This is a genomic window from Sphingomonas sp. PP-CE-1G-424, assembly GCF_004341085.1.
GTDB lineage: Bacteria > Pseudomonadota > Alphaproteobacteria > Sphingomonadales > Sphingomonadaceae > Sphingomonas.
This window is the reverse complement of the sequence record NZ_SLXW01000001.1, coordinates 1-227,229: the sequence shown is the minus strand read 5'-3', so window position 1 is coordinate 227,229 and position 227,229 is coordinate 1. Positions and strand designations below refer to the sequence as shown.

The following is a 227,229-nucleotide window of genomic DNA, read 5'->3' as shown; positions in this document are numbered from 1 at the left end:
ATCTCCCCGAGGGCGAGGACGGGCGCGAGCGCCTGCATACCAAGCTCGATCATCCCGAATGGGAGCATGTCGCCACGCTCGGCAACACGATGGGGGTCGATGAACTCACCGACGCGACCTTGCCGCTGGAGACGCTCGTCTGGCGCCTGTTCAACGAGGAACAGGACGTCCGCATCCTCGCCGATATCCCGATCACGCGCGGGTGCCGCTGCGATCCCGACTATATCAAGGGCGTGATCTCGAAGTTCCCGATCGAGGAACGGCGATCGATGGCCGACGAGACCGGGTTCATCATCGTCGATTGCGCATTCTGCGCGACGAAATTTCCCGTGCCGGTCGATGAATGATGCACTTTTGTCGGTTGATCGAGCCGCTAACGTAAGGAATTAACGCCCCATTTACTTATGTTAGGTATAGATCGGGCTGTGCTTTTTATTCAGCACGTTGTTCTCCCTTGTGGCGCGATCCGCGCCAACCTCAGGGGCTGCCTCACCGGGCGGCCCCTTTCTTTTTGCGCGCCGCTGGCCTAGCGCACTCCGCATCATGACATCCCCTGCTCCCTTTGCGGTCGCGCTCGTTTCGGGCGGGCTCGACTCGATGATATCCGCCGCGATTGCGCGCGAAGCCGGCCAGCGGCTGCTCGCGCTGTCGTTCGATTACAATCAGCGCCACCGGATCGAGCTCGATGCCGCGCGGCGCGTCGCCGCCGCGCTCGGGGCCGAACGCCATATCGTCCTGCCGATGGACCTGTCCGCGTTCGGCGGCTCCGCGCTGACCGCCGATATCGACGTGCCGAAGGACGGTGCAGGCACCGAAGACGGCGGCGGCATTCCCGTCACCTACGTGCCCGCGCGCAACACGATCTTCCTCAGCCTCGCGCTGGGCTGGGCCGAGGCGGCGGGCGCACGCGACATCTATATCGGCGTCAACGCGCTCGATTATTCGGGCTATCCCGACTGTCGTCCCGAGTTCATCGCCGCGTTCGAAGGCCTCGCCGAACTCGCCACCAAAGCCGGCGTCGAGGGCGCACCGTTCCGCATCCAGGCCCCGCTCCAGCATATGACCAAGGCGGATATCGTCCGCGAAGGCACGCGGCTCGGGCTCGATCTCGGGCTGAGCTGGTCGTGCTACGATCCGACGCCCGACGGCAGGCATTGCGGCGAGTGCGACAGCTGCCGGCTCCGTGCGCGCGGCTTCGACGAGGCCGGGATCGCCGATCCCACCGTCTATGCCGTGAAGCCCACCTGACATGAGCTATGCGGTCAAGGAGATGTTCCTGACGCTGCAGGGCGAGGGCGTGAACGCCGGTCGCCGCGCGGTGTTCGTAAGGTTCGCCGGCTGCAACCTCTGGTCGGGCCGCGAACAGGATCGTGCGACCGCTGTGTGCCGGTTCTGCGATACCGAGTTCGTCGGCACCGACGGCCTCGGCGGCGGCAAATTCGCCGATGCGCAGGCGCTGGCGGCGGCGGTCGCCGGCTTCTGGGGCGAGGGTGCGCGCGACCGGTTCGTCGTGCTGACCGGCGGCGAGCCGATGCTCCAGATAGACGACGCGATCGTCGATGCGTTGCATGAACACGGGTTTCGGATCGCGATGGAGAGCAACGGTACGATCCCGGCGCATCCCGGGATCGACTGGGTGTGCATCAGCCCCAAGGCCGGCAGCATCGTCGTCCAGCGCACTGGGCACGAGCTGAAACTGGTCTGGCCGCAACCGGGAACCGATATCGAGGATATCGAAACCTGGGACTTCGCCAACCTGCTGCTCCAGCCGCTCGACGATCCTCGCGCGGACGCCAATCGCGCGGCGTGCGTCGATCTGGTGATGGAGCGGCCGCAGTGGCGGTTGTCGTTGCAAACGCACAAACTGCTTGGGTTGCGCTGAGCGACGCGAGGTCGGCGGTTCGTAGCCCGTCATCCCCGCGGAGGCGGGGACCCAGATGCTCAAACGGTCGCGGTTATGTCGCGACCGTTTGCCACTATGGGGTCCCACCTGCGCGGGAATGATCATATCTTCGGGGATAGGGTCCCGATCTTACTGCCCGGCCATCCCGACGCCCGCTGGCGGCCAGTTCTGCGCGCCGCACTTCTTCTGGACCCACTCGCCCTTCTTGTTCCAGCAGATCGCGTCGAGCCGCGGCATCGTCGCGCGGTCGCGGCCGATATAGCGTGGGAAGCGCTGTTCGCCCCACGGGATCAGGCTGTTGCGCAGTTCGCGCGAGCGCGCCAGCGCTACCTCGAACAGGTGCCCGCGCGGCGCGAAGACCGCATCGCGACCGATCGACGAGGCGGTCTTGCAGAAGCCGAACTGTGCGGCGACCGTTGCGAAGCTCGAATAGGTGCGCGTGCCGAACTGATCGAGCGCGGTCTGGCCGGCCTTGACCCCGGAGGCCTTGTTCACGCGCGCGAAGTATTTGGTAAGCGTCGTGAACGAGTTCTTCAGCTCTTCGCTGTGATCGGAGATCATCGCGTTGTAGTTGGGCACGGTCAGCAGGGTCGGCTCGAACTGGCATTGCAGCGCCGCCACGTTGAGCGCGGCGCGCATGTGCCACACCAGCGCAGCGCGGATTTCGTCCTGCGTCGCGCCGGGCAACACCTGGCCGAGATCGGCTTCGTCGCCGACCACCGCCGCACCCGAAAAATCGCGCGACTGCAAGAAAAACTGCGCCGACGCCGACTGGGCTACAGCCAGTCCACTCGTCGCCACGCATAGCGCAAGCGCGGTACGCAACACCTTCATTCCAACCTCCCCGGGATCTTCAAGTCATCGATTCTAAAGCGTTTCGACGCCGCTCCCAAGTGAATTTAACTATAGAACGCGGGCGGTAGCGTCCATGTTTGCCGATCACGGCGGTTTTTCGTCGCAGGCGAAATGATTCCGTGGTCGCTGGCGGGTATGTGCCTCGTCTGATCGGTCGGCGTGGCCGCGTCCCTATCCCGCGGACCGCGCGAGCGAACGCGAGGACCCGGCAAACGCAAAGGGCCGCCCGGTCGCCCGGACGGCCCTTTCGCAGCACGACGTCCCTTTCGGGCATGCCGTACCGCAGCAGTAATTCCCTTGCGGAAATTACATTGCGTTGTTGGTCACCGCGGTGTCGTTCGACATCATCGTGTCGTTCGCCATCATGGTGTCGTTGGCCATCATGCCACCGTTCGACGCACCGTCGACTGCGGTCATGTTGTCGGTCATCGTGTCCATGCCTTCGCTGGCATTCATGTCGGTGACCATCGTGTTGTCGGTCGTCGTCTCGGTCTTAGGACCGCACGCCGAAACGGCGAGTGCTGCGCTGGCGATCAGCGAACCGGTCAGGACCTTGGAAATGAGTGCACGCATGTGGAAGCTCCCTAGATAGAGGATTTGGCTGGCTGCTCGCCCTTAATACCCAAATCGTAGTGGACATTAATCCGATAACGCTTTGCCCTCAAGCCTCGTTTTCTCAAGGACAAGAAACTGTTTCAAGGAAAGCATCGGCCGTCAACGCCAGGGCGGCGTCGAAGGTTGCAAGGTCGGCGGAAATACCAAGCGATTGCAGGCTCGTAACGCCGTACTCCGGCAGGCCGCATGGGACGATACCACCAAAATGGGCCAGATCGGGCGCGACGTTCACCGAAAAGCCGTGGAGCGTCACCCAGCGCCTCACCCGCACGCCGATCGCGCCGATCTTCGCCTCGCGGCCCCCCGGAGCATTGGGATCGAGTGTCCATATGCCGACCCGGCCATCGACTGCGAACGCCTCGACGCCAAGCTCGCCCAGCGCCGCGATCACCCAGGATTCGAGCGCGTGAACATAGCGCCGCACGTCGCGCCCGCGCCTGGTGAGGTCGAGCACGACATAGCCGATCCGCTGGCCCGGCCCATGATAGGTGTATTTGCCGCCACGCCCGGTCGGTATCACCGGAAAGCGCGCGTCGATCAGGTCGCCCGGTTCGGCACTTGTACCGGCCGTGTAGACCGGGGGATGTTCGAGCATCCACAGCAGTTCGCGCGCCTCGTTCGCGCCGACTGCCGCCGCGCGCGCCTCCATCTCGGCCAGCGCGTCGGCATAGGGGGTCAGGCCGGCGCTGGTCCGCCATTCGATATCGTCGGGCAGGGGGATCGTCACCGACCCCAATTGCGCACCCGCACGCCGACTTGCAAGCGGGCGTGCAACCTGTGGTCAAGCGCAAGGGCTTCGGCTAACCCGCGCGCTACAGGAACCCGGGGGAGTTTGGCGCATGGTGAAGATGGGGACGGTCTGGGATCGCACGATCGAGGTGCTCAACGGGCGCACCGGCATGATCGCACCGATCGCGCTGCTCGGCATGCTGCTGCCCAGCGTGATCCGTGACGGCTATGTCGCGTTCGCCGCACCGGGGACGATGAGCTTCGCGCTGATCGGAAGCATCCTCGCGATCGGGACGCTGATCGCGATGCTCTGGTCGCAGCTGGCGATCGTCGCGATCGCGACCGATCCCGCCACCGATGCCGCGTCCGCGCGCCGAGATGCTGGTGCACGCGTGCTTCCGGCGCTCGGCATCACCGTCCTGATCACGCTGGTTGCGGCACTCCTCGTGGTGCCGCCGATGATCGTCCTGATCCAGTCGGGGTTCGATTTCACCGCCGCCGCCAATGGCCGCAGCGCGCAGATGACTCCGCCGAGCGCTGGCGTGGCAGGGTTCATCGCGCTGTACAGCCTCGCGTATCTTCTGGTCGCGATCTGGATCGGCGCGCGGCTGGTGCTGCTCAACCCGGTCATCCTCAACGAACGGCTCGGGATCGGCGCGATCCGCCGCTCGGTCCAGCTGACCAGGGGGCTGACGTGGCGGATCATCGGCGTGCTGATCCTGTTCGCGATCGTCATGCTCGTCTCGACCTGGGCCGCGCAGTCGGTGACCGGAATCGTCTTCCGCCTCGCGCTCGGCGCCGACGGGATCGGCACCGCGACCTTCCTGTCGGGTGTCGCCGCGACGATCGTCACCACCGCCTTCACCGCGCTCGCCGCCGTCTTCACCGCGCAGCTCTATGTCGCGACCAGAGAGAAACACGCCGTTCCATGAAGCTCGATTTCGCGACCGTTCTCACCGACGCATGGACGCTGTTCAAGCGCGACCGCGACCTGTTGCTGCGGATCGCCGCGCCGTTCCTGTTCCTGCCCGCGTTCGCGCTCGCGCTGGTCGTCCCCGATCCGCCGATGCCCGATGCGGCGGCGGGCAACAACGAGGCGCAGGCGCTGGTCTGGGCCGACGCGGTGCAGACCTGGGCGGCGGCGCATGGCGGCTGGTATCTGCTCACCTATGTGATGAGCTTTTTCGGGACGTCGCTGTTCTACGCGCTGTACCTCGACCGCGAGCACCTCGACTTGCGTGCAAGCCTGACGCGGTGCCTGCGAATCTTCCCGCGCTTCCTGCTGGCGATGGTGATCGTCTCGCTGCCGGCCGGCGCAGGGCTGCTGCTGTACGCGATCCCCGGCCTCTACATTCTCGGCCGGACGATGCTGACCGGCCCGGCGCTGTTCGCGGAAGCCCCGCTCGGCGCTCTCGGCGCGATCCGCCGCAGCTTCACGCTCAGCCGCGGGTCGGGGTTGCCCCTGATGGGGCTGGCCGCGTTCAGCTACATCAGCGGCTGGCTCGTCGGCGCGCCGTTCATGATGCTCGACAAGGCGCTGCGTGAAGCGGGCGAACCCAACCCGGTCGCGCTCGCGATCGTCGATGCGGGTGCGGCTGTGGCGGCCATGGCAGCCGGCATCGCGATGGCCCTGATCGCCATCTCCGCCTACCGCCGCCTGGCGCGGTAGGGGCCGGCCTCCGCCAATGTCTGCGGAGGAGGCACGCACCAACTGCTCCCTCTTCCCTCCGGGGAGAGGGTTGGGGTGAGGGGTTGGGGCAGTTGCCAGCGTTTCCGCCTGGGGCGCCCCTCACCCCGCCCCTCTCCCCAAGGGGGAGAGGGAGTTTCGGTTGCGACCTCTTCGACGCCCGACTTCTCGGCTTCGTAGTGCGCCTGCTGCCTTTATGCTCGCGGGGAAACACGTCTCACGCTTACCCCCGCTTCTCCAGATACGGAATCTGCGGCGCCGTCTCCGGCGGCAGCAACCCGGAAGCCCGCGGGTCCGGAAACGTCTCGATCGTCCGCTTCACCGCCACGAACCCCTGCGCCCGATAAAACCCCAGCGCGCTCGGATGATCGAGCGTGCAGGTATGTAGCCAGACCCGCTCCACCCCCTTGGCCCAGGCCCGCGCGCAGGCCTCGGCCATCAGCCACCGCCCATGCCCTTGCCCGGCCAGTTCCGGGATCAACCCGAAATACGAGATCTCGCACGCGCCCGCCTCGCGGAAATCGAGTTCGAGCATCCCGACCTCGATCCCCGCCGGATCGAGCACCGCATACACCGCGATCCCCGGATCATGGACGATCGCCGCCAGCGCATCGTCCGCCATCACCAGCCGCGAGAACCACAGCCAAGGACTGCCCACCCGCCGGAACAGCGCGCGGTATTTCTCCAGCGCCGGCCGCTCCCATCGTACCAGCCGCAACCGCGATCCCGGGCTCGGTCGCAACGGCGGTCGTTTGCGCATCTCCAGCGTCGTGACGATCGTCGCGAGGACGTCGTCGGCAACCGGGATCAGCGCCACATCAAGACCACGTAGCGCGAGGCGGCAGGCTCATCAGGATCGCGTCGATGTTGCCGCCGGTCTTGAGCCCGAACAGCGTGCCGCGATCATAGACGAGGTTGAACTCGGCATAGCGCCCACGCCATTCGAGCATCCGCGCCTCGTCGGCGGCATCGAACGGCGTATCCATCCGCCGCCGCACGATCCGCGGATAGGCGTCGAGGAACGCCTCGCCGACATCGCGCGTGAACGCGAAGTTCGCGTCGAAATCGCCGTCGAGATGGTCGAAGAAGATGCCGCCCGCACCGCGGCTCACTTTCCGGTGCGGGATGTAGAAATAGGTCTCCGCCCAGTCCCTGAACCGCTCGTAATGCGCCGGATCATGCGCATCGCACGCCGCCTTCATCGTCGCATGAAAGTCCGCGGTATCCTCCTCGATCGGCAACGGCGGGTTGAGATCGCCGCCGCCGCCGAACCAGCGCTTGGTGGTGTTGAGGAAGCGGCAGTTCATGTGCACCGCGGGCACATGCGGGTTGGCCATGTGTGCGACCAGGCTGATCCCGGTCGCGAAGAACCGCGGGTCATCGCCGGCCCCGTGGATCGACTTGGCGAAGTCGCCCTCGAACGTGCCGCCGACGGTCGAGACGTTGACGCCGACCTTCTCGAAGACCTTGCCCTTCATCACGCCGCGCACGCCGCCACCGCCGGGTTCGCCTGAAGGATCGATTCGGTCCCACGGCGTGTAATCGAAGCTCGCGTCGGAGCCGGCCTCCCGCTCGATCGCCTCGAACTCCGCGCAGATGCGATCGCGCAGGGATTCGAACCAGGTTCGGGCGGCGGCTTGCTGGGGGTCGAGATCGGTCATGGGAGCGTCTCTACCAAATCCCCCGCGCGACGGGGAGGGCGCACGGTCGATCGAGTCCGCCGTCCGTCTGCAAACACCGTCATCCTGACGAAACCCGCGCTCTAAAAGACGCGCCCACAAGTTCCGTCATCCTGACGAAAGTCAGGATCCAGAGCCACGAAAGGCGGCGTTCGTTACCCTGGATCCTGACTTTCGTCAGGATGATGGCGTACGTGAGGAAGCACCACGCGCCATCGCTAAACCGGCCAGCCACCCGTCTGCCGCAACGCCTCGGCCGCAACGATCCCCGTCGCCACGGAGATGTTCATCGACCGCAACCCAGGCCGCATCGGGATCAGTACCCGCACGTCGGCCCGCGCATGCACGTCCTCCGGCACGCCCGCCCCCTCGCTCCCCATCAGCAACACGTCGTCCTCGCGAAACTTGGCCACATCCAGCCGCACCGCGCCCTTGGTCGTCAGCAACACGATCCGCCCGCTCACCTGCGCCCGGAACGCGTCCCAATCGACATGCCGCACCACGTCGACCGCGCCGACATAATCCATCCCCGAGCGCGCGACGGCCTTCTCGCTCCAGGTGAATCCCATCGGTTCGATCAGGTCGACGCCGATCCCCATGCACGCGGCGGTCCGCAGGATCGCGCCGACATTTCCGGCGATATCGGGCTGATAGAGAGCAATACGCATACCCGATCCTCTAGCGCGCCGAGGCTCCGGAGGTAACCCAAAGCAAAATGCAGTTGGCAAACCCGCGCCCCGCCGTCTATCAAAGCGCAGCCTCCGTGGGGACGGTCGGACGGATTGGGGATATGGTTTCGCGAAACCGAAAGCCCAGCCCGTCACGAAAAAATAACGTGCAAGGGCGAGATGAATGGCGACAGTCGACGACATGGTTCCCCCCGGCGAATCGCCAGAGCCGTTTCACGAAGAGGCCCATGATCCTCGCCGCCGTGATTTCATCAATATCGCCGCCGTCTCCTTTGCAGGCGTAGGCGCGGTCGCGATCGTCCTGCCGCTGATCAACCAGATGAACCCGAGCGCAGACGTGCTCGCACAGTCGACCACCGAGATCGACTTGTCGAAGATCCTTCCCGGCCAGGCGATCAAGACGTCGTTCCGCAAGCAGCCTTTGTTCGTGCGCAACCTGACGCCGAAGGAAATCTCGGAAGCCGACGCGGTCGATATTTCGACCTTGCGCGATCCGCAGACGCTCGAGCAGCGCACCAAGGCGGGCAAGAAGAACTGGCTGATCACGCTGGGCGTCTGCACCCACCTCGGCTGCGTCCCGCTCGGCGCGGGCGAGGGCGAGAACAAAGGGCCGTTCGGCGGCTATTTCTGCCCATGCCACGGCTCGTCCTACGACACCGCCGCGCGTATCCGCAAAGGCCCCGCTCCGTCGAACCTCCACGTTCCGGACTATGCCTTCAATTCCGACACCGTCGTCACGGTAGGCTGAGGAAAACGACATGAGCTTTCCCTGGGCCAAGCAATACGAACCGAAGCTGCCGCTGACGCGGTGGCTGGATGAGCGGCTTCCCGTTCCCCGGCTCGTCTACAATTCACTCGGCGGCGGCTATCCCGTCCCGCGCAACCTCAATTACTTCTGGAACTTCGGCGTACTCGCCGGCGCCGCGCTGGCGATTCAGATCGTCACCGGCATCGTCCTGGCGATGCACTACGCCGCCAACGGCCTGGTCGCATTCGACTCGGTCGAGAGCATCATGCGCGATGTCAACGCAGGCTGGTTCCTGCGCTACGCACACGCCAACGGCGCCTCGATGTTCTTCATCGTCGTCTATACGCACATCTTCCGCGGGCTCTATTACGGTTCGTACAAGGCACCGCGCGAGATGGTGTGGCTGCTCGGCGTGGTCATCTTCCTGCTGATGATGGCGACCGCATTCATGGGCTACGTGCTTCCCTGGGGCCAGATGAGCTTCTGGGGTGCGCAGGTCATCACCGGGTTCTTCTCGGCAATCCCGCTGGTCGGCGACACCATCCGCATCTGGCTGCTCGGCGGATTCGCGCCGGACAATGCCGCACTCAACCGCTTCTTCTCGCTGCATTATCTGCTGCCGTTCGTGATCGCGGGCGTCATCATCCTGCACATCTGGGCGCTGCACATCCCCGGCTCGAACAACCCGACCGGTGTCGACGTGAAGGGCGAGCAGGACACCGTCCCGTTCCACCCCTATTACACGGCGAAGGACGGCTTCGGGCTCGGCATTTTCATGCTGATCTTCGCCGGCCTGCTGTTCTTCTTCCCGAACTATCTCGGCCACCCGGATAATTACATCCCGGCCAACCCGCTCTCGACGCCCGCGCACATCGTTCCCGAATGGTATTTCTGGCCGTTCTACGCGATCCTGCGCGCCTTCACCGCGGACTTCATCCTGCCGGCGAAGCTCTGGGGCGTGCTGGCGATGTTCGGCTCGATCCTGCTGCTGTTCTTCCTGCCTTGGCTCGACAGCTCGCCGGTCCGTTCGATGAACTATCGGCCCAAGGCGCGGATCGCGTTCTGGGTGCTTGTCGCCGACATCCTGATCCTCGGCTATTGCGGCGGGGCACCGGCGACGGCGACCTATGTGATCCTGAGCCAGATCTGCGCGGCCTATTACTTCGCGCATTTCCTGATTATCCTGCCGCTGATCTCGCGCTCCGAGCGTCCGCGGCCGCTGCCCAACTCGATCACCGAGGCCGTCCTGGCCAATCACGGTGGCACGAGCCCGGCCCAGGCCGCGCTGTCGACGGCTTCTGCGCCGCATACCGCGCACTGATACGAACTAGAGGACACACACATGGTTCGTCTCATCGCATCCCTGGTCGGCGCGGCCTTCGTGCTGGTGCTCGGCATCGCGCTGTTCGGCAGCGTCTACGGGGCCATTACCGACCCCGTCGCGGCCACCGCCGAGAGCGAGTATCATCTCCATCCGAAGGAGCTGGACCTCGCCTCGAACGGCGTGTTCGGCAAGTTCGACCGTCGCCAACTCCAGCGCGGGTTCCAAGTCTACAAGGAAGTCTGCGCCGCCTGCCACTCGCTTCGCCTGGTGGCGTTCCGCGACCTGCAGAAGATCGGCTATTCGGAGCCCGAGGTTAAGGCGATCGCCAACCAGTGGGTCATCGAGCAGCCATCGATCAACCCGGAGACGGGCGAGGCGGCGACGCGGAAGAACATCCCGTCGGATCACTTCCCGCTGCCGTTCGCCAACGACGTCGCCGCCCGTGCCGCCAACAACAACGCGTTGCCGCCCGACCTGTCGCTGATGACCAAGGCGCGTCAAGATGGCGGCGCGTACATCCACTCGCTGCTGACCGGCTACCAGCCGCAGTCGGCGAAGATGTTGAAGGAATTCCCGGACATCAAGACGCCCGAGGGTCTGCATTACAACCCGTATTTCGCGAACCTCAACATCGCGATGCCGCCACCGCTGACGTCGGATGGCCAGGTCGGCTATGCGGACGGCACGAAGGCCACCAAGGAGCAGATGTCGACCGACGTTGCGGCGTTCCTGACCTGGACCGCCGAGCCTAACCTCGAGGCACGCCATGCCGCCGGGTTCGCGTCGATCATCTTCATCCTGATCTTCTGCGGCCTCGCCTGGGGCGCGTACCAGAACGTCTGGCGCGACGTTAAGCATTGATGACGGCCCGGCTCCCGCGGTAAGGGTGCACGGATAGAGGGAGCGGCGGACGGGCAAACAGCCTGATCCGCCGCTTTCCTTTTGGCCGTAGCGCCGCGCCGCAATACGGCCGCCGCTTCGTGCGAAGAAGGGAACGTCCATGTCCGAGACCAAAGAGCGCAACGCCGATCTGAAGGCGCTGATCCGTACCATTCCGGACTTCCCCAAGCCCGGCATCCAGTTCCGCGACATCACGACTCTGCTGCTCGACCCGCACGGCTGGGCGACCGCGATCGAGCGGATGGTCGCGGCGGTCTCCGGCCCCGTCGACCTGGTCGCCGGCATCGAAGCCCGCGGTTTCCTCTTCGCCGCCGCGCTCGCCGCACCACTCAAGGCCGGCGTCCTGCTGATCCGCAAGGACGGCAAGCTCCCCGGCGCCACCATCGCCGAGGACTATGCGCTCGAATACGGCACCGACCGCATCGCGATCCACGCCGACGCCTTCGCCCTGGGGGCGCGCGTCCTGCTGGTCGACGACCTGATCGCCACCGGCGGCACCGCCCGCGCCGCCGTCCGCCTCCTCCACAAGGCCGGCGCGGTCGTCACGCAAGCCCAGTTCCTGGTCGACCTCCCCGACCTGGGCGGCGCGGACGCACTGCGCACCGACGGCATCGAAGCAACCGCCCTGATCCACTTCCCCGGCCACTGACGGCCCCCCGACGGCACGTCACCAAATTCACCACCTCCCCGGCGGAGGCCGGGGCCCAATTGGGGAACGCTGCTAACGGATGACTGTGCACCGTTACCTCTTTCGTCCCTATTGGACCCCGGCCTCCGCCGGGGAGGTGATATAGTCGCGGCTTGCATCATGGGTTAAGCACAGCCGGCTGCGACACATGGTCGGGTCGAACAGATCCCGCTCGCGCCAGCCCCAAACCGCGTCAGACCCCATTCATGGAACTCGCGATACACCGACTCCGTTGTACGACGAATAGCGGCGCGTTGTGTCCGCTCTCCACGTACGGGAGACTCCCCATGTTTATGAAACGCTTCGGCATCATCGGCCTAGCCTTGGGCCTCGGACTCGGCGTCGCAGGCTGTACCGACGGGTACGGCTATGGCGGCGCGGGCGTCGGCTACGCCAGCGATCCCTATTACGGCGGCGGGGGCTACGGCGACGGTTATTACGGCGCGGGCTATGGCGGACTCGGCGGCGGGCTGGGCGGTGGGTATGGCGGCTACGGCCTTGGCGGGCTGAACTCCTACTACGGCTGGAGCGGCGACTATTATTATCCCGGCTCGGGCGTCTACGTCTACGATCGCTATCGCCGCCCGCACCGCTGGAACGGCAACCAGCAGCGCTATTGGCAGGGTCGCCAGCAGTATCGCGGCAACGGCTTTGACGGGCGCGGCAACTGGGGTGGGTTCGCCAACCGCGGGGACCGCGGCAATCGTGGCCGAGACGGCGGCTGGCGCGGTAATCGCCCGGGCAATCCCGGCACGCCCGGTCAGGGCCAGTTCGGCAACCGCGGTCCCGGCCGCGGCTGGGATCGTGGACGTGGTCCCGATCGCGGCCAGTTCGGTCAACCCGGCCAGCCTGCGCAGCCCGGACAAGTCGCCAACCCCCAGCAGCCACAAGCGCAAGGCGGCTTTCGCGGCAATCGCGGCGACGGTGCGTTCCGAGGCAATCGCGGCGGCGGCGGCCAGCGCTTCGGCGGTGGACGGCAGGGAGGCGGTAACCGCGGCGGCGGTCGTCCGTCGCGATAACTGGGAAACGTTGGGTTCACGCGAAGGCGCGATGGCGCGAAGAGAAGGTTTAGATTTCGCACAGAGGCGCAGAGGCGCAGAGGCGCAGAGAGTTACTCGGTGCTAGTGCGGCGAGCCTTTGCGGTGGCAGCGAAGCTCACCCAAGGCTCTGCCATCCTAAAACCTCTCCGCGCCTCTGCGCCTCCGCGCGAACAGACCTTCTCTTCGCGACTTTGCGCCTTCGCGTGAATCAATACTCGATGACAGCCAGCCGCCCCTTAGGGCCAAAGCTCGCCAATCAATCGGCCGGCGCATCCGTGGGGCGCGTCGCGACGAGGCCGTTAGAGACGAACGTCATCACCATAACGTCGTCCTGATTGAACACCCGCATCCGGCTCTTGAAGATCCCCATCTCCGGCCGGCTCGCCGACACCCGCTTCTCCAGGATATCGGTCTCGCAGCGCAGAGTATCGCCCGGATATACCGGCTTGATCCACTTCAGCTCGTCGATCCCCGGCGACCCGAGTCCCGCCTGCCGGTTCTCCTTCAGGTGCGCGACCAGCATCGACATCACCATCGCGCACGTATGCCAGCCGCTCGCCGACAACCGCCCGAAATGCGTCTGCGCGGCTGCCTCGTCGGACAGGTGAAACGGCTGCGGATCGTATTTCGCGGCGAAGTCCATCACCTCCTCGCGCGTGACCGCGTAGGAACCGAACGACGCGGTCCGACCGACCTCGATATCCTCGAAATACTGCACAACCTCTCCTCTTATCGTTGCAGCACCTTCTGGAAGGGTGCGTCGGTGCCGTCCAGCCCTGCCTCTGCCGGCAACCCGATCAGGTCGCGCAGCAGGGGCTCGATCGCGACATTGTCGAAGCTCGGAATGGTCTTGCCCGCCACGAACGCCGGCCCATTGGCGATGAACAGCGCCCGCATTTCCGGCGCCATGTTGTCATAGCCGTGCATCCCGCCGATCGAAGCCTTGGTCGGCGCGCTCGGATCGACCCGCCAGCCGACATCGGCAAGGCACAGATAGCTCGGCACGCGCGGATTGCGCCCATAATGGAACCGCGCCGGGATCTCCCCCTTGTGCCAGCATTGCAGATGATCGTGCGGCTTCAACAACCGCGCCTCCAGCGCCGCCTCATGTCCCGGCACCGCGAACAGTGTCGCGTACGGCCCGGTCTCGACGGTGCGATAGTCCGCCTTGTCCGCGATCGTATCCAGCGCCACGACCCGCGAGCTGCTCGTCGCCGCCATGCCATGATCCGCGACGATCACCAGGTTCGCCCGCTGCCCCAGCGCGGCCAGCCCATCGACCAGCGCGCCGATGCTCGCATCGACATCCGCCACCGCCTGAGTCACCCCAGCGCTGTCCGGCCCACCCGCATGACCCGCGCTGTCGACCGTATCGAAATACAACGTCACCAGTTTAGGCCGGATCGCGGCCGGCCGCCGCATCCAGTCGAGCACCGCGTTGACCCGCTGCGTTCCCGACACCTGCTGGTTGAACTGCTGCCAGTCCTCCGGCCGCGTCCCCCCCTCGATCGCGCCGTGGCTGTCCGGCTTCACCTTGCCGCCGACCGCGACATTCGCGCCCGGCCAGAACATCGTCGCGGTCCGGATGCCCGCCTTCTCCGCATCGACCCAGATCGGCGAGCTCTCGCTCCACCAGAACGGATCGTCGGTCGCCATCGTGAACGTCTCGCCCGGCCGCGCGGGATCCTCCATCTTGTTGCCGACGATTCCGCTGCGATCGGGCCGAAGCCCCGTCACCAGCGTCCAGTGATTGGGAAAGGTGATGCTCGGAAACGACGGCCGCATGCTCGCGAACACGCCGCCCGCGCGCAGCCGGTTGAGGTTGGGAGTCACCCCCCGGTTGAGATAATCCGGCCGGAAGCCATCGATCGACACGAGAATCGTCACCGGCGTCCGAGACTCGCCCGGCACCGCCGCCGCCGCCATCGTGGTCGGCGCAGGTGCAGTAATCGGCGCAAGGGCAGGGGGCGTATACGGATAGGCACATCCGGCGAGCGTCAGCCCGAGTGCAGAACCGAGGAGTGCCAGCGCGTTCTTCATCATAACCGTTCGTCCCGAGCAGGTGGCGACTTCGCGCAATCCCTACTCGGCACGAACGGCGAGCGAAAGCGACCGTTTGCATGGGCTAGCGGGCCGTCCAAGGGGAAGCACCACCCCGGCGAAGGCCGGGGCCCAGTTGGGGAACGTTGCTGAGAGGCGTAGCGCGCCGTTACTCCCACCTACCCAACTGGACCCCGGCCTCCGCCGGGGAGGTAAAGGAGGTACGGGGAAGGTAAGGAGAGGTGGCCGCCTGCAACACTCAGCACGAGCCGTCGGTCTACAACCCCACCGCCAGCTTGCTGAACAAAGTCCAGCTCACCGGCGTCTTCCCATACGCCGCCTCCAGCGCCGCCGGCTTGGCATACGCCGCCACCGTCCCGCCAAGCGCCAACCCAAGCGGCCCGACGATCGGCAGCCGGTACGCATACCCGACCTCCGCCTTCGTAACCCGGAACTTCCGATCGTGCAGAGGATCGCCCTCGTCCGGAAAAAGCTCGTCGTTCGCCACATTCTCGACCCTGCCAAACACCGCATGCCGCGTCGTCAGCTCATACGTTGCCTCCGCCAGAAACGCGCTCAGCTTTTCCCCCGGCACCCGGTCCTTGAGACTATACCCAAACGTAGTCGCCAGCCCACCCCGCGCATATTGCACACTCGCGGTCGAGCGGTTCTCGTCCTCGCCCGGATGCTGCGCCTCGGGCTCCTTCAGCCGCCCATGGCTCACCTGCACCGCCCAGAACGGCGACGGCGTCCACGTCCCCCGCACGCTCCACGAATCGAGCCGCGGCGTCTCGATATTCCAGCGATGCTCGTCCGGCTCGCGCCCCTTGAACGCCGACGCCTCCAGCTGGAACGCGGGCGTCGCATACCCCGCCGTCACCACGCCGTAGGTGATGTGCGTCGAATCGAACCAGTGATGCGTGATCGGCGACATCGGCTGATACCGCGCCGACCCCCGGTGCATGAACGCGCTCGGCCCCAACGCCGGCTCGCCGACCGGCCCGCCATACAGGAACACCGTGTCGCCGTTCCCGAGCCGATAATCGACCTTCGCGGCCAGCTCCATGAACAGGTCGTGCGGATGTTGCCGATTGACCAGCGGCCGGTCGTTCGCCAGTTCGCCGGTCGCAAACAAGTTTGTGTAGCCCCGCGCGCCCATCAGCGGCTCGAGGCTGTTCATCGTCCGCAGCTGGATATGGAACCGGTCGCCCAGGTCGCGATCCGCCATCAGCATCGCCATCGACTGCACGAACGCCTCGCTCTTCCCGCGCGGCCCCCCCTGGTCGGTCGCGACGCCCCACGCATAGCCATGCGCCATCAGCATCCACTCGCCCGCCTGAACCATATACCCACGCATCGGTCCCTCGGCCGCCGGCAGCCGCGACGTCCCGCTACCCTGGCTGTAGAAGCCCGCGGACGTCCCCATCGCCATCCCGGCCATCGCCGAGCCCGCCGGCATCTTCGCCACTGCCGCATCTGACGCCGCGCGGTAAGCCGGGTCGGCAATCATAGAGTGCCCCATCGGAGCATGGTTCATTGCGCCATGATCCATCTGGGCATGGTCCAGGGCCGAATGATTCGTTGGAGCGTCAGGCATCGGCCCCTGCTCCATCGGCATCGTGGACATGGCCGGCGTCGCGCCCGGTGCCGATGCGGCATGCTGGTCGATCGCTCCATGCTCTTCGGACGCATCTGCGTGAGTTGCCGGCGTCGGCTCGGCAGCCGTGGACTTGGTCCTTGGGTGGGCGCGCGTCGTCTTATTGGTCTTATTGGGCCGCACGCGCGCGTCCGGCATCGGCATGGTCATGCCTGCACCATGTTGCGCAGCCGCGGCATGGGGCAGGCACAGCGCCGCGGCACTCGCCGCGAGCAGCATCGATCGTGTCATCGTCTGAAATCCCGATAAAGCATGAATGCCAGGGTGCGGATGCACCCGACGATCATGCGGTTCGGGGTGGTGGCAGCGCTGGGGCGGCGGTCATGCCGATGTCGAATACGGCGGCTCGCTCGACCGGTACGGCGGCCGCGGCCGGCGGGACGGGATCGATCTGCGCTGCGGTCCAAGCCGAAGGCGGAATGCAACCGATGCAACCGTGCGGCGCGACCGCTTTGTGATCGGTCTCTTGTCCCATGCCGTCCGTGGGCGCGCCTGCCATCGCCGGCATCGCATGCGGAGCCGCCGTCGATTTGCCATGACACGCCGCGGGCGCTGCGGCGGGAAGCGCGAATGCCGCAAACAGAAGCACCAGGAAAAACCGCATCAGCATATGATCCGGGTAAGGACGCACCGCCGCGCGATCAACCCCGTTGCTCGGTGGCGTGTCCGATCGGGCCGTGATCGGCTTGCCACCGTTTCCGGCAAGCGCGACAGCGTCGGTATCATGATCGTGTCATCCGAATGCCGTACGCGCCTCCTGGCCTGCGCTGGCTTGCATGCCTGCATTCATCCGAAATATCCGCTAATCGGCCGGATACGCGGGCCCGCCGGACTGCGCGGACTTGAACGCGGTACAGCGTATGCGGCAGGAGTAATGGCATGACTCGTCCTCTCGAACTTCATCCCGACCGGCTGTTCCCCGCCGATCCGACCACCCGCGACATCGCCCGCGCGCTGTATGCGGAGATCGCCGACCTGCCGATCGTCAGCCCGCATGGCCATACCGATCCGACCTGGTTCGCGGACAATCGCAACTGGACCGACGCGACGTCGCTGCTGCTGGCACCCGATCATTATCTGTTCCGGATGCTCTACAGCCAGGGCGTCGATCTCGATGCGCTGATGATCCCGGGCAAGGATGGCAAGGCGACCGCCGATCCGCGATCGGCATGGCGGACGCTTGCCGCGCACTACCCGCTGTTTCGCGGTACGCCGTCGCGGATGTGGCTCGATCACGTGTTCGCCGAGGTGTTCGGGTTCGACGTCGCGTTCGAGCCAGCCACCGCGGACCTGTATTTCGACACGATCGGCGAGAAGCTCGCGACCGAGGCGTTCCGTCCGCGTGCGCTGTTCGACCGGTTCCGGATCGATTTCCTCGCCACCACCGAAGGCGCGCACGACAGCCTCGACGCGCACCACCGCATCCAGGCAAGCGACTGGAACGGCCGCGTCGTCACGACCTATCGGCCCGACGGCGTGATCGACGTCGAGCACGAGCAGTTCGCCGGCGCGCTGCGGCGCTTCGGTGAAATCACCGGCGAGGACGTGTATGACTGGCAGGGCTATCTCGCTGCGCACCGCAAGCGTCGCGCCGATTTCCGCGCGGCAGGCGCGACCGCGACCGATCACGGCCACCCGACCGCCGCGACCGCGAACCTGTCGACGCCCGAGTGCGAGGCGTTGTTCGCGCGCATAACCGGCAACGCCTGGACCGCTGCCGACGCCGAGCTCTTCCGCGCGCAGATGCTGACCGAGATGGCAGCGATGAGCATCGACGACGGCATGGTCATGCAGATCCATCCCGGCTCGGTCCGCAACCATAATGCCGGGCTGTTCGCCAGCCACGGCCGCGACAAGGGCGCCGACATTCCCGGGCGCACCGATTACGTCCATGCGCTGAAACCGCTGCTCGACCGGTTCGGCACCTCAACCGAGTTGTCGATCATCCTCTTCACGCTCGACGAGAGCGTCTACGCGCGGGAGTTGGCGCCGCTCGCGGGCCATTATCCGTGCCTGAAGCTGGGGCCGAGCTGGTGGTTCCACGACAGTCCGGAGGGCATGCGGCGGTTCCGCGAGATGACCACCGAGACCGCCGGCTTCTACAACACCGTCGGCTTCAACGACGATACGCGCGCGTTTCTCTCGATCCCGGCGCGGCATGATGTCGCGCGGCGAGTCGATTGCGGCTTCCTCGCGCGGCTGGTCGCCGAGCACCGGCTGGAGGATTGGGAGGCCGCCGAACTCGCGCACCAGTTGACCAGCGACCTCGTGCGCAAGGCGTACCGGCTGTGAGGCTGTCCCGCGCCAATCTGGCGGCCCTCGCCGACGACGTCGCGCAGCCCGCGGCGTCGGATGCGCCCGTGCGGCGGATCGTCCATCTCGGGATCGGTGCGTTCCACCGCGCGCACCAGGCGGTGTACACGCAGGATGCGATGACGCCCGACGATGGCTGGCGGATCACCGGCGTCTCGCTACGATCGCCGCAGGTCCGCGATACGCTCGCGCCGCAGGACGGTCTGTACACCGTGACCGAGCGATCGAACGGTGCGACCTCGACCCGGCTGATCACCGCGATCGACACGGTGCTGGTCGCCGCCGAGGACCCACGAGCGGTGATCGCCGCGCTGGCGGACCCAGACACGCATGTCGTCACGCTGACCGTGACCGAGAAGGGCTATTACCGGCATCCGGCAAGTGGCGCGCTGCTGACCGACGATCCCGCGATCGCCAACGATCTCGGCGGCGGCGTGCCACGGACGATCTTCGGCTATCTCGCAGCGGCACTCGAGCGGCGGCGCAACGCCGGGGCAGGGGGGCTGACATTGGTCTCGTGCGACAATCTGTCCGGCAACGGCACGCTGTTGATGAGCCTGCTGACTGCGTTCGTCGACCACCGCGATCCCGATATGGGCGCGTGGGTCCGCGCGCATGTCGCGGCGCCCGATACGATGATCGACCGGATCGTGCCGGCGTCGACGCAAGCCGAGCGCGCGAGCGTGGCGGCGGCGATCGGCGTCGACGATGCCGCCGCGATCGTCACCGAGCCGTTCCGCCAATGGGTAATCGAGGACCGCTTCGCCGGCCCGCGCCCGGCCTGGGAGACCGCGGGCGCGCAGATCGTCGACGACGTCGCGCCGTTCGAACTCGCCAAGCTGCGGCTGTTGAACGCGAGCCATTCGACGCTCGCCTATGTCGGTCTCCAGCTCGGCCACGCGTTCGTCCACGAGGCGATTGCCGATCCGGTGCTGCGCGCGTTCGTCATCGCGCAGATGCAGGAGGAGGCGGTGCCGAGCCTGACCGCCGCGGCGGGGCTCGATCCCGACGCGTATATCGACGCGATTCTCGATCGCTTCGCCAACGCCGACCTGCACCACCGGCTCGATCAGATCGCGATGGATGGATCGCAGAAGCTGCCGCAACGCTGGATCGCGACGGTGACCGACCGACTGGCGAAAGGGCTGGATAGCCCGCGGCACAGCCTGAGCCTCGCCGCTTGGATCGCCTACACCGCGGACGCCCCAGGTATCTCGGACGATCCGTTGCGTGATCGCTTCGCCGCGATCTGGGCGGAGTCGGCCGGCGATCCGCGCCAGCTCGTCGCGCGCTTCGTCACCGAGCTCGGCATATTCCCCGCGCAGTTCGACGACGCGGCGATCATCGACTCGCTCGCCCAGTCCGTTGCGACATGGCGTGCGGAAGGTCCACGGGCCGCGCTGCTACCAGCGGTAGGGGAGTTCGACGCATGACCGGCACGGTGCTCTGTTTCGGCGAGATGCTGTTGCGCCTCGCCGCACCCGATCGCGGGCATCTGTTCCAGGAAGCACGGCTCGACGCGCATTTCGGCGGCGCGGAGGCGAACGTCGCGGTCGCGCTCGCCAGGCTCGGCGAACCCGCCGCGGTGATCACGACTTTGCCACACGGATCGCTTGGCGACGCAGCACTGGAGTCGGTCCGCGCCGCCGGCGTAGACGTTGCGCGCGTAAAGCGCACCGATGGCCGGCTCGGCCTGTATTTCCTGTCGCCGCCGAGCGGTCCGCGGGGCGCGCACATCGTCTACGACCGCCTAGACAGCAGTTTCGCGGTGGCGCCGTCCAAGGCCTATGATTGGCCCGCCATGCTGGACGGCGTGGCCTGGCTGCACCTGTCGGGGATCATTCCCGCGATCGCTCCCGAGGCGGCACGGCTGTCGCTCGACGCGATCGCAGCGGCGAGAGCGGCGGGCGTGCAAGTCTCGTTCGACGGCAATTTCCGTGCGAGCATGTGGGCGCGCTGGTGCGTCGATCCACAACAGATCCTGCTCGACCATGTCGCCGGCGCGGACCTGCTGTTCGGCAGTCACCGCGACATCTCGCTGTTGCTCGGCAAGGACTTTGCGGGCGACACCCCCGAAGCCCGGCGGCGCGCGTGCGAGGCGGCGTTCGCGCGGTTCCCCAGCCTGACCTGCATCGCCTCGACCGCGCGCCGGGTCATCGATGCCGACACGCACGAACTGTCCGCCCGCGTCGATCGTCGCGACGCTGCGTTCGAAACCGAGACGATTCTCGTCACCCAGATCGTCGACCGGATCGGCACCGGCGACGCGTTCGCCGCCGGCGTGCTGTCGCGCCTCGACGAGGGGTGCGAGGCCGCCGCCCGCTGCGGCCTCGCAATGGCGGCGTTGAAGCACGCGACCGTCGGCGATCACAGCCGGACGACGCCCGCTGATCTCGCCGCGTTCACCGGAGCGCCCGCCGACGTTCGACGCTGACCTCAACCGGGGTTCGGCGTTTCCGAAACCGGGGTGAGCGCCTTGCCGGTGTCGAACCAGGCGCGGATATTGTCGACGACGAGCTTCCCCATCGCCTCGCGCGTGTGCTGCGAGGCCGAACCGATATGCGGCAGCAACACCGTGTTGGGCAGTGCACGCAGGCTGTCCGGCACGTTGGGCTCGTCGGCATAGACGTCGAGGCCCGCAGCCAGAATCGTCCCGTCCTGCAACGCCGCGATCAGCGCGTCCTGATCGACCACGCTGCCACGCGCGACGTTGATGAAGATACCGTCCGGGCCGAGCGCGGCGAGGACGGCGGCGTCGACTAGATGCTGCGTCCCCCGTCCGCCGGGCACGATCGCGATCAGCACGTCGCAGGCGGCGGCCAGCGCGACCGGCGTCGCATGATAGTCATAGCCTATGTCCGACTGCCGCGAGCGGCCGTGATAGGCGACCGCGACGCCGAACGCTTCGAGCCGCCGCGCCACCGCCTTGCCGATCGCGCCGAGCCCGAGGATGCCGATCCGTCGTCCGCGCAATGTCGGCGACAGCGGGAAAGGACCTTGCCCCCATGCGCCGGTACGGACGTGGCGATCGGCCTGCGGGATGCGGCGCAGCGTCGCGAGCAGCAGGCCGAGCGTCAGGTCGGCGACCTCCTCGTCGAGCACGCCGGGCGTATTGGTGACGACGATCCCGCGCTCGGCGGCGGCGTTCGCATCGATGCCGTCATAGCCGACGCCGAAATTCGCGACGATCTCGAGCGCGGGGAGCCGGTCGAACCAGTCGCTGCCGATCCGCCCCGCCAGCGAACTCGCCGCGAGGCCGCGGATGCGGGGCGCGACGGTCGCCAGGAAGGCATCGGGGTCGGCATGGTCGCGCAACTGGTGGACGACGAAGCGCTCGCTCAACGCCGCGGCGACGCTCGGAAGCATGGGCGCGGGTATCAGTATCTCTGGTCGGGTCATGCCGTGGCTTTAGGCGTTACCCGGCGCGCCGGCATCCCCTTTTGCAGCGCCGACCGTTCAGCCGGGGATTCCCCAATTGGCTTCCTCGTTGGCCGCCGCCGCGGTCTTGACGAGATGTTCGACATAGTTCTGGAAGATCGGGACGGTGAACGTCACCAGCGTCGGCTCGCCCTTGGGCTCCTTGAACGTCAGGATGACGAACCGCTGGCCGTCCTCGTCGAGCACGAGGCCCGCTTCCATCGCGCCGGGGCCGCTGGGGGTGATGACGGTCGCTGCCATGTGTCTCGCCTTTACGAAATGTCCGTGGTTATCGCCGAGTGCCTTAGCGACGCTTGCCGCCAAGCAGAAGGATCACACGCGGTAGCGCGCTTCGAGCAGATCCAGTTCGCGCATCATCTTCTGCGCGGTGGCGCTGCCGATCCGCCGGTCGCGGACCCGCTCGACGACCGAGGCGCGTTCGGCCTTGATCCCCGCCAGCCTGAACGTGCGCTCGAGCTGGTCCTGGAGTCGCGCCTCCGCCGATGCCTTGGCCGACCCGGTGCGGCTCTCGATCCGCTCGCGGTACAGGTCCATCACCCGGGTCCCCGCCGCGGAATAGAAGTCGGCATTGCCGTCACGCTCGGCCAGATCGTGTTGCGCAACCTCGATCGCGCCGATCGCCGCCTCGGCCGCCGCGACCCGGGCGGCATCCTCCTCGGCCTGCAACGAGGGTTCGGGTGGCATGGTCAGGCCGTTGAGCAGGATCGGCAAGGCGATGCTGGCGACCGCGAGCGACACGATGATCACTCCGGCGGCGAGGAAGATCGCGAGATCGCGCGCCGGAAACGCGGTGCCGTCGGTCATCGTCAACGGGATCGTCAGGACACCGGCCAGCGTGATCGCGCCGCGCACGCCGGCCAGCGACATCGCCGCCACCAACCGCCAGTCGGGGCTGTATTCAGGCTTCTCCGAGCCGCGATGACGCCGCCTCAGCAGCGTCAGTCGCAGCGAAACCCACACCCAGCCGAACCGCAGCGTCGCCAGCCCCGCGACGATCGCCAGCACGTACAGGCCGAGCCACCACGTGCCGTGATGCCCGGTCAGCAGCACCGTCGCCTTGGCCCCGGCCAGGATCGCGGGAAGCTGTTCGCCGAGCAGCACGAAGATGATGCCGTTGAGCGCGAACTGGATCGTGTCCCACACCGAGTTCCGGCGCATCCGGGTGGCGGCCAGCGCCTGCCGCGAGATTTCCGCGAAGGTCATCGTCACGCCCGCCGACACCGCCGCGAGGATCCCCGAGGCGTGCAGATGCTCGGCCATCAGATAGGATCCGAACGGGATCAGCAGGCTGACTAGGATCTGCGACCCTGGCTCCTCGCCGAACCGTCGCGATACCCACGCCTTCGCGCGCGTCGCGGCGAGCGTGACGAGGACGCCGACGGCCAGGCCGATCCCCGCGACCCAGACGAAATTCGTCGCCGCCGCGGACGCGGAGAACGTACCCGTCAGCGCCGCGGCGATCGCGAAGCGCAGGCAAACCAGCCCCGACGCATCGTTCAGCAGCGACTCGCCTTCGAGGATATGCATCATCCGCTTGGGGATCGGCACGCGCGCGGCGATCGCCGAGACCGCGATCGGATCCGTCGGGGACACCACCGCCGCCAGCGCGAACGCGACCGCCAGCGGCATCGCCGGGATCATCCAGTGGATGAAGAACCCCATCCCGACCACCGTCAGCAGGACCAGCCCGAGCGCGAGTTCGACGACCGTCGACAGATCCTTGAGCAGTTCGTCCTTCGGAATCCGCCAGCCATCGAGAAACAGCAGCGGCGGCAGGAACAGCAACAGGAACAACTCGGGATCGAGCTCTACGCGATACGAGGTCGACAGCCCGATCACCGCGCCGAGCAGGATCTGCACCAGCGGGGTCGGCACCGACACCGGCACCATGCGCGACACCGCGCCGCTCATCACCACGGCAAGCAACAGGAACAGGACGATCGATACGGCTTCCAAACGGCACTCCCAGCGTCGGCTCACACGTCAGTACCGGGCACGGTCGGGGTAGAACAACCCCGCACGGACCGAGCCGCGCAGGAACACGTGGCCTTCGATGCGACGTTCGGGCACAATCTGGCGTTCCAGCGCTCGCTGGCCACACGCTTTGAGATCGGGACAATGCATGGGCGACAGCGAGGCAGAGACAGGTTCGGGGAGGGCAGGGCCGCTCGTCGGCGTCGTGGTCATCGAGTTCGATGCGATCGGGCCGGTACCCTTCGCCGCGATGATGCTTGGGGACATGGGGGCGGACATCGTCCGCATCGTCCGGCCGGGCCGCACGTACAGCGCCAGCGCGGATGGGCCGGCCTTGGGGCGGGGACGGCGGACCGTGGAACTCGATCTCAAGACGCCCGTGGGGCGCGCCGATGCGCTGGCGCTTGTCGCGACCGCCGATGCGCTGCTGGAGGGGACGCGGCCGGGCGTGATGGAACGGCTCGGGCTTGGCCCCGTGGACTGCCATGCTGCCAATCCGACGCTGGTCTACGGCCGGATGACCGGTTGGGGGCAGACCGGACCGCTGGCGCAGGAGGCAGGGCACGACATCAACTATCTCGCGCTGACCGGCGTGCTGCACGCGATCGGCCCGGCGGAGCGTCCGATACCGCCGCTCAATCTGGTCGGCGATTATGGCGGCGGGGCGATGATGCTCGCGCTCGGCGTCGTCGCGGGTGTGCTGTCCGCACGCGGCGGGGGAGCGGGCCGGGTGGTCGATGCGGCGATGACCGACGGCGCCGCGTTGCTGTCGAGCCTGTTCTACACGCTCGGCGCAGTGGGGCAGTGGGACGACCGGCGCGCGGCCAACCTGCTCGACGGCGGCGCGCCCTTCTACCGCTGTTACGCATGCGCGGACGGCAAGCATGTCGCGGTCGGCGCGATCGAGCCACAATTCTTCGCCGCCTTGCTCGCCGGGCTGGATGTCGCGGACTGGCGCACGGTACAGCACGAACGCGCCCGCTGGCCCGACATGACGGCGGCGTTCGAAGCCGCGTTCGCCACGCGTCCGCGCGATGCCTGGGCGGACCATTTCGCCGGCACCGATGCCTGCGTCACCCCCGTCCTCGATCTCGCCGAGGCACCGCACCACCCGCACAACGTCGCGCGTGGGACCTTTATCGATGGCTACCCGGCGCCAGCGCCGCGCTTCGCCGCCGCGGTCTCGAACCAGCGCTAGATCATCGGCCTGCTCACGGCGTGCCGACCAGCGCCTGTCGGATCGGCTCGACCCAGCGGTCGTGATCGATATCGTAGACGATGAAATCGCTGTCGAACTGCCAATAGGCCCAGGGGAAGCCGTGCGCTTCGGCGGCCTTGTCCCAAAAGGGCACGATCACCGCTGCCGAGGCGGGCAGCGACGTTCCGATCGGGGTTTTGGACCTTCTATTCGCATGGCACTCGACGACAGCGCGAGCTTGCGGCCATTTGCGCAGCTAAGGCTGATCAGCGATCAGCGAGTGTCGGCGAGGTGGAGTGCTGGTCGGTCGGAGTTCGTGCCTGCGGGACGGACTGAAACGATCTTCGGGACGCACCCGCTCACCAGCTGCTCGGCGACGAGTGGCCAGCCGGTGATCCCCCAGTCGACCGGTGACTCTTCCCGAACGATCTGGTCATGCCCGAGATCATCGTCGAGTACGAGGTCCAGCAGCGACAATTGGGTGCGTTCGCGTGCGCAGAAAAAGACGCGGACCTTTGGCCGTGACGTTCGGCGGTCGTTGGGCATGGTGACGGCCAGCCGGTTGGAACTGAGATACACCAGCAGACCGGGCGGGTAGACGCCGATCGTCTTCATGAAACCCAGAAGCAGTTCGCGATCGAAATTCCCGTCCCAGTCGTACATGCGGCCGATCGCCTCCTCGGCTTTCCAGGCGGCCTTATAGCTGCGGTTGGAGGTCAAGGCGTCGTAGACATCGCAGATTGCAGCGATGCGGGCGGCCCGGCTGATCTGACCGTCCTTGAGGCCGTATGGATACCCCGAACCGTCGAGCCGTTCGTGGTGGTGACGACACACGTCCAGGACGACGGCCGACGCACCGGCATGCCGGCTGAGTAGCCGATAGCCTTGCTCCGGATGGGTGCGGACGAGCGCGAATTCGGCGTCGGTCAGCGGACCCGGCTTCTGCAGGATCTTGTTGGGGACGACGATCTTGCCGATGTCGTGCACCATGCCGGCAACACCATAGTCGAAGACCTCGCTCTCCGGCATGTCGAGATGCCGCGCAAAGCTCGTCATCAACGCGCTCACCGCGAGCGAATGCACATACGTGTATTCGTCCAGCTTCTTCAGTCTCGTGACGGCGATGAGCGCATAGGGATTGCGCGCCACGGAGGCCATCACCTCCGCCACCAGCGGCGCGAACGCAGTCAGCCGGACCTTCTCGCCGGCATGCGCTTCGGCGAACAGGCGCTTGATCTCACGCGCGGAATGCTTGACGAGCGCTACGGCGCGTTCCCGTTCCTCCGCGAAACCGTGCCGTCGTTGAACGGCGAGCAGCGGTGGAGACAGCAGTTCGGGCCCGGCGACCGAGTCGTCGCCATCCTCGCTCGCAGCCCCGTTATCGGCGCTATCGAGCGCCAAGCCCCGTCCTTCGTCGATAACGACGCCGGTGACGGAGCTTTCGCGAATGCGTGCGAGATCTTTCGCGTCGGTCAGGTGAAAACGCGGAAGCCAGAAGGGATGGTCGAGCCAGGATCCTTCGAACCGGTGCACGAACATGCCAAGCGTTACCTGGTCGCGCCGAATGCGTCGCAACACGTCCTGTCTCCTTTCAAGCACTTCTGGGATACAGGCATGAAGGAAGCGTTATGCCGTTACCGTCCGCCTCGCGCGATTTACTTACAATCGTGTCGCTGGTCTGATTGAACGGGCGTGTATTCCAGTATTGCGCCGAACCTAGTTCCGCGCGTTCGTGCAGACGGGCCTACGCCGCGCGTGCGACTGCAGTGCTAGTTCGAAGGCAAGATCGCGATCGTCGGCGAGGAGCCCGTCGAGCCTTGTGACCGACCGCCGCTCAGCGAGCAGCATCCCGCGGATCAGAAGAGTTTCGCGTATCCCCATCCGTCCCCGTGCAGGCGATCCGTCATTCGGTGTCCTCGAACGTGACCCTTGCCGTGAAGGCGAGTTGCAGCACCTGCGCCACGGTCCGGAGCTTGAGCTTCGTCATCATCTTGGCGCGGTGGATCTCGACGGTGCGGGGGCTGAGCGCGAGCCGGCTGGCGATGATCTTGTTCGGCCAACCGCCGATCAGGCCATTGAAGACCGAGCGTTCGCGGGGCGACAAGCTGTCGATCCGCGCGCGCGCAAGGCGGGTCGCGGCCCCTACGTCGTCACGCTGCTGCGTGCGCTCGACCGCGGCGGCGAGCGCACGCAGCAGCTGCCTGGCGTCGACCGGCGACTCGAGAACGTCGGTCGCGCCGGCTTTCATCAATTCGACGGCAAGATTGGTTTCGCAGGTATCGACGATAACGATCGGGACGACCGCGGACTGGCGTTCGACGATGTCCTTCAGGATCATGAATTCGTCGACGGCCGGGCGGCTGACGTTGATCAACAGGATCGCTGCCAGCGCCGGGTCGTGATGCATCGCAAACGTCTTAAGATCTGCCGCGATCGCCGAAAGGCCCTGGAGCGGCAACGCGATGGCGTCGCCTGCGACGTATATCGGTAGCGCAGCGTCGGCGCCGAACGGGCTCCAGATCGGGGGTCCCAAGGGATCTCCCCCCTTGCTGCACGGTGCGGGCAAAACACAATCGATTGTGGCCGCGGCTACGGGAATGGCCGAACAGTCCGTGGTGCCGTCGTCCGAACGATCGGTCAGGCGGACGGTAGCAGCAGTATTACGCATCGCCGGTTCCCCTTTGTGCCCGCATGTAACGGAAATCCGGCGTTTATGTCATCAGATCACTATAAGATATCTAATTTATGTTATTAACATAGGTTGTAAATAAATTCCTCACGCGCCGGTGCCGAAGCTTTTTACCAGGGATCCGGCGACTAGAGCCCATCCGTCGACCAAGACAAAAAAGATGATCTTCATTGGTAGCGATATCGTTGGCGGTGGTAGCATCATCATGCCCATCGCCATCAATACTGCCGCAACCGCGAGGTCGATCACGAGGAACGGGATCAGCAGTAGAAAACCGATCTCGAACGCGCGGCGCAATTCCGAGATCATGAACGCCGGCATCAGCGTCGACAGGCCGGTGTCGGCCCGCGCGACCGGTGGCTTGTGCGCGAGTTCGGTGAACAGCGCGAGATCCTGATCGCGGACCTGGGACAGCATGAAGCGGCGGAACGGCTCGATGGTCCGGTCGAAGGCTTGGGTCTCCTGGATCTTTCCTGCGGTGTACGGCTGGACGCCGTCATGCCACGCCTGTTCGAAGGTCGGCGCCATCACAAAGAACGACAGGAACAGCGACAGACTGATGATGACGGGGTTGGGCGGCACGCCCTGCGCGCCGAGTCCGGTGCGGAGCAACGACAGCGCGACGACGATGCGCGTGAACGACGTGACGGTCATCAGGATGCCCGGCGCGAGGCTCAGCACCGTGAGCATCAGGATGAGCTGGATCGCGCGCGCCGACAGACTGCCCTGGCCGAACGTCACCGATGCGCTCTGCGCCATCGCCGCGGTCGGTGCAAACAGCATCGCCGCGCCGAGTATGAGCGCCACTGCGCTGCGCTTACGCATTGAACCACGCCTCTTCGAGTGACTTGCACAGCACGGGACTGTGCGAGCCTTCCGCCTGTTCGAGATCGGCGATCGCCTGCGCCTCCTCGTCCGCACGAACGATGCGCGTTTCGAGGATGGTGGCGCGGTCGGGGTGGAGCACGAACAGATGTTCGCGGTCGTCGCGGCGGACGAGGATGATCGACCGCTTGCCGTCGATCTGGATGCGTTCGACCAGCTCGACGCGGCGGCCGAGCTTGACGCCGACCCGGCCGGGCAGCGCGATATCGTAGCGGCGGACCAGCCACAGCGCGGCCGCGAGCATGCCCAGCACGACGCCGAGACCGCCCATCGTCCGCAGCAGCGCGGCGATATCCATCAACGATGCTCCCGCGGGATGACCTGGGTCACTTCGAGCGACATCTGGTCTTCGTCGACCAGCACGCGGCCCTTCGCGACCAGCTTGCCGTTGACATAGACCAGGGTCGGGTCGTCGTGACCGCAATCCAGCGCGATCATCGCGCCGCGCCCCATCGCCAGGATCTGGCGGATCGGCAGATTGGTCGATCCCAGGACGATCGACAGATCGATGGTGATATCCTCGAGTACGGACATGAATGTTCCTTCCTTGAGGCCATCATAGGAAAGAATTGCCGGGTCCCGACCGGGGCCGGAACTTTTTGCCTATTAGGGAAAGGTGGGTGCCATCACGGTGCCCGACGGAGACAATCATGGACCTGACCGACGCGGTACAGGTGTCGGCATCCGGACTGCGCGCGCAGTCGTTGCGGATGCGCGTCATTGCCGAAAACCTCGCCAATGCGGACTCCGTATCGGCATCGCCCGGCGGCGATCCCTATCGTCGGCGGGTCGCGAGCTTCAGTGCCGACGTCGATCGCGCGAACGGCACGAACGGCGTCAAGATCCGCTCGGTCGACGCCGACAAGACCGCCTTCCAGCGCGCCTATCAGCCGGGCAGTCCGGCCGCCGATGCCAAGGGCTATGTGCTGATGCCGAACGTCAATCCGCTGATCGAAGTGGCCGACATGAAGGCCGCACAACGCGCCTACGAAGCCAATCTCAACGCCATCGAAGCGGCCAAGAGCCTGACGATGCGCACCATAGACCTTTTGAAGTAAGGACGAACAACGATGTCCATCGGAGCATTGGATGCGACCTCCGCCTATGGCCGGGCGCTTGGTATCGGCAAGGACTCGGGCGGGTTGCTCGGCAAGGCCGGCGGCGTCGGCGCGAGCTCGGGTGCAGGCGGGTTCGGCGACATGGTCGAACACCTCGTCGGGGATGCGGCAGGCTCAATGCGCGCCGCTGAATCCGCGAGCGCGAAGCAGGTCGCGGGCAAGGGCGACCTGATCGACGTCGTCACCGCGATGGGCGCGGCGGAAACCGCGCTCGACACCGTCGTCGCGGTGCGCGACCGCGTGGTCAGCGCCTATTCCGACATCATGCGGATGCAGATCTGACATGTCGCCGACCGACGTCATCGAAATCACGCGGTCCGCGCTCGTCGTCGTGCTGACGGTCTGCGGACCGTTGCTGCTGACCGCGCTCATCGTCGGCGTCGCGGTCAGCCTCATGCAGGCGCTGACTCAGGTGCAGGAGCAGACGCTGACCTTCGTCCCGAAACTGGTCGCGATGGGCGTCGTGCTCATGCTCACGCTGCCGATGATGGGGCATGCGATGGCCGATTTCACGCACCTCGTCGCCGACCGCATCATCCATGGCTGACACGCTCAACGGCATCCCGATCTGGGCGGTCGCGTTTCTCGTGCTGTTCGCGCGGGTCGGCGCGGTGCTGATGGTCCTGCCGGTCTTTTCGGAGGATGCGATCCCCGCGCGAATCCGGCTGATGATCGCGTTCGGGATGACCGCAGGGCTGTGGGGTATTCTCTCGCCGCACGTCCAGTCGGTGACGCAGAACATCGATGCGCTGCCGGGCGTGATCCTGTGCGAGTTGCTGACCGGCCTCGGCCTCGGCATGCTGGTGCGGATCATGTTCATGGCGATGGCGATCGCCGGGTCGATCGCCAGCCTTCAGGTCGGACTGACCTCGGCGATCGTCGCCGACAGCTCGCAGGGCGGGCAGGCCAGCATCCTGTCGAAATTCGTCGGCGTCGCCGCCGGCGTGATCTGCATGGCGCTGCTCGTCCATCATCTCTGGATCGCCGCGATCGTGCGGTCCTATGACGTGTTCCCGGTCGGCGGTGTGCCGGCGGCGGGTGATTTCGCGGCGCTTGCGGTCAAGACAGTCAGCCGGTCGATGGCGCTCGGCGTCAGCCTGGCCGCACCGATGATCGTCTACGGGATCGTCTTCAACGTCGCGCTCGGCCTGTCCGCGCGGCTGGCCCCCGCGATCCAGATCTTCTTCGTCGCGCAACCGCTCAACCTGCTGTTCGGCCTCGCGCTGTTCTCGACGCTGCTCGGCGTGATGCTGACGGTGTTCGCGGCGTCGATGGGCAGCTGGATCCAGGCGGGTTGGGGCTGATCGATGGCGGACAAGGATCAGAAGACGCATGACCCGACCGGCAAGCGGCTCGAGGATGCGCGCAAGAAGGGCGATCTGCCGAGCGCGCCGGAGATGCGGCATGCGGCGATCTTCGCGGCGATGCTGGCGGTCATGGGTGGTCTCGGTGTCCACGCGTTCTCGCGATTGGCGACGATGCTGGTGCGGCTATGGGGGCAGGCGGAGGATTATTCGCTCGCGCCGGACGGTGCGCAGAACATCGCCAGCGGGATCATCTTTCAGATCGGCGTGGTCTTCGCACCGCTGTTCGGCGCGCTGGTCGCGTTCGCGATTCTCGGCGGCGTGATGCACGGGCGGCCGACGATCTCATGGTCGCGGGTATCGCCCAAATGGAGCAAGCTGTCGCCGATCTCGGGCGCCAAAAAATTGTTCGGCAAGCAGGCGCTGGTCGAGTTCGCCAAGACGCTGGCGAAACTGTCGGTGATCGTCGGGGTCGCGGTGTGGGCGTTGTGGCCGCGCGCGAATGCGCTCGACAGCCTGGTCGGTGCGGATGCGGCGGATATCGGGACGACCGCCGCGGGACTGGTCGTGATGCTGGTCAAGACGGTCGCGGTACCGGTCGGCGCGATCGCGCTGGCCGATCTGATCTGGCAGCGCCGCACCTGGTTCTCGAAGCTGAAGATGTCGCTTCAGGAGATCAAGGACGAGCACAAGCAGAGCGAGGGCGATCCCAAGATCAAGGCGAAAATCCGCTCGATCGCGATCCAGCGGTCGCGACGGCGGATGATGACCGCGGTGCCGGGCGCCAGCGTGATCATCACCAACCCCACGCACTATGCGATCGCGCTGAAATACGATCACGGTCGGATGGGCGCGCCGGTAGTGGTGGCGAAGGGCGTCGATACGATCGCGCTCAAAATCCGCGAGATCGCGACGCAGGCGGGCGTGCCGATCGTCGAGAACCGCGTGCTGGCGCGCGCGCTGTACGCCAGCGTCGAGATCGACCGGCCGATCCCGACCGAACATTACGCGGCGGTCGCCGAGGTGATCGGCTACGTCATGCGGATTGCCAAGCGCCTGCGCTAGGCTGCGCGCGTTACGTCAGGCGTTGAGGTCGAGCTTGGCGAGTTCGACGCGGACGCGCACTTCGAGGTCGCGTGCGACCTTTGCGAACTCCGGCGTCACCGCGGCATCGTCGGGCACGACGAACGCCTCGACCCATGTTGCCAGTTCGCGCACGCGTTCGGGGGGCGCCGTGCCGTGCGCGAGATCGTCGCGCAACCGCTCCAGCAACGTCAGGCCGCGATCGGCGTCCTCCGCGATCTTGCGTCGACGTTCCGAGACCGGATCGACCGCGGCGAGCGCGACCATCATCTGAACCGAGGTCGCCGAGGTTGGGACCACTGGCGGGGGCGTCGATGGCGGTGCCTCGGCGGTGGCCGCGGCGGCCGAGGCGACAGCGGCGGGCAGCGCGAAACCGTCGCGGGTGCGCGTGTCGGCGAGCATCGATTGGAGCAGCGGCGTGATGCCGTCGATCCGCATTATTCGTCCCTTCGGTCGGCGGGCGCCATTCCTATCCTATAAGAAATTTGATGTCCAACGTCTCGCGAAAGCCCCGGCCATGCGCCTCCGTCTTGTTTCTCTGATCTGCGCCGCCCTGGCTGCTGCGCTCGGCGTGGTGCCGGCCTCGGCAGGCACGCGCGTGAAAGACATCGTCGATGTCGAGAACGTGCGGTCGAACCAGCTCGTCGGCTACGGGCTGGTGGTCGGCCTTGCCGGCACCGGCGACCGCGTCCGCAACGCGCCGTTCACCGAGGAATCGCTCCAAGCGATGCTCGAGCGGATGGGCGTCAACGTCCGTGATTCCTCGATGAAGCCGGCCAATGTCGCGGCGGTGTCGGTGATCGCGACGATGCCGCCGTTCGCGCGCAAGGGCTCGACGATCGACGTCCAGGTCGCCGCGCTCGGCGATGCCACCAATCTGCAGGGCGGCGTGCTGCTCGTGTCGTCGCTGCGCGCGCTCGACGGCAAGATCTATGCGGTCGCGCAAGGGCCGGTCGCGGTGTCGGGGTTTAAGGCACAAGGGGCCGGCGCGAGCGTCAGCCGCGGAGTCGCGACCTCGGCGCGGATCGCCGGCGGCGCGATCGTCGAGGAGGAGGTGCCCTATGCGCTGCGCTCCGCGACCAGCCTCAAGCTCGCGCTCAAGAACCCCGATTTCACGACCGCGCGGCATATCGCGGTGGCGATCAACGGTCGGTTCGCAGGGACCGCGAAGGTACTCGATCCCGGCACGGTCGAGATCGCGCCGGCGGCGTCGTTTACCGGCGACTCGGTCGACCTGTTGGGGGAAATCGAGAATCTGCCGATCGCGGTCGATCAGCCCGCGCGGATCGTCATCAACGAGGCGTCGGGCACGGTCGTGATGAGCGCCGACGTGCGGATCAGTCCGGTCGCGATCGCGCAAGGGGGGCTGACGATCAGCGTCAGCGAGACCCCGGTCGCGTCGCAGCCTGCGCCGTTCTCGAACGGGCAAACCGTGGTGCTGCCGCGAACCCGCGTCGCGGTCGACGATGGCGGCGGCGCGTCGCTGGCGATGGTCGGCGGCTCGGCGTCGCTGCAATCGCTGGTCAGCGGGCTCAACACGCTCGGCGTGTCGCCCCGCGACCTCATTACCATTCTCCAGGCGGTCAAGAGCGCGGGCGCGCTTCAGGCCGAGATCGAGGTCCAGTGATGCCGATCGATACGACCATTACAGCAACGCCGGTCGCAATACCGTCCGTCACGCCGAAAGCGCCGCCTTCTGCAGCGACGAAGGGTACGGAGGCGAAGACCGCCAAGTCGTTCGAGGCGGTGTTCCTCGGCCAGATGACCCAGATGATGATGGAGACGGTCGAGACCGACGGTCCGTTCGGGGGTGGTCACGGCGAGGAAATGTTCCGCGGCGTGCTTGCCGAAAAGCTCGGCACCGCGATCGCGGCGAAGGGCGGCATTGGCCTGGCACCCGCCGTCATGGCGCAGATCATCAAATTACAGGGAGGAACGACGCGTGATTGAACTGGTCAAGAGCCTGACGTCGCTGGCGATGATCCTGGACGAGGAAAACGACCGGCTGACTCGCCCGGCCAATGCCAGCGACCTGCCCGAACTCGTCGCGGCGAAGATCCGGCTGGCGGGCATCGTCGAGGCGGAATCGATCCGCCTCGCGCGTGAGCGGCCACGCTGGCTCGACGACCTGCCCGAGCAGGAGCAGGGCGAAATCCGGTCGCTCCTGGAAACGCTGGTCCGTCGGCTCGGCGTCAACGCGAACCTGCTCGAGCGCCGGATCGCGATGTGCGACGAGATCATGGGCGCGATCGCTGCCGAGGCGCGGCGTCTGACCGGCGCGAAGAGCGCGGTGTATGGCGTCCGCGGCACGTTGCTGTCGAGCGAGCAGGCCACGCCGATCTCGATCAACGGCCATTTCTGACACACCGCGACGCCGTTCCGACACGTCACCACGACAATGCCGCGCCGCTGCGACCGGGAGGTCCGGCGGCCCCCTATAGATACTGCGTACGGGGCGGGGGCCCTTCTGGAGATCCACATGAAATTCCTCGATAATATTAAGATACCGACGAAGATCGTCGCGTTGCTGCTGATGCTCGGTGCGATCACGATGTTCATCGCCTGGAATGGCTCCCGTCGGATCTTGATCGCCGACAACGCCAATACCGAAATGACCGAAAACATGGCGAATACCGTCCAGCTTGTTCGTGCGACCCGGATGGCCGTGCAGATGAGCAACGCGGCCTTCGCGACCGTCGTCTATGACGGCGCCAGCCCGGAAGCACGCGACGCCGCGCAGAGCGAGTTGTCCAACTACAACGCGGCCCGCGATCTGTTCGGCGCGGTCGAAAAGCAGGAGCCGGCGCTGAAAAGCCAGCTGGGCTCGTTTATCGCGCAGCTCGACCAGAGCCACGCGTTCACCTCGCGCGCTGCCGCACTGGGATTGCAGAACCGTAACGCGGAAGCCACCGCCGTTATCGGTCAGGCTCGTCCTCTGATCGCGAAACTTTCCGCCGATCTCGTGGCGTTCAATGACGCGCGGATCGCGGCAGCCAACAAGTCCGCCGACGAACTGACGGTCGTCGCGAACTCGACGTCGACGACGATGATCGTGATGGGCATCATCGGCGTGATCGCTGGCGTCGGGCTTGCACTGATCGTCACGCGCAGCGGTATCACCGGTCCGCTTGCCAAGCTGCAGAGCCGGATGGGCGAGATCGCCGCCGGCGACTATACGCAGGACGTGACGGGCACCGACCGCGGCGACGAGATCGGCGCGATGGCCAAGGCGGTCAAGGTGTTCCGCGAGAACGGCATCGCCAAGGATGCCGCCGACGCTGCCAAAGCACGCGCCGATGGCGAGCAGAAGATGGTCGTCGACACGGTGTCGACGCATCTGTCCGAACTGTCGGCGGGCGATCTGACCGCGGCGATCAAGGCCGACTTCCCGCCCGAATACGGCGCGCTGAAGAGCAACTTCAACGAGGCGCTCGACAATCTGCGCGGGCTGATCAGCTCGGTCAGCGAAAGCGCACTGACCATTCGCACCGGCTCGGGCGAAATCGCGCAGGCGTCGGAAGATCTCGCACGCCGCACGGAAAGCAACGCCGCTTCGCTCGAGGAAACCGCAGCCTCGGTCACGCAGATGGATGGCCGCCTGAAGGCGAGTGCTTCGGCATCGACGAAGACCGTCGAGCGCGCCGACCAGGCGATCGCCACCGTCGGTGGTGGTCGTGCGGTCGCCGACGAGGCGGTGCAGGCGATGGGGCGTGTTTCGGAGAGCGCGAAGGGCATCGACAGCGTGATCGAAGGGCTCGACAAGATCGCGTTCCAGACGCGCGTGCTGGCGATGAACGCCGCGGTCGAGGCCGGGCGTGCGGGTGACGCAGGGCGTGGCTTCGCGGTGGTGGCCGATCTCGTCTCTGCCCTGGCGATGCGCGCCGAGGAAGAAGCCAAGCGCGCGCGCGACCAGCTGACGGTCACGCAGACCGATATCGTCACCGCGGTCGAAGCGGTGCAGAAGGTCGATGGTGCACTCGCCAATATCTCGGGCGATGTCGGCCAGGTCCACGAGCTGCTCGCGACGATGGCGGCGGACAACCAGGCGCAGTCGGCGGCGATCACGCAGATCTCGGCAGCGATCGGCACGATGGATCAGTCGACGCAGCAGAACGCGGCGATGGTCGAGGAAACCTCGGCAGCCGCGCGCAACCTGGCGAGCGAAGTCGGCAACCTCGCCGATCAGGCGAGCCGCTTCAACGTCGGCAATGGCGGCGGAAGCAGTGGCGCCCGCGCGAAGATCCAGCAGACCTTCGGCAAGGCGCTGAGCCAGCCGGGCGCAGGCTATGCTTCGCCGGTCAAGCCGCTGCCGGCCGCGGCGATCCCCGCGCTGGTCCGTTCGGACGACGATTGGAACGAGTTCTGATCGAGGCTTAGCCGCAAGGCTGAACAGGAAGCCCGCGTCCCCAACCAGGGACGCGGGCTTTCGTGCGTCTGGGGGAGATCGGATATCGAGGTCGGGGCCTAAGTCGCGGGCAACACGCGCGACTTTAACAATTGTTCCCTTCGCACCCGAATAATCCGCGCGCGTCCTATCATGAAGGAGACACACCCTCCCACCGAAAAGGCCTCGCCATGGTCTATCGTACCTTGGCCCGCATCGCGTTGCTGCTGGCGCTCACTCCGATCTCCGCGACGCCGGTTCTGGCCCAGGCCAAGGATTCGGTGGTCGCGACGGCGACGCCCGACACCGCCGCGCAGACCACCACCCGGGCGACTCCGATCGCCACGGTCTATCCGGCCGAAGCGGCGGGCGATGGTGCGGTGAGCGCGGGGTATGCGATCGCGCGCTGGGCGGAAAACTGGACGCGGTACCGCGATCCCGCGCTGCGCGACGATCCGCTCGATCGGTTGAAGTTCATCCCGATCGCTGGCCGCGACGACGTCTATCTGACGCTGTCCGGCGAAATCCGTGGCCGCGTCGATACCGTCACCAATCCCGGTGCACGCGACGCCGAGAAGATTCGGCAGCGCGAGCTGCGGCTGTTCGCGGGCGGCGATCTCCATCTGGGATCGCATGTCCGCCTTTACGGCGAGCTGGCGCATGGCGGTGTCGCCGGCGACCGTGCGACGCAGGCGGGCGCGAACATGCGCAACACGCTGATCGTCCAGCAGGCGTTCGCCGAGGTATCGACCGCGCTGGACGGCGGCGATGTCGGCGTCCGCTATGGTCGCCAGATCTTCGCGGACGGTCCTGGCGTGCTGGTCAGCCAGGGCGATGCGGGCAACATCCAGGTCGTCCTGAACGGCGCCCGCGGCTGGGCGCATCTCGGTTCGGTCCGTGCCGACGTGTTCGACCTCCACTTCACGCGCTACGGTACCGGCGGCACCGGCGACGATCGCGTCGATCATGCGCGGCGTTTCTCGGGCGTCACGACCGGCGTCGTCCTGCCGCAGACTTGGTTCGGTGGATCGAAGCTGTATCTCGAGCCCTTCGCATGGCGGTTGCGCCGCGACGCGGTCACTTTCGGCAGCGACACCGCGCGCGAGGCACGCCGGTTCTATGGGCTGCGGCTGTGGGGCGATGCCGGGCGTGTGACGCTCGACTGGAGCGCCAATCGGCAGAGTGGCCGGTTCGGCCCGCGCGCGATCGACGCATGGCAGGTGTTCGCGGCGCAGACCGTCCGGCTCGGCGACGCGGGAACGTCACCGCGGATCGGCCTGCACGTCGATTACGGATCGGGCGGCGGCGCCTATCGGAACGGTTCGCTTCACAACGCGGCGGCACCGGTGCTCGATGGCGGCTATTTCAGCTATCAGGATGCCTTTTCGCCGACCAATTTCGTCGCGGTCGCGCCCAACTTCACGCTGTCGCCGATCACCCGCCTCCGCCTGACGGTCGAAGCGCAGCGAGTCTGGCGGGCGAAGGTCGACGACGCCGTCTATGCGGCGAGCGGGCGCGCCTATGCGGGCACGCAGTCGGTGCGCGGCACGCACGTCGCCGACGTCGCCCGCGCGCAGCTCGTCTGGTCGGTCGCGCCGCGGGTCTCGATCACCGGTCGCTACGAGCATCTGATCGCACGATCGGTGCTGACGCGGAGCGGGTTCGACAATTCCGACTGCCTGAGCGGCTGGATCAGCATGAAGCTGTAGCCGCACGGCCATCCGGTCGAACGAATTCATAATAGGTCCGAGGTTTTCGCGCGATCTTCCGCGTGGCCGAGGTCGAACAGGAGAGACGTCAAATGGGAATGCTCAACAACGCGAAGATCTCGACCAAGGTCGTATCCTTGCTCGTGCTGCTGGGATGTATCACGCTAGCGATAGCATGGTTCGGATCGTCCAAGATCGCGACGGTCGATGCGTCGTATTCACGGCTGATCGACCAGAAGCTGACCGGCACGATGTTCCGATCGCGGGGCAATACCCGGATGAACGCGATGATGTACGACGGCTACAAGATTGCCGTGGTCGGCGCGAACAGCGAGGAGGGGCGCAAGACGCTCGCGAAATTCCAGGTCGATGCCGACAAGATCGCATCCGATCTCGAACGCGGCAAGGTCGCCAACCCGCCGGCCGTCGCGGAGCTCAACGAGACCCTGCGCGGGATGCAGCAGGTCCGTGCCCTGGTCGAACGCGCGAACCAGCTGAGTGCGCAGAATCGTGCGGGCGAGGCGATCGCCGTGCTCGGCCAGGCGGACGCGGTGATGACGCCCACGTTCGAAAAGTCGTTGTCGCTGGTCGATCGTAACGCCGATCAGGCATCGGTCGAGTCGGCCAAGCTGACCGACGTGAGCATGGCGACGGTCAGCATGCTGTATATCGTCGCGATCATCGCGATCATCGCGGGCGTCGGTCTGGCGATGCTGATCACGCGTTTCGGGATCACCGGGCCGCTCAATCGTCTCCAGGCGCAGATGGGCGATATTGCCGGTGGCAACTATGCCAAGGACGTCGAGGGCACGGATCGTGCGGACGAAGTCGGTGCGATGGCCAAGGCGGTGAAGGTGTTCCGCGAGAACGGCATCGCCAAGGACACCGCTGACGCCGCCAAGGCACGCGCCGATGCCGAGCAGAAAATGGTCGTCGACACCGTGTCGACGCATCTGTCCGAGCTGTCGGCGGGTGATCTGACCGCGGCGATCAAGGCCGACTTCCCGCCCGAATACGGCGCATTGAAGAGCAACTTCAACGAGGCGCTCGACAATCTGCGCGGGCTGATCAGCTCGGTCAGCGAAAGTGCGATGACCATCCGCACCGGCTCGGGCGAAATCGCGCAGGCGTCGGAAGATCTCGCCCGCCGTACCGAGAGCAACGCCGCCTCGCTCGAGGAAACCGCAGCGTCGGTCACGCAGATGGACGGCCGTCTGAAGGCCAGCGCGTCGGCGTCGACGCAAACCGTCGAGCGCGCCGACCAGGCGATCGCCACCGTCGGTGGCGGCCGTGCGGTCGCCGACGAGGCCGTGCAGGCGATGGGGCGTGTTTCGGAGAGCGCCAAGGGCATCGACAGCGTGATCGAAGGACTCGACAAGATCGCGTTCCAGACGCGCGTGCTGGCGATGAACGCCGCGGTCGAAGCGGGCCGTGCGGGTGACGCAGGGCGCGGTTTCGCGGTGGTCGCGGATCTCGTCTCGGCCCTGGCGATGCGCGCCGAGGAAGAGGCCAAGCGTGCGCGCGACCAGCTGACGGTCACGCAGACCGATATCGTCACCGCGGTCGAAGCGGTGCAGAAGGTCGACGGCGCGCTCGCCAATATCTCGGGCGACGTCGGCCAGGTCCACGAGCTGCTCGCGACGATGGCCGCGGACAACCAGGCGCAGTCGGCGGCGATCACGCAGATCTCCGCGGCGATCGGCACGATGGACCAGTCGACGCAGCAGAACGCGGCGATGGTCGAGGAAACCTCGGCCGCCGCACGCAACCTGGCGAGCGAAGTCGGCAACCTTGCCGATCAGGCGAGCCGCTTCAACGTCGGCAATGGCGGCGGAAGCAGCGGCGCACGTGCGAAGATCCAGCAGACCTTCGGCAAGGCGCTGAGCCAGCCGAGCGCGGGCTATGCTTCGCCGGTCCGCCCGCTGCCGGCCGCCGCGATCCCGGCGCTGGTCCGTTCGGACGACGATTGGAACGAGTTCTGAGCGAGGCTTAGCCGCACGGCTGAACAGGAAGCCCGCGTTCCCTACCAGGGACGCGGGCTTTCGTGTGTCTGCGGATATCGGGGCAGGCGCTGTGATCGGCACGCTGGGTCGATCGGAAGAACACTGATTTTCCATATTTCCCAGGTAATTCGGGAAAAGAGCAATCGGGAATGCGTTTTGCGGGACGGTCATTCTCAACTGTGCCCTTCGCGCGATCAATCGAGTCGCCTTCCTAGTGTTCGTTCGTTTGCGGGAAAGTCGGATCGATCGCTGTCGCCGAAGCTAGGACGTTCGCTGCACCGGCGCGCCTTTGAAACCGACGTTCGTTCGAGGCCGGCCTTCGAGCTGCTTTGTCGGTAGCTAACTTGGTTGATATTCGTGCGCTAATATTCCGAACCCATCTTGTTTTCTCGGTATCGGATCGACACAAATCAATCTTTAGCTTCAACAAAAAGCGAATCCATGAATAACAATCTTGTCCCCGTACCACCGGTAGCGTTGCCAGCCGTTACAGCAACGACTGGTCCAATGCTCGATGCTCTCACGACGGCTCTTGGCGTCGAGAGGAATGTCCTCGCCGCAGACGGACAGATCGCGCATGCGTGGGCAAACTTGCCTCGCTTGCTTGATCGGATTCCGGCCGAACACCGAAACGAGACACTCGCGAGAATGTGTGTCGCCGTTGCTTCCGGCCTGTTTGATAGCGCTATCAACTACGCCTGGAATGCGGCCATCGTCGAGCTAAGACAGAAGGTTAGGCGATTCGGGATGGCGGTCACCTCGCAAATCACCGGTAAGCAGTTCGAAGAGGCTGCGCTTTTGGACATGAAAGACGCGGAGCTACTACAACTCTGCCTTAAGCTAAACCTCATCTCCGAAGATGGCTTTTTCCTTCTCGACCAGTGTCGCGCGATCCGGAACAACTTCTCAGCGGCGCACCCCTCCATGGGGGTTCTCGACGAGGACGAGCTACTGTCCTTCCTCAGTCGCGTTGCACGTCATGCGCTCGCCAACGAGCGGAATCTCAGGGGCGTCGACATTCCCGCCTTTCTGACCGCCTTGAAGCTCAATCGCTTCACGCCTGACCAGCTGGAGGCCTGGAAGCTGCGCATTCTCGAGACGTTCGACGCGCAGCGTGAAATGCTCTTCGGAACCCTCCACGGGATGTATTGCGATCCTGCGTCCGGCGAAGAGGCGCGGGTCAACGCGCTCGCGGTTTGCAGCTCTTTGTGTGCGATCATGACCCCGAACGCGCATTCAACTCTTGTCGACCGTCACCAAGACTATGTTGCCAAGGGGGAGGTCGACCGGCACACCGCATCACAACAGTTTTTCGAGCGCCTAGGTTTGCTTGGACTGCTCGGTGAGGCAGAAGTCCACCTACTCATAACGCGCGCGGCGCAATCACTAATGTCGGTCCACCAAGACTTCAGCAATTTTTACAACGAACCGCCTTTTGCGGAGCGACTGCTCGGCTTGACATCTCAGAACAGAGTGCCTGTTAGTGCGCAGCACGTCTTCGTCGAGGCACTGGCGACCGCGGCCACAGGAAATCAATACGGCACTGCGAACGCTGCCTATCCGCACTATCTCAGCATGATCAAATCTCTTTCGCCTGCCGAGGTGTTGATCCTGCTCGAGTTGCCTTTGCGGCAGACCTTGCTGGCAAACAGGCTCCGCAGCCATGCCTCCTGCAGGGACCGCTTCAAGGCATGGGTTCGGCTCATTGATCCTGCATCGGTTCCCACGCAGGCGAAACCCGAGTATGCTAAATGGATCGTGTAGTCGGTGACGTGGGCTGCCTTGGGTACGATATCAGTCGCTTAAGGCATCCACGTAGACCGTCAACAAATAGCTGACAGGCTTGGCGTCGCGTGCGCTCACAAGGGCGCGGACATGCGAAAGCCCCGGCGTGCGGGGGCACGCCGGGGCTCGCTGACCGCCAGTACAGGGGGATCTCAGCTGGCGGTGAGGCGGATCAGCTTGTCCATCGGCAGTTGCGTGCCGTTGACGCCGAGCGTCACCGAGCCGCCGGCGCCGCCGCCGACCACATCCTGGACGAGACCGGTGCTGGTGATGTCGACCGGTACGGCCTGGCCGTTCGCATCGATGCCGGTCAGCGACAGCGTGTAGGCGCCGTCCGCGGCCTTCGATCCGTTGGCCAGCGTCCCGTCCCACGCGACGCGACCGGTCAGCCCGTCGGGCGCGATATCGCGCGTCGCGACGGTCTTGCCCGACGCGTCCGCGAACGTCGCGGTCAGCGTGGTGATCGCGCGATCGGTCTTGTACCCCCATTGCGCAGGGCCGGTCGACGACAGGCCGGAGACGGGCGTGTCGAACGACGCCTGCCGGCCGATGAAGCCCGAGGCCTGCGCCATGTTCTGCGTCGACAGCTGCGTGAGGATCTCCTGCAACGTCGAGGTCTGCTTCGTCGTCTGCTGGACCTGCGTGTATTGCGCGAGCTGTTGCGTGTACTCGGTCGAATCCATCGGCTTCAGCGGATCCTGGTTCTGCATCTGCGTCGTCAGCAGCTTCAGGAACAGGTTGAAGTCGGAGGTCGCGCCCGAGACCGTGCCGTTCTTGTCCTGCGCGGTCAGGGCGGTGCCGATCGTGGAAACTGTCATGCTGTCATCCTCAGGCCATCAGGTCGATGCGGCCGCGCGGGTTGAGCGGTCGCCAAACGGGATCGATGTCGGCGCCGCCATCGGCGTCGGCGTCATCGGAGTAATAGGGGCTGGCCGGCTGGTGCTGGCGCGGCTGGCCGTCGGCCGTGCCGTTGCCCCCGCTGCCCGTACCACCACCGGTTCCGGCGCGCGTATCGAAGCGCAGGCTCTGCTGATCCGCGCGGACGCCGGCATCGCCGAGCGCACGGTTGAGATCGGCGCTGTCGCGACGCAACAGGTCGAGCGAGGCGGGATTATCAGCCGAAACGACCGCGCGCAGGACGCCGTCGTCGTCGAAATGCATCCGTACCTCGATCCGACCCAGGTCGCGCGGATCGAGCCGGACCGTCATCGCCTCGCCACCGTCGGTGCGGACGTGGCGCGCGATCGCGACCCCCATGTCGTGGCCCATCTGGCCGGGGGTGGGCGTGACGGTAACCGTGGTCGTGGCGGGGGTCGGTGTCGACGCGGTGGCGAGCGGCTGGGCGGTTGTCGCGGTCGGTATGGCCTGGGCGTGCACAGGCGTGACCGCGGACTGCAGTGCCGGCGCGGTGTCCGCCTGCTGTCCGACGATCGGGGTACCGGCAGGTAGCGCGTCGGGTTTCAACAACGGCGCAAAGGGCGTGGCGGAGTCCGCGGGCTCCGCCTGCGTCGGCGTGACGGCGTCGGCCGAGGCTGCGATCGAGCGGGGCGCGGTCCGGCCGGCACTTGAAGATGGGGGCGTCGCATCGCCGTCGGAGCGGAGGTTGGCGCTGACATAATGCGGCCCCGCCATCTGCGCCAAGGCGTTTGCCGGTGGCGTCGCGAGGACGGCCAGAGTTGGCGCCGCCGCGTCGAGTGCCGGCGTCTTTTCTGCGGTGCCCAGGTTCTCGGCATTCGGTGCGGATGAGGGGGCGGTTTTTTCGTCCGGCTCCGTCTGCGTCACGCCGGCTTTCCCGCCGCGTGTCGCTGTGACGGGACGTCCCGTCATCGTAGTGGCAGCAGCCGGGACTGACGCCGTTGGAGCTGGCGTCGTTGCGGGGTTGGCGGACGCCGCCGCGGTGGGGCCGGCAGGGACCGAAACTGTCGTGACCGAGGGCAAGGGCTGCGTTGCCGACGGTTGCGCGCGATCCGCCACGGTCTCGTCGTCGGAGGCGGGCGTGTCCTTGACCGCGCTGCGCACCGAAGTTGACGGTACCGTTGCGGGCGCGATCGGACCGGACTTCGGAGATAGCGTAGGCTGCGTTTTTGAGGATGTTACCGAAGCGGTTTTTGTTGTCGAGGTCGCCGATGCCCCCGCGGTCTTCGCGGCGGTAGAGGGCGAGGCTGCGTCGCCGGTACCATCAGCCGCCGGCGTGGACGGCTTCGTGTCCGCCACGGTTGGTGTCGTGGTTGCGGGCAGCGAGGGCTGCGATGGTCGATTGCCGATAGCTGCCGCCGCAAGGTCGGCGAGCGCAAGTTTGGTTGTCGGCGTAGGCGTAGCGGCTGCGAGCGACACGGCTGTGTCCGTCGACTCGCTCTTCGGGTCACCCCTCACAGGGGCCGGGCCTTCTGTCTCCAAAGCGGCCGTCGCCGGGCTGGGCGGGGCAGGGACTAACGGCGCGCCGAGAGGCGACGTCGCGGGCATAGCGGTCGCGATGCCGTAGGTGTCGGCGATCAGCCGCGCTGCGGGGGGCAACGCCGCCATCGCCGTCTGTGCCAGCACTATCGGTGCGCCACCCGAACGGGCGGAGGCGAAGGGCAGCTGTGACGTCGTGTCGGGAGTCGTCGCGATACGCGATCCTTGCCCGGTCTGCGTCTGGCCGAACCCCGTTCCGGCGAGTGCCGCATCGAAGCCCGTGCCGGGCGATGTCGCCGGCCGCTGACCGGCAACCGCGACGGCGTCGAGACCTGGCAACAGGGAGAAGCTCGGCGGGGTCATGCGTATCCTCGACGCGGTGATCGGCGTATCATCGTCTTATTATAGGCGGTTCGCGGACTGTCGGGCGCAGCGATCACCCGACGACCCCGAGCGAGCGAATTCGCGCTCTCGCGTGGACTTCGTTCTGCGAGAGGACGACGGTGGCGGGGCGGACGCGTTCGATGATCGAGCGGACGAACGGCCGGATCGCCGGGTTGGTCAGCAGGCACGGGATCTCGCCCTCGGTCGCGAGCCGGTCGAAGGTCTCGCGGATCGCGGCCAGGAACGCGTGCAGGCTCGACGGCGCCATCGCCAGATGCCGGTCGTCGCCTTGCCCGACCAGGCTTTCGGCGAACGCCTCGTCCCACTCGCCCGACAGCGTGACGATCGGGATCGCTCCTTCGCGCGTCTGCTGCGCCGAGATCTGGCGCGCCAGCCGGCCGCGGACATGCTCGGTCATCTGGGTGATGTTGGAGGTCAGCGGCGCCGCCTCGGCGATGCCCTCGAGGATCGTCGGGACGTCGCGGATCGAGATGCCCTCGGCGAGCAGGTTCTGGAGGATGCGCTGCACCCCCGACACGCTGATCTTGGCCGGCACGATATCGGCGACGAGCTTTGCCGACTCCTTGTGGACCTCGTTGAGCAGCTTCTGCGTCTCGGTGTAGCTCAGCAGATCGGCGATATTGTCCTTCACCAGCTCGGTCAGGTGGGTGGTGATGATCGTGCCGCAATCGACCACGGTCAGCCCGCGCATCCCCGCCTCGTCGCGCAGTTCGCGGTCGATCCACAAAGCGGGCAGGCCGAACACGGGTTCGCGGGTCGCTTCGCCGGGCAGCGACAGCGAGTCCTGCGGCGGGTTGATCACGAGCAGGCGGTCGAGCCGGATCTCGCCGCGCGCGGCCTCGGTCTCCTTGATGTGGACGACGTATTCGTTCGGCTTCAGCGCCATGTTGTCGAGGATCCGTACCGACGGCAGCACGAAGCCGAAATCGACCGCCATCTGGCGGCGCAGCGCGCGGACCTGATCGTCGAGCCGGGGCTCGCGGCGTTCGTCGTTGATGATCGGCAGCAGCGCATAGCCGATCTCGATCCGCACCGCGTCGATCGCCAGCGTGCGCGAGATCGGTTCCTCGTCGGGCATCGCATCGGCATCCGCCGCAGCCTTGTCCATGCGATCCTGCACCACGCGCGTGCGGGCATCGCGATCGAGCTTGTACGCCGCCCAGCCGCAAGCCGCCGAAAATATTGCGAACGGGATGAACGGCAGGCCGGGGATGATCGCCAGCATCCCCATCATCACCGAGACCATCCCGAACGCCTTGGGATAGCGGCCGAGCTGGTCGCCGAGCGCGGCGCCGGTCTTGCCCGCGACGCCGCCCTTCGAGACGAGCAGGCCGGCGGCGATCGAGACGATCAGCGCGGGGATCTGGCTGACGAGGCCATCGCCGACCGTCAGCAGCGTGTAGGTGTGGAACGCCTCGCCGAACGGTACGCCGTGGACCGCGACGCCCATGATCAGCCCGACGAAGACGTTGATTGCGGTGATCAGCAACGCCGCGACCGCGTCGCCCTTCACGAACTTCGACGCACCGTCCATCGCGCCGTAGAACCCGCTCTCGGCCTCGACTTCGGCACGGCGTTCCTTGGCCTGGCGTTCGTCGATCGTGCCGGCGTTGAGATCGGCGTCGATCGCCATCTGCTTGCCGGGCATCGCGTCGAGGCTGAAGCGCGCGGCGACTTCGGCGATACGGCCGGCGCCCTTGGTGATGACAACGAAATTGATCACGATCAGGATCGCGAAGATGGTGAGGCCGATCACGGTCTCGCCACCGATCAGGAATTCGCCGAACGCCGCGATCACGCCACCGGCAGCGTGCGAGCCCTCATGGCCATGCGCCAGGATCAGCCGCGTCGAGGCGAGATTGAGGCCAAGCCGCAGCATCGTCGAGATCAGCAGGATCGTCGGGAACGCCGACAGCTGGAGCGGCTTGTCGATGAACAGCGCGGTCATCAGGATCATCACCGACAGCGTGATCGACAGCGCCAGCCCGAGATCGAGCATCCAGCCGGGCATCGGCAGGATCAGCATGCCGATGATCGCGATCACCCCGACCGCGAGCGCCATGTCGCGATTGGCGCCGATGCGCTGCAGGAAATTGGCGATGGCTGGCGGCATGGCGATGCGGGTCCGGATCAGATGGAGGGGGCAGGGGGCAGGTAGCGGGCCGGATCAGGTGGCCGATGAGGTGGCGCCGATCAGGTGGCGGGGATGATCGCGATCCCCGCTTCGACGAAGCTCTTCAGCTTGTTGCGCATCGTCCTGACCGAGATGCCGAGAATCCCCGATGCGGAGGTACGGTTGCCGCGACAGCGTTCCAGCGTCTTGAGGATCAGCGCGCGTTCGACATCTTCGACGGTATGGCCGACGAGACGGTCGACGCCGGGCGTCGCCTCGTCCGTGGTCCGTGCCAGCCGCGTGCCGTCGGCGAGCACCAGATCGTCGGGACCGACCACCGGGCCGCGCGCGAGCACGGTGGCGCGGTGGACGACATCCTCAAGTTCCTGGACGTTGCACGGCCAATTGTGGCGCGCGAGCAAGGCGAGCGCGGAGTCGGCGATCGGGCGAACCGCGATCTGTTCCACGCGGGCGGCCTGCTCCGCGAAATGCGCTGCCAACGCGGGAATATCGCCGACCCGGTCGCGCAGTGGTGGCAGCGCGATCCGCACCGTCCCGAGCCGCGCGGCGAGGTCTGCATGGACGGTCCCAGCGGCCGCGGACACTGCCAGATCGGCGTGCGCGGAGGTGATGATCCGGGTGTCCGCATAGCCCGAGGCGAGCGCGTGCGCGAGCCGGGTCTGCGTGTCGAGCGGCAGGCGATCGACCTCGCGGAGGAACAGCGTGCCGCCGCGCGCCTCGTCGAGCTTGCCCCGCCGCGGCGGCAGGGTTCCACCGGCGGCGCGGCCGAACAGTTCTGCTTCGATCGCGGTCGGCGTGCCGTGCGCGGCGTCGACGATCAGGAACCGACCGGTGCGTCCCGAGATGGCGTGGATCGAGCGCGCGAGCATCGTCCGCCCGGTCTTGGGTTCACCGACGATCGACAAGGCGATCCGGCTCGGTGCGATCGACCAGGCATAGCCGACCGCACGGACGAAGCTCGGGTCCTTGCCGATCAGCGTGCCCGGTGGTGCGGCCGCCGCGTTGGTGAGGATCGCGGCGATCAGCGCGTGGTCGGGTGGCAGCGAAACGTAGTCGCGGGCACCCGCCCGGATCGCGGCCACCGCCTGCTCGGCCTGGACGTCGATCCCGCAGGCGATCACCGGCACAACGAACGCCTCGATGCGGAGGCTGGTGATGAACCCGGCGACATCGGCGGCGACGTCGATCATCACCAGCCCGACGCTGGTCTCGCGCAGGATCGCCAGCGCCGTATCGATATCGTCCGCGATCGAGACGGTCGCACCGTTGTCGCGCGCCATCTGCGCGGCGACCTTCAGGACCGCGTCCGCACCGATCAACAGCAGATGGGGGTCGTCGCCCGTGCGGATCACGCGCGATTTTCCTGCTGGAGGATTTCGGTCAGCGTGATGCCGAGCATGTTGTCGATCAGCACCACTTCGCCGCGGGCGATCAGGCGATCGTTGACGAAGATGTCGACCGGTTCGCCGACGCGGCGATCGAGTTCGACGACCATCCCGGCCTTCAGCTTGAGCAGGTCGCCGATCAGCATCTTCGATCGGCCGAGGACGGCGTGAACCTTGACCGGCACGTCGAAGACCGCCTGGAGATCGGCATTGCCGGACATCGCCGCGGCGGCGACATCGGCGGGGTCGTCGAACTCCTCGAGGAACGCGACGGGCACGATGTCGTCGGGGTCGGTAAGATGCGGCACGGGGTTGGTCATCTGCGTATCCATCATGCGTTCATCCATTGGCGAATTACGGCGGCGGCTTCGGGCGGGGCCGCGGTGATCGCGTCACCAACCCGGCGAAGCGCGCCGAATTTGACTTGGCCATCGACCTGCGCGAGCGCGATTTCCTCATCGAGCGCGGGGCCGTTGGCTTCGAGCAGCGGGCGCTGTACCCCGCCCGGCACGGTGCCGGACTGGTCGGGCAGCGCGGCCAGCTCCGCGGTCTGCGCGGTGAGCAGGCGCTCCGCCGCGGTACCCGTTTCGCCGCTCGCCTGCGGCCGGATCATCCTGAGCGCGACCAGCCCGACCCCAGCGATGAGCAACAGCTTGCCCAGCATCCAGAGCTGATCGACGGGCAGCCGCGAGAGGAAGCCGGAGTCGGTATCCTTGAGGCTGTCGTCGGCGGCGAACGCCATGCTTTCGATCACGACGCTGTCGCCGCGCGCGGTGTCCGCGCCGACCGCATTCTCGACCAGCCGCGTCAGCCGCTGGATCTGCGCCGCGGGCAGCCCCTTGGCGCCGCCATCGACCATCACCGCGACCGACAGCCGCTTGATCCGGCCGGGCGCGCGGTCGACGACACTGTGCGTCTTGCTGTTGTCGTAGGTCGTATCCTCCGACGTCTCGTCATGCGCTTCGCTGCGGTTGGTCCCGGTGCCGCCGGCCTGCGGCTGCGCGTCGGGGAGCTGCCGGGCGATGCTGGCGCCTTGCGGGGCGGCCTGCGTGTCGGCGTTCTGATCCTTGCCGGAGACCGACACCTGATGCGCGATCACCTGCTTGTCGGGATCGAAGACGTTGGATTCTTCCTGCGTGCGGTCGCGGTCGATCTCGGCGGAGACTTCGGCGCGAACCTTGCCCTGGCCGACGATCGGCGCGAGCATCGCCTCGATCTCGTCGCGCATGCCGGATTCGACGGTCGCCTGGCGTTCGTCGATGTCGCTCGATCCCATCGTTCCGGCGTCGCCCGCGCGGGCAAGCAACGCGCCAGTCTGATCGACGATAGAGACGGACTCGGGCGACAGGTCGGGCACCGAGGACGAGACGAGGTAGCGGATCGACTGGACCGCTTCGGCACCGAGCCGACCCTTGGTCTTGACGGTGACCGCGGCACTCGCCTTGGTGGTCTGCGTCGCGAACATCGCGCGGTCGGGCATGACGATATGGACGCGGGCGCGGGAGATGCTCTGCAGCGTCTCCACCGACTTCGCCAGTTCGCCTTCGATCGCGCGCGTCTCGTTCATCTTGGCGCGGCTCGCGGAGACGCCGAACGGCTCCTCCTCGTCGAGTACGTCGTAGCCGATCTTGCCGCCCAGCTTCTCGCCGGCCATGCCCATCCGCAGTTCGGCGAGCTTGTCCTCGGGCGCCATGATCGAGGTGCCGTCGGCCGAAAGCTGGAAGGCGACGTTCTGCGCCTTCAGCTTTTCGGCGATCGACTGTGCCGCGCTCGGGTCGAGGTCGGTGTAGAGAAACCCCATCGTCGAGTCGCCGCCGCGCGTCGCCACCACCGCGAGAACGGCGAGCAGCGCAGCAGCGATTCCTCCCATCAGGAGCAGGCGCTGGCGACCGATCTGCCCCAACACTGTCCGTATCTGATCCAAGCGAAACCCCATTCGAAACGGCAGCAATGCCTGATTTCATTATAGGAGAGACGCGAGGCGGCAGTTCTTGCCGGGCGGAAACTTTTGCCGACCGGTGATCGGGTGGCGGTCTGACGTGGTGTCATCAAGCCGGGCGGTGCGATGGTTCGTCATTCCCGCGTAGGCGGGAACCCATACTGGCAGGCTTCCGGGTATGATCGCCAAGACCTGAGCATATGGGTCCCCGCCTCCGCGGGGATGACGAGGACGCTCTACGACGGATCGATCCACAGGCGTCGAATTTCGATCCTCCCCCGCCAGGGGGAGGTGGCTGGCGCTTGCCAGACGGAGGGGGAGGACAGGGAAACCTCTGTTCCGTGTCCTCCCCCTCCGACACCTTTGGTGCCACCCCCCCTGGCGGGGGAGCATGCAGGATCAGCCGTCGACGCGTTCCAGGACCGGACCGAGCGCTGCTTCGACGGCGGCGATGCGCGTCGCGGCTTCGAGGACGACGCCGCCGCGATCCCAGTGGATATGCGCGTCGCCGATCGCCAGCGCCGCATCCGCGTGGACGGTCAACGCGAGATGGCGGCGGTCGCCGTTCTGGCGGATCGCCACGAGGCGTTCGATCTCGGGGACCAGATCGGGTGCGACGGCGACGCCGATCTCCTGCCCGCGGGCGACCTGTTGCAGCGCGCGGCCGATCGCCGCGTCGATCGCGCCGCCGGGATATTCGACGAGCGCGCGACCGGCGAGCAGTTCCGCGGCGACGATCGCGACCGACGCCGCCTCGCGTGCGGCCTCCTGTGCCACGCTTTCGAGCTCCGCCTCGACCGTTTCGATTGCCGCATGAAGCGCGTCGACCGCGGCGAGCAGCGCGGTATCGCGATCGGATTGCGCCTGGGCGAGCCCTGCGTCGAACCCGTCCGCGCGGGCGACCGCGACGTGGCGGTCGCAATCGGCACGGGCGAGCGCGAGTTCGGCCTCCAGCGTGGCGATCATCAGCTGGAGATCCTCGGTTTCCGCATGCGCGGTACGGAGCGGAACGGCGGTTTCGAACACGCGATCGAACGCGAACGGGCGGATGTGGAAGGCTGCGTCCATGGTCTCAGACGATCATCGCATCGTTGCTCTTCGGATCGACCAGCAGGATATCGCCGCTGTCGGCCAGCTGCTTGGCGAGCCGGACGAGCGCGGTCTGCGCCTCCTCGCAATCGCGCGCGCGGACCGGGCCCATCGCGGCCATGTCCTCGCGCATCAGCTTGGCCGAGCGCTCGGTCATCGTGCCGAGGAACAGGCGGCGGATTTCGTCGGTGGCCCCCTTGAGCGCCAGCGCCATCTGTCGCTTGTCGGCCTGACGGACGATCACCGCGGCAGCCTGCGGAACCAGTCCGCCGAGATCCTCGAACGTGAACATCAGCGCGCGGATCCGCTCGGCGGACTCGGGCGCGTGTTCGTCGAGCGCGTACAGCATCGCCTCTTCGGTCGACCGGTCCATCGCGTTGAACACCTCGGCCATCGCCTCGTGCGGATCGTGGCGCTGCGCGCGCGACAGGTTGTTCATGAACTCGCTGCGCAGCGTCTGCTCGACCTGGAGCAGCACGTCCTTCTGGACGGTCTCCATCCGCAACATCCGCTGGATGACCTCGGTGGCGATGTCCTGCGGCAATTGCGCGAGCACGCCGGCGGCGTTTTCGGGCTTCAGCTTCGACAGGATGACCGCGACGGTCTGCGGATACTCGTTCTTGAGATAGCGCGCGAGCACCGACTCGCTGACGTTCGACAGCTTGTCCCACATCGTCCGGCCGGCGGGACCACGGATGTCCTCCATGATCTCGCGGACGCGGTCGGTCGGCAAGACGCCGTCGAGCAGCCGTTCGGCGGTCTCGTACGAGCCGTGCAGCGCGTTCATGCTGGTAACTTCGCCGGTGAAGCTGACGAGCAGATGCTCGGCGACATGCGACGGCACGCGACCGAGCTGGGCGATCGCCGACGACAGGTCCTTGACCTCCTCGACCGACAATTGATCCCAGATCGGTGCGCCATGCTCCTTGCCGAGAGTCAGCATCAGCGCGGCGGCGCGCTCGATGCCGGAATAGCGCTTGAGTTCGGGCGGTTCGGCCAGCGTCATGGTCCGCGTGTGCTCCAAAAGATCGCGTCGGGAACCGGCCCGTACGCTTCCCCCCTATTATAGGAGAGAGCGATCGATCCGGACGGCGCTCGAAGAGGAAGACATGAGCAATTTCTCGAATGGCCTGATCGGTCTCAGCGTGTTGACGGGCAGCGATGCCTTCACGGCCTTTGCCGCGTCCAACGCGGCGACGCCGATCGAAACCAAGGCGCAGCGCAAGGCGAAGGCGGCGTTCACCACGCCCGTCACGACGCCGCCCTGGAAGCAGAAGGCCTCGACGCTCAGCGACTCGTCGCAGGTGTCGCTGATCAAGAGCATGAAGACGATCATCGACAAGGCGAGCAGCAGCAGCGCCACCGTGCCCGGCGACGTGCAGACGACCTTCGTCGCGTACAAGGCGCTCGATCGCCTGCGCCTGCTCGCCGAAAGCGCGGCCAAGGACACCACCGCGTCGAGCGAACGCACCAATTTGGAAAAGGCGTTCGCCAAGGGGTTGGCCGATCTCAAGACCTATCTGGGATCGGCGCCGTCGGACAAGATGGACCTGTCGTTCGGCAGCCTCGCACGGCAGGCGCAGACCGTCGGCGTCAAGGCGGCATCATCGCTGAGCACCGCGACGATCGTCGGCACGGGCGTCAACGACACGCGCACTGCGCCGCTGGCGGGAATGACCGGCAAGGAAATCCTGCGTATCGACCTGTCGCAGCCGGGCGTCTCGGACAGCGTCACGGTCGATCTGTCGGGGACGCCGCAGCCGCCGACGCTCGACAGCGTGGCCGATGCGATCAATGCGAAGATCGCCGCGGTGCCAAAGCGCGATGCGAGCGGCAATGCGGTGCTCGACGACACCGGCAACCCGGTGCCGCGCTGGCCCTCGGTCAAGTTCGTCCCCGCCAAGACCGGCGAGAAATGGACGCTGTCGCTCGAGCGTGCCGGCTTCGAGACGGTGTCGATCGACCAGGTCGGCGCGAGCGATGCGCTGATGGTCGCGAGCGGCGTCACCGAACCCGATACCCCGACGAATACGCGGATATCGCGGTTCGACGATCTGACGACTGACCCGACGCGCAAGACGCTCGGCACGATCAGCGCGGTCGATCGGGCGGCGACCGCGCGGCAGGAGGTCGTCGCCTCGACCGATACGACCGGCAAGGCGAAGGCGACGACGATCTCTGCGGCGGCCATTGCACAGGCGATCGCGACCGACGCGAACGGGTTCAGTTATGTCGTCGGCACGACCGCGGGCGATATCGGTGGCAATCTGTCGCACGGTGCCGACGATCTGTTCCTGACCAAGGTCGACAGCGAAGGCAGCGTCGTCTGGCAACGCAATCTGGGCGCGGCCGGCTCGGCGCAGGGCGCGGCGGTGACGATCGCGCCCGATGGCGGGATCGTCGTGGCGGGGACCGTGACGGGCGGGTTCGACGGCGCCAACAGCGACGGCGACATGATGGTCGCACGCTATGACGCGTCGGGCGGCGAGACGTTCTCGACTCTGGTCCGCTCGCTCGGCGCGCAATCCGCGACGGCTGTGGCAGTCGGCGCGGATGGTTCGATCTATGTCGGCGGCCAGACCGAGGCGAACGGCGGCGATGCGTATCTCGCGCGGCTGGACGCGACCGGTACGCTGAAGGAGACCCGCACGATCGGTGGTGCCGGCGTGGACACGGTCAAGGCGCTGGCGATCTCGGGCGACGGACAGGTGCTCGCGCTGACCAGCGAAAGCGGTCAGGCGACCCTCCACAAGCTCGATGCCGGATCGCTGGCGACGGATATCGCAACGCTCGGCCTGGGCAGGGCGGATGCGCGCGCTATCGCAGTGGCGGCGGACGGCACGATCGCGGTCGGTGGCGCGACTGACGCCGCGCTGTCGGGCACGCAGGCGAACGCCGGCGGGGCGGGGCGAGATGGCTTCGTCGCGCGGATCGATGCCGGTTTGTCGGGCGCAGCGATCACCTATGTCGCGACGGCTGGCGAGGACCAGGTCGACAGCGTCGCGTTCCTCGGCGGGGAAATCTATGCGGGCGGTCGCACCAATGGGACGCTGGGTACGGCCAAGACCGGGACCACCGACGGCTTCGTCGCGCGGATCGACGCATCGACCGGGGCGATCGGGACGACCAGCCAGTTCGGCGTGATCGGCGCGAAGACCGAGTCGGTGCGGCTGTCGGCGATCGCCGGCGGCGACAGCGTGCTCGGCGCGATCGGCTTGCACCGGGGCACGTTGACGCCGAGCGATTCGGTGACGCTCGAAGCACAGACCAGCCTGCGCGCCGGGGACGAGTTCTCCGTGCGGATCAACGGCGGTGCACTGCGCAAGATCGTGATCGGCGACGACGATACGCTGTCTACGCTCGCCGACCGGGTCCGGCAGCTCGTCGGGACGAAGGTCGCGAGCGTCACCACGCCGCTGAAAGGCGTGGGTCGCAATCTTCGCATCGACCTGAAGCCCGGCAACGAGATCGAATTCGTCGCAGGGTCGGCGGGCAAGGATGCGCTCGCCAAGCTCGGTCTCGACGCGCGGCGGATTTCGAGCCCGGCGTCGGTTCCCGACGATGCACCGAAAGTCAGGCCCGGCGGTGCGTTCGCGCTGGGACTGAACGAGGCGCTCCGGCTCGATACGAAGACCGAGGCCGCCAACGCGCTGTCCCGGATCACGCAGGCGATCTCGTTCGCACAGTCCGCGTATCGATCGCTCTATTGGGATGATACCAAGGCGTTGCTCGCAGACACCGGCGTGTCGAACGGACGCAAGCCGGGCTCGACCGCGATCGAGCAGGCGCAACTCGGCAATTATCAGGCCGCGCTGACCCGGTTGTCGGGCGGTTCGTCAAGCTACACGGGATTCTAGACATGGCCGTTCCCTCGATCCTCGCCGGCATCACGCGCGAGATGAAGCATCTCGCGGACCGGCAGCGCGTCATCGCGCAGAACATCGCCAATTCGGAAACGCCGGGCTTCAAGGCGCGCGACGTCGCGGCGCCCGATTTCTCCGAACTGCTCGCGCAGCAGACCGGCGGGCGCAGCGGCAGCCCGAGCATCGCGCGGCCGCGCGTGATGCTGACCGGGGCGATGAGCGCGCTGGGTGCGCGCGCGCCTCGAGGTGGCGGGGGGATCCAGCTCGATCACGACGTCAGCGAAACCAAGCCCGACGGCAACAACGTGACGGTCGAGGATCAACTGCTGAAGATGGGGCAGATCCAGGCCGACTTCACCGCGATGACCAATCTCTATCGCAAGCAGCAATCGCTGCTAAAGACCGCACTGGGGCGTAGCGGCGGCTGAACGGCGAGATTAGTCTGGAGCCATGGGGCTTGCTGAATTTCGTCATGCCGGACTGATTCCGACATCTACGTTGCAGCGGAATCGATAGATTGGGGTCCGGGAAATGGTGGTCGCAGCGATCAGCCGGTGCTGATCCGTTTGAAGCAAGGACGGGATTGCGTTCGACTGTCAGTCCGCCCCCCTTGTTCTCCCGCGAAGGCGGGAGCCCAGTCTGGGTCCCCGCCTTCGCGGGGAAACACTCTGCCGTTTGTTCGACGGGTTAGCCCCGATCCGTCCTAGACGTGATACGCCGCGATCACCGCGACGGCGTCGGCAGGGGCGAGCGTGTCGAGCGCGACCGAGTCCGCCGGATCGAGGCCGTGCACGGTCATCGCACCCCGCGGGTCCAGCGAGACCGCCATCAGGCGGTGGCCTTCGCCCGATTTGACGAGCGCGATCCCGCCGGCCTGCGGATAGCGGTCCGGATCGACGATCACCGTCGCGTGCCCGGGCAGTCCGCTGCCGAGCGGGGCGCGGCCGACGCGGAGGCCGAACGCGCGCGGCCCGGCGAAACTGGGCAACTCGACGGTTGCGCCGGTCGGCTGCATCGCGATCGCGCCGTCGGCCAGCGGCACGCCGTAGACCGTCGCGAGCCGGACCGAGGCGCCGACCGTCTGACCAGATGGCAACGCACTCCGGACGCTGGCCGGCGTGACGGGCGCGGAAATGCGTTCGGCGTGGGCAAGCTCCTGACGCAGCGCGGCGATGCGTTGGCGGGTTCGCGCCCTGCGATCCTCAGGGCCGCCGATTTCGTGCAGGAACTGGTCGAGCGCACCACAGGCGTGCATCTGGTCGAGATGCGCGCGCAACGCGGTCTCGTCCGCGACGTGGAAGAAGCGGCACAGCGAAGCAACCGTCGGTGCGCCCCAGCGAAGCAGGCCCTTCTGCGCGTTTTCGAGCCGCGACAGGATGACCGGCGCGATCCCGAAATCGGAATCGATCACTGCGGGCGATAGCGTCGGGTCGCCGGCGCGCGTGGCGCGGATCGCCGCGGCCAGCGCGACCGCGGTCTCCGCCTCGCGCTGATCGTCGAGCACTGCCGTATCAGCGAACGGGGCAAACCAGGTTTCGAGGTCGAACTGCGGCGATTGCACGTCGATCAGCAGATCTTCGGGCTCGACGTCCAGCGTTCCCGCGATCCGGACGAGTTCGATCGCGCGCGGGAAAACCTCGCCACGCTCGATCTTCGACAGGCGGATATACGGGATTTCGGGGATCGACCCGGCAAAGGCGAGGAGCTTGGGATGGCCGCGCTTCAGGCGATGTTCGCGAACGCGGTTGGGGAACACGACCGAACGATAGCGGTCGGCGACGATAACGCCGCCGCCGGTTCCGCCATTCGCCAAGACGTCGGCAGCCAACGGCCTCGAATGGCCCTTACGCGGCCGATCCTGCCGAGTGAGGACGGTCACTCACGCTGCTCCACTGTTCAATTCCCCTATACGTCATCTTCCTATCAAGAATTACGGATCGATGACAACGGGAACGCAGCGGTATAGGATGTATCAAAGCGGGATATCGGACCGGTCGAGTGCCGGATCAGTTGAGTGGGGCGTAAAGACGGTCGGCGGCCATCAGCGTCCAGATGCTGTCGGGTGCTGGCGGAATGATGGCGACGGCCGTACCGCGGCGATCCGCGGCGGCGATCAGCGCGCTTGAGTCGCGCGGTGGCCGCCCCGTCATCAGGACCACGCCCGTTCCGTCGGTGACGATACAGGAGAAGGCGGCGCCGTGGCGTGCCGTCCGGATCGCGGCCAGTCGAGCGAACAATACGATGGAGGCGCGCTCGAGCGTGGCCACGGCGGGACCCAGAAGATGATCCGGGCGAGCGCAGCGCGGATCGCGGTAGGGGGCGAGGGTCTCGTCCCACAATGTGAGGACAAGCGCGCCCTCGCTGGTGTGGGCCGGTAATGCCAGCGTCAACAGGACCGCACCCTGGCACTGCATCAATCCCGATCCGATCAACGCAATATCGCGGGCGGCACGGATCAGGCGTTCGTCGATGTCGGATGGACTGTCGGTGGCCAGCAAATCCGTCATATCGTGCACCGGCATCTAAACCTCCCGTAAACCTTGTTCTATTTTAGGAGGGTTTAGGATGCCTGTGGCGCGGACGACACAAACTATCTTGGGCATGCCGAAAAAGCGTGGCCGGCGCGCTGTCGCCGGCCAGCGTCAGATCACAGCGCGACCGATCCGATAGATTCGCGGCGGGGGCGTGCTGGAACGGGCGTCGACAGTGCTGCGGCGAACCGTGGCGTGCGATCCGCCATTTCGGCGATCGCCGCGGTGGCGCGCTTGGCGACCTGGCGAGTCCGCTCGCGGACCGCCTCGTCGTCGATCCGGGCGTCCTGCTCGGCATCCTCGGACAGGCGGCGTTCGATCGCCTCGCGGTGGAGCGCGATCTTGGCTTCCAGCGCGGCGAGGTCCGAAGGATCGATCGGATGGACGGACGAGCGCAGGCGCGGCCCGGCGATTTCGCGTGCACGCTCCGGAGTCGCCTTGCGGGCGCGACGTGCGAGCTGATCGGTGCCGACGTCGCGCAGGTGATCGACGTAATCCTCGATCAGCTTGGTCCGCGTGAGCGTCGCCATGTGCGCGGATGCGCCCGATTCGGTCAGCTCCACCGCATTTTCGTCCATGATCATCGTCTCGAGCGTCATGTCCTCGCCATCGGCGTTCGACATCACGGCATGGAGCGACACGGTCGCGGCCGAGACCTTCTTCGCCGAGGGGCGCTGATCGGTCATCAGGCGGAAGCGGAGGCCCTGGAGCTCGCCGCGGAGCTGCCAGTTCACGAAGGTCGTGAACTGCGCCTTGGTCGGGTCATAGCCCTGGATCGCACGGTGCACGCCGATCGCGCAGCACTGCTCGGCGTCCTCCCAATGCGAGACCAGCCCGTATTGGCGGATGAAGTGGCGGATGCGCGGGGCGATGAGCTTCAGGATCCCGGCAAAGGCGCGGTCGCCATACACGCGCTGGCGGTTGGTCATCGCTGCGCCATCGGCCGGTGTGTTTTCGATAACGATTGCGACGGCGGCCTCTAGCGCGGCGGTGATCTTCGACATTGGTAGTCCCCAAACCTCGGTCGCTACAGCGCTTCCGAACAATCTCCTTTTGGGGTCAATTAGTTAACATCCTGTATCTCCCATATAGGATGTAATTGGATTGTACGGAATCGTCAGCCGGAAATGTTTGCGAACTGTTGCGGGCGGATTTTGCGGTCCATGAAATCGAGCAGCCAGTTGCGGTGCGCGACCGTGGCGTCGCCGGTCGAGGCGATTCGACGGCTGCTGTCGCCGGCGCCGATCTGGGCATTGAGCAGCGTATGCGCGCGCGATTCGGACAGTCCGCCGTCGCGAACGAACCGCACCGCGTCGCCCAATCCGAGATGGTGGCCGAGATACGCCAGTCGCGCGGTTGCACCGACCTCGCCGTGCGCCGAAACGCCCGCGCGATCGAGTCCGTCGAGATTGCGTCGGGCGAAGTCGGCGATGCCGTTGATCGCCGCGGTCGGATCGTAGCGCAGTGACAGCACCGTCGCCCGCGCGCTTGCGAGCACCTTGCCGTTCTCGCCGAGCAAGCCATTGGCGCGCGCGAATCCGTTCAGCCAGGTTCCGCCGGTTTCGGCCATGCCTTCCCAGGTCCGGCTGAGAAATTGACCGAGGCCGGCGGCGCTCGATCGTGGATTGCGCGAATAGGTCTGCCAGGTTCCATCGCGCGCCTTGCCGGCTTCGGCGTCGACGATCGCGGCCAGTGCCGCTGCCGGAATACCGGTGCGCGCCGCGGCGGCCTGCAAGGTCGGCGCGTGCCGGGCATTGCGCCCGAGACCGTCCACGGCAGCCACCCCCGTATGCGGGGCCGAATCGATTGCAGGACGATGGAGAGCGGGCCCCAGGTCAGCCGTTGCAAAACGGGCGCGAACCTCCGCGGCTCCGGCAACCGGATCTGGCGTCGTCGCAGGAACCTTGGCTTCCGGCATCAGCAGCGCGATCAGCGAATCGAGCGAGGTCGGCGACGATGCGTCGCGTGCCGTCACCGAGGCGGAGTCGTCGCGCGATCCGTTCCCCGATCCGCCGAGCGCGGCCTGCCAGAGATGCTTCGCCATCTCGGCTTGTGCGGCACCATAAATGATCGCGGCCCGGCGATCGCGCGGGACGCTCGCCAGACCTGTCGGATCGATCACGGCGTGGGCATCTTGCTGGTCGGAGCGAGCCGGGCGTTCGCGACATGGGCCGCAAACTTGCGGCCGCGCCGTGACGCGCGACGCGCCGCGGTAAGGTCGTCGAGCATCGCCTGTTCGGCGGCGGCGAGGCTGCGGGCCTCGGCCTCGCGGTGCGCGCCGACGGCACCTTCGATCGCGGTGCGCGAGCCATAGACCTCGACCGCCTTGCGACGCAGCGACTCGAGATGCAGGTGCGCGGCGGCACGGTGCTCGGCGAGCTGGCGACGGTGGTCGCGGGCGCGGACGAAGTAGCGATCGGTGGTCAGGCGGGGTTCGCCGAACGCGACGAGACCTTCGCGGATCATCGCGTTTTCGACCGCGATATGCGCTTTTTCGATCCGCTCGAGCTCGTCGATCGCGAGGCCGATCGCGGCCCGGACCGCGTCGAGCTTGCGTTCGACGACGCGCAACGCGGTATCGTAAGGCGTCGTCATGCTGCCATCTCCAGCGTGGGTTCAGGGCGCGCGTCCGCCGTCGCTGCAGGCTCGACCGCCAGCAACTCGGCCAGGATCGCGAAGGTCTGTGCGGCGTTCGCCTGATCCTGCTTGCCCTGCGTCAGCAGTGCCTCGATCTGTGGCGCAAGGCGGATCGCCTCGTCGACTTCGGGGCTCGACCCAGGCTTGTACGCGCCGAGCCGGACCATCTCCTCCATGTCGCCATAGGTCGACAGGATGCGGCGCGCGGCCAAGCGGATGTCGTTCTCTTCGGGCGTGTGGCAGCGCGGCAAGGTGCGCGAGACCGATTTCAGCAGGTCGATCGCCGGATAGCGGCCGCGCTCGGCGATTTTCCGCGTGATCACGACATGGCCGTCGAGGATACCGCGCACCGCATCCGCCACCGGTTCGTTGTGATCGTCGCCATCGACGAGGACGGTGAACAACCCCGTGATCGTACCCTGACCGGGAAGACCCGGCCCCGCGCGTTCGAGCAACCGCGGCAGTTCGGCGAAGACGGTCGGGGTATAGCCCTTGGTCGCGGGCGGTTCGCCCGACGCCAGACCGATCTCACGCTGTGCCATCGCGAACCGCGTGACCGAATCCATCAGGCACAACACCTTGAGACCCTGGTCGCGGAAATGTTCGGCGATCGCGAGCGTCGTCCAGGCGGCCTGACGACGCATCAGCGCGGGCTCGTCGGAGGTCGCGACGACCACCACGCTGCGCGCGAGACCGGCGGCGCCGAGATCGTCCTCGACGAATTCCTGGACCTCGCGGCCGCGCTCGCCGATCAGCCCGATCACCGCGACGTCGCAGTCGGTCCAGCGTGCCAGCATCGACAGCAGCACCGACTTGCCGACGCCCGACCCGGCGAACAGCCCGAGCCGCTGACCTTCGCAGAGCGGCGCGAAGACATCGAGCGCACGGACACCGGTCTCGACCTTGGCGCCGACGCGCGCACGCCCGGCGGCGGGCGGGGGCGTCGCGCGGATCGGACGCGGTACCAGCCCGGTGGGCAACCCACCCTTGCCGTCGACCGGGCGACCGAGGCCATCGACCATCCGGCCGAGCCACGCGGCGCAGGGGCGGATCGCGAACTCACCTGCGGCGACGACCGCGCGGGCGCCGGCCGCGACACCCTGCGGGTCGCCGAACGGCAGGCACAAGGCGCGGCCATTTTCGAGACCGGTGACTTCGGCGTCGATCGTGCCGGTGCGGATGGCGATGCGGATCCGCGAGCCGATCTGTGCGGCGTTGCCAAGCCCGTCGACTTCGATCAGCGCTCCGCGTGCGGCCACGACAGTGCCGTAGCGCTCGTCGAACGGCATCTCCGCCAGGGTGGCGGTCGCCGCCGCGAGGACCTGCATCGTTCGCATTTCAGGCGGCGCGGCCGGCGAGGCGATCGAACGCCGCGGTCTCATAGTCGATCAGCCGGCGGCAGATGCCGAGCGCGCGATAATATTCGGCGGTGGCGACGCAGTGCGCGAATTCGAGGCACAGCATGCGCGCCGCGGCGGTTTCGAACGCCGACAGCAGCTCGCCGAGCAGCACGACGATGCGATCCTGATGCGCGTCGCGTGCCGTATCGTCGATATAGGCCATCATACAGGCGAGGTAGAGCCGCCGGGCGGGCGTGGTCGCCTCGTCCGGCGCCATGATCTCGCGACCGCGGAGCAGCGCGACCTGGTTCTCGACGATCAGCTCCACGCGACCGTTGGCGCGCAGCACCGCGCCGTTGACGATCATCTTTTCTCCGTCCCGCAAGGTTATCCGCAACGTCATCCAACCACCCTTCATGTGTCTGGATCGTTATAGGATGGATTAACGAAGTGCGGTCGCGACCCGGCAAGATTTGCCGCCTTGTGAGCCAGGGGCACGTCCCCGCGATGCTGCGTCGCCGGCATCTTCACGACCGGCATCTTTACGAAACCCGCGCGCTGCCGACCGGCGATGCGTGGACGCCCCTATAAAGTGACGAGAAGGGGCGCGTATCCGCCCACCCTGTCGTCGATGTCCGCTTGGAGACGTATTCGCATGAGCCTGTATTCAGCCCTGTTTTCCGGCGTGTCCGGCCTGTCCGCCGAAGCCAGCGCGATGGCCGCGGTCGCGGACAACATCACCAACGTGAACACGGTCGGCTACAAGGCCGTCGAAACCCAGTTCAGCACGCTCGTCGGCGACGGCCGCGCCTCGAACAGCTACACGGCGGGCGGCGTGACCGCGCAGCCCAAGGCACTGATCTCGAACCAGGGCCTGTTGCAGGCGTCGAGCAACTCGACCGATCTCGGCATCGAGGGGCAGGGCTTCTTCATCACGCGGTCGAGCAGCGACGCGAACAGCGGCGTGTCGCTGACCCGGTCGGGCTCGTTCTCGCCGGACAAGGACGGTTTCCTCAAGAACACGTCGGGTCAGTATCTGCAGGGCTGGCGGCTCGATACGAAGGGTGCCTACGTCAACACGGGCAGCGTCAATGCGCTCGAACCGATCCGCGTCAGCGACCTGACCGGCACCGCAGCCGCGACCAGCAAGATCCAGATGCGGGCGAATTTCCAGTCGACCACGGCAGCCTATACGGGCGCCTATACCGCGGGCGACATGGCGAACGGCACGGTGGCGTCGCCGAGCTTCTCGCGATCGGTCGACGTCTACGACCAGCAGGGCGGCGCTCACCGTGTCGCGCTGAGTGCGATCAAGACCGGCCCGAACAGCTGGAAGGCCGAAATCTACGCGCAGCCCGCAACCGACGTGACCGCGGCGAACGGCCTGCTCGCCAGCGGCGACATCAAGTTCAACGCCGACGGCAGCCTCGACCGGGCGAACAGTTCGCCGGCGCTGTTTTCTTCGGTCACGCCGACCTGGACGAACGCGGCGGGCGCCGATCCGATCGCGCTGTCGCTGGGCACCGACGGCAAGGTCGACGGGCTGACCCAGTTCGGCACCGAGTCTTCGCTGGTATCCTCGTCGGTCGATGGCGGCATCCTCGGCAACGTGGCGTCGGTGTCGGTGTCGAACCAGGGTGTCGTCAGCGCGACCTTCGACGACGGCCGCACGCGGGCGATCTTCCAGCTGCCGGTCGCGACGGTGCCCAATCCGAACGGCCTGACGCGCATCAGCGGCAACGGCTATAGCGCCTCCAGCGTGTCGGGTGCCTATGCGATCAACGCACCGGGATCGCTCGGCGCGGGCAACATCAAGGGCTTCGCGCTGGAGGCCTCGACCGCCGACCTGGCGCAGGAGTTCACCAACATGATCCGCTTCCAGCGTGCCTACAGCGCGTCGTCGAAGATCATCACGACGGTCGACGACATGCTCCAGGAAGCAAGCAACCTGAAGCGATAAGCCCGACTAGCACCCGGCTCAACAAAGGTACTGCGCGTGTCGCTCAGCGAAATCCTGTCCTCCGCCCTGTCCGGCCTGAACGCCACGCAGGCGGCCATGCGGACGGTGTCCAACAACATCGCAAACGTGAACACCGCGGGATACGCACGCGAAAAGGTGTCGCTGACGACCAGCGTCACCGCGGGCCGGGTCACGGGCGTCGTGGTCGGCGAACCGAGCCGCGTCGCCGACAAGTATCTGGAGACCACCGTCTACGCGCGATCGGGCGATGCCGGTCGCGCCGAGGTGGTCTCGACCTATCTCGATCGGTTGCAGTCGGTGCTGGGGGCGTCGGACTCGGATTCGGGCATCTCGGCGCGGCTGAATGCGGTCGCATCGGCGGCGACCGCGATGACCGGCAGCGCGGGCGGTCCGCAGACCAGCGCGGCGTTCGTCGGATCGGTCGCCGATGCGGTCGGCACGATCCAGCAGCTCGGCACGGACGTGTCGGCGATCCGGTCGGACGTCGAAGGCGAAGTCGGCTATTCGGTCGACCGCGCCAACACGCTGTTGCGCAATATCTACGACTTGAACGATTCGGTCGCGCGGCTCGAGGGGCTGGGGCGGAGTTCGGCCGGCGTCGCCGACCAACGGACCAGCGCGATCCAGGAATTGAGCGGACTCATCGGCGTGAACGCGCGCGAACAGTCCGATGGCCGCGTGACGATCGAGACGACCACCGGCGTCCAGCTGGTCGACCGGCGGCTGCGTCAATTGTCCTATGCGGACAGTGGTGCCGGATCCTCGCAGCCGATCTATGCGCCGATCGAAGTGCGGTTTGCCGCAGCCGACGGCTCGCCCGGCGCCACGACCGGCGAGAAGATCGACAGCCCGTCGATCGGCGGCAAGCTCGGTGGCCTGCTCGACCTGCGCGATCATCAGCTTCCGGGGTTTTCGGATCAGGTCGCGGACGTGTTCGCGGGGATGGCGCAGGTACTCAACACCGCGTCGAACGCGGGCACCGCAGTGCCGCCGCCGGCGACGCTGGAGGGGCGCGCGACCGCGTTGACCGGCAGCGACCGGCTCGGCTTCACCGGCGCGGCGACGTTCGCGGTGACCAAGAGCGACGGTACGCTGGTGGCCAAGACCAAAATCGATTTCTCCGCACTCGGCGCGAACGCGACCGTCGACGACGCGGTCGCGGCGATCAATGCGGGCCTCGGCAGCGCGGGCACCGCGAGCTTCGTCGGCGGCAAGCTGACGATCGCAGCGAGCGCGAGCGGCAACGGCGTCGCGATCGGCCAGGATGCGACCAGCCCGAGCGCCCGCGCGGGGATCGGGTTCTCGCAATATTTTGGCCTGAACGATGTCGTTCGCAGCGACACGGCGATGCTCGCGCCGTCGGGCTTCAAGTCGGGCGACGCGCATGGTTTCGCCGCGGGCCAGTCGGCAGACCTCGCATTGCGCGATACGTCCGGGCGGGTGCTGGCGCGGTATACACTGGGCGCGACCGGCTCGACCTTCGGCGATCTCGTCACCAACCTGAATGCGAGCCCGCTGGCCGGCTATGGCAGTTTCGCGATGGACGATGCGGGGCGGATCCGGTTCTCGCCGACCGCGAGCAATGCGGGGGCTGCCTTGTCGGTGGTCTCGGATACGACCGATCGCGCGGGTACCGGCCGCAGCCTGTCCGAGATCACCGGGCTGGGCGGTGCGACCGCTAGCCTTGCTGGTGCCGAGGTGCGCCGCGATATCGTCGCCGATCCGAGCCGCCTTCCGCTCGCCCGTCTCCAGGACGTCGCGGTCGGCGCGAAGGCACTCGGCGCGGGCGATCGTCGGGGCGCGTCGGGGTTTGCCGATGCCACCGAAGCGGTCGTCGATCTCGGCAGGAACGGCGTGACGTCGGTGTCGCGGCTGACCGCGAGCGTGCTCGGCAATGCCGCCACCGCCGCGTCGCGCGCGCAGACGATGCAGACGACGACGACGACGCGCCGCGACGACGCGGTCGCCAGCCGCGACAATTTTTCGGGCGTCAGCATCGACGAGGAACTCGGCCAGATGGTCGTGCTCCAGAACAGCTATTCGGCGGCAGCCCGGGTGATGAGTACCGCCTCGGCGATGTACGACACGCTGCTGGCCATGGTGAGATAAGAAGGATGATCCGATGATCCGCGTCGCCACCGTTCCGTTCCAGAACACTCTGTCGCAGGCCATCCAGCGTGCGCAGAGCAAGCTGGCCGCGACCCAGACCCAGCTCAACACCGGCAAGAAGGCGTCGACTTTGGCGGGGCTTGGCACCGATGCGGCGCGGACTCTGTCGGCACGCACCGTACTCGCGCGCCAGGAATCGCAATCCGCATCGGCGACGCGGCTCGGGACGACCTTGTCGTTGTACGATGCCAACATCACGTCGATCGATACCGGCGCGACCGATCTCCGGCAGAGTATCCTGACCGCGATCGGGACGGGGAGTGGGGCTGGGCTCCAGGCCTCGATCGACAGCGCATTCGGGCAGTTCCGGACCGCGCTGAATGCGACCGACGGCAGCGGACCGCTGTTCGGCGGGTCGCAGACCGGTGACGTGCCGTTCAAGCCAGCGACGCTTGCCGACACGATCGGTGCCACCCCCGCGACCGCGTTCGCCAACGATCTGGTCCGCGCCTCGGCGCGCGTCGCCGAAGGCACCGACCTGACGTACGGCGTGGTCGCCAGCGATCTCGGCAGCACGATGCTGGCCGCGTTCCGCACGCTGGCCGAGGCAGGGACGATCGGCGACAAGATGACCGCGGCGCAAAAGGATGCGCTCGGCACCGCGGTCAACCAGATCGCGACCGCGCTGACCGGCGTACGCGCGGTCAATGCCGAGAATGGGCGCAAGCAGTCGCAGGTCGAGACGCTGGCGACGCGCGGCGAAGAGCGTGCGACGCTGCTCAAGGATTCGATCTCGCGTGTCGAGGACGCCGATTTCGGCCAGATCTCGACCGATCTCGCGCAGCAGCAGAGCGTGCTGAAGGCGAGTTATTCGGTGTTCGGCCAGCTGACGAGCATGAGCCTGGTCGACTATCTGAAATAGGGTGGGCGACGGTTAGGGACTGAATGCCGATCCTCCCCCGCGAGGGGGAGGTGGCAGGCGCAGCCTGACGGAGGGGGAGGGATGCGGCGACCATCGTTTCGCGTGCCGCCCCCTCCGTCGCCTTTGGCGCCACCTCTCCCTGGCGGGGGAGGATTTTGAGGGCGGTCGACATTCAGTTTGGCGCGCCGGTTCAGCTTATTTTCCCGGGACGCCGGACTCTTGGGTTTTGCTCAGGGAAGCTCGATTTCGGCCTCCACGGTGTCCCAAACCGACAGACTGCGGATTGCGAAACTGTGGACCCCCGAACCAGTAGACGGCTACCATTTTCGGCCAAGTAAGACTTGTTTCCCCGCGAAGGCGGGGATCCAGACTGGGCTCCCGCCTTCGCGGGAGAACACGGAAGGGCGTGGTGCCGTACGATCGCGGACTCGTACTTGTTCGAGGGGGACAGGAACCGAGACAGTCCGGGGCGACGGGATGATTTTAAGGTCGTCACGCCCTCACCCGCTAAATATCTATCCGTTTTGGTATAGCACGGCCGCTGATACTTAGGCGCGCCCTCCGTATCAGCCCGCCTTCGTCGGATGGCTCATCGCCGCGCTGCCCTGGTCGAGCAGATCGCCGAACGCGCCCGCCGGGCTGGCGGCGGGGAGGGCGGCCATCGCGTTGCTCAGCGTCGCCGGATCGATCGAGCCCGACTGCGCGGTCAGCGTCGCGAACGCCGAGCCAGTCGGCAGCGTTTCGAACGCGCGGCCATACCGGCTGCGCAGCGCGGCGAGGTCGGATTCGCGGCCGAGCATCGCGAGCGCGATCGCCTGGCGCAGGACGATCGCCTGACCGACTTCGCTCAACGCACTGCGACCGGCGCCGGGCAGCGATTTCGGCAAGGCCTGCTCGCCGACCGCGGCAAGACGCGCCCAGTCGTGCGCGCGCCAATATAGCTCGGCAGTCAGCGCACCGCCGCCCGGCACATCCTCGACGGTCGCCAGCGCCTCGGCGGATTTGCCGAGCAGTTGCAGCGCGGCGGCCTCGACCCGGCGTCGATCGGCCAGGGTATCGGGCGGATAGGCGAGGATGTCGGTGCCCCGCAGCGTGCGGATCGCGGCGTCGGGTGTGCCGGCGAGGATCTGCAGGCTGGCGATGCGGACGGTCAGCGGACCGCGCTCGACGTCGCTGGCCTGCGTGTCGAGGCGGTGATCGAGCAGATCGGCGGCGCGACCGTAAAGCCCCGCGGCCTGGAGCCTGTTGACGAGGTTTTCGACGAGCTGGTTGCCGACCGGGCCGGCGGGCGCGATGTCGCGATAGTCCCAGAACATCCCGGCGGCCTGGACCAGCGACAGCGCCGAGCCGGGCGCGAGCGCCTGCGCCAGTTGAGTCTGGAGTTGCGCCACGAGTGGACCGGAGGCCGCGCCGAGATCGAAATAGCGGAACAGCGTCGCGCCGCTCGCGAGCATGCGACCGGTATCGTGCGTGGCGGTCGCGAGGCGAACCGACAGCTCGAGCGCGCGGCGTTCGATCCTGTCGCCGCGCCAGGTGAACAGCAGCGTCTCGAGCTGGCGGGTCGCTTCGCCGACCGGCAGCGTGTGCGACGCGACACCGTTCTCGATCGTCGCCAGGCGGGCATCGGCTTGCTCGACGTCATCGCCGCTCAGAATGACGCGGTCGAGACGAAGTCGCGCCGGCTGCATCTGGCCGAGCAGCGCATAGGCCTTGCCGCGGAGCAGATTGGCGGCGGGATCGTCGTCGGGCACCGCGTTCAGCCACGCCATTGCGGGTGAGGCGCGGCCCAGGTCCAGCGCCGCACTCCCCGCGGCGATGACGAACGGGCGGCGGGCAGCCGACGTCCGGCCCGTGAGCGCGGGCATGGCGCAGCGCAACTGGCCGAGCGCCTCGGCAGCGCGATACGAGTCCGCGAGCGTCCGCATCCGCCAGAGACAGGCTTCCGAATCGCCGAGCAGCGTGTCGTCGCCGAGCATCGTCAGGGCTTCGCTGGTGTGCCGCGCCATCGCGGCTGCAACGCCGCGCGCGCGCATCCACGCGGGGACGAGCGCCAGATCGGGATCGTCGGCGCGCATCACGTCGAGCACGCCGATCGCCTCCGCTGCCAAGCCGCGCGCGATCAGGCTGGTCGCATAGTCCCATCGCAGCGACTGCCGCGTAGCGGGCGTCGCCGCGGCGAGCGAAGCCCAGGTGGCATCGTCGCCCTTGGCCGACCAGGCGGCGGCGCCTGCCGGCAAGGGCCGCTCAGCTAGCGCTGCTGCGAAACCAGGCAGGCGCGCGGGGGCGAGAGTCGTTTTGGGAGATGCGCTGACGAGCGCGGCGGCTCCGATCAGGAGACCGATCACGCGAAGAACACCGCGACAGCCGCACCACCAGCACCACATCCCAGCACGAACAACAGCGCCAGGATTATGCCGGCACGGTTGGTCATCGCCGACGCCAGCGCGCCGGATGTCGCGACGGGCAGCGGGGCCGGCGACGCGGCGGCTGTTCCTGCAGCGGTGCCGTCGATGACGATCGGCGGCGTGTCGCCGCGACGCCGGGACTGCTCGCCGCTGGCGTCGAGCAGTCGGACCTTTCCGGGTTTCTGATCTTGGCTCATGGCGTAAACGTCCCTTATCTTCATCCAATTATAGGATGTCTGAGCTACCGAGGGGCGTCGTCCCGCGCGAAACATGCTGTTGGCGGGCTATGCGTTGCGAGTAGGATTTTCGATGGCTGCGTTCCGTTCCCTTCTGCACATCGCTGCGGCCGCCGTGGCGATCGTCGCGGCAACCGGCGCGTCGGCGTCGGAAGGCGAGTCGCAGCCGGCGATGGATGCGACGTTCGTGGCGATGCCCGAACTGGTCGTGCCGATCATCGACGGCGATCGCGCGGATGGCCGGCTCAAGATCAAGATCGTGCTGAGGGCGGCGGACGTCACGGCGGCGGCGCGCCTGAAGGCCGCGATTCCGAGCCTTCGCGAGAGTGCGCTTGCGTCTGCGAGCGAGTTCGCACGGCTTCGCGCCTCGCCCTACAAACCGGTCGATGTCGCGCGATTGGCGCAGGACATGACGCGTGTGTTGCGCGGGCGGAACCCGGATGTCGCAAGCGTGCTGGTGGTCGAAGTATCGGCCCGCCCCGCCTGAGCCGTTCGGCGCAGGCGGGCGGTCGAAATTGGGGTCGAAGCTGGGACCGGGTTACTCGGCGATGCGGACGGCGCGGGAAAGCTCCGCTGCGACCCGCGTATTCCAGGTACGCAGGAACGGCGGCGGCCGGACGGCGCCGATCGCCACAGTGGCGGTCCGCGGTTTGATCTCGGCGGTCGGTACGGGAATTGCGGCACCAACCGAGTCGCAGCTCAGCGTGACGAGGTCGCATCCCGCCACCGACGGTTGCAGCAGGAGCAGCAGGCACTCCGCGATTTCGGGATCCTCGCGCGGGCCGATCATCTCGACGACGGTCTCGGGCGTCGTGTCCGGATAGGTCATCGCCTTGGCCGCCGCGGCATCCCACAGCGCCGACGCGTCGTCGATGTTCAGCTGGCACCGCAGCTCATAGAGCGCGTTGTTCACGATCGATCCGATCCGCAAGCCGGATGCCTGTATTGTACCGTCACGTTTGAACCCTTGCTTTTACGCGTATGTCACTAGAAATACTCAATGTTGTTCGAGATATGCAGCAAAATGGGTTTGACGGAAATTAGGTAGTTATACGTAATACGATTTTAATGTCGGGTTGTGACGTTCGAGTAACACAATGAAACGTTACGAAAAAAACCGGGACCGACTTTCGCCGATCCCGGTTCCCGGTAGCCCGCCGACGGTTTGGGGGTGCCGACGAGGCGCCCGCTCCCGTTTTACCGGAAGAGCGACGTGATGGTCTGCGGCGCCTGGTTGGCGATCGACAGAGCCTGCACGCCAAGCTGCTGCTTGACCTGCAATGCCTGAAGCTTCGCCGATTCCTTGGCCAGATCCGCATCGACGAGATTGCCGATGCCGCTTTCGATGGTGTCCGACAGCTTGCTGGTGAACGTCGTCTGGGCGTCGATCTTGCGCGATGCCGAACCCAGATCGCTGAGCTTGCCGTTAAGCGACTTGCTCAGTGTATCGAGGGTATCGACCATCTTCTTGGACGTTGCCGAATCGGTCAGCTCCGAGTTCTGGCCGAGCGTGCCGGTACCGGCGCCGGTCGACTGAGTCTCGGTCGTCGCCAGATCCAGACCCTGGTTGGCAATCGACAACGTGTCGGGGGTGTACGACGTGCCGCTGCCCGTTGCGGTATTCGACAGCGACTGAAGTGCGCTGACTGCGCCACCGCTGCTCTTCAGCAGGTTGGTGCCGTTGAACTCGGACGAGTTGACGATCGTGGTGATCTGATCGCGAAGGGCCTTGAAGTCCTTGTTGTAAGCAGAGCGCGTATCGGTCGAGATGCCGTCATCCGACGCCTGCTTGGCAAGCGTCTTCATCTGGTTGACCACGTCCGAGATCTGCTCCGCCCCTGCGACAGCCACGTCGGTAACGCTCTTCGCCCGGCTGAGCGACGAGCTGACCGCCTTCAGACCGCCCAGATCGCCACGAAGGCCCTGTGCGATGGTGAAAGCTGCCGAATCGTCCTTGGTCGAGCTGACGTTCAGGCCGCTGTTGATGCGGTTCTGAACGGTGGCGAGACCCTTGCTGGTCGCGTTGAGAGCCTGGAGGGCTGCCATTGCGCCAGAGTTGGTGTTGACGGACAATGCCATGATGATTTCCTTCTGGAATAAATACGCTGGCTTCTGCCGACGTGGACCGGTTCGCCGGTCCTCGACAGCCTCGGTGCGAGGCCGGTTCTTTATTCTGGGAAAAAATTCGAGAGTTCGGTCGGGCTTGTCGGAAATTTGGTGGTTAACGAAAGGTTAGCCACCGCGCGGGTTCAGAACGGAAACAGCGCGTCGTAGATCTGCTGGCCCCAGCGGGCCTGCTGCGCACTGCTGAGCTGGCCACGGCCGCCATAGCTGATCTGGGCCTCGGCGATCTGGGTATGGCGAATACTGTCGTCGCGGGCGATATCCTGCGGACGCACGATGCCCGTCACGATCAGTTCGCGCAGTTCGTAGTTCACGCGGATCTGCTGTCGGCCGCGGATCACCAGATTGCCGTTGGGCAGCACATCGGTGACCATCGCCGACATCGTCATGTTGATCGTCTCGCTGCGGCTGATGTTGCCGCTGCCGTTGAACTTCGAGGCGGAGTCGCCTGCGACCAGCTTGGCCGGATCGACCGATCCCGGCAGGATTTTCGCGAGCGGAGCCTGCAGCCCGAGCAGCGCCGACAGACCGGCGGATTCGGACCCGCCCTGGCTGCGCGCGGTGGTGTTGCCGACCACTGCCTTGTCAGCGACGTTGATCCGCACCGTCAGGATGTCGCCCGCACGCGAGGCGCGCTGATCGCCGAGGAACGCGCCCGCGCCGGCGCGGAACAGCGACGCGTTGGGGGCGGATGTCGCCACTGCCGCCGTTCGCCCGCCGATCACGTGCGGCGTCGATCGGCCGAGCGAATCCTCGATCGGCGGGCTGTCGACGGGCAGCGCCTCGGTAAAGGTCGGCGCCTTGCCGACTTCCTTGAGGCGTCCGACCGCGCCGCAACCGGACAATGTCGTGACCGCGAGCGTGAGGCCGGCAAGCGTCAGCACGGGTTTCAGAATAGGGGAAAACATGGAGGTCTCCGGAAGAAAGCTCGGCAGGAAAGGAGAGCGGCTCAGGGCCGCCGATCAGGGCAGGGGGACGTGCACGGCCCCGGAGCCCTCGACGGTTGCGTCGAACGTGCGGTTGGTCGACTGCGCGACGACGCGGACGAGATCGCCCATCCCGCCCGCCGACAGCGCACGGCCGGTCGTGGCAATGACGAGCCCGCGACTGCGCAGGTTGATCGTCACCGGATCGCCGCGTCGGACGAGCCGCGGCGCGACCACGTCCCCCGCGCGCACCACCGCGCCGGCAACCAGGTTCCGCGCAGCCTCACGGCCAGCGGCGACATCGGGTGCGATCGCACCGATCGCGTAGCCGGGGGGGCGGGGCTGCGCCTCGAAGTCGGTGGCGGCGAGGATGTCGCCGCGCGCGACGGCGTGCGACAGGACCGACGTCGCGACCGGTTCGGCCGCGGCCATGACCGGAACCGCGAGGCCGAGGCCGGCGAGGACGACGATCGTCGCGGTGCGGAAGCGCATGGCGATCATCGCATCTGGCTGGAGGTCGCCAGCATCTCGTCGGCGGTCTTCACGACGCGGCTGTTCATCTCATACGCACGCTGCGCGGTGATCAGCGCGGTGATCTCCGAGACCGGGTTGACGTTCGAAGCTTCGACGAAGCCCTGCATGGTCGTGCCGAAGCCGGGATCGCCCGGCGCGGCGATCGTCGCGGTGCCCGAGGCCGAGGTCTCGGTGAAGACGTTGCCGCCCTGCGCCTCGAGACCGGCTTCGTTGATGAACGTCGCGAGCTGGAGCTGACCGACGGTCTGCATCTCGGCGGCACCGGCCACCTTGATCTGGACCAGTCCGGTCTTCGAGATCGCGACGTCGACCGCGTCCGCCGGGATCGTGATCCCCGGCTCGACCGCGTTGCCGTCGGCGGTCACCAGTTCGCCCTGGTCGGACAGCTGGAACGAGCCGTCGCGCGTGTAGCCGGTCTCGCCGCTCGGCAGCTGCATCTGGAAATAGCCGCGGCCCTGGATCGCGACATCGTAGCGATTGCTGGTCTGGTTGGGCGCACCCTGTTCGGTGATCCGGTAGACGCTGCCGGTCTTCACGCCCGAGCCGATCTGGATCCCGGTCGGAATCTTCGCGGTGCCGCTGCTGTCGGTCGAGGAGCCGGCGCGCGTTTCCTGCTGATACAGCAGGTCCTGGAACGCGGCGCGCTGGCGCTTGAACCCGGTGGTGTTCATGTTGGCGATGTTGTTCGAGATGACGTCGACGTTGGTCTGCTGTGCCAGCATCCCGGTGCTGGCGATCGAAAGAGTGCGCATCGCGTGGTCCTTTGCTGAAATTGGCGTTGATTAAGGGGAAGGTCAGCCGAGCTTCGACAGGCGGTCGATCGCGCGTTTGCGCATGTCGTCCATGTCCTGCGAGATCTTCATGCTGGTCTGGTAGGCGCGCAGGATGTCGACCATCGAAGTGGTCTCGACGATCGGCTCGACGTTCGATCCCTCGATACCGCCGGTCCGTAGCTTGGTCTCGTTGGCAGCCAGTTCGCGCCCCCCGGTGGCGGTCATCAGCCCGTCGCCGCGCGGGGTGACGCCGCGCTCGTCGTCGAACACGGTCACCGCGATCCGGCCGACCGGGCCGGCCTTGCCCATGACCGAGCCATCGTTGCCGATCGAGAGCGTCGGCAGATCCTCGGGCGTGACCGCGATCGGCTTGCCGCCCTCGCCGAGAATGCGCTGGCCGCCCGCATTGGTCAGTTCGCCGGCCTCGTTGACCTTGACGAAGCCCGCGCGCGTGAAGGCGGTGCCGCCATCGGGGGCCTCGACCGAGAGATAGCCGGGGCCGTCGATCATCAGGTCGAGCGGGTTGCCCGTCGACTGGAACGCGCCCGCGCTGGTGTCGTGCATCGCGCCCATGTCGAGCACGAACGAGGTCGTCCGCGTGATGTCGGGCGTGCTCTCCTTCTGCTGCTCGACGAATTCGCGGAACACCGGGCGTTCGCGCTTGAACCCGGCGGTGCTCATGTTCGCCATGTTGTTGGCGGCGACGTCCAGGCGGCGACGCAGCGCCTGCTCCTGGCTCAGCAATATAAAGGAGGAGATGTCCATCGGGGCCTGGTCCAAATTTTCCGCATTATCGGCGCCGGTAGGCAAATTCTGCCTGCCGTCTCTCCTATAATAGGCTGGTACGAGGGGTGCCGGTTGGCGCTTCCCCTCGAAATCGCGAGCACCGGCAGCGCCGGGACCAAGGGGACGACGATCGTGGCGACTAAGGAAACGGCGCAGGACATCGGTGACGACACCGATGGCAATGCGGGCGAGGGTGACGCCGTCGCCGCGGCAACCAAACCCAAGCGCGGCAAGAAGAAGATGATCGTGCTCGCAGCGGTCGGCGGCGTGCTGCTGCTCGGCGGTGGCGGCGCGGGCTATATGATGCTCGGCGGCAAGCCGGCGGCGGCGCATGATGGCGCCGCTGCCGAGACCGAAACCGCCGACAGTGAGGGTTCGGGCGAGGGCGCGGGCCACGAGGCGGCGGCGCCGCTCGATGTTCCGCCGATGCTCGTCAATTTGCGCTCGGCCGATGGTGCTCCGCATTTCCTCAAGGTCCACGTCATGCTCGTCCCCGGCGCGAAATCGAACGTCGAGGCGCTGAAGACCGATCTGCCGGTGTTGCTCGACGCGTATCAGCCGTTCCTGCGCGAACTGCGCCCCGAGGATCTGTCCGGGTCCGCGGCGGTGTTTCGGATCAAGGAAGAATTGCTGATCCGCGCGCGCACGACGATCGGTGCAGACAAGGTGAAGGACGTCCTCGTGCAGGATCTGGTGCAGCAATGAGCGACGATTTCGAAGACCTCGAAGACTTTTCGCTGCCCGACCCGCCGACTGCGGAGCTTGGCGGCGCGGCGTTCGACCAGGCCGGCATCGACGCGCTGTTCGGCACGTCCGGCGGCCCCGAGAAACCCCGCAGCGGCCTCAAGGCGGTCATCGAATCCGACGTCATCAGCTATGAACGGCTGCCGATGCTGGAGGTCGTGTACGACCGGCTGGTCCGGACTTTCGCGACGTCGATGCGCAACCTGACCTCGGACGCGATCGACGTCAGCCTTGAGGACATGAGCTCGATCCGGTTCGGCGATTTCGTCAACCGGCTCGCGCTGCCGGCGATGATCGGCGTGTTCCGCGTCGAGGAGTGGCGCAACTACGGCCTCATCACGGTCGAGCCGAGCCTGATCTATTCGGTGGTCGATGCGCTGCTTGGCGGACGCCAGAGCGGCAACCGATCGATGATCGACGGGCGCGCGTTCACCGGAATCGAAGTCGGGCTGGTGTCGCGGATGCTCGAACTCGCGCTCGCCGATCTCAGTGCGGCGCTGCAACCGATCGTCGCGACGACGATGAAGCTCGAGCGGATCGAGACGAGTCCGCGCTTCGCCTCGATCGCCGGGCCGACCAACATCTGTACCGCCGCCACGCTGCGCGTCGACATGGACGGCCGCGGCGGCTGTTTCAGTGTGCTGCTGCCGTATGCGACGATCGAGTCGGTTCGCTACCGGTTCGGCCAGCGCTTCATGGGCGATACCGATGGCCCGGAAAACGTCTGGGGGGCGCACATGGCGGCCGAATTGCGCAAGACCGAGGTCGCGGTCGACGTCGTGCTCGGCGAGGCGACGATGAGCTTGGGCGATGTCCGGTCGCTGCAAGTCGGCCGGACGATCGCGCTCGGCACGCGGCCCGACGACCTGCTCGGGATCCAGGTCGGCGGGGTTTCGCTCGGCAGCGCGCAGATCGGGCAACGTCGCAACAATATCGCGGTCCGTCTCGCGACCGATATCGTCAGGGGAGCAGGCGCATGAACTTTTCGACGGTCGCGAACATCGCGACGATCATCCTGTGCGCGGCGGTGCTGGTGCAGAGCGTGCGGATGATGCGGTCGCTGAAGGCGGTGCGCGGTGGCGCGATCGCCGATGTGGTCGAGGCGCTCGACCGCTCGACCGGGCAGGCGCGCATGGTCCTGTCCGAACTGCGCGATGCGCTGGGCGAATGCGCCCACAGCGCGCGCGCGGTGGCCGAGGGCAAGGCGATCGCCGACGAACTGACGGTGATGATCGGGATCGCCAACGCGTCCGCCGATCGCATGGCGGACGCCGCCGATGCGGCGCGTCGCCAGCAGACCGGGGACTATAGCGCCGCCGATCACAACGCAGGGGGCTGGGCATGATCGGGCGTCCTTCGTTGTTGATGCTGACCGCGGCGTCGGCGGCGGTGGCGATGGTCGGCAATGCCGTCGGGCTGGCGGCGATGCCGAGCGGCGCGCAGGCGGCGGGATCGCCGGCCAGCTCGCGACTGGGCGTGGCGATCGCCGACGATCTCGGCGCGCGCGACCAGGCGGCGGTGCGGCGTGGTCGCGCGCTCGACATGCGCGAGCAGGCGGTCCGCGCGACCGAAGCGCGGCTCAAGGCGGATGCCGGCAGCCGACAGGACGCGGCAACGGCGGCACCTGCCCAGCCGAGTTCGCCGGGCGCGCCGGCCGGGGCGACGCCGCCGACGGATCAATATGACGATCTGGCGCGGATCTATCAGGCGATGAAGCCCGCCTCCGCGGCGCTGGTCCTCGAACAGCTCGATCTCGACGTGCAGATGCGGGTCGCGCAACGCATGCGCGAACGCTCGACCGCGATGGTGCTGGCGGCGATGACGCCGCGTGGCGCAGCGGCGCTGACGATGGCGCTGGCGCGGCGCGATGCCCGGCGTCCGCCGAGCGCGGTCAGGCCTGCGGGGGCGGCGTTGTCGAAGCGCTGAACCGCAGCGGCAGACGGATGACACGAAAAAGGGGAGCGTACCGGACCGGTACGCTCCCCTTTTTTACGGGCGGCGGGTTGTCGCTCGGTCGCGTGTCAGATTTCGGCGCGGTCGGAGGCGAAGCGAACCGATCGGTCGGTCTGCCACGCCGATACCTCGGCGAACGACAGCATCTCGAGGAAGGCGAAGCCGACGCTCTCGCCGTTCGACCAGCGCATCCGCGCACGACGCGGTGAAAGGCCCGGAATCGTGATCCGGACTTCGCTGTCGCGGGGCAGGGGGCTGGCGATCAGAATCCGGCATCCCGATTGCGACAGATCGCACAGCACCGAGGCCGACAGCGTTCCCAGATGCCAGAGCACGGTGGGGCAGTTGGCGGCGATGCGCGGCGTACGGGCGATGATCGCCGAGGTGTCCGGGACCGTGCCGAGTACCGCGTCGATCACGATCGGGTCGTCGAGCTGCAACCCGGCCAGCCCATCGCGCGCCCAGGCGACCCGCGCGTCGACCGCTTGCAGGTTGCGCAGTTCGACGCGGACGCGATCGTCCTCGGCCAAGACGGTCGAGCATTCGATCATCATCCCCGTCTGCGACAGGTTGCGGACGCGGCAGACGTGATCGATCCCCGCGGCCTCCAGACGTGCGACCAGGAGGATCGTCATCAGCCGCGTCTCGCGCCGTCCGAACGTGCCACCGGCAGGTTCGACGTGATGGAGTCCGGACGCTCCGGTTGCGTGGACCGGGCTCGACGTTTCGGGAGGCGGAACGATCATGACCTGTGTCCTTCAGGACGGTTCGGCACGCGTGATCGCGGCGCGGCGTACGATGCCCGGGCCGAAAGCCTCGGGGGCGGCGGTCATCACGACCTTACGCAACGCGGCGATGTCGGGCAGCATCCCGTCGGGACCGGCGGCGAGCGGCGTGCGATAGGTCCGCAGGTTGATCGCGTGGAGCAGCAGCGGCAGCCGCGCGGCGACCAGCGCGCCGTCGTCGACCGACACCTGCAATTCGACATCGAACGAGACATAGCCCGCCAGGCGACCATCGCCAAACACCAGGGGCGCGACGATCTTCTCCGCCTTGACGAACGTCAGGTCCGGAACCGACGTCTCGTGCGCGTCCGCCTTGCCGTGAGCAGGCCCGAGTATCGCCCGCGTCGCGAACGCGGCACCGCCGCCGACGCCGGTACCGGCAATGAGAACGGCGAGCGGGAACAGGATCTTTTTCATCGCAAGGGTCCTAGAACCGGAAGCTGGCGTCGCTCGGCAGGGAGGCGGCCGCCCCCTTGACGACGATCGTTATACGGCGGTTTTCGGGCCGGGTCGGCTGGTCGGGATAGACCGGGCGGGTGTCCGCCATCGCCACCATCTCGGCGAACCGGCCGGGCGCGAGCCCCGCGCCGATCATCGCCGAGCGCGCGGCGATCGCGCGTTCGCCCGACAACCGCCAGCTCGAATCGTCGCTGCCGCTGCCGTCGCCGTCGGTGTGCCCCTCGATCGCGATCTGCGCGTCCGAGCGCGCGAGTTTGCCCGCGACGCGCGCCATCATGTCTCTCGCATACGGGTTGAGCGTCGCGGTGCCGACCTTGAACATCGATCGCTTGGCGGTGTCCATCAGGCTGATCCGCAGGCCGTCGCGGTCGTCCTCGACGCGCATCGCCTTGTGGCCGTCCTCGGCGGGCGGCAGGCTGTCGATCGCGACGCGGAGTTCCTGCGCGAGGACGCGCAGCGACGCATCGGGAATATTCGCGGTACCGCCGCGCGCAGTGCCGGCGGTCGCGGCATTGGCGCTCGGCTGACCGGTCGGCGTGCCGGTCGCGCTGGCCTGGCTACGGCTGCCATGACCGCCCGCGCCCGGCATCGAGCCGATCCCGCTGGCCGATGCGGTCGCATCCGACGTCTGCGACATCGCGGTGGCGGCGGGCGAGAAATATTCCGCCAGCCCCTTCAGGCGTTGCTTGTCCGGATTGCTGATCAGCCAGAGCAGCATGAAGAACGCCATCATCGCGGTCACGAAATCGGCGTACGCGACCTTCCACGCGCCGCCGTGATGCGCTGCGGCGGTCTTCTTGATCTTGCGGATGATGATCGGGCGGGTGTTGGCACCGGCGACGGCCATGGTCAGGCGGCCTGCGCGGTGAGGGCGTGCGCGGCGAGGTCGTGCGCGGTTGGGGCGTGCGGCATCGCCGCGAGCGCCAGCGCGGCGTGGAGCCGGCCCTGGATCGCGCTCAAGCGGACCGGCGCGATCGCGGCGTCGGGCGTGATGCCACCCGCGACGCGGTCGAGCACCGCGGCGCTTTCGTCGGCGCTCTGCACGATCAGGTCGAACACCTGAAGCTGGTCGATGTGCCGCATCACGAAGTCCTCGTCGCCGACCAGCGTCTCGGCGAGTTGCTCGACGAGCGCACTGATGCGACGCAGTTCGCTCGCCAGAGCGATGTGCAGGGCCGCATGGGAAGGGGACTGGATCATGATGCGCGCACTCTGGTTGTCTGGCGGGGTGGGTGGGGAAGTCCGAACACGTCCGGACGTCAGAAGAGTTCGAGTTCGCCTTCGGATTCGGGCATCGGCGGACGGACGATCGGACGGACCGGCACGGCTTCGGCGACGCAGGTCGATCGTGCCTTGCCCTCGAACGGCAGGAACTCGATCTTCCGCGCGCAGACGCCGCCGACATCGACATGGCCGATCGCGAAGCCCTCGGTCTCGATGAAGCGGCGCGCGAACGCGGCGTTGTCCTGGCCGATCCCGCCGAGCCCGGCGATGATCTTGGCGCCGCCATAGATGTGCGCGCGCAGTCGCGACCGCATCGCGCCCTTCTTCATCATCGCGTTGATAAGCAGCTCCATCGCGTGGACGCCGTAGCGCTGGCGGTCCTGGATCCCGACGGCATGACCCGCTTCCGGCTCACCGAGCAGGAAATGGTTCATGCCGCCGACCCGCGCCTTGGCGTCGTACAGGCACACCGCGATGCACGAGCCGAGCAACGTCGTCAGCATCGTGTCGGGCTCGGCCATCGCCATGTGGTCGCCCTGGATAAGGGGGATCCTGCGCATGCCGATCAGGCCAACGCGCCGAAGACGCGCTCGATCTTTTCCTTCAGCGCGGCCGGGGCGAACGGCTTGACGAGATAGTTGTTCACGCCGAGCGCCGCGGCCTTCTGGACGATCTCGCGATCGGACGAGCCGGTGAGCATGATGAACACCGTCTTGCCGATCACCGGATCGTTGCGCACTTCCTCGAGGAACTGCAGACCGTCCATGTCGGGCATGTTGTAGTCCGAGATGATGAGATGCACGCGGTCGCTCCTGACCGCCGCGAGCGCTTCGGGCGCACCGCCCTTGTCGCGCACGTCGCGAAATCCCAGGTCCTGAAGGGACCGGCGGATCATCGCGCGCATACTGGCCTGATCGTCCACGACCATGACCTTGATTTGAGATGCAGCCGGCATCGTCTTCCAATCCCTGTGTTTACTTGCCGCACGCCGCGAGGATCGCCTCGGGCAGTGCAGACAGACTCAATTCACGCTCGACCGCGCCAAGTTCGACCGCCGACCGCGGCATGCCGTAGACGACGCACGTGTCCTTCGACTGGCCGAAGGTCCGCGCGCCCGCCTGGCGCATCTGCAGCAGGCCCTCGGCACCGTCGGATCCCATCCCGGTCAGGATCACCCCGACCGCCTGGGCGCCGCGTTTGGCGACCGACCGGAAGAGGATGTCGACCGACGGACGATGGCCGCTGACGAGATCGTCGGCCTTGAGGCGAACGACCCCCTTGGCACCACCGACGAGCTCCATGTGTCGCGGCCCACCAGGTGCAATATAGGCGGTTCCGGGCATCAACGGGCTTCCGTCGACCGCTTCGCGCACCGTAATCCGACATTCGCGGTCGAGCCGTTCGGCAAAACTCGCGGTGAACGTGCCGGGCATGTGCTGGACGATCAGGATCGGCGGGCAACCGGGCGGGAGTGCCGCGAGCAGCGAGAACAGCGCCTCGACGCCGCCGGTCGATGCCCCGATCGCGATCACCACGTCGTCGCGCGACTGCACCGTCATCTTTGCGGGACGGACGGTCGGCGTGACGCGGACCGCAGACCGCGCCGCGGCCTTGACCGTCGCGCGCAGCAGGGCTGCATCGCGCGCCAGTTCCTCGGGATTGCCCGACGGCTTGGCGATGCAGTCCACCGCGCCCAGCCGCAGCGCCTCGATCGTCACCGCCGCACCCTGCGCGGTCAGCGTCGAGCACATGACCACCGGCATCGGCCGCAGCCGCATGATGCGTTCGAGGAACGACAGGCCGTCCATCCCCGGCATCTCGATGTCGAGCGTGATGACGTCGGGTTCGAGATCCTTGATCATCTGTCGCGCGATGCTCGGCTCGGGGGCCATGCCGACCACCTCGATCTCGGGATCGGCGGACAGCACGCGGTTGAGCGCGGCGCGGATCGCGGCGCTGTCGTCGACGATCAGCGTACGGATGCGCCGCATTATCGTCCTCCCTGCTTGACGTAGATGGTCTGGCCGCAGCTCTGCATGATCTGCGCGGCGGACCCGAACAGCCGTTCCGAGTGGCCGATGTACAGGTGGCCGCCCGGGACGAGCAGGTCGACCAGCCGCTCCTCGAGTTCGGCCTTCGCGCGATCGTCGAAATAGATCATCACGTTGCGGCAAAAGATCGCGTCGTAGCGCTGGCGCATCGGCCAGGCGTCGAACAGGTTGAGCACGCGCGCCTGGACCAGCGCGCGCGCCTCTGCGGCGATCTCGAACTCGCCACCGGGCGCGGGCTTGACCCATGCCGAGCGATAGTCGGCGGGGATCGCCGCAACGGTCTGTTCCGCATAGGTCGCGCGGCGGACGCTTTCGACGACGTGCGGTGCAAGGTCGGTCGCCAGCAGCTTCAGGTCGGCGTCGCGCAGCCATCCGGCCGCCGAGCGGTCGCGCCCGAGCAGGCACATCGCGATCGAATACACTTCCTCGCCGCTAGAACAGCCCGCCGACCAGATCCGGACCGGAGCGGTACGCACGCGCTGTTTGAGCGTCGGAATCACGACGTTGCGGAAATGCTCGAAATGATGGTTTTCACGGAAGAAATGCGTGTGGTTGGTGGTCAGCGCGACGACCATCGCCGCGCGTTCCTCCTTGTTGGTCTGGACCAGACGCACATAGTCGCGAAAATTGGCGAGACCGTGCATCCGCAGGCGACGCGACAGGCGGCCGTGGACCAGCGTCTTCTTGATATCGGTCAGGTGGATCCGCGCGTCGCTCTGCATGATCGTCGCGATCGCGGCGAACTCGGCGGCGGCGAGCGGCGGACCGCTCCCCGAACCGGCGACGTCGGCTCCATCTGGCAGGGTGGCAGTGGTCACGCCGCGATATCCATCTGCCGGGTCAGACCGAGCGCCTCGAGATCGAGCAGCAGGACCATGATGTCGCCAGCAGCGCCCTGCGCTTCGGAGGCGCGGGTCTGCGTCTTGACCAGACCGGCGATCACGCTCGGTTCGCCGATCTCGACGTCGGGCGCGGGGCGGATCTCGTTGGCATCGATCAGGACGATGTCCGACACTTCGTCGACCAGGAACCCGGCCTGCTTGCCGGCGATGCTGACGACCAGGATGCACGACCGCGAGTGGATCGCGCTGGGCTCCCATCCGAGGCGCTCGGCGAGACCGATCACGGGGACGACCGTCCCGCGCAGGTTGGTGACGCCCTTGATATAGTCGGGGACGCCGGGAAGCGGAGTCGGCTCGTCCCATTCGCGGATCTCGATCAGCGACGACATGTCGATCCCGAAGATCTGCGTGCCGAGCGAGAAGGTGACGATCTTGCGTTCACCCGGGGCGTTGGTCGTGGTCATGCGGCGAGTCCTTTGGTGATGTGGCGAACGGAGGAAGACGGGCCGACGAGCGCTTCGATGTCGAGGATCAGCGCGATCGAGCCGTCGCCGAGGATCGTTGCGCCGCCGAGCCCGCGGATCGGATGCAGGTTCTGCTCGAGGCTCTTGATGACGACCTCGCGGCGGTCGTCGATCGTGTCGACCATCAGCCCGACATGGCCGGCGGTCTCGCTCTCGACGATGATGACCAGCGATTCCTCGGGCGAGCGGGCGTCGTTGTCGGCGAACCCGAAGGTGCGGGTGAGCCGGCGGACGGGGACGTAGTTGCCGCGCAGTTCGATCACCTCGCCGGTGGTCGTGGTCGGGCGGACCTGGCCGGGTTCGGGCTGGACCGTCTCGACGACGTTGGCGAGCGGCAGCACGAAGCGCTGGCCGGCGAGCCGCACGATCATCCCCTCGAGGATGGCGAGCGTCAGCGGCAGCACCATCGTGAAGGTGGTGCCCTTGCCGGGCACCGAGCTGATCTCGACGCGGCCGCCGAGCGCCTCGACGTTCGAGCGGACCACGTCCATGCCGACGCCGCGACCCGAGATGTTCGAGATCGTCTCCGCGGTGGAGAATCCGGGTGCGCAGATCAGCTGATCGATCTCCTCGTCGGACAGGACCGCGTCGGCAGCGACGATGCCCTTCTCGACCGCCTTGGCGCGGACGCGGACGCGATCGATCCCGGCGCCGTCGTCGGCGACCCGGACGAAGATCCGTGCGCCCTTCTGTTCGGCGGACAGGCGGATCGTGCCCTCGGGCGGCTTGCCGCAGGCGATCCGGTCGGCCGGGCTCTCGATGCCGTGATCGACCGCATTGCGGATCATGTGGGTCAGCGGATCGCCGATCTTCTCGATCACGCCCTTGTCGACTTCGGTCATCTCGCCGGTCGTCTCGAGCGTCACGAGCTTGCCGGTTTCGGTCGCCAGATCGCGCAGCATGCGCGGCACGCGGCTGAACGACTGCTTGATCGGCTGCGCGCGCAGCGACATCACGGTGTCCTGGATCTCGCGCGTCAGCCGCGAGAGCTGCGGCAGTTCGACACGTTCCTGATCCTTCGGGCTCAGGCGATCGGCGAGGATCGAGCCGCGGATGACGAGTTCGCCGACCAGGTTGAGCAGCATGTCGAGCTTGGTCAGTTCGACGCGGATCGTCTGCGACGCAGGCTCGACGCGCGGCGCTTCCGGGCTGGCCGGTGCGGCTACCTTGGCGGCAACGGGCGCGGTGGGCGGCGCGATGCTGGCGATCGACACGACCGGCGCGACGGGCGGCGGCGCCTGCGTCACCGGAGCGGGTGCTGCCGGGGCGACGCTGTCACCGCGGACGATCGTGACGACCGAATCCGGATCGACGAAATCGAAGCAGTCGGTGATCGCCGATTCCTCGATCGTCGCGGGGACGCTGACGGTCCAGCCGATATAGCTGTGCTCGGGATCCATGTCGCGCAGCGAGGGCAGCCGCGACAGGTCCGCGCCGATCACCGAGCCGCCGAGCAGTTCGAGTTCGCGGATGATCAGCATCGGCTCGCCGCCGTTGGAGAGCGCGGCGTTGGACGGCTGGAACGTCACTGTCCAGGGCGCGGCGATGTCGGGGGCGCTGTCGAAGTCGTCGAGCGAGACGCCGACGGGCTCGAACCCGAACGGATCGAACGATTCGATCGCACCGGCGATCGGCACGAAGCCGAACGGATCGGCATCGGTCTCTACAGGGGCGGGGGCGGGGGCCGCGACAGGCACGGCCGCATCCGGCGCGCCGCCGTTCTTGAGGACCTCGTCGAGCGCCTCCAGCGCTGCGGCATCGTTCGGGAGGCCGCGCGTGCCCTGTGCGGCCGCGACGTGATCCGACAGGATGTCGAACGCGGTCAGCATCACGCCGGTGACGCCGGGGGTCGGCGCGATGCGGCCGGCGCGAACCTCGTCGAGGACGTTCTCGAACCGGTGCGAGAAGGCGGTCAGCGCGGCATGGCCGAACGCGCCGGCGCCACCCTTGATCGAATGAACCGCGCGGAACACCCCGGCGATCACGCCAGCCGACACGTCGCCCGCGTTCATCGCGGACAGGCCGGTCTCCGCGGTCGTCAGACCTTCGGCGCATTCCTCGAAGAAGATCGCCTGGATATCGTCGAGATCATCGCTCATGGACATACCCGGCGGATCGCCGTCCCCAGTTTGGCGGCGTCGAACGGCTTGGTGATCCAGCCGGTCGCGCCGGCGCCGCGTGCGCGGGCCTTCTTCTCGTCGGAGAATTCGGTCGACAGGACCAGGATCGGCAGGCCGCGGAATTCGGGCACCGCACGGACCGCCTCGATCAGCTCGAACCCGTCCATCTCCGGCATGTTGATGTCGGTGATCAGCAGGTCTGGCTTGACCTCGTGCATCCGCTCGAGACCGTGACGGCCGTCATTGGCCGCCTCGATCGTGAAGCCCTGCGCGGTCAACGACGCTTTCAGGAGCATCCGCATGCTCGCCGAGTCGTCGACGGTAAGGATGGTCTTGCTCACGAATGGATTTCCTTCTGGTTGTCGAGACCGAGGGCGTCGGCCAGTCTGCAGGCCGTCACGCGCTCCACGAATGCGGGGCTGGGTTCGGCGATGGTGAAGCTGTGGCCGTTGGCGATCGCATCGGCATGCGCGGCGACCAGCAACTGCAGCGTCGCATGGCCGATGCTCTCGACACCCGAAGCGTCGATCACGATGTCGCCGTCGAAATCCGCCGCGAGGACCAGGCGGACGCCGATGTCTTGCGCGTGGACGGTCGTGCACTGACCGGGAAGTATCAGCGTACGATCCTCTGGGGGTTTCGCGTCTGCGGTGGCGGCGAGTGCCATGTCAGGCGGTGAGAGCGTTGAAATCATTTTTCGCCTCCTCGAGGGCGGTTTCTAACTGTTGGAAGGTCGGTGCCTTCGTCGATGGTGTCATGCGGCGGGCGATCTCGATCGCGACCTGCGTCGGCAGCCCCTGTGCGTGCGCGACGATCGCGCTCTTGACGATCAGGAACGGCTTGGCGTCGGCATCGATCGTCTCGTGCAATTTCGCGGCGAGCGGACCGACCAGGCAATAGGCCAGCATCACGCCGAGGAAGGTGCCGACCAGCGCGCCGCCGATCATCGCGCCGAGCACGTCGGTGGGCTGGTCGATCGATCCCATCGTCTTGATGACGCCGAGCACCGCGGCGACGATGCCGATCGCGGGCAGGCCGTCGGCCATCAGCTGGAGCGCATGCTGCGGCGCCAGCTCCTCGTGGTGATGGTTCTCGATGTCGTTATCCATCGCCTCGGCGATCTGGTGCGGATCCTCGAAGCTGACCGTCATCATCCGCAGATAATCGCAGATGAACGCTACCAGATGATGATCCGCGAGGATGCGCGGATAGCGACTGAAGATCGGACTTTCCGCCGGCGTATCCAGATGCGGCTCGATCCCGATCGCGCCGCTCCGCTTGAACGTCGACAGCAGCCCGAACAACAGCGTCAGCAGGTCGCGATAGTCGCTCTCGGTCCAGCGACCGCCCTTGAAGGTGCGGAGCAGACCTTTGCCGGCCTGCTTCACCGTCGGCACCGAGTTGGAGACGATGAACGCGCCGATCGCCGCGCCGCCGATCGCGACCAGCTCGTGCGGCAGCGCGTGCATCACGATATCCATCTTGCCGCCGGACCAGATGAAACTGCCGAACACGCATGCGAGGATGATGATGAAACCTATACCATTTACCATGGTCCGCGACCGTTCCTTCGTACCGGGTTTATGTTGTTATAGGAGGGCCGCAGGGCCTTCGGTCCGGCGCGCGGCATTAAGCGGCGACCAGATGGTCGCGCGTCATGTGGCCGTCCTGCCAATCGATTACCGCGAGGTAGTTGCGCAGGCGGCTTTCCTCGATCCGGGCGAGCAACGCATTGTCGTGGAGAGGTAACAGCAGCGCCGCGACCGCCTCGCTCCAGGGTGCGTCGGCGGCGAACACGACGCCCAGGCCGAACACCGCGGGGATATAGGCGAACGCCAGCGCGCGCCCATCGGTGGTGGCGTCGGCGACGAAATCCTCGACCGCGGTCAGCACGCCGTTGCGCGGGCCGCCCGCCTGCAACGCGAACGCGAACTGGCCCATGCCGCGAAAACCGCGACCGGGGGTCAGGTCGTCGCGGTCGAGCAATGCGCCCGCGGTGTAGCTGTGCGGATGGCGGTGCTCGGCGGGAATGCGGTCGGGCGCGTAATACATGTCGCGGCGCGCGCACGGCCAGCCGACGTCATGGAGGAAGGCGAGCAGCGGCTTGCCGTCGCGGCGTCCGATCCGATCGATCTCGGCGAGTTCGCGCGACACGGTGTGGTAGTTGTGATCGCCGTCGATCAGCCACGCATCGATTTCCGCCAGCCCGGGTACCGCGTCTAGGCTCGGCTGCGCGATATGGCGGACGCAGGGCGTGGCCGCGGCCCAGGCGGCGAAGCCGGGCGCGGGGGAGGGGTCGATGCTCGTCAGATGCCCGTCGATCGGCGCGAGGTGATCCGCAAGCCGGTGCGACATGCCGCCGAACTCCGCACCGATCTCGGCCACGTCGCGCGCGTCCGTGGCGGTCAGGCACGCGAGGATGGTTGCCGAGAATTCGGCCATCGAATGGATCAGCAGCTCGCTCATGCGACGGCTCCGGCGAGGACGGGGGCGTGCTGGTCGGTGCGCGGCGCGACGGGATCGCGCGGTACGATCGGACGGAAGACGATCGCCAGCATCATCGGGACGGTTTCGCTGCCGGGCGTGGGCGGCGGCGGCGGAACCATCAGGAACGCGTCGGGGTCGGTGCACTGGAACAGATGCGGCGCGACCTGTTCGAGCCCTTCGCACGACGGCATCGCGGGGATCGCCCGGGCGCTGGCCCTGGCATCGCCGACGAGGAACGCCTCGACGGGAAGAAAATGCGCGGACTCGATCTGCAGCCATTCATGCTCGCGGCCGAACTGCACGCCGACCGTATAGCGGCACGCGCCGACCGGGATCGCGGCGACGTGATAGCCGTCGTGCGTCGGCGTCGCGCGCACGCTGTCCGCGAACGCATCCTGCCCGTCGACCATCAGCACCGGGATATCGATCCCGGAATCGCAGAAATCGGCATAGCGGAGGTCGAGCCCGAAGCGGCGCTGCGCGAGATAGGCGAGGCTGGTCGGCAGGCCCTGACCGCGCAGTTCGGCGGGCAGATACATCCGGTCGCTGTTCTTGAGATAGAACAACCCGCGTTCGCGCAGGCCGCGGCTTGCGGTCGCCGGATCGAACAGCGTGATCATGTGATCGGTACCGAGATTGGCATCGTGTTCGAAGCGGGCGAACAGCGCGATCTCGTGCGGGAGCGGCAGGAACAGCAACCGGGCCAGTGCGGCGACCGCCGCCGGTTGCGTCGTCGTGGCCGCGTCGCGATCATGGCGGCGGATCGTCGCCGACCGTTCCGCCTGCGCAAACACGACGCAGCCCGCCTGGACGCGTTCGCGCGCCTCGCTCTGCTGGCCCTTGATGCCAGGGGTGCCGCGGACCGCGACGCCGTCCGCATAGTCGATCACCGACCCCTGCGATGCGGTGCAGAGCTGTTCGACGACGGCGATCGATCCGATCAGCGCGTCGAGCACGCCCTGGTCGTAGGTCGTCGCATCGATCATGCCGCATTTGTCGAGCCCGCTCGGCAAGGTCTCTGCGAGCAGCAGGTAGCGGCCTGCGACATGGATCCCGAACGCGTCGGACAGCACCGCTTCGATATTGTTCTGAACGCTGCCGTTATAGCCGAGATCGACGAGCATCAGCGTATCGCCGGGCGCGGGATCGACGAGGGCGCGGATATAGGCGATCAACCGGTCGGCGAACGCGCGGCCACGCTGTGCGATGCGCTCGGCCCAGGGCGCGGCGCCGATCGTTTCGGCGAGCGAATAGGCGCCGTTCTTGGTCGCGGCGTCGGCGACCAACGCGTCGGCTTCGTCCGCGTCGATCAGCAGCTGGCGAAGGAAATCCTTGCCCGATCCGTCGCCGATCTCGTCGACCACGAACCGTCGTGCCGCGCCCTCGCGGCCGAGCCCCGCGGCGATCGCGGTGAAGCGGCTGATCTCGACCGCGTGCGTGGTGCGATCGGGAAAGGCTGCGTCGAACACGAGCCGCGGCAGGAAGCCGTCGCGCATCAGGAACAGCAGGTGCGTCGTGCCGCCGCGCTCGGCCTGGTTCGCGTCCGCTTCGGTCGCGATCCAGTGCGCGAACGGCGTCATGATCGGGCCCAACGTGGCGAACCCGAGCGCTGCCGCGGGATCCTCGATCGCGGGCTCGCCGAGTGCGACGGCGGCACGGTGCGGCTGGAAGATCGCATCCGTGTCCGGCCCGGCGACGAGCGTGGCGACACTCCGCTCGAGCCGGTGACGCTGCACCGCGGTCTCGGTGAACTGGACCAGATGCAGCGCGCGCAGGCCGTGGCGGGCCGCGGACACCGCGTCCGCCACCGGGTTGTCGCCGATGTGCAGGATGCGGTCGGCGCGGACCGCGGTCTGGCGCAGGACGGTGTCGAACAATGCTTCGGCCTTGGCGCTGCGATGCTCGCACGAGCAGACAATCCGGTCGATCAGGTCCGCGACGTCATCGCCCGCCGCAGCGCGGATCAGCGTTTCGAGCTGATCGCGTTCGAGATAGGTATCGCTGACGATCATCACCTTCAGCCCGCGCCGCTTGGCCTCGCGCATCAGCGCAACGGTCGGCGCGAACGCGTAGCAATGCTGCGCCTCGACCAGGATCTCGTGGTTCACGTAGCGCTCGCGCGTGGCGGCATCGGCGTCGGGGAGCAGGGCTGCGTAGATTTCGCGCAGCGTGACTTCGCCCGAGCGGCGCTGCTCCAGCAATCGTGCTTTCCGCGCGGCGGCTTCGGCACGAATCCGCTGGTCGGACGACACGCCGTCTAGCAACGCGAAGATGTCCGCTGGCCTGTGGGTATCGCGCCACAACAGCGTATCGAAACAATCGAGCGACAGCATCGACAGTCCGCGATGGCCATCAAGGGCGTGCGGCAACTGGTGAGGCAGGATGGTCTGCATGGACGGGCTTTCCGGCTAAATGGCGTCCCGTGGTGCCGCCCGCAGCGGACCTGTGTGGAACCCCGCAGTGGGACATGACCATCTTATAGGACGCAACCGGCACCGCCGGCCGCTGCTGCGTCCTAGAATAGGGGAAAGACCGAACGGAGCTGCCGATGTCCACGTCCCCGATGTCCCTCAACGCGTATCAGCGTACGCGCACGATTACCGAGAGCCCACGCGCGACCGAATGCCGGCTGATGCGCCAGATCACCGGCGAGATGATCGCCGCGCGCGATGCCGGTGTGGTCGGCGTACCGCTGACCGCGATCCTGTTCCGCAACCGCGAAGTGTGGAACGCCTTCTCGACCGCGTGTGCGGCGCGCGGCAACCGCCTGCCCGACTCACTGCGCGCCTCGATCGTATCGCTCGGCCTGTGGGTCGATCGCTTCACGAGCACGGTCGTGGCCGGTCGCGACGACATCGACGGGCTGATCGACGTCAACCGGGCGATCATCCAGGGGCTCGAGGAGAACTGACTCGGTCGATCGTCGCATATCCGAATGCGACGATCGGGTGGCGATGCACGGCATCGGGCCTAGCCGCCAAGCGCGCGGTGGAGCTGGATGTGCGCGAGCGCCGACGCGACGCGCTGGCGAACGGCCGCGAGCTCTGCCGACAATGCCGCTTGGCGTGTGTCGAGCAGGGGTAGTGCGCCGATATCGCCGCGGGCGTAGCGCGCCTCGACCATCGCGACCGTTTGCCGCCGCGACGCCAGATCGCGATCGTAGAGTGTAGTGCGTTCGGTTGCGGCGCGCGTTGCGGACAGCGCGTCGTCGACTTCGCGCCAGGCGTTGAGGACGGTCTGGCGGTAGGCGATCGCGGCGCTGCGGTCTTCGGACCGACGCAGGTCGAGTTGCCGTTGCAAGCGTCCGCCGGAGAAGATCGGCAGCGACAGGCTGGGGCCGATGCTCGTGCTGCGCGCGTTCCAGGCGAAATCGGCGAGGTTCAGCACGTCGATGTCGAACAGTCCGGTCAGGCTGATCTTCGGATAGAAATCGGCCTGCGCGACGCCGATCTGCGCGGTCGCCGCATGAAGCCGCGCTTCGGCCTCGACGATATCGGGGCGGGTCCGTGCGACCTCGGAGGGCAGGCGCGCCGCTATCGCCGGCAGCGGCCTGAGCGGTGCCAGGGTGGTGCGCTCGAACGGGACGGTATCCGGTGTGGCCCCAACCAGGATCGCGAGCGCGCGCTGCGTCGTGGCCGCCTGATGGTCGAGCTCGACGATATCGCCGTGCAGCGCACGCAGCTTCTCCGCGGTCGCCGCGCGATCGATCGGCGTCGCGAGACCGCGGTCGAGCAGCGCGCGCGCGATCGCGGCGTTGCGCTCGGCGAGCCCGACGCCGTCCTGCGCGATGCGGCGTTCCTCCCACAGGCCGCGTAACTGAAAATAGGTGCGCGCTACCTCGGCTTCGGCCGACAGGCGTACGCCGCGCGCGGCGGCTTCGGTGGCTGCGACCGACGCTTGCGCCGCCTCGGCCTGGCGACGATGACCGCCCCAGAGATCGAGTTCCCAGCTTGCGCCGACTCCGACGCTGTAGAGATCGAAGTCGACGCCCTTGGGCGGGGCGGCCGTCGGGGTGACGCCGAGCAGCGTCTGCGTGACCGAGGCGATCCCCGCGGTGCCGACCCGCTCGCGGCTGTAGCCCGCCTGACCCTCGACCTGCGGCGCCCCGGCGGCGCGGGCCTGCCCCCGTTCGATCCGTGCGGCGGTGATCCGCTCGATCGCCGCCGCGATATCGAGGTTGTCCGCGCCGGCGCGCGCCTCCAGCGCATCGAGCACCGGATCATCGAAGCTACGCCACCAGCGCGCATCGGTGCTAGCCGACACCGGGGTCGCCCCCTGCCAGACCGTCGGCAGGATCGGCGCGGGGGGCGTGAAGTTCGGGCCGACCGTGCAGCCCGCCAGCGCGGCGGCGAACAGCAGCGGCAATGCCCGCGTGATTTTTGGATCATGCATCGTGGTGGTCCTGCTGCGGAAGGCTGGATGTGCGATCGAACGCGAGCGCGTAGAGCGCGGGCAGGGCGACCAGCGTGAGGATCGTCGCGCCGATCAGCCCGCCGATCATCACGATCGCCATCGGTCCCCAGAAGATGTTGAAGCACAGCGGAATGAACGCCAGCACCGCCGCCAGCGCGGTCAGCACGACCGGACGCGATCGCCCGATCGTCGCGGCCCTAATCGCCGCGTGCAGGTCCATGCCGTCTGCCTGGTTGTGCGTCACCTGATCGACCAGGATGATCGAATTGCGCATGATCATCCCCGCCAGCGCGATCAACCCGAGCAACGCGACGAACCCGAACGGCGCGCCCGTCACGACCAGCGCGGCGACCGCGCCGATCAGCCCGAGCGGTGCGGTCGCGAGCACCAGCAAGGTGCGGCCGATGCTCTGCAACTGGATCATCAGCAGCACGAGCATCAGCGCGAAGGTGACCGGCAGCAGCGCATAGATCGCGTCGTTCGCCTTGGCGGACAACTCGCTGTCGCCGCCATCCTCGATCCGGTAGCCAGCGGGCAGCGATGTCGCGATCGCGGCGACGCGCGCGGCGGCGGCGTCGACGACTTCGGACGCCTGCACGTCGCCGGTCATGTCGGCCTGCACGGTCATGCAGAGTTCGCCGTTGCGCGTCCATAGGATCGGCTGTTCTGTGGTCGCGCCGATCCGCGCGACTTGGCCTAGCGGGACCGGACCGCCCGGCGTGCTCACCGCCATATCGGCGAGCCGCCCCGGATCGGCGCGATCTGCCGCCGTGCCGCGCACGACGATGCCGATCCGCTTGGTCCCGCGGAGCACGTCGCCCGCCGGCTGGCCCGACATCATCGTCGCGACGTCACCCGCCAGCCGCGCGCGATCGAGCCCGAGCCGCGCGACCCGCTCGGCGTCGAGATCGAGCCGCATCGCGACCGATGGCGTCCCCCAGTCCGCCTGGACCGCGGTCGTCCCCGGCGTCGTGCGCAGTACTGCCTGCAGCCGTGCGGCTATGGTCCGCAACATTTCCGGATCGGGGCCGATCACGCGGTATTGCACGGGAAAGCCCGCACTTGGCCCGAGCGACAGGCGGCGGATGTGGAGCTTGGCCTCGGGGGACGCGTGGTTCGCCAGCAGCCGCGCGATGACGCGTTCGCGCGCATGAAGGTCGGTGGCGACCAGCACCATCGTCGCGGTCGCCGGGTCGGGCAGCGAGGGGCCGTAAGGCAGATAGAAGCGTGGCGAGCCCTGGCCGATATAGCTGTCGGCCTGCGCGATATCGTGGTCCTTGGCGATGTTCGCTTCGATCCGCTTTACCGCCGCCGAGGTTGCGGCGAGCGAGGACCCCGGTCGCAGGCTGACGTCGGCAATGATCTCGGGGCGGTCCGATACGGGAAAGAATTGCTGGCGGACCAGCATCGCGCCCGCGAGACTCGCGACCAGCAGTGCCGCGGTCACCGCGACCACTGTCTTCCGGCGCGCCAAGCACGCATCGACAACGCTGGGCAGTCGTCGATAGACTGGCGTGTCGTAGATCGCGTCCGCGTCGTGATGCGCGTGCGCCTCGGGAAGCAGCCGCACACCCAGATACGGCGTGAATACGACCGCAACGACCCAGCTGACCAGCAACGCCGACCCGGTCACCCAGAAGATTCCGCCGGCATATTCGCTGGTGGTCGATTGCGCGAACCCGACCGGCAGGAAGCCGACGATCGTCAGCAGCGTGCCGGTCAGCATCGGGAACGCGGTGTGCGTCCACGCATAGGCGGCGGCATCGGCCCGGCTCGCGCCCTTTTCGAGCTGGACGACCATCGCCTCGACGCTGATGATCGCGTCGTCGACCAGCAGCCCGAGCGACAGGATCAGCGCGCCGAGCGAAATCCGCTCGAGTCCGATCCCGCTCGCCCCCATGAACAGCGCGACGATCGCGAGCGTCAGTGGGACGGACAGCGCGACGACCACGCCGGTCCGCCAGCCGAGCGTCACGAACGCGACCAGCAGGACCACCGTCAGCGCGCAGAAGAACTTGATGAGGAACGCGTTCACCGCTTCGCGGATGTTCTGGCTCTGGTCCTCGACCTGGGTCATCGTGATCCCGGCGGGCAGCGTGTGGCCGAACGTGGCGGCGACCTGCGACAAGTGCTTGCCGAAGCCCAGCCCGTCGGCACCCGGCGCCATCGCGATCGCCAGCACGACCGCAGGCTTCGCCGCATCGCGGACCAGCCCGTCGGGCGGATCGGCGTAGCCGTTACTGACAACGCCGACGTCGCCGACGCTGATCGTCCCGTTCGCAGCAGGGATAGCGGTGGTCTCGACCGTATCGACGCCGTCGACCGTACCGCCGATCCGGACGGGGACACGCATCGAGCGCTCGACTACCCCAGCGGGTGCGACGCTGCTGCGCTTCGCCAGCGCCTGCACGACGGCGTCCGGCGACAGCCCCAGCGCGGCGAGCCGGCGGGAGTCGACATCGACGAACAGCCGGCGCGGTACCTCGCCGGTGATCTGCACCTTGCCCGCGCCGGGGATGCGCAGCATCGCGTCGCGTGCCTGTTCGGCCAACGCCACCAATCGCGCATTGTCCGCGCCGGTCAGCGTGAAGACATAGCCGTAGACGTCGGCATAGTCGTCGTCGGCGACAACCGTCGCCCCCGCGGGAAGCCCCGGCTCGAGATCCTTCAGCTGCTTGCGGACCTGTTGCCAGATCACCGGCACGCGATCCTTCGGCGCGCTGTCCTTCAGCGACACGCGGATCACGCAGCGACCGTCGACGCAGTAGGTCTGGAGGAAATCGAGGTCTTCGGTCGCCCGCAGCCGGCGTTCGATCGGGTCCGCGACCTGCGCGCGCATCTGCGTCGGCGACGCACCAGGCCACGACGCCGCGACGATCATCTCCTTCAGCGTGAAGGTCGGATCCTCGTCACGCCCCAGCGCGAAGAACTGCGCGGCGCCGGCTGCGAACAGCAACGCGATCAGGAAGCCGACGAGCGCGGGATGGCGGATCGCCCAGCGCGACAGGTTGAAGCGGTCCATCGCTCAGTTGCCGCCCGCGACGAGGCCGGCCATGACGACGCGCTGCCCTTCCGACAGCGTATCGCCACCGTTTGCGACGATCTGCTGGCCATCGGACAGGCCCGAGACGATCGCGTCGTCGCCGCGCAGTTCGACCAGATGTACCGGCTGGCGGTGGACACGGTCGCCGCCCCTGTCGCCGCCCCCGTTGCCGGCCCCGTTGCCGGCCTTGTCGTCGACGCTCGACAGCGACCAGACGTGCGGCTGGTTGCCCCGTGCACCGAGCGCGGTCAGCGGCACGCGGATCGTCGCCTTCGGATCGGGCATCCGCAGCGTGAGCGTCGCCGAGCTGTTGAACGGGATCTGCGAGACGTCGCCGAGCACGCTGAACCGCGCGGTCCGCAACCGCAGCGCGCCGTCCGCCGCCGGTCCGACCAGTCTCAGCCGGGCCTCGGCGATCGTGTCGGGCGCGGACCAGAAGCTGGCATCCGCCATCGTCCCGCTGGCAACCTGCACGCGCTCGGGCAGGCGAACTTCGATTTCGAGACCGCCCGCGGCCAGTCTGACGACGGTGGTGCCGGCATCGACCACGGTACCCGATTCGACGGTGCGTTCGGTCACGACGCCGTCTTCTGGGGCGATCAGCACCGCGTAGGCGAGCGTCGCTCGGCTGTGGTCGAACGCCGCGCGCGCCGCATCGCGCTTCGCCGCTGCGGCACTCGCCGCCAGCGCGCGGTCGCGGACCTCGGCGGCTGACAACGCGCCGATCCCGTCGAGGCCAGTCGCACGTCGTGCCGCGTCGCCCGCGCGGATCGCCTCGGCGGTCGCGGCGGCAAGTTCGGCCCGCGCCTGTCCGGTATCGGCGATCGCCTCGGCGTGCGAAAGGCGGGCGAGGACCTGCCCGGCGCGGACGTGATCGCCGACCTGCACGTTCAGCGCGAGGACGCGGCCGCCGGTCTTGAAGCCGAGCGCGATATCGCGGCGCGGGCGCAGGACGCCGTCGAACGTCGCGGTCTGTCCGCCAGCGTGATGGATGGTAACCACGTCGACCAGCGTGGCGTCGGATCTGGGCGATACGACCGGTTCGGAGGAACAGCCGGCGCAGGCGAGGAGGGTCAGACCGGCGGTGATCAGCTTGGTCTGCAGCTTGCTCGGCAACCCGGTCGGGGCAGTGGAAATCATCGGCATCGTCGCGTCCCGTTGTGAACGCGGTCGCCCTGCCGATTTGGACCGACCCTGGCCTGCCGATCCTCAAAACCGACCAGTCATTTCCGAAAACGACCGGTTCCGCCTCCTGTAAACCGGCGTCGCTAGCCTTCCAGGTGCCGCCGTCGAAACGCGCTGGGGGTTTCGCCGAGGCGGTCCTTGAACACGCGGTTGAACATGACGAGGCTGCCGAACCCCGCGTCCATCGCGATCGTCAGGATCGGCACGTCCTTCTGCGAAGGGTCGGCGAGCGCGCTGCGGACTTCGGCGATCCGGTGTTCGTTGAGGTAGTCGCTGACGTTGCGATAGCCGAGCCCGCCATTGATGTGCCGCCGCACGCGGTATTCGGGTGTCTCGACGCGCGCGGCGATCATTCCGATCGTCAGGTCGGGATCGCGGTAGGCGCGGTCTTGCGTCATCATCGCCGCCAGGCTCTGGCCGAGACCGACGTCGAGCGGTTCGGGCGCCGCGACAGCTGGAGCTTCACCGACCACCGGGGCGGCATCCGCGCTCAGGAAAACCTCGGGGTGGCGCAATCCGAACAGCAGCGCGCTGATCACGAACGTGCCCATGAACAGCCCGGCGGCGGCGGTCATTCCGGAAACGGCCAGTTCGCCCGTCGCGCGACCGACGATCTCGCTGCCGAGGAGCCACAGGATGATGAGCCCGATCGACACCACGAAGATCGTCCGCGCCTGCCGCCGCGCCTCGACCAGATCGCCCTGCCGATTGCGCCATGCGAGCCACTGCGCGTGGACCGCGAACGCCATTCCCCCAACATAGGCCGCGATATCCAGCCCCTCGATCGGTGCCGCCAGCCCGCGCCCCTGTAGGCTGACGTACAGCGTGCAGCCCAGGAACGCCGCCGCCGGCGCCATATCGATCGGCTTGGGTCTGAACGCATCGTCGAACCAGGCGCGCGCGAACAGCCAGAATAGGGGAATCGCGGCGCTCGAACTCAGATCGAGCAGCGGATCGAACGCGGTCGGCGCATGCGGCAACCCCGCCAGCGTACCGACCACCGTACACAGCGTCAGCGCCAATCCGAACCGACTCGGCAACGACGCCGGCGACCGCGCGAACACCACCGCCGCCAGCATCAGCAAGCCGATCGCACCGCCGCGACACAGGAGATCGAGCTGGAGAATCACCGTCGACGATACCGGGTCATGCTGGCCATCAGCGGCGACAACCATGCCGTCGCCGGTATGTCCAGTCCTACCGTTTGCGGTCGTTTCGTGCAGACTAAGACGTGCGCGGGCGGGGTCGTCGTCGGGGCGGGCAGGCGACGCGTCGCAAATCCGGACTGCGGGTCATGTTCGTGCCGCGCGCAGGCGCCGACGAAGCAGCATCGTCACGATCGGCTGGGGAAGGACGGTGGCAATGCGCACCAGCCAGCTTATCAAAGCCGGAAAGCGATAGTCGCTTCGTTCGGTGCGGAGCGCGCGGACAATATGCGCGAAGCCGCGTTGCTCGGAGATTTCGAACGGCGAAGGCATGGCATGCCCCTGCGTTCGCGCGGTGGCGACGAAGCCGGGGTAGATGCTGATGAAACGTAGGCCGTGATCGGCGAACTCGACGCGACACGTGTCCATCAGCAACCGCATCGCGCCTTTGGCGGCAGAATACGGCCCTTGCAGCGGCACGCCCATCAAACCAGCGAGCGAATTGGTATGCGCAACCATGCCGGAACCCTGACGCATCATATGGTGAAGCACCGGAAACAGGTAGTTGACGCAGACGTCGTAATTGCTCCGCATATAGTCTTTGACCGCGCCGACGCCGATCGTCCGCAGGTCGAGATCGGGAGCGCCGCCGACGTTCATCAGCAGCAGGTCGATGCGACCGAACCGTGCGATCGTGGCCTCGACGACCGCAGCGGCTTCGTCCTCGCGCAGTGCGTCGGCGGGGTGGATCATGCAGACACCGCGGTCGAGCGCGATCTCCGCTGCGAGGCTTTTCAGTTCGCCGGCCCGTCGCGCGGTCGCGACGATCGTTGCGCCTTCCGCGGCTAGCCGTCGCGCGACACCGCGGCCCATGCCGCTCGACGCGCCGACGATCAGCACGACCTTGCCCGCGAAGATCACCGGCCGTCGCCGAGCGGCTTCAGCCCGGCCACCAGCCGCATCGTCAGCCGCGCAGCGGTGCCCCAGGGCGGGCCGATCCGTTCGAACATGTTGATCGGCCCGGCCTTGTGCACGGCGCGCGCATGACTGAACCGGAGGAAGCCGTCGCGGCCGTGATAGGCGCCCATGCCGCTTGCGCCGATGCCGCCGAACGGCAGGCTGTGCTGTGCGACATGGAGCAGCGTGCCGTTGATCGTCACGCCGCCCGAGGTGGCGCCATCGAGGATCCTGCGCTGCATCGCCGCGCCATCCGCAAAGCAGTAGAGCGCGAGCGGTCGCGGGCGGGCGCGGACGAAGGCCAGCGCCGCGTCGAGCGTGTCATAGGGTTTCACCGGCAGCACCGGGCCGAAGATCTCCTCGCGCATCAGCGTGCAATCGTCGGGCGCACCAAGAACCACGGTCGGCGCGATACGGTGCCCGGTCGGGGCCGGCGCGGGATGGGTGAGGATTTCCGCACCACCGTGCCGCGCCTCCTCGATCGCGTTGGTCAGCCGCTGGTGGTGTCGTGCATCGATGATGTTGCTGTAGTCGCCATTGCGCTCGATCGTCTGGTAGCGGTGCACGGCAGCGGACAGCACGCCGTCCGCGAACCGGCGCGCCGAGGCGGCCGGCACCAGCGCGTAATCGGGGGCGACGCAGGTCTGGCCGGCGTTGAGATAGCGACCGAAGGCGATCGACCTGGCGGCGCGGTCGATCGCGAAATCGGGGGCGACGATTGCCGGGGACTTGCCGCCAAGCTCCAGCGTCACCGGCGTCAGATGCTCGGCGGCGGCGCGCAGGATATGGCGCCCGACTTCGGTCGATCCGGTGAAGACGAGGTGATCGAGCGGCAGTCCCGACAAGGCCTGCGACACCGCGACGCCGCCCTGCACGACGGTCAGGCGATCGGCGTCGAACCGGTCCGCCACGAGGCGTGCCAGCAGGGCGGCGAACGCCGGGGAGGCTTCGGACGGCTTGACGATCACGCGGTTGCCCGCCGCCAGCGCATCGATCGCCGGTCCCAGCGTCAGGAACAACGGATAGTTCCAGGGCGCGATGACGCCGATGACACCGAGCGGCTCGTAGCGGACCCACGCGGTGCCCGGTTGCAGGCTGAGGTCGACGCGGCGCGGCGAGTCGCGCATCCATGTCTTCAGGCGTACACGGCTGTGGCCGATCGCGGTGATCAGCGGCACGATCTCGAGGATGTCGGTTTCGGTCCTCGACCGCCCGCCGAAATCGTCGGAGATCGCCTCCACCAGTGCGGCGCGTCCCTCGATGAGCAGCCCGTGCAGCGAATCGAGCAGCGCCTGACGGATCGGCGCACTGGCCGCGACGTCGTCGCGGGAGGCGCGATGTTGGCGATCGAACGCGGTGCGCAACGCCTGCACTTCGGGGGTCATGGCAATCCTTTCATGGCGTCTCGATTTGCGTGTCTCGACGACTTCCTTCGATCGTATGACGAACGCTATTCCCTAACAAGAGCGATGATCATATTTAGATATAGCTATATACATCAAGCTTGATAGGATGATCACATAGACTCGCCAAAGAGGTCGATGGCATGAGGGAGAGGATCGCTATGGACGACCGCGACAGGTTCGCGCCGGCAGCGGCTGGTGCGCCGACGTCCGATCCCTATCGGCGCTATGTGGATGCGCTGGGCACGGTGCGGCTGCCCGCAGCGTTCGTCGACCTCGACGCGCTCGACCGCAATGGCGACCGTCTGGGCATGCGGGCGCGCGGCATGCCGGTCCGGCTCGTCACCAAGTCTATCCGGTCGGTGGGCGTGCTTCGCTATCTGCTCGACCGGTTTCCCTATCTGCAAGGATTGTTGTGCTTTTCGCCTTCGGAGGCAGCCTGGCTGGCATCGCAAGGGTTCGACGATCTCGTCGTCGCCTATCCGACGGTCGAGCCGAGCGAGATCGCGCGCGTCGCGGCGGCGGTGCAGGGCGGCGCGTCGATCACGCTGATGGTCGACGATGTCGCGCAGCTCGACGTCATCGATCGCTGTGCTGCGGCGGCGGGAACCTCGCTCGCGGTGGCGATCGACATGGATGCCTCGACCAGTTTTCCCGGTTTGCGCTTCGGTGTCTATCGGTCGCCGGTCGCGACCGCGAAGGCGGCGCTCGCGCTGGCCGACGCCATCGCCCGGCGGCGCCATCTGCGGCTCGACGGCGTGATGGGTTATGAGGGGCAGATCGCCGGGCTCAACGACGCGGTGCCCGGCCAGCGGGTGCGCAACCGCATCATCCGGACGCTCAAGGCGCGCTCGATCCGCGACGTGCATCGGCGCCGCGGCGCGATCGTCGCGGCGCTCACCGCGGCGGGGCATAGCCTGCGGTTCGTCAATGGCGGCGGCACCGGCAGCTTCGAAAGCACCGCGCGCGATCCGAGCGTCACCGAGCTGGCGGCGGGGTCAGGCTTTTATCTGCCGGGGCTCTTCGATCATTATGCGGTCACGCTGGGCGAGCCCGCGGCGGGCTTCGCGCTGCCGGTGACGCGGCGCCCGGCACCCGGGATCGTGACCTGTGCGGGCGGCGGCTATCCCGCGTCCGGTCCGATTGGCCCCGACCGTCTTCCCAAGCCGTGGCTGCCGACCGGTGCCACGCTGATCGACAACGAGGGTGGCGGCGAGGTGCAGACGCCGGTGCGGCTCGGCACTGCCGACGCGCTGCCGCTCGGTGCGCCCGTCTTCTTCCGTCACGCCAAGGCGGGTGAGCTGTGCGAGCGGTTCGACACGCTGCTGCTCATTCGCGGCCACGACATTGTCGACCGCGTCGCGACGTATCGCGGCGACGGGCAATGCTTCTTCTGACCTGCAACGACAGGCGGGCCGTCGACCGGACCCGCGAGGACCGACGCCAACGCAAAAAAAGGGGATGACGATGAAACGGTCTATCTTGCACCATAGTGTGGTCCTCGTCGCGCTCGCCCTATCCGCCGAGGCGCACGCGCAGCAGGCCGCGGCCGGCCAGCCTTCCAAGCCTGCGCCCACGCCCGCACCCGGGGACGGCGATATCGTCGTGACGGCCCAGCGCCGGTCCGAACGCCTCCAGGACGTGCCGATCGCGGTCACCGCGATCACCGGTGACGACCTGCGCGAACGCCGCATCGCCGACGTGCTCGACCTGTCGGGGCGCGTTCCCGGCCTCCAGATCCGCTCGGCGGACAATGGCGCCAACCCGCGCATCTTCATCCGCGGCGTCGGCCTCAACGATTTCAACCCGGCGACGGCGAGCGCGGTCGGCATCTACGTCAACGGCGTCTACGTCGCCTCGACGCTGGCGCAGCGCGATGCGTTCTTCGATCTCGGCCAGGTCGAGGTTCTGCGCGGCCCGCAGGGAACGCTGTACGGCCGCAACACCACCGGCGGCGCGATCAACGTCACCACGCGCCAGCCGGGCACGACGCCCGAAGCCGACCTGTCGCTCGATTACGGCCGGTTCAACGCGGTGACATTGCAGGGCGGGATCAGTGCGCCGGTCGCGACCGACCTGGCGGCGGTCCGCATCGCCGGTCTGTATCAGCGCGACGACGGGTACATGCGCAACACGCTGACCGGCAACCGCGGCAACAACGTCGACCGCTGGGCGTTGCGCGGCAGCGTCCACCTGACGCCGTCGAGCACGGTGACCGACGATCTCACCGTCAATGCTAGCCGTTCGACCGGTGGATCGCTCCAGGCCTATGCGCGCACGCTGATTCCGCAGACCGCGGCGGCGACCGGCGCCGATGGCTTGTGCACGCCCGCCTTCTACACCTCGGGCCAGTGCACCAACATCCTGGGTTACGCCAACACCAGCCGCAATCTGTACGAGGGCGCCTATCGCTTCGAAGGGCGCGACCGGGTCAGCCTGTTCGGCACCGGCAACACGCTGTCGATCGATCTCGGGCCAGTCAGCCTGATCGCGGTGACCGGGTTCCAGCATGCCAGCCGCAACGATCAGGAGGATACCGACGCCAGCCCGGTACCGGTCGTCGCCGCCTCCTATATCACCCGGCAGGACACGGTCAGCCAGGAACTGCGCGTGCAGTCCAACGGCCACGACCGGCTGCGCTATGTCGCCGGCGTTTATTATGCGCACGACCTGATCCGCAACGCGTCGTCGCTCGACGTGCTGCCGGTATTACGCGCGCCGACGCCCGACAATCCGAGCGGGGTCGACCTCGTCGCGGGGATCGGCGACTTCGCGTGGCCGTCGCGGCAGGTGACGAACAGCTATGCCGGTTTCGGGCAGCTCGATTTCGATCTCACGCCGCGGCTGACGCTCACTGGCGGGCTACGCTATTCCGCCGATCGCAAGCGCTTCGACTATCGCGCGGAGGCCGCCGGGGGAACGATCCCGCTGTTCACCTATGCCGATGCCAAGACGTTCGGCTCGTGGTCGGGGCGCGCCGGGCTGCAATATCGCTTCAGCGACGCCGCCAACGTCTATGCGAGCTATAATCGTGGCACCAAGAGCGGCGGCTTCTTCAGCGGCTTCGCGCAGGACCCCTCGCTGATCGGGCCCTACAAGGACGAGACGGTCGACGCGTATGAAGTCGGTGCCAAGACGCAGTGGCTCGACCGACGGTTGGGGCTCAACGTGTCGGCCTTCTATTACGACTACCAGGATCTGCAGGTCTACACGTCGGTGGTCCAGGGGCTGATCACCACGCAGCTCTTCACCAACGCCTCGGCGGCGCGGATCTACGGCGCCGAACTCGAACTGACCGCGCGACCGGTCGATGGCCTCAACCTCAGCGCCTCGACCTCGCTGCTCAGCGCGACGTATCGCGACTTCATCTCGCAGGGGGCCGACTATTCGGGCAACCGTCTGCCCTCGGCGCCCAAGGTCAGCGTGCAGGGAAGCGCCGAGTATCGCAAACCGATCGCGACCGGCGCGATCGTCGCGCGCGCGGATGTCTCCTACCGCAGCAAGGTGTTCTTCGACACGTCCAACGACGCACGGCTGACCGATCGCGCGCGCGCCTTCGTCGACGGGCGGATCGGCTGGCAGTTCGCCAAGGACCGCTACGAGGTCGCGCTGTGGGTCCGCAACGTCTTCGACGTGCCGGTCATCTCCGACATCACGCCGCTGCCTGCGCTGGGCTTCGATGCGGTCGTCGTCGGACGGCCGCGGACCTTCGGTCTGTCGTTGCGGGCGAACTATCGATGATCGCGCCGGATACGACCCGTTCGGCCTATGTCGCCGCGTTCGTCGTCGGCGTGTACGGCGTCCTCATGGCGGGCCTTGCCCCGTTGCTGCTCGGCACGCTGGTCGCGGAGGGGCATCTTACCGCGGCGCAGCTCGGGCTCGCCGCCACGGCCGAGCTGGTGACGATGGGGCTAGCGGCGGGCGCGGCGGGGTTCGTGACCGAACGCGTCGCGCCGCGCATGGTCGCCTTGGCCAGCGTGGTGGCGATCATCGTGCTCGACGTCGCGACCGCCAGCGCGACCGGCGGCACGGTCATCCTGCTGCGCGCGCTGGCCGGTGCGCCCAGCGGCATGCTGGTCGGCATCGTCACCGCGATGATCGTCCGATCGGCGCAGCCCGCGCGCCAGGCCGGGATGTATCTGACGATCCAGACGGTCGCGCAGCTGGCCTGCGCCGCGCTGATCAGCGGCCTGGTCGCGCAGCATCACGGCGCGGCGACGGGGTTCTTCGCGATCGCCGCGCTCGGCGTGCCGGTCGCGATCGTCGCGATGGGGACGCCGGTGCGGCTGGCGCCGTTCGCGGCGAACCACGGCATGGGACTGCCCGATATCCGGGGATGGCTCGCGCTCGCGGCCGCGTTCTGCTTCTTCGCCGGCATCCTCGGCATCTGGATCTATTTCGAGCCGCTCGCGCATCAGGCCGGACTCTCGTCCGGCACCGGAGGCCTCGCGGTGGTGCTCGCGCTTGCCGGACAGGTCACGGGCGGCATCCTAGGCGCGGCCACGGTCCAGCGCTGGGCGTGCCGCGTCGTGCTGATCGGCGCGACCGCTGCGCTGATCGTCGCAGCGGCGATATTCGCGACGTTGCCCGGTCGGACCGCATTCCTGGCGACCGCGATCGGCTTCGGGATGCTCTGGGCGTTCGCTAGCCCGTATTTCACCCGGCTGCTGATCGATGTCGACCCGACGCACCGTGCCGCGATGCTCGGGTCGGCGGCGCTGCTGCTGGGGTGCGCGACCGGTCCGAGCGTCGCGGCGCTGAGCGTCAGCGATGGCGACGTCCGTGGCTGCCTCACGCTCGGTGCCGGACTGCTCATCGTCACCGGCGGCATCGTGCTGCTGCTTCCCCTACTTCGGCGCGTGGGGTCCCCTGCGTTTGCCGTGCAATCGAAAGACCGATCATGACCGAGTGGACCAACTGGTCGGGCAGCGTCGTCGCGCGGCCCGCCACGATCGCGCGTCCGCGCGGGCTCGACGAACTGGCCGAGGTTGTCACGGGTGCGCGGCAGCTGCGGATGGTCGGGGCCGGCCATTCCTTCATGCCGCTGTGCCAGACCGAGGGTACGCTGCTGTCGCTCGCCGATCTCGAAGGCGGGATCGAGGTCGCCGCGGATCGCCGGTCGGTCTGGGCCCCCGCGGGCTGGAGCCTCGCACGACTGACCGACGCGCTCTGGGCGGAGGGGCTGTCGCTCTACAATCAGGGCGACGTCAATCCGCAGTCGCTCGCGGGCGCCGCCGGCACCGGCACGCACGGGACCGGCGAGACGCTCGGCAGCATCTCGACGCAGGTTACCGGCGTCCGCCTGATGCGCGCCGACGGCACGCTCGTGACCTGCGACGCGCAGACCGAGCCTGCGCTGTTCCAGGCGCAGCGCCTCGGTCTCGGCCTGCTCGGCGTCGTGGTCGCGATGCGGCTCGCGGTGCTGCCCGCCTATCACCTCGAGGAACGCGTCGAACGCTGGCCGCTCGACACGGTACTCGACCGGTTCGACGAACTGACCGCGGCGTCGCGGCATATGGAGTTCTGGGTCTTTCCCTATGCCGACTACGTCATCCTCAAGCGGCTGCATCCGGTCGAGCCCGAAGGCCCATATCGCCACGCCAACGACGTCAACGAGGGGGCTTTCCGCCTGGCGTGCAACATCTCGCGCCGCGTGCCGGGGCTGATCCCCAAGCTGCAGCGCGGAATGATGCAGGCGATCGGCGGGCCCAAACGGCGTGTCGGCCCCGCCTATCGCATTTTCGCACAGGAGCGGACCGTGCGTTTCGAGGAGATGGAATACGAGGTGCCGCGCGCCGACGGGCTGGCGACGCTGCGCGAGGCGCTTCGCTACGTCCGCGAGGCGCGGCTGCCGCTCGCCTTCCCGTTCGAGGTTCGTACCGTCGCGGCCGACGATATCTGGCTGAGCCCGTTCCATGCCGGGCCGTGCCTGTCGATCTCGGTGCATCAATATGCCGGGATGCCGTGGCAGAAGGCGTTCGCGGCGCTCGAGACGATCCTGCGTGATGCCGGTGGTCGTCCACATTGGGCGAAGCGTCACACGCTCGATTCCAACGCGGCGCATGCGCTGTATTCCCGGCTGTCCGACTTCCTGACCGTGCGTCGCGACGCCGATCCGGAGGGCAAGTTCGTCAATCGCTTCTTCGACCAGCTGTTCGCGATCGGCGGGTGAGCGGGCGAACGACCAACGCCGGTTTGCGTTTGGCAACGGGGTGAGCCAGAGCGGCGGCGTTATGGTCGAACCCCGCCGCCTACCCATGCAGGAGCGCAGCATGCGCCGCCGCGAGGCGATCCTCGTCGCGGCGCAGGACCTGCTCGTCACCGAGAACCCCGAGGATCTCGCGATGCGTGAAGTCGCGCGCCGCGCCGAGATCTCGATCGGCTCGCTCTACCAATATTTCCCGTCGAAGCCTGCGATCCTGCGCGCGCTGGTACTGCGCAACCTCGACAAGGTCGGCGCGCTGCTGCGGACCGAGGTGCATGCGCTGCTCGAGGATCATGGCGGGCGCCCGACGATCGCCCAGGCGGTCGACCGGATCATCGACGCGTATGTCAGCCATTATCGCAGCCATCCCGAGGCGATCGCGGTGTGGGCCGGCGCGCAGGCCGATCTCGAACTGCGCCGGCTCGACGTGATCGACACGCGCGCGACCGCCGACTTCATGGTCGCGCCGATGATGATCCTGTTGTCGTCGTCCGACCGCGACAAGATCCTGTCGGCGGCGTTGCTCATCACCGAGCTCGCCGGCCATGCGATACGGCTGGCGATCGCGCTCGAACCGCCGCTGACCGACCGGATCGTCGCGCAATTCAAGACGATGGTGATCGCCGTCCTCGAAGCCAATCGCGAGCCGAACTAGGGCTGCAAACGACCAGTTTGCCACAGATGGCGCGTGCGGAATCGAGGTTGGTCGCGCCGCCATGCGGGGGGCGCTCCGTGAAATGGCGATGTCGTCGAGCAGGCGAAGTCGCGCCGGTCGTTCGCGCTCTGGTCACGGACAGCGCCAACCCTGCCAACCTGGGCGCGCAGCCTTCCGCGCACCGCCCGCATCATTCTTCATGATCGTGTCACCATAGTTTCATCTTGCACCGCTCCGTCCGCCGTCTATGAGACGATGTATCGTAACGCGAAAGCCCGACGGCTTTGCGTTTCTGCATGAGATTGGAACAATGGTGGCCAGGGCAGTGTCGAACGCCGTGCAATATTCGGAGCGAACACGCTCGTCACGCCGGAGCCGCGTCGCGCGTGCCGCGCTCTGCGCGATGGCCTGTTCGGGGACGTCGGCGTTTGCGCAGGACGCGGGGCAGGGGCGAGATCGGACGGTCGACGACATCGTCGTGCTCGGCCAGCGTTGCCTCGATCGTACCAGCGGATCCGACATCGTGACCGAACGGATGTCGCAGGCCAGCATCGCGCTCGATCGCAGTATTCTGGACGACTACGGCGTGCGCCGCCTGGCCGATGCGCTGGAGCTGGTCAGCGGTATCTCGCAGCAGAACAATCTTGGCGGCCTGCGCGACAATTACGCGATCCGCGGTTTCCTCGGCACGCCCGACACGGGGGCCGAGTATTTCGTCGACGGCTTCCTCGCCAATCGTGGCTTCGGACCGCCGCGGGACCCCGCCAACGTCGAGCGGATCGAGGTGCTCAAGGGGCCTGTGGGTGCGGTGTTCGGATCGGTGGATCCGGCGGGTGTGATCAACGTGGTCACCAAGAAGCCGCGATTTCGGAACGGCGGCAGTGTGACGGCGAGCGGGGGCTCGTTCGGCACCTATCGGCTCGAAGGCGATGTCGAATCGGCGCTGTCCTCGACGTTCGCGATCCGCCTGGTCGGCGCGATCGAGAACAGCGACGGCTTTCGCGACCATGTCGATCTCAGGCGGCGCCTGTTCGCACCATCGGTAAGCTGGCGGCCGATGGACGGCACCACGCTGACGTACCAGGGCGAATATATTCAATTCCGCGCGCCGTTCGACCGCGGCATCCCGGCGATCAACGGGAATAGCGAGGCCGTCCCGCGCGATCGCTTTCTGGGAGAACCCGGCGACGGGCGCGTATCCTCCAGCAACTGGCGACACGAACTGACGCTGGAGCAAAGTCTGGGCGGGAGCTGGACTTTCGTCGGCGGCACGGCCTATCGCGACGCTCGCATCCGGGGTTTCTCCAGCGAAGCGTCGACGCTGCTGGCGGATGGAACGGTTCGCCGTCAGCGCCGCTTGCGCGACTGGAACCTGACAGACTGGTCGGGGCGGGCGGAAATCCGCGGCACCGTCACGGCCTTCGGTACGCATCGACCAAGCGTGGGCGTGACGCTCTACGATCTCGACTTCGACACCTTCCAGACGCGGTTTCGGCCGACCGCTGCCCGGCCTTACCCGATCGACGTCTTCGACCCGGTCTACGGGGGCGTCGCCGGGCCGCTGACGCCGTTCACCGCGACCAACGAACGCCGCAAAGCCGTCGCCGTCTACGGCCAGGATATGTGGGACCTGACGGACTCGCTCAGCGTGGTCGGAGGCCTGCGCTATGAGCACCTCGACCAGCGCATCGACAATCGACTGTCCGGGCAGCTGAGCCGTCTGGAGCGTGATCCGATCGAGTTTCGCGCCGGCATTCGCTACCGTCCCGATCCCCGGTTCGCCTTCCATGCGAACTGGGGCGAGGGCTCGCGTGCCAATTCGAGCGTCGGACGACTGGGAGACGCGTTCGCGCCCGAAACCGGCCGTGGCTACGAAGTCGGCGCCAAGCTCGTCCTGCCATCGCTTCGGGTGGGGGCCAGTTGGTTCGATGTCTCCAAGCGCAACATCCTCGCAACCGATCCGGCCGACGTGAACTTCCTCGCGACGGTCGGACGGATCAGGTCGCGCGGCGTCGAACTCGATGGCGAAGTGGATCTGGCGCCACGTGTGCGGCTGATCGGCAACTACGCTTTCACCGACGCTGCCGCCCGCGATCCAGCATTCCCGAGCGCGGACGTGCTCAACGTGCCGCGTCACGCCGGCACGCTGCAATTATTCGCGACGTTTCCTCTCGCGGCCCGCGACCTCGCTCTGAGTGCGGGCGGGACCTATGTCGGCGCGCGTGCCGCGGCGCTCGATGGCGGCAACCTGCGACTGCCAAGCTATGTGAAGGTCAAGGCCAGCATCGCGTATCCGCTAACCAAAAGGCTGACCGCTCGCGTCGAGGTCGATAACATCCTCGACCAGACCTACGCCCAGAGCAGTTACAGCGCGCTGTGGATTTCACCCGGGGCGCCCCGATCGGTCCTCTTCTCGCTGGCGGCACGGCTTTGAGCGCTGGTCAGGGAAATCGCTCGAGAAAGGCAGCTGCGCACGGCTGACGATAGATATCGCGTCGCGCAGCCTGTCACGTCGCGTTCGCGGTCAGGTTTGCGCCGATCCATGCGGTCACGTCGGTAACCGCAATGGCATGCGCTCCAAGTCGCTGTCTCTCAAATGGATCGTATTTGGAACGCCAGCGGAGCTCGCCTGCTATCCGAAGGCAGCCGGGTCCTCATCCACGCTTTGAGAGGCCGTGAGGGAACGACTCAGCGACTCGGCATCGGCAACGGTTTTCAGAGACGAGTTATCTCGCAGGTCCGACGAGCCCCGCGAGTTGCTGCCCGGAAAGCCAGGCGGCTTCGATCCGCGGACCGAGCAGCCAGTCGCCACAGGCCCCCAGCCGGATCTCCGCGTTCCAGGACGCACCGCGCGCCGACGTCCCGGTCTTCGCATACCGCCAACGGTGGACGCTGGTCGCGATGATGGTGGGCGACCCGGCGCCGATGTGATCCGCGAACGCCGCGAGAAGCGCCCGCGCGATCGTGTCCGGCTCGTCTTCGAGGTGCGCACGCGACCAGCCGGCACTGCCCTGTAGCACCCAGGCCTCGGGTCCGGTCCGTCCCGGCTTGGCCGAGTTGCGGACGGCGGATCCGATGATCCCGATATCCGCAAATCGATCGCAATCGGTCGGCACCGGGCCATCGAACGCTGCCATGACGGTCCAGCACGGATCGGAAACCGCGGCGCGGGCCGCATCGGCCAACGCACCGTCATGGTCCGCGACCAGGGGGGCGACCTGCTCCGCCGGCACCGCGACGATCGCCGCGTCGAACCGTTCGTCGCCGATCCGCCATCCACCGTCATGGCAAAGACCGGCGATGGCGGTGTTCCATCGAACATCGCACTCGGTCGCCATCGCGCGGATCGGCGCGTTCATCGCGGGTGTCCCGACCCATGCATCGAGCCTTGCGGGCGACCAGCGCGCGACGTGGCCGTCCTGCGCCCAGCGCTCGACCTGCGCCACGAACGCGGGATCGCGCGCCGTTAGATATTGCGCGCCGTGATCGAACGCCGCCTCTCCCAGCGGCGTATCGATCCGGCGCGTCGACATCCTGCCACCCGGCCCGCGGCCCTTGTCGAACAGGATCGGGTGATGACCTTGGCCGCGTAGCGCGTGCGCGCAGGACAGCCCCGCCATCCCCGCACCGATGATTCCGATCCGCATGATACCCCCGTGCCGACATGCAACAACCGAACGTGCCGATGACCGGACACCCTCAAACGCGACGCGTGTCGATTGGAGCCGGACGGATGCAGATTTTCGGTGATGCCCCAGGCCACCGGCCGAACAATGGTGCCTTAGCCCTGAACCTCTAGCCTTAACATCGCCGCGACCGACGATGATCTGGTTCCGCACGACAGGATCGAACAGGCGGAGAGACGGCAGCCTGCCACCGCTCACCGCATCAAGCGTGGCACTCCGGCGTAGGTGAAGGCTGAATGCGCCGACATTGTTGGTCACCTGTTCGGGCCGGCTTACGCTCGCACCGCTAGCCGCTCCGACGATCAGCGTCGCGAACCCATCGCGGATTACGAGAAGCCTTATCCATCACCCGCAGCGAACTGCGCCTGCCTGGCAGGATGCGTATTTGGCCAACATCGTCTGGGAAATGAAACCATGAGGCACGCTAGTTTCATCCACCAATCACTTCTTGAAAGGCGACGATGGTGACCCCTACGGGAATCGAACCCGTGCTTCAGCCGTGAAAGGGCCGCGTCCTAACCGCTAGACGAAGGGGCCTGCGTGGTTGGAGGCGCCTAAAAGGAAGCCGCCGACGCGTCAACCCCTCAATCGGCCCAGGCAGCGTCTTCGACGTGCAATTCTGCCGAGGGCCGCGAGGACCAGTCGTCGATCTTCGCGCGGCCGGCGAGCCAGAGCTTGCGGTGAGGAGCGGCGCCGAGCAGCGCCTGGCCCAGCGCACTCTCGGCGGCGCGGAAGGCCATCGCCTTGATGCTGCGGCCGTCGTCGCCCGCGACGATCGTGCGGACGTGGCCGTTGCCGACGACGTCCGCCTTGATCACGCGGACCGGGCCCATCGCCACGCGCGGCGCTGGCCAGCCCATGCCGTAGGGGCCGCCGGCTTCCATCGATTCGACGAGGCCGGGGTTTACGCCGCCTGCCGCGAGGACGGCATCGAGCAGCAGCGCTCGGTCGCCGTTCGAGCGTTCGACCGCGGCGGCGAGGCGCTCTTCGAGGAAGTCGGTGAAGGCGGGGATCGCGGCTTCGCTGATCGTCAGGCCGGCGGCCATCGCGTGGCCTCCGCCCGCCACCAGCAGTCCGTGTTCGCGGGCTGCCATCACAGCCGCACCGAGGTCGACGCCGGGGATCGAGCGGCCCGAGCCCTTGCCGATGCCGTGCTCGTCGATCGCGATGACGATTGCGGGGCGGCCGAGCTTCTCCTTGAGGCGACCGGCGACGATGCCGATCACGCCGGGGTGCCAGCCGTGACCGGCGACCACGGCGACCGCGCGGTCGCGGCTGGAGAGCAGGTCGGCGGCTTCCTGCACGGCGGTTTCGATTGCGCGACGTTCTTCGTTGAGGCGGTCGAGTTCGGTGGCGATCTGGCGGGCTTCGTCAGGGTCTTGCGTGGTCAGCAGGCGCACGCCGAGATCGGCGCGGCCGACGCGCCCACCGGCGTTGATGCGCGGGCCGAGCGCGAAGCCCAGGTCGGTGCAGGTCGGGTTGCGCGTCAGGCGCGAGGCTTCGATGAGTGCGGCGACGCCGATGTTCTTGCGCGCGCCCATGACCTTGAGGCCCTGCGAGACGAACGCCCGGTTGAGGCCGCGGAGTTGCGCGACGTCGGCGACCGTGCCGAGCGCGACGATGTCGAGCAGGTCGATCAGTTTCGGCTCGGCGCGGTCCGCGAAGAAACCGCGCGCGCGGAGCGTGCGGACGAGCGCGGCGGCGGCGAGGAAGCACATGCCGACCGCGGCGAGGTGGCCGTGCGCGGCGCCTTCGGTCTCGTCGAGGCGGTTGGGGTTTACCAGCGCGAGCGCGTGCGGGAGCGCGGTCGAGCATTTGTGGTGGTCGATGACGATCACGTCGACCTTCGCGTCGCGGGCGGCGTCGAGCGCGTCGAACGCCTGCGCGCCGCAGTCGACCGTGACGATCAGCGTGGCGCCTTCGGCGGCGAGGCGGACGAGCGCTTCGCCCGACGGGCCATAGCCTTCGAGCAGGCGGTCGGGGATGTAGGGGCGGGCTTCGATCCCGAGCTCGCGCAGGACGAGCACCATCAGCGCGGCGGAGGTGGCGCCGTCGACGTCGTAATCGCCGAAGATCGCGATCTGTTCGCCGGCTTGGACCGCGTCGGCGAGACGCTCGGCGGCGCGGTCCATGTCGCGGAAGATCGACGGGTCGGGCATGAACGCGCGGATCGACGGGGTGCGGTGCGCGTCGAGCGCGTCGCGGGGGCAGCCTCTGGCGAGCAGGAGCTGGGTGACGAGGTCGTCGCCGGTAAAGCCATCCCGGCCGTCAGCCGCTAGGGCTCGCCAACGCCAAGGCTGGCCGAGGATGGAGGAGGTTACGCCGAGAACTGTCATGCCTAGGACGTAGTGTGTGTGGAGGGATTGTCGAGCGGAGAGGGACGCGTGGTTAGGGCGATCTCGCAACCGCGTGCACCACGTGCGTCTTGTTCTCCCGCGAAGGCGGGAGCCCAGTCTGGGTCCCCGCCTTCGCGGGGAAACAGTTTTGCGCAGACTGGCGGAATGTAAATTCTCCCCCGTTCGTGCTGAGTAGCGACCGAGTAGCTCCGTCAGGAGCGTATCGAGGGTGCGTATCGAAGCAGGGTTCCGCGCGCCAACTTGTCCTTCGATACGCCGTCTCGATACGCTCCGTTGGAGCTACTCGACGGCTACTCAGGACGAACGGGGGATGAGGAATCCGCGCGGGGGGCTCCGCGACGGGGGAGGGGCGACCTGGCTGTCTACTCGCCCTCCTCACTTGATCCAGGGACGCTCGCGAAACCACTTCGTCACGATATACTTCACGCCCTCGACCACCGGCATGCCCTCGTGCAGCGTCAGCCCGTTCGGGCCCCCATCCGGGTTCATGTTGTTCCAAGCCAGCAGCATGCCGCGCTTCGGCGCGATCTTCACGCCGGCCTGCGGGAACCAGGTCGCGCCGCCTTCGGGGACGTCGTTGAGGAACACCATCGCGGTCCAGGTGCGCTGGCCGCCTTGTTCCTGCATCTTCGCCCAGTAGCTCTCGGACTCGTGGAAATAATCATGGTGCGCGCGGAATTGCTGGCCGGGGGCGTAGCGCTGGCCCTGCATCGTCTCGCCGTGGAGCAGGTCGATCCCGAGCAAGGTCGCGATCGCCTCGTCGGTCGGCTGCACGTCGGGCGACCAGCGATCCATGTCGCAGCTCTCGCTTGTCCGGAAATTGCTGTTTGGGCGATCGGACAGCAAGGTCGACGGCCGCCGCTTGGAATCGATCACCGCGATCAGCCGCTTGCAGGTTGCAGGACCGAGGAACTTGTCCTGATAGTAGAACTGTACGGTGTCCATCGCGATGCGCTGCACCGCGGGATTGGCGTCGAGGCGCGCGGCGACCTGCGATCCGAAGGCTTGGCGGAGTGCCGCGGCCGGATCGACCTTCTTGGCTTTTGAAAAGATACCCACGCCGCAGGATTTGGCGAACTTGCCCCGAAAGGCAAGAGGTGTAAACGCAAGAGCCCCGCGGCGATCCAGACCACCGCGGGGCTCTCCCCTGTTACTGCGTGAAGGCAGGCTGGAGCCTACCAGAAGATGTCGTACACCGTGTCGACCACGCGGCCGCTGTCGAGATCGACCAGCAACGCGTCGTTGTAATAGCGCACCCAGCGATACGCGCCGTACGCTTCGGGCAGGCGGTAGGTGTACGGGTCCTGGATCCAGTAGGACTGGTTGTAGAGAATCCGGTTCAGCGAGAAGCCGACGTTGAAGCGACGGTAACCCGATCCCCAGCCGCTCGGCGCGTAATAGCGCGGGAGGCGATAGGCGCCGCGGTTCGACGCGCGGTAGCTGCTCCAGGCGTAGCGGTTGTCGTTGCGCCAACCGCGGTTCCACGCGCCGCCCTGGTTGAACCGGCCTTGGTCGTAGCCGCGCCGGCCAAAGCCTTGGACGTTGCCGTAGGCGCGGTTGGGCTGGCGGTTCTGATAGCCATCGCGGCCGTCGTTGCGCCAGTCGCCGCGGTCATTGCGCCAATCGCCGCGCCCGCTGTTGCGATCGAACTGGTTGCGATCGGCCTGCTGGTTGCCGCGATCGAAACCGGGGAGTCCCTGGTCGCGGTTCCAGTCGGGGCGGTTTTGGCCGGCCCGCGGGTCGGGACGGGTTTGGCCGTTCCAGCCCTGACCGTTGCCACGTTGGTCGTTCCACGCCTGACGGTCGGCACGCTGTCCGCCGCGCTGCCCGTTCCAGTCGGGACGGCCTTGCCCGTCGGGACGGTCGCCGCGGACTTGCGGTTGCGTGCCGAGATCGGCGCGTTGCGGACGCTGGCCTTGGTCGGGCGCGGCGGGGCGATCGGGGCGCTGTTGCTGGAAGGGTTGCCCGTATGGGCGCGGGCCGCGATCGCCGCGGTCGGGGCGCTGGCCACGATCCGGGCGTTGTCCGCGGTCGCCCCGATCACCGCGGTCCTGATCGACCTGCTGTGCGGTGGCGGTCGTCGCCATCGTTACTGCCGGCACCAACGCGGAGGCCGCCATCAAGAGTTTGAAAAACCTGCCCGTCATTGCGGATGTCCTCGACTGCCGGCGCACGAGCCGACTCCTATGATGGGTCGTGTATAGGCACCGCGGCGTGTGGAGAGGCTGAATGGGTTCGTCAGCGATTAGACAGGTTTAGTCGGGATCAGTTGTTACTCACCCGAAAGTATCCACTCCGGCGAAGGCCGGGGCCCAACTGGGGGGGCAAGTAATGAAGCGCGCGCTCTATCACCTTGGACGTTCCAATTGGGCCCCGGCCTTCGCCGGGGTGGTGGAAACCGCAGACGTGTTCATCGCGAACCTTGTTCTCCCGCGAAGGCGGGAGCCCAGACTGGACTCCCGCCTTCGCGGGAGAACAAGCTTGGTTTTGAGGAAGCGCCTACCGCGCAGGCGGCGGGACAAGTGCCGGCACCAATCGCGCAGAGTCCGCCGGGTCGATCCCCGGCCGCGGTCCTGCCGGAATAACCTCTTCGCCGCGCATCGCCCGCCCGGCGCGTTGGATCGCCTCGACCACGCGCGGATACACCCCGCACCGGCAAAGGTTCGTGATCTGCTCGCGGATCAGCGCTTCGCTCGGGTCTGCATTCCGCTTCAGCAACGCGGCGGCGGCCATGATCATCCCCGGGATGCAGAACCCGCATTGCGACACGGACTCCGCGATAAACGCCAGCTGCACCGGATGATTACGCTCGCGCGACAGCCCCTCGATCGTCGTGACATACGCGCCCTCGATCGCGCCGATCGGCACGCGGCAACTCCGCATCGCCCGCCCGTCGATATCGACCGTGCACGCACCGCAGTGCCCGGTGCCGCAGCCATATTTGGTCCCCGTCAGGTTGGACGCATCGCGCAACGCCCACAGCAACGGCGTCTCGTTGTCGAGTCTGTATTCGATCGGCTCGTTGTTGACGGTGAAGCGGCTCATGCCCGCCGTCCTAGCTCGCCGGGACGGATCGCACCACGCGGCATTGCCACGCGGCGGGCCCCCGGCTTATGTCGCACGCAAATACCGCGAGAGGGCGCAATACAGATGCACGTCGATACCAAATCCACCGCAGCAGCCGGAGGCGATGCCAGCCACGGCTACGACGCGCCCGACCTGCGCGTGTTCGTGTTCGCGCTGTTCTTCATCTTCGGCGGCATCACCTCGCTGAACGACATCATCATCCCCAAGATGAAGGAGCTCTTCACGCTCGACCACGCGACTGCGATGCTGGTCCAGTCGGCATTCTTCCTCGCTTATGCGCTGTTCTCGATCCCCGCCGCCGCGATCGTGCGCAAGGCTGGCTATATGCGGACCGCGTCGATCGGCCTCGTTACGATGACCGCGGGCTGCCTGTTGTTCATCCCCGCGGCAGGGCAGGCGAGCTTCGGCATGTTCCTGTTCGCGCTGTTCGTGCTCGGCGCAGGCATCACTGTGGTGCAGGTCGTCGCCAACCCGCTGATCTCGGCGCTCGGCCACCCCAAGTCCGCCTCGAGCCGGCTGACCTTCGCGCAGGCGTTCAACTCGCTCGGCACCACGATCTTCCCGTATGTCGGCTCCGCGCTGATCCTCGGTGGCTTGGCGACGGTCGACTCCTCGACGCTCACCGGCGCCGCGCTCGACGCGTACCGGACGGAGTCGTCGCGGACCGTCGTGCACACTTATATCGGCCTCGCGATCGCGCTGCTGATCGTCGCCGCAGTGGTGTGGACCCGTCGCAACCGGCTCAACGAGGAGCAGGACCAGACCGGCAGCATCTTCCACGCATTCACGCTGCTGAAGCGTCCGCGGTTCGCGATGGGGACGGCGTGCATCTTCCTGTACGTCGGCGCCGAGGTCGCGGTCGGCTCGCTGATCGTCAATTACCTGATGCAGCCGAGCGTGATGGGCCTGAGCGACGTCGCTGCGGGCAAGCACGTGCCGTTCTACTGGGGCGGCGCGCTGGTCGGCCGGTTCATCGGCGCGTACGTGCTGAACAAGGTGTCGCCGGGCAAGGTCCTCGCGGGCGTCGCGACGGGCACGCTGGCGCTGATCCTGATCTCGGCGAACACCGAGGGCGCGCTGTCGGGCTGGGCGTTGCTGGCGATCGGCCTGATGAACGCGGTGATGTTCCCGACGATCTTCTCGCTGGCGTCTGAAGGCCTCGGCAAGCGCGCGGCGGAAGGCTCGGGCGTGATCGCTACGGCGATCGTCGGCGGCGCTATCGTCCCGTATCTGACGGGTATGCTGGCGGACAAGTCGGGCAGCCTGCACTTCGCGCTGCTGCTCCCGGCGATCTGCTACGCGCTGATCCTGGCGTACGGACTGTATGCCCGGAAGCCGGTGGCGGAGGTCCCCGCCTAAGCCCCATCCGTCATCCTGGGCTCGACCCAGGATCCAGAACCAAGAACGCTAGCGTACGTCGCTCTGGATCCTGACTTTCGTCAGGATGACGGTGGTTTCGGCAGCATCGGCGCCGCCCGTCCGGTTGCCAAATCCGCATCGGAAAACCGGATCGGCGTACGCAGCCCCGGGACGAGAGACCCATCCGGCCGCGCGACGTCGATCGCCATCCCCCGCGCGATAACCTGCGGATCCTCGAACGCCTGCGCCACCGTATTGATCGGCCCGGCCGGCACCCCGACCGCCTCCAGCCGCGCGAGCAACGCCAGCTTAGGCACCAGAGACGTCGCCGCCTCGATCCCCGCGAACAGCAATTCCTTGAACGCCAACCGCCCGGCATTGGTCGCGAACCGCGGATCGTCGCGCATCTCGGGCAAGCCCATCGCGTTGCAGAACCGCCGGAACTGCCCGTCATTCCCGACCGCCAGGATGAACCACCCATCGCTGGTCGGGAAAATCGCATACGGACACACGTTCATATGCGCGTTCCCGACCCGCGTCGGCGACACGCCGCTCGCGAACCAGTTCATCGCCTGGTTGGCGAGCACCCCGGTCATCGTATCGAGCAGCGCCATGTCGATCTGCTGACCCCGGCCAGTCCGCTCGCGCATCGCCAGCGCCGCCTGGATCGCGATCACCGCATACAGCCCGGTCATGATGTCCGCGAACGCCACGCCGATCTTCTGCGGCGCGCCGTCCGGTTCGCCGGTCAGGTCCATGATCCCGCTCATGCCCTGGACGATGAAGTCGTAACCCGCGCGAGGAGCATAGGGCCCGTCCTGCCCGAACCCGGTGATCGAGCAATATACCAGCCGCGGGTTGATCGCGGATAGGGTGGCATAGTCGAGCCCGTATTTGGCGAGCCCGCCCACCTTGAAGTTCTCGATCACGACGTCGGTATCGGCGATCAGGTCGCGGACGACAGCCTGGCCTTCAGGCGTGGTTAAGTCGGCAACGACCGACCGCTTCCCGCGGTTGGCGGCATGGAAATACGCTGCATCACGCGTGCCGTCAGGGTTGTCGATGAACGGCGGCCCCCAGGTTCGCGTGTCGTCACCGGCCGGGCTCTCGATCTTGACGACGTCTGCCCCGAGATCGCCAAGGACTTGCCCTGCCCAAGGCCCAGCCAGAATGCGCGCGAGTTCGACGACCTTTAGCCCGGCGAGAGGGGAAGGTTTGCCCTCCACGATCACAGCACCACCCCGGCGGAGGCCGGGGCCCAATTGGAAAGGTTGGAATAACTGCGCACAGCATCAGCCAAGGCTTGTCCCCCAATTGGGCCCCGGCCTTCGCCGGGGTGGTGCAACGATCTTCGCGCAGCTCTCAAAACGCAGCGATACCCGTGATCGCGCGACCGAGAATCAACGCATGCACGTCATGCGCGCCCTCATACGTGTTCACCGTCTCGAGGTTCATCAGGTGACGCATCACCTGATACTCCCCGGAAATGCCATTCCCGCCGTGCATGTCGCGAGACATCCGCGCGATATCGAGCGCCTTGCCGACGTTGTTGCGCTTGACGATCGAGACCATTTCCGGCGCGAACCGGCCCTCGTCCATCAACCGCCCGACGCGCAACGACGCCTGCAACCCGAGCGCGATCTCGGTCTCCATGTCCGCCAGCTTCTTCTGGAAAAGCTGCCGCCCCGCCAGTGGCGTCCCGAACTGGTTGCGATCCAGCCCATACTGCCGCGCCGCATGGAAACAGAACTCCGCTGCGCCTAACGCACCCCATGAAATCCCGTAACGCGCGCGATTGAGGCAGCCGAACGGCCCCTTCAACCCCTGCACGTCGGGCAGCAGCGCGTCGTCGCCGACCTCGACCTCGTCCATCATCACCATGCCGGTGATCGACGCGCGCAACGAGAGCTTGCCCTCGATCTTGGGCGTCTCCAGCCCCTTCATCCCGCGTTCCAGGATAAAGCCGCGGATGCCGCCGCCATGCTCGTCGGACTTCGCCCAGATCACGAATACGTCGGCGATCGGCGAGTTGGAAATCCACGTCTTCGCGCCCGAGATCACATAACCGTTCGCCGTCTTCTTCGCGCGCGTCGTCATCCCGCCGGGATCGGATCCCGCATCCGGTTCGGTCAGCCCGAAGCAGCCGATCCACTCGCCGGTCGCGAGCTTGGGCAGGTATTTGCGCTTCTGTTCCTCGGACCCGAACGCGTTGATCGGGTACATCACGAGGCTCGACTGCACCGACATCATCGAGCGGTAGCCCGAGTCGATCCGCTCCACCTCGCGCGCAACCAAGCCGTACGCGACGTAGGACGCACCGACGCCGCCATATTCCTCGGGGATGGTCGGCCCGAGCAGCCCAAGCGCACCCATCTCGCGGAAAATCGCGGGATCGGTATGCTCGTGCTGGAACGCGTCGATGATCCGGGGCGCGAGCTTGTCGTCGGCATAGGCCTTCGCGCTGTCGCGGATCATCCGCTCGTCCTCGCTCAACTGATCGTCGAGCAGGAACGGATCCGCCCAGTCGAACTTGCCCATCCCGGCCATATGAATCTCCTTCGTTGACCGCCGACTTCGTGTCTCCACGGGCGAAAGTCCACCCCTGTCGAGACGTTTACGCGTCGATCAGCGTCAGCACCGCGATCGTCACATGCTCGCGGTCGCCGATCGACTCGATGCGGTCGACCACCAGATCGGCGACGATATGCCCGCGCATCGCGAACGCCGCTTCGGGCAGTGCGTCGATCCAGTCTCGAAGACCGGGTACGGGCATCGCCGCGATCGTCAGCCGGTGCAGCGTGCCGACGAAGGTCGCGCTGGCCCACGGCGTACACGCGATCGACTCGACGTGCATCGTCACGCCTGCCGCGCTCGCGTGGCCACTGAGCGCTCGGATCAGCAGCGTGCCCGCATCGGGGCCGCGGATCGCGTCCATCCTCATGATCCGTTCCGCGCGATGAACGACTCGATCCGCGCCACCATCGGTTCGCGCGCCTGACGACCGCGGCGCAGGTCGTGCACCAGCCGCGGATCGCCGACCGCCAGTCGTCCGAACTTGGTCATCGGCATGCCCGTCTGCCGCAGATATCGATCGATCTTCATGAGAATCGTCACCGTCGTTCCTCCCGAGTCCCTTGCTCCGTTCTTGATCTGTTCCGTCAAATCCTACTTGTCTAGGAAATTTCCTGCGCTAGGGTCGCGTGATGTCGAAAACCGCATCCGATCCCGATCCGAGGACCGCGCTGGCGACGCTGGCGGCGGCGCGGGGCGACAGTCTGGCGGCGCTTTCGGCGATGCTCGGGCGCAATGCGGCGTATCTCCAGCAATATGTCCGCCGTGGATCGCCGCGGATTCTGGGTGAACGAGACCGGCGATTGTTGTCCGCCTATCTGGGCGTGAGCGAGACCGTGCTCGGCGCGCCACCCGATCGCACGGCAGGGTTCCGTATCCGCAAGCTCGACATCGCCGCATCCGCGGGACCGGGCGCGCAGGTCGACGGCGAGATCGTCCTGGGGACGGATACGCTCGACCCCGGCCTTGCGCGGAAACTCGGGCTGCGGGACGGGCAGGCGGCGATCATCCGCGTGCGCGGCAGTTCGATGGAGCCGGGACTGTTCGACGGCGATCACATCGTGGTCGACACTGCCGACCGGACGCCGCGCGCGAAAGGCGGGGTGTACGTCATCCGGATCGACGACGCGGTGATGGTGAAGCGCGTCGCGCTGGCCGGTGGGACGCTGATGGCGACGAGCGACAACCCGGCGGCGGGGCCGATCCCGGCGGGGCGGATCGCCGTGATCGGCCGCGTGGTGTGGCAGATGCGCGAGCCGCGGTGAGGCGGTGAAGCACGATCCTCCCCCGCCAGGGGGAGGTGGCTGGCTCTTGCCAGACGGAGGGGGAGGAAGGAGCAACCGCCGTTCCGTATCCTCCCCCTCCGTCTCCTTCGGCGACACCTCTCCCTGGCGGGGGAGGATCAAACATTTGATCCGTCCAGGCCGTTCGTCCGTTCGCGCTGCCCCCACTCCGTTCGTGCTGAGTAGCGACGGAGTAGCTCCGTCAGGAGCGTATCGAGGGCGCGTATCGAAGCATCGGTTCCGTGCGCCACCCTGTCCTTCGATACGCCGTCTCGATACGCCGCCTGCGGCGACTACTCGACGGCTACTGGGGACGAACAGAAGAGGGGGCGGACGAGCGGAACGGGCCCTCTACCGCCGGTCCCGCACCCACACCAGCACCGCCGCCAGCACGCCCACCCCGGTCCCGATCAGGAACCCCGGAGTCGCCTGCCCGATGGCAAAGCCGACACCCGCGCCGCCCAGCATGCCGAGCGCCACGAGAAACCCGCCCGCGGCGCTGGGGTCCTTGTGGGGAGGAAGGGTGTCGCGGGAAGTGGGGTCGGCCATCGCTCCGTCCTGCCACGCACCGCGCCGGGATGCCAGCCGCGCGCGTGCGCCCACCCGCCGGACGACCCGCGTCAGACCCCGCACCAGCGCGATCCCCCGCCCGGACGAAACGTGGCGGAAATGCGGCGTTAGATACTGTTCCGCAACGACAAGCCCGGCTAGGAGCCTGACATGGTGTTCCGCGTCGGGCGAGCCGGGCCGGCCGCCGCCTTTTTCGTTCTGACGACAGCGGGGGCGGTTTCCGGTGCCGGCGCATCTGCCGCGCGTGCCCAAACCGCACCTGCGCCCGCGCCTGCACAGATACCGGCCCCGCCTACCGCGGACACGCCGATGTCGCTCGACCCGAATTCGCCGCTCGCCGCGCTGCCCGATATCGGCGTCGCGTGGCCCGATCTCGCGAACTCGCCGATCGACCCGGCCGCTACCGTCGCTGCGGTCGATGCCAATACCGAAAGCCGCTACGCCTGGCGGATCGATGGTATCGACGGGATTGACGACACGCTGCTGCGGCAGCGGTTCGCAGCGCTTTCGACGCTCGACGCGAACGATCACCAGGCCGCCAACGCCGCGCAGCTCGATCGGCGGGCGCGCGAAGATGCCGATCTGCTCAACAGCCTGCTCCGTGCCGAGGGCTATTACGACGCCAACGTCGTCACACGGGTCGAGCCGGGCACCAAGCCGATGGTCGTGCTCTCGGCCACCCCAGGCACGCTCTACAAGTTCAATGGCGTGACGATAAACGGCCTAGCTGCGGCAGGCGACAAGGCGCCGGGGCTGACGACCGCATTCGGCGTGAAGCCCGACGACCCCGTCAATTCGGATGCGATCGTCGCGGGGCAGGCCAAGCTGACGACGCAGATCGGTCGCGAGGGCTTCCCGTTCGCCAAGGTCGGCGATCCGGCGATCGTCGTCGATCATGCCACGCGTACCGCAACACTCGACCTGTCGGTGCAACCCGGCGGCGCGCGCAAATTTGGCACGATCCGCGCGCTGCCCGGCAACCGCGTGTTTGGCGCGGCCCATGTCGCCGAAATCGCGCGCTTCTCCCCCGGCGACCTCTATGATGCAGCGAAGCTCGACGATCTGCGACGCGCGTTGATCCAGACCAGCCTCGTCTCCGCGGTCGACCTCAAGCCAGTGCAAGGGTCGACGCCCGACACCGTCGACGTCGCGGTGAAGCTCGATCCGGCACCGCCGCGCACCGTCGCGGGCGAGCTCGGCTATGGCACCGGCGAAGGCGCGCGCGCGGAACTCAGCTGGACGCACCGCAACCTGTTCCCGCCCGAAGGCGCGCTGACGGTGCGCGGTGTGCTGGGCACGCAGGAACAGCTCGGCTCGGTCGTGTTCCGGCGCAACAATTTCGAGGGCCGCGACCGGGTGCTGACGTTCCAGGCCTCCGGCGTCCACACCAATCGCGACGCGTACGACGCGAAGACCTTCACGCTCGCGGGCAGCCTCGAGCGGCAGACCAACATCTTCTTCCAGAAGACCTGGACATGGTCGGTCGGTGCCGAACTGCTGGCGTCGGACGAGCGCGACGTGATCGTCTCGACCGGCGCCCCGCGGCGGCGGACGTTCTTCATCGGCGCGCTGCCGACGACGCTCAACTATGACGGCTCGGACGATCTGCTGAACCCGACCAAGGGGTTCCGGCTCGGCGCGCGGCTCAGCCCCGAGGTGTCGTTGCAGAACTCGGTGTTCGGCTATGCGCGCACCCAGTTCGACGGCAGCGTCTACCAGCCGTTCGGCGACCGCCTGGTGCTTGCGGCCCGTACCCGGCTCGGTACGATCGTCGGCGCCCCGCGTGACGAGGTCGCACCGTCGCGGCGTTTCTACGCCGGCGGCGGCGCGTCGGTGCGCGGCTATGGCTATCAGTCGATCGGGCCGCGCGATCCCAACAACGACCCGATCGGCGGCCGCAGCCTGACCGAATTCTCGATCGAGGCGCGGGTGAAGGCGTTTGGCAATTTCGGCATCGTGCCGTTCCTCGACGCGGGCAACATCTACACCTCGCCGCTGCCGAAATTCACCGGCCTGCAATACGGTACCGGGATCGGCGTGCGCTATTATTCGAACTTCGGCCCAATCCGCCTCGACGTCGGTACGCCGATCAACCCGCAGCCGGGCGACAGCCGCGTTGCGGTGTATGTTTCGCTGGGACAGGCGTTTTGAGCGAGGCGGCTGCTCTTCCAAAGCGCCGGATCACGTGGTGGCGCTGGATCGTCAGCGCGGTCATGGCGCTGCTCGTGATCGTCGGCACCGCGTTGCTGATCGTCGACACGGGGATCGGCCACCGCTTCGTCGCGGACCGGATCGCCGCGATCAGGACTGCCAACGGGCTGCGCTTCACGGTCGGGCGGATCGAAGGCTCGCTGTACGGCGATACGCGGCTGATCGACCTGCGCGTGTACGATCTGGAGGGGCTGGTCTTCCAGGCGCCCAATGTCGAACTCGACTGGTCGCCGTTCGACTGGTTCTCGAACCGGCTGGAGATTCAGCGGCTGATCGTCGATCGCGCGATCCTGACGCACACGCCGCGCACCAGACCGTCCAGGACGCGCGGCCCGATCCTGCCTGATTTCGATATCCATATCGGCAAGCTGTCGGTCGGTCGGCTGACGCTCGCCAAGCGCGTGCTGGGAACGCAGCGGATCGGGACGCTCGAAGGCCGCGCGGACATCCGCTCCGGCCGGGCGCTGGTCGATCTCAAGGCGCGTGTCGCCGGCAGCGACGACTTGAAGCTCCGGATCGATGCCGACCCTGCGCGCGACCGCTTCGACCTCGACGTCGCCGCGAAGGGCGCCGCGGGCGGCGTGCTCGCGCGAATGGTGAAGGCGAAGGGCCCGGTCGCGCTCGCGGTTACCGGCGACGGCAGCTGGGCGAAGTGGAACGGCCGGGCGAACGGCATCGTCGGCACGACGCGCGTCGTCGATCTCGCGCTCGCGCAGGTCGCCGGGCGCTACACGCTGTCGGGCACGCTCTCGCCGTCGTCGCTGCTCAAGGGGCGGCTGCAACGGCTGACGGCACCGCGCATCCTCGTCAACGGCAGCGGCGAGTTCGCCAACCGCCGCCTCGACGGCCAGCTTTCGCTGCGCACGCCCGCGCTGGCGATCGACACGACCGGGATCGTCGATCTCGGTGCGAACGCGTACCGTGACGTCCGGATCAAGGCGCGGCTGCTTCGCCCGCCCGCGTTGTTCGACAACATGACCGGCAACATGGTCGAGCTTCGCGCGATCCTGGACGGCCCGTTCGCGACCGCGGCGTTCGACTACCGCCTCGACGCCAGCCGGTTCGCGTTCGACCAGACCGGGTTCGAGAATGCGCACGCCGCCGGCAAGGGCCGCCTCTCCGCGGCGCCGGTCACCGTGCCGATCCGTTTCACCGCGGCGCGCGTCACCGGCGTCGGCACCGTCGCGGGCGGGATCCTGCGCAACCTGTCGGTCGACGGCCTGCTCCGCGTGACGCCGACGCTGCTGACCGGCGATGCGCTCAAGCTCCGCTCGGACAAGCTCACCGGCAGCATCAATCTTGCGGTCGACCTGCGCAACGGCCAGTTCGAGGTCGGCATCAACGGCGGGCTCGGTCGTTATCTGATTTCCGGTCTCGGCATCGTCGACGTGAAGTCTACCTTGCGCGTCGTCCCCGGCCCGAACCGCCACGGCACGCGCGTGATCGGCCAGGGCAGCGCGCAGATGGTGCGGCTCGACAACGCGTTCTTCCGCAGCCTCGCAGGCGGGTTGCCGCGGATCACCACCAACCTCGAACGCACCACCGACGGCATTCTCCACTTCACCAACCTGGTGCTGACCGCGCCGCAGATCCGGCTGACCGGCAACGGCTATCGTCGGCGCGACGGGACCTTCCATTTCGAGGGGAGCGGGCGCCAGCAGACCTATGGCCCGGTTCAGCTCGTGCTCGACGGCCAGATCGACAAGCCGACGCTCGACCTCGTCTTCGCCAGCCCCAATGCGACGCTCGGCCTGACGAACGTCCGCGCGCATCTCGATCCGACGCCGCAGGGGTTCGCGTTCACCGCAGCCGGCGGATCGCGGCTCGGGCCGTTCACGACCAGTGGCGCGATCCTGTTGCCGCCGGGGGCCGGCGCGACGATCGCGATCGCGGCGCTGAACGTCGCGGGGACGCGCGCGAGCGGGAATATCGCGGTGGTAGACGGCGGCTTCGACGGGCGGCTCGCGGTCGCCGGTGGCGGGATCTCGGGCGATCTGTTGTTCCGTCCGGTCGGCACCATCCAGCGGATCGAAGGCCATCTCTCTGCCAAGGCCGCGACGCTCGACACCGTCGCGCTGCGTGCGGGCAAGCTCGATTTCGTCACGCTGCTCGATCCGGCAGGCACCTCGATCGAGGCGACCGCGACCGGCCTTGGCCTCCGTCACGGCGCGCTCAGCCTCGCCCGGTTCAACGGCGCGGCGTCGCTCAGAGGCGGCGTCGGGACGATCAAGGCGTCGATCGCCGGCTCGCGCGGCCGCGCGTTCGATATCCAGAGCGTGACGCAGGTCACCGCGACCAGCTACGCGATCTCCGCGCAGGGCACGCTCGATGGCCGCCCGCTGAAACTGCTCACCCCTGCGGTGCTGACGCAGGCGGAGGACGGCTGGCACCTCGCACCGACCAAACTCAGCTTCGGCGGCGGCGAGGCGCAGGTCGGTGGCCATTTTACCGGCACCAGCACGGCGGTCGACGCCAGCCTGGCGCGGATGCCGCTCGCGCTGCTCGATATCGGCTATCCCGGGCTCGGGCTCAGCGGTTCCGCGTCGGGCCGCTTCAACATCGCCACCGCGAACGGCGCCGCGCCGACCGGCAAGGCCGATCTCACGATCCGCGGGCTCAGCCGCGCCGGCCTAGTCCTGTCGTCGCGCCCGATCGACGTCGGCGTCGCAGCGGTGCTCTCGCCCGACAAGCTCGGTCTGCGCGCGGTGATCGCGTCTGCCGGCAAGACCATCGGCCGCGCTCAGGCCCAACTTGCGCCGCTGGGGCAGGGGGACTTGGCATCCCGGATCAGTAACGCCCGCCTGTTCGGGCAGCTTCGATACAGCGGCCCGGCCGATACGCTCTGGCGGCTCACCGGGGTCGAGTTGTTCGACCTGTCGGGCCCTGTCGCGATCGGTGCGGATGTTGTCGGGACGCTCGCCAACCCGACGCTGCGCGGTATCGTCCAGGCGAACGGCGCGCGGATCGAGAGCGCCACCACCGGCACCGTCCTCACCAACGTTCAGGCAAGCGGTCGCTTCGGCGGGTCGCGGCTCGTGATCGACCGGTTCGGCGCGGACGCGGGCAAGGGCGGCCGCGTCACCGGCACCGGCCAGTTCGAATTCGCCGCCGCCGCCGGGATCGGCCTCGACCTCGCGCTACAGGCCGACAAGGCGGTGATGATCAACCGCGACGATATCGGCGCGACCGTGTCCGGCCCGCTGACGTTCAAGTCGACCGGCTCGGGCGGCACGATCGCCGGCGACGTCATACTCGACAAGAGCCGCTATCGCCTCGGCCAGGCCACCGCCGCCAGCGCGGTGCCGCAGCTCAACATCCGCGAAATCAACCTGCCCGACGGCGGCGAGGAAGTCGCAACCCCGACCAAGCCCTGGACGCTCGCGATCAAGGCGCGCGCGCCGAACCAGGTCATGGTCAGCGGCCTCGGCCTCACCAGCGAATGGTCCGCCAACCTCCAGATCGCCGGCCAGCCCGAGAACCCGGCGATCGCCGGCCGCGCCACGCTGATCCGCGGCGACTACGAATTTGCCGGGCGGCAGTTCGAGTTGGCACGCGGCGTGATCCGCTTCGACGGGCAGGTGCCCGCGAACCCGGCTTTGGATATCGAGGCGAATGCGGACTCGACGGGGCTGAGCGCATCGATCCGCGTTACCGGCTACGCGCTGAAGCCGGAGATCGGTTTCACCAGCACGCCCGCGCTGCCCGAGGACGAACTCCTGTCGCGGCTGTTGTTCGGTACCTCGATCACCAACCTGTCCGCGCCCGAAGCGTTGCAGCTAGCGGCGGCGGTCGCGGCATTGCAGGGCGGCGGCAGCGGTCTTAACCCGATCAACGCTGTGCGCCGCGCCGCCGGGCTCGACCGCCTCCGCATCCTCCCCGCCGATCCACAGACCGGGCAGGGCACCTCGATCGCGGCCGGCAAATACGTCACCCGACGCCTCTACGCGGAGATCGTCACCGACGGTCAGGGCTATTCCGCTACGCAGGTCGAGTTCCAGGTCACCCGCTGGCTGTCGCTGCTGTCGAGCATCTCCACGCTCGGCCGCCAGAGCGCCAACGTCCGCGTGTCGAAGGATTATTGAAGGATGATCCTTCCGCGGTGATGGGATAAAGACGAAACATGAAGCCCGTCATCTTCGGCCTGTCCGGCCCCGTCCTCACCCCCGCCGAACGCGCGTTCTTCGCCGAGTGCGAGCCCGCCGGCTATATCCTGTTCAAGCGCAACATCGTCGATCGCCACCAAGTCCGTGCGCTGACGGACTCGCTCCGCGCGCTGGCCGGACGCCAGGACCTGGCGATCCTGATCGACCAGGAGGGCGGCCGCGTCGCGCGAATGGGACCGCCCGAATGGCCAGCATTCCCGGCCGGCCCGGTGTTCGACGCAGCCTATGAACGCGCGCCAATGACCGCGATCCAGGCCGCGCGGGCGAATGCGCAGGCGCTGGGCGTCATGCTCAGCGAGGTCGGGATCACCGTCGACTGCCTGCCGCTGCTCGACGTTTCGCAGTCGGACACTACGGAGGCCGTCGCCTCACGCACGTTCGGCTCCGACCCGATGCGCGTCGCAGCCCTCGGCCGTGCAACGCTGGAGGGGCTGGCGGAAGGCGGCGTGGTCGGCGTGGTCAAGCACATGCCAGGCCACGGCCGAGCGCGCGTAGACACGCACCATCACCTCCCGACCGTTACCGCGTCCGATGCCGAACTTGAGATCGATCTTGAACCGTTCCGCACGCTCAACCAAGCGCCGATGGGCATGACCTCGCATATCGTCTTCGACGCCTGGGATGCGGATCGCCCCGCGACGCTCTCGCTGATCGTGATCGACGAGATCATCCGTCGACGGATCGGCTTCGACGGCCTGCTGATGACCGACGATATCGACATGAAGGCGCTGTCCGGCACCGCTGGCGACAAGGCGGCGGGCGCGATTGCCGCTGGGTGCGATCTGGTGCTCGATTGCTGGGCGCGGATGGACGAGATGGTCGAGATCGCCGGGCGGCTGGGGGAAATCTCGGAAGCTTCGCGCGAGAGGCTCGATCGGGCAATGAAGTCGGTCGGCTCGGCCAAGGGTGAGTTTGCAGAACTGATCGCGACGCGGGACGCGCTGTTGGCGCGCGCCTAGGCCGGTTTGGTACACGTAGCGCGCGTCTTTTCTTGCACCTCCCCGGCGAAGGCCGGGGTCCAATTGGAGAGGTCGCAGCAACGGCGCGCGATCCCTAGTTACCACCGTCCCCCAATTGGGCCCCGGCCTCCGCCGGGGTGGTATTGATGGAGTGGATACTTCCGTTCGTCCTGAGTAGCGGCTGAGCTTGTCGAAGCGGCGTATCGAAGGCCAGGTTGGCACGCAGAACCTGTGCTTCGATACACGCCTTCGATACGGCTCTGACGAGCCTATTCAGTCGCTACTCAGCACGAACGGTTGAGGGGGAGCGCCTAAAATCAAGGGTGAGGTGCTGCAAAACTAACAGCCCCCCGCGATCACCCCAACCCCCGAGCCCGCTCATCCCCGCGCAACGTCAGCACCTCGACCCCGCCGCGCGTCACCGACACCGTATGCTCGAACTGCGCCGAGAGCTTGCCGTCGTCGGTCACCACGGTCCATCCGTCATCCTCGGTCGACACCTTGCGCGTCCCCTGGTTGATCATCGGCTCGATCGTGAAGACCATCCCCTCGCGCAGCGTCATGCCGGTCCCGGCACGCCCGAAATTGAGCACCTGCGGCTCCTCGTGCATCTCGCGGCCGATGCCGTGGCCACAATAGTCGCGCACCACCGCATAACCGTGCTTCTTCGCGTGCCGCTCGATCGCGAAGTCGATATCGCCGAGATGAGCGCCCGCCCGGACCTGCCGGATACCCTGCCACATCGCCTCCTGCGCGACCCGCACGAGGCGCTTCGCGGCGGGCGGAACGGTGCCTACCATGTACGTCTTGCTCGAATCGGCGATGAACCCGTTCTTCTCCAGCGTGATGTCCAGATTGACGATGTCGCCGTCGCGTAGGATGTCGCGTGGGTTCGGCACGCCGTGGCAGACGACGTGGTTGATCGAGCTGTTCAGGACGTATTCGAAGCCATATTGCCCCTTGCTCGCGGGCCGGGCGGCGAGGTCGTTAGTGATGAAGCGGTCGACCATGTCGTTGACCTGCAACGTCGACAGCCCCGCCAGATCCTGCACGTCGAGCATCTCGAACACCGACGCCAGCAACGCGCCCGACACGCGCATCAGCGCCAGTTCGGCCGGCGTCTTCACCATCTCAGGCTGCCGTTTTGTCGGCGACGCGGACCGACGCGGCGGCGAGTTGCGCAGTGACGATATCATTGAACGACAGCGTCGGGTTGGCCTCGGCGAGCATGCCGATCTTCATCCAGAACTCCGCCTGCGCGTTGATCGAACGGCACAGCACCTGGCTCGCCCGCCGCGCATCCTCGTGCAGCGCATCGTCGATCTTCACGATACCCATGCAAACCTCACATTCACCCTGACCATATGAAACGTGTACGGTTCATATGGTCGAGCGTCAATCGTAGAGGGTGGATGCCCGGCAGCGTGCGCTGTAGCGTCCGGCGATGGACGACGTGCAACTGACCCTGGATCTCGACGGATGGGAGGGGCCGCTCGATCTGCTGCTATCACTCGCGCGCGGGCAGAAGGTCGATCTGCGAAAGATCTCGATCCTCGCGCTGGTCGAGCAGTATCTGGCGTACGTCGACTCCGCCCGCGCGCTGAAGCTCGAACTCGCCGCCGATTATCTCGTGATGGCCGCGTGGCTGGCGTATCTGAAATCCGCACTGCTCCTGCCACGCGACCCGCTCGCCGAGCCCGACCCGGAGGAACTCGCGCTGCGGCTCCAACTGCGGCTCGAACGCCTGAGTGCGATGCGCGAGGCCGGTGCGCGGCTGATGGCGCGCGATCGCACCGGGCGCGACGTGTTCCTGCGCGGCGCGCCCGAGGGATTGCGGACGGTGCGCAAGGCCGCGTGGCAGGCGGAGATCTTCGACCTGATCGCCGCGTACGGCCGCATTTCCGCGCGGACGCGGCCAGTGATGCATGTCGTCGCCGACCGCGAGGTGATGACGCTGGAGGCGGCGCTCGAGCGCGTGTCGATGCTGGTCGGCGAGCGGAACGACTGGAGTGTGATCGAAAGCTTCCTCCCCGAAGCGGGCGAGCGTCTCCGGCGGTCGGCGCTGGCATCGAGCTTCGTCGCGGCACTCGAACTCGCGCGACAGGGCAAGATCGAATTGCGCCAGGCGTCACCCTTCGCGCCGCTGTATCTGAGAGCCCGCGCGTGACCCCACCCGACGACTTCGCGCGCGCCGTCGAGGCGGTGCTGTTCGCGGCCGAGACACCGCTGACGCTCGATGCGATTCGCGCGCATGTCGGCAACGGTGACGTCCGAGCGGCGCTCGACCAACTGGCCACCGACTATGCCGGCCGCGGCATCGGCATCGTCCGACGCGGCGAGCGCTGGCAGTTCCAGACCGCACCGGACATGGCGCACATGCTCCGCCGCGACCGCGAGGAACCGCGCAAGCTCAGCCGCGCAGGGATCGAGACGCTGGCGATCATCGCCTACCACGAGCCCGTGACCCGCGCGGAAATCGAGGCGATTCGCGGGGTGCAGATCTCGAAGGGGACGCTCGACGTCCTGATGGAGGCTGGCTGGGTGAAGCCGGCCGGGCGGCGCGAAGTGCCGGGGCGCCCGCTGATGTTCGCGACCACGCCGGCATTCCTTGTCCATTTCGGCCTCCAGAGCCGCCGCGACCTGCCCGGGATCGACGATCTGCGCGCCGCGGGACTGCTCGACCCGGTCGATCTGGCGTTCGATCGCTTGGACGGTGACGGCGATGGTGACCGCGACGCGGACGCCGATGGCGAGATGGCTGGCAATGAGACGGGATGAGGCTTAGATAGGGTCCAGTTTCCAGGAGAATTGCCATGGGCGGTTTCAGCCCGATTCACTTGCTAGTCCTCGCGGTCGTCGCGATCCTCCTTCTCGGCGGTGGCCGATTCTCGAACCTGATGGGCGACGTCGCCAAGGGCGTGAAGAACTTCAAGAAGGGCATGTCCGAGAACGACGACGAGACGCCGGCCAAGCCATCGGCACGGATCGAAGCGCAGAAGACTGCCGATCCCGCGTTCGATCGCGACGGCAATCGCGTCCGCGACGACCGTCCTGCCTGAAGCCGGCAGAGTTGACGACCCTAGATAGGCGCGGCTGAATGTTCGATATCGCGCCCTCCGAGTTTCTGCTCGTGGCCTTCGTCGCGCTCGTCGTGATCGGTCCGAGGGATCTGCCCAAGGCGATGCGCGTGGTCGGCTATTGGGTCGGCAAGGCGCGCGGCGTCGCGCGGCAGTTTCGCTCGGGCTTCGATTCGATGGTCCGGGAGGCCGAACTCGAAGAGATGGAAAAGCGCTGGGCGTCGGAAAACGAACGCATCATGCGCGAGCATCCGCAGACGGGAACGGACACTACGGCCGATACCGCGCAGGTCGTGCATTCGCCGGAGACGGAAGAGCATCGGCGCGATTATCGGTCCCTCGACCACGCGGATGATCACACGGACGAGCCGGTGATGGTCGAGAAGCCGGTCGTCGCCCCCGCCGCGCCCGTTGATACTTCGGGTCACGATGCCGGTCAGGGCGATCGGCCTGGCATGGCCGCGCTTTCGCCGGATCGCGCTCCGGACCTGCTCGATACGCAGACGCCGCCGCCGGTTGCCGCGCCAAAAGCGATCGACGACAAGACCGGCAAGTCCGACGTCGCGTCGTCGTGATCGCCATCAACCTCCGCGCCCCCGGGGCGGCTGAAAGCATGACATGAGCGAGATCGACGCCAGCCGGGCACCGTTGCTCGACCATCTGATCGAGTTGCGGCGGCGGTTGCTCTACTGCATCGCCGCGCTGGTCGTGACGTTCGCGATCGCGATGTATTTCGCCGAGGATATCTTCGGCTTCCTGGTCCACCCGCTGCTCGCGGCGGGGCAGAACAAGGTGATCTACACCGAGATATTCGAGGCGTTCTTCGTCCAGATCAAGGTGGCGTTCTTCGCGGCGATGATGCTGTCGTTCCCGGTGATCGCGAACCAACTCTGGCAGTTCGTCGCGCCCGGGCTCTACAAGAAGGAGAAGCGCGCGCTCCTGCCATTCATCCTCGCGACCCCGGTGCTGTTCCTGACCGGCGCGGCGATGGCGTACTACGTCGCGATCCCGATGGCGTTGCATTTCCTGCTCGGCTTCGACGGGATGGTCGGCGGCATCCACCGCGAGGCGCTGCCCGGAATCGGCAATTACCTGTCGTTCACGATGCAGTTCCTGTTCGGCTTCGGCATATCGTTCCTGCTGCCGGTGCTGTTGATGCTGCTCGAGCGGGCGGGCATCGTCACGCGCAAGCAGCTGATCGGCGCGCGGCGTTATGCGATCGTCGCGGCGTTCGCGATCGCCGCAGTGCTGACGCCGCCGGATATCGGATCGCAGCTGCTGCTCGCGATCCCGCTCGTCATCCTGTACGAAATGGCGCTGATCGGCATCTGGTTCACCGAGCGCAGCCGCGCCAAGGCGCAGGCGACGGACGGTGAGGACGAGACCGAAGCTGGTACCGATATCGTCGAGCGCTGATACGAAAACGGGGCCCGGTGCATGTGCACCGGGCCCCGCATTGCACTAAGCGTGAAGGCTTACTTGGCGTTGTCTGCGGTCTTCGCGACGGTCTTGCCAGCCGAAGCCACGTCCTTGCCCGCACCCTCGACGGTGTTGCAGGCCGATACCATCAAAGCGCTAGCCACGATCGCCAGTCCAACCAACTTACGCATAATACTTCCTCCAAGGGCTTGAATGCCACCGGAGATGCAATGTTCGGGCGGGAATTTCGTTCCGGCGGCGAAACTCGGCAACGCAGTGCTTTGGATAAATTAAAGGCCCGACAGCATCACCGGGGGGGGAGGGTGATGCGGCCGGGCCTGTGTTCGGGATAGCGAGAGCGGGGGGGCATATATTCGCTATCCGAATTATCAAACGGTGGTCGCGGCACTCGGTTCCCAGTTTTTCCGAATTTTATCCTACGAACCGGAAATTCCGGGTTCGCTCAGTCGCGACCGGTGACCGCGAAGGCGATCTCGTACGCGCCGACCAATGGATCGTGATGGAGCGGCGAGCGCAACTGGCGCGAAAGACCCTCCATGACACGCCCATAGCGCGAGACCGACTCGCGCAGCGCATCGCTCTCGACCAAGGCGCGCGACACGACGCGCAGCAGTCCGCGGTCGGGTTTGTCGGCGATCTTTTCGGCGGGTTTCACGACGATCCTGATCTGCGCGACCGGATCGCAACTGATCGCCAGCTCGATCATTTCGGTGACGAGGAACGCGATCGCGACGGCGACATCCTGGTTGACGAGATACGGGTCGATATCGAGCGTGATGCCGAGGCCGTGCGACCGTTCGGACGCGGTCGCGCGGATGTTGGCCGACAATTCGCCGATCATCGTACGCAGGTTGAGCCCGCGATTTTCCTCGAGCTCGGCGAAATGATTGCGGTGCACCACCGCCAGCGCATCGACGCGGCGCTGGATCGAGGAATAGGCCGCGGTCGCATCCGCGCTGGGGGCGCTGCGCGCGTGGAAATTGATGAGGCTGGAGATCACCTGAAGGTTGTTCTTGACCCGGTGATGCACTTCGCGCGTCAGCTTGGTCTGTCTGACCAGCCCCTCGGCGAGCCCCGCTTCGTGCAACGCGACCGTTCGGCTGATCGACTGGAACGTCTCGCCGAGTTCACGGATTTCCTGCGCGGGCAGCGTGCTGACGACGCCGAAATCGAGTTCCTCGCCGGGCGTGAACGCCGCGACCGCGCCGCGCAGCCGCCGCAACGGCCGGATCAGCAGTCGGTCGACCACGAACCACGCGATGCTGGCGGCTGCGAGCCACATCAGCAGCGGCAATAGCATCGCGACGATCAGCGACGACGTGACCGGCGCGCTGCGGACGCTGGTGCGCAGTGCGAGGCCTGCGACGCCGAGGTCGGTACGGGTCGTCTCCATGCGATCGAGCGGCCGTTCGTCGGGGATGGTTTCGAGGTGGAGCGCTTCTTCGTCGAGGACGATCGCGCTGCTGACCGCCGAGGCGCGCGTCGACGGCGTCGCAATCTTTTCGAGGAACGCGCGGGGGAAATAGGCGCGTGCGGAAGTGCCGCCGCGTCGGCCGGACGTGGGACCGGAGATCGCCAACAGCAGCCCGGTGTCCGGCACGATCGCCGCCGAGATCGGCATGTCGTCGCGTCGCAACGTCACCGGGTTGGGCAGCGCGACGCCGCACAGCACGTGGCCAGCGCGGTCGGTGATGATGAATCGGGTCCCGGCCGAGGACTGCTGTGCGAAGACGCCCTGCGCGCGTGCGCAACTCGGTGCGTCGGCGGGATCGTTGCCGAGCGCGTTCACGGCGACGCGGAGCGCCGTCATGTCGCCCACCAGCTCGATCGCGATGGCACGCGCGCTTTCGTTGGCGGTGACACGCAGCCGTGCCCGCGCTTCCTGATCGGCCAGCCGCGTGGTCTGCAACGTCGCGAAAACCGCGATCAACGCCAGCGGCAGTAGTGCCGCACTGAGGATGAGGAAGAGTTTTGCACCGGTCGGCAGCCGCCGCATCGTTGCAAACAGTCGATGTTCGGGGAGTTCTGCGAGCGGCGATCGCTCGTCGGACAAATCGATCGGCGAGGCCATCCGGCCCGTCGTCAGTCTAGCTTGCCGAGAAGATCGAGCAGATCGTCCGGAATCGTCTCATCGACAGTTTTCTGGTAGACCGAGCGCAAGGCCGACCCCATTTGCTGATCCTTGTTGGGGATAGCCTTCGGGATCTTGGCAGACGAAGTCTTCTCCGTGTCGTGGCCCAAACTCAAAACTTCCCCCTGCACGACGCATACCGATGGTGTGGTTGCGAGCATGGCACGATCCCTGACACAGGTCGCCTACTCACAAAAAGCTGTTCGTGAAACCAAATAGCATCTCGATAGTTCCGTGTCCGAGCGAAATTTCCCCGGCTCCGTACAACGTTGTCATATTTTAAGACGATCGGGCGACGGATCCGGGCCATTTTCGACCAACGCCATTGTAATGCTGCGAGCCGCCCGACACATGAGGGGCCGCATAGGATCAGGGAGTATTCGTTACCCATGTCGCTTGGACAGCAACTCGCACCGCACCTTCCCTTTTTGCGGCGCTATGGCCGGGCACTGACCGGTAGCCAGATGCATGGCGACAAGTACGTTCGCGCCACGCTCGAGGCCATCGTCGCAGCCCCCGAGGAGTTTCCTCGCGATGTCGATCCCCGCCTCGGCCTGTACCGGATGTTCCAGGCGATCTGGAATTCCGCGAATTTCGACGAGGTTGCCGACGACGGTGTCGATGAAGCCAAGGGTCATGAAGCCGTCGCGCGTGCGCGTCTGGCCCGCATGACCCCGTTGTCGCGGCAGGCCCTGTTGCTGACCGCGATGGAGGGTTTCACGCCCGAGGATGCCGCGTATCTGATCGAAGTCGAGCCGAGCGAAGTCGACGATCTCGTCGCCGATGCGCTGTCCGAAATCGAGAACCAGACCCGCGCGAAGGTCCTGATCATCGAAGACGAACCGATCATCGCGATGGATATCGAGACGATCGTGCGTGATCTCGGCCATGACGTGACGGGTGTCGCGGTTACCCGCGACGAAGCGGTCGCGTTGGCGATGGAAATGCGGCCGGGCCTCGTGCTCGCCGACATCCAGCTTGCCGACGACAGTTCGGGCATCGATGCGGTCAAGGATATCTTGGCCGAGTTCGAGGTTCCGGTGATCTTCATCACCGCGTTCCCCGAGCGCCTGCTGACCGGCGAGCGGCCCGAGCCGACCTTCCTGATCACCAAGCCGTTCCAGCGTTCGACGGTCAAGGCGGCGATCAGCCAGGCGCTGTTCTTCGATCAGGCGACCGTCCCCGCAAACTAAATCGGTTGCGTCAGGGGCAGTCAACGCCTTGATTAGGGCGTATTTATAATTCAGTATGGGTCCGTGTTCGTTACGGCTGCGGACCCAAAACTGTTCCCGGGGGTTAAACATATCATGGCTGACCCGAACGATCGTATCCACGTCAAAACCGACGACGCGCGCGCTGGGGCAACGCCTCATATGACGCGGTATATTCTGGCGATCTCCTTGGTACTGGTAATCGTGATTTTCGGTTTTCTCGTCCTTCGTTAACTTTTGTTGGGTGCGCGTTGTTGGTAATGACCACAGCGCATCCTTATGCTTGTCACGTGTCGACGGCATCGCTCCATCGGGATTGATCGGATTACCATGACCCAGCCTGCTCCACGCACCGATGTCGACGACGATATCGACGAAGTCGTCGTGCCGGTCGAGCATGTCTCGTTGTCGGATGCCGAGTTCAAGGTTCAGCTGGCGCAGGTGATCCCGCATCTTCGTGCGTTCGGCCGGTCGCTGTCGGGTAGCCGCGATCTCGCTGATGATCTGGTGCAGGAAACGCTGTTGAAGGCATGGGCGGCGCGTCTGCGGTTCCAGGCCGGCACGAACATGCGCGCGTGGACGTTCATCATCCTGCGCAACCTGTATCTGTCGCAGATGCGTCGCGCGCGCTTCAAGGGCGAATGGGACGATCTGGTTGCGGATCGTATCCTCGCGGCACCTGCGAGCCAGGATCGCCACGTTGAACTAGGCGACATGCAGCGGGCGCTGATGCACCTGCCGCAGCCGCAGCGCGAGGCGCTGATTTTGGTTGGCGCAGGCGGGTTCGCCTATGAGGAAGCCGCCGAAATCTGCGGCGTCGCGGTCGGAACCATCAAGAGCCGTGTCGCGCGGGGTCGCGTAGCGTTGGAGACGATCCTCAACGACGGATCGCTGCCGTCACGTCGCGATCATGAGACCGATACGACCAAGACCGCGCTGGATTCGATCATGGGTGACGTCGAGGAACTCAGCCGCGGTCGGTGATCACTGCCGATCGACAGGTGTCGTCAGTGCAGGCGGCTAGGAACGGCGTCCAGTCTGTGTAGTAACTCCGTGAAGTCTGACGGCGTCCCGTTCGGTTCATCGAATGCGCCGCGCAACGCATAACCGATCACGTCGGTGACCCGCGGACGGTACACGGTCTGCCGGCCGTCCTCTTCGCGCTTGATCGTGTGAAATGCATAAGACATGGCCTGATAACGGCCAAAAGTGCTTTTTGTTGCTTTGTAGTTACAGGCTGTCGCCGCGGTCTGTATCATTCCGACATGGCCGAAACATTCTCCGACCCTACGCGCGCTGGGCGTCCCGCTCCCGCTGATCGTATCATCGACGCGACGAGCCGTGCCCGACACTGGTCGCCGTTCCTGTCGATGGTGCTGGACCGCGAGCCGGTCCTGGCGACGGCGCTTGGTGAAGGGCGGCTCGATTTGTCGCTGTCGAGCGCCGAACCCGATATGCCGACCGCCAAGCGATTGCGGCTCGAACGTCGCGCGATGGCCTTGACGGTCGCGGTCGGCGATCTGGCAGGCGTCCTCGATCTGACTGCGGTGACGGGCGCGCTTACCAGGTTCGCGGACCATGCGCTCGATACCGCGATCCGCGCCGCGATCGAAGAGCGCACCCCCGGCGCCGAGGTCCGCGGTTTCACCGCGATCGCGCTGGGCAAGCAGGGGAGCGGCGAACTCAACTACTCGTCGGATATCGATCCGATCCTGCTGTTCGATCCTGCCACGCTGCCGTGTCGTCCCCGGGAGGAGCCCGACGAGGCGGCGGTGCGGATCGGCAAGCGCGTCGTCGAACTGCTGCAGGCGCGCGACGGCGACGGGTATGTCCTGCGCGTCGATCTGCGGCTGCGACCGTCGCCCGAGATCACGCCGATCGTCCTGCCGGTGGAGGCGGCGATCGGCTATTACGAGGCGCAGGCGCTGCCCTGGGAGCGGGCCGCATTCATTCGCGCGCGCGCCGCAGCGGGGGATATCGCGCTTGGAACGAAGTTCCTGGAGACGATCCGCCCGTTCATCTGGCGGCGCGCGCGAGATTTCGGCGCGATTCGCGAAATTCGTGGCATGTCGCGACGGATCCGCGATCACCATTCGCAGGGGCAGGCGTTCGGCCCGGGCTATGACCTCAAGCGAGGGCGCGGCGGTATTCGCGAAGCGGAGTTTTTCGCGCAGATCCACCAGCTGATCCACGGCGGACGCGATCCGGCGTTGCGGGCACCCGCAACGCGCGACGCCTTGGCGCGCCTTGCCGAGGCGGGCTGGATCGCGGATGATGAAGCGACCGCGCTGAGCGACGGCTACACGCTGCTCCGCACGATCGAGCACCGCGTGCAGATGATCGACGACCGCCAGACGCATACGTTGCCGACCGGCGATGCGCTCGACCGGGTGGCCAAGCTCCACGGCGTGCAGGATGCCGAGGCACTGCTGGCGCTGCTCCGACCGCGCGTGACCGAAACCGGGCAGATCTACGACGCGCTCGACGATACCGTGCGGCCCGCATTCTCGCACGATCCGGTCACGCTCGATGCGGATCTGACGCTGGCCGGGTACGCCGACCCGGAGGCCGCGCGGCGCCGGATCGAGGCGTGGCGTGGCGGTGCCTATCCAGCGCTGCGCAGTCCCGCGGCTCGCGAGGCGCTGGAGGCGGTGCTGCCGACGCTGGTGCCGGCGCTGGCGACCGCGCCCGAGCCGCAATCCGCGCTACTGAGGCTCGATGCGCTGCTCGAACGGCTGCCGAGCGCGATCAACATCTTCCGCCTGCTCGAGGCGCGGCCGGGGCTGGCGACCTTGCTCGCGGCGATCCTCAGCCATGCGCCGACGCTGGCGGATGATCTCGGGAGACGCCCCGGTCTGCTCGACGGACTGATCGATGCGACCGCGTTCGAGGCGGTCGGCGACGTCGCGGCGCTGGAGGCGATGATGCGCGCCGGCGATGCGGGCGCCGACTATCAGGCGCGACTCGATCATGTCCGTCGGGTGGTCGGCGAAATGCGGTTCGCGCTCGGTGCGCAGATCATCGCCGGAACGTCCGATCCGCTGGCCGTCGCAGCGGGCTATGCGCGGGTCGCGGAGGCGGCGATCGGCGTGCTCACGCAGGCGACGATCGACGAATTCGCCAAGATTCATGGCCGCGTCCTCGACAGCGAACTGGTCATCCTGGCGCTGGGTCGGATGGGCGGGGCGATGCTGACCCACGCCTCCGATCTCGACGTAATCTATCTGTTCACCGGAGATTTCTCCGCCGAGTCGGATGGTGCGAAGCCATTGGGGGCAACGCTCTACTACAACCGGCTGGCGCAACGGGTGACCGGTGCGTTGTCCGTCGCGACGGCGGCGGGGCCACTATACCAGATCGACACGCGGCTGCGGCCGTCGGGCGGGCAGGGGCCGCTGGTCGTCACGCTCGACAGCTTTGCCCGCTACCAGCGCGAGGACGCGTGGACCTGGGAGCATATGGCGCTGACCCGCGCCCGGCCGGTGTTCGGATCGGCAACCGCGCGAAAGGCGGTGGCGACGATCGTGCGCCATGTCCTCGCCGGTGACCGGCCACAGCGCGACGTGGTGGCCGATGCGCGATCGATGCGCACCGAGATGGCCGCGCACAAGCCCGCCAAGGGCCCACTCGACGCCAAGCTGTTGCCGGGCGGGCTGGTCGATCTCGAATTCGCGGTGCACGTCGTCCAGCTCGTCCACCATACCGGGTTCGACCCCAACCTCGGCGCAGCGATCGACCGGTTGATCGAGGCGAAACTGATGCCCGCGACGATGCGCGCGGCACACGATGTCCTGACCCGGCTGCTGGTGACGCTGCGGCTGGTCGCGCCCGATGCCACCGCGCCGGGGGCCGCGACCGAAGCGCTGATCGCGCGCGCGATCGGCGTGGCGGACTGGCCCGCGGCGATTGCCAAGCTCGACTCGACGCGGCAGGAGGTCCGCGAATTCTGGATGCAGCTCACGGGAGACCATGATGGATGACGGTGCGACTATCCCCGACGTGACGGTGACGATCGATGACACGGCGGTGTCGCTGGCCAGCCTCGGCGTGCCGCTCGTGGTCTATTTCTATCCAAAGGACGACACCACGGGCTGCACCACCGAGGCGAAGGACTTTTCCGCGCTTGCGGATGCGTTCGCGGCGGCTGGCGTCAGTGTCGTTGGCATCTCGAAGGACACGCCCGCCTCGCACGCGAAGTTCACCGCGAAACACGCGCTTACCGTGCGTCTGGCCAGCGATGTCGAGGGCATCGCCTGCGAGGCGTTCGGCGTGTGGGTCGAGAAGGCAATGTACGGCAAAAAGTACATGGGGATCGAGCGCGCCACCTTCCTGTTCGGCGCCGACGGCACGCTGGCCAAGGCGTGGCACAAGGTTCGCGTGCCGGGCCATGCGGAGGCCGTCTTGGCTGCCGCCCGCGCGCTCTAAAAAGACCGCGATAACCCGCGAAGATCCGCGCGTTTTTCCGGTCGTGACGTCACTGTTCCATCGACTCGCCGTACCGACGCGGCGCTCCGCCGCGCGGTGGGCCGCGTGCTATTGCTGAAATCCATTGTATCCGGCCTAAACCCATCTGTCTGACGCGCGGAGGGGCTGCGAATCAGGACCGCGTTTCGGAGCCGTCCGCTTGGGGGCGAACGGCCCTGTATTATTTTGTCGGGGACCAATGGTCGAAATTTCCGCTGCCGCTCTCGGAACGCGCCTCAAGGCGCTGTTCGCACCGCGCGATGTTCTCTTTCACAATGGTACGACGCTGCGGCGCATCCGCTTCGGCGGCAAGCGCCAGGCTGCGATTGCCGCCATCGGTGCGGTCACGCTCGGCTTTTCCGGCTATGGCGCGGCGCAGGCGGCCCATGACGCGGCTGCGGCAACCGGCGTGGTCGTTCCGCCGACCGCCGATATCAAGCTCGCCCAGATGCAGCATCAGATCGGGCAGATGCGCCAGCGCGTCGCGACGATCCGCGAAACCGCCGAGGCACACGCCAAGCGTATCGAACAGCGTCAGGCGCTGATCACCGCCGCACTGACCGGTAGCGGCGATGCCAAGGCGCTGTCGCTCGCGACGCCGTCGATCGATCCCGCTGCCGACAAGCTCGCCGCCGAAATCGTCAAGCCGCTGGTCAAGCTCGAGGGACGCCAGGTCAAGCTGGCAAGCGTCGCGCAGGACCTGCTCGACCAGCGCTATGCCGAGACGACCGCGACCGTGCGCAAGCTCGGGCTGCGCCCCGAACGGATCGCCAAGCGGTCGCGCGGAGCCAGATCGGCAACGGCGATGGGCGGTCCGATGATCGCCGCCAACAGCGAGGAAGCTTCCGCCGATCTTCGTGCCGACGCGCAGTTCCGCACGCTGTTCCAGACCTGGAAGAAGCTCGACACGTTGCAGCAGGGCGCGATCGCGATCCCGTCGGTCCAGCCGGTGCATGCGCTGTCGTTCACCAGCAATTTCGGCATCCGCTCCGACCCGTTCCGCGGCACCGCGGCGATGCACGCCGGCGTCGACATCCCCGGCCCGATCGGCACGCCGATCTACGCGACCGCCGACGGCATCATCGCGCACGCGGGTCGCCAGGGCGGCTATGGCAACATGGTCGAGATCAACCACGGCAAGGGCATCGCGACGCGCTACGGCCATCTCTCAAAGATCCTCGTTGCGGACAATGCGCGCGTGACGCGCGGCCAACTGATCGCGCTGATGGGTTCAACCGGACGTTCGACCGGCTCGCACCTCCATTATGAGGTCCGGATCGACGGTCATGCGGTGAACCCGGTACCCTTCCTGACGACCGCCGACTATTTGCTGGCGGCGCAAGATCGCTCGGTGAATGCCATCCCTGTGTCGACCACCGGCCCCGCCGCGCAGGACTGATCCGACTTCTGTTGCTGCCTCGCTTTCGCGGCGCCAGGAGAATTTTGGCAAAACGCGCAGCACGGATCTGACCTCTTTTCGCCCGCCTCCCTGAAAGGGAGGGGTCGGCTTCCGCATGCCTTGATCGTGGTGGCTAAAGCGGGCCTACCCACCCCCGACCCCTCCCTTCCAGGGAGGGGGGAAGCAGCCGATGAAAAAACACACGGCAGTTTGAGCCACACCCCCGTCATCCCGGCGAAAGCCGGGACCTCGATCCGCGGGGACGGACTCACCGCATGAGATCCCAGCGTTCGCCGGGATGACGGTAAGGTGCCCTACGCCCCGAGGTTGCCGCGGGTAGCGCGACCGCCTATCTCTCAGCCATGGCAACGCTGGCACCCGATATCATCCTCACCCCCTCCGCAGCGGCGCGCGTCGCGGCGATCGCCGTCAAGCAAGGGAAGCCCGCGATCCTGCGTCTGTCGGTCGATGGTGGCGGCTGTTCGGGGTTCCAGTACAAGTTTGGGTTCGCCGATTCGGTCGAATCCGACGACGTGATCGCCGAGCATGACGGCGTCCGCCTCGTCGTCGACAGCGTCAGCATCGATCTCGTCCGCGGGTGCGCGGTCGATTACATCGAATCGCTCGCCGGCGCCGCGTTCAAGGTCGAGAATCCCAATGCCGCGTCGGGTTGCGGCTGCGGCTCCAGCTTCTCCGTCTGACACTGCCATGAAAATTGTCACGTACAACGTCAACGGCATCAAGGCGCGGTTGCCGCGGCTGATCGAGTATCTCGTCGAAGAACAGCCCGACATCGTCTGCCTCCAGGAGCTGAAGTCGAGCGACGACACCTTCCCGATCGCCGACATCGAGGCGGTCGGGTACGGCGCGGTCTGGCACGGGCAAAAGGCCTGGAACGGCGTCGCGATCCTCGCGAAGAGCGGCACGCCCGTCGTGCGCCAGCGGGGACTCGAAGGCGAACCCGAGGACGAGCACAGCCGCTACATCGAGGCCGAGGTCGACGGCCTGATCGTCGCCGCACTCTATCTGCCGAACGGCAACCCGCAACCTGGTCCCAAGTTCGACTATAAACTGCGCTGGATGGACCGCCTTGCTGCACGCGCGCGCGTCCTGCTGGACGAAGAGAAGCCAGCCGTTCTTGCTGGCGACTACAACGTGATCGCCAATGACGACGACACCTATTCGGTCCGCGCGATGCAGGACGACGCGCTGATGCAGCCCGAAAGCCGCGAGCATTATCGCGCGCTCGTCGCACAAGGCTGGACCGATGCGCTTCGCACGCAATTCCCCAAGGGCGGCGTCTGGACGTTCTGGGACTATCAGGCGGGGGCGTGGCAGCGCGACGCCGGGTTCAGGATCGATCATCTGCTGCTGAGTCCGCAGGCGGCGGACCGGATGATCGATGCAGGCGTCGACAAGGCGTATCGCGGTCGGGAAAAGGCCAGCGATCATGCACCAACCTGGGTTCGGTTGCGCTAGCAATCCCTATCGCCGACGCGCATGACGCTCCGAACAGGGGAGGGTTTGCGTTGAGAAAGTTTGGGATAAGGGCCGTTTGCTGGACGGTGGCAGCGATGGTCGGCGCCGCGCCGGCATTCGCGCAGGATGATCCGACATTCTGCCCGAACCGGCCCAGTCTGGGATCGTCCGCCTGCATCACCGCGCCGGGGCATGTTCAGCTCGAACTGTCCGCGCTCGACTGGCAGCGCGACGACACTTCGGACAAGCGCGAGGACACCATCCTCGCGGGCGATTTCGAGGCCCGGTTCGGCGTTGCCAAGGCTACCGAGCTTCAGCTGTCGTGGGCACCGGTCGGCCGCGTGCGGACGCGCGACAAGGCGACTGGCCTGATCGATACGACGACGGGAATCGGTGACGTCCGTCTCGGGCTACGGCAGAATTTTAGGAATCCCGACGGCAAGGGTCTGTCGTTCGGCGCGGAACCGTTCGTGACGCTGCCGGTCGGTCGCGATCCCGTCGGCGCGGGCGACTGGGGGGCGGGTATCGTCCTGCCGGTCACGTACGAGGTGAGCGAAAAGGTCCAGTTGTCCTTCACCGGCGAGGGCGACGCGGCGGTCGACGACGACGGCGACGGGCGGCATCTAGCGTATAGCGGCATCGTCGGCGTCGGTTATTCGCTGACCGAGACGGTAACCGCGACCGCCGAACTGTTCGTGCTGAGGGACGATGATCCGATGGGGCACCACACGGAGACGGCGACCGCCGGATCGGTCGCGTGGCAACCGCGCAAGAATCTGCAGCTTCACATGCTCGCTGTGGCCGGGTTGAACCACGATACGCCGGATGTACGGGTCGTAAGCGGCGGGGCGGTGTTGTTCTAAGCCAGCCTCGATTTCGCGGATTGCCCGATCACGCTTGACTTGATCTGTGTCAGGCCGTCCCTTCGGTTTCGATGCTCGCGAGCCTGACCTTCCTGCTCCAGTCGGTGGCCGGGCCACCGGTACCGCGCGAGTTGCGCAAACCGACTCCGCGCGTCGCGATGCCGTGCCCGGTCACTCAGCCGGGCGAGGAGATCGTCGTCTGCGCGCGTCCGACCGATCAGCGGATCGCTCCACTACCCGCACCGAGCCGGCCACTGCGCGGCGAGCCGCTTTCGTTCCGGCTACCCGGTGGCGGACGGGGTAACGTGCATATGATCCGAACCGAACTGCCGGGTGCGAGCGGGCAGGGCGCGGCAGTCACGCTGAAGATCCCGTTCGGCAAGGGCAAGCGCGACTAGATTATCCGCTTGCGCAATTCGCCTGCGCGACCGCGGCGGATGGACTTCGAGCCGTCCTCAATTCTGCTCCCCTCCCTGGAAGGGAGGGGGCGGGGGTGGGTCGGCTTCCGCATCACCGGACGTCGGCGGCACAAGCCGACCGACCCACCCCCAGCCCCTCCCTTCCAGGGAGGGGAGAGATTGCCGATTGCCAGCGCCATTTCCGGGAAGGGCGAAGATAGCCGGCCCCGCCTCGCAAGCGCACCTAGAGCGTCTTTTCGTACACCTGGTACACCTTGTTGACGCGGCTCTCGATCGTTTCGGCGATCGAGCGCATCCCCTGGTTGTCGTCGAGGATCCAGCCGATCTCGCCGCGCACCGCACCGTAATGCTCGACCGAGGCGCGGCGGATATATTCGATCATCATGAAGGCGAGCTGGCTGGCAAGCCGCGACGCCTGGAGTTCCTTGACCACGCCCATCAGCGGCACGCGTACCGTTTTTGCCTTGGGTTTGCGCAACCACAGCAGCAGTTTTGCCCAGCCGAACGGCAACAGGCTGCCGTTGAGCGGCTTGATCGCTTCGTTCAGGTCGGGGAGCGTGATCATGAACGCGGCGGGCTTGCCGTCGACCTCGGCGATCCGGATCAGGTCGTTGTAGACGATCGGCTTCAGCTTGACGCCGACATCCTTGACCTCGGGCGGGGTGAGCGGGACGAAGCCCCAATTGTCCTTCCACGCGTCGTTGAGGATCGCCAGGATGATCGCCGCCTCTTCCGCGAACTTGGTCTTGTCGACCTTGCGGATGACGATCCTCGGGTTCTTCTCGCCCGACTTGATGATGCGCTGGACGATCGGCGGGAACTGCTTCGTGATATCGACTTCATAGGTCAGCAACTGCTTGATCGGGCGATACTGCGCCCATTCGATCCAGCCGCGATATTCGGGCTTGGCATGCCCCATCATGATCGTCGGCGCGTGGTCGTAACCGTCGATCAGCAGGCCGGGCTCCTCCCAGATCGACATGCTGATCGGTCCGACCGCGCGCGTCATGCCCTGGTCGCGGAGCCATTGCTCGGCACGATCGAGCAGCGCCTGGAAGACGTCCTGCCGCTCGGCCTCCATCAGACCCCATTGGCCGACACCGGGCCCGAAACCCTGCTCGGGCGGCATCGTCAGCGCGAGCGTGTCGATATGCGCCGAGATGCGGCCGACCACGCGACCGTCCTCCTCGGCCAGGAACAACTGCGCCTTGGCATGGCTGAACCAGCCGTTCTTCTCGGGCGTGATCAGGCCGAGCGCCTCGGACTTCAGCGGCGGCACCCAGTGGGGATCGTCGGCATAGAGGCGGAACGGCAGATCGATGAAGATCTTGCGATCCTTCCTGGTCTCGACCGGTCGAATGGTAAGCTTGGCCATGTGTCGTTCCTGTGTGCCTGTCGCGCGTGTCTAACCAGCCGCGTCGACAAAGGCGAGCGACTCGCATGATGTCCGGGGCGCGTCCGAGAAACGTTCCGAAGGGGTCCGGGATCGGCCATCGCCGCATCCGGTCACGGTGATCGCCTTTCCCGCGGAACTGGTGCATTCCCGGTGACTGTAAATGCCACGCTGCGGCCACTATGTTCGGACAATGGATACGCCCATGGACACTTCGCTCAGCCTGCCTCGTGGCACGGCCGCTCAAGCCTCGCCGGTTGCGGCGGTCAGCACCGTACGGATCGCCGATGACAAGGCGATGCTGCGCGCTGCCGCCGATCTCACCCGCGACCTCGTGAAGCCGCGACCCGCGGTCTATTGGGCCGATCTGATCGGCTCGGTCGTCATCGGCTATGGTGCGCTGGTGGTGGCGGCGACGTCTGGATCGACCGCGGTCGCGATCGTCGCCGGGGTCGTGGCGATGCTCGGCTTGTACCGCGGTCTGAGCTTCATCCACGAAGTCAGCCACATGAAGCACGCCGCGGTGCCGAACTTCCGGCTCGGCTGGAACATCCTGGTCGGCGTGCCGCTGCTCACCCCGTCGTTCATGTACGAAGGCGTCCACAACCTCCACCACGCCAAGACGCGGTACGGGACGGTCGAGGATCCTGAATATCTTCCGCTCGCGCTGATGAAACCGTGGACGCTGCCGCTGTTCATCGTCGTGTCGGCGCTGGCCCCGATCGCACTGCTGTTCCGCTATGCGGTGCTGTCGCCTCTGTCGCTGCTGTCGCCCAAGCTGCGGACGATGGTGGTGGAGCGTTACTCGGCACTCGCGATCAACCCGCAGTTTCGCCGCCGCAGCCCCGAGGGGGACGCGAAGGCGTATTGGAACCGGCTCGAGGTCGGTGCGAGCGTCTGGGCGCTGACCTTGATCGGCCTCACCGTTAGCGGCGTGCTGCCATTGCGCGCGTTCCTGACCTTCCTGGGCGTGGCATCGGCGGCGGCGGTGATCAATCAGGTCCGGACGCTGGTCGCGCATCTGTGGGAGAACGACGGCGAAGTGATGACGGTCACCGCGCAGTATCTCGACACGGTCAACGTGCCGCCGCCTGCGTTGCTGCCGGCTCTGTGGGCGCCGGTGGGGCTGCGCTACCATGCGTTGCACCATCTGCTGCCGGGCCTGCCGTATCACGCCCTGGGCGAGGCGCATCGGCGGATTTCGGCGGAGCTCGATGCGATGTCGCCGTATCACAAGGCGAGCTATCCGGGGCTGCCGGGTCTGGTGAGCAAGATCGCGCGGAGCACGATGACCCGCCGCTAACGCTCTATCGTCAGATAACTGAGAAGGAGAGGGATCGCGGTGTCATGTCGCGGTCCCTTTTTTTATTCCTCGGAGCGGATGAGGACGGCTTCGCCGATCAGGAAGAACAGCAGGAACGGCGCCCAGGCGGCGAGGAAGGGCGGGTAGACGCCGAGATTGCCCATCGCGAGCGCGAAGTTGTCGGCGACGAAGAACGCGAAACCGAGGCCCATGCCGATGACCGCGCGGACGAACAGCTTACCCGACCGGGCGATCCCGAATGCCGCGACCGCGCCGAGCAGCGGCATCAGGACGGCGGACAACGGTCCCGAAAGCTTGTGCCAGAGCGATCCTTCGAGGCCCTTGGTCGGCCGTCCGGCATCGGACAGATCGCCGATCGCGGACTTCAACGCGCCGAACGACAGCCCGTCCGCATCGACCGAGGCCAGGGTGAACTGATCGGGACGCACGTCCTTGGCGACCACGACCGAACCGAGGTTGGTCACGGTGCCATGCGCCACCTCGAACCGCGTCGCCGGCCCTACCAGCCAGCCATTGGCGACGCGCCGGCCATGATCCGCCCGCAAGATAGCGACCAGATTGCCGCCGGTGCGATCGTACAGCGTAATCCCGCCGAGCCGCGTCGCGGTTCCGCGTCCGCGGATCTGCGCGACTTCGATCAGATCGTCGCCGTCGCGCACCCAGACGTTCGCCCGGTCGCCGCGATCGATCGGCAGCTTGCCGTAATTGACCTTCTGCCACTGGTTGAGAGTCGCGGTCGCGCGCGCGACGACGTGATCGCTGAACACGAAGCTGATCACCGCCACGCCCAGGCTGGCGACGAGAAGCGGTGCGAGCACCTGGTGCGCGGACAGGCCGGAGCCCTTCAGCGCGACGATCTCGCTGTTCTGGTTCATCGTGATCAGCGTCAGGATCGTCCCGAGCAGCACCGAGAACGGCAGGAACCGCGCGATGATCTGCGGGATGCGCAGCGACACGTAATGCCAGATCTGCGCATCGCCATTGCCGGGGAAGGCGAGGATGTCGCCGGACTCGCTCAGCAGATCGAGCGCCTGCAACACGAGCACCAGCGCGGCAAGGACGGCGAACGTCCGGAGCAGGAACATCCGCCCCATGTAGATCGCGACCGTACGCGACGGGAAGAAGCTGACGAGTTTCATGCGACGCTGGCCTTGCGGCGTCCGGGCATACGCTTGGCGATGGCCTTGAAGGACTTGGAGAAGACGCGTTCGAGCGCGCCGATCGGCTGACCGCCGGGAACGTAGGCGATCGTGTAATACATCCACAGGACGAGGCCGGCGAAGATCGTGAACGGGACCCACAGCGCGACGATCGGATCGATCCGCCCAAGCTCGCCGACGTCCGCGGCATACTGGTTCACCTTGTGATAGGTGACGATCATCACGATCGAGAGGAAGACGCCGAGCGCCGATGTCGATCGCTTCGGCGGCACGCCCAGCGCCAACGCGAGCAGCGGCAGCAGGAACATCGAGGCGACCTCCGCCAACCGGAAATGGAATTCCGAGCGGCTGCCTTCGCGTTGTTCGAGCGTGGCGCCGCGTTGGCCCTGCCGCGCGAGTTCGGGCAGCGTATATTCCAGATTGCGACCACCCCGCACGCGGAAGCTCTCGAATTTGGGAAGATTGATCGGCAGGTCATGGCTGCTGAAGGTCAGCACGCGGGGCGTCTTGAACTCGGGCCGATTGTGGATCAGCGTTCCGTTCGCCAAGCGGAAGATGATCACGTTGGGATCGTCGGTCGCGAGGAACTTGCCGCGCTCCGCGGTGACGCCCAGCCAGTCGCCATTCTGGCTCTGGGCGTGGACGAAGATGCCCGACAGCTCGCGGCCCTTGTCCTTGCTCTCCTCGATCCGCAGCGTCATGCGGTCGCCCAATTGGGTGAACTCGCCGACCTTGATCGACGCCCCCAGCGCGCCGGTCCGCAGTTCGAACCGCAGACCCTCGTAATAATAGCGTGCGATCGGCTGGACATAGCCGACGATCGCCAGGTTCAGCAGCGCCAGTGCCATGGTATACATGTACGGCACGCGCAGCAGCCGATTGTAGCTCATGCCGACGCCGCGCAGGACGTCGAGTTCCGACGAGGTCGCGAGCCGGCGGAACGCGAGCAGGATGCCAAGCATCAGCCCGATCGGAATCCCCAGCCCGAGATATTCCGGCAGCAGGTTCGCGAGCATCCGCCAGACGACGCTGATCGGGCCGCCCTGCGTCGCGACGAAGTTGAACAGGCCCAACATGCGATCGAGCACGAACAGCATGACGGCGATCAGCAGCGTCGACAAAAGCGGCACTGCGATCAGCCGGGCCATGTAGCGGTCGATGGATTTCATGCGGAATTGGGGCTCGGGCTGCTGGGCTGGCGATGGTCAGGCGGGGTATAGGCGGGCGCACGCTAGGCGTCATCCTCAATCGCACCGTGCCGGCGGCGCGCTACGAGGCATTATTCGGCGGCGATCAAGTCGCTTGCGCTCGGTCGATCGGATGCCATCGCGGTCGCGACGGCGCGTTCCAGCCCGGTCAGCGTAAAGGGTTTGCGCAACACATCGTGGCCGCCGAACTGCGCGACATTCACCTCTCCCGCGAACCCGGTCACGAACAGGACGGCGATGTGCGGGTAGAGCGGGCTCAGCGCCGCGATCATCTCGGGGCCGGTCTGGCGCGGCATCAGCACGTCGGAGATGATCAGATCGATCGCCCCGTTCGCGGCGAGCAATGCGGGCGCGGCCAGCGGATCGTCGCAGGGGATCGCGTGGTAACCGAGTTCCTCCAGTGCATCGATCGTTGCCGCGAGAACGCGGGGATCGTCCTCGACGACGAGAATTTCGCGCTGGGTGGGCGGTGCCGGCGGGGCGGTGGCAGCGGCGGCTGTAGCAGTGCCGGCGGGCAGAAGCTCGAGGGGTGAGCCCGGCAAGGCCACGACGTCCGCGGTTCGCGGCAGGTACAGCGTCACCGCGGTACCCTCGCCGGGCTCGGAAGCGATCGCGACCGCCCCGTGCAGCTGCTGGACCAGCGCGAAAATCTGACTGAGGCCAAGCCCGGTACCCTTGCCGACCGCCTTGGTTGTGAAGAAGGGCTCGAACACGCGATCGGCGACGTCCGGCGTCATGCCGCAGCCATCGTCGGCGACGGTGATCGTGACGTGCTCGCCGGCCGCGCATTCGCCGATCTGCTGCGCTTCCAGCATGGCGCTTCCCGTGACGATGGTCAGTGTGCCGCGGCCGTTCATCGCGTCGCGCGCGTTGACTGCCAAGTTGAGGACCGCGTTCTCCAGCTGGACCCGGTCGCCGCGAATGCAGCAATCGGTCGCATCGTTCCGCGTCACCAGCGTGATCGCATCGCCCAACGTGCGGTCGAGCAGGTCGGACATTTCGGCGACCAACGCGGCGGCATCGATCGTCTCGGGTTTCAGCGCGTCTTCCCGGCTGAACGCCAGCAGTCGGCGAGTGAGCGCCGCCGCCCGGTTGGCACCCTCGGTAGCGCTGTCGATATGCCGCCGCGTGGTGGCCGGATCGCTCGCCAGGTTGCGGCGCGCGAGTTCGAGCCCGCCGAGCACCACCGCCAGCATATTGTTGAAATCATGCGCGATGCCGCCGGTGAGCTGGCCGACCGCCTCCATCTTCTGGACCTGGCGAAGCTTGGCCTCCTGCATGCGCAGCTCGGCGGTCGCCACGGCGACGGCGGCGGTCAGCTCGTCGGCACGCTCGCGCTCCAGTTCGGCGTCCGCCAGCGCGGTCGCGCGTTCGCCGACGGCGCGGATCGTCAGCCAGCCGAGCATGATCGCGCCCAGCACGATCAGCACGCCGAAGACGGCGAGCACGCCTGCGACCCAGCTGGAGCGCTCGACCGATCCCATCGCCGCGGCGGTGCGGTCGTCGAGCAGCCCGCGCTCCCCTGCGATCAGCGTGTCGAGCGTCGTGTTGATCTCGGCGAGCGTGGGTGATTTTCGCGACTGATAATAGCGCGCGAGCGCCTGGCCGTTCTTGCCGTAGCTCGTGTTGAGCGCGGTCATCGACAACTCCTGGCCGCGCGAATCATAGGCAGCGCGGAGCCGGTCGACGCGCGACTGCTGCTCGGGATTGTCATTGGTGATCCGGTCGAGCCGGTCGATCTGCGTGCCCGCCAGCAGCCATTCGTCGAAATAGAGCTGACCGAGCTGCTTGTCGCCGCTGATGACGTAGCGTCCGAGCGACGCTTCGGACTGCGCGATCGTGCCCGACAGCGTGCGGGCGAGTATCATCACATCATAACTGTGCGCCTGAAGCTCGAGCGCGCGGTCGCGCTGGCGGTTGGCGTTGCCGAGAGTCACGATGAGCGCGACGAGCACCGCAGCGCCGAGCAGACCCATCGCGACGAGCATGGCTACGCGCCACCTTTCCCCGCCCCGCTGGGCCGCAGTCTCGACCTCGTCATGGTTCACGACCGGCATCCTAACGCGTCGTTGCCAACGCGCAATGACTCGGAGGACCGGTGCGGCCCCAACATTTCACCGGTGTTTCAATCCTCCCCTTCAGGGGGAGGAAAGAGGCTTAGCCGATCACCCCGACTGCGCGGCCAGCGGCCTCGAACATCCCCAGGACCGTCGTGATCTGCTCGTCGGTATGTTCCGCACACAGTGAGCACCGCAGGAGGAACGTCCCCGCCGGCGTCGCGGGCGGGCGCGCCATGTTCACGTACAGACCGCCCTCGAGCAGCGACTGCCAGATCGCGATCGCCTGTTCCTGGTCGGTGAGGATCACCGCGATGATCGCCGAGTCGGACGTCTCGGTGCCGAGCTTGAAGCCCATCGCCTTCAGCCCGCCGTGCAGACGGCGCGCGTTCTTCCAGAGCTGCGCGCGCTTGTCGTGCGCGGTCATCAGCTTGCGGATAGAGGTCGCGGCGGTGGCGACCACCGACGGCGGCAGCGACGCGGTGAAGATGTATGGGCGGCACGCAAACCGCACCATCTCGAACTTCGGGTGGTTCGACACGACGAACCCGCCGACCGTGCCGACCGACTTCGAGAAGGTGCCGACGACGAAATCGACCTCGTCGGTCAGCCCCATCTCCTCGTACACGCCGCGGCCGTTGGGGCCGAAAAAGCCCATCGAATGCGCCTCGTCGACCAGCACCATCGCGCCATGCTTCTTGGCGACCGCGACCATCTCCTTCAGCGGGGCGATGTCGCCGAGCATCGAATAGACGCCCTCCAGCACCACCAGCTTGCCGGCTTCCTTCGGCAGGCGACCGAGCCGCTTGTCGAGATCGTTCACGTCGTTGTGGCGGAAGCGGACGATCTCGGCATTGCCCTGCTTGCAGCCATCATAGATCGAGGCGTGGCTGTCGGCGTCGAGGATGACGTATTCGCCCTTGCCGGCGAGCGTCGAGATGATCCCGAGATTGGCCATGTACCCGGTCGAGAACACGATCGCGCCGGTCATGTCGTAGAATTCGCGCAACGCCTGTTCGACGTCGATATGATCGTGGAACGTGCCGTTGAGCATCCGGCTGCCGTTGGTGCCCGACCCGAACGCGTCGAGCGCGTCCTTGCCCGCCTGGATGACGTCGGGGTCGAACGTCATGCCCATGTAGTTATACGTGCCGAGCAGGATCGTGTCCTTGCCGCGGATTACCGCCTGGGTCGGCCCCTTCACCTCGTCCATCACGATCGCGAACGGATTGCGCACGCCACTGGCGATCAGCGCCTCGCGTTCGGCGATCAGCGCGTCGAATTTCGACATGAGATCGCGTTCGGGGGCGACCTCGGGAGCGTCGACGGGAAGGGCGTGGGCAGTGGTGGCGGCTTCGGTCATTCTATCGATTCCACAGGTTGGAATGTATCCCGGTCCCCCAACCACCCCGTTCGCCCTGAGCGAAGTCGAAGGGTGGCCTGTGGGGCGCGGCTTCGACTTCGCTCAGCCCGAACGGGGAGGGGCGAAGGGCTTGCTCAGGCGGTCTTCAGTTTCGCGACCGCGTCGACCAGCTGGCCGACCGTCTCGATCTCGGCCTGCATGTTCATCGTGATGATGATGTCGAACTCATCCTCGATCGCCGCGACGAAATCCATGACGGTCAGGCTGTCCCACTCCAAGTCGCCCTGGAACGTCGTCGCATCGGCGAGGGCGACGCCCTTCTTGTTGAACGGCTCGATCTGCGCGGTGACGGTGTCGTAGATCTGCTGACGGTCGCTCATGATAATCCCTTCGGTGTCGCAGCGATCCCTGACAGGAAATTGCGGCGGCTTTTCGGCGCTATAGCAGCCCGGCGGCGCGATACCACGCCGCGGTTTGCGCGAGCGCCTGCGGAGTCGGGACGGACGGCGTCCATAGCGCGGCCGGCGGCGGCTTGTGCGAGACCCAGTCGGGGTGGCAGAAATAGCTCACCCGGTCGCGTGTCAGTTTGGCCTTGCGTCGACGGACGAGTCGATCGGCGGCGGACGCGAGTTTCAGGAGCGCACGGGGTGTGGAGAACACCTTGACCGGCTTGCCCACGGCCACGCCGATCGCGCGCGCAAAGTCGCGGTTGTCCCAGCCGTTAGGCACGCCGTCGTCGGGCTCCATGATCGACGGCGCGTCGGCGCTCTCGGCAAGCACCAGCAGCAGCGCGGTCAGGTCCTCGACATACAGCAGCGAGACGCGCGTGCCGGCCGGGGGCATCGGCACATAACCCGACCGTGCCGCCTTGAAGACGTCGAGCAGCTCGTGGTCGCGCGGGCCGAAGATCGCGGGCGGGCGGACGATCGTCCAGTCCAGCCCCGACGTCTGCACACGCGTCTCCGCCTCGGCCTTCGACCAGCCATAGTTCGACAGCGTCGGCTCGCGCGCGGCAAGCGAGGAGACGTGGACGAAACGGCGAATGCCCGCCGCCCGCGTCGCCTGGAGGATGCCCTCTGTACCCGCGACGTTACCCTTGCCGAAGCCGGCCCGGTCGGGGGCATTGACGACACCGGCAACGTGGATCACCGCGTCCGCGCCTTCGACCAGGGTAGCGAGGCTCTTCGGCCGATCCAGCGCACCCTCGATCCAGGTCACGCCGATGCGCTTGGCCTGCGGCTTCCGGGCGAGCGCACGGACGGTGTGGCCGGTCTCGAGCGCGTGGTCGATCAGATGGCTGCCGACGAACCCGGTGCCGCCAGTGATCGCGAGAATCATGAGCCCATTCCCCAGACAGAAGCTTGTTGACCCGCGAAGGCGGGTGCCCAGACTGGGCACCCGCCTTCGCGGGTGAACAAGGCTTGGCCGATCATACGAGTGCCAGGTGATTGCGGTGCACCAGCGCAGATCGAGGCGCATAGCCAAGGATCGCCGCATGATCGTCGCTATGGCGGCCGAGCAGGCGCGCGGTATCCGCCGCATCATACTCGGCGAGCCCGCGCGCGACCGTTCCGGCGGGGCCCTCGATCGTGACTAAATCGCCCCGCGCGAAACCGCCATCGATCCGCGTCGCGCCGGTGGCGAGCAGACTCCGCCCCTGACCAAGCGCCGCCGCCGCCCCCGCATCGACATGGATCGCACCCTTCGCGGTCAGGCCGCCCGCCAGCCAAGCTTTCCGCGCAGACGCAGTCCGTTCGGCAGTAAAGATCGTGTGGCGGGCAGGGGTGGAGAGCGGATGCTCGATCCGTCCCGACGCGATCGCCAGCGGAATGCCCGCACCCGTCGCGATCCGTGCCGCGGCGATCTTCGAGGCCATCCCGCCCGACCCCATCCCCGAGCCCGACCCATCGTCCGCCATCCCGGCCACCGCATCGATCCGCGGCACGCTGGCGATATGGGTAGCGGACGGATCGGTATGCGGATTGGCGGTGTAGAGCCCGTCGACGTCGGACAGCAGGATCACGCCCTGCGCGCCGGCGGCTTGCGCAACGCGGGCGGCAAGACGGTCATTGTCGCCGAACCGGATTTCCTCGGTCGCGACGCTGTCGTTCTCGTTGATGACGGGAACGACCTTCAACGACAACAGCCGGTTGAGCGTCGCGGCGGCGTTGAGATAGCGGCGGCGGTCTTCGAGATCGTCCAGCGTGACGAGGATCTGAGCCGCGTTCAGCCCTTGCGCGGCGAGCAGTTCGGCCCAGACCTGGCTAAGCGCGATCTGGCCGGTGGCAGCGGCAGCCTGCGCGTCTTCAAGACTCGCCCGGCCGCCCTTTGAGAGACCAAGCCGGCGTGCGCCCAAGGCGATCGCCCCAGACGACACGATCGCAACCTGCTGGCCCGCGCTAGTCCGAGCAGCAATGTCGGCAATGAGACCGGTCAGCCACTCCCGCCGAACGCTCCCGTCAGGATCGACCAGCAACGCCGAGCCGATCTTCACGATCAGCCGCGCGCACGAATACGGCGGAAACATCACTGCTCCCTCTCCCCGTCGGGGAGAGGGTCGGGGTGAGGGGCGGCCAAGCAATGCAACGCCCGGAACAGCCCCTCACCCAACCCTCTCCCCGCAGGGGAGAGGGCTAAGCAAGACGTCAGAGCGGCGACCATGCGACCGGCACTTCGCCTTCTTCCAGTTCCTTCGCCGCGCCCGGCGCCGGCCCGATCGCCTCGATCAGCTGATCCAGCACTGCCTCGATCCCAGCGCCGCTCGCGCCCGAAATCGCCATCACCTCGGCACCGCTGGCTTCCGCCAGCTCCGCCGACAGCGCCGCGATCAGCTCAGGATCGAGCATGTCGATCTTGTTCAGCGCGACGATCACCTTCTTGTCGGTGAGCCCCTCGCCGTAATTCTCCAGCTCGTCGCGGACGATCCGGTACGATTCGGCCACGTCACGGTCGTTCGCATCGACCAGGTGCAGCAGCACCCGGCACCGCTCGATATGCCCGAGGAACCGGTCGCCGATCCCCGCACCTTCGGCCGCGCCCTGGATCAGCCCCGGAATATCCGCGACCACGAACTCGCGCTGCTTGTGGCGCACCACGCCCAGCTGCGGCCGCGTCGTCGTGAAGGCGTATTCGCCGACCTTCGCCTGCGCGTTCGTCACCTGGTTGATGAAGGTCGACTTGCCCGCATTCGGCAGGCCGACGAGGCCTGCATCGGCGAGCAGCTTCAGCCGCAGCCAGACCCACGCCTCGCCGAACGGCCAGCCGGTGCCGTGCTGGCGCGGGGTGCGGTTGGTCGACGTCTTGTAGCTCGCATTGCCGCGCCCGCCATCGCCGCCACGGAACAGCACTTCGCGCTGGCCGACTTCGGTAAAGTCGATCAGCACCTCTTCCTTGTCCTCCGACAACACCTGTGTGCCGAGCGGAACGCGGATGACGAGGTCCTTGCCGCCTGCGCCGGTGCGGTTCGAGCCCGACCCGCCCGAGCCGCGTGGCGCGCGGAAATGCTGCGTGTAGCGGAAGTCGATCAGCGTGTTCAGGCCGGCGATGCATTCGAACACGATGTCGCCGCCCTTGCCGCCATTGCCGCCATCGGGGCCGCCATATTCGATATATTTCTCGCGGCGGAAGCTGACGGCACCGGGGCCGCCCTCACCCGAACGTACGTAGATCTTGGCTTGGTCTAGAAAATGCATCGCCGCCCCATAGCGAAATTGGCGAAAATCTCCACCCTCTGCGATTCGCCTCGCGATTCGAGCCCCGAACCGATGCGCTCAGCAGCGGGCAGGGGCGGCGGCGTCCTTGCTCGCGAGCAGTGCGTCGAGCGCGAGTTCGCGTGCCTTGCCGACCGGCAGCCCCAGCGCGCGCGCCATCGGTGCCCCCATCAACGCGTCGCCGAGCGCCATCAGCACCAGCGTCAGCGTCTGCTCCTGGATCGGCTGGTCGCCGGGCATGTCGCCCTCCGCCAGTTCGTCGACGAGGTCGTGGATCGCGGTCAGGATCGGATCGAGCGCATTGGTATTGCCCGACAGGATCATCCAGCTCGCCAGCGCGCCCGCGCCGCCCTTGCCGAACGCATCGAAGGTCATCTCGACGACCTCGCGCGGGTCGAGCTCACCCGCCCGCACGCGCAGCACCGCCGCGCCGATCGTCCCGACGATGTCCGCGGCCATCCGCGTGATCAGCGCAGTATGCAGAGCCTCCGCCGACCCGAAATGGTGGAGCAGGTTGGCGTGCGTGCGCCCGACCCGGCCTGCCACAGCCTTCAACGTCACTGCGCTGGGGCCGCTCTCCACGAGCAGGGCCCGCGCAGCTTCGACGGCGGCTTCACGCGATTCGGTAGGGGAGAGTCGCTTGCGCGGAGTTGACGTCACGGACCTGGAAACCTATTTACATCAATGTAAGTAACGAGTGTTCATTCCTGTTTGGAGGTTTCCGTGGCGAAAGCAACCACGCCTGCCGATCTGACGATCACCCCGCGCGACCGCCGCTTCGGCCGCGGTGCCGCGATTCGCCGCTGGTGGCTGAACGACGATTCCGTAGCGACCGCGTTCTACAACGCACTGTCGGTGACGTTTCCCAAGGGCGAGGGCTATTTCGTCGACAGCGTCCGGAAGTTCCGCGAGGGCACGCCGCCCAAGCTCCACGACGAGATCAACGCCTTCATCAAGCAGGAGGTGATCCACACGCGCGAGCACGTCGCGTTCAACCGCCACGTCACCGACCAGGGGTACGACGTCGCGCCGTTGATCGTCGATGTCGACGCGGCACTGGCGCTGACCAAGGGGCGCCCGGAGATCGCGAGCCTCGCCGCCACCACCGCGCTCGAGCATTTCACCGCGATGTTGGCGCATGAACTGATCGCCAATCCGAAGCACCTCGCGGGTGGCGATCAGCAGGCGGCGGCGCTCTGGCTCTGGCATGCCGCGGAGGAGATCGAGCACAAGGGCGTCGCCTACGACACATGGCTCCACGCAACGCGGGACTGGCCGCGGTTTACGCGCTGGCGGGTGAAGTCGCTGGTGATGCTGATCACGACGTGGCGGTTCTTTACCGGTCGCGCGCGGGGCATGGCGGAACTGCTGCGGCAGGACGGGCTGACTGGGCCTCGCGTCTGGGCGCGGATGGCGTGGTACGCGTTCGGCAACCCGGGGATGGCGCGCAAGATCGCGGGCGTCTGGGCGGCGTATTTCCTGCCGGGGTTCCATCCCTGGAAGCACGACGATCGGGCGCTGATCGGCTTGGCGGAGAGCGAGTATGAGGCGGCGGTGTTGCCGGTTGCGGAGCGGGTGGTCGCGGTGGCCTGAGCCCCGGACTCCAGGCTTCTCTCTTCTCTCCTAGTTCTCCCGCGAAGGCGGGAGCCCAGGATACCAAACGACACCGCCTGTGATTCCTGGACCCCCGCCTTCGCGGGGGAACAGTTAGGGGGCGTACCCACACGAAGGCGCCTCCTTGATAGGGCACCACCTAAACAACGGCACCACCCCGGCGAAGGCCGGGGCCCAATTGGGGAACGTTGCTAACGGAGTACATCGCTCCGTTACTGCGACCTTTCCAATTGGGCCCCGGCCTTCGCCGGGGTGGTGTGCGATTGTGTGGCGACGGTGCTGCGACTCACGCCGCCAAAGGCATCGGCGCACATCGGTCGTCATCCAGATCCAGCTCGAACATCACCGCAGGCGCCTCGCCCCCACGCCCCCGTGAAGTCCGCGGTTCGATCCGCCCCGTCGGCCGAAAACCCAGCTTCGCCAGCACGCGCCCCGACGCCGGATTATCCACGAAATGTGCAGCTGTGAGCCGGCGTATCCCGAGTGCATGGCGCGCCATCGACACCACGGACTGACCTGCCTCGGTAGCATAGCCGCGACCCCATGAGTCGGGGGTCAACCAATATCCGAGGTTCGCCGAACCGCCATCGACATCGCTGATCCCGATACCGCCGACGAGTCGTGGTTCACCCAACTCCATTGCCTCGATCAGGAAACGCGGCTCATGGGCTCCACGGGGGCAAGCGAGGAACGCCTCGGCGTCGCCCAGCGCATACGGCCAGGGCACGCGGCCCAGCTTGGCGACCACCGACTCATGGCCGATCGCCCGCGCCAATGCAGGCGCATCTTCCGGCCAACCCGGCCGCAACGTCAGTCTCTTGGTGCGCGCGAACACGGCTCTCTCCTTCACGCATCGCGCCTGGCGTCCTGCCATGTCCGGATGACACGGCAGCGACAGGCGAGGGGGAGGGAGCAATAAAAAAGGGAGCCGGGGTGACCCGTCTCCCTTGTTCAGGTTCGCTTTCGCGACCCGGGTCACCCTGGTGGGCAACCCGGATGGTTACCCGATGTTATTCGGCTGCTACCGGCATCTCTGCCGTGTCGTTCGCTGCCAGCTCGACCGAGCAGAACTTGCGACCAAGTTTGCCCTGACTGAACACGACGCGGCCATCGACCAGCGCGAACAGCGTATGGTCGGTACCGATGCCGACGTTGGTGCCCGGGTAGAACTTCGTCCCGCGCTGACGCACGAGAATGTTGCCGGCGACGCACGCCTGGCCACCGAACTTCTTGACGCCGAGGCGACGACCGGCCGAATCGCGACCGTTGCGCGAAGAGCCGCCTGCTTTCTTATGTGCCATCTGAAGCTACTCCTTATGCCTGAGCGGCCGGGGCATCAGCCTCGGTCTGCTTGGCGGTCTGGCCACCCACGGACACGATCTTCAGGATCGTATGCTGCTGGCGATGGCCGTTCTTACGACGATAGTTATGACGACGACGCTTCTTGAAGACGATGACCTTGTCCGCCTTCGCCTGCGCGATGATCTCTGCAGCGACGACGAAGCCCTCGACGGACCGCAGCTCCGAGCCTTCGCCCGCCAGCAGAACGTCACCCAGCGTCACCGACGCACCTGCATCGCCCTCGATCTTCTCGATGACGATCTTATCTCCGGCGGCGACGCGATACTGCTTGCCGCCCGTGCGCACGACTGCGAACATGGCCCTTGTCACTTTCCAAATACATGTGCCCCACGAACGCAGGGTCCGTCGGGAGAAGCCGGGCAGCTAGGCGAGGGGGGGAGAGTTGTCAACCGCGAAGGGGCGGGAAAGGGTGGTTTTGCGCGAGGCGCTGCCCATCGGCGAGGCGGGAAATATCCTCCTCGCGAGGGCGGCGACCCAGACTGGCTCTTACCTTCGCGAGAGAGCAAACTTTCTACGAACGAGCGATTCGCTCAGTGCCGATGAACCTGTCGCAGCGCGTACCGCCCATCCGCATATTCGCTGAACAACCCGTCGATCGCCGGATGGTCGACCGGCTCGTCGCTATCGTCGGGCACCAGGTTCTGCTGGCTGACATAGGCGACGTAGCTCGACTCCATGTTCTCGGCGAGCAGATGGTAGAAAGGCTGGTCCTTCCGCGGACGAATGTCCTCGGGGATCGCCGCATACCATTCGTCGCTGTTCGCGAACACGGGGTCGACGTCGAAGATCACGCCGCGAAAGTCGAACAGCCGGTGCCGCACGACGTCGCCGATCGAGAAATTCGCATGCGAGATCGGCGGTGCGATCACCTCGGCCGGAATAAGCGGGCCGGTGATGTCGTGAGCGATACTGTCGTGTCGGGGCATATCCGCCAATTTAGGGTCTGTTTTGCGCCGCACAAGGAAAACGCGCCTGACGGTTCCCCGAACCTCGAAATCCGCTTGCGTCCCCAGGGGCACTTCATTAGAGGCCGCGCTTCGACCGATCGGAGGAACTGTTCGCAGCGCCTTGGATGACCTGCGGAGAGGTGGCAGAGTGGTCGAATGTACCGCACTCGAAATGCGGCGTACCCGCGAGGGTACCGTGGGTTCGAATCCCACCCTCTCCGCCAACTTCCTAGATCAACCGGTCTCATGCTGTCCTACACGGCACAGATTAGCCGTGCTTTTTCTCGTGCGGTAGTCTCGCACCGTTCCATCGTGTCTCAGCCGAACGCGGGCTTGGTGGGGGTATTCTTGGGTACGTGAAAGACGTCCTAGGGATATCAAGTGCGCTGCCATCAGGCCAAGGCAGCGGAAGCACTCGTGCAACCCGGCAAGCTGTGTCGGCTAAGGTAGCTTGCCGGGAGGGAGGTCCAGCGCGGACCAGGGAATGATGGCCCAATCCGGGCTGTCGCACGGCCGCTGCGCTCGTGCGAAATAGGCGCCGAGCCAAAGCCCCTTGTCCGACAGCGCCTGTAGAGCAAGAGGAGTTGGGGCCTTGGCTGGACGGTATCGCTACCGGGAGAGCGATGCGAATCGCAGCGACCGAAAACCCCAGCACGATCGCATCAAGGCCGGTCCACCGCCGCCTGAAGTCTGATACGAGCAGACGGTATGATTTCTTCCCTACTGGTCAACACGGCGACGTTGCTTCTCGCCCTCGGCATGGCACCTGCAAGTGGGCCCACCGTCGTCACGCCCGCGCCGGGCAGCCCCGAACGTACGGCCATCCTGAAGGTGCTGCACCACGGTGACGCACGACCAGAGGCGCGTTTCCGCATCCGCGACTTTCGCGTCGTTCGTAACGGGTCGCGAGCTATCACCTATATCCAGGGCGAAAGCGAAGTCGGCGCATTTCGAAGCATCCTTACTCAAGAAGCACGGATGCCGTGGCGCGCGGTGTGGGGCGAGAGCGACGGCGGCGGCAGCAGCTGTGACACAGGCGCACGCCATTATGCCTGGGTGGTTCGCCTGATCCGTACCTACAAGATCGATCCCGACACGCTGTTCCCTGGGGTGACCACGAAGGCGCAAGACCTGAAGCAGAAGGCGGTAGACGATCCCGAGGCGCAGTGCGTTGGCGATCTGGATGGCGGGCCGGGTGGCTGAGGCGGTGCTGGCGCTGCCGGAAGACTGTGGCGCGGGGCGGAGACTTTCGACAGAAATGATAAAATCGCAGATCGCAACCGCGCTCGCGGGATCGGGCGGACAGGCCGCGCCTACCGCACTATCCGAGGCGCCGGTGGCCGCGCGCATTATTGACTTTGCACTCAGGATGCGCCGTTCGGCTTCCGGATGACGGTGAGCCGGATCGGGCCGGACAAGTGCTATGCGGGAGGCGATGCGCTATCGAAGCGCAACGCGCTTTGGGGGTGGCAAAACGCTAGCGGTGATCGATTCCGAGATGCCGAACCTCCAGCGGCGGTTGGGCCTCTGGCATCCCGAGCCGCCGATGTTGCTTCCCGCGGGCCCCTGCGCCAACCCTCACCTGGCAAGCGGCGCGCTCTGGTGCTGTTGAGGCGGGTGCTGCCCGCATAGAAGGGTGCTTGCGCCGGCATCTCATACCTGCCGAAGCGTGATCGGTCAGGCACTCGCCTGCGCTACCGGGGAACTGGCAGTCATCTTTGCCTCCACTTCTGCCGCCGTAGATGATCATATCCCCCACGTTTTTGCTCGTCAGATCGCGACCAAAAAGGTTAGTTTATCGCATGACGAATATCGGAATTGGGAGAGGAAAAGCTTCGCGGGCGACCGGAAGGCTCACAAGGAACACGACGTTGCCACCGTCGCGCCGAGTTCCGGGAGTTCGTCAATCACATGATCGACAGTCTGCTGCCCATCAGTGAATAGTAATTATCGCTAGCCTTGGGCGGCAGCGCGACACTGCTTCGTCAGAAATGCAAACAGCGCTTCATCGTCGCACATCGACACGTTGAACCGAAGATAGTCGCTCCACGCGCCGCTGGTGCTGAACACGTTGCCAGGTGCGAGCACGATGCCTTCCGCCAGCGCAGCGCGGGCAAGCGCGACCGCGTCCATTCCGTCCGGTAACCGCGCCCAGAGGAAGATGCCAGCGTCGGGCTCGATCCACGGTTCGATCCCGACCGCGCGGAGTCGCTTCGCCGTCCGCGCCATCGCGCGCGCCAGTCGGGCGCGGACGGTCTCGACATGCCGGCGATAGCTGCCGACGATCAGGACGCCGTGAAGCAGGTCGGCCGACAGCGGATTGCCTGACATCGATGTCGCGATCCGCAGATCGGCGAGCGCCTCGATCCAGTCTGGCCGCGCGACGATATGGCCGCAGCGGACGGCCGCGGAGAGCGACTTCGAGAAGCTGCCGATGCGGATCACGCGGTCGAGCCCGTCGAATGCAGCGAGCCGCGGCGCGACGATGTGTTCGAAATCGGCGAAGATGTCGTCCTCGACGACGACCAGGTCATGCGCCTCTGCGAGCTTCAGCAGCTTGTGCGCGGTCGCTGCCGCCAGCGTGGCGCCGGTTGGATTATGGACCGCGGAATTGGTCAGGTAGAAGCGTGGGCGGTGCTCCGCCAGCACGGCTGCAAACGCCGCTACGTCCGGCCCCATTGGCGTCATCGGGACGCCAACCACCTTGACCCGGTGCGCGCGTAGCAAAGCGAGGAAGTTGAAATAGCACGGATCGTCGACCAGCACGGTGTCGCCGGGTTCGAGCAGGAAGCGGCAGATCATGCCGTTGGCCAGTCGCGCCCGGTAGCGCAGCACCGCATCGACCATGGCGTAGCTGGGCGGAAATGCCGAGTTGGCGGTGTCGATGGCGATCCGGCTGGAGGCGGTGATGCCCGAGCCCGCCGCCAGTCCCTTGAGCGCACTCGACCTGATCTCGTACGTGCCGAGGATCGAGCCCTTGTCGGTGGGGACATTGACGAAGCGATTGCCGCCGAGCGTCGGATCGTCGCGCACCTTAGCATCGAGATAGGTGTAGCTGGCGGTCAGGTTGAACGCCGGCGTGACCTGACCCGAAACCGTCAGCTGGCCGCCCTGCGCGCGCACGCTGCCCACGGTCGAGGTAACGTCGTCGGACGTGGTCAGTACGTTGGTCTTGTCGATCCGGAACAAAGCGGCGGTCGTCAGCAGCTTGCCGCCGAAGAACTCGGCCTTTGCGCCGGCTTCCCAGCCTTCGCCCTTTTCGGGTGCGAACGGTCCCGAGGCGGGAACCGGCCCGGCGGCGGGGACCGATGCGTTCGGATGGTAGGATGTGCTGTAGCTGCCATAGACGCTGACGCGATCGGTCAGGCGGTAGAGCAGCGACGCGCTCGGCAGGAACACGCCTTTGCTGGAATCGTCGCTGACCTCGCCCTGCGCCGCGCCGACCAGCAGTTCATGCTTGAGCTGGCCGGTGGCGAACGTCGCGACGCCGGTTTCCTGAAAATAGGTGTTCTCTTGGCGGCCATGACGATTGGCAAGCACGAACGGAGTCAGGTCGCCCTGCGCGTTCAGCCGCGACGCATTCACCTGCACGTCGGAGGTGAGGTAGTTCATGTACGCCGCGCGCATCCGCAGCGTGAGCCAGTCGGTGGCCGCGTAATCGAGATTGCCGCGGACGAAATGGCTGACGCTGTGATAGCGCGAGAAATCCTCCGAAAAGCTGCGCTTTGCCGGCACCGCGACGGGCTTGCCGTTCTGCAGGATCGTGCCGCGATCCATCGGCGCGGTGCTGTCGTCATACCCATAGGCGGCACCAGCTGCACCTTGTCGCCACGCCAGCCCAGCGACGGTGCGATCAGCAGGTTGCGCATGTCGTGGCCGACAGTGCGCCAATAACCCTGCTTCTCACCGGCGACCACGAGACGGTAGGCGGTTTCGCCCCCGGCAAGCTGGCCGATCGGGCCAAACAGATCGCCGACCGCGCGGTATTGGCCGTAGCTGCCGATGTTACCCTCGAACGCGGTATAGAGCGGCTGCTTGCGGACGATGTTGATGACGCCGCCGGGCTCGGTCCGGCCATAGAGCATCGCCGAGGGGCCGGGGAGCAGTTCGACCCGGTCGGTATTGGCCTGGAAGCCTCGCGCCATTGCGCCGCGCAAGCCGTCGATCAGGATACCCGGATTGGTCGAGGCGACTGAGGAATACACGCGAAAGCCACGGATGTTGAAGCTGTCCTGCGTACCCCCGAAGCTGTTGTCCTGGCTCACGCCCGGCAGCGTCTTGATCGCCTGTTCGAGGTTGATCACGCCGCGATCCTGCAGGACCTGCTGGCTGGCCATGCTGATCGAACGGGGCGTGTTGAGGACATCGGCTGCAACCCCGGATGCGACGTAGGAATCCGTCGGCCGATACCCGTCCGCGGACCGGCTGGCCTGGACGATGATCTCGGCGCCGGTGGCATCAGCCGTCGGAACGCTGGCCTGCTCGATCGCGTGCGCGAGGGCCGGGAGCGGCGCCAGTATCGCTAGGGTCAGTCCCCCAGTGCGGCGTTGCGCGAAAATCGGGGCGTCGTTTGAAGCCTCATGTTTGCGTACCCCTTTTGAGGGGGTGGCAATTAAGCTAATGCGAATGAGTTGCATATATTGTTTCGGATAGGTAACGGTGGCCAGCGTAGAGGTCCGGCTTGTGCTACGGAGTGCACCCGGTTCCCTTTTACCAACGGAGGAGACATGAAGCTTGGGTTTGCGTTTCTGGCCGTCACCGCGGCGGCATGGGCTGGTCCTGCCTTTGCCGACATGACGGCACACTATGTCGGTTCCGACGACAACAGAGCGATGACGATCGAGATCGCCACCGAGGGCGATTTCCGGGTGACGATCGGCGACGCTTCCCATTATTTCCTTACCAGGGCGGGGCGAGACTATCTCGTAGAGACCAATGCTGCCGGGCCGACGGTCATGCGGCAGGAGGACATCGCCACCGCGATGATCGAACAGGTGAAGCCCAATGTGCGATCGTCGCCGCACAATAGCGAGGCGGACGCGCGTCTCGTCCCACGCGGCCCGGTCAGCATCCGGGGGCGCAAGGGGGTGGCCTATGGCCTGATCTTCGACGGCAAGAGCGGGGGCGACGACGAACCCTATCTGGTCGTCAGCGACGATCCGACCCTGGCGCCGCTTGCCGCAGTGATGCGCAAGCAGTTCGCCGCGTCGATCGGCACGATGCACGGCATTTTCGGCGCCGAAAACCCGTGGGCTTTCATGGAGGGTATGCTGGACAAGGGCGCACCGCTTGTCTTCCTCGGGATGACACTCGACACGATCAATCACGCGCGCATACCGGCGTCGCGCTTCGTGTTGCCGGCCTCGCCGATCTCGCTCGACGCGGTCAGGCGCGACTTGGCCACGACCCCGTAGACGATGTCGAGGGGCTGCGTCGGTAAACGTGCCATCATTTGCATCGATTCTACGGTTACTCCGGTGTCAGGCGGGACGTCATGAAATCGATGAACGCCCGCAACCGTGCCGCCACCTGGCGGCTGGCTGGCCACAATACGCTGAACTGATCGACCGCGTGGACATGCTGTTCCAGCAACGACACGAGCCGACCGTCGAGGATTTCCTGCCGCACCGCGAACGGCGGCAGGCAGGCGATGCCGTGTCCAGTGATCGCCAAGTGGAGGTTGCTATAGAAAGGGATGGCTATCACGCTCGCGCTGCGTCGGAGTGGCTATACCGTTCCGCAACCAGGCTTTGAACGCGCTCGCACGTCTGAACATTTTGCTTTGGCTCACCCCACCGATCAGATTTATGAACGAGCGTCTGATGCCGCGGAGCGGAAAAGCCCTGCTGAACGTCCACTCTTGGGTCTGGCCTAAAGTCGTAGGGCAGAGGTGCGTTCGCCCACACCCAGACGTTCAGGCTGGCGATCCGGCTCCCAATAACGGCCATTCGTTAAGCGCGATCTTTGCCGTTTCTCCGTCTCTGACAGCCTATTTTGGGAGAGAGCAATCAGGAAGAGCTTCGGAAAAAGGGGGTGCCCGGACGGCTCGGTGCGATCGCCTAGGCGACTGCCCCGCTAGGGGTTCGTTTTTGAGCAAGCGACGAAGAGGACAAACAGGTGTCTGCGTCATCTGAGCGGACGTGTTTTGTGTACCGCCGCCCCTATCAAGACAACACGCCCTTGCCGTAGTGGTCGCGCTGTAGCAGACCGTCGACATGCGGCTCCTGTCCAATCTCCTTTTTGCCTTGTCGGCCTTTGTCAGCGGCTGTGCGATCCTGTTCTACGTTTACCTGTCAAATCTGGCATGTGGATATTCGCTAGGTGCCTCAAGCTGTCATGCTTGGCCTTGGGATCTTGGCAGCGATGACAGGTTCTGGCTGGTACAGATGCCGGTAGGTATCGTGATTGTCCTCATAGTTGGTGGCTTACTGCTCCGCCGTAAGGCGACACGGAGAGAAACGCGACAGTCCAGCTGAGGACGTAGTTCGTCGTGTCAGATTATCTTTGCTCCGGCGGTTGGAGGCCGCGTCCGTGGGACTATTCTGTGCCCGTTACGTTTCCTGAAGCTTGATCCCTTTTGAGAAAGGCCGCAGCGTCACGCGACGTCCGCTAACGCCATCCGCCTTCCCAATCGCGGACAGGCCGTTTTCTTTCTTATTGAGACATCGCGAGCAGATAGCCGGGCGTCAAAATTGGTCGTATCGCGGTCGTGAGCGGAGCGACCGCGCGGCATCCCGAGCGCGATCACCACGAGGCCTGGCAGCACGTTGCCCCAAAAGCGGGCCCTAGGGTCGACGGTCGTCATCGGCGCGAAGCCCACCCCGGTAACGATTGGCCTGATCGTCGGCGGCCAGCGCGGGCCGATCCGCTCGCTCAGTCGTCCGGCAAAGCGGGATGCGGTGCCGATCACGATCGAGAAGGGGAGCAACGCGAAACCCGCCTGGGTCGGTGTGTATCCGCCGCTGACGATCAACCAATACGGCAGCAACACCAGCAATCCGCCCAGCGCGCCGTACAGCCGCAGCGTCAGCAAGGTCAGCCAGACGAACAGCGTCAGCGGCATCATCGCATGGTCGCCTAAACGGTGGTCCTGGAGGCCGGCATCGTCGCGGCGATCGTTCAGCCGGGATAGCGAACAGCTATGGTCCGTACGGTCCCTGCACGGGAGTGGTCGCCAGACCCCGGCGGCGGCGCATTCACAGTTCGGTTCGACGGAAACAGCATGTCTTGTGGTCGTTCACGAGACCGCAGGCCTGCATCCAGGCGTAGACGATGACGGGGCCGACGAACTTGAACCCGCGCTGCTTGAGCGCCGCGGATAGGGCTTCGGACGCAGGCGAGCGGGTCAGCGCCTTGGTACCGTCGTCGATCACCGGCGTACCATCGACGAAACTCCAGACGAAGCCACCGAAATCCTCGCCGGCGTCGCGCATCGCGAGATAGGCGCGGGCATTGCCGATCGTCGCTGCGATCTTGGCGCGCGAGCGGACGATACCGGCGTTGCCGAGCATCGCCATGATGTCCGGCTCGCCGAACCGCGCGACGATGTCCGGATCGAAGTCCGCGAAGGCAGCCCGGAATGCGTCGCGTTTGCGCAGGATCGTGATCCAGGCCAGCCCGGCCTGGAATCCGTCGAGCATCAGCTTTTCCCACAGCGCGCGCGGGTCGCGTTCGGGCACGCCCCATTCGGCGTCGTGATACGCCGCAAGCAACGGATCGCCCTGCGCCCATCGACAGCGGGATAGCTCGGCGCGAGTCATGGCAGGCATTGCCCGGTCTTTGCTGTCGATCTGCATGCTGGCCGGGACGATGCTCGCTCGGTGCCGGCGTGTCGATGCCGTTCGCCATCGGCAGCGCGGATCAGGTCTCGATGACGTTCAGCAGTTCGGCGTTGATCCGGTCGAAACGGGTCGATTGCTATCCTCGCCTTTCAGGCCGTCCAGGCAGTTGATCGGCCGCCGCGCGCTGCCGCCCAACCAGATGAACGAGTTGCCGAAGTTGGGATGCAGGGAAGGGCGGTCTGAGTGTCTGCGAGTGGTCTCGGTGCGCAGAAGTAGTAGATCGGCCGGTGACGATGAGCGGCGCACCGCCGCCAGAAGAGATATGGGCGAGACGTCGGTGCGCACCACCAGCGTCGGCCCGGGTCCCACAAAGCTCACAGCCTATCTCGGATCAGGCATAGTACGCCTTTGCCTCACCGAACGGGAGGGCAAGAGCTATCCATGGAACGTCCAGAGGTGGGAAGGGCGCTGCCGCCCCGAATGTCTGGAAGTGAGGCCGCATTGAGATTGCCGCCGGAGATCGAGCGCTGAAACCATGATCGCCGGCACGCGTGGGCACGATACAAAAGCCTTGCGTGCAAGGGGCGACGGCATCGCCCCTGCGGTAATTCAGCGACCCGCAAAATACTGGGCAAGCGGATCAATCATATCCTCAGGGATGCGACGGGCGATCACCGGCATCGTCGATTGCGACTTCCGCGCATCCACCACCGTCTCGTCACCACGCCAATTACGCAGGCGTTGCGCGATATAGCTCGCGCGCTGGCCGGCGAGCACGGGGTAGGGCTTGCCGGGAGCGTGGCAACTTGCGCAGGCGGGGAGTTGCACCTTCGGCAGGCCTTCGCGGTCGATCCGGGCAGCTGCGGTCGATCCCGACGGCGTGACGCCGCCGATTCCCGGCATCGCCGCGAAGTGATCCGCCAACCGCGTCATGTCCTCAGGCGTCAGTGTCGCGGCGGCGTTCGCCATCACCACGCTCTGACGTTTTCCGGTCGCATAGGCCTCTAATGCTGCGCGAAGATACGCGGGACTCTGTCCGCCAAGAACGGGCATGTCGGGCTGGCCGCGACCACGTCCGTCGGCGCCGTGGCAGCCTGCGCAGGTGGCAATCCTGGCATCGGTGACGCCCGGCACTTCGGTCAGCGAGCGATAGGTCGCGGGCGACATTTCCGGCAGCACGCGGACGAAGGCGACCATGCGGCGGACTTCGTCGTCGCGGTCCTTGGCGGCCCAGCCGGGCATGCCCGTGTATTTGACGCCGTGCTTGAGGATCCAGAAGATCTGCTTGTCGGTCCACTCGCGCGCGTTGATCGACAGGTCTGGGGCAGGGGGTGTCGCGGCCTGCATCACGGGTAGCGGGCGGACGCCGGGCGCGCCGTGGCACGAGGCGCAGCTTGCCTTGAAGAGGCCGGCGGCGCTGACAAGACCCTCGTTCGCCTTGGGATCGTCGGGGGCGGTGACCGCAGCGTAGGTGCGGACCGAGTTGCGCATCGTCCAGTGGAGGAACCAGTCGGTGATCTTCCAATGGCCCGACGAGGCGGCGATGTTGAACACGCCCGACCACGCGAACAACAGCCCGGCAAGCGCCAGTCCGACGATGGCGGCGGCGGCGCGCGCCCAGGTTATCCGGATCGTCATGCGGTCGCGCTCCGTGTCTTCAACAGTCCGCCGAGCATTGCGAGCCCGCCGATGAAATAACTCGCCGCGCCGACCATCAGCATGACGACGCCGCCGAGTTGCTGGTCTTCGAGGGCGTCGAGGCCGTGGATCGCCGGGTGCCCCCCCCACATTTGGGCCATCATCGCGTAGAGCGGGCGCGGGGCGAGGCCGATCAGCGCGCCGAGCAGGGTCATGTGCATCGAGGTCAGAAGCAAAGCCGCGACGCCCGACGCGCGGCGGTCGGTGGCGCCGCCGATGCGGGTGCCGAGGACCGCGCTCCAGAGGAGGACGCCGGCGATGAGGAAGCTAGCCTGCTCGATGAGCAGCGCGAGCGGATGCATGTCGACGCGCAGTCTCAGCGCGGGGAGGTGCCAGAGCCATACGACTACGAGTTCGACAAGCGACATCGCGAGCGGAGTCACCGCCGCGGGCCAGCGCTCGGCCGGATCGAAGCGACTCCCCGCGATCCCGTAGGCGAGGAACGGCGCGGCGACGGCGACTGCTATCATGTGACCCGCCATGTGCCCGACCATGCCGAGCGGCGCTGCGGCGAATGCCCAGCCGAGCGGGACTAGCACGGCGCCCAGGACGAGGCTCGCGCGTCTCATCGGCAGTCGCCGAACATGATGACCGGCAAGGCCGTGAAGATCACCGCGACGAAGCTTAGCCCCGCCAGCAACCGCGTCGACAGTGCAAGGAAACGGAGACGGTCGATGGCGGTGCCCTGTTCGTGCGGGGCCGGATCGCCCGGCGTCTCCGACTGGACGCGCGCGATATAGCCCGCGGCGACGATCCCCAGCAGCGCAACGATCGTCGCGATCAGCGTCGCTAGCGGGAAGCCGGTCAACGCCGTCCCCGGTCTCGACGATTTCGCGCAGGTTACTGCCACCCACAGATAGCAGAACAGGAAATGCACGGCCCAGATCGTCGGCGGGACGATCAGCGTCCACAGCGTCACCTTCAGGTCGCGCGCCCAGTGCTTCCGCTCAGCGTTGGGCTTCCGCTCGGGTTTGGTCATGCGACACCCGGGAACAGGCCGATCGTGCAGAACGTCACGATGCCCGTCAGCGCGAGGAAGTGGTGGTACACGGTGATGTTGCGGAGGTCCGCGTCATAGACCGGCGTCATCTTCCCCGCGAGGCTGCGTGCGAGCGTGTAGGCCTGCATGATGACCCCGATCGCGGCGTGGACCGCGGTCCAGATCGCCAGCGTCCAGACGATCGCGGGATAGACGTGGAGTTCGGGATCGAGCCCCGAATACCACGGTCCTGCGAGCCCGGCGAACAGGCTCGACAGCGTCGCGACGATCCCGACGATCAGTAGCGCGCGACCCGCGGTTACGTTGCCACGGCGATGCACTTCGCGCGCGCCGACGGTCGCGGCCCAGCCGGTGAGCGTCAGCGCGAGCGCGACCATCGGCCAGAACACGCCCGGCCCGTTGAGCCCGACCCCGCTCGGCGGGAAATCATTGTGGATCGTCCAGAAGAAGAAATAGCCGAACACGAGCCCCGAGAACGCGGTCGCGTCCGCCATCATCGTGATGAACATCGCCCACCAGCCCGGCGCCGACGGCCCCGAGGTGTAGAGCGGCACCTCGATCCCGTGGCCGATATGCTTGGTCGGCTTTTCGGGGATCTCGGCGGTGCCGGTCCACAGCCACCACAGCACGCAGGCGAGCGTCGCGACGCCGCTGACCGCCGACCAGATATACAGGTGGTACGTCGTCAGGATGAACACGCCGGCGAGTGCGACCGCGGTCATCATCGGCTTCACGCTCGGCGTACCGAGGCGGATCACCTGCAGGGGGCGCGCGTCGAGCACGGTGGTGATGATCGACTCGCGCCGCATCTCCTCCGCGTCGGGCAGGAAGAAGCGGCCTTCGTCGACCTTCTGGACGAAGTTCTTCTGGTCCCAGATCGGATAGCGGCTCTCGATCAGCGGCACCGAGCGGATGCCCCAGTCCTCATCGTCGGGCAGTGCGAGCCACTCCAACGTGCCCGCGTTCCAAGGATTACGCGGCGCCTTGGGACGACGCGGCGACAGCGCGAGGTCGATGCACACGATCAGCACGCCGAGCGCAAACATGTACGACCCTGCGGTCGAGGCGAGGTTGAGACCGCCGATGCCGAGTTCCTCCGGATAGGTGAACACGCGCCGCGGCATCCCGAGCAGGCCCGACAGGTGCATCGGGAAGAACGTCAGGTTCATGCCCACGAACATGATCCAGAACGCGATCCGCCCGAGCCGGTCCGACAGCTTCTTCCCCGTCACCAGCGGCCAGTAATAATACAGCCCGGCGAACAGCGGCAGCAGCGTGCCGCCGATCAGCACGTAGTGCAGATGCGCGACGATGAAATACGTATCGTGCGCCTGCCAGTCGAACGGGGCGACCGCGACCATCACGCCGGTCAGCCCGCCGATCACGAACACCGCGAGGCTACCGCTCGCGTACAGCAGCGGCGTCGATTTCTTGACGTTGCCCGCCCAGAGCGTCGCGATGAACACGAAGATCTGCACACCGGTTGGGATCGCCACCGCTTCCGACGCCGCCGCAAAAAACGCGAGGCTGATCTTCGGCAGACCCGTCGTGAACATGTGGTGGACCCACAGCCCGAAGCTCAGGAACGCCGTGCCCACCGCGGCCAAAACGATCCACGGATAGCCGAGCAAATGCCGTTGCGCGAAGGTCGGGATCAGCATCGCGAACAGCGCGATCGACGGCAGGAAGACGATGTAGACCTCCGGATGACCGAAGATCCAGAACAGGTGCTGCCACAGCAGTGGATCGCCGCCCTTCTCCGCGTTGAAGAACGGCCAGTTGAGCAGCCGCTCCATCTCGAACAGCACGTCGCCCGCGATCAGCGGCGGGAACGCGAACAGGATCATCACCGCGACGACCAGGATGTACCAGGCATAGAGCGGCATGAGGTTGAGGCGCATGCCGGGCGGGCGGCATTTCAGGACGCCGACGATCAGCTCGACCGCGGCCGCGACCGACGACACCTCGATGAAGCTCAAGCCCAGCATCCAGATGTCCGCGCCAAGCCCGCTGAGGTCGGTCCGCGTCGTCAGCGGCGGATACATGAACCAGCCGCCATCGGGCGCCGCATCGAAGAAGATCGAGCCCGACACGAACACGCCGCCGATCAGGAACGACCAGTATCCGAACCCGGACAGCCGCGGAAACGGCAGGTCGCGCGCGCCGAGCAGCTGCGGCAGGAGGATGATCGACACCGCCTCGAACATCGGCACCGCGAACAGGAACATCATCATCGAGCCGTGCAGCGTGAACAGCTGGTTGAACGTGTTCGCTGTGACGAGATCGTTGTTCGGCACCGCCAGCTGCGTGCGCATGATCAGCGCGAGCACGCCCGCGAACAGCATGAACCCGAACGCGGTCAGCGTGTACCAGACGCCGATCCGGTTGTTGTTGACGTCGGTCCAGCGGAAGAACCAGCCCGTCGGCGGCTTCCAGACTTCACGCAAACGGTCTTCCTGGCCCTTGCGGACCGCCGGATCGTTCTGGTCGGGGGCGACGTACTGGGTGCTCTCGGTGGTCATTTGAGCCCCTGAAGGTAGCTTGCGATCTGATCGGCTTCGGCGGCCGACATCTGCGGGAAGGCGGGCATCCGCACGCCGGGCTTGGTCTTGCCCGGATCGCGGACGAAACCGGCGATGTTGGCGTGCGTCATCGGCAGCACACCCGCGGCGAGCGTCGGGCGCGACCCGAAGTGCGTCAGGTCGGGGCCGATCTTCGCGACCGGGCCGATGCCGCGGACGCTGTGACAACCGCTACAACCATAGCTTGCGAACAAACGCGCGCCCGGCGACGCGGTGACGATAGCGGGCTTGCGCTGCTCGGCGAGCCAGCGCTCGAATGCGGCCGGCTCCATCGCGATCACGTCGAACGCCATCAGCGCGTGGCCGAGCCCGCAGAACTCGGCGCAGACGCCGCGGTACGTCCCCGCCTTGGTCGCGCGGACGACGAGCCGGTTGGTGCGGCCGGGGATCATGTCCATCTTGCCGGCGAGACCGGGGACCCAAAAGCTGTGGATGACGTCGGGGCTGCGGAGCGACAGTTCGACGGTGCGACCAACGGGGAGGCGGAGTTCGTTCGCGGTCTCGACCACCGATCCGCCCGGCGGCGCATAGCGGACGCGCCACCAGAACTGTTCGCCCTCGACGCCGATGCGTAGGTCGCTGTTGGCGACCTCGCGCGGCCGCATCGCGGGTAGGGCGTAGAGCAACAGGCCCAGCAGCAGGATCGAAGGTCCGATGCCGCCGAGCCAGAGCACCAGCTTCATCCCGCCCTTGTGCGTCAGCCGACCTTCCGGCGCGCGCATCGCGTGGCGCATCAGCAACGCTAGCCCGCCCGCAAGAATGATTGCGCCGATGACCAGAACGATCGTGATCGAGAGGACCTTGTCCGCCTCCTCGCCGAACGGCGAGAGCGTCGACTGGTGCCGGTTGCATCCCGCCAACAGCGGCAGGCACGCGCCCACGGAAAGAAAAATAGCCTTCCGCATCATCACCTTGCCACCCTTGCGAAGCGCGTCCCTAACCCGGCTGGCGGGGGCGCGTAAACCCAAAATGACAGAAATGTCATGTAGGCCTGTCGACGAGAGCAGTCGCGTAGGCAGGTCAATCCATACGTCCGGCTCGTGCCGCCGGAGGAGCCGAGCTGGAGATCGATTGGGGATTGGCGGCATTCGGTGTGCTAGCGGATCCTGCATGAACTATCTCATGCTAGCAATCGCGATCGTTTCCGAGGTTTGTGCCACGACCGCAATGAAGCAGTCGAATGGTTTTAACCGCATGCCTTGGACGGTCGTTACCGTCATCGGCTACGGTATTGCCTTCTACTTCCTGTCGCTGACCCTTCGAACGATACCGACAGGCATTGCATACGCTATCTGGTCAGGCGCTGGCATCGTCCTGATTTCGGCGGCTTCATGGGCATTCCAGGGTCAAAAGCTCGATGCTGCTGCTGTATTTGGCATGGGACTGATCATTGCCGGTGTCATCGTCATGAACGTGTTCTCGAACGCTTCGAGCCATTGAGCGGACGGCTGAAGCTGGGGAGCGGCAGAGGGCGCTCGAATGGCCGGGTATGGGGCGTCTGACGGGGGGCGAGCGTACAGCCGCAAGGCATCAGCAGAGGGCGATGTTCGAATGCCACGGAGCAACGACGCTGTCCCCGTCGTGTAAGAATACCGGGCTAGGTGGCGCAGCATGGCTTCTGGAGCATGTGTTGAGCTGGCTGCGTGACATCGATCGCTGGTTTCTCGCCGAGGTGCTGCCGCATGCGGCGGCCTATCGCGCGAAGGCAGCGTATCTGTGCGGCCGCGACAACGCCGAGGATCTGGTCCAGGATGCCTATGCGCGGATACTGAAGACGCCGGATTATCGCGCGATCGTCACGCCGCGCGGCTTCGTCCTGACGATCGTGCATAATCTTGCGCTCGAACGGTTGCGACGGGCGAACGTGGTGCGGATCGACGCGTTCGCTTCGCTCGATCTCCTAGGAGTCGCGGACCCGGCACCCGATGCGTTTGCCGTCGCGTCGGGACGATCCGAGTTGCAACGCCTGCTCGACCTGATCGACACGCTGCCCGCGCAATGCTCGCGCGTCCTGCGCATGCGGAAGGTCGAGGGGATGACGCCGGGCGCCATCGCCGAAGCGCTTTGCATATCGGTCTCGACCGTGGAAAAGCATATCGCTAAGGGGCTGGCGCTCATCACGAGAGCCCGGCGCGATAGCGAAGCGCAGGCGGAGGAAGCGTGCCAGGCCGTTCCGACATTCCGCAGCGTCATGCCGACCTGACCGACGAAGCTGCCGGCTGGCTGGCCGCGCTCGACGCGGGATCGGCGGATGTCGCGGCATTCGAGGCGTGGCGCGACGCCGATATCCGCCATGCCGTGGCCTTTGCAGAGGTCGCCGGTACGTGGCGCGATCTCGATGGCCTGCGCGGCACACGGGGCGAGACGAGGGCTTCGTCTGAAGCGCAGCCTGCGTCGAAAATCGTCGCGCGGCCGAACCGGCGCCAGCTCCTACGTGCTGCCGGCTCGATCGTCGGCGTTGCCGCGGTCGGCGGGGGAATCGCCTACCGCGCTGCGGCGCGCGATATGGCGGAGACCCGGGTCGGTCAGCGGATGGCGGTCGCGGTGACGCCCGGCATCTCGCTCGATCTGAATACCGATAGCCGCGTCTACTGGCGCAACGGAACGCCTGCACGGCTCTGGCTCGATCGCGGCGAGATCGCGCTGCTGCTGGCAGCCGACCACCGCCTGCAGTTGCTGACGCCGGGGGGGCAGTTCCAGCTCGATCCCGGCGCGTACAACGTCCGGCTGCGCGGTGCGGGGTGCGAACTGGCGGTGCTGACGGGTGGCATTGCCGATGGATCGACGCTGCGGATCGGTTCGGGCGAAGTCGCGCTCGTCACGGCGGGGCAGGTCAGTGTCCAGGCGCGCGACGATCTCGGCGGGGTCACCGCGTGGCAGCACGACACGCTGGTGCTCAATGGCGAAAGCCTCGACTATGCGGTCGCGGAGATGAACCGGTATCTGCCGAACAAGATCGTGATCGGCGACCCCGCGCTGTCGCGGCTCCGTGTGGGCGGCAGTTTCGCGACCACCAGGCCAGCGGAATTCCTGCACGCGCTACGCAGCACGTTCGGCATCCGTGCGACCGCAGGCCCGGCCGGAGGGATCGTCCTGGCTCGCGCATAAAGTTTATTTTCGCGGCTGATGGCGGTTTGTCCGCGCTCATCCATCCCTGCTCCGACACACGGTGCGATGCGGGGATTACATGTTCAAGTTTTTGACGACGACGGCCATCGTGGCGGTGGCTGCGATTCCCGTTGCCGCCGGTGCGCAGGCGCAGGCGGCAAGCGTCGCGTTCGACATCAAGGCGTCCGACACGGCGACCGCACTCAACGCGTTCGCGCGTCAGGCCGGCGTGCATGTCAGCTTTCCCTACGATGCCGTCGCCAACCGGCGTTCGACAGCGCTGCACGGTCGGTTCACGCGTGGCGAGGCGCTGCGCCGTCTGATCGCGGGGCAGGGGCTGACGATCGCCGAGGAAACCCCCTCGATGATATCGCTGAAGGTCACCCCGGTCGAAACGCCGCAGGACTCCACCGACGCTGCGACCACCAGTACGCCCGGACAGGATATCGTCGTGCTCGGCCAGGGCGAGTCCCGCCAGGTCCAGACGGTGTCCGCCAAGGCGATGGCGAAGCTGACCGGCGGCTCGTCCCCGCTGCGCTCGCTCGGCCGGTTGCCTGGCGTGAACTTCGACTCCTCCGACGCGCACGGCACGTATGAGGCGGCGACGCAGCTCTCGATCCGCGGTTTTCTCACCGACCAGATGGGCTTCACGCTCGACGGCGTGCCGCTCGGCAACATGCAGTACCGCAACAACAACGGCCTTTCGATCAACCGCGCGCTGCTCAGCGAGAACAACGGCGCCGCGACGCTCTCGCAGGGGAGCGGCGCGCTCGGCACAGCCTCGACCAGCAACATCGGCGGCACGGTCGATTTCACCTCGATCGACCCCACCGACAAATTCGGCATCGATCTCGAGCAAAGCTACGGCAGCGCCAATTCGTGGCGCAGTTTCGGGCGGGTCAACAGCGGCGAGCTGCCGTGGGGCGGGCGGCTGGCGGTGTCCTACGCGCATGATCGTCAGGGCAAGTGGCGCGGCTGGGGCAAGCAGGTGCAGGACCAGATCAACGCGAAATACGTCCAGCCGCTCGGCGACGCGGTCAAGTCCACCACGTTCCTCAACCTGATCGATCGACGCGAGGACGATTACAACGACGTCTCGCTCGCCCGGCTAAAGACCTATGGCTACAGGTTCGACAACATCCGCGATTTCGCGCTGGCCGAGCAACTCGCGACGATCGTCCAGAACGGCGGCACCCCGCCGGCACCGTTCGCCGCCGCCGACGACACGATCTACCAGGGCGGCGGCGTACGCCGCGATCTGCTGGCGTACGAGAAGCTCGACTATGCGCTCGGGGCCCGGCTCAGCGGTTTCACGACCGGCTATATCCATCTCGACAAGGGGATCGGCACTTATGCGAGCCCCTATGACCCGACGCCCGCCGCATTTGGCGGATCGCCCGTCTCGGTGTCCGCGCTCCGCTACGCGATCAACCGGAAAGGCGTGATCTCGCGGCTCAAGTTCGCTGCCGGCGATCACAAGATCGAGGGGGGCATCTGGTACGAACGCAATGCCTTCGATCAGGGTTCGTATCTCTACGGCCTGCAAAAGGGCGTCGCGCCGAGCGAGTTCCAGAAATTCTACACCAACCCGTTCAAGACCAATTTCTACAACGAATACGTCACGAACACCGTCCAGCTCGACATCAGCGACACGTGGCAGGCGACCGACGCGCTGCGGCTCAACGCGGGCGTCAAGGGCGTGGTGTCGACCAACCGCGCGCACAGCGTCGTCAGCACCAAGCCGATCGACGGCTCGATCCAGGCGAAGAACTGGTTCCTGCCCACCGTCGGCGCGCTCTATACGCTGGACGGCAACAACGAGCTGTTCGCCGATTACACGCGCAACATGGCGGCGTTCGTCGCGTCCACCTCCAGCGGCCCGTTCTCGAGCAGTTCGCAGGCCGGGTTCGATTTCATCCGGAGCAACCTTAAGCCTGAGATGACCAACACGTTCGAGGCCGGTTATCGCTTCCACGATCGTGATCTTCAGCTCTCGCTGACCGGCTATTACGTGAAGTTCTCCAACCGCCTGCTCGCCTCGTCGATCAGCGCGACCATCGTCGGCAACCAGAACGTGCTCCAGAACGTCGGCGGCGTCTCGTCGCGGGGCGCCGAAGCGGCCGCCAACTGGAAGTTCGCGCGCGGCTGGTCGCTCTACGGCAGCTATGCGTATAACGATGCGACCTATGACGACGATGTCCAGCCGCTCGGCGGCGCGGTCGTCGCCACCAAGGGCAAGCAGGTCGTGGCGTCACCCAGAAATGTCGGCACTGCCGAGCTCAACTACGACGACGGCACGATCTGGGGCGGGGTCAACGCGCATTATCGCAGCGCCCGCTATTACAGCTATCTCAACGACGCGAAGCTGCCCGGCGCAGTTAACGTCAACCTGTCGGCAGGCTATCGGTTCAGCCGCATGTTCGACGTCCAGTTCAACCTGACGAACGTGTTCGACAAGAAATACATCGCCTCGACCGGGACAGCCGGGTTCGTCACCTCCGATCCGAACGGCACGTACACGACGCTCCAAACCGCCGCACCGCGCCAGGTGTTCGGCACCGTCCGCGTCCACTTTTGAGCGTCGCCGCGTATCGGGAATGCCCCCTCTTCCTCCTGTCGACAGGTGCCCCATGGAACGCCGCAATCTCCTGAAGCTCGCGCTTGGCGCGCCGCTCGTTCCCTTGGCAGCCCGGGCTGCGGCGACCGAGCCGGTACGTGGCGGCGACAGCTTCAGCTTCGCGTTCGTGGGCGATTGTCACATCCGGCCGGAATTGGGCGCGGATCGCGCCTGCGCGCGGTGCTTCGAACAGATATCCGCATCACCCGTCGATTTCGTGATCCAGGGCGGCGACCATGTCGAGGATGCGCTCGAAACGGGGCGGGAACGCGCGACGCTGCTGATGGATCTCTATCAGCGCACCGAACGCGCGCATCTGCGCAAGCCGATCCATCACGTCATCGGCAATCACGACTGCCTGGGCGTCTTCCCCAAGAGCGGTATCGATCCGTCGGCGCCCGATTACGGCAAGCAGTTCTATATCGATCGGTTCGGGCCACGCTATTACGCGTTCGATCACAAGGGCGTGCATTTCGTCGTGCTGGACTCGATCGGTTTGACCGCCGACCGCAATTACGAAGGCCGCGTCGACGCCTCTCAGTTGGCATGGCTGCGCGCCGATCTCGCTGCGCAACCCAAGGGCACGCGGATGGTCGTGGTGACGCACATCCCGCTCGTCACCGCGATGCGATGCTACGAGCCCGAATCCTGGCTCGACACCCCGCACAACTGGACGTTCGTCGTCAACGGCCGGGAGATTCTACGCATCCTGCGCGGCTATGACGTGCTGGCGGTGCTCCAGGCGCACAGCCACGTCTACGAGCGGATCGAGCTCGACGGGGTCTCGTTCATCACGACCGGCGCGGTTGCCGGTGCCGACTGGCACGGCTCGTTCCTCGGCACGCCCGAGGGCTATACCGACATCACGATTGCCGGCCGCAAGGTGGAAAGCCGGTACAGGACCTATGGCTTCACCAGTGTCGATCGACAGGATGTGCCGATCTGAGTCGACCGTGCGGAAGGCTACGCGGACTGGGGCCGGCCGTAAGCCGTAGGGCAGGGCGCGTCCGCCGTAACCGGACGCTTGGGTTAGTGTCGCACCAGTCGTCAGCGTGATCGACCGTCAGCGTGATCGACCGTCAGCGTGATCGACGGAGAAGGCGTATTCAGTCGAGGCCGGCCTTGTCCGGCGTCCAGTAATTTCGCGCGACGATCCTGTTCGAAGGCACGCCCAGGGATGCGAGCCTGTGCCGCAAGCGCTGCACGGTGTTGGCTTTGCCGGCCAGAACGAATGTGCATTCCGCTGCGAGCGCGGGCAGGCCTTGCTCGATACGGGTGATATGACCGTCATCGGGTTCGCGCGCGATCAGTTCGAAACCAAGGAGCGCTAAATCGTCGAGAACGGTGCGGCAGGCATCGATGTCATCGACCTCGAAGCCACCGACGAACCACGCCATGGGATCGCGTCGTACCAGCGTCGTCGATTTAGTGAATGCTCAGGCTGCTGCCGACCTCTTGCGCTCTGAAATCATTTCCGCTGCAATCTGGGATGCTTCCTCGTGTGACGAGACCAGCTTCAAAGGATAGCCCCAGAACTTGGCGAAGGCCACGCTGAAGGGTTTGAAGGCCAATCGCTTGATGGCACTGGGCTCGATCACGATCATTGCCAGCACGAGCGAACGAAGTTCCGCCTTGTGCTTCTTCATCCACAGCGAGGTGCGTTTCTTCTCTTCCTGACTATGTTCATGCTCCTCGTTTGGAGCAGAGTCGGTCAGGATCACGAACGGTGTACCGCGCTTCAGATTCGCCTCGAATGCCTCGAAGTCCTTATCGTGGTCGTGATCGGGGCCTTCGTCGTAACTTATCCAGACGAGCGGAAATTTCGTGCTGTCGAAAGGCATGTTTCGTCTCCTTGCAATGCTTTCAATGCAAGCGGATGTGCCGCCACGACATGACCAGCGCGATTGCGGCGGGGAGCGTGACGGCGAGCAGTTCCAAGGCAACGAGATGGCCGCCGTCGCGCAGGCCATCCGATACGCCGCCAAGCGTACTCATGGCGGAAACACCACCACCGATGACGAGCATTGCCCAGTCGGTTTCGCGCTTTCCGGCAAGCGCAAGCACTGGAGGGACGACCCAGGCACCGTAGAAAATGGATACTGCCCACAATGCGGTGGGGCCGAACGTGATAGCCTTCATCGTTCTGCCGCTGCCGACATAGCCGTTCAGGTAGGAGAAGCATTGGATCGTGACGAAGAGTGCGGCGTCGACCGCTGGGACGAGCCACGCAAGTGCGAGTTCAACTGGCTGCTTTCTGATCACGTCGACATTCCCATCCGGAGGCGCTTGGTGGGACTGCTGAATGCTGCCCGTCTCGAAGAGGCGTGCGATCTTGATCGCCGCTTCTCCCGTCCGTTCGAACGGCATATGGCGATTAACAGATGGCGTCATTGCGCAATCCGGCCATGATATGTTTTGATCCGGCCGAACCCTCAGATTGCCGAGTCTCTTGATGCATATCGATGTCCGCAGTGACTGGCTTTCCTATGTCGATCAGGTTCCTCGGGCCCTTGTCGCGGCCAACACCGTCACCAGTCTCGATGCCCTGGAGCAATCGTCGCGGCACCAGCATCAAAAAGCGCAGTTGCTCCTGACCGTCCGTGGCGTCATCAATTGCGAGGTGGAAGACGCCGTCTGGATCGTGCCACCACAATGCGCCGTGTGGATTCCCGGCGGGCTGCCCCACACTGCTTTCGGCTCGGGCGAAGTGGAGTGCATATCCCTTTTCATCGAGCCACCTGCAGCTCTGGCCCTGCCGAGCAAATGCTGCACGATCACCGTATCGCCGTTGCTGCGTCATTTGCTGATGCGGGCGAATGAACTGGCCGAGCGCTATGATGTCGATGGTCCAGACGGCCGGATCGTGGCGGTTATTCTCGATGAGTTGGCTGCCGCGCCGGTCGAGGACCTCCGCCTTCCGATTCCCAGCGATCCGCGTTTGAGGAAACTCACCGATCTATTGATCGCGGCGCCGGCGGATCATGCCACCGTCGCACAATGGGCCTCGCGGATCGCGCTCAGCGAGCGCAGTCTGAGCCGTATGCTGGCGGAAGAGGTCGGCATGAGTTTCGGCCGCTGGCGGCGACAGTTGCATATCGTCCTTGCCTTGCGGCATCTGAGTGCCGGTCAAACGGTCCAGGCCGTCGCAATGGATCTAGGCTATGAAAGCGCCAGCAGCTTCGTGACCATGTTTCGAAAGATGGTTGGCAAGCCACCAAGCCGCTATCTGCTCGATCGACTTCGGCCTGCACCCCTCGATCATGGCCAACGATAGGCACTGCCGGAGTTTATCGACGATCGCCATACAGCCCATGCTCCGGCGGATCGCCGTCCGGTATACGTTGCGTACACGCTCAAATTTCTTGCTGATCACCGGCTCGGACGCTTGCCCGAGGTCTAAGTTCAACGCGTGAGGGCGGTCTCCGCGCCGAAAAAGCGGGTTCGAACGCGCGCAATCGGAGCATGGATGAACGGCTGGTTTCGGTGAGAGGCGGGGCCGGCCCGAATGTCGCTTCGTGGATCAGATAGCGGGAACCCGCTAGATCGACGCGAGACATTCATGATGTCCCGCTCTCGCGCCGGATCAGATTGGCGGCTTCGGCCTCTCCCGACTTCTGATCGGTTTCACGCGCCGCGATATCGTCGGCGAGCAACATCAACTGGTGGCCGGTGGTCGATCCATTCGACGCGTCTTCCGCAACCCGCAGGCCTGAGCCTTTCGCGATCGCGCGGTCCCAGTCGGTACGGACCGCTGCCCAATAGTCCTTCGTCTTCGCCCAATACGCGTCGGCCGCCGCGACTGCGAAGTCGGTCGCGGGGGTGTAGGTGTTGATGACGTATTCGTGGACGTACGTGGCGGGCCTGCCGTCCTTGAGGCCGATCTTGGCGTTGTCCTGCTCGTGGACCCAGCCGGCGGGGGTGAGCACGTGGCGGTTGCTGCCGATATAGTGATCATAGGGCGGATTGCGGGTCGCATCGCGGCGCGCGAGCGGGCGGCGGGTCTCGTCGCTGGTCCACCGCGTCGCGCCATCGTCGTAGCGCCAGCGACCGACGCCGCCATAGCGCGGGGAATCGTCGGTCTGCCACACCGTCTGCGACCATGCGCCGCGCCGTTCGGTTTCCGACAGCGGCCTTAGCGTCCAGCGGCCTGCCGCGGTGTAGACGAGCACAGTCGCGGGCTGCCACGTCCAGTCCTGTCGCCAGTGCTTGATCACCATCGTCTTGGCGTTGCCGTCGGTGACGACCAGTAGATGCTGGAGCACGACATGGTCGGGCGTATCGACGATCGCGCGAACGACCTCGTGCCCACCGCTGAGCTTGGCGGGGTAGGGCGTGTAGCCCGCCACCAGCGGTGTGGTCTCGCGCATGTCGAACGTCACCTTGAACGTGCCGGCCATCGCCAGGATCGACGCGTGATCGCGGGCCTGGTCGCCGTAGACGGCCTGCGTTTGCGCCGACGCGATCGTGGGCACGACGGGGAGCACAGCCAGCGTCAGCCCGGTCGCGAGGAGAAGGGAACGGAACATCAGGAGCCTCACAGGTTGAGCGAGAAGGAGAGCCCGGCGTTGCGGCCGGGTTGCGAATAGGCGTCGCGGACGACCGAGGTCGAGGTCAGTCCGCGGACGTCGCTCCACCAGAAATACTTCTTGTCGGTGATGTTGAAGATCCCCGCGCGCAGCGTCGCGTGATCCATCACGCGCAGCGACGCGGTGGCGTCGAGGATCCAGAAGCCCGACGGCGTGAAGCAACTGGTGGCCGCCGTGTTGCAGCTGTTGTTGGTGTCGCCGACCTTCTTGCCCGCCGAATGCGTCGCGACGACCTCGGCGCGGAACGGCCCGGCCTCGGGTTGGTAGAAGATGCCGGCAACGACCTTGACGGGTTCGATGCTGTCGAGCGGCTGCGTACCGGCGACGCCGGTCGTTCGCATCGTGCCCTTGGCGTAGGACGCGGCGGCGCGGACCCCGACGCCGATCGGGAGGCGCGCCTCGCCGCGGGCCTCGACTCCCTCGATCTTGACGCGGCCGCGGTTGATATACTGGTACACCGCCGGGTCCGCCGCGGTGAAGGCGCCGCTGACCTGGACCTGGTCGATGAAGTTACGGAAGCGGCTGCTGAACGCGGTCCCGCTCAGCGACCAGCCGGTGCCGCTCAACCGGATGCCGCCTTCGACGCTGCTGCTCGTCTCGGGTTTGAGGTCGGGATTGGGAACCGAGCGGTAATTCTGCGTGATGTTGGCGAAGCCGTTGTTGATCTGGTTCGGCTCGGGCGGCTTGAAGCCCTGCGCATAGTTGGCGAACAGCCGGACGCCCTCGTTCAGCTTGGCGACCGCACCGATCCGCGGCGTCACCTTCGATCCGTTCTGCTCGCGCGGTACGAAGGTCGTGAACAGCGGATCGTTCTGTGGGTTCAGCTTGTAGTGATCGTGACGGATCGACGGGAACAGCGTCAGTAGCCCGTCTGCGATGGCAATCTCGTCCTGCGCGAACACGCCGACCAGCGTGTAGTCGGTCGTCGGGAAGGCACGGGTCGGATAAACCTCGCCCGCAGGCGCGACGGTGCCGTCTCGCACACCCGTCTGGCGGGTGTGCGAGTAGTCGGCGCCATAGGCGAACAGGTGAGTCAACGGCCCGGTCGCGGCGCGGCTTTCGAGTTGCAGCGTGCCGCCGTACACCTCGTTGTCGAAGCGGTTGATGCGCGTGCGATCGGCGGCGGTGTTGCGGTCCTCTGCCCCGGCCTGGAGCGTGAGGCTCTTCTGGTAATAGCCTGCCGCGCGGATACCGCTGACGAAGCCGGCGCCGATGTAGCGATAGTCGAGCGTGCCGCGGTTGCGCTCGGTCGTGTCGTGCGCAGTGAGCCCGATCACCGACGTCGCTGCGAGTGGAGGCTTGGCGATCGCGCTGAGCACGTCGGTGTCGACCACGGATGAGAAATGCTCGTAGGTCAGGCGTAACCGGCTGGCATCGTTCGGTGCCCAGACGAGGCGGCCGAGCAGCGCGTTGGACTCGATGTCCTGCGGGTTTGCCGTCGTGCGATCGGTGGTCGCGCTGTCGTTGCTGCCCTTGGTCTCGGTTTCGTGCCCGTCGCGACGGGTGTAGGCGACCATCGCCTCAATATCGCCGGTGCGCCCTGCGACCACGAAGCCGTTGGTCCAGCTGTCGTCCGAGGAATCGTAGCTTGAGCGAAGCCCGCCGCCGACGAGCTTGCCGTCGGCGAGGAAATCGCGCGGGTCCTTGGTGATGAAGCTGACCGCGCCCGCGACCCCGTCGCTGCCGTAGAGTGCGGAGGCGGGGCCGCGTAAGATCTCGACCGATTTGAGAAGGTCTAGATCGACGTAATCGCCGCGGCCCACAGACTGTGCGCCGAAGCTGAACGCGTCGGGGACGCGGACGCCGTCGACGGTGATCAGCACGCGGTTGCCCTCGAGCCCGCGGATGTTGAACCCGCTGTCACGGTCGCGCCCGGTCGACGATCCGGCGGCGGTGAAGCGCGACGGCGCGCGGCGGACGGTTACGCCTGGCTCGTAGCGCACCAGATCCTTGATGTCGGAAATGAAGCGATCCTCGATCGTCTTCGCGTCGATCACCGACACGGTGGCGGGAACGTCCTCCACCGCCTTTTCGGTGCGCGTTGCGGTGACGGTGATGACCTTGTCCTGCCCATCCGGATCGGCGGCGGGCACGGTGGCAGTCGGCTTATCGGCCGCCGAAGCAGGAGTAACTTCGGCGAGAACTGGCTTTGCAGCTGCAGGGCCGGCGGCGCCGATCATCAGGGCAATCGGCGAGATGCCCGCCAGTAATTTGGTCAATGTCATGTTCGTTGTCCCCACAGTCTGGCGGCTTGCTAGTGCGAATCATTCTCGTTATCAAGTGGTGTCGAAAAGGAGCATCGCGATGACGAAGATCAGGGGAAATTGGCGGACGGCACAAGCGACCGGGGCGCTCGCCCCCGCCATAGCCACTGTACTCGCCCTCGTGTCGGGGCCTTCGGCGGCGCACATGCCGTATGTGCTGCCGAGCGTGTTCGACGCGGCAGGGCGTGATCGTGTCACGCTCCAGGCATCGTTCACAGAGGACGCATTCCGGCCCGAGATTGCGATGAAGGACGCGCCGTTCGAGATCACCGGGCCCGACGGAAAGACCGTCAAGCTGGCCGCACCGACGCTGACCACCGACCAGGCGATCGTCGAGGCCGCGCTACCAGCGGACGGTGTGTACCGGCTGTCGTCCGGACAGCGGATCGGCCGGTTGAGCAAGATGTACCGGACCGGCGAGGCCTGGACGATCGTCGGTGAAGGCAAAACGCCACCGCCCGGCGTGACGTCGGTCGACGTGCGCAGCACGACGCTGGCCGACGCCTATGTGGTGCGCGGCAAGCCCGGCGCTGCGGGGGCGCTGACGGCGCGCGGCAAGGCGCTGGAGATTCATCCACTCGGCGATCCGAGCAGTTATGCGCCGGGTTCAGCGGCGGCGTTCGAAATCCTGTACGAGGGCAAGCCGCTCGCCGGCGAACCCGTGACGTTGTTCCGCGAGGCGGGGTTCTATGACGGCCGCAAGCAGGTCGCCGTGGTGAACAGCGACAAGGCCGGGAAGGTGACGCTGACCCCGTCCGATGCCGGGCGGTACCTGATTCTGGTGCGGCACCGCGCAGCTACGCCGGGCGCGGCGGATGCGTATTCGAGCTTTACCGTGACGCTGGCGTTCGAGGCGATCTGAGGCGACGTCGCTGTCTCCGTATCCTCCCCTTGGCGGGGCAGGATTTCAGGGTGCTGCTATTCGTTTTCTATGGTGGGCTTCACCCCGTTCGGCAGAGCTGGATCTTTGGTCCGCTGCGAGAGAGTAGGAACGGACCCTATTTAATCGGGCTATCTCCGACGTCATCTTGCGCCTCCTTGTTCTCCCGCGAAGGCGGGAGTCCAGTCTGGGTCCCCGCCTTCGCGGGGAAACAAGTTCTACCAGAATAGACACCCATCCGGGGATGTATCGAGAGGCGGCAATTAGTCGCTCAGCATCGCGGATAGACCGGGAGTAAAATATTCTCGGACGGTGCCGTCGATCTCCGTGACGAGCCGAGCGGCGATCCCTTGGTTGTGCGCAAGGTCAAGGCCGTCCGGGCCAAGCACGGTCAGCGCGGTCGCCCAGGCGTCGGCGTCGAGCGCGGTCTGGTGGACCACGCTGGCGGAGACGACGAGCGTTTCGATCGGGCGTCCGGTGCGTGGATCGAGCGTGTGGGCGCCGCGGCGATAGTCGCCTGAGGTCGCTACCGCTTGGCCGTGCAGCGCGATCCGGAGCGGGGGTAGTGTCAGGCCGGGTGGACTTTCGAGGTCGACCCACCAGGGATCGCCGTCGGGCTTGATACCACGACCGACGAGCTCGCCGCCGATTTCGACCAGTGCGTTCGCGATGCCTGCGTCGTGGAGCAGGTCCGCGATAACGTCGACCGCGTGTCCCTTGGCAATCCCCGACAGGTCGAGCGAGGTGCCGCCGGGTTGGCGGAGATGCGCGCCGGTTGCGGCGAACGAGAGCCTGGACCAGCCCGATGTCGCGCGCGCCGTCTCGATTTCGGGAGCGCTGGCCAGACGCGCCACGGGAACGGGGCCGAAACCCCAGGCATCGACGAGCCTGCCGATCGCCGGATCGAACGCACCGTTCGTAAGCTCGGCGATCGCGAGGCCGCGCGTCATGACATGCGCGAAGTCGGGTGGGAGCGTCGTCCAGGTGCCAGGCGCGGACCGGTTGAAGCGGGACAGCATTGAATTCGGTGCCCAGTGGCTCATCTCGGCGACGAGCCCGGCCAGCCGCGCGACGATCGCCGCGCGGATCGACGACGGATCGGTGCCGGCGGGCGCAGCGAAGCGCACGCTCCACGACGTCCCCATCGTCTCGCCGTGCAGATCGAGCACCACCGCCGACGGATCGCGCGCCGCGAACGCCGCGGCGTCGATCGTCGGTGGCAGCGCGATCCTCATGCCGCGATCCTCATGCGGCCAAACTCATGCCGCCAAAACTCATGCCGCCAAACTCATGCTGTGCGCCTCAGGGCGTCAGCACTTCGAGCGTCGTGACGTAGCTCATCCGCCGCTCGGTCGCGCGCGGGCTCGTTGCCTTGGCGTCAGTGAGCGTCGCGTTGAGCCAATACATCCCGGCGGTCGGCCACGAGACGCTCAACACGCCGTCCGCGCCGGTGGTCAGCTCGCGTGCGCCCTCATCGTTGCGATAGCGCTTGCCACCGGGGATCACCGTGACCTTCAGGCCGGCAGCGGGTTTGCCGTCAACCAGGAAACGGAACTTGGCGGTCTCGCCTGCCACCAGTTCGTCCGGGTGCGTGATCGGTTCGAACTCGAGACCCTTGCCGGTCGTCTTGAACACGGTGGTGGTCGGCGCGCCCGCAGTTACGAAGATCTCGTTGCGGCCCGAAACCTCGGTGACCTTCACGTCGGTCGCGTTGGCGGGGATGTCGGCGACGGTCAGCGGGGCAGGCGCGTTCGGCTGGGGCGGACCGCGACGACCGCCGAGGCGCTTTTCGACGCCATCGACCTTGAAGCTGCCCATGACCGCAGACATCTGCGTGCCGATCTTCCACGTGCCGGGCTTGTCGAGCTTGACGTCGAACACCGAGCGATAGCGGCCGGTCGCGCCGTTCTGCAATGCGCCTTCGCTGCCGTCGGGCTGCCAGACCTTCATGCCGTCGAGGCGGAGCGGCTGGTGATCGAAGAAGAACAGGTCGTTCGAGACCGCGGCGTCGACCGTCACCCAGCCATCGGTCCCCGAGAACACCGTGGCCGACGGCAACAGCCACATGCGGTGCGCAGACAGCGCGGCGGGGATCGACAACAGCGCAGCGGCGGCCATCAGGCGTACGGCGAAAGGCTTCATGCTGTGATCCTTAGCGGGCGGAGATGGCGACGGCGCCGAGCTCGGTCTTGCCCGTGGTGCGGGCTCCGGCGGTAAGCGGTACGGACACGAGCTCGCGGCCGCCGGTTTCGCGCGCAGCCTCGACGTTCAGGACATACTGGCCGGGCTTGACGTCGGCGGGAAGCGGGATGGTGTACTGGCCCGGCGTCCGCGTCGCGCCGCTGACGCCGTCGGCGGGCATCGTCATGCTGCGACCGCCCTTGCGCCACCACGCGCGCAGGTCCGCGAGCCATTTGGTGCCGGGATCGTTGCCGCGCTTCTTGAGATCATACCAGACCGCCAGCGTCCGCGGCGCACCGCCGCCGACGGGCTCCAGCCAGACCGCGACATAGGGCTTGTGATATTCCGCGACGCTCAGCCGGTGGATGGTGATCGTGACGGTGCCCGCGGGCGCGGCGCTGGCGGGCAACGACAGCGCAGGCGCGGTGATCGCCCCGCCAAACAAAAGCAACGCGGTAGGACGCATGGCAGAACCCCTCAATGGACGAACAGGATGGCAAGCAGGACGGGAATGGCGAGCCCGGCGGCAACGATCGGCCAGGTCGTCGGCCGATGGCGCGCGTGAAGCTGCAACAGGAGCAGCCCGGTCAACGTGAACACGATGCAGGCGCCGGCGAAGATGTCGATGAACCACGCCCATGCCGCGCCTGCATTCCGCCCCTTGTGGAGGTCGTTCAGGTACGAGATCCAGCCGCGATCAGTTGTCTCCGCGGTGATGCGTCCGGTCGCGCGCTCGATGCTGACCCAGGCGTCGCCACCCGGGCGTGGCAGCGCGACATAGGCGTCGGTGTCGGACCACTCGACCGACTTGCCCGCGGGATCGAGGCCGACCGTGGCCGCGACGCTTTTCGCGACGGGCGCGGGCAGAGGGGTGTCCGGCGTGTGCGGTGCGGTCAGCATGCGGCGCAGCGAGGGGAGCAGCATGCCGCTTTTCTCGACGACCACCGGCTTGGCACCGATCGTCGCCGCATGGTTCAGCGTAATGCCCGTTATCGCGAACAGCAGCATGCCGACCAGCGACAAGGCCGCGCTGATCCAGTGCCAGCTATGGAGCTGCTTCAACCACCAGCTACGCCATTTTTTCCGGTTGCGGCTGACTGATGTGCGGCGAGGTGAAGAGGGAGATTGCGATATCACACCTCCGCCTAACGCCTGTCGAAAGGCGCATCAAGAATAATGCGACTAACTCTCATTATCGATCGCGCGCGCTCGCTATCGCACGCTGAAAAGGACGTCTGCGTGATCGCCGCCTGCGGCAATAAGGCCGGCTATGCGGCCACCGCCTTGGTGAACTCGCTCGGCGAGTGGCCGAACGTCCGCTTGAACGCCGCACTGAACGCGCTTTCAGACTCGTAGCCGACGGCGGGTGCCACGGTCGCGATCGAGACACGCCCGCTCGCCAGCCGATCGGCCGCCAGCATCATCCGCCAGCGGGTCAAATAGTCCATCGCCGGCTCGCCGACCGTTTGCTTGAACCGCACGGCAAAGCTGGACCGCGACATGCCGCCCGTTCGGGCGAGATCGGCAAGCGTCCAGCGCCGGGCGGGGTCTGCATGCATTGCCGAGATCACGGCGCGCATCTGCGTGTCGGCCAGCGCGAACAACCAGCCTGCGCTGTGCGGCGAGCGCTCGGCGAGGTGTAGTCGTAGTGCTTCGATCAGCAGCGTCTGCGCCAGATGCCCCGCCATCAGCGTGCCGCCCGGTTGCGGGTCTCGCAGCTCGCGCATCAACCGCTCGATCAGCCAGCCGAGCGCCGCCTTGGTCGCCTCTGCCCGGATGTGGACGATCGGGGGCAGGATGCCGAGCAACAGGTCGGTGTGGAGCCCGGTGAAGTCGAAGAAGCCGCCAACGCCCGAGCAACTGCCGCCGCCACCGAGGACACCGGTCTCGCCGGCGGGGAACGACGGGAAGAATGCAAAGGCGTCGGTCACCGGCGCGCCGATCGCGCTGTAGAGGCTGAACGCGACGCGGCCGGGAAACAGGATGAAGTCGCCCGCGTGAAGCGCCATCGGCTCGCTTCCGCCTTCCAGTGCGATCCAGCATGTCCCGGTGTCAATCGCGAAGCATTTGACGCCCTCGGCCGGCGGGTAGGCGAGCGCCCAGTCCCCGCCGGCATCCAGGCCTCGAAATCCGTAGCTGCTGGGCTTCAGCAGGGCGAGCACATCCGACAAGGGATCCATTGCGACAATCCTGGACGCTGGCGATGAATTGGCGGACTTTGCAGCATGGGCCGTCCAGTGTCACGGGACTATCCCGGATCCCAGCGATGCATCTTCACCTGGCACCGCGGGAGACAGATCATGACCGACAACACTGCCCTCTGGCTTTCCTCCAAGCGCGCTGCCTTCACCGTGGGGGCAGCGCCGTTTCCGACCGCGCAGTCGGGTGAAATCGTCATCCGCACCCGTGCGATCGCGGTGAACCCGATGGACCGGCTGGTGCAGACCTCGGGCGACCTGATGACCCCCTATCTGCACTATCCGGCGATCGTCGGCTCCGACGTCGCCGGCGATGTGGTCGCCGTTGGCGCGGACGTGACCCGGTTTCGGGTCGGTGACCGGGTCGTGGGTTTTGCCGGGAGCACCGATAAGACGCGTAACCGCGCCGCAGAGGGCGCCTTCCAGACCTACGTCGTCCTGCTCGAGCATATGACGGCGGCGATCCCGGATGCGCTTGCCTTCGAGGATGCCAGCGCGCTGCCGCTCGGTATCTCGACGGCAGCCTGCGCGCTATTTCAGCGCAATTTCCTTGCGCTGAACGCACCCGCCAAGGGAGCACGGGCGATCGGTCGGATCGTCTTGGTATGGGGTGGGTCGACCAGCGTCGGCGTCAATGCGGTGCAACTGGCCGTCGCCGCTGGCTACGAAGTGATCGCTACGGCCTCGCCGCGCAACTTCGACCTCCTCAAGCGGCTCGGCGCGACCGCTGTATTCGACTATCGCAGCCCGACCGTCGTTGCCGACATAGGCGCGGCGTTGCGTGGGAAAACGGTCGCAGGCGCGGTCGCGATCGGCGCGGGATCGGTGCAGCCGTGCATCGACATCCTGGGACCATGCAAAGGCAATCGCTTCATCGCGATGGCGACGCCGCCCGCGTCCTTCGACGCAGTCCCGGCAGGACGCGGCCATTGGCGCAAGTTGATTGCCGCGATGGCCGGCACGGTCGCGGGAAACATCGCGCTCGCGCTGAGCGCACGCCGGAAGAAAGTGACGCTGAAGATGATCTGGGGCAGCACCTTGATCAGCAACGAAGTGGGGCCGATGACCTTCGAGACATTCCTGCCCGAAGCGCTGGCCGACGGCCGCTACGTGGCAGCGCCTGCAGTCGAAATTGCAGGACACGGGCTGGCGGCGATTCCGGCGGCACTCGAGCGGCAACGCCGCGGTGTCTCGGCGACCAAGCTGGTCGTGACGTTGTGAGCGGCTTCGTCGTCAGCGTCACCCGCTTCCGCGTTCGCAGCCTGCGGTTCCTGCCCTTCTTCCTGATCCATGCGCAGCGCTGCCTCGCGCAGATCAGGCGAAGCGACGGTTACATCGCCGGAGCGCTGCGCCACGATCGCGACCGCGCCTATTGGACGATGAGCGTATGGCGCGACGAGGCCGCACTGCTGGCGTATGTCACCGGCGGCGCCCACCGCAACGCGATGCCCAAGATGAGCGAGTGGGGCGACGAGGCCAGCACCGTTCGGTGGGTTCAGGACAGCGCCGACCTCCCGTCCTGGCCGGCGGCGATCGAGCGGATGCGCCGCGAGGGACGTCCCGTGCCGCTCCGCCATCCGGGACCGGGGCATGCGGGTGTCGGCTTCGCAGCGAGCGAGCCTGCGCAGATGGTGCGGATTTGAGGGCAGCCTATGCAGGGTCTCCCGCATCGAGTGCGTTCTCGGAGATCACATCCTTCGATGCCCTCCATTGCCGAACCGTGCATAGAGTGTCGGCAGGACGAAGAGCGTCAGCAGCGTCGCCGAGATCAGACCGCCGATGACGACGGTCGCCAGCGGCTTCTGCACCTCGGCACCGGCGCCGTGCCCGAGTGCCATCGGCACGAAGCCGAGGCTGGCCACGAGCGCCGTCATGGCCACGGGGCGCAGCCGGGCCAGCGCGCCATCGTGCGCGGCGCGGATCCTGTCCATGCCCCCCGCCATCAGGTCGTGGATCGATGACACCATGACCAGACCGTTGAGCACGGCGATCCCCGACAGCGCGATGAAGCCGACCGCAGCCGAGACCGAAAACGGCATGCCGCGAACCACGAGCACGAGGACGCCGCCGACCAGCGCGAGCGGCACGCCGGTGAACACGATCGCCGCGTCGCGGATCGAGCCGAGCGCGCCGTAGAGCAGCAGCATGATGACCGCGAAGCAGACCGGCACGACCAGCATCAGGCGATCGCGCGCGGAGGCGAGGTTCTCGAACTGCCCGCCCCATTCGACGTAGGTTCCGGGCGGCATCGTCACCTGCGTATCGATCGCCGCACGCGCGTCGGCGACCACGCCCACGACGTCGCGGTCGCGGACGTTGGCCTGGACGACCACGCGGCGCTTGCCGTTCTCGCGACTGATCTGGTTGGGGCCGTCGACGACCGCGATGTCGGCGACGGTCGATAGCGGCACGAACCCGCCCGCCGATGTCGGGACGGGGATCTGCGCCACCTGGGTGAGGTCCGAGCGCGATGCCTCCGCCAGGCGGATCACGACGGGGAAACGCCGATCGCCTTCGAAGATCATGCCGGCCTCGCGCCCACCGATCGCGGCGGCCACGGTGTCCTGCACGTCTCCGGCCGTGACGCCGATCCGCGACATCGCCATCCGGTTCGGACGGATGTCGAGCATCGGCAGACCCTCCGTCTGCTCGACGCGCACGTCGACCGCGCCGCGCGTCGTGCGCAGGACCTCGGCGATGCGGTCCGCGGCGGCGTTCATGCCCCCGAAGTCGTCGCCGAACACCTTGACCGCAATGTCGCCGCGCACGCCGGCGATCAGCTCGTTGAAGCGCATCTGGATCGGCTGCGTGATCTCGTACGCGTTCCCGCTGGGTCGATGGCACGCCCTCGCTGCTCTGCCTCGAGCTATCCACCCGCTCTCGTGACCGCGCCCGTCATTCTGACGAAAGTCAGGATCCAGAGTAACGCGCGCAGTGCTGTTTATCGCTGGGTGCCGACTTTCGTCAGGATGACGGCACCACCGCGGGATCAAGTGCTACTACCTGAAGATGTCTCGAAGTATAGACCGCGCGAGAACTGTGCCGGACAAGCAAACGCCCGGACCGTTGCCGATCCGGGCGCCTGCGTGACGATCGCTCGTCAGCCCCCATTTTTTTGCTTCCGCTCTGCACCTTGCGGCGCGGCGTAAAAGCAGTCCCCGAACCACGGCCGTTGCCTGTGTCTCAGCGAGTTTGTTGCTAGTTATGTCGATGGATTTTGTCACGGTCTTTGCGCAAGCCGTTTCACGATTGGACTGCGGCTGTGGCGGTTTCGCAACAGACCAATCTAGACACTTCCGATCCGGGACCAATGCGAGCCGCGCCGTATGGTCCGCCGTACGCTCCGCCGTACCGTCCCAAGCAGGCCGGACAGTTGCCTCGCAACGGGCCGCGTCCTAGAGCCGCTGCACTGTATCCCTAACGATCGAACCTGGCCGCCCATGATCCTGTCCCGCTACGAACGGATGATAGCCCGCCGCTATCTGCTGCCGGGCAAGGGCGAGGCATTCATCTTCCTCGTCGCCTCGATCAGCCTGGTCGCGGTCATGCTCGGCGTCGCCGCGCTGGTGATCGTGATGAGCGTGATGAACGGCTTCCGCGCCGAGCTGTTCGACAAGATCGTCGGGCTCAACGGCCATGCGGTGGTGCAGGGCGTCGGCAACCGGCTCCCCGACTGGCGCGAGATCGTCGCGCAGGCGCAGAAGACGCCGGGCGTCACCAGCGCGCTGCCGCTGATCGAACAGCCGCTCGCTGCCACCTACAACGGCCGCGCCGAGGCGGTGCTGGTGCGCGGGATGCGCGTCGACGACATCCGCCGCAATTCGACGATCAGCAACAAGGTCGTGATGGGGTCGCTCCAGTCGATCACGCAAGGATCCGGCCGGATCGCGATCGGCTCGCGGCTCGCCGAATCGCTTGGTGCGCAGGTCGGCTCGGAGATCTCGCTGTTCAGCCCGCAAGGCCAGACGACGCCGTTCGGCACCGTCCCGCGGATCGTCAGCTATACGGTCGGCGCGATCTTCGAGATCGGCGTCTATGATTACGACAAGGCGTATATCATCATGCCGATCGAGGACGCGCAGACGCTGCTCCTGATGGGTGACGCGGCCGGCATGGTCGAGTTGAAGACGGTCGATGCGGACCGCGTCGGCGAGATCCTCAAGCCGCTGGCCGACAAGATCGGCGGGCAGGCGGTGATCCAGGACTGGCGGACGATGAACGCGCAATTGTTCGAGGCCCTCGCGGTCGAGCGCGTCGCGATGTTCACCGTGCTGTCGATCATCATCCTCGTCGCGGTGTTCAACATCCTGTCCTCGCTGATCATGCTGGTCCGCGCCAAGACCCGCGACATCGCGATCCTGCGGACGATGGGCGCGACTCGTGGCTCGATGATGCGCATCTTCATCGTCGTCGGCACCACGATCGGTGCGCTCGGGACGGTCGCGGGGCTCGTGCTCGGCTTCATCTTCCTGTTCTACCGGCAGGGCGTGGTGAACTTCGTCCAGCTCCTCACCGGCCAGAACCTGTGGGATCCGTCGATCCGCTATCTGACCGAGCTCCCGTCGAAGACCGATCCCGTCGAGATCGTCGTGATCGCGCTGATGGCGCTCGTTTTCAGCTTCCTCGCAACGCTCTATCCGGCCTGGAAAGCGGCGAGTACCGACCCCGTGCAGGTGCTGCGTTATGAATGAAGGCCTTCGTATCGACCGCAAGATCGAGAAGTTCGACGATTACGTCCTCCAGACCAGCGGGCTGACCAAGAGCTTCACTCAGGGCGGCGCGACCATCGACGTGCTGCGCGGCGTCGACCTCGCGATCGCACCGGGCGAGATCGTCGCGCTGCTCGGACCGTCGGGCTCGGGTAAGTCGACGCTGTTGCAAGCCGTGGGCCTGCTCGAGGGCGGCTTCCAGGGATCGATCAGGATCGCCGGCACCGAGGCGGCCAAGCTCAACGCACATGAGCGGACCGTGGTGCGTCGCGACAGCCTCGGCTTCGTCTATCAGTTCCACCATTTGCTGCCGGACTTCAACGCGACCGAGAACGTCGTCCTCCCGCAGCTCGTCCACGGCGCGACGCGCGCCGAGGCGGACGCGCGAGCGGCGGAATTGCTGACCCAACTCGGTCTCGGCCACCGCCTGACGCACCGCCCGAGTCAGCTTTCCGGCGGGGAGCAACAGCGCGTCGCAGTCGCCCGCGCGCTCGCCAACAAGCCTGCACTCGTGCTGGCGGACGAGCCTACCGGCAACCTCGACGAACACACCGCCGACATCGTCTTCGCCGAGTTCATCCGTTTGGTTCGCGAACAGGGCACCGCGGCGGTGGTCGCGACTCATAACGAGCGGCTCGCGGCCCGCATGGACCGCGTGCTGCGACTACACGAGGGACGGCTGGCGTGAGCTGGGGCGAGACGCCGACGCTCACCGGGCGTCACGTCACGCTCCGCCCGCTCGTCGCTGACGACATGGACGCGCTGGTCTCGGCCGCATCGGCGGACAACCTTTGGGATACGTTCTACGCCAACGTCACAATGATGAAGGCGCCCGACCGCTGGCTCGCCACGGCGTTGCGCGAGCAGGACTTCGGGCGTGCTCGTCTGTTCGCCGTGGTGGCGAACGGAATTGTCGTCGGCACCACCCGCTTCATGCGGATGAACGAGCCGAACAAGCGGCTCGAGATCGGCGGCACCTTCTACGCCAAGTCCGTCCAGCGCACCGGCGTCAACACCGAAGCCAAGCTCATGCTGCTGACCCATGCCTTCGATGCCCTCGGCTGCGAATGCGTCCAGATCCGCACCGATTCACTTAACAAGAACTCTCAACGCGCGATCGAACGCCTAGGCGCCAAGCGCGACGGCACGCTGCGCGGGCACCAGGTGATGGCCGACGGTCGTTTGCGCGATACCGTCGTCTACAGCATCCTTCGCCACGAATGGCCCGGCGTGCGTCAGAACCTGACGTATCTGCTGGCCCGCAACGAGGACCGCTCATGACCGCGATCACCGACTTCACCGTGAAGAGCGCAGACGGCAGTGCGGCTTCGCTCGAGCCCTATCGCGGCAAGGTGTTGTTGATCGTCAACACCGCTTCGAAATGCGGCTTCACTCCGCAATATGACGGCCTCGAAGCGCTGCACCGTGACTATGCGGAGCGCGGGTTCGAAGTGCTCGCGTTCCCGTGCAACCAGTTCGGCGGACAGGAACCGGGGGATGCGGCCGAGATCGCCAATTTCTGCACGCTGACGTACGACGTGACGTTCCCGGTGTTCGCGAAGGTCGACGTCAACGGGGCAGGGGCGGACCCGCTGTTCGAGCGGTTGAAGTCGGACGCGCCGGGCGTGCTCGGGTCGAAGGCGATCAAGTGGAACTTTACCAAGTTCCTCATCGGGCGCGATGGGGAGGTTGTCGACCGCTACGCGCCGACCACCAAGCCCGAGGACATCCGCAAGGATATCGAGAAGCTGCTGTAGAAGCCGTCGCCCCACACCTGGCACCACTCCGGCGAAGGCCGGGGCCCAGTTGGAAAGGTCGCAGTAACGAAGCGCAGACTTCAGTTAGCGACGTCTCCCAACTGGGCCCCGGCCTTCGCCGGGGTGGCGCTTGAGGGGATAAGCTGGCGTATCCCGAAACAAGCCTGTTCCCCCGCGAAGGCGGGGGCCCAGACTGGACTCCCGCCTTCGCGGGAGAACATCGCGCTCACACCGAAAACGCCGGCGCCCCCTTCTTATGCGCCAGCGCGGAAGCAACCGAAGTCACCCCGCCAAACAAGAAACTGATCCCCAGCACATACCCTGGCAACGTCAACGCCGACCAAGGCAGCGTCGCCAACACGATCACCGCCAGCACGATGTTCACCACGCCCAACGCGATCATCAGCCCCTTGCCACGCCGAAACCGCGCGCCAAGCCCGATCTCCAACGCCCCACGCATGCCAAGCCAAACCGCAATCAGCAACGTCAGCGAGATCGCCCCCGTCGCGGGCTCGAACGCCATGATCAATCCGATCAGCAGCGACACCAGCCCGAACCCGATCGCATAGCCGCGTCCCTCATGTCCCTTGCCGGCAAACCCCGACACGATCGACACGATCCCGGCGGCAATCAAGAACGCGCCGATCACCAACGTCGCGGCATAGGTCGCGAACAGCGGCGACGCGAATGCCATGATCCCCAGCACCACCGAAAGCACACCGTAGGCCAGCATCCACCCCCAGCCGGCACCCGCACGAGGCGTTCCCGCAGCCGTGGTTTCGGTATCGGCAAAGTGCCCGCGTGGATCGGTCATGAAGAATGCTCCCAGATGTCTCCGCCGCAACGGCTCGTCGTGTCCGGGGTTCCGGTCGGACTCAACGCCGCTGGTCGAATCACGCGTCAACGCCTACCTGAATATGATGCCTCATTCCGGTTACGTCCCTCTCCGCGTTTTCTCCTGCTACACCATGCTCGACGGCGCCATCGATCCGAAGGCGATCGCAAAGCAGGCACGCGCGCTGGGCTTCCCCGCCGCTGCGCTGACCGACCGCAACGGGCTCTACGCGGCGATGGCCTATTCGGACGCCGCCAAGAAGGATGGTGTGCAGCCGATCATCGGCGTGATGCTCGGCGTCGGTCGCCCCGACATGCCCGACGGCGTCGCGACGCAGTTCGACTGGCTCGCGCTCTACGCGCAGAACATGACCGGCTACGACAATCTCTGCGCACTCGTCTCGATGGCGCATCTCGACCGCCCGATCGAGATGCCCGCGCACGTCGATTTCGCCGCGCTAGAACGCCACACCGACGGCCTGATCGCGCTCACCGCAGGCGGCGAGGGCGGTCTCGCCCGGCTGTTCGCGGAAGGCCAGCCCACCCGCGCCCGCGCCTATCTCGACCGGCTCCAAGGCCTGTTCGGCGACCGCCTCTACATCGAACTCTCGCGCCGCAACGACGCCACCGAGATGGCGGCCGAGAACGACCTCATCGACATCGCCTATGAGCGCAACCTGCCGCTCGTCGCGACCAACCCGTGCTGCTTCACCGAGAGCGCGTTCGGCGACGCACACGACGCTATGCTCTGCATCGCGCACTCGACCTATGTCGAGACCGAGGACCGCATCCGCAGCTGCCCCGAAGCCTGGATGAAGCCCGCGCCGGTGATGCACGAGATGTTCGCCGACCTGCCCGAGGCAATCGCCAACACGCTCGTCGTCGCACAGCGCTGCGCAGTGATGGCCCCGTACCGCAAACCGATCCTCCCCAGCCTCGCCGGCGATATCGAGGGCGAGGCCAAGCTGCTGCGCGACGACGCCGAAGCCGGTCTCGAAGCGCGTCTCGCCCGCATCACCGAACTCCATGGCGAGGGTGAAGACGGTTGGCGCGACGTATACCGCAAGCGGCTCGCGTTCGAGGTCGACGTGATCGTCCAGATGGGTTTTCCCGGATACTTCCTGATCGTCGCGGACTTCATCAAATGGGCGAAGGACCACGACATTCCGGTCGGCCCGGGCCGTGGTTCGGGCGCGGGCTCGGTCGTCGCCTGGTCGCTGACGATTACGGACTTGGATCCGATCAAGCTCGGCCTGCTGTTCGAGCGCTTCCTGAACCCGGAACGCGTGTCGATGCCCGATTTCGACATCGATTTCTGCGAAACCCGCCGCGTCGAGGTGATCCGCTACGTCCAGGAGAAATACGGCCGCGATCAGGTCGCGCAGATCATCACCTTCGGTAAGCTGAAGGCGCGCGCGGTGCTCAAGGACACCGGCCGTGTGCTCCAGATGAGCTACGGCCAGATCGACCGCCTCGCCAAGCTGGTCCCGAACCACCCGACCGATCCGTGGACTCTGGAACGCGCACTCAACGGCGTCGGCGAACTGGCGAAGGAATACGCCAACGACAACGGCGTCCGAAAGCTGCTCGATCTGGCGATGAAGCTGGAAGGCCTGCCGCGCCACTCGTCCACCCACGCCGCCGGCGTGGTGATCGGCGACCGGCCTTTGGCACAGCTCGTTCCGCTGTATCGCGACCCACGATCCGACATGCCCGTCACGCAGTTCGACATGAAATATGTCGAAGGCGCGGGCCTCGTGAAGTTCGATTTCCTCGGGCTCAAGACGCTGTCGGTGCTCCAGAAGGCGGTGCAACTGCTGGCGAAGCGCGGCGTGACGGTCGATCTCGAGGCGCTCGAATGGGATGACGCCGGCGTCTACGCGCTCCTGCAAAAGGGCGACACGGTCGGCGTGTTCCAGCTCGAGTCGGAGGGCATGCGCCGCACGCTGTCGGCCGTTCGCCCATCCAATTTCGGCGACATCATCGCGCTCGTGTCGTTGTATCGACCGGGCCCGATGGACAACATCCCGTCGTTCGGTCGCCGCAAGAACGGCACCGAGGCGATCGACTACCCGCATCCGCTGCTCGAACCGATCCTGTCGGAGACCTACGGGATTTTCGTCTACCAGGAGCAGGTCATGCAGGCCGCGCAGGTCCTGGCCGGCTTCTCGCTCGGCGGCGCCGATCTGCTGCGCCGCGCGATGGGCAAGAAGGTGAAGGCCGAGATGGACGCGCAGCGCGCGGGCTTCGTCGAGGGGTGTCTCACCGTCAACGGCATCAAGAAGGCCGAGGCGAACGCGCTGTTCGACTTGATCGACAAGTTCGCCGGCTACGGCTTCAACAAGAGCCACGCCGCCGCCTACGCGCTGCTCGCCTACCAGACCGCATGGCTGAAGGCGCACCACCCGCACGAATTCTTCGCCGCCTCGATGTGCTACGATCTGCACCAGACCGACAAGCTCGCGATCTTCACCGACGACATGCGCCGTCTGGGGATCACCGCGCTGCCGCCCTGTATCAATGCAAGCCAGGCGGAATTCGACGTCGAAGTCTTGGCGGATGCTGACGCTCCACCAGCAGAATGTTCACCCGCGGAGGCGGGTGCCCAGACTGGGTCCCCGCCTTCGCGGGGAAACAATCTTGCTGTTCGCTACGCGCTAGGCGCCCTCAAGAGCGTAGGCGAAGGCGCGATGGAGAAGCTCATCGTCGAGCGCGTCCAGAACGGCCCGTTCGCCGGCCTCGACGATCTCGCCAAGCGCGTCGACCCGCGTCTGCTCAACAAGCGCCAGCTCGAAACGCTCGCCGCCGCCGGTGCCTTCGACGGCCTCGACCAGAACCGCGCCGGCATCCACGCCACCGCCGAGACGATCCTCGCGATTGCCGCGCGCACGCACGAACAGAAGACCAGCGGGCAGGGCGGCCTGTTCGGTGATGCGGAACCCGCAGGCGACGCGATCAAGCTCCCCCCCTCGGTCCGCTGGACGCTCAGCCAGCGCATGGACCAGGAGAAGGAGGCGTTCGGCTTCTATTTCTCCGCGCACCCGGTCGATCGCCACCGCCACATCGCGGTCAGCCACGGCGCCCGCGCCTACACCGCGCTGTCCGAGCTCAACATCCCCGACGACGGCAGCCGCGCCGGCGCGACGATGGCGGTGCTCGTCGAGGATGCACGATACCGCACCTCCGCGCGCGGCAAGCGCTTCATGATGGCGCAATGCTCCGACGCCAGCGGCCAGTTCATGGCGACCTGCTTCGACGACCAGGTCTCGAAGGATCTCGAAGAGGCGGCAAAGGCCGGCGGCTGCGGGCTCATCACCGTCGAACTCGATCGCAAGCCCGGCGAGGACACGCCGCGCGTCAGCATCAAGCGTATCCAGCCGTTCGAGGGCCTCGCCAACCTCGCGCGCTTCCAGGTGGTCGTGACGATCTCCGACATGACCGCGTTCGCCGGCCTCGCCTCACTGCTCGCCGAGCATCGCGGTGCGCGCGGCGAGGTCCGCATACGCGCGCCCACCCCCGACGGCGAGGTGTGCATCCTACTCGGCCGCGACTTCCTGCTCGACGGAGAGCTTGTCGAGCACATCGAGTCGTTGCACGGTGTCGCCAAGGTGGAGATGAAGACCTCGGAAACGAGGCTCGCTCTGGTCGGATAACAGCTTGGGAGAGCGAGAATGCTGGGTGGAATGCAGGATTTCGAGCTTCGTGTTCCCCGCCTGATCGACCACGCGGCGAGGGAGCACGGGGGAAGGGAACTCGTCAGCTACTGGGCCGACGGCCGCGAGACACGCACCAACTGGGCCGGTATCGCGCGCGACGCCCGCAAGCTCGCCCAAGCCCTCGAAAAGCTAGGCGTAGCCCCCGGTGACCGGGTTGCGACGCTGGCCATGAACCACGCGCATCACCTCGTCGCCTGGTACGGCACGATCGGCATGGGCGGCGTGATCCACACGATCAACCCGCGGCTGTTCGACGAACAGCTCGTCTACATCGCCAACCACGCCGAAGACCGCGTGATGCTCTACGACAAGGCGTTCCAGCCGCTCGTCGATCGTCTCCGCGGCCAGTGGACCAGCGTCCGCCACTACATCTGCTTCGACGATCTGGGCCCCGACGGTTTCCAGGCGCTGCTCGACGCCGAGGACGGCGATTACGCGTGGGTCGAGGGCCCCGAGCGCGATCCGTGCATGCTCTGCTACACCAGCGGCACCACCGGCAATCCAAAGGGCGTCCTCTACACCCACCGCTCGACGCTGATCCACGCGATGGCCGAGGTCGCGCCGTGGGTGTTCGATCTTTCCCCCAATGCCGTCGTGCTCCCGGTCGTGCCGATGTTCCATGCCGCCGCCTGGGGCCTGCCGTTCGCCTGCGCGCTGTCGGGGGCGAAAGTCGTCTATTCCGCGGTCAACGATCCGGCCGTGTTGTGCCGCCTGATGAACGACGAGAAGGTGACGCACTCCGCCGGCGTGCCGACCGTCTGGCTGGCGATGTTCGGTCACATGGACGCGACCGGCGACGCGCCTGCGCATTTGCGGCTGGTCACGATCGGCGGCTCGGCCGCGCCGCGCGCGATGATCGAGCGGATCATGGGCATGGGCGCGACCGTCAAGCACCTCTGGGGCATGACCGAGACCTCGCCGATCGGCACCGCCGGCTTCGCGCCCCCGCATTGGGACGACATGAGCCACGAGGAGAAGCTGGACCTCGTCGGCAAGCAGGGCAGCGTCCCCTTCGGCATAGAACTCCGCATCATCGACGACGAAGGCACGGTGCTAGCCCGCGACGGCAAGGTCGCCGGCAGGTTGCAGGTCCGCGGCCCCTGGGTCGTCCAGCGCTATTTCGGTGCGGACGAGGACGCGGTCGACGCGGACGGCTGGTTCGATACCGGCGACGTCGCGATGCTGCATTCGGACGGCACGATGCAGATCACCGACCGCTCGAAGGACGTCATCAAGTCCGGCGGCGAATGGATCAGTTCCGTCGACCTGGAGAACGCCGCGGTCGGCTGTCCGGGCGTGGCGGAGGCGGCGGCTATCGGCATTCACCATCCGAAATGGGACGAGCGCCCGCTGTTGCTGGTAGTCCGCAAACCCGGCAGCGAAGTCGGAGAAGCCGAGATCCGCGACTACCTGGCAAAGCACGTCGCCAAATGGTGGCTCCCCGACGCGATCGTGTTCGTCGACGATCTGCCGCACACCGCCACGGGGAAGTTGCTGAAGACCGCCTTGCGCGAACGCTTCAAGGATTTCACGCTAGCGGCCGCCTGACTTCCCCCCCCCCTGGAAGGGAGGGGTCGGGGGTGGGTCGGCCCGCTCGTGCTGCAACGTCTCCTGATACGGAACCCGACCCACCCCCAACCCCTCCCTTCCAGGGAGAGGGGAGAATACTCCACACAGCGCCCTCCATTTCGCACTTGCACAATTCCGACGATGCAGCGAGCTTGTCACAATGACCGAGGCAACCCCGATCATCCGTACCGGCGCGAACGAGGCGAACGCCGTCACGTTGCCCGCACGGCCGGAAGCGCTCCGCCTCGACCCCGCGGAAACCGCCGTGGTCGTCATCGACATGCAGAACGCCTACGCCTCCCCCGGCGGCTACGTCGACACGGCCGGTTTCGACATCGCAGGCTCGGCCGGCACCATCGCCCAGATCTCCAAGGTCCTGGACACCGCCCGCGCAGCGAAAATGCCGGTCGTGTTCCTGCAGAACGGTTGGGACCCCGACTATGTCGAGGCCGGCGGCCCCGGCTCGCCCAACTGGCACAAGTCCAACGCGCTCAAGACCATGCGCGCGCGCCCCGAACTCCAAGGCCAGTTCCTCGCGCGCGGCGGCTGGGACTACGAGATCGTCGACGCGCTCGCTCCGCAACCCGGCGACATCCGCGTCCACAAAACCCGCTACAGCGCGTTCTTCAACTCGCAGCTCGACAGCATCCTGCGCAGTCGCGGCATCCGCAACATCGTCTTCGTCGGCATCGCCACCAACGTTTGCGTCGAGAGCACGCTGCGCGACGGCTTCCACCTCGAATATTTCGGCGTGATGCTTGAGGACGCCACCCACCACCTCGGCCCGCCCGAGATGCAGGCGGCGACCGTCTACAACGTCGAGAAGTTCTTCGGCTGGGTCAGCACCGTCGGCGATTTCTGCGGTTCGTTCGGGCAGTTGCCGAAGTGACCCTTCCCTGTTCCCTCGCGAACGCGGGGGTCTAGGAATCACGAACGCTACCGCCCGCAACCCTGGACCCCCGCCTCCGCGGGGGAACGGCGATGACTTGAAAGGAAAGCAGATGCCGTTCGAAGCCATCAACCCGCCCCAGTTCCCGACCCCCATCGCGCCCTATTCGGCCGCCGCGAAGGCCGGCAACACGGTCTACGTCTCGGGCGTGCTGGCACTGGGCGAGGGCGGCACGGTCCTCCACGTCGGCGATGCCGCAGCCCAGACCCGTGCCGTCCTCGACACCATCAAGACCACGCTCGAAGCTGCCGGCGCGACACTCGCCGACGTCGCCTTCAACCACATCTTCCTGAAAGACCTTGCCGACTATGCAGCCTTCAACACGGTGTACGCCGAGTATTTCCCCGGCCCCAAGCCCGCGCGCTACTGCATCAAGACCGAGCTCGTGAAGCCCGACTGCCTCGTCGAGATCGCCAGCATCGCCCACCTCGCCTGATGGGGATCACAGGCGGCATCCATTGGGAGGAACACGGCCAGCCCGATGGCCGCGCGATCCTCCTGTCGAGCGGCCTCGGCGGCTCGGGCAGCTACTGGCAGCCGAACCTTGCAGCGCTCGGCGCCGGTCACCGCGTCATCACCTACGACCACCGCGGCACGGGCCGCTCCGACGCCCACGTCCCCGGCGACCTGACCGTCGAGGTAATGGCCGCCGACGTCGTCGCGCTCATGGACGCGATCGGGCTCGAGTGCTGCACCTTCATCGGCCACGCGCTCGGCGGCCATATCGGTCTCGCGCTCGCGCTGTCCGCACCCGAACGGCTAGACCGCCTCGTCGTCATCAACGGCTGGGCCAAGCTCGACCCGCATACCGCGCGCTGCTTCGATACCCGGCTCGCGCTGCTGAAAGACAGCGGCCCCCGCGCGTACCTTCACGCGCAACCGCTGTTCCTCTACCCGCCGCAATGGATTTCGGACCATCACGACCGGATCCAGGACGAGGAGGAGGCGATGCTCGCGCATTTCCCCGGCGCGGAGATGATCCAGCGGCGCGTCGCGGCGGTCCGCCGGTTCAACATCGCCGGCCGGCTCGACGAGATCCGCGTCCCGACGTTGCTGGTAGCCTCGGACGACGACATGCTCGTCCCCCCGTCCGCCTCCGAAAAGCTTGCCGCGGGCATCCCCGGCGCGCAGCTTGCCCGGATGGCGGCAGGCGCGCACGCGTGCAACGTTACCCGCGCGGAGCATTTCAACATGTGGCTGCTCGACTGGCTCGACGGCGAATAGGAGCGGCATATGCAGGTCGGCGTCTTCGTGCCCATCAACAACAATGGCTGGCTGATCAGCGAGAACGCGCCGCAATACAAACCAAGCTTCGACCTCAACAAGGCGATCGCGCAGGCCGCCGAGAAGCACGGGCTCGATTTCCTGCTGTCGATGATCAAGCTGCGCGGGTTCGGTGGCAAGACCGAGTTCTGGGACTACGGGCTGGAGAGCTTCACGCTGATGGCCGGGCTCGCCGCCGTCACCGAGAAGATCAAGATCTACGCGACCTGCGCGACGCTGCTCGTACCGCCCGCCTACGCCGCGCGGATGTGCAACACGATCGATTCGATCAGCCACGGGCGGTTCGGGCTGAACCTCATCACCGGCTGGCAACCGCCCGAATATACGCAGATGGGCATGTGGCCCGGCGACGAGCATTTCCGCAATCGCTACAAGATGCTCGACGAATACGCGCACATCCTGCGCGAACTGTGGGAGGAGGGTACGTCCGACTTCAAGGGCGACTATTACCAGATGACCGACTGCCGCGTCTGGCCAAAGCCGACCGGCGACATGAAGATCATCTGCGCCGGATCGTCCGATGACGGCTTGGCGTTCTCGGCGAAATGGGCCGACTACGCGTTCTGCCTGGGGAAGGGCGTAAACACCCCGACCGCCTTCGCGTTCAACAACGAGCGGCTAGCCGCAGCGACTGCGAAGACCGGCCGCGACGTTCAGATCTTCGTCCTGATCATGATCATCGCCGCCGAAACCGACGACGAGGCGATGGCGAAGTGGAAACACTATAACGCTGGCGTGGACGTCGACGCGATCGCCTGGCTGATCGATCAGGGCGCCAAGGACACGCACAACACGGACACCAACGTCCGCCAGCTCGCCGCCCCCGAAGGCGCGGTCAACATCAACATGGGCACGCTGGTCGGCTCGTACGAAAGCGTCGCGCGGATGCTCGACGAGATGGCCGCCGTGCCCAACACGGGCGGCGTGTTGCTGACGTTCGATGATTTCCTGGAGGGGGTGGAAGCATTCGGGACGCGTATCCAGCCGCTGATGAAGAGCCGCGAGGCCGTAGTCGCAGGTTGAAGTAGCCGCAGCTTGGCCTAACCCTACCCAACCTTCCTTTTGCCTAGCCCTCTCCCACCGGGAGAGGGAAGGGCCCCGCGGCATCTTCGCCGTGGAAAGGGTGAGGGCAAGAGGAGGGCGCGCGTGACGAAGCGATCACCGCGCAACCACCACCCCGGCGAAGGCCGGGGCCCAATTGGGGAACGAAGATAATGGAGGGCAGTGCTCCGTTACGACCACCTTTCCACTTGGACCCCGGCCTCCGCCGGGGAGGTTACGAAGCCCTGCCTCCATCTGAGGATGCCACCTCTCAAGGAACCTACCAAAGCTTGTTCTCCCGCGAAGGCGGGGACCCAGACTGGACTCCCGCCTTCGCGGGAGAACAACCTGCTCACGGAACAGCGGAGGTCAAACCGCGCGAGGAGTCCGCTTCGCCTTGCGAATCCGAGGCTCCGCAATCATGTCCGCCGCCTTCTTGATCTCCTGCCGCAATTCATCCCGCTTCTCATGGATCGAAGCAATAACCGGCCCCATCGCCACCCCCAGATCGACCAGTACAGCCTCCGCCAGCTGCAGCGAACTCTCCAGCGTCTCGGGCACCGCGTCCGTAACGCCAGCCCGGTACAACTCCGCCGCATGCGCCGTATCCCGAGCACGTGCCACGATCGGCAAGTCCGGCGCCAAAGCCCGCACCCGCCGCGCCAGCCGCACCGTCAACACCGGATCGTCCATCGTGAGGATCAGCGCCTTGGCGGTATGCAGCTTCAGCCGATCCACCAGCTCCGGGCGCGCCACGTCCCCGAACAACACAGGATGCCCTTGCGCCCGCGCGGCTTCGACGGAATCGATATCCGCCTCCACGGCAACGTACTTCTGTCCGTGGACCGCCAGCATGTCGGCCACCATTCGGCCCACGCGACCAAAGCCGATCACGACGGTTCCCGGCCCATCGTCGTCGATCTCGATATCGCCAGCATCGGCGCCCGACCGGCTTTCGAGTTGACGCGAGACGGTGCGGCCGAGCTTTGCCAGCAGCGGCGTGATCGTCAGCCCGATCGCAGTGACGGTCTGCCAGAAAGCGGCGGTCGACGGCATGATCAACTGCGCCTGCGCGGCCGTCGCAAGCACGATCAGCGTCGTCTCGGAGGGGCTGCCCATCAGCAACCCCGTCTCCGCTGCAACGCCGCGCCGCGAATTGGCGACGCGCAGGAACAGGAAGGTAACGATCGCCTTGGTCGCCACCACGCCCGTCACCGCGAGCAGCAACGACGGCCAGTTCTGCGCGATCAGCCGTAGGTCGAGACTCATGCCGACCGTGATCAGGAACACGCCGAGCGCCAGCCCCTTGAACGGCGCGGTGATGACCTCGACCTCGCTATGATACTCGGTCTCGGCGATCAGCAGCCCGGCGAGCAGCGCGCCGACGATCGGCGACAGCCCGGCTGCCGTTGTCGCGACGCTCGCGACGATCACCACCAGCAGCGACGCGGCAAGGAACAGCTCGGGGCTCTTGGTGCGCGCGGCCTGCCCGAACAGCCGGGGCAGGACGACCCGCCCGCCGATATACATCGCGACGACGGTCAGCCCGCCGCGCAGCGCGACACCGGCGATGTTCGACCAGCCGTCCGCACTGGCTGTCGGCGCCAGCGCACCGAGCACGAAGATGATCGGGACGAGCGCCAGATCCTCGAACAACAGCATCGCGAACGCTCCCCGGCCGACCGCGCCGGTGGTGCCGACGAGCGGCAGGACCAAAGCCGTGGACGACAACGCGAGCGCAAACCCGAGCCCGATTGCGCCCGCCCATTCCTGGCCGATGAAGTGCAACGCCACGCCAATGATAAGCGCCGAGCCGATCAGTTCGGCGGCGCCGGTGCCGAACACGAGTTGCTTCATCGACCACAGTCGCTTGAACGAGAGTTCGAGGCCGATCGAGAACAGCAACAGGATGATCCCGAACTCGGCGAACGGCTCGATCGACTCCGGGTTCGAGATCGTCAGGTAATAGAGCCAAGGCGCGGAGCCGGTGAGCGAGCCTAGCCCGGCGGGCCCAACCAGCAGGCCGACCAAGATGAAACCGATGACCGGGCTGACCCGGAACCGCGCGAATGCGGGGATGACGAGCCCGGCCGCGCCAAGAATGACGAGCGCGTCGCTGAAACCTTGATTGTCGAGCCGTAATGCCATGCGTGCGACCTTAGGGGACGCATGACGGATTTGTCACCCGTGGCGACGTACTGCGGCGATCGGCAGTGGAAAGAGGTGTTTTTCCCTCCGTCATCCTGACGAAAGTCAGGATCCAGAGCCAAGACCGTAGTCCTGTGTAACCCTGGGTCCTGACTTTCGTCAGGATGACGGGGAAGAGAAAACCCCGCTCCCGTTTCCGGGAGCGGGGTGCTAGATCAGGCCCAGTTGGCCATTTCGGTTTCGAGGTTCGACCGTACCTGCTCGAAGAACTGCTCGGTCGTCATCCAGGGCTGGTCGGGGCCGATCAGGATCGCGAGATCCTTGGTCATGTGGCCGTTCTCGACCGTCTGGACGCAGACGCGCTCAAGCGTCTCGGCGAACTTCGTGACGTCGGGCGTATCGTCGAACTTGCCGCGATACTTAAGGCCACCGGTCCACGCGAAGATCGACGCGATCGGGTTGGTCGAGGTCGCCTTGCCCTGCTCGTGCATGCGGAAGTGGCGCGTGACGGTGCCGTGCGCTGCCTCGGCCTCGACGGTCTTGCCGTCCGGGGTCAGCAGGATCGAGGTCATCAGGCCGAGCGACCCGAAGCCCTGTGCGACCTGGTCCGACTGGACGTCGCCGTCATAGTTCTTGCAGGCCCAGACGAACTCGCCGTTCCACTTCAGCGCCGATGCGACCATGTCGTCGATCAGGCGATGCTCGTAGACGATGCCCGCTTCCTTGAACTTGTCCTTGAACTCGGCCTCGAACACCTCGGCGAACAGGTCCTTGAAGCGGCCGTCATAGGCCTTGAGGATCGTGTTCTTGGTCGACAGGTACACCGGCCACTTCAGGTTCAGGCCGTAATGCATCGAGGCGCGCGCGAAATCGCGGATCGAATCGTCGAGGTTGTACATCGCCATCGCGACGCCCGCCGACGGGAACTGGAATACCTCGCGGTCGATGACCGTGCCGTCGTCGCCTTCGAAGACGAGGCGCAGCTTGCCGGGGCCGGGGACCAGATAGTCGGTCGCGCGGTACTGGTCGCCGAACGCGTGACGGCCGACGACGATCGGATGCGTCCAGCCCGGGATCAGGCGGGGCACGTTCTTGATGACGATCGGCTCGCGGAAGATCGTGCCGCCGAGGATGTTGCGGATCGTGCCGTTCGGCGACTTCCACATCTTCTTCAGGCCGAACTCGGTGACGCGCTGCTCGTCGGGCGTGATCGTCGCGCACTTGACCGCGACGCCGTGCTTCTGCGTGGCGAGCGCGCTGTCGATCGTGACCTGGTCGTCGGTCGCGTCCCGATGCTCGACGCCGAGATCGTAATAATCGAGCTGGATATCGAGATACGGCTTGATCAGGCGCTCGCGAATCCATTCCCAGATGATCCGCGTCATCTCGTCGCCATCGATCTCCACGATCGGGTTCTTTACCTTGATCTTCGCCATGTGCGCGTCCTTCGGGGGAGGGGTTTGAGGAGCGTCTAGGGGAGCGCGCCGCAGCGATCAACCGCTGGCCAACCGTTGGTGCTGTAAGGAAAAGCCGGTTCATCGTTGTATCGCGCGTCCTGCACGGATAGACCCGCGGGTTATGGCATCGCTCGACAAGCCGCCCGTCACGACCTCCACGGTCAAATGGCGATTTCCCGCAGTCCATCCGGAGGGCCACAAATACGTCGCGATCGCGACCGGCATCACGCTGCTGCTGACGATCGTCAGCCACGTGCTGTTCTGGCCGATGGTCGGCGTCGTGATCTGGGTCGCGACGTTCTTCCGCGATCCGATCCGCACCACTCCCCAGGGTGAAGGCCTGATCGTCGCCCCCGCCGACGGACTGATCACGATGATCCAGCGCGTGCCGATCCCGCGCGAACTCGCCGGCGAGAACGGTCTGGGCGACGCGCCGCTGGTGCGCGTGTCGATCTTCATGTCGGTGTTCGACGTGCACATCAATCGCACCCCGATCGCCGGCACGATCCGCCAGGTGGTCTATATCTCGGGCAAGTTCCTCAACGCCGACCTCGACAAGGCGAGCGACGAGAACGAGCGCCAGCATTTCGTCGTCGAGGACCGTAACGGGATGCGGATCGGCTTCACCCAGATCGCCGGCTTGGTCGCGCGCCGCATCCTCGGCTTCGTGAAGGCCGGCGACATGGTCGCGGTCGGCCAGCGCATCGGCCTGATCCGGTTCGGTAGCCGAGTCGACGTGTACCTGCCCGATCACGTCGTGCCGCAGGTCTGCCTCGGCCAGCGCAGCATCGCTGGCGAGACCGTGCTCGGTCGCGTCGGTGGCGTTCCGGTTGGCGGCATTGCCCAGTGATTGATCGCGACGAGATCGACGGCGACTCGATCGAAGAGCGAGGCCGCGGGCGGTTCGGTCGCACGCGTCGTGCACCGCGCGGGCTCCCGTTGCGCGCCGTCGCTCCCAACGCCGTTACCGCGCTAGCCCTGTGTTCAGGCCTGAGCGGCGTGCGGTTCGCGATCGGTGGACAATGGGAAAGCGCCGTCGCGATGATCATGGTTGCGGGCGTGCTCGACGGCCTCGATGGTCGGATCGCCCGGATGCTGCACGGCGAAAGCCGGTTCGGTGCCGAGCTCGATTCGCTGTCCGACGCGATCTCGTTCGGCGTTGCGCCTGCTCTGATCGTCTATCTCTGGTCATTGACGGCTTTGCCGCGTGTCGGCTGGATCTGTTCGCTGATCCTCGCCGTGTTCTGCGCGTTGCGTCTCGCACGCTTCAACGCCAAGATCGACGAGAGCCACCAGCCGCACAAGTCCGCGGGTTTCCTAACCGGCGTTCCGGCTCCGGCCGGCGCGGGGCTCGCGCTGATGCCGATGTTCTTCTGGTTCTGGACCGACGAGCCCAAATTCGCGTCGCCGTATTTCGTGGCGCCCTGGGTCGCATTCGTCGCGCTGCTGATGGTGTCGAGTATCGCGACTTATTCGTGGAGTTCAGTCAAACTCCGCAGCAACATCCGGTTCGAGGCCATCGCGCTCGTCGTGCTGCTCGGCGCCGCGATCGTAAGCGCGCCGTGGCATACGCTCAGCATCATTTGCGTACTGTACCTACTCTCGATGCCGTTCAGTATCGCGAGCTACGCCAAGATCAGGCGGCAGCGTTCCAGCGGCGGGCGGGCACTGGAGCCGACGTCGAAGCCCAGCGCCTGACCGCAATTCGGCGCTCCGCAACGGCCAGCGTGCGGAGTGGCTGGAACGCGGGTTCGACGTTGCCCATCGCGAGACGGACTATACGGTCCCACTGCGGCGCGATCGACGAGACGATCATCATGCCCGCGACCGCGAATGCACCAGCAAAAACCATGAAGCTCAGAACCAACATCACGTCCGCCTTCCTATGAGTTGCGAACAAATTCCTAATATCCGCAAACACTTGGTCAGAAACATCGTTCCACTCGTCGCATTTCGAATCCCGTCATGCCGGGGTGATTCCGCGCCGAGTCGAACATCTGTTCCCCTCTGAGCCCTTTATGTTCTCATTGCGTTCCATGAGTCAAGCGGGCCTTGTGCGATTGCTTTTCGAATAGAGCCACGCTAAGGGCCGCGCCTCTAACCCCGCATGGGAGGCATCATAGCCCGGTGCGTCACGGTCATTCGGCCACGACGTCATCCGCTTCCCAGAGGCACAACCGGAAGGATATATCCCTATGGCGGCTCCAGTCGTCTCCATGCAGCAGCTCATCGAAACGGGCGCGCATTTCGGCCACCAGACTCATCGGTGGAACCCCAAGATGAAGCCTTACATCTTCGGTGATCGTAACGGCGTCCACATCCTCGACCTTTCGCAGACCGTGCCGCTGTTCGCGCGCGCGCTCGAATTCGTCTCGTCGGCTGTTGCCGGTGGTGGCAAGGTCCTGTTCGTTGGCACCAAGCGCCAGGCGCAGGATCCCGTCGCGGACGCAGCGCGCCGTTCGGGCCAGCACTTCGTCAACCATCGCTGGTTGGGCGGCATGCTCACCAACTGGAAGACCATCTCGGGTTCGATCAAGCGTCTCAAGACGCTCGAGGAAATGCTGTCGGGCGACACCGTCGGCCTGACCAAGAAGGAAGTCCTTCAGCTCACCCGCGAGAAGGACAAGCTCGAACTTTCGCTCGGCGGCATCCGCGACATGGGCGGCATTCCCGACGTTATGTTCGTGATCGACGCGAACAAGGAAGAGCTGGCGATCAAGGAAGCCAACACGCTGGGTATTCCCGTCGTCGCGATCCTCGATTCGAACGTGTCGCCGGACGGCATCGCCTTCCCGGTTCCCGCGAACGACGACGCAGCCCGCGCCATCCGCCTGTACTGCGAGGCGATCGCGATCGCAGCGACGCGCGGCGGCCAGGAGCAGCAGCGCCGCACCGGTGCCGACATCGGCGCGATGATCGAGCCGCCGAAGGAAGAGGCGTTGAGCGCAGACCCCGTCGTCGAGGCTTCTGCCGATACGACCGAGGCTGCGGCGAACGCCGATATCGCTGCCGAGCTGGCAGCTGAGGGTGAGCGCCAGATCGACGCATAAGCGTCGTCGCCGAACCGTCATGCGGGCGGGGTAGGGCGAAAGCTCTGCCTCGCCCGCAACCATATTCAGACCTAAAAAGGATTAGAGACATGGCCGATATCACGGCAGCGATGGTCAAGGATCTGCGCGAGAAGAGCGGCGCGGGCATGATGGATTGCAAGAAGGCGCTGAGCGAGAACGCCGGCGACATGGAGCAGGCAATGGACTGGCTGCGTACCAAGGGGCTCGCAGCCGCTGCCAAGAAGTCCAGCCGTACCGCGGCCGAGGGCCTCGTCGGCGTCGCCGTGTCGGGCACCAAGGGCGCAGCGGTCGAAGTGAACTCGGAGACCGATTTCGTCGCGAAGAACGACCAGTTCCAGTCGTTTGTCCGTGACGTCACGCAGATCGCGCTCGCAACGGGTGGCGACATCGAGGCGCTGAAGTCGCAGGCGATGCCATCGGGCAAGACCGTCGAGGAAGTCCTGACGAACAACGTCGCGACGATCGGCGAGAACCAGTCGCTGCGCCGCTCGCGCACGCTGGAAGTCAGCAAGGGTGCGGTCGTTCCGTACATCCACAATGCAGCGGCCCCCGGCCTCGGCAAGATCGGCGTGCTCGTCGCGCTTGAGTCGGAGGCTTCGGACGAGGTTCTCCAGGCACTCGGCAAGCAGCTCGCGATGCACATCGCAGCCGCGTTCCCGAAGGCGCTCAACGAAGCAGACCTCGACGAGTCCGAGATCGAGCGCGAGCGCGCCATCGCGACCGAGAAGGCTGCCGAGTCGGGCAAGCCTGCCGACATCATCGCCAAGATGGTCGAGGGCGGCATCGCCAAGTACCGCAAGGAGCACGCCCTGGTCAGCCAGCTGTTCGTGATGGACGGCAAGACCAAGATCTCCGACGTCGTCGCCAAGGCCGGCAAGGATGCGGGCGCCGAGATCAAGCTGGTGGACTATGTCCGCTTCCAGCTCGGCGAAGGCATCGAGAAGGAGCAGTCCGACTTCGCAGCCGAGGTTGCTGCTGCTTCGGGCGTTCCGCAGGCGTAAGCCGACTTCCTCCCTCGCTCCTCCGGGGAGAGGGAAGGGGCCCGCTCGGCTCTTGTCGAGTGGGAAGGGTGAGGGGAGTGATTAGGTCTCGAACCTCACGCCCCCTCATCCGGCCCTGCCGGGCCACCTTCTCCCCGAGAGGAGAAGGATAGCGGGGCAGCCTTGGTGCTGCTTCGTCATCCCCGCGTAGGCGGGGATCCATAAACTCCGGCGCCGGTGATCCATCGAGCCGCTAGCCAGTATGGGTTCCCGCCTCCGCGGGAATGACGATCGTTCTCCGTTGCGCGCTTCTGCGAACGAGAATTTTCCGTCTCATCTCCATCCAGTTTCGATGCACGCGCCGCACAGCGCTTCACATCCCGGGCCTCGCCGCCTAAGGTCCGCGCCGCCCCGCCAATCACAATTCGAGATTTATGACGCCTCCGCGCTACAACCGTATCCTGCTGAAACTGTCGGGCGAAGTCCTGATGGGCACCTCCGGCTTGTCGATCGACACCGAGGTTACCGCGCGCGTCGCGCAGGAGATCGCTGACATCAAGGCCCGAGGCTATGAGATCTGCATCGTCGTCGGTGGGGGCAACATCTTCCGCGGCATGGCGGGGGCGGCACGCGGCATGGACCGCGCGACCGGTGATTACATGGGCATGCTCGCGACCGTGATGAACGCGCTTGCCGTGCAGAACGCGCTGGAGCAGATCGGCGTCGACACGCGCGTCCAGTCGGCGATCCCGATGGCGTCGGTGTGCGAGCCGTTCATTCGTCGTCGCGCCGAGCGTCACCTGGAGAAGGGCCGCGTCGTGATCTTCGCCGCCGGCGTCGGCAGTCCCTATTTCACCACCGATTCGGGCGCCGCGCTGCGGGCTGCCGAGATGAAGTGCGATGCGCTGTTCAAGGGCACCTCGGTCGACGGCGTCTACAACGCCGACCCGAAGACGCACCCCGACGCCGTGCGCTACGAGACGGTGTCGTACAGCCGCGTGCTGTCCGACGACCTCAAGGTCATGGACGCGAGCGCGATCGCGCTGTGCCGCGACAACAACATCCCGATCGTCGTCTTCAACATCCGCGAACCCGGCAATCTCGCCGCGGTCCTGGCGGGTGATGGCGTGTCGACGATCGTCCAGAACGAGCAGGAGCTTTAAGATGGCTGCATACGACAAGACCGACCTCGAACGCCGCATGGCGGGTGCCGTCGAAGCGCTGAAGAGCGATCTTGCAGGCTTGCGCACGGGCCGTGCGTCGACCGCGCTGCTCGATCCGGTGATGGTGACGGTGTACGGCTCGTCGATGCCGCTGAACCAGGTCGCGACCGTCTCGGCGCCCGAGCCGCGGATGCTGTCGGTGCAGGTCTGGGACAAGTCGAACGTCGGCCCGACCGACAAGGCGATCCGTTCGGCCGGCCTCGGGCTCAACCCGATCGTCGACGGCCAGACGCTGCGCCTGCCGATTCCGGACCTGACCGAGGAGCGCCGCAAGGAACTCGCCAAGCTCGCCGGCCAGTACGCCGAGAAGGCGCGCATCGCGGTCCGTAACGTCCGCCGCGACGGGATGGATTCGCTGAAGGTCGACGAGAAGAAGGGCGTGTTCGGCGAGGACGAGCGCAAGCGTCACGAGACCGAAGTCCAGAAGCTGACCGACAGCATCATCGCCGAGCTCGATGCGACCGCGACCGCCAAGGAAAAGGAAATCCTGGGCAAGTGAGGGCGTTCGGCGCTGCACAGGCGGGGGCCTCCTCGGCCGCGCCGCTTGCTGCCGTTCCTGCAGGCGGCGTGGTGCCGCGTCATGTCGCGATCATCATGGACGGCAATGGCCGCTGGGCGAAGAAGCGGTTCCTGCCGCGCTTCGCCGGGCACAAGGCTGGCGTCGAAGCCGTGCGCAAGGTGACGCGCGCGGCTCGGGCGATGGGGATCGAGGCGCTGACGCTGTACGCGTTCTCGTCCGAGAACTGGCGGCGTCCGGCCGAAGAGGTCAGCGACCTGATGGGGCTGCTGCGGCATTTCATCCGCAGCGACCTCGACGAACTCGCGCGCGAGAACGTCCGGCTGCGCGTGATCGGCGACTATCACAGCTTTTCGTCTGATCTGGTGGCGATGGTCGACGATGCGATCGCGCGTACTGCGGGGAATAGCGGTCCGATTTTGGCGATCGCGCTGAATTACGGCGCGCATGCCGAGCTGGTGACCGCCGCGCGGCGTCTGGCCGAGCGGGCGCGCGATGGCGCACTCGACCCGGCGAGCATCGATGCGGCGACGATCGAGGCGGAACTCGATACGCACGACCTCCCGCCGCTGGACCTGATGATCCGGACGTCGGGCGAGCAGCGTCTTTCGAACTTCCTGTTGTGGCAAGCGGCGTATGCGGAACTACTGTTCGTCGACACGCTCTGGCCCGACTTTGATGCGGCCGCGCTCGCCGATGCTGTCGCGGCGTTTGGTCAGCGTCAGCGCCGCTACGGTGGTCTGTGAGTCTTACCGACCCTGAAAAGGCGCCCGATCAGGCGTTACGTACGCCGTCCAATCTCCAGCTCCGGATGATCGCCAGCGTCGGCATGATCGCGGTGGCCAGCCTCGCGCTGACGCTCGGCGGGATTGCGTTCTGGGTGCTGGGCGTGGTCGCCGCGCTGTTCATGATGGCGGAATGGTCGATGCTGCAAGGCGCCGACGCCAAGACCAAGCGGATGACGCAGTTCGCGCTGTCAGTGCCGCTCGCGCTGATGGCGCCAGCGTCGCTGATCCTGGTGATCCACGATTTCTTCACGCTGGGGCTGCTTGTGGGGGCCGCGTTCTTCGTCGTCATCACGACCCGCAAGCCGCCGCTCGCGCTCGGCATCCTCTATTGCGGGCTCCCGGTGCTCGCGCTGATGATCATCCGGCGGCAGGACGAGGGCATCCTCTTCACGTTGTGGGCGCTGTCGCTGGTGTGGGCGTGCGATATCGGTGCGTTCTTCACTGGACGGACGCTGGGCGGGCCGAAGCTCGCGCCGGTCATCAGCCCGAACAAGACATGGTCGGGGCTTATCGGCGGTGTCGTGCTCGCGAGCGCGGTCGCGGCGGTGCTCCACACGCAATACGGCCTGCCGCTGCGGATGACGCTGGCGACGCCGGTGCTCGCCGTGCTCGCGCAGATGGGCGATCTTTATGAGAGCTGGTTGAAGAGAGTGGCAGGCGTGAAGGACAGCGGCAACATCCTGCCAGGGCATGGCGGCGTGATGGATCGCCTCGACGGCCTGGTCCCGGTCGCGCCGGTCGCGGCGTTCCTCGTCCTGTTGCCGCATTTCTACGCATGAAGAGCATTACCATTTTAGGCGCGACCGGCTCGGTCGGCACCTCGACGCTCGACCTGATCGAGCGCGAGCCCGATCGCTTCCGTGTCATCGCACTTACCGCCAATTGCGACGTGATCAGGCTCGCCGCCGCGGCGATCCGGACCAAGGCCGAGTTCGCCGTCGTCGCGGACGAGAAATGTCTTCCCGAACTCCGCGAGGCGCTGGCCGGCACGGGGATTCGCGCAGGTGGCGGTGCCGAAGCGATCGCCGAGGCGGCGTCATCGGGCGCCGACTGGACGATGGGCGCGATCGTCGGGTGTGCGGGACTGAAGCCGGTGATGGCGGCGATCGAGCAGGGCGGGACCGTGGTGATCGCCAACAAGGAGCCGCTGGTCTCCGCCGGCGACGTCATCCTCGCCGCGGCGAAGCGGACCGGCGCGACGCTGCTGCCCGCCGACTCCGAGCACAACGCGATCTTCCAATGTTTCGACGCGACGCGCCCCGAGCGCGTCCGCCGGATCATCCTGACGTGCAGCGGCGGGCCGTTCCGCGACTGGACCACCGAGCAGATGCGCGGCGTGACGCTCGAACAGGCGGTCAAGCACCCCAACTGGTCGATGGGCGCGAAGATTTCGGTCGATTCGGCGACCTGCATGAACAAGGGCCTCGAACTGATCGAGGCCGCACGGCTGTTCCCGATTCCGCACGACCGGATCGAGATCGTCATCCACCCGCAATCGGTGATCCACAGCCTCGTCGATCATGTCGACGGGTCAGTGCTGGCGCAGTTGGGCCCCCCCGACATGCGGACGCCGATCGCGCACACGCTTGCCTGGCCGGACCGCATGGCGACGCCGATGGCACCGCTCGACCTGGTCGCGATCGGTCGGCTCGACTTCGAGGCACCCGATCCGATTCGCTTCCCCGCCTTGCGGCTGGCGCGCGAGGCGCTCGATGCGGGCGGCGCGCGGCCGGCAATTCTCAACGCTGCCAACGAGGTAGCGGTCGAGGCATTCCTGCAACGGCGCATCGGCTTCCTCGAAATTGCCGCAATCGTCGAACATACGTTGTCGTGTTATGACCCGGCCGCGCCGGACAGCGTCGACGCCGTTCTGGCGATCGATGCCGAGGCGCGGGTTTTGGCGGGCGAGCGTGTAGAGGATTGCGCGGTTTGATCGAAACACCCGGTATCCTTCTGACGATCCTGTCGTTCGCGCTAGTGATCGGACCGCTCGTGTTCGTGCACGAGATGGGCCATTACCTCGCCGGACGCTTTTTCGGGATCAAGGCGGATGCCTTCGCGATCGGCTTCGGTCGCGAGATCGCCGGCTTCACCGACAGCCGCGGCACCCGGTGGAAGTTCGGCTGGTTGCCGCTCGGCGGCTATGTGAAGTTTGCCGGCGACATGAACCCGGCCAGCCAGCCCTCGGCCGAGTGGCTTTTGCTACCCGCCGAAGAGCGCCAGCGCACCTTCCAGTCGAAGCCGGTGTGGCAGCGTGCGATCGTCGTTGCTGCCGGACCCGTCGTCAATTTCGTCGTCGCCATCCTGATCCTAGCCGGTTTTGCCTTTGCGTACGGCGACATCCGCATGCCGCCGGTTGTTGGTGGCACGGTGCCCGGCAGCGCCGCGGCGACCGCCGGATTGCAGCCCGGCGACCGCATCACCGCGATCGGCGGCCGCTCGGTCGAGACGTTCGACGATCTCGCCCGCTACGCGCGCATCCGCGCCGGCGAGAGCACGCGGATCGACGCGGAGCGCGGCGGCAAGGCGGTATCGCGCGACATCGTGATCGGTACCGAACTCCAGCGCGATCGCTTCGGCAACGAATACCGGATCGGCCGCCTCGGCATCGCCGGCAGCAAGCCCGTCATCGTTCCCGTCAGCCTGATCGAGGCGCCCGTCGTCGCGGTGAAGCGGACCGGCGAGATCGTCTCGATGATGGTCGAGACGCTGGGACAAGTCGTCACCGGGCGTCGTTCGGTCAAGGAACTTGGCGGACCGCTCAGCATCGCCAAGGTGTCGGGCGAGCAGATGTCGCTCGGGCTCGACGCCTATGTGTTCCTGATCGCCCTCGTCTCGATCAATCTGGGGTTCATCAATCTGCTGCCAGTGCCGATGCTCGATGGCGGGCACCTGTTCTTCTACGCGATCGAAGCGGTGCGCAGGCGCCCGGTCGAGCCGCAGGTGCAGGAATGGGCATTTCGTGGCGGGCTCGCAGCAATTCTCGCGCTGATGCTGCTGGTGACCTTCAACGATCTCGGCAATTTCGGGCTTTGGAAAAATCTGGCCGGCTTGATCGGCTGATCACGATAGGGCAGGGCGGGCGCGCCTTGTATGTGCACGTTTTGAAGGTGGGTTTGGTGACAGCGATCAACGGTTACGATTTCGCGCGTAAGGGCGCCCTGCTGCTCGCAGGTACGATCCTGTCGGGCGTTCCCGCGCTGGCACAGACCGTGCCGGCTGGATCCGCGACTCCGGCCGCGACGCCGTCGTCGAGCCCCGCGACGGGTCGTCAGGCGCCGACCATGGCCGCCCCTGCAAAGGGTGCTGTTGGTGTAACGCCCGTAGCCGCACCGGTATCCGTGCGAGCGATAAAGACTTTGCGCGTCGAGGGATCGCAGCGCATCGAGCCCGAGACGGTGCTGTCCTACACGAAGCTGCGCGTCGGCATTCCGTACACGGCGGAGACGCTCGATCAGGCGCTGAAGGACCTTCAGGCCAGCGACCTGTTCGCCGATTATTCGATCGCTGGCGTCGAGGACGGCAACATCGTTCTCCGCGTGCGCGAGAACCCGATCATCAACCGCGTGATCATCGAAGGCAACAAGGCGCTCAAGACCGACAAGATCACTAAGGAGATCAAGCTCGCGCCGCGCCAGATCTTCACGCGCACCGCGGTCCGCCAGGATATCGCGCGGATCATCGAGCTGTATCGTCGCCAGGGGCGCTTCGCCGCGGTGATCGACCCGAAGATGGTTAATCTCGACCAGAACCGCGTCGACGTGGTGTTCGAGGTCAGCGAAGGGCCGAAGTCGAAGGTCCGCCAGATCAACATCCTCGGCAACGAGGTGTTCTCCGACGACCAGATCCGCGGCCAGATGGCGACCAAGCAGTCGCGCTTCTTCCGCCTGCTCTCGTCCGCGACGAGCTACGATCAGGATCGCCTGTCCTACGATCAGCAGAAGCTCCGCCAGTTCTACCTGACGCAGGGCTATGCCGATTTCCGCGTGACCTCGGCCGTGGCCGAGCTGACGCCGGACAAGAAGGACTTCATCATCACGTACGTGGTGGAGGAAGGTAAGCGCTACAAGTTCGGCGACGTGACCGTCGACAGCCAGATCCGCGACTTCGACAACAAGAAGCTCGCCGCTTCGCTGCCGCTGAAGAAGGGCGATTGGTACAACGCCAAGCTCGTCGAGGATTCGGTCGACAATCTCAGCCAGACCGCGGGCCTGTTCGGCTATGCGTTCACCGAGGTGAACCCGGAGTTCGCCAAGGACGCCGACACGCTGACGATGGGGATTAATTTCAACATCGCCGAAGCTAAGCGGACCTATGTCGAGCGGATCGACATCAACGGCAACACGCAGACGCAGGACAAGGTCGTCCGCCGCGAGATCCGTCTTGCCGAGGGTGACGCGTTCAACAGCTTCCAGGTGAAGCGCTCGCAGGATCGCATCAACTCGCTGGGCTATTTCCAGGACAAGATGGAGATCAAGCAGCTGCCTGGCTCGGCGCCCGACCGCGTCATCCTGGAGACCAACCTCGAAGAGAAGTCGACCGGCGAGCTTCAGCTGTCGGCGGGCTATTCGAGCCTCGAACGCTTCATCATTCAGGCCAACATCACGCAGCGCAACTTCCGCGGCAAGGGCCAGGAATTGCGCGCCGGCGTCAACTATTCGAGCTATTCGAAGTCGATCGAGCTTGGCTTCACCGAGCCGTATCTGTTCGACAAGAACATCGCGATCGGCGGCGACATCTTCCGCCGCGATTACAATTCGTTCAACTATATCGGCAACGATCGCCAGACCACCTATTCGCAGGTCTCGACCGGCTTCCAGCTTCGTGCCGGTGTGCCGCTGACCGAATTCTGGTCGCTGTCGGCGCGCTACGGTCTGTCCTACGACAAGGTCGGACTGAACGAGTCGACCTACTTCACCGATGGGCAGTGCGACATCCTCAAGGCCGGCCGTTATCTCTGCGAAGCGATCGGCAACCGCTGGACCTCGTCGGTCGGCTATTCGCTGATCCGCGACACGCTCAACAGCCGCTTGCGCCCGACCGCGGGCTCGCGCTTCTCGTTCAGCCAGGATTTCGCAGGTCTCGGCGGCGACGTGAAATACATCCGTACGCGCGCTGAGGGCGCCAAGTACTGGAACGCGGGTAGCGGCTTCATCCTGTCGGCGATCGGCGAGGGTGGCTACATCAAGTCGCTCGAAGGCAGCAAAAGGTCTGGGATCGACGGTGTCCGCATCACCGACCGCTTCTATCTCGGCGAGCCGCAGTTCCGCGGGTTCGACATTCGCGGCGTAGGCCCGCGCGTGTTGCGCATTCCGTACACGACGGACTCGGCGACGGGGAAGCAGATCCTGGTCACCGATCGCAACCAGTACATCGACGATGCGCTCGGCGGTAACGCCTATTATCTTGGCCGCATCGAGATGGAGATCCCGCTCGGTTCGGGTGCGCGCGAACTGGGCCTGCGTCCTTCGATCTACGTGCAGGCGGGCTCGCTGTTCAGCATCACGAAGCCGAACCTGACCGTCGATCCCAACTCGTACCCCCGGACGGTCGACGCCAACGGCAACGTCACGATCCTGCCGTTGCAGACTCCGATCAAGACCGCCGACGGCAAGCTGCAATATGTCGTACCGTCGACCGACACGACGAACCCGAATGCCGTCACGACCTGCGCCGTCGGCTATTCGTCGACGCTCGGCGGGGCCTGCACCGGGACCAGCGTCAACAGCCAGTATTCGTCGACCTATGGTCCGTATTCGGAGCAGTTCCTCGGCAACTCCGCCAAGCCGCGTCTCTCGATCGGCATCGGCGTGAACTGGAACTCGCCATTCGGCCCGCTTCGCATCGATCTCGCTCGTGCTCTGCTCAAGCAGAAGGGCGACGACCCCAAGCTCATCACTTTCAACGTAGGGACACAGTTCTAATGACGACGTTCAAGACGCTTCTCCTCGCCGCCGCGCTCGTCGCGCCGGCTGCCATGACCGCAACCGCTGCGGACGCGCAGGTTTCGGGTATCGCTGTTGCCGACGCGCAGGGCGCGATCGCCAACTCGAAGGCCTGGAATGCCGCGCGCGCCCAGATCGAGACCACCTACAAGGCGCAGCTCGATCAGGCCGAGACGCGTCGCCAGGCTGTCGCGCGTGAGCTTCAGCCGCTCGTGACCGCGTTCCAGGCCGCGCAGCGTGCGCCCGGCGCTTCGGAGGCATCGCTGCGTCCGCAGGCTCAGGCGATCCAGACGCGCGAAAACGCCGCCAATCAGGAACTCGCTCGTCTGACGCAGCCCGCCCAGCGCGCGCAGCAATACGCGATCGAGCAGATCCAGGCGAAGCTCAGCGATGCCGTCACGGCAGCGGTTCGCGCCAAGAACGTCAGCCTGTTGCTGCGTCCCGAGGCCGCCCTGTTCGCGCAGCCGACTGCCGATATCACGTCGGCGATCACCACCGAACTCGACCGCCTGGTCCCGACCGTAAGCACCGCTGTCCCCGCCAATTGGCAGCCCAACCAGAACGGCCAGCAGCAGGGCGCAGCACCGGCGTCGGCACCTGCAGCCGCGACCGGCAAGCGCACCACGCCGCAGGGCCGTTGAGCGAGCCGACGATGACCGACTCGGTTGACGCCGTGAAGACCGGCATGGGCCCGCTCGATATCGGGCGGGTGATGGCGGCGTTGCCGCATCGCTATCCGCTCCTGCTGGTCGATCGTGTCGAGGATCTGATCCTCGACACGTCGATCACCGCGATCAAGGCGGTGTCGATGAACGAGCAGTTCTTCCAGGGGCATTTCCCCGGACGCCCGATCATGCCGGGCGTGCTGATCGTCGAGGCGATGGCGCAGGCGGCGGGGATCCTCGCGGTCGAGTCGCTGGGGCTAGCGGGCTCGGGCAAGCTCGTCTACTTCATGGCGATCGACGGCGCGAAGTTCCGCAAGCCGGTCGAGCCGGGCGTGTTGCTCAAGCTCGAAGTCACCTTCGTCCAGAAGCGCAGCGCCGTCTGCAAGTTCGCCGGTCGCGCTCTCGTGGACGGGCAGCTGGTAGCCGAGGCGAACTTCACGGCGATGATCGCCGATCCGCCGAAAGCCTGACGACAAGGCTCCAGCCGCGCGATCTTGTAAAATCGGGCGCGTCCGTGTACGGGCGCGCCTTCCTTTTCAGGCTGGTCGGAACCAGCCACTTACGGAGAATTCCCATGAAGGCCGATACGCACCCCGATTATCACATGATCACCGTCCAGATGACCGATGGCAGCAAGTACCAGACTCGCACCACCTGGGGTAAGGAAGGCGATGTGATGACGCTCGAGATCGATCCGCTCGCGCATCCGGCATGGACCGGCGGCCGCGGTACGATGCTCGACACTGGTGGCCAGGTCGCGCGCTTTAACAAGCGTTTCGGTGGCGGTCTCACGCTCCGCAAGTAAACGTAACCCCCCGGAACGGATCGATACTCATTCGTTCCGGGGGCATTTATTAAGATCACGTTAGGCACCGGCGGCTAGGCTTGTAACTGCAAGCCAGACTTAGGACTCGCAAGGACGAGGACGCCATGTTCGCCGCCGATTTCGAACCCGCAGAGCGCACCAGCCGCCGCGGTTCGCCCCGTGCCCCTGTCGCGTTGGACGTCAGCATCGGCAAGACGCGCCGCACCTTGTGCAGAGTCGTCGACATCTCGATCAACGGCGCGCGGCTGCAGACCTATTCGGCGCTTAAGCGCGGGACGAGCATCTGGCTCAACCTGCCACAGATCGGCCAGATCGTCGCCGAAGTCATGTGGGCGGACGATTTCACCGCCGGCTGCAAGTTCCGCAAACCGCTATCGATCGAAACGTTCGATGCGCTCATTCGGGATCACCCGGCATAGCGTCGTTAATCGCGATCACGTCAGGCCGCACGATGGCACCTTCACCAATACGGCTCTGAGCTTGGGACATGATGGCCGCCGGCACCCCGGCATCGCATCGGACGAGACCCGCAATTTCGAAATCTCGAGTTGGTGTGGGCCAAACCGGCGTTCGCGTAGTGACTTACAGAGAGTAGCGTCATGGCAGTAGGCAGCAACGAGAGCCCGTAGAGCGGCGCGGGAGCCAAAAAATGGAAAACCGACCAAAAACTGTAAAATAGTGTTTGACGGGTTTGTGGGTTGGCCCTAGAGGGGTGTCACCGCAGCGAACGGCCACACGGTCTGGACGCAGCGGTCGCAAAAAACCAGATGCTCCAAGCTTTCCGAGAGGAGGGTTATGCGAGTGTCGGTATTTTTGTCGGCTCTTTGACATTGTAGGTTAAGA

At 66.3% G+C, this 227,229-nt stretch carries 220 protein-coding genes, 2 tRNA genes and 1 pseudogene (1 of these 223 only partly in view); 102 read left to right on the top strand and 121 right to left on the bottom strand.

Features of this window, described 5'->3' with window-relative positions; translation table 11 throughout:
* The 3 genes from C8J43_RS01110 to queE all read left to right on the top strand — a co-directional run.
* Positions 1-347: the 3' end of an Hsp33 family molecular chaperone HslO gene (locus C8J43_RS01110; RefSeq protein WP_243645354.1), read on the top strand. Its footprint begins 571 nt before the window's first position; the window shows 347 of its 918 coding nt (coding positions 572-918); the start codon falls outside the window, past its left edge; it ends in the stop codon at positions 345-347.
* Between the two features lie 196 nt (positions 348-543).
* Positions 544-1,248 carry a 7-cyano-7-deazaguanine synthase QueC gene (gene queC / locus C8J43_RS01105; protein WP_133029406.1) on the top strand — a complete coding sequence of 235 codons (705 nt, stop codon included), beginning with the start codon at positions 544-546 and terminating at the stop codon, positions 1,246-1,248.
* Position 1,249: 1 nt separating this feature from the next.
* Positions 1,250-1,882: a 7-carboxy-7-deazaguanine synthase gene (gene queE / locus C8J43_RS01100; RefSeq protein ID WP_133029405.1), complete on the top strand. Its 633-nt coding sequence runs from the start codon at positions 1,250-1,252 to the stop codon at positions 1,880-1,882.
* A gap of 150 nt (positions 1,883-2,032) precedes the next feature.
* Here the strand turns inward: queE and C8J43_RS01095 are convergent, their stop codons facing one another.
* The 3 genes from C8J43_RS01095 to lipB all read right to left on the bottom strand — a co-directional run bounded on the left by C8J43_RS01095 (position 2,033) and on the right by lipB (position 4,094).
* A complete protein-coding gene (locus tag C8J43_RS01095) occupies positions 2,033-2,737 on the bottom strand; it encodes a hypothetical protein (protein WP_056055478.1) in 705 nt (234 codons plus the stop codon).
* Between the two features lie 327 nt (positions 2,738-3,064).
* The gene (locus tag C8J43_RS01090) at positions 3,065-3,331 is read right to left on the bottom strand and encodes a hypothetical protein (protein WP_056055480.1); all 267 of its coding nucleotides are present in this window, start codon (positions 3,329-3,331) and stop codon (positions 3,065-3,067) included.
* Between the two features lie 103 nt (positions 3,332-3,434).
* Entirely contained in the window at positions 3,435-4,094 is a 660-nt protein-coding gene (lipB, locus tag C8J43_RS01085; protein WP_133029978.1) for a lipoyl(octanoyl) transferase LipB, read from the bottom strand.
* A 118-nt stretch (positions 4,095-4,212) separates the two neighbouring features.
* Between lipB and C8J43_RS01080 the strand changes: the two genes are divergently transcribed.
* Together C8J43_RS01080 and C8J43_RS01075 are read left to right on the top strand one after the other, a co-directional pair.
* Positions 4,213-5,034, top strand: coding sequence for a hypothetical protein (locus C8J43_RS01080; RefSeq protein WP_133029404.1), 822 nt, complete (start codon positions 4,213-4,215; stop codon positions 5,032-5,034).
* The gene (locus tag C8J43_RS01075; protein WP_133029403.1) at positions 5,031-5,771 is read left to right on the top strand and encodes a hypothetical protein; all 741 of its coding nucleotides are present in this window, start codon (positions 5,031-5,033) and stop codon (positions 5,769-5,771) included. The genes C8J43_RS01080 and C8J43_RS01075 overlap by 4 nt, the downstream gene beginning before the upstream one ends.
* A gap of 241 nt (positions 5,772-6,012) precedes the next feature.
* On the opposite strand, the gene C8J43_RS01070 is transcribed toward C8J43_RS01075, so the two are convergent.
* The 3 genes from C8J43_RS01070 to C8J43_RS01060 form a co-directional block, all read right to left on the bottom strand.
* A complete protein-coding gene (locus C8J43_RS01070) occupies positions 6,013-6,606 on the bottom strand; it encodes a GNAT family N-acetyltransferase (RefSeq protein WP_133029402.1) in 594 nt (197 codons plus the stop codon).
* A gap of 1 nt (position 6,607) precedes the next feature.
* Positions 6,608-7,450, bottom strand: a complete 843-nt coding sequence (hemF, locus tag C8J43_RS01065) for an oxygen-dependent coproporphyrinogen oxidase (RefSeq protein ID WP_133029401.1) — start codon at positions 7,448-7,450, stop codon at positions 6,608-6,610.
* Positions 7,451-7,686: 236 nt separating this feature from the next.
* Positions 7,687-8,136 (bottom strand): tRNA (cytidine(34)-2'-O)-methyltransferase, encoded by a 450-nt coding sequence (locus tag C8J43_RS01060; RefSeq protein ID WP_133029400.1) that lies wholly within the window; start codon positions 8,134-8,136, stop codon positions 7,687-7,689.
* 202 nt (positions 8,137-8,338) lie between these two features.
* Here C8J43_RS01060 and petA point away from each other — a divergent pair, with 202 nt between their 5' ends.
* The 5 genes from petA to C8J43_RS01035 all read left to right on the top strand — a co-directional run bounded on the left by petA (position 8,339) and on the right by C8J43_RS01035 (position 12,836).
* Positions 8,339-8,905, top strand: coding sequence for a ubiquinol-cytochrome c reductase iron-sulfur subunit (gene petA / locus C8J43_RS01055; protein ID WP_133029977.1), 567 nt, complete (start codon positions 8,339-8,341; stop codon positions 8,903-8,905).
* 10 nt (positions 8,906-8,915) lie between these two features.
* The gene (locus C8J43_RS01050; protein WP_133029399.1) at positions 8,916-10,226 is read left to right on the top strand and encodes a cytochrome b/b6; all 1,311 of its coding nucleotides are present in this window, start codon (positions 8,916-8,918) and stop codon (positions 10,224-10,226) included.
* Between the two features lie 21 nt (positions 10,227-10,247).
* Positions 10,248-11,090: a cytochrome c1 gene (locus tag C8J43_RS01045; RefSeq protein WP_133029398.1), complete on the top strand. Its 843-nt coding sequence runs from the start codon at positions 10,248-10,250 to the stop codon at positions 11,088-11,090.
* 139 nt (positions 11,091-11,229) lie between these two features.
* Positions 11,230-11,778, top strand: coding sequence for an adenine phosphoribosyltransferase (locus C8J43_RS01040; protein ID WP_133029397.1), 549 nt, complete (start codon positions 11,230-11,232; stop codon positions 11,776-11,778).
* Between the two features lie 326 nt (positions 11,779-12,104).
* Positions 12,105-12,836: a hypothetical protein gene (locus tag C8J43_RS01035; protein WP_133029396.1), complete on the top strand. Its 732-nt coding sequence runs from the start codon at positions 12,105-12,107 to the stop codon at positions 12,834-12,836.
* A 277-nt stretch (positions 12,837-13,113) separates the two neighbouring features.
* Here C8J43_RS01035 and C8J43_RS01030 read toward each other — a convergent pair whose 3' ends face one another.
* The 4 genes from C8J43_RS01030 to C8J43_RS01015 all read right to left on the bottom strand — a co-directional run bounded on the left by C8J43_RS01030 (position 13,114) and on the right by C8J43_RS01015 (position 17,158).
* On the bottom strand, positions 13,114-13,575 hold the full coding sequence (locus C8J43_RS01030; RefSeq protein WP_133029395.1) for a MaoC family dehydratase: 462 nt from the start codon (positions 13,573-13,575) through the stop codon (positions 13,114-13,116).
* An 11-nt stretch (positions 13,576-13,586) separates the two neighbouring features.
* Positions 13,587-14,900 carry an ectonucleotide pyrophosphatase/phosphodiesterase gene (locus C8J43_RS01025; protein WP_133029394.1) on the bottom strand — a complete coding sequence of 438 codons (1,314 nt, stop codon included), beginning with the start codon at positions 14,898-14,900 and terminating at the stop codon, positions 13,587-13,589.
* Positions 14,901-15,174: 274 nt separating this feature from the next.
* Positions 15,175-16,785 carry a hypothetical protein gene (locus tag C8J43_RS01020; RefSeq protein WP_133029393.1) on the bottom strand — a complete coding sequence of 537 codons (1,611 nt, stop codon included), beginning with the start codon at positions 16,783-16,785 and terminating at the stop codon, positions 15,175-15,177.
* Positions 16,786-16,837: 52 nt separating this feature from the next.
* Complete coding sequence (locus C8J43_RS01015) at positions 16,838-17,158, bottom strand: hypothetical protein (protein WP_133029392.1); 321 nt, start codon at positions 17,156-17,158, stop codon at positions 16,838-16,840.
* 275 nt (positions 17,159-17,433) lie between these two features.
* On the opposite strand from C8J43_RS01015, the gene uxaC reads away from it, so the two are divergent.
* Genes uxaC through C8J43_RS01000 form a run of 3 tightly spaced genes read left to right on the top strand, consistent with a single transcriptional unit; the run spans position 17,434 to position 21,301 of the window.
* Positions 17,434-18,846, top strand: coding sequence for a glucuronate isomerase (uxaC, locus tag C8J43_RS01010; RefSeq protein ID WP_133029391.1), 1,413 nt, complete (start codon positions 17,434-17,436; stop codon positions 18,844-18,846).
* Positions 18,843-20,300: a mannitol dehydrogenase family protein gene (locus tag C8J43_RS01005; protein WP_243645353.1), complete on the top strand. Its 1,458-nt coding sequence runs from the start codon at positions 18,843-18,845 to the stop codon at positions 20,298-20,300. Before uxaC ends, C8J43_RS01005 begins: the two co-directional genes overlap by 4 nt.
* On the top strand, positions 20,297-21,301 hold the full coding sequence (locus C8J43_RS01000; RefSeq protein ID WP_133029390.1) for a sugar kinase: 1,005 nt from the start codon (positions 20,297-20,299) through the stop codon (positions 21,299-21,301). Before C8J43_RS01005 ends, C8J43_RS01000 begins: the two co-directional genes overlap by 4 nt.
* A 2-nt stretch (positions 21,302-21,303) precedes the next feature.
* Here C8J43_RS01000 and C8J43_RS00995 read toward each other — a convergent pair whose 3' ends face one another.
* The 3 genes from C8J43_RS00995 to C8J43_RS00985 all read right to left on the bottom strand — a co-directional run bounded on the left by C8J43_RS00995 (position 21,304) and on the right by C8J43_RS00985 (position 24,261).
* Positions 21,304-22,266 (bottom strand): 2-hydroxyacid dehydrogenase, encoded by a 963-nt coding sequence (locus tag C8J43_RS00995; protein ID WP_133029389.1) that lies wholly within the window; start codon positions 22,264-22,266, stop codon positions 21,304-21,306.
* A gap of 57 nt (positions 22,267-22,323) precedes the next feature.
* Positions 22,324-22,545, bottom strand: a complete 222-nt coding sequence (locus C8J43_RS00990; protein WP_056055529.1) for a hypothetical protein — start codon at positions 22,543-22,545, stop codon at positions 22,324-22,326.
* 72 nt (positions 22,546-22,617) lie between these two features.
* Positions 22,618-24,261, bottom strand: coding sequence for a Na+/H+ antiporter (locus C8J43_RS00985; RefSeq protein ID WP_183129065.1), 1,644 nt, complete (start codon positions 24,259-24,261; stop codon positions 22,618-22,620).
* 166 nt (positions 24,262-24,427) lie between these two features.
* On the opposite strand from C8J43_RS00985, the gene C8J43_RS00980 reads away from it, so the two are divergent.
* Entirely contained in the window at positions 24,428-25,477 is a 1,050-nt protein-coding gene (locus C8J43_RS00980; protein WP_133029388.1) for a CaiB/BaiF CoA-transferase family protein, read from the top strand.
* A gap of 13 nt (positions 25,478-25,490) precedes the next feature.
* On the opposite strand, the gene C8J43_RS00975 is transcribed toward C8J43_RS00980, so the two are convergent.
* The 6 genes from C8J43_RS00975 to C8J43_RS00950 form a co-directional block, all read right to left on the bottom strand.
* Positions 25,491-25,637, bottom strand: a complete 147-nt coding sequence (locus tag C8J43_RS00975; RefSeq protein WP_243645352.1) for a hypothetical protein — start codon at positions 25,635-25,637, stop codon at positions 25,491-25,493.
* Between the two features lie 113 nt (positions 25,638-25,750).
* On the bottom strand, positions 25,751-27,055 hold the full coding sequence (locus C8J43_RS00970) for an HD-GYP domain-containing protein (protein ID WP_279388818.1): 1,305 nt from the start codon (positions 27,053-27,055) through the stop codon (positions 25,751-25,753).
* A 325-nt stretch (positions 27,056-27,380) separates the two neighbouring features.
* Positions 27,381-28,145 (bottom strand): LuxR C-terminal-related transcriptional regulator, encoded by a 765-nt coding sequence (locus C8J43_RS00965; protein WP_133029386.1) that lies wholly within the window; start codon positions 28,143-28,145, stop codon positions 27,381-27,383.
* Between the two features lie 108 nt (positions 28,146-28,253).
* Complete coding sequence (fliP, locus tag C8J43_RS00960; RefSeq protein WP_060527123.1) at positions 28,254-28,991, bottom strand: flagellar type III secretion system pore protein FliP; 738 nt, start codon at positions 28,989-28,991, stop codon at positions 28,254-28,256.
* A complete protein-coding gene (locus C8J43_RS00955; RefSeq protein ID WP_121885450.1) occupies positions 28,984-29,349 on the bottom strand; it encodes a flagellar biosynthetic protein FliO in 366 nt (121 codons plus the stop codon). The genes fliP and C8J43_RS00955 overlap by 8 nt, the downstream gene beginning before the upstream one ends.
* A complete protein-coding gene (locus C8J43_RS00950) occupies positions 29,349-29,585 on the bottom strand; it encodes a FliM/FliN family flagellar motor switch protein (protein ID WP_056055559.1) in 237 nt (78 codons plus the stop codon). Before C8J43_RS00950 ends, C8J43_RS00955 begins: the two co-directional genes overlap by 1 nt.
* Before the next feature lie 116 nt (positions 29,586-29,701).
* Between C8J43_RS00950 and flgC the strand changes: the two genes are divergently transcribed.
* Genes flgC through flhB form a run of 5 tightly spaced genes read left to right on the top strand, consistent with a single transcriptional unit; the run spans position 29,702 to position 32,538 of the window.
* Positions 29,702-30,109, top strand: coding sequence for a flagellar basal body rod protein FlgC (flgC, locus tag C8J43_RS00945; protein WP_133029385.1), 408 nt, complete (start codon positions 29,702-29,704; stop codon positions 30,107-30,109).
* A 12-nt stretch (positions 30,110-30,121) separates the two neighbouring features.
* Positions 30,122-30,451, top strand: coding sequence for a flagellar hook-basal body complex protein FliE (locus C8J43_RS00940; RefSeq protein ID WP_121885448.1), 330 nt, complete (start codon positions 30,122-30,124; stop codon positions 30,449-30,451).
* Between the two features lies 1 nt (position 30,452).
* On the top strand, positions 30,453-30,716 hold the full coding sequence (gene fliQ, locus C8J43_RS00935; protein ID WP_056055568.1) for a flagellar biosynthesis protein FliQ: 264 nt from the start codon (positions 30,453-30,455) through the stop codon (positions 30,714-30,716).
* The gene (gene fliR, locus C8J43_RS00930; protein ID WP_056055571.1) at positions 30,709-31,473 is read left to right on the top strand and encodes a flagellar biosynthetic protein FliR; all 765 of its coding nucleotides are present in this window, start codon (positions 30,709-30,711) and stop codon (positions 31,471-31,473) included. Before fliQ ends, fliR begins: the two co-directional genes overlap by 8 nt.
* Positions 31,474-31,476: 3 nt before the next feature.
* Positions 31,477-32,538: a flagellar biosynthesis protein FlhB gene (flhB, locus tag C8J43_RS00925; protein WP_133029384.1), complete on the top strand. Its 1,062-nt coding sequence runs from the start codon at positions 31,477-31,479 to the stop codon at positions 32,536-32,538.
* Positions 32,539-32,553: 15 nt separating this feature from the next.
* Here the strand turns inward: flhB and C8J43_RS00920 are convergent, their stop codons facing one another.
* Positions 32,554-32,994, bottom strand: a complete 441-nt coding sequence (locus C8J43_RS00920; protein WP_133029383.1) for a flagellar assembly protein FliX — start codon at positions 32,992-32,994, stop codon at positions 32,554-32,556.
* 79 nt (positions 32,995-33,073) lie between these two features.
* Here C8J43_RS00920 and C8J43_RS00915 point away from each other — a divergent pair, with 79 nt between their 5' ends.
* From C8J43_RS00915 to C8J43_RS00885, 7 genes are all read left to right on the top strand, one after another.
* Positions 33,074-34,183: a flagellar basal body P-ring protein FlgI gene (locus tag C8J43_RS00915; protein WP_056055584.1), complete on the top strand. Its 1,110-nt coding sequence runs from the start codon at positions 33,074-33,076 to the stop codon at positions 34,181-34,183.
* Complete coding sequence (locus C8J43_RS00910; RefSeq protein WP_133029382.1) at positions 34,183-34,506, top strand: rod-binding protein; 324 nt, start codon at positions 34,183-34,185, stop codon at positions 34,504-34,506. Before C8J43_RS00915 ends, C8J43_RS00910 begins: the two co-directional genes overlap by 1 nt.
* A complete protein-coding gene (locus C8J43_RS00905) occupies positions 34,499-34,918 on the top strand; it encodes a hypothetical protein (RefSeq protein ID WP_133029381.1) in 420 nt (139 codons plus the stop codon). The genes C8J43_RS00910 and C8J43_RS00905 overlap by 8 nt, the downstream gene beginning before the upstream one ends.
* A 117-nt stretch (positions 34,919-35,035) precedes the next feature.
* Complete coding sequence (locus C8J43_RS00900; protein WP_133029380.1) at positions 35,036-36,922, top strand: methyl-accepting chemotaxis protein; 1,887 nt, start codon at positions 35,036-35,038, stop codon at positions 36,920-36,922.
* Between the two features lie 209 nt (positions 36,923-37,131).
* The gene (locus C8J43_RS00895) at positions 37,132-38,649 is read left to right on the top strand and encodes an alginate export family protein (RefSeq protein WP_133029379.1); all 1,518 of its coding nucleotides are present in this window, start codon (positions 37,132-37,134) and stop codon (positions 38,647-38,649) included.
* Between the two features lie 92 nt (positions 38,650-38,741).
* A complete protein-coding gene (locus tag C8J43_RS00890) occupies positions 38,742-40,631 on the top strand; it encodes a methyl-accepting chemotaxis protein (RefSeq protein ID WP_133029378.1) in 1,890 nt (629 codons plus the stop codon).
* Between the two features lie 528 nt (positions 40,632-41,159).
* Positions 41,160-42,416 (top strand): hypothetical protein, encoded by a 1,257-nt coding sequence (locus C8J43_RS00885; RefSeq protein ID WP_207893301.1) that lies wholly within the window; start codon positions 41,160-41,162, stop codon positions 42,414-42,416.
* 173 nt (positions 42,417-42,589) lie between these two features.
* Here C8J43_RS00885 and C8J43_RS00880 read toward each other — a convergent pair whose 3' ends face one another.
* The 8 genes from C8J43_RS00880 to C8J43_RS00845 form a co-directional block, all read right to left on the bottom strand.
* On the bottom strand, positions 42,590-43,255 hold the full coding sequence (locus C8J43_RS00880; protein WP_133029376.1) for a flagellar hook capping FlgD N-terminal domain-containing protein: 666 nt from the start codon (positions 43,253-43,255) through the stop codon (positions 42,590-42,592).
* Positions 43,256-43,265: 10 nt separating this feature from the next.
* Positions 43,266-45,194: a flagellar hook-length control protein FliK gene (locus C8J43_RS00875; protein ID WP_133029375.1), complete on the bottom strand. Its 1,929-nt coding sequence runs from the start codon at positions 45,192-45,194 to the stop codon at positions 43,266-43,268.
* 73 nt (positions 45,195-45,267) lie between these two features.
* On the bottom strand, positions 45,268-47,349 hold the full coding sequence (gene flhA, locus C8J43_RS00870; RefSeq protein ID WP_133029374.1) for a flagellar biosynthesis protein FlhA: 2,082 nt from the start codon (positions 47,347-47,349) through the stop codon (positions 45,268-45,270).
* Between the two features lie 80 nt (positions 47,350-47,429).
* The gene (locus C8J43_RS00865; RefSeq protein WP_243645351.1) at positions 47,430-48,722 is read right to left on the bottom strand and encodes a sigma 54-interacting transcriptional regulator; all 1,293 of its coding nucleotides are present in this window, start codon (positions 48,720-48,722) and stop codon (positions 47,430-47,432) included.
* Complete coding sequence (gene fliN / locus C8J43_RS00860; RefSeq protein ID WP_231420814.1) at positions 48,719-49,090, bottom strand: flagellar motor switch protein FliN; 372 nt, start codon at positions 49,088-49,090, stop codon at positions 48,719-48,721. The genes C8J43_RS00865 and fliN overlap by 4 nt, the downstream gene beginning before the upstream one ends.
* Entirely contained in the window at positions 49,087-50,625 is a 1,539-nt protein-coding gene (gene fliF / locus C8J43_RS00855; RefSeq protein WP_183128838.1) for a flagellar basal-body MS-ring/collar protein FliF, read from the bottom strand. The genes fliN and fliF overlap by 4 nt, the downstream gene beginning before the upstream one ends.
* Before the next feature lie 468 nt (positions 50,626-51,093).
* Positions 51,094-51,762, bottom strand: a complete 669-nt coding sequence (locus tag C8J43_RS00850) for a FliH/SctL family protein (protein ID WP_133029373.1) — start codon at positions 51,760-51,762, stop codon at positions 51,094-51,096.
* 4 nt (positions 51,763-51,766) lie between these two features.
* Complete coding sequence (locus tag C8J43_RS00845) at positions 51,767-52,789, bottom strand: flagellar motor switch protein FliG (RefSeq protein ID WP_056055622.1); 1,023 nt, start codon at positions 52,787-52,789, stop codon at positions 51,767-51,769.
* A gap of 103 nt (positions 52,790-52,892) precedes the next feature.
* Between C8J43_RS00845 and C8J43_RS00840 the strand changes: the two genes are divergently transcribed.
* Together C8J43_RS00840 and C8J43_RS00835 are read left to right on the top strand one after the other, a co-directional pair.
* Positions 52,893-55,640, top strand: a complete 2,748-nt coding sequence (locus tag C8J43_RS00840; protein ID WP_133029372.1) for a hypothetical protein — start codon at positions 52,893-52,895, stop codon at positions 55,638-55,640.
* Between the two features lie 2 nt (positions 55,641-55,642).
* Complete coding sequence (locus C8J43_RS00835) at positions 55,643-56,074, top strand: flagellar basal body protein (RefSeq protein ID WP_133029371.1); 432 nt, start codon at positions 55,643-55,645, stop codon at positions 56,072-56,074.
* A 275-nt stretch (positions 56,075-56,349) separates the two neighbouring features.
* Here the strand turns inward: C8J43_RS00835 and C8J43_RS00830 are convergent, their stop codons facing one another.
* The 7 genes from C8J43_RS00830 to C8J43_RS00800 all read right to left on the bottom strand — a co-directional run bounded on the left by C8J43_RS00830 (position 56,350) and on the right by C8J43_RS00800 (position 62,557).
* A complete protein-coding gene (locus C8J43_RS00830) occupies positions 56,350-57,525 on the bottom strand; it encodes a helix-turn-helix transcriptional regulator (RefSeq protein ID WP_133029370.1) in 1,176 nt (391 codons plus the stop codon).
* A gap of 127 nt (positions 57,526-57,652) precedes the next feature.
* The gene (locus C8J43_RS00825; RefSeq protein ID WP_133029369.1) at positions 57,653-58,168 is read right to left on the bottom strand and encodes a hypothetical protein; all 516 of its coding nucleotides are present in this window, start codon (positions 58,166-58,168) and stop codon (positions 57,653-57,655) included.
* Between the two features lie 125 nt (positions 58,169-58,293).
* Entirely contained in the window at positions 58,294-59,181 is an 888-nt protein-coding gene (locus C8J43_RS00820; protein WP_056055638.1) for an RNA polymerase subunit sigma-70, read from the bottom strand.
* Between the two features lie 113 nt (positions 59,182-59,294).
* Positions 59,295-60,299: a peptidoglycan-binding protein gene (locus C8J43_RS00815; protein ID WP_133029368.1), complete on the bottom strand. Its 1,005-nt coding sequence runs from the start codon at positions 60,297-60,299 to the stop codon at positions 59,295-59,297.
* Positions 60,296-60,772: a hypothetical protein gene (locus C8J43_RS00810; RefSeq protein ID WP_133029367.1), complete on the bottom strand. Its 477-nt coding sequence runs from the start codon at positions 60,770-60,772 to the stop codon at positions 60,296-60,298. The genes C8J43_RS00815 and C8J43_RS00810 overlap by 4 nt, the downstream gene beginning before the upstream one ends.
* Positions 60,769-62,142 carry a flagellar protein export ATPase FliI gene (gene fliI, locus C8J43_RS00805; RefSeq protein ID WP_133029366.1) on the bottom strand — a complete coding sequence of 458 codons (1,374 nt, stop codon included), beginning with the start codon at positions 62,140-62,142 and terminating at the stop codon, positions 60,769-60,771. The genes C8J43_RS00810 and fliI overlap by 4 nt, the downstream gene beginning before the upstream one ends.
* Before the next feature lie 10 nt (positions 62,143-62,152).
* On the bottom strand, positions 62,153-62,557 hold the full coding sequence (locus C8J43_RS00800) for a flagellar biosynthesis repressor FlbT (RefSeq protein WP_056056059.1): 405 nt from the start codon (positions 62,555-62,557) through the stop codon (positions 62,153-62,155).
* A 252-nt stretch (positions 62,558-62,809) separates the two neighbouring features.
* On the opposite strand from C8J43_RS00800, the gene C8J43_RS00795 reads away from it, so the two are divergent.
* Genes C8J43_RS00795 through C8J43_RS00785 form a run of 3 tightly spaced genes read left to right on the top strand, consistent with a single transcriptional unit; the run spans position 62,810 to position 67,166 of the window.
* Entirely contained in the window at positions 62,810-64,114 is a 1,305-nt protein-coding gene (locus C8J43_RS00795; RefSeq protein ID WP_133029365.1) for a flagellar hook protein FlgE, read from the top strand.
* 36 nt (positions 64,115-64,150) lie between these two features.
* Positions 64,151-66,244: a flagellar hook-associated protein FlgK gene (gene flgK / locus C8J43_RS00790; RefSeq protein ID WP_056055647.1), complete on the top strand. Its 2,094-nt coding sequence runs from the start codon at positions 64,151-64,153 to the stop codon at positions 66,242-66,244.
* Positions 66,245-66,257: 13 nt separating this feature from the next.
* The gene (locus C8J43_RS00785; protein WP_056055650.1) at positions 66,258-67,166 is read left to right on the top strand and encodes a flagellin; all 909 of its coding nucleotides are present in this window, start codon (positions 66,258-66,260) and stop codon (positions 67,164-67,166) included.
* 566 nt (positions 67,167-67,732) lie between these two features.
* Here C8J43_RS00785 and C8J43_RS00780 read toward each other — a convergent pair.
* Both C8J43_RS00780 and C8J43_RS00775 read right to left on the bottom strand, forming a co-directional pair.
* Positions 67,733-69,511 (bottom strand): hypothetical protein, encoded by a 1,779-nt coding sequence (locus C8J43_RS00780; RefSeq protein WP_133029364.1) that lies wholly within the window; start codon positions 69,509-69,511, stop codon positions 67,733-67,735.
* Positions 69,508-69,768: a hypothetical protein gene (locus tag C8J43_RS00775; RefSeq protein WP_133029363.1), complete on the bottom strand. Its 261-nt coding sequence runs from the start codon at positions 69,766-69,768 to the stop codon at positions 69,508-69,510. The genes C8J43_RS00780 and C8J43_RS00775 overlap by 4 nt, the downstream gene beginning before the upstream one ends.
* 112 nt (positions 69,769-69,880) lie before the next feature.
* On the opposite strand from C8J43_RS00775, the gene C8J43_RS00770 reads away from it, so the two are divergent.
* The gene (locus C8J43_RS00770; RefSeq protein WP_060527510.1) at positions 69,881-70,294 is read left to right on the top strand and encodes a hypothetical protein; all 414 of its coding nucleotides are present in this window, start codon (positions 69,881-69,883) and stop codon (positions 70,292-70,294) included.
* A gap of 51 nt (positions 70,295-70,345) precedes the next feature.
* Here C8J43_RS00770 and C8J43_RS00765 read toward each other — a convergent pair whose 3' ends face one another.
* From C8J43_RS00765 to C8J43_RS00740, 6 genes are all read right to left on the bottom strand, one after another.
* Positions 70,346-70,738, bottom strand: a complete 393-nt coding sequence (locus C8J43_RS00765) for a hypothetical protein (protein ID WP_133029362.1) — start codon at positions 70,736-70,738, stop codon at positions 70,346-70,348.
* Positions 70,739-71,004: 266 nt separating this feature from the next.
* A complete protein-coding gene (locus C8J43_RS00760) occupies positions 71,005-71,886 on the bottom strand; it encodes a flagellin (protein WP_056055662.1) in 882 nt (293 codons plus the stop codon).
* A 170-nt stretch (positions 71,887-72,056) separates the two neighbouring features.
* The gene (gene flgH / locus C8J43_RS00755; RefSeq protein ID WP_133029361.1) at positions 72,057-72,839 is read right to left on the bottom strand and encodes a flagellar basal body L-ring protein FlgH; all 783 of its coding nucleotides are present in this window, start codon (positions 72,837-72,839) and stop codon (positions 72,057-72,059) included.
* A 54-nt stretch (positions 72,840-72,893) separates the two neighbouring features.
* Positions 72,894-73,358, bottom strand: coding sequence for a flagellar basal body P-ring formation chaperone FlgA (flgA, locus tag C8J43_RS00750; RefSeq protein WP_243645350.1), 465 nt, complete (start codon positions 73,356-73,358; stop codon positions 72,894-72,896).
* Positions 73,355-74,143: a flagellar basal-body rod protein FlgG gene (gene flgG, locus C8J43_RS00745; RefSeq protein WP_133029360.1), complete on the bottom strand. Its 789-nt coding sequence runs from the start codon at positions 74,141-74,143 to the stop codon at positions 73,355-73,357. The genes flgA and flgG overlap by 4 nt, the downstream gene beginning before the upstream one ends.
* Positions 74,144-74,185: 42 nt before the next feature.
* Positions 74,186-74,929, bottom strand: a complete 744-nt coding sequence (locus C8J43_RS00740) for a flagellar hook-basal body complex protein (protein ID WP_056055666.1) — start codon at positions 74,927-74,929, stop codon at positions 74,186-74,188.
* Between the two features lie 93 nt (positions 74,930-75,022).
* Between C8J43_RS00740 and C8J43_RS00735 the strand changes: the two genes are divergently transcribed.
* Genes C8J43_RS00735 through C8J43_RS00720 form a run of 4 tightly spaced genes read left to right on the top strand, consistent with a single transcriptional unit; the run spans position 75,023 to position 77,620 of the window.
* Positions 75,023-75,655 (top strand): flagellar basal body-associated FliL family protein, encoded by a 633-nt coding sequence (locus tag C8J43_RS00735; RefSeq protein ID WP_347812492.1) that lies wholly within the window; start codon positions 75,023-75,025, stop codon positions 75,653-75,655.
* Positions 75,652-76,674, top strand: coding sequence for a flagellar motor switch protein FliM (gene fliM, locus C8J43_RS00730; RefSeq protein WP_056055669.1), 1,023 nt, complete (start codon positions 75,652-75,654; stop codon positions 76,672-76,674). The genes C8J43_RS00735 and fliM overlap by 4 nt, the downstream gene beginning before the upstream one ends.
* Positions 76,671-77,039, top strand: a complete 369-nt coding sequence (locus tag C8J43_RS00725) for a DUF6468 domain-containing protein (protein WP_207893300.1) — start codon at positions 76,671-76,673, stop codon at positions 77,037-77,039. The genes fliM and C8J43_RS00725 overlap by 4 nt, the downstream gene beginning before the upstream one ends.
* Positions 77,036-77,620 (top strand): hypothetical protein, encoded by a 585-nt coding sequence (locus tag C8J43_RS00720; protein ID WP_133029359.1) that lies wholly within the window; start codon positions 77,036-77,038, stop codon positions 77,618-77,620. Before C8J43_RS00725 ends, C8J43_RS00720 begins: the two co-directional genes overlap by 4 nt.
* A 95-nt stretch (positions 77,621-77,715) precedes the next feature.
* Here the strand turns inward: C8J43_RS00720 and C8J43_RS00715 are convergent, their stop codons facing one another.
* From C8J43_RS00715 to C8J43_RS00645, 15 genes are all read right to left on the bottom strand, one after another.
* Positions 77,716-78,393, bottom strand: coding sequence for a PilZ domain-containing protein (locus C8J43_RS00715; protein ID WP_133029358.1), 678 nt, complete (start codon positions 78,391-78,393; stop codon positions 77,716-77,718).
* Positions 78,394-78,405: 12 nt separating this feature from the next.
* Positions 78,406-78,849, bottom strand: a complete 444-nt coding sequence (locus tag C8J43_RS00710) for a hypothetical protein (RefSeq protein WP_133029357.1) — start codon at positions 78,847-78,849, stop codon at positions 78,406-78,408.
* Positions 78,850-78,859: 10 nt separating this feature from the next.
* A complete protein-coding gene (locus tag C8J43_RS00705; protein ID WP_056055686.1) occupies positions 78,860-79,738 on the bottom strand; it encodes a flagellar motor protein MotB in 879 nt (292 codons plus the stop codon).
* Between the two features lie 2 nt (positions 79,739-79,740).
* Positions 79,741-80,091: a hypothetical protein gene (locus C8J43_RS00700; RefSeq protein WP_207893299.1), complete on the bottom strand. Its 351-nt coding sequence runs from the start codon at positions 80,089-80,091 to the stop codon at positions 79,741-79,743.
* 59 nt (positions 80,092-80,150) lie between these two features.
* Entirely contained in the window at positions 80,151-80,675 is a 525-nt protein-coding gene (locus C8J43_RS00695) for a chemotaxis protein CheD (RefSeq protein ID WP_056055689.1), read from the bottom strand.
* Between the two features lie 5 nt (positions 80,676-80,680).
* A complete protein-coding gene (locus tag C8J43_RS00690) occupies positions 80,681-81,070 on the bottom strand; it encodes a response regulator (protein WP_056055692.1) in 390 nt (129 codons plus the stop codon).
* A 19-nt stretch (positions 81,071-81,089) separates the two neighbouring features.
* Positions 81,090-82,106, bottom strand: a complete 1,017-nt coding sequence (locus C8J43_RS00685) for a chemotaxis response regulator protein-glutamate methylesterase (protein WP_060527504.1) — start codon at positions 82,104-82,106, stop codon at positions 81,090-81,092.
* Positions 82,106-82,984: a protein-glutamate O-methyltransferase CheR gene (locus C8J43_RS00680; protein WP_133029356.1), complete on the bottom strand. Its 879-nt coding sequence runs from the start codon at positions 82,982-82,984 to the stop codon at positions 82,106-82,108. Before C8J43_RS00680 ends, C8J43_RS00685 begins: the two co-directional genes overlap by 1 nt.
* Positions 82,981-83,472 (bottom strand): chemotaxis protein CheW, encoded by a 492-nt coding sequence (locus C8J43_RS00675; RefSeq protein ID WP_056055703.1) that lies wholly within the window; start codon positions 83,470-83,472, stop codon positions 82,981-82,983. The genes C8J43_RS00680 and C8J43_RS00675 overlap by 4 nt, the downstream gene beginning before the upstream one ends.
* Positions 83,469-85,631 carry a chemotaxis protein CheA gene (locus tag C8J43_RS00670; protein ID WP_133029355.1) on the bottom strand — a complete coding sequence of 721 codons (2,163 nt, stop codon included), beginning with the start codon at positions 85,629-85,631 and terminating at the stop codon, positions 83,469-83,471. The genes C8J43_RS00675 and C8J43_RS00670 overlap by 4 nt, the downstream gene beginning before the upstream one ends.
* Complete coding sequence (locus C8J43_RS00665) at positions 85,628-85,993, bottom strand: response regulator (protein ID WP_056055708.1); 366 nt, start codon at positions 85,991-85,993, stop codon at positions 85,628-85,630. Before C8J43_RS00665 ends, C8J43_RS00670 begins: the two co-directional genes overlap by 4 nt.
* Positions 85,990-86,346: an STAS domain-containing protein gene (locus tag C8J43_RS00660; protein ID WP_243645349.1), complete on the bottom strand. Its 357-nt coding sequence runs from the start codon at positions 86,344-86,346 to the stop codon at positions 85,990-85,992. Before C8J43_RS00660 ends, C8J43_RS00665 begins: the two co-directional genes overlap by 4 nt.
* On the bottom strand, positions 86,321-87,205 hold the full coding sequence (motA, locus tag C8J43_RS00655) for a flagellar motor stator protein MotA (RefSeq protein ID WP_056055714.1): 885 nt from the start codon (positions 87,203-87,205) through the stop codon (positions 86,321-86,323). The genes C8J43_RS00660 and motA overlap by 26 nt, the downstream gene beginning before the upstream one ends.
* 76 nt (positions 87,206-87,281) lie before the next feature.
* Positions 87,282-88,118: a class I SAM-dependent methyltransferase gene (locus C8J43_RS00650; RefSeq protein WP_133029354.1), complete on the bottom strand. Its 837-nt coding sequence runs from the start codon at positions 88,116-88,118 to the stop codon at positions 87,282-87,284.
* Positions 88,115-90,532 carry an HAD family hydrolase gene (locus C8J43_RS00645; RefSeq protein WP_133029353.1) on the bottom strand — a complete coding sequence of 806 codons (2,418 nt, stop codon included), beginning with the start codon at positions 90,530-90,532 and terminating at the stop codon, positions 88,115-88,117. Before C8J43_RS00645 ends, C8J43_RS00650 begins: the two co-directional genes overlap by 4 nt.
* A 170-nt stretch (positions 90,533-90,702) precedes the next feature.
* Here C8J43_RS00645 and C8J43_RS00640 point away from each other — a divergent pair, with 170 nt between their 5' ends.
* On the top strand, positions 90,703-91,050 hold the full coding sequence (locus tag C8J43_RS00640; RefSeq protein ID WP_133029972.1) for a flagellar biosynthesis regulator FlaF: 348 nt from the start codon (positions 90,703-90,705) through the stop codon (positions 91,048-91,050).
* Between the two features lie 59 nt (positions 91,051-91,109).
* Here the strand turns inward: C8J43_RS00640 and C8J43_RS00635 are convergent, their stop codons facing one another.
* From C8J43_RS00635 to C8J43_RS00610, 6 genes are all read right to left on the bottom strand, one after another.
* On the bottom strand, positions 91,110-92,531 hold the full coding sequence (locus tag C8J43_RS00635) for an efflux transporter outer membrane subunit (protein ID WP_133029352.1): 1,422 nt from the start codon (positions 92,529-92,531) through the stop codon (positions 91,110-91,112).
* Positions 92,524-95,574 carry an efflux RND transporter permease subunit gene (locus C8J43_RS00630; protein WP_133029351.1) on the bottom strand — a complete coding sequence of 1,017 codons (3,051 nt, stop codon included), beginning with the start codon at positions 95,572-95,574 and terminating at the stop codon, positions 92,524-92,526. Before C8J43_RS00630 ends, C8J43_RS00635 begins: the two co-directional genes overlap by 8 nt.
* A 3-nt stretch (positions 95,575-95,577) precedes the next feature.
* Positions 95,578-96,741, bottom strand: coding sequence for an efflux RND transporter periplasmic adaptor subunit (locus C8J43_RS00625; RefSeq protein ID WP_133029350.1), 1,164 nt, complete (start codon positions 96,739-96,741; stop codon positions 95,578-95,580).
* A 122-nt stretch (positions 96,742-96,863) separates the two neighbouring features.
* The gene (locus C8J43_RS00620; RefSeq protein ID WP_133029349.1) at positions 96,864-97,955 is read right to left on the bottom strand and encodes a helix-turn-helix domain-containing protein; all 1,092 of its coding nucleotides are present in this window, start codon (positions 97,953-97,955) and stop codon (positions 96,864-96,866) included.
* 117 nt (positions 97,956-98,072) lie between these two features.
* The gene (locus C8J43_RS00615; RefSeq protein ID WP_133029348.1) at positions 98,073-98,846 is read right to left on the bottom strand and encodes an SDR family NAD(P)-dependent oxidoreductase; all 774 of its coding nucleotides are present in this window, start codon (positions 98,844-98,846) and stop codon (positions 98,073-98,075) included.
* Positions 98,843-100,267 (bottom strand): coniferyl aldehyde dehydrogenase, encoded by a 1,425-nt coding sequence (locus C8J43_RS00610; RefSeq protein ID WP_133029347.1) that lies wholly within the window; start codon positions 100,265-100,267, stop codon positions 98,843-98,845. The genes C8J43_RS00615 and C8J43_RS00610 overlap by 4 nt, the downstream gene beginning before the upstream one ends.
* Before the next feature lie 179 nt (positions 100,268-100,446).
* On the opposite strand from C8J43_RS00610, the gene C8J43_RS00605 reads away from it, so the two are divergent.
* From C8J43_RS00605 to C8J43_RS00580, 6 genes are all read left to right on the top strand, one after another.
* Complete coding sequence (locus C8J43_RS00605) at positions 100,447-101,682, top strand: amino acid deaminase/aldolase (RefSeq protein WP_133029346.1); 1,236 nt, start codon at positions 100,447-100,449, stop codon at positions 101,680-101,682.
* 70 nt (positions 101,683-101,752) lie between these two features.
* Positions 101,753-104,026: a TonB-dependent receptor gene (locus C8J43_RS00600; protein ID WP_165899521.1), complete on the top strand. Its 2,274-nt coding sequence runs from the start codon at positions 101,753-101,755 to the stop codon at positions 104,024-104,026.
* Positions 104,023-105,189, top strand: coding sequence for an MFS transporter (locus tag C8J43_RS00595; RefSeq protein ID WP_133029344.1), 1,167 nt, complete (start codon positions 104,023-104,025; stop codon positions 105,187-105,189). Before C8J43_RS00600 ends, C8J43_RS00595 begins: the two co-directional genes overlap by 4 nt.
* A complete protein-coding gene (locus tag C8J43_RS00590; protein WP_133029343.1) occupies positions 105,186-106,457 on the top strand; it encodes a D-arabinono-1,4-lactone oxidase in 1,272 nt (423 codons plus the stop codon). Before C8J43_RS00595 ends, C8J43_RS00590 begins: the two co-directional genes overlap by 4 nt.
* Before the next feature lie 100 nt (positions 106,458-106,557).
* Positions 106,558-107,145, top strand: coding sequence for a TetR/AcrR family transcriptional regulator (locus tag C8J43_RS00585; protein ID WP_165899520.1), 588 nt, complete (start codon positions 106,558-106,560; stop codon positions 107,143-107,145).
* 310 nt (positions 107,146-107,455) lie between these two features.
* Positions 107,456-109,579: a TonB-dependent siderophore receptor gene (locus C8J43_RS00580; protein ID WP_165899519.1), complete on the top strand. Its 2,124-nt coding sequence runs from the start codon at positions 107,456-107,458 to the stop codon at positions 109,577-109,579.
* A 292-nt stretch (positions 109,580-109,871) separates the two neighbouring features.
* Here the strand turns inward: C8J43_RS00580 and C8J43_RS00575 are convergent, their stop codons facing one another.
* The 6 genes from C8J43_RS00575 to C8J43_RS00550 form a co-directional block, all read right to left on the bottom strand.
* Positions 109,872-110,792, bottom strand: a complete 921-nt coding sequence (locus tag C8J43_RS00575) for an NAD(P)-binding protein (protein WP_133029340.1) — start codon at positions 110,790-110,792, stop codon at positions 109,872-109,874.
* 501 nt (positions 110,793-111,293) lie between these two features.
* Positions 111,294-111,368, bottom strand: a tRNA-Glu gene (locus C8J43_RS00570).
* A gap of 47 nt (positions 111,369-111,415) precedes the next feature.
* Positions 111,416-113,167: a single-stranded-DNA-specific exonuclease RecJ gene (gene recJ / locus C8J43_RS00565; RefSeq protein WP_133029339.1), complete on the bottom strand. Its 1,752-nt coding sequence runs from the start codon at positions 113,165-113,167 to the stop codon at positions 111,416-111,418.
* A gap of 396 nt (positions 113,168-113,563) precedes the next feature.
* Positions 113,564-114,247 carry a 2OG-Fe(II) oxygenase gene (locus tag C8J43_RS00560; protein WP_165899518.1) on the bottom strand — a complete coding sequence of 228 codons (684 nt, stop codon included), beginning with the start codon at positions 114,245-114,247 and terminating at the stop codon, positions 113,564-113,566.
* Positions 114,248-114,363: 116 nt separating this feature from the next.
* Complete coding sequence (locus tag C8J43_RS00555; RefSeq protein WP_133029338.1) at positions 114,364-115,335, bottom strand: RcnB family protein; 972 nt, start codon at positions 115,333-115,335, stop codon at positions 114,364-114,366.
* A gap of 352 nt (positions 115,336-115,687) precedes the next feature.
* Positions 115,688-116,233, bottom strand: a complete 546-nt coding sequence (locus C8J43_RS00550) for a (2Fe-2S)-binding protein (RefSeq protein WP_133029337.1) — start codon at positions 116,231-116,233, stop codon at positions 115,688-115,690.
* Positions 116,234-116,338: 105 nt separating this feature from the next.
* Here C8J43_RS00550 and C8J43_RS00545 point away from each other — a divergent pair, with 105 nt between their 5' ends.
* Entirely contained in the window at positions 116,339-117,634 is a 1,296-nt protein-coding gene (locus tag C8J43_RS00545) for a sugar MFS transporter (RefSeq protein WP_133029336.1), read from the top strand.
* An 80-nt stretch (positions 117,635-117,714) separates the two neighbouring features.
* Here C8J43_RS00545 and C8J43_RS00540 read toward each other — a convergent pair whose 3' ends face one another.
* The 4 genes from C8J43_RS00540 to C8J43_RS21750 all read right to left on the bottom strand — a co-directional run bounded on the left by C8J43_RS00540 (position 117,715) and on the right by C8J43_RS21750 (position 120,748).
* Positions 117,715-118,860 (bottom strand): CaiB/BaiF CoA-transferase family protein, encoded by a 1,146-nt coding sequence (locus C8J43_RS00540; protein WP_133029335.1) that lies wholly within the window; start codon positions 118,858-118,860, stop codon positions 117,715-117,717.
* Between the two features lie 136 nt (positions 118,861-118,996).
* The gene (locus tag C8J43_RS00535; RefSeq protein ID WP_056055772.1) at positions 118,997-120,181 is read right to left on the bottom strand and encodes an acyl-CoA dehydrogenase; all 1,185 of its coding nucleotides are present in this window, start codon (positions 120,179-120,181) and stop codon (positions 118,997-118,999) included.
* A gap of 67 nt (positions 120,182-120,248) precedes the next feature.
* Positions 120,249-120,569: a hypothetical protein gene (locus C8J43_RS00530; protein WP_133029334.1), complete on the bottom strand. Its 321-nt coding sequence runs from the start codon at positions 120,567-120,569 to the stop codon at positions 120,249-120,251.
* 2 nt (positions 120,570-120,571) lie between these two features.
* Entirely contained in the window at positions 120,572-120,748 is a 177-nt protein-coding gene (locus tag C8J43_RS21750) for a hypothetical protein (RefSeq protein ID WP_165899516.1), read from the bottom strand.
* Positions 120,749-120,837: 89 nt separating this feature from the next.
* On the opposite strand from C8J43_RS21750, the gene C8J43_RS00525 reads away from it, so the two are divergent.
* Positions 120,838-121,470, top strand: a complete 633-nt coding sequence (locus C8J43_RS00525; RefSeq protein WP_133029333.1) for a S24 family peptidase — start codon at positions 120,838-120,840, stop codon at positions 121,468-121,470.
* 369 nt (positions 121,471-121,839) lie between these two features.
* Here the strand turns inward: C8J43_RS00525 and C8J43_RS00520 are convergent, their stop codons facing one another.
* Positions 121,840-122,037 (bottom strand): hypothetical protein, encoded by a 198-nt coding sequence (locus tag C8J43_RS00520; protein ID WP_121905533.1) that lies wholly within the window; start codon positions 122,035-122,037, stop codon positions 121,840-121,842.
* Between the two features lie 330 nt (positions 122,038-122,367).
* Between C8J43_RS00520 and C8J43_RS00515 the strand changes: the two genes are divergently transcribed.
* The 3 genes from C8J43_RS00515 to C8J43_RS00505 all read left to right on the top strand — a co-directional run bounded on the left by C8J43_RS00515 (position 122,368) and on the right by C8J43_RS00505 (position 129,391).
* The gene (locus tag C8J43_RS00515) at positions 122,368-124,209 is read left to right on the top strand and encodes a BamA/TamA family outer membrane protein (protein WP_243645348.1); all 1,842 of its coding nucleotides are present in this window, start codon (positions 122,368-122,370) and stop codon (positions 124,207-124,209) included.
* 62 nt (positions 124,210-124,271) lie between these two features.
* Positions 124,272-128,351, top strand: a complete 4,080-nt coding sequence (locus C8J43_RS00510) for a translocation/assembly module TamB (protein ID WP_133029970.1) — start codon at positions 124,272-124,274, stop codon at positions 128,349-128,351.
* A 38-nt stretch (positions 128,352-128,389) separates the two neighbouring features.
* Positions 128,390-129,391 carry a glycoside hydrolase family 3 N-terminal domain-containing protein gene (locus C8J43_RS00505; RefSeq protein ID WP_133029331.1) on the top strand — a complete coding sequence of 334 codons (1,002 nt, stop codon included), beginning with the start codon at positions 128,390-128,392 and terminating at the stop codon, positions 129,389-129,391.
* A gap of 356 nt (positions 129,392-129,747) precedes the next feature.
* Here the strand turns inward: C8J43_RS00505 and map are convergent, their stop codons facing one another.
* Both map and C8J43_RS00495 read right to left on the bottom strand, forming a co-directional pair.
* The gene (gene map / locus C8J43_RS00500) at positions 129,748-130,521 is read right to left on the bottom strand and encodes a type I methionyl aminopeptidase (RefSeq protein WP_133029330.1); all 774 of its coding nucleotides are present in this window, start codon (positions 130,519-130,521) and stop codon (positions 129,748-129,750) included.
* A 1-nt stretch (position 130,522) separates the two neighbouring features.
* Positions 130,523-130,729, bottom strand: a complete 207-nt coding sequence (locus C8J43_RS00495) for a ParD-like family protein (RefSeq protein ID WP_056055789.1) — start codon at positions 130,727-130,729, stop codon at positions 130,523-130,525.
* A gap of 106 nt (positions 130,730-130,835) precedes the next feature.
* On the opposite strand from C8J43_RS00495, the gene C8J43_RS00490 reads away from it, so the two are divergent.
* The 5 genes from C8J43_RS00490 to tatC are packed head-to-tail and all read left to right on the top strand — an operon-like array spanning position 130,836 to position 133,884.
* Positions 130,836-131,558, top strand: a complete 723-nt coding sequence (locus C8J43_RS00490) for a ScpA family protein (protein ID WP_133029329.1) — start codon at positions 130,836-130,838, stop codon at positions 131,556-131,558.
* Positions 131,555-132,169 (top strand): SMC-Scp complex subunit ScpB, encoded by a 615-nt coding sequence (gene scpB, locus C8J43_RS00485; protein ID WP_133029328.1) that lies wholly within the window; start codon positions 131,555-131,557, stop codon positions 132,167-132,169. The genes C8J43_RS00490 and scpB overlap by 4 nt, the downstream gene beginning before the upstream one ends.
* Before the next feature lie 35 nt (positions 132,170-132,204).
* Positions 132,205-132,450, top strand: coding sequence for a Sec-independent protein translocase subunit TatA (locus C8J43_RS00480; RefSeq protein WP_056055794.1), 246 nt, complete (start codon positions 132,205-132,207; stop codon positions 132,448-132,450).
* A 38-nt stretch (positions 132,451-132,488) separates the two neighbouring features.
* Entirely contained in the window at positions 132,489-133,043 is a 555-nt protein-coding gene (gene tatB, locus C8J43_RS00475) for a Sec-independent protein translocase protein TatB (protein ID WP_133029327.1), read from the top strand.
* Between the two features lie 43 nt (positions 133,044-133,086).
* A complete protein-coding gene (gene tatC, locus C8J43_RS00470; RefSeq protein WP_133029326.1) occupies positions 133,087-133,884 on the top strand; it encodes a twin-arginine translocase subunit TatC in 798 nt (265 codons plus the stop codon).
* Positions 133,885-133,943: 59 nt separating this feature from the next.
* On the opposite strand, the gene C8J43_RS00465 is transcribed toward tatC, so the two are convergent.
* From C8J43_RS00465 to C8J43_RS00455, 3 genes are all read right to left on the bottom strand, one after another.
* Complete coding sequence (locus C8J43_RS00465) at positions 133,944-134,078, bottom strand: entericidin A/B family lipoprotein (RefSeq protein ID WP_056055798.1); 135 nt, start codon at positions 134,076-134,078, stop codon at positions 133,944-133,946.
* A 272-nt stretch (positions 134,079-134,350) separates the two neighbouring features.
* Positions 134,351-135,904 (bottom strand): histidine kinase dimerization/phosphoacceptor domain -containing protein, encoded by a 1,554-nt coding sequence (locus C8J43_RS00460; protein ID WP_056056072.1) that lies wholly within the window; start codon positions 135,902-135,904, stop codon positions 134,351-134,353.
* A gap of 86 nt (positions 135,905-135,990) precedes the next feature.
* Positions 135,991-136,200 (bottom strand): NepR family anti-sigma factor, encoded by a 210-nt coding sequence (locus C8J43_RS00455; RefSeq protein WP_056055800.1) that lies wholly within the window; start codon positions 136,198-136,200, stop codon positions 135,991-135,993.
* A 228-nt stretch (positions 136,201-136,428) separates the two neighbouring features.
* Here C8J43_RS00455 and C8J43_RS00450 point away from each other — a divergent pair, with 228 nt between their 5' ends.
* Positions 136,429-137,232, top strand: a complete 804-nt coding sequence (locus C8J43_RS00450; RefSeq protein WP_133029325.1) for a response regulator — start codon at positions 136,429-136,431, stop codon at positions 137,230-137,232.
* A 348-nt stretch (positions 137,233-137,580) separates the two neighbouring features.
* Positions 137,581-138,234: a sigma-70 family RNA polymerase sigma factor gene (locus C8J43_RS00445; protein WP_056055804.1), complete on the top strand. Its 654-nt coding sequence runs from the start codon at positions 137,581-137,583 to the stop codon at positions 138,232-138,234.
* A 23-nt stretch (positions 138,235-138,257) separates the two neighbouring features.
* Here the strand turns inward: C8J43_RS00445 and C8J43_RS00440 are convergent, their stop codons facing one another.
* Positions 138,258-138,509 carry a hypothetical protein gene (locus C8J43_RS00440; protein ID WP_133029324.1) on the bottom strand — a complete coding sequence of 84 codons (252 nt, stop codon included), beginning with the start codon at positions 138,507-138,509 and terminating at the stop codon, positions 138,258-138,260.
* 6 nt (positions 138,510-138,515) lie between these two features.
* Here C8J43_RS00440 and C8J43_RS00435 point away from each other — a divergent pair, with 6 nt between their 5' ends.
* The 7 genes from C8J43_RS00435 to C8J43_RS00405 all read left to right on the top strand — a co-directional run bounded on the left by C8J43_RS00435 (position 138,516) and on the right by C8J43_RS00405 (position 145,853).
* Complete coding sequence (locus C8J43_RS00435; RefSeq protein ID WP_133029323.1) at positions 138,516-141,230, top strand: bifunctional [glutamine synthetase] adenylyltransferase/[glutamine synthetase]-adenylyl-L-tyrosine phosphorylase; 2,715 nt, start codon at positions 138,516-138,518, stop codon at positions 141,228-141,230.
* A complete protein-coding gene (locus C8J43_RS00430; RefSeq protein WP_165899515.1) occupies positions 141,220-141,675 on the top strand; it encodes a peroxiredoxin in 456 nt (151 codons plus the stop codon). Before C8J43_RS00435 ends, C8J43_RS00430 begins: the two co-directional genes overlap by 11 nt.
* 238 nt (positions 141,676-141,913) lie before the next feature.
* On the top strand, positions 141,914-143,113 hold the full coding sequence (locus tag C8J43_RS00425) for a M23 family metallopeptidase (RefSeq protein WP_060527434.1): 1,200 nt from the start codon (positions 141,914-141,916) through the stop codon (positions 143,111-143,113).
* A gap of 362 nt (positions 143,114-143,475) precedes the next feature.
* Positions 143,476-143,814: an iron-sulfur cluster insertion protein ErpA gene (gene erpA / locus C8J43_RS00420; protein ID WP_133029321.1), complete on the top strand. Its 339-nt coding sequence runs from the start codon at positions 143,476-143,478 to the stop codon at positions 143,812-143,814.
* Between the two features lie 7 nt (positions 143,815-143,821).
* Positions 143,822-144,592 (top strand): exodeoxyribonuclease III, encoded by a 771-nt coding sequence (gene xth / locus C8J43_RS00415; RefSeq protein WP_133029320.1) that lies wholly within the window; start codon positions 143,822-143,824, stop codon positions 144,590-144,592.
* Positions 144,593-144,687: 95 nt separating this feature from the next.
* On the top strand, positions 144,688-145,455 hold the full coding sequence (locus C8J43_RS00410; RefSeq protein ID WP_243645413.1) for a transporter: 768 nt from the start codon (positions 144,688-144,690) through the stop codon (positions 145,453-145,455).
* 71 nt (positions 145,456-145,526) lie between these two features.
* The gene (locus C8J43_RS00405) at positions 145,527-145,853 is read left to right on the top strand and encodes a hypothetical protein (RefSeq protein ID WP_133029318.1); all 327 of its coding nucleotides are present in this window, start codon (positions 145,527-145,529) and stop codon (positions 145,851-145,853) included.
* A gap of 244 nt (positions 145,854-146,097) precedes the next feature.
* On the opposite strand, the gene C8J43_RS00400 is transcribed toward C8J43_RS00405, so the two are convergent.
* On the bottom strand, positions 146,098-147,249 hold the full coding sequence (locus tag C8J43_RS00400; RefSeq protein WP_133029317.1) for an N-acetyltransferase: 1,152 nt from the start codon (positions 147,247-147,249) through the stop codon (positions 146,098-146,100).
* Positions 147,250-147,472: 223 nt separating this feature from the next.
* On the opposite strand from C8J43_RS00400, the gene C8J43_RS00395 reads away from it, so the two are divergent.
* Positions 147,473-148,570: a fatty acid desaturase gene (locus C8J43_RS00395; protein WP_133029969.1), complete on the top strand. Its 1,098-nt coding sequence runs from the start codon at positions 147,473-147,475 to the stop codon at positions 148,568-148,570.
* Between the two features lie 62 nt (positions 148,571-148,632).
* Here the strand turns inward: C8J43_RS00395 and lptG are convergent, their stop codons facing one another.
* The 9 genes from lptG to C8J43_RS00350 all read right to left on the bottom strand — a co-directional run bounded on the left by lptG (position 148,633) and on the right by C8J43_RS00350 (position 158,749).
* On the bottom strand, positions 148,633-149,730 hold the full coding sequence (gene lptG, locus C8J43_RS00390) for an LPS export ABC transporter permease LptG (RefSeq protein WP_056055827.1): 1,098 nt from the start codon (positions 149,728-149,730) through the stop codon (positions 148,633-148,635).
* On the bottom strand, positions 149,727-150,920 hold the full coding sequence (gene lptF, locus C8J43_RS00385; protein ID WP_183128819.1) for an LPS export ABC transporter permease LptF: 1,194 nt from the start codon (positions 150,918-150,920) through the stop codon (positions 149,727-149,729). Before lptF ends, lptG begins: the two co-directional genes overlap by 4 nt.
* Positions 150,921-151,030: 110 nt before the next feature.
* Entirely contained in the window at positions 151,031-152,947 is a 1,917-nt protein-coding gene (locus tag C8J43_RS00380) for an ATP-binding protein (protein ID WP_133029968.1), read from the bottom strand.
* Between the two features lie 169 nt (positions 152,948-153,116).
* Positions 153,117-154,379 (bottom strand): aminotransferase class I/II-fold pyridoxal phosphate-dependent enzyme, encoded by a 1,263-nt coding sequence (locus tag C8J43_RS00375; RefSeq protein ID WP_133029316.1) that lies wholly within the window; start codon positions 154,377-154,379, stop codon positions 153,117-153,119.
* A gap of 134 nt (positions 154,380-154,513) precedes the next feature.
* The gene (locus tag C8J43_RS00370; RefSeq protein ID WP_133029315.1) at positions 154,514-154,759 is read right to left on the bottom strand and encodes an acyl carrier protein; all 246 of its coding nucleotides are present in this window, start codon (positions 154,757-154,759) and stop codon (positions 154,514-154,516) included.
* Between the two features lie 58 nt (positions 154,760-154,817).
* Positions 154,818-155,717, bottom strand: coding sequence for an NAD(P)-dependent oxidoreductase (locus C8J43_RS00365; protein ID WP_133029314.1), 900 nt, complete (start codon positions 155,715-155,717; stop codon positions 154,818-154,820).
* A 91-nt stretch (positions 155,718-155,808) separates the two neighbouring features.
* Positions 155,809-156,906, bottom strand: coding sequence for a glutamate 5-kinase (gene proB, locus C8J43_RS00360; protein WP_133029967.1), 1,098 nt, complete (start codon positions 156,904-156,906; stop codon positions 155,809-155,811).
* 118 nt (positions 156,907-157,024) lie between these two features.
* Entirely contained in the window at positions 157,025-158,071 is a 1,047-nt protein-coding gene (obgE, locus tag C8J43_RS00355) for a GTPase ObgE (RefSeq protein ID WP_056055836.1), read from the bottom strand.
* A 78-nt stretch (positions 158,072-158,149) separates the two neighbouring features.
* A complete protein-coding gene (locus tag C8J43_RS00350) occupies positions 158,150-158,749 on the bottom strand; it encodes a TetR/AcrR family transcriptional regulator (protein WP_056055838.1) in 600 nt (199 codons plus the stop codon).
* 63 nt (positions 158,750-158,812) lie between these two features.
* On the opposite strand from C8J43_RS00350, the gene C8J43_RS00345 reads away from it, so the two are divergent.
* Positions 158,813-159,682 (top strand): metal-dependent hydrolase, encoded by an 870-nt coding sequence (locus tag C8J43_RS00345; RefSeq protein WP_133029313.1) that lies wholly within the window; start codon positions 158,813-158,815, stop codon positions 159,680-159,682.
* 307 nt (positions 159,683-159,989) lie between these two features.
* Here C8J43_RS00345 and C8J43_RS00340 read toward each other — a convergent pair whose 3' ends face one another.
* The 4 genes from C8J43_RS00340 to hspQ all read right to left on the bottom strand — a co-directional run bounded on the left by C8J43_RS00340 (position 159,990) and on the right by hspQ (position 161,991).
* On the bottom strand, positions 159,990-160,517 hold the full coding sequence (locus C8J43_RS00340) for a GNAT family protein (RefSeq protein ID WP_133029966.1): 528 nt from the start codon (positions 160,515-160,517) through the stop codon (positions 159,990-159,992).
* Positions 160,518-160,713: 196 nt separating this feature from the next.
* Positions 160,714-161,004 carry a 50S ribosomal protein L27 gene (gene rpmA, locus C8J43_RS00335; protein ID WP_132738101.1) on the bottom strand — a complete coding sequence of 97 codons (291 nt, stop codon included), beginning with the start codon at positions 161,002-161,004 and terminating at the stop codon, positions 160,714-160,716.
* A 13-nt stretch (positions 161,005-161,017) separates the two neighbouring features.
* The gene (gene rplU, locus C8J43_RS00330) at positions 161,018-161,362 is read right to left on the bottom strand and encodes a 50S ribosomal protein L21 (protein WP_056065957.1); all 345 of its coding nucleotides are present in this window, start codon (positions 161,360-161,362) and stop codon (positions 161,018-161,020) included.
* Positions 161,363-161,595: 233 nt separating this feature from the next.
* Entirely contained in the window at positions 161,596-161,991 is a 396-nt protein-coding gene (hspQ, locus tag C8J43_RS00325) for a heat shock protein HspQ (RefSeq protein ID WP_056055845.1), read from the bottom strand.
* 155 nt (positions 161,992-162,146) lie between these two features.
* Between hspQ and C8J43_RS00320 the strand changes: the two genes are divergently transcribed.
* The 3 genes from C8J43_RS00320 (at position 162,147) to C8J43_RS00310 (ending at position 163,405) form a co-directional block, all read left to right on the top strand.
* A tRNA-Ser gene (locus tag C8J43_RS00320) sits at positions 162,147-162,236 on the top strand.
* Between the two features lie 484 nt (positions 162,237-162,720).
* Positions 162,721-163,215, top strand: a complete 495-nt coding sequence (locus C8J43_RS00315; RefSeq protein WP_133029312.1) for a hypothetical protein — start codon at positions 162,721-162,723, stop codon at positions 163,213-163,215.
* A complete protein-coding gene (locus tag C8J43_RS00310) occupies positions 163,184-163,405 on the top strand; it encodes a hypothetical protein (protein WP_133029311.1) in 222 nt (73 codons plus the stop codon). The genes C8J43_RS00315 and C8J43_RS00310 overlap by 32 nt, the downstream gene beginning before the upstream one ends.
* Before the next feature lie 560 nt (positions 163,406-163,965).
* Here C8J43_RS00310 and C8J43_RS00305 read toward each other — a convergent pair.
* The gene (locus C8J43_RS00305) at positions 163,966-165,789 is read right to left on the bottom strand and encodes a TonB-dependent receptor (RefSeq protein ID WP_243645347.1); all 1,824 of its coding nucleotides are present in this window, start codon (positions 165,787-165,789) and stop codon (positions 163,966-163,968) included.
* 287 nt (positions 165,790-166,076) lie between these two features.
* A pseudogene (locus tag C8J43_RS22505) lies at positions 166,077-166,649 on the bottom strand (Plug domain-containing protein); the annotation flags it as partial.
* A gap of 90 nt (positions 166,650-166,739) precedes the next feature.
* On the opposite strand from C8J43_RS22505, the gene C8J43_RS00295 reads away from it, so the two are divergent.
* Positions 166,740-167,426, top strand: coding sequence for a hypothetical protein (locus C8J43_RS00295; RefSeq protein ID WP_165899513.1), 687 nt, complete (start codon positions 166,740-166,742; stop codon positions 167,424-167,426).
* A gap of 55 nt (positions 167,427-167,481) precedes the next feature.
* Here the strand turns inward: C8J43_RS00295 and C8J43_RS00290 are convergent, their stop codons facing one another.
* The 9 genes from C8J43_RS00290 to C8J43_RS00250 form a co-directional block, all read right to left on the bottom strand.
* Positions 167,482-167,685 (bottom strand): LysR substrate-binding domain-containing protein, encoded by a 204-nt coding sequence (locus tag C8J43_RS00290; protein ID WP_207893296.1) that lies wholly within the window; start codon positions 167,683-167,685, stop codon positions 167,482-167,484.
* A gap of 922 nt (positions 167,686-168,607) precedes the next feature.
* Entirely contained in the window at positions 168,608-169,078 is a 471-nt protein-coding gene (locus C8J43_RS00285; protein ID WP_243645346.1) for a hypothetical protein, read from the bottom strand.
* A 130-nt stretch (positions 169,079-169,208) separates the two neighbouring features.
* Positions 169,209-169,781, bottom strand: coding sequence for a DNA-3-methyladenine glycosylase I (locus tag C8J43_RS00280; RefSeq protein ID WP_133029306.1), 573 nt, complete (start codon positions 169,779-169,781; stop codon positions 169,209-169,211).
* Between the two features lie 108 nt (positions 169,782-169,889).
* Positions 169,890-170,141: a hypothetical protein gene (locus C8J43_RS22130; RefSeq protein ID WP_207893295.1), complete on the bottom strand. Its 252-nt coding sequence runs from the start codon at positions 170,139-170,141 to the stop codon at positions 169,890-169,892.
* Between the two features lie 261 nt (positions 170,142-170,402).
* Positions 170,403-171,431, bottom strand: coding sequence for a c-type cytochrome (locus tag C8J43_RS00270; protein ID WP_133029304.1), 1,029 nt, complete (start codon positions 171,429-171,431; stop codon positions 170,403-170,405).
* Entirely contained in the window at positions 171,428-172,060 is a 633-nt protein-coding gene (locus C8J43_RS00265; protein ID WP_133029303.1) for a cytochrome c oxidase assembly protein, read from the bottom strand. The genes C8J43_RS00270 and C8J43_RS00265 overlap by 4 nt, the downstream gene beginning before the upstream one ends.
* A complete protein-coding gene (locus C8J43_RS00260; RefSeq protein ID WP_133029302.1) occupies positions 172,057-172,470 on the bottom strand; it encodes a hypothetical protein in 414 nt (137 codons plus the stop codon). Before C8J43_RS00260 ends, C8J43_RS00265 begins: the two co-directional genes overlap by 4 nt.
* Positions 172,467-175,013 (bottom strand): cytochrome c oxidase subunit I, encoded by a 2,547-nt coding sequence (gene ctaD, locus C8J43_RS00255; RefSeq protein ID WP_133029301.1) that lies wholly within the window; start codon positions 175,011-175,013, stop codon positions 172,467-172,469. Before ctaD ends, C8J43_RS00260 begins: the two co-directional genes overlap by 4 nt.
* Positions 175,010-175,978 carry a cytochrome c oxidase subunit II gene (locus C8J43_RS00250; RefSeq protein WP_133029300.1) on the bottom strand — a complete coding sequence of 323 codons (969 nt, stop codon included), beginning with the start codon at positions 175,976-175,978 and terminating at the stop codon, positions 175,010-175,012. The genes ctaD and C8J43_RS00250 overlap by 4 nt, the downstream gene beginning before the upstream one ends.
* 205 nt (positions 175,979-176,183) lie before the next feature.
* Here C8J43_RS00250 and C8J43_RS00245 point away from each other — a divergent pair, with 205 nt between their 5' ends.
* The 5 genes from C8J43_RS00245 (at position 176,184) to C8J43_RS00225 (ending at position 181,744) form a co-directional block, all read left to right on the top strand.
* Positions 176,184-176,513 carry an SMR family transporter gene (locus C8J43_RS00245; RefSeq protein ID WP_133029299.1) on the top strand — a complete coding sequence of 110 codons (330 nt, stop codon included), beginning with the start codon at positions 176,184-176,186 and terminating at the stop codon, positions 176,511-176,513.
* 190 nt (positions 176,514-176,703) lie between these two features.
* Positions 176,704-177,276, top strand: a complete 573-nt coding sequence (locus C8J43_RS00240; RefSeq protein ID WP_133029298.1) for an RNA polymerase sigma factor — start codon at positions 176,704-176,706, stop codon at positions 177,274-177,276.
* On the top strand, positions 177,234-178,181 hold the full coding sequence (locus C8J43_RS00235) for a FecR domain-containing protein (RefSeq protein ID WP_133029297.1): 948 nt from the start codon (positions 177,234-177,236) through the stop codon (positions 178,179-178,181). Before C8J43_RS00240 ends, C8J43_RS00235 begins: the two co-directional genes overlap by 43 nt.
* Before the next feature lie 79 nt (positions 178,182-178,260).
* Positions 178,261-180,759 (top strand): TonB-dependent receptor, encoded by a 2,499-nt coding sequence (locus tag C8J43_RS00230; protein WP_133029296.1) that lies wholly within the window; start codon positions 178,261-178,263, stop codon positions 180,757-180,759.
* A gap of 52 nt (positions 180,760-180,811) precedes the next feature.
* Positions 180,812-181,744 carry a metallophosphoesterase gene (locus tag C8J43_RS00225; RefSeq protein WP_133029295.1) on the top strand — a complete coding sequence of 311 codons (933 nt, stop codon included), beginning with the start codon at positions 180,812-180,814 and terminating at the stop codon, positions 181,742-181,744.
* A 160-nt stretch (positions 181,745-181,904) separates the two neighbouring features.
* Here the strand turns inward: C8J43_RS00225 and C8J43_RS00220 are convergent, their stop codons facing one another.
* The 3 genes from C8J43_RS00220 to C8J43_RS00210 are packed head-to-tail and all read right to left on the bottom strand — an operon-like array spanning position 181,905 to position 183,165.
* Positions 181,905-182,195 carry a hypothetical protein gene (locus tag C8J43_RS00220; protein ID WP_133029294.1) on the bottom strand — a complete coding sequence of 97 codons (291 nt, stop codon included), beginning with the start codon at positions 182,193-182,195 and terminating at the stop codon, positions 181,905-181,907.
* Between the two features lie 39 nt (positions 182,196-182,234).
* The gene (locus C8J43_RS00215; protein WP_133029293.1) at positions 182,235-182,639 is read right to left on the bottom strand and encodes a hypothetical protein; all 405 of its coding nucleotides are present in this window, start codon (positions 182,637-182,639) and stop codon (positions 182,235-182,237) included.
* Between the two features lie 22 nt (positions 182,640-182,661).
* Positions 182,662-183,165, bottom strand: a complete 504-nt coding sequence (locus tag C8J43_RS00210; protein ID WP_243645345.1) for a hypothetical protein — start codon at positions 183,163-183,165, stop codon at positions 182,662-182,664.
* Between the two features lie 85 nt (positions 183,166-183,250).
* On the opposite strand from C8J43_RS00210, the gene C8J43_RS00205 reads away from it, so the two are divergent.
* Entirely contained in the window at positions 183,251-184,072 is an 822-nt protein-coding gene (locus C8J43_RS00205) for a helix-turn-helix transcriptional regulator (RefSeq protein WP_133029292.1), read from the top strand.
* 283 nt (positions 184,073-184,355) lie between these two features.
* On the opposite strand, the gene C8J43_RS00200 is transcribed toward C8J43_RS00205, so the two are convergent.
* Complete coding sequence (locus C8J43_RS00200) at positions 184,356-185,324, bottom strand: DUF6607 family protein (RefSeq protein ID WP_133029291.1); 969 nt, start codon at positions 185,322-185,324, stop codon at positions 184,356-184,358.
* Positions 185,325-185,332: 8 nt separating this feature from the next.
* The gene (locus C8J43_RS00195) at positions 185,333-187,609 is read right to left on the bottom strand and encodes a TonB-dependent hemoglobin/transferrin/lactoferrin family receptor (protein WP_207893294.1); all 2,277 of its coding nucleotides are present in this window, start codon (positions 187,607-187,609) and stop codon (positions 185,333-185,335) included.
* A gap of 79 nt (positions 187,610-187,688) precedes the next feature.
* Between C8J43_RS00195 and C8J43_RS00190 the strand changes: the two genes are divergently transcribed.
* Complete coding sequence (locus C8J43_RS00190) at positions 187,689-188,510, top strand: DUF4198 domain-containing protein (protein WP_133029290.1); 822 nt, start codon at positions 187,689-187,691, stop codon at positions 188,508-188,510.
* Positions 188,511-188,791: 281 nt separating this feature from the next.
* Here C8J43_RS00190 and C8J43_RS00185 read toward each other — a convergent pair whose 3' ends face one another.
* From C8J43_RS00185 to C8J43_RS00165, 5 genes are all read right to left on the bottom strand, one after another.
* Positions 188,792-189,763 carry an FAD:protein FMN transferase gene (locus C8J43_RS00185; protein WP_243645344.1) on the bottom strand — a complete coding sequence of 324 codons (972 nt, stop codon included), beginning with the start codon at positions 189,761-189,763 and terminating at the stop codon, positions 188,792-188,794.
* Between the two features lie 67 nt (positions 189,764-189,830).
* On the bottom strand, positions 189,831-190,670 hold the full coding sequence (locus C8J43_RS00180; protein WP_133029289.1) for a DUF4198 domain-containing protein: 840 nt from the start codon (positions 190,668-190,670) through the stop codon (positions 189,831-189,833).
* 10 nt (positions 190,671-190,680) lie between these two features.
* Entirely contained in the window at positions 190,681-191,175 is a 495-nt protein-coding gene (locus tag C8J43_RS00175; RefSeq protein WP_133029288.1) for a DUF2271 domain-containing protein, read from the bottom strand.
* Between the two features lie 11 nt (positions 191,176-191,186).
* Positions 191,187-191,843, bottom strand: a complete 657-nt coding sequence (locus tag C8J43_RS00170; protein ID WP_133029962.1) for a PepSY-associated TM helix domain-containing protein — start codon at positions 191,841-191,843, stop codon at positions 191,187-191,189.
* 134 nt (positions 191,844-191,977) lie between these two features.
* Entirely contained in the window at positions 191,978-192,889 is a 912-nt protein-coding gene (locus C8J43_RS00165) for an AraC family transcriptional regulator (protein WP_133029287.1), read from the bottom strand.
* Between the two features lie 120 nt (positions 192,890-193,009).
* On the opposite strand from C8J43_RS00165, the gene C8J43_RS00160 reads away from it, so the two are divergent.
* Positions 193,010-194,128 (top strand): zinc-binding alcohol dehydrogenase family protein, encoded by a 1,119-nt coding sequence (locus tag C8J43_RS00160; RefSeq protein WP_133029286.1) that lies wholly within the window; start codon positions 193,010-193,012, stop codon positions 194,126-194,128.
* Positions 194,125-194,550 (top strand): DUF3291 domain-containing protein, encoded by a 426-nt coding sequence (locus C8J43_RS00155; protein ID WP_133029285.1) that lies wholly within the window; start codon positions 194,125-194,127, stop codon positions 194,548-194,550. Before C8J43_RS00160 ends, C8J43_RS00155 begins: the two co-directional genes overlap by 4 nt.
* Positions 194,551-194,595: 45 nt before the next feature.
* On the opposite strand, the gene C8J43_RS00150 is transcribed toward C8J43_RS00155, so the two are convergent.
* A complete protein-coding gene (locus C8J43_RS00150; RefSeq protein WP_133029284.1) occupies positions 194,596-195,900 on the bottom strand; it encodes an efflux RND transporter permease subunit in 1,305 nt (434 codons plus the stop codon).
* A gap of 447 nt (positions 195,901-196,347) precedes the next feature.
* Between C8J43_RS00150 and C8J43_RS00145 the strand changes: the two genes are divergently transcribed.
* The 4 genes from C8J43_RS00145 to C8J43_RS00130 are packed head-to-tail and all read left to right on the top strand — an operon-like array spanning position 196,348 to position 199,373.
* The gene (locus C8J43_RS00145; RefSeq protein WP_133029283.1) at positions 196,348-197,598 is read left to right on the top strand and encodes a lipoprotein-releasing ABC transporter permease subunit; all 1,251 of its coding nucleotides are present in this window, start codon (positions 196,348-196,350) and stop codon (positions 197,596-197,598) included.
* A complete protein-coding gene (locus C8J43_RS00140; protein WP_133029282.1) occupies positions 197,591-198,304 on the top strand; it encodes an ABC transporter ATP-binding protein in 714 nt (237 codons plus the stop codon). The genes C8J43_RS00145 and C8J43_RS00140 overlap by 8 nt, the downstream gene beginning before the upstream one ends.
* Positions 198,301-198,897 carry a GNAT family protein gene (locus tag C8J43_RS00135; protein ID WP_133029281.1) on the top strand — a complete coding sequence of 199 codons (597 nt, stop codon included), beginning with the start codon at positions 198,301-198,303 and terminating at the stop codon, positions 198,895-198,897. The genes C8J43_RS00140 and C8J43_RS00135 overlap by 4 nt, the downstream gene beginning before the upstream one ends.
* A complete protein-coding gene (locus C8J43_RS00130) occupies positions 198,894-199,373 on the top strand; it encodes a glutathione peroxidase (RefSeq protein WP_133029280.1) in 480 nt (159 codons plus the stop codon). Before C8J43_RS00135 ends, C8J43_RS00130 begins: the two co-directional genes overlap by 4 nt.
* A 226-nt stretch (positions 199,374-199,599) precedes the next feature.
* Here the strand turns inward: C8J43_RS00130 and C8J43_RS00125 are convergent, their stop codons facing one another.
* A complete protein-coding gene (locus C8J43_RS00125) occupies positions 199,600-200,187 on the bottom strand; it encodes an HdeD family acid-resistance protein (protein WP_133029279.1) in 588 nt (195 codons plus the stop codon).
* Positions 200,188-200,293: 106 nt separating this feature from the next.
* Here C8J43_RS00125 and dnaE point away from each other — a divergent pair, with 106 nt between their 5' ends.
* The 6 genes from dnaE (at position 200,294) to rutA (ending at position 208,748) form a co-directional block, all read left to right on the top strand.
* Positions 200,294-203,860: a DNA polymerase III subunit alpha gene (gene dnaE / locus C8J43_RS00120; RefSeq protein ID WP_133029278.1), complete on the top strand. Its 3,567-nt coding sequence runs from the start codon at positions 200,294-200,296 to the stop codon at positions 203,858-203,860.
* An 18-nt stretch (positions 203,861-203,878) separates the two neighbouring features.
* Entirely contained in the window at positions 203,879-205,471 is a 1,593-nt protein-coding gene (locus C8J43_RS00115) for a long-chain fatty acid--CoA ligase (RefSeq protein ID WP_133029277.1), read from the top strand.
* A 181-nt stretch (positions 205,472-205,652) separates the two neighbouring features.
* Entirely contained in the window at positions 205,653-206,381 is a 729-nt protein-coding gene (rutB, locus tag C8J43_RS00110; protein ID WP_133029276.1) for a pyrimidine utilization protein B, read from the top strand.
* A gap of 112 nt (positions 206,382-206,493) precedes the next feature.
* Positions 206,494-206,877 carry a pyrimidine utilization protein C gene (gene rutC / locus C8J43_RS00105; RefSeq protein ID WP_133029275.1) on the top strand — a complete coding sequence of 128 codons (384 nt, stop codon included), beginning with the start codon at positions 206,494-206,496 and terminating at the stop codon, positions 206,875-206,877.
* On the top strand, positions 206,877-207,665 hold the full coding sequence (rutD, locus tag C8J43_RS00100) for a pyrimidine utilization protein D (RefSeq protein ID WP_133029274.1): 789 nt from the start codon (positions 206,877-206,879) through the stop codon (positions 207,663-207,665). Before rutC ends, rutD begins: the two co-directional genes overlap by 1 nt.
* Before the next feature lie 9 nt (positions 207,666-207,674).
* The gene (gene rutA / locus C8J43_RS00095) at positions 207,675-208,748 is read left to right on the top strand and encodes a pyrimidine utilization protein A (RefSeq protein ID WP_133029273.1); all 1,074 of its coding nucleotides are present in this window, start codon (positions 207,675-207,677) and stop codon (positions 208,746-208,748) included.
* 387 nt (positions 208,749-209,135) lie between these two features.
* On the opposite strand, the gene C8J43_RS00090 is transcribed toward rutA, so the two are convergent.
* Positions 209,136-210,914: a cation:proton antiporter gene (locus C8J43_RS00090; protein WP_056055938.1), complete on the bottom strand. Its 1,779-nt coding sequence runs from the start codon at positions 210,912-210,914 to the stop codon at positions 209,136-209,138.
* Between the two features lie 215 nt (positions 210,915-211,129).
* Positions 211,130-212,350, bottom strand: coding sequence for an NADP-dependent isocitrate dehydrogenase (locus C8J43_RS00085; RefSeq protein ID WP_056055940.1), 1,221 nt, complete (start codon positions 212,348-212,350; stop codon positions 211,130-211,132).
* Between the two features lie 142 nt (positions 212,351-212,492).
* On the opposite strand from C8J43_RS00085, the gene C8J43_RS00080 reads away from it, so the two are divergent.
* Positions 212,493-213,221: a phosphatidylserine decarboxylase gene (locus tag C8J43_RS00080; protein ID WP_056489534.1), complete on the top strand. Its 729-nt coding sequence runs from the start codon at positions 212,493-212,495 to the stop codon at positions 213,219-213,221.
* 29 nt (positions 213,222-213,250) lie between these two features.
* Positions 213,251-214,069, top strand: a complete 819-nt coding sequence (locus C8J43_RS00075) for a phosphatidylcholine/phosphatidylserine synthase (protein ID WP_243645412.1) — start codon at positions 213,251-213,253, stop codon at positions 214,067-214,069.
* Here C8J43_RS00075 and C8J43_RS00070 read toward each other — a convergent pair.
* The gene (locus C8J43_RS00070) at positions 214,008-214,241 is read right to left on the bottom strand and encodes a hypothetical protein (RefSeq protein ID WP_056489532.1); all 234 of its coding nucleotides are present in this window, start codon (positions 214,239-214,241) and stop codon (positions 214,008-214,010) included. The two genes, C8J43_RS00075 and C8J43_RS00070, sit on opposite strands and share 62 nt — an antisense overlap.
* Positions 214,242-214,566: 325 nt before the next feature.
* Between C8J43_RS00070 and rpsB the strand changes: the two genes are divergently transcribed.
* From rpsB to C8J43_RS00005, 13 genes are all read left to right on the top strand, one after another.
* The gene (gene rpsB, locus C8J43_RS00065) at positions 214,567-215,421 is read left to right on the top strand and encodes a 30S ribosomal protein S2 (RefSeq protein ID WP_133029272.1); all 855 of its coding nucleotides are present in this window, start codon (positions 214,567-214,569) and stop codon (positions 215,419-215,421) included.
* Between the two features lie 89 nt (positions 215,422-215,510).
* Positions 215,511-216,443 carry a translation elongation factor Ts gene (tsf, locus tag C8J43_RS00060; protein WP_056055945.1) on the top strand — a complete coding sequence of 311 codons (933 nt, stop codon included), beginning with the start codon at positions 215,511-215,513 and terminating at the stop codon, positions 216,441-216,443.
* 413 nt (positions 216,444-216,856) lie between these two features.
* Positions 216,857-217,585 carry a UMP kinase gene (gene pyrH / locus C8J43_RS00055; protein ID WP_060527372.1) on the top strand — a complete coding sequence of 243 codons (729 nt, stop codon included), beginning with the start codon at positions 216,857-216,859 and terminating at the stop codon, positions 217,583-217,585.
* A 1-nt stretch (position 217,586) separates the two neighbouring features.
* The gene (gene frr / locus C8J43_RS00050) at positions 217,587-218,144 is read left to right on the top strand and encodes a ribosome recycling factor (protein WP_056055952.1); all 558 of its coding nucleotides are present in this window, start codon (positions 217,587-217,589) and stop codon (positions 218,142-218,144) included.
* Between the two features lie 68 nt (positions 218,145-218,212).
* Positions 218,213-218,908: an isoprenyl transferase gene (locus C8J43_RS00045; protein WP_279388823.1), complete on the top strand. Its 696-nt coding sequence runs from the start codon at positions 218,213-218,215 to the stop codon at positions 218,906-218,908.
* Positions 218,909-218,973: 65 nt separating this feature from the next.
* Entirely contained in the window at positions 218,974-219,729 is a 756-nt protein-coding gene (locus tag C8J43_RS00040; protein WP_133029960.1) for a phosphatidate cytidylyltransferase, read from the top strand.
* Positions 219,726-220,883: a 1-deoxy-D-xylulose-5-phosphate reductoisomerase gene (locus C8J43_RS00035; protein ID WP_133029270.1), complete on the top strand. Its 1,158-nt coding sequence runs from the start codon at positions 219,726-219,728 to the stop codon at positions 220,881-220,883. Before C8J43_RS00040 ends, C8J43_RS00035 begins: the two co-directional genes overlap by 4 nt.
* Entirely contained in the window at positions 220,880-222,013 is a 1,134-nt protein-coding gene (rseP, locus tag C8J43_RS00030) for an RIP metalloprotease RseP (RefSeq protein WP_133029269.1), read from the top strand. The genes C8J43_RS00035 and rseP overlap by 4 nt, the downstream gene beginning before the upstream one ends.
* A gap of 53 nt (positions 222,014-222,066) precedes the next feature.
* Positions 222,067-224,874 (top strand): outer membrane protein assembly factor BamA, encoded by a 2,808-nt coding sequence (bamA, locus tag C8J43_RS00025; RefSeq protein ID WP_243645410.1) that lies wholly within the window; start codon positions 222,067-222,069, stop codon positions 224,872-224,874.
* On the top strand, positions 224,874-225,536 hold the full coding sequence (locus tag C8J43_RS00020) for an OmpH family outer membrane protein (protein ID WP_133029267.1): 663 nt from the start codon (positions 224,874-224,876) through the stop codon (positions 225,534-225,536). The genes bamA and C8J43_RS00020 overlap by 1 nt, the downstream gene beginning before the upstream one ends.
* An 11-nt stretch (positions 225,537-225,547) precedes the next feature.
* Entirely contained in the window at positions 225,548-226,030 is a 483-nt protein-coding gene (gene fabZ, locus C8J43_RS00015) for a 3-hydroxyacyl-ACP dehydratase FabZ (RefSeq protein WP_243645343.1), read from the top strand.
* Positions 226,031-226,134: 104 nt separating this feature from the next.
* Complete coding sequence (gene rpmE, locus C8J43_RS00010) at positions 226,135-226,365, top strand: 50S ribosomal protein L31 (protein WP_055880673.1); 231 nt, start codon at positions 226,135-226,137, stop codon at positions 226,363-226,365.
* A 125-nt stretch (positions 226,366-226,490) separates the two neighbouring features.
* Entirely contained in the window at positions 226,491-226,805 is a 315-nt protein-coding gene (locus C8J43_RS00005) for a PilZ domain-containing protein (RefSeq protein ID WP_133029266.1), read from the top strand.
* Positions 226,806-227,229 lie beyond the last annotated feature (424 nt).

Coding starts and splice junctions, on each gene's coding strand:
- queC (WP_133029406.1), top strand. CDS start 544: ATGACATCCCCTGCTCCCTTTGCGGTCGCGCTCGTTTCGGGCGGGCTC.
- queE (WP_133029405.1), top strand. CDS start 1,250: ATGAGCTATGCGGTCAAGGAGATGTTCCTGACGCTGCAGGGCGAGGGC.
- C8J43_RS01095 (WP_056055478.1), bottom strand. CDS start 2,737: ATGAAGGTGTTGCGTACCGCGCTTGCGCTATGCGTGGCGACGAGTGGA.
- C8J43_RS01090 (WP_056055480.1), bottom strand. CDS start 3,331: ATGCGTGCACTCATTTCCAAGGTCCTGACCGGTTCGCTGATCGCCAGC.
- C8J43_RS01080 (WP_133029404.1), top strand. CDS start 4,213: ATGGTGAAGATGGGGACGGTCTGGGATCGCACGATCGAGGTGCTCAAC.
- C8J43_RS01075 (WP_133029403.1), top strand. CDS start 5,031: ATGAAGCTCGATTTCGCGACCGTTCTCACCGACGCATGGACGCTGTTC.
- hemF (WP_133029401.1), bottom strand. CDS start 7,450: ATGACCGATCTCGACCCCCAGCAAGCCGCCGCCCGAACCTGGTTCGAA.
- C8J43_RS01060 (WP_133029400.1), bottom strand. CDS start 8,136: ATGCGTATTGCTCTCTATCAGCCCGATATCGCCGGAAATGTCGGCGCG.
- petA (WP_133029977.1), top strand. CDS start 8,339: ATGGTTCCCCCCGGCGAATCGCCAGAGCCGTTTCACGAAGAGGCCCAT.
- C8J43_RS01050 (WP_133029399.1), top strand. CDS start 8,916: ATGAGCTTTCCCTGGGCCAAGCAATACGAACCGAAGCTGCCGCTGACG.
- C8J43_RS01045 (WP_133029398.1), top strand. CDS start 10,248: ATGGTTCGTCTCATCGCATCCCTGGTCGGCGCGGCCTTCGTGCTGGTG.
- C8J43_RS01040 (WP_133029397.1), top strand. CDS start 11,230: ATGTCCGAGACCAAAGAGCGCAACGCCGATCTGAAGGCGCTGATCCGT.
- C8J43_RS01035 (WP_133029396.1), top strand. CDS start 12,105: ATGTTTATGAAACGCTTCGGCATCATCGGCCTAGCCTTGGGCCTCGGA.
- C8J43_RS01025 (WP_133029394.1), bottom strand. CDS start 14,900: ATGATGAAGAACGCGCTGGCACTCCTCGGTTCTGCACTCGGGCTGACG.
- C8J43_RS01020 (WP_133029393.1), bottom strand. CDS start 16,785: ATGACACGATCGATGCTGCTCGCGGCGAGTGCCGCGGCGCTGTGCCTG.
- C8J43_RS01015 (WP_133029392.1), bottom strand. CDS start 17,158: ATGCGGTTTTTCCTGGTGCTTCTGTTTGCGGCATTCGCGCTTCCCGCC.
- uxaC (WP_133029391.1), top strand. CDS start 17,434: ATGACTCGTCCTCTCGAACTTCATCCCGACCGGCTGTTCCCCGCCGAT.
- C8J43_RS01000 (WP_133029390.1), top strand. CDS start 20,297: ATGACCGGCACGGTGCTCTGTTTCGGCGAGATGCTGTTGCGCCTCGCC.
- C8J43_RS00995 (WP_133029389.1), bottom strand. CDS start 22,266: ATGACCCGACCAGAGATACTGATACCCGCGCCCATGCTTCCGAGCGTC.
- C8J43_RS00990 (WP_056055529.1), bottom strand. CDS start 22,545: ATGGCAGCGACCGTCATCACCCCCAGCGGCCCCGGCGCGATGGAAGCG.
- C8J43_RS00980 (WP_133029388.1), top strand. CDS start 24,428: ATGGGCGACAGCGAGGCAGAGACAGGTTCGGGGAGGGCAGGGCCGCTC.
- C8J43_RS00965 (WP_133029386.1), bottom strand. CDS start 28,145: ATGCGTAATACTGCTGCTACCGTCCGCCTGACCGATCGTTCGGACGAC.
- fliP (WP_060527123.1), bottom strand. CDS start 28,991: ATGCGTAAGCGCAGCGCAGTGGCGCTCATACTCGGCGCGGCGATGCTG.
- C8J43_RS00955 (WP_121885450.1), bottom strand. CDS start 29,349: ATGGATATCGCCGCGCTGCTGCGGACGATGGGCGGTCTCGGCGTCGTG.
- C8J43_RS00950 (WP_056055559.1), bottom strand. CDS start 29,585: ATGTCCGTACTCGAGGATATCACCATCGATCTGTCGATCGTCCTGGGA.
- flgC (WP_133029385.1), top strand. CDS start 29,702: ATGGACCTGACCGACGCGGTACAGGTGTCGGCATCCGGACTGCGCGCG.
- C8J43_RS00940 (WP_121885448.1), top strand. CDS start 30,122: ATGTCCATCGGAGCATTGGATGCGACCTCCGCCTATGGCCGGGCGCTT.
- fliQ (WP_056055568.1), top strand. CDS start 30,453: ATGTCGCCGACCGACGTCATCGAAATCACGCGGTCCGCGCTCGTCGTC.
- fliR (WP_056055571.1), top strand. CDS start 30,709: ATGGCTGACACGCTCAACGGCATCCCGATCTGGGCGGTCGCGTTTCTC.
- flhB (WP_133029384.1), top strand. CDS start 31,477: ATGGCGGACAAGGATCAGAAGACGCATGACCCGACCGGCAAGCGGCTC.
- C8J43_RS00920 (WP_133029383.1), bottom strand. CDS start 32,994: ATGCGGATCGACGGCATCACGCCGCTGCTCCAATCGATGCTCGCCGAC.
- C8J43_RS00915 (WP_056055584.1), top strand. CDS start 33,074: ATGCGCCTCCGTCTTGTTTCTCTGATCTGCGCCGCCCTGGCTGCTGCG.
- C8J43_RS00910 (WP_133029382.1), top strand. CDS start 34,183: ATGCCGATCGATACGACCATTACAGCAACGCCGGTCGCAATACCGTCC.
- C8J43_RS00900 (WP_133029380.1), top strand. CDS start 35,036: ATGAAATTCCTCGATAATATTAAGATACCGACGAAGATCGTCGCGTTG.
- C8J43_RS00895 (WP_133029379.1), top strand. CDS start 37,132: ATGGTCTATCGTACCTTGGCCCGCATCGCGTTGCTGCTGGCGCTCACT.
- C8J43_RS00890 (WP_133029378.1), top strand. CDS start 38,742: ATGGGAATGCTCAACAACGCGAAGATCTCGACCAAGGTCGTATCCTTG.
- C8J43_RS00885 (WP_207893301.1), top strand. CDS start 41,160: ATGCTCGATGCTCTCACGACGGCTCTTGGCGTCGAGAGGAATGTCCTC.
- C8J43_RS00880 (WP_133029376.1), bottom strand. CDS start 43,255: ATGACAGTTTCCACGATCGGCACCGCCCTGACCGCGCAGGACAAGAAC.
- C8J43_RS00875 (WP_133029375.1), bottom strand. CDS start 45,194: ATGACCCCGCCGAGCTTCTCCCTGTTGCCAGGTCTCGACGCCGTCGCG.
- flhA (WP_133029374.1), bottom strand. CDS start 47,349: ATGCCGCCAGCCATCGCCAATTTCCTGCAGCGCATCGGCGCCAATCGC.
- fliN (WP_231420814.1), bottom strand. CDS start 49,090: ATGATGGATACGCAGATGACCAACCCCGTGCCGCATCTTACCGACCCC.
- fliF (WP_183128838.1), bottom strand. CDS start 50,625: ATGGGAGGAATCGCTGCTGCGCTGCTCGCCGTTCTCGCGGTGGTGGCG.
- C8J43_RS00850 (WP_133029373.1), bottom strand. CDS start 51,762: ATGGACGCAGCCTTCCACATCCGCCCGTTCGCGTTCGATCGCGTGTTC.
- C8J43_RS00845 (WP_056055622.1), bottom strand. CDS start 52,789: ATGACGCTGGCCGAACCGCCCGAACTCAAGCGCTATTCCGGCATCGAG.
- C8J43_RS00840 (WP_133029372.1), top strand. CDS start 52,893: ATGAGCAATTTCTCGAATGGCCTGATCGGTCTCAGCGTGTTGACGGGC.
- C8J43_RS00835 (WP_133029371.1), top strand. CDS start 55,643: ATGGCCGTTCCCTCGATCCTCGCCGGCATCACGCGCGAGATGAAGCAT.
- C8J43_RS00825 (WP_133029369.1), bottom strand. CDS start 58,168: ATGCCGGTGCACGATATGACGGATTTGCTGGCCACCGACAGTCCATCC.
- C8J43_RS00820 (WP_056055638.1), bottom strand. CDS start 59,181: ATGTCGAAGATCACCGCCGCGCTAGAGGCCGCCGTCGCAATCGTTATC.
- C8J43_RS00810 (WP_133029367.1), bottom strand. CDS start 60,772: ATGACGACGCCTTACGATACCGCGTTGCGCGTCGTCGAACGCAAGCTC.
- fliI (WP_133029366.1), bottom strand. CDS start 62,142: ATGCAGGTCCTCGCGGCGGCGACCGCCACCCTGGCGGAGATGCCGTTC.
- C8J43_RS00800 (WP_056056059.1), bottom strand. CDS start 62,557: ATGACGTTGCGGATAACCTTGCGGGACGGAGAAAAGATGATCGTCAAC.
- C8J43_RS00795 (WP_133029365.1), top strand. CDS start 62,810: ATGAGCCTGTATTCAGCCCTGTTTTCCGGCGTGTCCGGCCTGTCCGCC.
- C8J43_RS00785 (WP_056055650.1), top strand. CDS start 66,258: ATGATCCGCGTCGCCACCGTTCCGTTCCAGAACACTCTGTCGCAGGCC.
- C8J43_RS00775 (WP_133029363.1), bottom strand. CDS start 69,768: ATGAGCCAAGATCAGAAACCCGGAAAGGTCCGACTGCTCGACGCCAGC.
- C8J43_RS00770 (WP_060527510.1), top strand. CDS start 69,881: ATGGCTGCGTTCCGTTCCCTTCTGCACATCGCTGCGGCCGCCGTGGCG.
- C8J43_RS00760 (WP_056055662.1), bottom strand. CDS start 71,886: ATGGCATTGTCCGTCAACACCAACTCTGGCGCAATGGCAGCCCTCCAG.
- flgH (WP_133029361.1), bottom strand. CDS start 72,839: ATGTTTTCCCCTATTCTGAAACCCGTGCTGACGCTTGCCGGCCTCACG.
- flgA (WP_243645350.1), bottom strand. CDS start 73,358: ATGATCGCCATGCGCTTCCGCACCGCGACGATCGTCGTCCTCGCCGGC.
- flgG (WP_133029360.1), bottom strand. CDS start 74,143: ATGCGCACTCTTTCGATCGCCAGCACCGGGATGCTGGCACAGCAGACC.
- C8J43_RS00740 (WP_056055666.1), bottom strand. CDS start 74,929: ATGGACATCTCCTCCTTTATATTGCTGAGCCAGGAGCAGGCGCTGCGT.
- fliM (WP_056055669.1), top strand. CDS start 75,652: ATGAGCGACGATTTCGAAGACCTCGAAGACTTTTCGCTGCCCGACCCG.
- C8J43_RS00725 (WP_207893300.1), top strand. CDS start 76,671: ATGAACTTTTCGACGGTCGCGAACATCGCGACGATCATCCTGTGCGCG.
- C8J43_RS00720 (WP_133029359.1), top strand. CDS start 77,036: ATGATCGGGCGTCCTTCGTTGTTGATGCTGACCGCGGCGTCGGCGGCG.
- C8J43_RS00715 (WP_133029358.1), bottom strand. CDS start 78,393: ATGATCGTTCCGCCTCCCGAAACGTCGAGCCCGGTCCACGCAACCGGA.
- C8J43_RS00710 (WP_133029357.1), bottom strand. CDS start 78,849: ATGAAAAAGATCCTGTTCCCGCTCGCCGTTCTCATTGCCGGTACCGGC.
- C8J43_RS00705 (WP_056055686.1), bottom strand. CDS start 79,738: ATGGCCGTCGCCGGTGCCAACACCCGCCCGATCATCATCCGCAAGATC.
- C8J43_RS00700 (WP_207893299.1), bottom strand. CDS start 80,091: ATGATCCAGTCCCCTTCCCATGCGGCCCTGCACATCGCTCTGGCGAGC.
- C8J43_RS00695 (WP_056055689.1), bottom strand. CDS start 80,675: ATGCGCAGGATCCCCCTTATCCAGGGCGACCACATGGCGATGGCCGAG.
- C8J43_RS00690 (WP_056055692.1), bottom strand. CDS start 81,070: ATGCCGGCTGCATCTCAAATCAAGGTCATGGTCGTGGACGATCAGGCC.
- C8J43_RS00685 (WP_060527504.1), bottom strand. CDS start 82,106: ATGCGGCGCATCCGTACGCTGATCGTCGACGACAGCGCCGCGATCCGC.
- C8J43_RS00675 (WP_056055703.1), bottom strand. CDS start 83,472: ATGACCACGACCAACGCCCCGGGTGAACGCAAGATCGTCACCTTCTCG.
- C8J43_RS00670 (WP_133029355.1), bottom strand. CDS start 85,631: ATGAGCGATGATCTCGACGATATCCAGGCGATCTTCTTCGAGGAATGC.
- C8J43_RS00660 (WP_243645349.1), bottom strand. CDS start 86,346: ATGATTTCAACGCTCTCACCGCCTGACATGGCACTCGCCGCCACCGCA.
- motA (WP_056055714.1), bottom strand. CDS start 87,205: ATGGTAAATGGTATAGGTTTCATCATCATCCTCGCATGCGTGTTCGGC.
- C8J43_RS00650 (WP_133029354.1), bottom strand. CDS start 88,118: ATGAGCGAGCTGCTGATCCATTCGATGGCCGAATTCTCGGCAACCATC.
- C8J43_RS00645 (WP_133029353.1), bottom strand. CDS start 90,532: ATGCAGACCATCCTGCCTCACCAGTTGCCGCACGCCCTTGATGGCCAT.
- C8J43_RS00640 (WP_133029972.1), top strand. CDS start 90,703: ATGTCCCTCAACGCGTATCAGCGTACGCGCACGATTACCGAGAGCCCA.
- C8J43_RS00635 (WP_133029352.1), bottom strand. CDS start 92,531: ATGCATGATCCAAAAATCACGCGGGCATTGCCGCTGCTGTTCGCCGCC.
- C8J43_RS00630 (WP_133029351.1), bottom strand. CDS start 95,574: ATGGACCGCTTCAACCTGTCGCGCTGGGCGATCCGCCATCCCGCGCTC.
- C8J43_RS00625 (WP_133029350.1), bottom strand. CDS start 96,741: ATGCCGATGATTTCCACTGCCCCGACCGGGTTGCCGAGCAAGCTGCAG.
- C8J43_RS00620 (WP_133029349.1), bottom strand. CDS start 97,955: ATGGTTGTCGCCGCTGATGGCCAGCATGACCCGGTATCGTCGACGGTG.
- C8J43_RS00610 (WP_133029347.1), bottom strand. CDS start 100,267: ATGACCCCCGAAGTGCAGGCGTTGCGCACCGCGTTCGATCGCCAACAT.
- C8J43_RS00605 (WP_133029346.1), top strand. CDS start 100,447: ATGGACGACCGCGACAGGTTCGCGCCGGCAGCGGCTGGTGCGCCGACG.
- C8J43_RS00600 (WP_165899521.1), top strand. CDS start 101,753: ATGAAACGGTCTATCTTGCACCATAGTGTGGTCCTCGTCGCGCTCGCC.
- C8J43_RS00595 (WP_133029344.1), top strand. CDS start 104,023: ATGATCGCGCCGGATACGACCCGTTCGGCCTATGTCGCCGCGTTCGTC.
- C8J43_RS00590 (WP_133029343.1), top strand. CDS start 105,186: ATGACCGAGTGGACCAACTGGTCGGGCAGCGTCGTCGCGCGGCCCGCC.
- C8J43_RS00585 (WP_165899520.1), top strand. CDS start 106,558: ATGCGCCGCCGCGAGGCGATCCTCGTCGCGGCGCAGGACCTGCTCGTC.
- C8J43_RS00580 (WP_165899519.1), top strand. CDS start 107,456: ATGGTGGCCAGGGCAGTGTCGAACGCCGTGCAATATTCGGAGCGAACA.
- C8J43_RS00575 (WP_133029340.1), bottom strand. CDS start 110,792: ATGCGGATCGGAATCATCGGTGCGGGGATGGCGGGGCTGTCCTGCGCG.
- recJ (WP_133029339.1), bottom strand. CDS start 113,167: ATGACAGTTCTCGGCGTAACCTCCTCCATCCTCGGCCAGCCTTGGCGT.
- C8J43_RS00555 (WP_133029338.1), bottom strand. CDS start 115,335: ATGACGGGCAGGTTTTTCAAACTCTTGATGGCGGCCTCCGCGTTGGTG.
- C8J43_RS00550 (WP_133029337.1), bottom strand. CDS start 116,233: ATGAGCCGCTTCACCGTCAACAACGAGCCGATCGAATACAGACTCGAC.
- C8J43_RS00545 (WP_133029336.1), top strand. CDS start 116,339: ATGCACGTCGATACCAAATCCACCGCAGCAGCCGGAGGCGATGCCAGC.
- C8J43_RS00535 (WP_056055772.1), bottom strand. CDS start 120,181: ATGGCCGGGATGGGCAAGTTCGACTGGGCGGATCCGTTCCTGCTCGAC.
- C8J43_RS00530 (WP_133029334.1), bottom strand. CDS start 120,569: ATGGACGCGATCCGCGGCCCCGATGCGGGCACGCTGCTGATCCGAGCG.
- C8J43_RS00525 (WP_133029333.1), top strand. CDS start 120,838: ATGTCGAAAACCGCATCCGATCCCGATCCGAGGACCGCGCTGGCGACG.
- C8J43_RS00520 (WP_121905533.1), bottom strand. CDS start 122,037: ATGGCCGACCCCACTTCCCGCGACACCCTTCCTCCCCACAAGGACCCC.
- C8J43_RS00515 (WP_243645348.1), top strand. CDS start 122,368: ATGTCGCTCGACCCGAATTCGCCGCTCGCCGCGCTGCCCGATATCGGC.
- C8J43_RS00510 (WP_133029970.1), top strand. CDS start 124,272: ATGGCGCTGCTCGTGATCGTCGGCACCGCGTTGCTGATCGTCGACACG.
- C8J43_RS00505 (WP_133029331.1), top strand. CDS start 128,390: ATGAAGCCCGTCATCTTCGGCCTGTCCGGCCCCGTCCTCACCCCCGCC.
- map (WP_133029330.1), bottom strand. CDS start 130,521: ATGGTGAAGACGCCGGCCGAACTGGCGCTGATGCGCGTGTCGGGCGCG.
- C8J43_RS00495 (WP_056055789.1), bottom strand. CDS start 130,729: ATGGGTATCGTGAAGATCGACGATGCGCTGCACGAGGATGCGCGGCGG.
- C8J43_RS00490 (WP_133029329.1), top strand. CDS start 130,836: ATGGACGACGTGCAACTGACCCTGGATCTCGACGGATGGGAGGGGCCG.
- C8J43_RS00480 (WP_056055794.1), top strand. CDS start 132,205: ATGGGCGGTTTCAGCCCGATTCACTTGCTAGTCCTCGCGGTCGTCGCG.
- tatB (WP_133029327.1), top strand. CDS start 132,489: ATGTTCGATATCGCGCCCTCCGAGTTTCTGCTCGTGGCCTTCGTCGCG.
- tatC (WP_133029326.1), top strand. CDS start 133,087: ATGAGCGAGATCGACGCCAGCCGGGCACCGTTGCTCGACCATCTGATC.
- C8J43_RS00465 (WP_056055798.1), bottom strand. CDS start 134,078: ATGCGTAAGTTGGTTGGACTGGCGATCGTGGCTAGCGCTTTGATGGTA.
- C8J43_RS00460 (WP_056056072.1), bottom strand. CDS start 135,904: ATGCGGCGGCTGCCGACCGGTGCAAAACTCTTCCTCATCCTCAGTGCG.
- C8J43_RS00455 (WP_056055800.1), bottom strand. CDS start 136,200: ATGCTCGCAACCACACCATCGGTATGCGTCGTGCAGGGGGAAGTTTTG.
- C8J43_RS00450 (WP_133029325.1), top strand. CDS start 136,429: ATGTCGCTTGGACAGCAACTCGCACCGCACCTTCCCTTTTTGCGGCGC.
- C8J43_RS00445 (WP_056055804.1), top strand. CDS start 137,581: ATGACCCAGCCTGCTCCACGCACCGATGTCGACGACGATATCGACGAA.
- C8J43_RS00440 (WP_133029324.1), bottom strand. CDS start 138,509: ATGATACAGACCGCGGCGACAGCCTGTAACTACAAAGCAACAAAAAGC.
- C8J43_RS00435 (WP_133029323.1), top strand. CDS start 138,516: ATGGCCGAAACATTCTCCGACCCTACGCGCGCTGGGCGTCCCGCTCCC.
- C8J43_RS00430 (WP_165899515.1), top strand. CDS start 141,220: ATGATGGATGACGGTGCGACTATCCCCGACGTGACGGTGACGATCGAT.
- C8J43_RS00425 (WP_060527434.1), top strand. CDS start 141,914: ATGGTCGAAATTTCCGCTGCCGCTCTCGGAACGCGCCTCAAGGCGCTG.
- erpA (WP_133029321.1), top strand. CDS start 143,476: ATGGCAACGCTGGCACCCGATATCATCCTCACCCCCTCCGCAGCGGCG.
- xth (WP_133029320.1), top strand. CDS start 143,822: ATGAAAATTGTCACGTACAACGTCAACGGCATCAAGGCGCGGTTGCCG.
- C8J43_RS00410 (WP_243645413.1), top strand. CDS start 144,688: ATGGTCGGCGCCGCGCCGGCATTCGCGCAGGATGATCCGACATTCTGC.
- C8J43_RS00405 (WP_133029318.1), top strand. CDS start 145,527: ATGCTCGCGAGCCTGACCTTCCTGCTCCAGTCGGTGGCCGGGCCACCG.
- C8J43_RS00400 (WP_133029317.1), bottom strand. CDS start 147,249: ATGGCCAAGCTTACCATTCGACCGGTCGAGACCAGGAAGGATCGCAAG.
- C8J43_RS00395 (WP_133029969.1), top strand. CDS start 147,473: ATGGACACTTCGCTCAGCCTGCCTCGTGGCACGGCCGCTCAAGCCTCG.
- lptG (WP_056055827.1), bottom strand. CDS start 149,730: ATGAAACTCGTCAGCTTCTTCCCGTCGCGTACGGTCGCGATCTACATG.
- lptF (WP_183128819.1), bottom strand. CDS start 150,920: ATGAAATCCATCGACCGCTACATGGCCCGGCTGATCGCAGTGCCGCTT.
- C8J43_RS00380 (WP_133029968.1), bottom strand. CDS start 152,947: ATGCTCGTCGCGATGGGTCTGCTCGGCGCTGCGGTGCTCGTCGCGCTC.
- C8J43_RS00375 (WP_133029316.1), bottom strand. CDS start 154,379: ATGACCGAAGCCGCCACCACTGCCCACGCCCTTCCCGTCGACGCTCCC.
- C8J43_RS00370 (WP_133029315.1), bottom strand. CDS start 154,759: ATGAGCGACCGTCAGCAGATCTACGACACCGTCACCGCGCAGATCGAG.
- C8J43_RS00365 (WP_133029314.1), bottom strand. CDS start 155,717: ATGATTCTCGCGATCACTGGCGGCACCGGGTTCGTCGGCAGCCATCTG.
- proB (WP_133029967.1), bottom strand. CDS start 156,906: ATGTTTCCGCCGTATTCGTGCGCGCGGCTGATCGTGAAGATCGGCTCG.
- obgE (WP_056055836.1), bottom strand. CDS start 158,071: ATGCATTTTCTAGACCAAGCCAAGATCTACGTACGTTCGGGTGAGGGC.
- rpmA (WP_132738101.1), bottom strand. CDS start 161,004: ATGGCACATAAGAAAGCAGGCGGCTCTTCGCGCAACGGTCGCGATTCG.
- rplU (WP_056065957.1), bottom strand. CDS start 161,362: ATGTTCGCAGTCGTGCGCACGGGCGGCAAGCAGTATCGCGTCGCCGCC.
- hspQ (WP_056055845.1), bottom strand. CDS start 161,991: ATGCCCCGACACGACAGTATCGCTCACGACATCACCGGCCCGCTTATT.
- C8J43_RS00315 (WP_133029312.1), top strand. CDS start 162,721: ATGATTTCTTCCCTACTGGTCAACACGGCGACGTTGCTTCTCGCCCTC.
- C8J43_RS00305 (WP_243645347.1), bottom strand. CDS start 165,789: ATGGATCGCGGCACGATCCTGCAGAACGGCAAGCCCGTCGCGGTGCCG.
- C8J43_RS00295 (WP_165899513.1), top strand. CDS start 166,740: ATGAAGCTTGGGTTTGCGTTTCTGGCCGTCACCGCGGCGGCATGGGCT.
- C8J43_RS00285 (WP_243645346.1), bottom strand. CDS start 169,078: ATGATGCCGCTGACGCTGTTCGTCTGGCTGACCTTGCTGACGCTGCGG.
- C8J43_RS00280 (WP_133029306.1), bottom strand. CDS start 169,781: ATGCCTGCCATGACTCGCGCCGAGCTATCCCGCTGTCGATGGGCGCAG.
- C8J43_RS00270 (WP_133029304.1), bottom strand. CDS start 171,431: ATGACGATCCGGATAACCTGGGCGCGCGCCGCCGCCGCCATCGTCGGA.
- C8J43_RS00265 (WP_133029303.1), bottom strand. CDS start 172,060: ATGAGACGCGCGAGCCTCGTCCTGGGCGCCGTGCTAGTCCCGCTCGGC.
- C8J43_RS00260 (WP_133029302.1), bottom strand. CDS start 172,470: ATGACCAAACCCGAGCGGAAGCCCAACGCTGAGCGGAAGCACTGGGCG.
- ctaD (WP_133029301.1), bottom strand. CDS start 175,013: ATGACCACCGAGAGCACCCAGTACGTCGCCCCCGACCAGAACGATCCG.
- C8J43_RS00250 (WP_133029300.1), bottom strand. CDS start 175,978: ATGCGGAAGGCTATTTTTCTTTCCGTGGGCGCGTGCCTGCCGCTGTTG.
- C8J43_RS00245 (WP_133029299.1), top strand. CDS start 176,184: ATGAACTATCTCATGCTAGCAATCGCGATCGTTTCCGAGGTTTGTGCC.
- C8J43_RS00230 (WP_133029296.1), top strand. CDS start 178,261: ATGTTCAAGTTTTTGACGACGACGGCCATCGTGGCGGTGGCTGCGATT.
- C8J43_RS00225 (WP_133029295.1), top strand. CDS start 180,812: ATGGAACGCCGCAATCTCCTGAAGCTCGCGCTTGGCGCGCCGCTCGTT.
- C8J43_RS00220 (WP_133029294.1), bottom strand. CDS start 182,195: ATGGCGTGGTTCGTCGGTGGCTTCGAGGTCGATGACATCGATGCCTGC.
- C8J43_RS00215 (WP_133029293.1), bottom strand. CDS start 182,639: ATGCCTTTCGACAGCACGAAATTTCCGCTCGTCTGGATAAGTTACGAC.
- C8J43_RS00210 (WP_243645345.1), bottom strand. CDS start 183,165: ATGCCGTTCGAACGGACGGGAGAAGCGGCGATCAAGATCGCACGCCTC.
- C8J43_RS00205 (WP_133029292.1), top strand. CDS start 183,251: ATGCATATCGATGTCCGCAGTGACTGGCTTTCCTATGTCGATCAGGTT.
- C8J43_RS00200 (WP_133029291.1), bottom strand. CDS start 185,324: ATGTTCCGTTCCCTTCTCCTCGCGACCGGGCTGACGCTGGCTGTGCTC.
- C8J43_RS00195 (WP_207893294.1), bottom strand. CDS start 187,609: ATGACATTGACCAAATTACTGGCGGGCATCTCGCCGATTGCCCTGATG.
- C8J43_RS00190 (WP_133029290.1), top strand. CDS start 187,689: ATGACGAAGATCAGGGGAAATTGGCGGACGGCACAAGCGACCGGGGCG.
- C8J43_RS00185 (WP_243645344.1), bottom strand. CDS start 189,763: ATGAGGATCGCGCTGCCACCGACGATCGACGCCGCGGCGTTCGCGGCG.
- C8J43_RS00180 (WP_133029289.1), bottom strand. CDS start 190,670: ATGAAGCCTTTCGCCGTACGCCTGATGGCCGCCGCTGCGCTGTTGTCG.
- C8J43_RS00175 (WP_133029288.1), bottom strand. CDS start 191,175: ATGCGTCCTACCGCGTTGCTTTTGTTTGGCGGGGCGATCACCGCGCCT.
- C8J43_RS00165 (WP_133029287.1), bottom strand. CDS start 192,889: ATGGATCCCTTGTCGGATGTGCTCGCCCTGCTGAAGCCCAGCAGCTAC.
- C8J43_RS00160 (WP_133029286.1), top strand. CDS start 193,010: ATGACCGACAACACTGCCCTCTGGCTTTCCTCCAAGCGCGCTGCCTTC.
- C8J43_RS00145 (WP_133029283.1), top strand. CDS start 196,348: ATGATCCTGTCCCGCTACGAACGGATGATAGCCCGCCGCTATCTGCTG.
- C8J43_RS00140 (WP_133029282.1), top strand. CDS start 197,591: ATGAATGAAGGCCTTCGTATCGACCGCAAGATCGAGAAGTTCGACGAT.
- C8J43_RS00130 (WP_133029280.1), top strand. CDS start 198,894: ATGACCGCGATCACCGACTTCACCGTGAAGAGCGCAGACGGCAGTGCG.
- C8J43_RS00125 (WP_133029279.1), bottom strand. CDS start 200,187: ATGACCGATCCACGCGGGCACTTTGCCGATACCGAAACCACGGCTGCG.
- dnaE (WP_133029278.1), top strand. CDS start 200,294: ATGCCTCATTCCGGTTACGTCCCTCTCCGCGTTTTCTCCTGCTACACC.
- C8J43_RS00115 (WP_133029277.1), top strand. CDS start 203,879: ATGCTGGGTGGAATGCAGGATTTCGAGCTTCGTGTTCCCCGCCTGATC.
- rutB (WP_133029276.1), top strand. CDS start 205,653: ATGACCGAGGCAACCCCGATCATCCGTACCGGCGCGAACGAGGCGAAC.
- rutC (WP_133029275.1), top strand. CDS start 206,494: ATGCCGTTCGAAGCCATCAACCCGCCCCAGTTCCCGACCCCCATCGCG.
- rutD (WP_133029274.1), top strand. CDS start 206,877: ATGGGGATCACAGGCGGCATCCATTGGGAGGAACACGGCCAGCCCGAT.
- rutA (WP_133029273.1), top strand. CDS start 207,675: ATGCAGGTCGGCGTCTTCGTGCCCATCAACAACAATGGCTGGCTGATC.
- C8J43_RS00090 (WP_056055938.1), bottom strand. CDS start 210,914: ATGGCATTACGGCTCGACAATCAAGGTTTCAGCGACGCGCTCGTCATT.
- C8J43_RS00085 (WP_056055940.1), bottom strand. CDS start 212,350: ATGGCGAAGATCAAGGTAAAGAACCCGATCGTGGAGATCGATGGCGAC.
- C8J43_RS00080 (WP_056489534.1), top strand. CDS start 212,493: ATGGCATCGCTCGACAAGCCGCCCGTCACGACCTCCACGGTCAAATGG.
- C8J43_RS00070 (WP_056489532.1), bottom strand. CDS start 214,241: ATGTTGGTTCTGAGCTTCATGGTTTTTGCTGGTGCATTCGCGGTCGCG.
- rpsB (WP_133029272.1), top strand. CDS start 214,567: ATGGCGGCTCCAGTCGTCTCCATGCAGCAGCTCATCGAAACGGGCGCG.
- tsf (WP_056055945.1), top strand. CDS start 215,511: ATGGCCGATATCACGGCAGCGATGGTCAAGGATCTGCGCGAGAAGAGC.
- pyrH (WP_060527372.1), top strand. CDS start 216,857: ATGACGCCTCCGCGCTACAACCGTATCCTGCTGAAACTGTCGGGCGAA.
- frr (WP_056055952.1), top strand. CDS start 217,587: ATGGCTGCATACGACAAGACCGACCTCGAACGCCGCATGGCGGGTGCC.
- C8J43_RS00040 (WP_133029960.1), top strand. CDS start 218,974: ATGATCGCCAGCGTCGGCATGATCGCGGTGGCCAGCCTCGCGCTGACG.
- C8J43_RS00035 (WP_133029270.1), top strand. CDS start 219,726: ATGAAGAGCATTACCATTTTAGGCGCGACCGGCTCGGTCGGCACCTCG.
- C8J43_RS00020 (WP_133029267.1), top strand. CDS start 224,874: ATGACGACGTTCAAGACGCTTCTCCTCGCCGCCGCGCTCGTCGCGCCG.
- fabZ (WP_243645343.1), top strand. CDS start 225,548: ATGACCGACTCGGTTGACGCCGTGAAGACCGGCATGGGCCCGCTCGAT.
- rpmE (WP_055880673.1), top strand. CDS start 226,135: ATGAAGGCCGATACGCACCCCGATTATCACATGATCACCGTCCAGATG.
- C8J43_RS00005 (WP_133029266.1), top strand. CDS start 226,491: ATGTTCGCCGCCGATTTCGAACCCGCAGAGCGCACCAGCCGCCGCGGT.